General features: G+C 65.2%; 209 protein-coding genes, 3 tRNA genes, 3 rRNA genes, 1 pseudogene and 1 riboswitch (2 of these 217 only partly in view). Of the genes and pseudogenes, 103 read left to right on the top strand and 113 right to left on the bottom strand.

The features are described from left to right. A protein-coding gene (gene tkt / locus FXN65_RS01765) for a transketolase (RefSeq protein WP_151131377.1) crosses the window boundary here: on the bottom strand, positions 1-769 show its 5' end (the start). Its footprint begins 1,232 nt before the window's first position; only the first 769 of its 2,001 coding nucleotides appear in the window; its start codon is at positions 767-769; its stop codon lies off the left edge, out of view. Positions 770-874: 105 nt separating this feature from the next. Continuing rightward, complete coding sequence (locus FXN65_RS01760; RefSeq protein ID WP_151131376.1) at positions 875-2,008, bottom strand: TDT family transporter; 1,134 nt, start codon at positions 2,006-2,008, stop codon at positions 875-877. A 108-nt stretch (positions 2,009-2,116) separates the two neighbouring features. Between FXN65_RS01760 and FXN65_RS01755 the strand changes: the two genes are divergently transcribed. From FXN65_RS01755 to ligB, 4 genes are all read left to right on the top strand, one after another. Continuing rightward, the gene (locus FXN65_RS01755) at positions 2,117-2,998 is read left to right on the top strand and encodes a LysR family transcriptional regulator (RefSeq protein WP_151131375.1); all 882 of its coding nucleotides are present in this window, start codon (positions 2,117-2,119) and stop codon (positions 2,996-2,998) included. A gap of 77 nt (positions 2,999-3,075) precedes the next feature. Next, positions 3,076-4,077: an ArsR/SmtB family transcription factor gene (locus FXN65_RS01750; RefSeq protein ID WP_151131374.1), complete on the top strand. Its 1,002-nt coding sequence runs from the start codon at positions 3,076-3,078 to the stop codon at positions 4,075-4,077. A gap of 19 nt (positions 4,078-4,096) precedes the next feature. Further along, complete coding sequence (metK, locus tag FXN65_RS01745; protein WP_151131373.1) at positions 4,097-5,287, top strand: methionine adenosyltransferase; 1,191 nt, start codon at positions 4,097-4,099, stop codon at positions 5,285-5,287. A gap of 512 nt (positions 5,288-5,799) precedes the next feature. Continuing rightward, a complete protein-coding gene (ligB, locus tag FXN65_RS01740) occupies positions 5,800-7,470 on the top strand; it encodes an NAD-dependent DNA ligase LigB (RefSeq protein WP_151131372.1) in 1,671 nt (556 codons plus the stop codon). Here ligB and FXN65_RS01735 read toward each other — a convergent pair. Then, on the bottom strand, positions 7,464-7,916 hold the full coding sequence (locus FXN65_RS01735) for a c-type cytochrome (protein ID WP_151131371.1): 453 nt from the start codon (positions 7,914-7,916) through the stop codon (positions 7,464-7,466). The two genes, ligB and FXN65_RS01735, sit on opposite strands and share 7 nt — an antisense overlap. A 167-nt stretch (positions 7,917-8,083) precedes the next feature. Between FXN65_RS01735 and FXN65_RS28380 the strand changes: the two genes are divergently transcribed. Then, positions 8,084-8,209, top strand: a complete 126-nt coding sequence (locus tag FXN65_RS28380) for a hypothetical protein (RefSeq protein WP_280178735.1) — start codon at positions 8,084-8,086, stop codon at positions 8,207-8,209. Positions 8,210-8,212: 3 nt separating this feature from the next. Here FXN65_RS28380 and FXN65_RS01730 read toward each other — a convergent pair whose 3' ends face one another. After that, positions 8,213-9,787, bottom strand: a complete 1,575-nt coding sequence (locus tag FXN65_RS01730; protein ID WP_151131370.1) for a methyl-accepting chemotaxis protein — start codon at positions 9,785-9,787, stop codon at positions 8,213-8,215. Between the two features lie 155 nt (positions 9,788-9,942). After that, entirely contained in the window at positions 9,943-10,347 is a 405-nt protein-coding gene (locus FXN65_RS01725; RefSeq protein WP_151131369.1) for an acyl-CoA thioesterase, read from the bottom strand. Positions 10,348-10,532: 185 nt separating this feature from the next. After that, positions 10,533-10,682, top strand: a riboswitch (S-adenosyl-L-homocysteine riboswitch). A gap of 22 nt (positions 10,683-10,704) precedes the next feature. Here FXN65_RS01725 and ahcY point away from each other — a divergent pair. The 4 genes from ahcY (at position 10,705) to FXN65_RS01705 (ending at position 16,146) form a co-directional block, all read left to right on the top strand. Continuing rightward, entirely contained in the window at positions 10,705-12,114 is a 1,410-nt protein-coding gene (ahcY, locus tag FXN65_RS01720) for an adenosylhomocysteinase (protein WP_151131368.1), read from the top strand. 94 nt (positions 12,115-12,208) lie between these two features. Then, positions 12,209-13,054 carry a methylenetetrahydrofolate reductase [NAD(P)H] gene (metF, locus tag FXN65_RS01715; RefSeq protein ID WP_178119259.1) on the top strand — a complete coding sequence of 282 codons (846 nt, stop codon included), beginning with the start codon at positions 12,209-12,211 and terminating at the stop codon, positions 13,052-13,054. Between the two features lie 180 nt (positions 13,055-13,234). Further along, on the top strand, positions 13,235-13,990 hold the full coding sequence (locus tag FXN65_RS01710) for a substrate-binding periplasmic protein (protein WP_151131366.1): 756 nt from the start codon (positions 13,235-13,237) through the stop codon (positions 13,988-13,990). Positions 13,991-14,181: 191 nt separating this feature from the next. Next, on the top strand, positions 14,182-16,146 hold the full coding sequence (locus FXN65_RS01705; protein WP_151131365.1) for a DEAD/DEAH box helicase: 1,965 nt from the start codon (positions 14,182-14,184) through the stop codon (positions 16,144-16,146). Between the two features lie 197 nt (positions 16,147-16,343). On the opposite strand, the gene FXN65_RS01700 is transcribed toward FXN65_RS01705, so the two are convergent. The 3 genes from FXN65_RS01700 to FXN65_RS01690 form a co-directional block, all read right to left on the bottom strand. After that, entirely contained in the window at positions 16,344-16,919 is a 576-nt protein-coding gene (locus FXN65_RS01700; RefSeq protein ID WP_151131364.1) for a YceI family protein, read from the bottom strand. 31 nt (positions 16,920-16,950) lie between these two features. Further along, entirely contained in the window at positions 16,951-17,505 is a 555-nt protein-coding gene (locus FXN65_RS01695) for a cytochrome b (RefSeq protein WP_151131363.1), read from the bottom strand. A 233-nt stretch (positions 17,506-17,738) separates the two neighbouring features. Then, entirely contained in the window at positions 17,739-19,214 is a 1,476-nt protein-coding gene (locus FXN65_RS01690; protein ID WP_151131362.1) for a flavin monoamine oxidase family protein, read from the bottom strand. A 162-nt stretch (positions 19,215-19,376) separates the two neighbouring features. On the opposite strand from FXN65_RS01690, the gene FXN65_RS01685 reads away from it, so the two are divergent. Continuing rightward, positions 19,377-20,783 carry an adenosylmethionine--8-amino-7-oxononanoate transaminase gene (locus tag FXN65_RS01685; protein WP_151131361.1) on the top strand — a complete coding sequence of 469 codons (1,407 nt, stop codon included), beginning with the start codon at positions 19,377-19,379 and terminating at the stop codon, positions 20,781-20,783. A gap of 65 nt (positions 20,784-20,848) precedes the next feature. Beyond that, positions 20,849-21,568: a 16S rRNA (uracil(1498)-N(3))-methyltransferase gene (locus FXN65_RS01680; protein WP_151131360.1), complete on the top strand. Its 720-nt coding sequence runs from the start codon at positions 20,849-20,851 to the stop codon at positions 21,566-21,568. A 93-nt stretch (positions 21,569-21,661) separates the two neighbouring features. On the opposite strand, the gene FXN65_RS01675 is transcribed toward FXN65_RS01680, so the two are convergent. From FXN65_RS01675 to pilG, 8 genes are all read right to left on the bottom strand, one after another. Continuing rightward, complete coding sequence (locus FXN65_RS01675) at positions 21,662-22,132, bottom strand: chemotaxis protein CheW (protein ID WP_151131359.1); 471 nt, start codon at positions 22,130-22,132, stop codon at positions 21,662-21,664. Between the two features lie 174 nt (positions 22,133-22,306). Then, entirely contained in the window at positions 22,307-23,326 is a 1,020-nt protein-coding gene (locus FXN65_RS01670) for a chemotaxis protein CheB (protein ID WP_151131358.1), read from the bottom strand. Beyond that, complete coding sequence (locus FXN65_RS01665) at positions 23,323-31,077, bottom strand: Hpt domain-containing protein (RefSeq protein WP_151131357.1); 7,755 nt, start codon at positions 31,075-31,077, stop codon at positions 23,323-23,325. Before FXN65_RS01665 ends, FXN65_RS01670 begins: the two co-directional genes overlap by 4 nt. Positions 31,078-31,086: 9 nt before the next feature. Continuing rightward, entirely contained in the window at positions 31,087-31,947 is an 861-nt protein-coding gene (locus tag FXN65_RS01660; protein ID WP_151138630.1) for a protein-glutamate O-methyltransferase, read from the bottom strand. 62 nt (positions 31,948-32,009) lie between these two features. Next, complete coding sequence (locus tag FXN65_RS01655) at positions 32,010-34,058, bottom strand: methyl-accepting chemotaxis protein (protein ID WP_151131356.1); 2,049 nt, start codon at positions 34,056-34,058, stop codon at positions 32,010-32,012. Between the two features lie 139 nt (positions 34,059-34,197). Continuing rightward, positions 34,198-34,734: a chemotaxis protein CheW gene (locus FXN65_RS01650; protein ID WP_151131355.1), complete on the bottom strand. Its 537-nt coding sequence runs from the start codon at positions 34,732-34,734 to the stop codon at positions 34,198-34,200. Positions 34,735-34,789: 55 nt separating this feature from the next. Further along, on the bottom strand, positions 34,790-35,155 hold the full coding sequence (gene pilH, locus FXN65_RS01645; RefSeq protein WP_151131354.1) for a twitching motility response regulator PilH: 366 nt from the start codon (positions 35,153-35,155) through the stop codon (positions 34,790-34,792). Between the two features lie 45 nt (positions 35,156-35,200). Further along, positions 35,201-35,608 carry a twitching motility response regulator PilG gene (gene pilG, locus FXN65_RS01640; RefSeq protein WP_003455569.1) on the bottom strand — a complete coding sequence of 136 codons (408 nt, stop codon included), beginning with the start codon at positions 35,606-35,608 and terminating at the stop codon, positions 35,201-35,203. 267 nt (positions 35,609-35,875) lie between these two features. On the opposite strand from pilG, the gene gshB reads away from it, so the two are divergent. The 7 genes from gshB (at position 35,876) to FXN65_RS01605 (ending at position 41,758) form a co-directional block, all read left to right on the top strand. Next, positions 35,876-36,838 (top strand): glutathione synthase, encoded by a 963-nt coding sequence (gshB, locus tag FXN65_RS01635; RefSeq protein ID WP_151131353.1) that lies wholly within the window; start codon positions 35,876-35,878, stop codon positions 36,836-36,838. Between the two features lie 56 nt (positions 36,839-36,894). After that, on the top strand, positions 36,895-37,788 hold the full coding sequence (locus tag FXN65_RS01630; protein ID WP_151131352.1) for an energy transducer TonB: 894 nt from the start codon (positions 36,895-36,897) through the stop codon (positions 37,786-37,788). A 113-nt stretch (positions 37,789-37,901) separates the two neighbouring features. Beyond that, positions 37,902-38,468: a YqgE/AlgH family protein gene (locus tag FXN65_RS01625; protein ID WP_151131351.1), complete on the top strand. Its 567-nt coding sequence runs from the start codon at positions 37,902-37,904 to the stop codon at positions 38,466-38,468. Then, positions 38,468-38,908 carry a Holliday junction resolvase RuvX gene (ruvX, locus tag FXN65_RS01620; RefSeq protein ID WP_151131350.1) on the top strand — a complete coding sequence of 147 codons (441 nt, stop codon included), beginning with the start codon at positions 38,468-38,470 and terminating at the stop codon, positions 38,906-38,908. Before FXN65_RS01625 ends, ruvX begins: the two co-directional genes overlap by 1 nt. A 22-nt stretch (positions 38,909-38,930) precedes the next feature. Then, complete coding sequence (gene pyrR, locus FXN65_RS01615) at positions 38,931-39,443, top strand: bifunctional pyr operon transcriptional regulator/uracil phosphoribosyltransferase PyrR (RefSeq protein ID WP_151131349.1); 513 nt, start codon at positions 38,931-38,933, stop codon at positions 39,441-39,443. A gap of 36 nt (positions 39,444-39,479) precedes the next feature. Further along, on the top strand, positions 39,480-40,487 hold the full coding sequence (locus FXN65_RS01610) for an aspartate carbamoyltransferase catalytic subunit (RefSeq protein ID WP_151131348.1): 1,008 nt from the start codon (positions 39,480-39,482) through the stop codon (positions 40,485-40,487). Beyond that, on the top strand, positions 40,487-41,758 hold the full coding sequence (locus tag FXN65_RS01605) for a dihydroorotase (protein ID WP_151131347.1): 1,272 nt from the start codon (positions 40,487-40,489) through the stop codon (positions 41,756-41,758). Before FXN65_RS01610 ends, FXN65_RS01605 begins: the two co-directional genes overlap by 1 nt. A gap of 56 nt (positions 41,759-41,814) precedes the next feature. Here the strand turns inward: FXN65_RS01605 and FXN65_RS01600 are convergent, their stop codons facing one another. The 3 genes from FXN65_RS01600 to FXN65_RS01590 form a co-directional block, all read right to left on the bottom strand. After that, a complete protein-coding gene (locus FXN65_RS01600; RefSeq protein WP_151131346.1) occupies positions 41,815-42,849 on the bottom strand; it encodes a sensor domain-containing diguanylate cyclase in 1,035 nt (344 codons plus the stop codon). A gap of 82 nt (positions 42,850-42,931) precedes the next feature. Further along, on the bottom strand, positions 42,932-45,211 hold the full coding sequence (gene ptsP / locus FXN65_RS01595) for a phosphoenolpyruvate--protein phosphotransferase (RefSeq protein ID WP_151131345.1): 2,280 nt from the start codon (positions 45,209-45,211) through the stop codon (positions 42,932-42,934). Between the two features lie 22 nt (positions 45,212-45,233). Next, on the bottom strand, positions 45,234-45,713 hold the full coding sequence (locus FXN65_RS01590; protein ID WP_028629542.1) for an RNA pyrophosphohydrolase: 480 nt from the start codon (positions 45,711-45,713) through the stop codon (positions 45,234-45,236). Between the two features lie 145 nt (positions 45,714-45,858). Between FXN65_RS01590 and FXN65_RS01585 the strand changes: the two genes are divergently transcribed. Beyond that, on the top strand, positions 45,859-46,512 hold the full coding sequence (locus FXN65_RS01585; RefSeq protein ID WP_151131344.1) for a histidinol-phosphatase: 654 nt from the start codon (positions 45,859-45,861) through the stop codon (positions 46,510-46,512). 40 nt (positions 46,513-46,552) lie between these two features. Here FXN65_RS01585 and FXN65_RS01580 read toward each other — a convergent pair whose 3' ends face one another. The 3 genes from FXN65_RS01580 to ilvA form a co-directional block, all read right to left on the bottom strand. Next, positions 46,553-47,020 carry a DUF2269 domain-containing protein gene (locus FXN65_RS01580; RefSeq protein ID WP_151131343.1) on the bottom strand — a complete coding sequence of 156 codons (468 nt, stop codon included), beginning with the start codon at positions 47,018-47,020 and terminating at the stop codon, positions 46,553-46,555. A 19-nt stretch (positions 47,021-47,039) separates the two neighbouring features. After that, positions 47,040-47,498 (bottom strand): DUF2269 family protein, encoded by a 459-nt coding sequence (locus FXN65_RS01575; RefSeq protein WP_151131342.1) that lies wholly within the window; start codon positions 47,496-47,498, stop codon positions 47,040-47,042. Positions 47,499-47,572: 74 nt separating this feature from the next. After that, the gene (ilvA, locus tag FXN65_RS01570) at positions 47,573-49,087 is read right to left on the bottom strand and encodes a threonine ammonia-lyase, biosynthetic (RefSeq protein ID WP_244620704.1); all 1,515 of its coding nucleotides are present in this window, start codon (positions 49,085-49,087) and stop codon (positions 47,573-47,575) included. 133 nt (positions 49,088-49,220) lie between these two features. Between ilvA and rpiA the strand changes: the two genes are divergently transcribed. Next, positions 49,221-49,892 carry a ribose-5-phosphate isomerase RpiA gene (rpiA, locus tag FXN65_RS01565; protein ID WP_151131340.1) on the top strand — a complete coding sequence of 224 codons (672 nt, stop codon included), beginning with the start codon at positions 49,221-49,223 and terminating at the stop codon, positions 49,890-49,892. An 84-nt stretch (positions 49,893-49,976) separates the two neighbouring features. Beyond that, positions 49,977-50,309 carry a YegP family protein gene (locus FXN65_RS01560; protein ID WP_151131339.1) on the top strand — a complete coding sequence of 111 codons (333 nt, stop codon included), beginning with the start codon at positions 49,977-49,979 and terminating at the stop codon, positions 50,307-50,309. Here the strand turns inward: FXN65_RS01560 and FXN65_RS01555 are convergent, their stop codons facing one another. Beyond that, on the bottom strand, positions 50,310-51,233 hold the full coding sequence (locus FXN65_RS01555; RefSeq protein ID WP_151131338.1) for an SdiA-regulated domain-containing protein: 924 nt from the start codon (positions 51,231-51,233) through the stop codon (positions 50,310-50,312). It abuts the gene before it with no gap. 118 nt (positions 51,234-51,351) lie between these two features. On the opposite strand from FXN65_RS01555, the gene FXN65_RS01550 reads away from it, so the two are divergent. The 7 genes from FXN65_RS01550 to FXN65_RS01520 all read left to right on the top strand — a co-directional run bounded on the left by FXN65_RS01550 (position 51,352) and on the right by FXN65_RS01520 (position 59,458). After that, positions 51,352-52,368, top strand: coding sequence for an AraC family transcriptional regulator (locus FXN65_RS01550; RefSeq protein ID WP_151131337.1), 1,017 nt, complete (start codon positions 51,352-51,354; stop codon positions 52,366-52,368). Positions 52,369-52,668: 300 nt separating this feature from the next. After that, the gene (locus FXN65_RS01545; protein WP_151131336.1) at positions 52,669-53,718 is read left to right on the top strand and encodes an ABC transporter ATP-binding protein; all 1,050 of its coding nucleotides are present in this window, start codon (positions 52,669-52,671) and stop codon (positions 53,716-53,718) included. Next, positions 53,715-54,629 carry an ABC transporter permease gene (locus FXN65_RS01540; protein WP_151131335.1) on the top strand — a complete coding sequence of 305 codons (915 nt, stop codon included), beginning with the start codon at positions 53,715-53,717 and terminating at the stop codon, positions 54,627-54,629. The genes FXN65_RS01545 and FXN65_RS01540 overlap by 4 nt, the downstream gene beginning before the upstream one ends. Beyond that, positions 54,626-55,414, top strand: coding sequence for an ABC transporter permease (locus FXN65_RS01535; RefSeq protein WP_151131334.1), 789 nt, complete (start codon positions 54,626-54,628; stop codon positions 55,412-55,414). Before FXN65_RS01540 ends, FXN65_RS01535 begins: the two co-directional genes overlap by 4 nt. A gap of 29 nt (positions 55,415-55,443) precedes the next feature. Continuing rightward, positions 55,444-56,487, top strand: a complete 1,044-nt coding sequence (locus FXN65_RS01530) for an ABC transporter substrate-binding protein (RefSeq protein WP_151131333.1) — start codon at positions 55,444-55,446, stop codon at positions 56,485-56,487. 514 nt (positions 56,488-57,001) lie between these two features. Next, positions 57,002-58,393 (top strand): APC family permease, encoded by a 1,392-nt coding sequence (locus FXN65_RS01525; protein ID WP_151131332.1) that lies wholly within the window; start codon positions 57,002-57,004, stop codon positions 58,391-58,393. A gap of 33 nt (positions 58,394-58,426) precedes the next feature. After that, positions 58,427-59,458 (top strand): histone deacetylase family protein, encoded by a 1,032-nt coding sequence (locus FXN65_RS01520; RefSeq protein WP_151131331.1) that lies wholly within the window; start codon positions 58,427-58,429, stop codon positions 59,456-59,458. Between the two features lie 68 nt (positions 59,459-59,526). On the opposite strand, the gene FXN65_RS01515 is transcribed toward FXN65_RS01520, so the two are convergent. From FXN65_RS01515 to FXN65_RS01500, 4 genes are all read right to left on the bottom strand, one after another. Next, a complete protein-coding gene (locus tag FXN65_RS01515) occupies positions 59,527-59,874 on the bottom strand; it encodes a NirD/YgiW/YdeI family stress tolerance protein (RefSeq protein WP_151131330.1) in 348 nt (115 codons plus the stop codon). A 102-nt stretch (positions 59,875-59,976) separates the two neighbouring features. Then, the gene (locus FXN65_RS01510; RefSeq protein WP_151131329.1) at positions 59,977-60,909 is read right to left on the bottom strand and encodes an SdiA-regulated domain-containing protein; all 933 of its coding nucleotides are present in this window, start codon (positions 60,907-60,909) and stop codon (positions 59,977-59,979) included. 86 nt (positions 60,910-60,995) lie between these two features. After that, the gene (locus FXN65_RS01505; protein WP_151131328.1) at positions 60,996-61,661 is read right to left on the bottom strand and encodes a fumarylacetoacetate hydrolase family protein; all 666 of its coding nucleotides are present in this window, start codon (positions 61,659-61,661) and stop codon (positions 60,996-60,998) included. 144 nt (positions 61,662-61,805) lie between these two features. After that, complete coding sequence (locus FXN65_RS01500) at positions 61,806-63,197, bottom strand: FAD-binding oxidoreductase (RefSeq protein WP_151131327.1); 1,392 nt, start codon at positions 63,195-63,197, stop codon at positions 61,806-61,808. Positions 63,198-63,385: 188 nt separating this feature from the next. Here FXN65_RS01500 and serA point away from each other — a divergent pair, with 188 nt between their 5' ends. Beyond that, positions 63,386-64,615, top strand: coding sequence for a phosphoglycerate dehydrogenase (serA, locus tag FXN65_RS01495; protein WP_151131326.1), 1,230 nt, complete (start codon positions 63,386-63,388; stop codon positions 64,613-64,615). 186 nt (positions 64,616-64,801) lie between these two features. On the opposite strand, the gene FXN65_RS01490 is transcribed toward serA, so the two are convergent. Further along, positions 64,802-65,233 carry a DUF4399 domain-containing protein gene (locus tag FXN65_RS01490; protein ID WP_151131325.1) on the bottom strand — a complete coding sequence of 144 codons (432 nt, stop codon included), beginning with the start codon at positions 65,231-65,233 and terminating at the stop codon, positions 64,802-64,804. Positions 65,234-65,359: 126 nt separating this feature from the next. On the opposite strand from FXN65_RS01490, the gene FXN65_RS01485 reads away from it, so the two are divergent. Next, positions 65,360-65,896 carry a transporter substrate-binding domain-containing protein gene (locus FXN65_RS01485; protein ID WP_151131324.1) on the top strand — a complete coding sequence of 179 codons (537 nt, stop codon included), beginning with the start codon at positions 65,360-65,362 and terminating at the stop codon, positions 65,894-65,896. A gap of 3 nt (positions 65,897-65,899) precedes the next feature. On the opposite strand, the gene FXN65_RS01480 is transcribed toward FXN65_RS01485, so the two are convergent. Then, positions 65,900-66,391, bottom strand: coding sequence for a DUF523 domain-containing protein (locus FXN65_RS01480; RefSeq protein WP_151138628.1), 492 nt, complete (start codon positions 66,389-66,391; stop codon positions 65,900-65,902). Positions 66,392-66,616: 225 nt separating this feature from the next. On the opposite strand from FXN65_RS01480, the gene FXN65_RS01475 reads away from it, so the two are divergent. Continuing rightward, the gene (locus FXN65_RS01475) at positions 66,617-67,174 is read left to right on the top strand and encodes a DUF6160 family protein (protein ID WP_151131323.1); all 558 of its coding nucleotides are present in this window, start codon (positions 66,617-66,619) and stop codon (positions 67,172-67,174) included. A gap of 13 nt (positions 67,175-67,187) precedes the next feature. On the opposite strand, the gene FXN65_RS01470 is transcribed toward FXN65_RS01475, so the two are convergent. Next, positions 67,188-67,805 (bottom strand): 2OG-Fe(II) oxygenase, encoded by a 618-nt coding sequence (locus FXN65_RS01470; RefSeq protein WP_151131322.1) that lies wholly within the window; start codon positions 67,803-67,805, stop codon positions 67,188-67,190. Positions 67,806-68,011: 206 nt separating this feature from the next. Here FXN65_RS01470 and FXN65_RS01465 point away from each other — a divergent pair, with 206 nt between their 5' ends. After that, a complete protein-coding gene (locus FXN65_RS01465; protein ID WP_151131321.1) occupies positions 68,012-68,764 on the top strand; it encodes a DUF2059 domain-containing protein in 753 nt (250 codons plus the stop codon). Between the two features lie 91 nt (positions 68,765-68,855). On the opposite strand, the gene FXN65_RS01460 is transcribed toward FXN65_RS01465, so the two are convergent. Next, complete coding sequence (locus FXN65_RS01460) at positions 68,856-69,797, bottom strand: alpha/beta hydrolase (RefSeq protein ID WP_151131320.1); 942 nt, start codon at positions 69,795-69,797, stop codon at positions 68,856-68,858. Between the two features lie 121 nt (positions 69,798-69,918). Between FXN65_RS01460 and FXN65_RS01455 the strand changes: the two genes are divergently transcribed. Further along, positions 69,919-70,494 carry a DUF6436 domain-containing protein gene (locus tag FXN65_RS01455; protein WP_151131319.1) on the top strand — a complete coding sequence of 192 codons (576 nt, stop codon included), beginning with the start codon at positions 69,919-69,921 and terminating at the stop codon, positions 70,492-70,494. Here the strand turns inward: FXN65_RS01455 and FXN65_RS01450 are convergent. Next, positions 70,491-71,531, bottom strand: a complete 1,041-nt coding sequence (locus tag FXN65_RS01450) for an AraC family transcriptional regulator (RefSeq protein ID WP_151131318.1) — start codon at positions 71,529-71,531, stop codon at positions 70,491-70,493. The genes FXN65_RS01455 and FXN65_RS01450 overlap by 4 nt on opposite strands. Before the next feature lie 111 nt (positions 71,532-71,642). Here FXN65_RS01450 and FXN65_RS01445 point away from each other — a divergent pair, with 111 nt between their 5' ends. Then, the gene (locus FXN65_RS01445; RefSeq protein ID WP_151131317.1) at positions 71,643-74,024 is read left to right on the top strand and encodes a penicillin acylase family protein; all 2,382 of its coding nucleotides are present in this window, start codon (positions 71,643-71,645) and stop codon (positions 74,022-74,024) included. A gap of 97 nt (positions 74,025-74,121) precedes the next feature. On the opposite strand, the gene FXN65_RS01440 is transcribed toward FXN65_RS01445, so the two are convergent. The 5 genes from FXN65_RS01440 to pilT all read right to left on the bottom strand — a co-directional run bounded on the left by FXN65_RS01440 (position 74,122) and on the right by pilT (position 79,611). Beyond that, the gene (locus tag FXN65_RS01440; RefSeq protein ID WP_151131316.1) at positions 74,122-75,306 is read right to left on the bottom strand and encodes a trans-sulfuration enzyme family protein; all 1,185 of its coding nucleotides are present in this window, start codon (positions 75,304-75,306) and stop codon (positions 74,122-74,124) included. Then, complete coding sequence (locus tag FXN65_RS01435; RefSeq protein ID WP_151131315.1) at positions 75,303-76,682, bottom strand: pyridoxal-phosphate dependent enzyme; 1,380 nt, start codon at positions 76,680-76,682, stop codon at positions 75,303-75,305. Before FXN65_RS01435 ends, FXN65_RS01440 begins: the two co-directional genes overlap by 4 nt. A gap of 237 nt (positions 76,683-76,919) precedes the next feature. Then, entirely contained in the window at positions 76,920-77,315 is a 396-nt protein-coding gene (locus FXN65_RS01430) for an NINE protein (RefSeq protein WP_151131314.1), read from the bottom strand. Between the two features lie 76 nt (positions 77,316-77,391). Next, complete coding sequence (locus tag FXN65_RS01425; RefSeq protein WP_151131313.1) at positions 77,392-78,537, bottom strand: PilT/PilU family type 4a pilus ATPase; 1,146 nt, start codon at positions 78,535-78,537, stop codon at positions 77,392-77,394. Between the two features lie 39 nt (positions 78,538-78,576). Next, a complete protein-coding gene (gene pilT, locus FXN65_RS01420; protein ID WP_151131312.1) occupies positions 78,577-79,611 on the bottom strand; it encodes a type IV pilus twitching motility protein PilT in 1,035 nt (344 codons plus the stop codon). Positions 79,612-79,774: 163 nt separating this feature from the next. On the opposite strand from pilT, the gene FXN65_RS01415 reads away from it, so the two are divergent. From FXN65_RS01415 to FXN65_RS01360, 12 genes are all read left to right on the top strand, one after another. Then, a complete protein-coding gene (locus tag FXN65_RS01415) occupies positions 79,775-80,467 on the top strand; it encodes a YggS family pyridoxal phosphate-dependent enzyme (protein WP_151131311.1) in 693 nt (230 codons plus the stop codon). Between the two features lie 14 nt (positions 80,468-80,481). Then, positions 80,482-81,300 (top strand): pyrroline-5-carboxylate reductase, encoded by an 819-nt coding sequence (gene proC, locus FXN65_RS01410; RefSeq protein WP_151131310.1) that lies wholly within the window; start codon positions 80,482-80,484, stop codon positions 81,298-81,300. A gap of 10 nt (positions 81,301-81,310) precedes the next feature. Beyond that, a complete protein-coding gene (locus FXN65_RS01405; protein ID WP_120653589.1) occupies positions 81,311-81,904 on the top strand; it encodes a YggT family protein in 594 nt (197 codons plus the stop codon). Beyond that, positions 81,904-82,200, top strand: coding sequence for a DUF167 domain-containing protein (locus tag FXN65_RS01400; RefSeq protein WP_151131309.1), 297 nt, complete (start codon positions 81,904-81,906; stop codon positions 82,198-82,200). Before FXN65_RS01405 ends, FXN65_RS01400 begins: the two co-directional genes overlap by 1 nt. A gap of 209 nt (positions 82,201-82,409) precedes the next feature. Beyond that, the gene (locus FXN65_RS01395; RefSeq protein WP_151131308.1) at positions 82,410-84,398 is read left to right on the top strand and encodes a dynamin-like GTPase family protein; all 1,989 of its coding nucleotides are present in this window, start codon (positions 82,410-82,412) and stop codon (positions 84,396-84,398) included. A 110-nt stretch (positions 84,399-84,508) separates the two neighbouring features. Beyond that, complete coding sequence (gene metX / locus FXN65_RS01390) at positions 84,509-85,648, top strand: homoserine O-succinyltransferase MetX (RefSeq protein WP_151131307.1); 1,140 nt, start codon at positions 84,509-84,511, stop codon at positions 85,646-85,648. Positions 85,649-85,651: 3 nt separating this feature from the next. Then, positions 85,652-86,272, top strand: a complete 621-nt coding sequence (gene metW / locus FXN65_RS01385) for a methionine biosynthesis protein MetW (protein WP_151131306.1) — start codon at positions 85,652-85,654, stop codon at positions 86,270-86,272. Between the two features lie 16 nt (positions 86,273-86,288). Further along, on the top strand, positions 86,289-86,708 hold the full coding sequence (locus FXN65_RS01380) for a DUF4426 domain-containing protein (RefSeq protein ID WP_151131305.1): 420 nt from the start codon (positions 86,289-86,291) through the stop codon (positions 86,706-86,708). Further along, positions 86,705-87,298, top strand: coding sequence for an RdgB/HAM1 family non-canonical purine NTP pyrophosphatase (gene rdgB / locus FXN65_RS01375; RefSeq protein ID WP_151131304.1), 594 nt, complete (start codon positions 86,705-86,707; stop codon positions 87,296-87,298). The genes FXN65_RS01380 and rdgB overlap by 4 nt, the downstream gene beginning before the upstream one ends. Further along, positions 87,295-88,473 (top strand): radical SAM family heme chaperone HemW, encoded by a 1,179-nt coding sequence (gene hemW / locus FXN65_RS01370; RefSeq protein ID WP_151131303.1) that lies wholly within the window; start codon positions 87,295-87,297, stop codon positions 88,471-88,473. Before rdgB ends, hemW begins: the two co-directional genes overlap by 4 nt. Positions 88,474-88,533: 60 nt before the next feature. After that, positions 88,534-88,857, top strand: a complete 324-nt coding sequence (locus FXN65_RS01365; RefSeq protein ID WP_120653596.1) for a DUF3392 domain-containing protein — start codon at positions 88,534-88,536, stop codon at positions 88,855-88,857. A 39-nt stretch (positions 88,858-88,896) separates the two neighbouring features. Beyond that, positions 88,897-89,151, top strand: a complete 255-nt coding sequence (locus FXN65_RS01360; RefSeq protein WP_151131302.1) for a hypothetical protein — start codon at positions 88,897-88,899, stop codon at positions 89,149-89,151. Between the two features lie 206 nt (positions 89,152-89,357). Here FXN65_RS01360 and FXN65_RS01355 read toward each other — a convergent pair whose 3' ends face one another. The 5 genes from FXN65_RS01355 to FXN65_RS01335 all read right to left on the bottom strand — a co-directional run bounded on the left by FXN65_RS01355 (position 89,358) and on the right by FXN65_RS01335 (position 93,318). Continuing rightward, positions 89,358-90,701 carry a DUF1329 domain-containing protein gene (locus FXN65_RS01355; RefSeq protein WP_151138626.1) on the bottom strand — a complete coding sequence of 448 codons (1,344 nt, stop codon included), beginning with the start codon at positions 90,699-90,701 and terminating at the stop codon, positions 89,358-89,360. Positions 90,702-90,855: 154 nt separating this feature from the next. Further along, the gene (gene trmB / locus FXN65_RS01350) at positions 90,856-91,575 is read right to left on the bottom strand and encodes a tRNA (guanosine(46)-N7)-methyltransferase TrmB (RefSeq protein ID WP_151131301.1); all 720 of its coding nucleotides are present in this window, start codon (positions 91,573-91,575) and stop codon (positions 90,856-90,858) included. 174 nt (positions 91,576-91,749) lie between these two features. Next, positions 91,750-92,544 carry a thiazole synthase gene (locus tag FXN65_RS01345; protein ID WP_151131300.1) on the bottom strand — a complete coding sequence of 265 codons (795 nt, stop codon included), beginning with the start codon at positions 92,542-92,544 and terminating at the stop codon, positions 91,750-91,752. 88 nt (positions 92,545-92,632) lie between these two features. Continuing rightward, positions 92,633-92,833: a sulfur carrier protein ThiS gene (gene thiS, locus FXN65_RS01340; RefSeq protein WP_151131299.1), complete on the bottom strand. Its 201-nt coding sequence runs from the start codon at positions 92,831-92,833 to the stop codon at positions 92,633-92,635. 107 nt (positions 92,834-92,940) lie between these two features. Beyond that, on the bottom strand, positions 92,941-93,318 hold the full coding sequence (locus tag FXN65_RS01335) for a DUF423 domain-containing protein (protein WP_151131298.1): 378 nt from the start codon (positions 93,316-93,318) through the stop codon (positions 92,941-92,943). 66 nt (positions 93,319-93,384) lie between these two features. Between FXN65_RS01335 and mtgA the strand changes: the two genes are divergently transcribed. Beyond that, on the top strand, positions 93,385-94,077 hold the full coding sequence (gene mtgA / locus FXN65_RS01330) for a monofunctional biosynthetic peptidoglycan transglycosylase (protein WP_151131297.1): 693 nt from the start codon (positions 93,385-93,387) through the stop codon (positions 94,075-94,077). A gap of 25 nt (positions 94,078-94,102) precedes the next feature. Here mtgA and FXN65_RS01325 read toward each other — a convergent pair whose 3' ends face one another. The 5 genes from FXN65_RS01325 to ftsY form a co-directional block, all read right to left on the bottom strand. Next, positions 94,103-94,705: a hypothetical protein gene (locus FXN65_RS01325; protein WP_151131296.1), complete on the bottom strand. Its 603-nt coding sequence runs from the start codon at positions 94,703-94,705 to the stop codon at positions 94,103-94,105. Between the two features lie 61 nt (positions 94,706-94,766). Next, complete coding sequence (gene rpoH, locus FXN65_RS01320) at positions 94,767-95,621, bottom strand: RNA polymerase sigma factor RpoH (RefSeq protein WP_151131295.1); 855 nt, start codon at positions 95,619-95,621, stop codon at positions 94,767-94,769. 113 nt (positions 95,622-95,734) lie between these two features. Next, the gene (gene ftsX, locus FXN65_RS01315) at positions 95,735-96,754 is read right to left on the bottom strand and encodes a permease-like cell division protein FtsX (RefSeq protein WP_151131294.1); all 1,020 of its coding nucleotides are present in this window, start codon (positions 96,752-96,754) and stop codon (positions 95,735-95,737) included. Beyond that, a complete protein-coding gene (gene ftsE / locus FXN65_RS01310; RefSeq protein ID WP_044871017.1) occupies positions 96,754-97,422 on the bottom strand; it encodes a cell division ATP-binding protein FtsE in 669 nt (222 codons plus the stop codon). Before ftsE ends, ftsX begins: the two co-directional genes overlap by 1 nt. Continuing rightward, complete coding sequence (ftsY, locus tag FXN65_RS01305; protein WP_151131293.1) at positions 97,419-98,810, bottom strand: signal recognition particle-docking protein FtsY; 1,392 nt, start codon at positions 98,808-98,810, stop codon at positions 97,419-97,421. The genes ftsE and ftsY overlap by 4 nt, the downstream gene beginning before the upstream one ends. Before the next feature lie 143 nt (positions 98,811-98,953). Here ftsY and FXN65_RS01300 point away from each other — a divergent pair, with 143 nt between their 5' ends. From FXN65_RS01300 to FXN65_RS01285, 4 genes are read left to right on the top strand one after another with little or no spacing between them, the layout of a single operon-like run. Then, positions 98,954-100,309, top strand: coding sequence for a M16 family metallopeptidase (locus FXN65_RS01300; protein ID WP_151131292.1), 1,356 nt, complete (start codon positions 98,954-98,956; stop codon positions 100,307-100,309). Continuing rightward, positions 100,302-101,786 (top strand): M16 family metallopeptidase, encoded by a 1,485-nt coding sequence (locus FXN65_RS01295; RefSeq protein ID WP_151131291.1) that lies wholly within the window; start codon positions 100,302-100,304, stop codon positions 101,784-101,786. The genes FXN65_RS01300 and FXN65_RS01295 overlap by 8 nt, the downstream gene beginning before the upstream one ends. Next, complete coding sequence (rsmD, locus tag FXN65_RS01290) at positions 101,786-102,403, top strand: 16S rRNA (guanine(966)-N(2))-methyltransferase RsmD (protein ID WP_151131290.1); 618 nt, start codon at positions 101,786-101,788, stop codon at positions 102,401-102,403. Before FXN65_RS01295 ends, rsmD begins: the two co-directional genes overlap by 1 nt. 15 nt (positions 102,404-102,418) lie before the next feature. After that, positions 102,419-103,438: a hydrolase gene (locus FXN65_RS01285; RefSeq protein ID WP_151131289.1), complete on the top strand. Its 1,020-nt coding sequence runs from the start codon at positions 102,419-102,421 to the stop codon at positions 103,436-103,438. A gap of 10 nt (positions 103,439-103,448) precedes the next feature. Here the strand turns inward: FXN65_RS01285 and FXN65_RS01280 are convergent, their stop codons facing one another. From FXN65_RS01280 to FXN65_RS01260, 5 genes are all read right to left on the bottom strand, one after another. Beyond that, positions 103,449-104,489 (bottom strand): efflux RND transporter periplasmic adaptor subunit, encoded by a 1,041-nt coding sequence (locus FXN65_RS01280; RefSeq protein ID WP_151131288.1) that lies wholly within the window; start codon positions 104,487-104,489, stop codon positions 103,449-103,451. 8 nt (positions 104,490-104,497) lie between these two features. Continuing rightward, on the bottom strand, positions 104,498-106,582 hold the full coding sequence (locus FXN65_RS01275) for a TolC family protein (protein WP_151131287.1): 2,085 nt from the start codon (positions 106,580-106,582) through the stop codon (positions 104,498-104,500). Between the two features lie 4 nt (positions 106,583-106,586). Beyond that, positions 106,587-107,915 (bottom strand): glycosyltransferase family 2 protein, encoded by a 1,329-nt coding sequence (locus FXN65_RS01270; RefSeq protein ID WP_151131286.1) that lies wholly within the window; start codon positions 107,913-107,915, stop codon positions 106,587-106,589. A gap of 2 nt (positions 107,916-107,917) precedes the next feature. After that, a complete protein-coding gene (locus tag FXN65_RS01265) occupies positions 107,918-109,312 on the bottom strand; it encodes a TackOD1 domain-containing metal-binding protein (RefSeq protein WP_151131285.1) in 1,395 nt (464 codons plus the stop codon). 85 nt (positions 109,313-109,397) lie between these two features. Further along, positions 109,398-110,063 carry a TetR/AcrR family transcriptional regulator gene (locus tag FXN65_RS01260; protein WP_151131284.1) on the bottom strand — a complete coding sequence of 222 codons (666 nt, stop codon included), beginning with the start codon at positions 110,061-110,063 and terminating at the stop codon, positions 109,398-109,400. Between the two features lie 256 nt (positions 110,064-110,319). On the opposite strand from FXN65_RS01260, the gene FXN65_RS01255 reads away from it, so the two are divergent. From FXN65_RS01255 to ggt, 6 genes are all read left to right on the top strand, one after another. Further along, complete coding sequence (locus tag FXN65_RS01255; RefSeq protein ID WP_151131283.1) at positions 110,320-111,750, top strand: coniferyl aldehyde dehydrogenase; 1,431 nt, start codon at positions 110,320-110,322, stop codon at positions 111,748-111,750. A gap of 28 nt (positions 111,751-111,778) precedes the next feature. After that, entirely contained in the window at positions 111,779-112,324 is a 546-nt protein-coding gene (locus FXN65_RS01250) for a twin-arginine translocation pathway signal protein (RefSeq protein ID WP_151131282.1), read from the top strand. Between the two features lie 53 nt (positions 112,325-112,377). After that, on the top strand, positions 112,378-113,973 hold the full coding sequence (locus FXN65_RS01245; RefSeq protein ID WP_151131281.1) for a GMC family oxidoreductase: 1,596 nt from the start codon (positions 112,378-112,380) through the stop codon (positions 113,971-113,973). Between the two features lie 112 nt (positions 113,974-114,085). Further along, entirely contained in the window at positions 114,086-114,565 is a 480-nt protein-coding gene (coaD, locus tag FXN65_RS01240) for a pantetheine-phosphate adenylyltransferase (protein ID WP_151131280.1), read from the top strand. 245 nt (positions 114,566-114,810) lie between these two features. Continuing rightward, complete coding sequence (locus FXN65_RS01235; RefSeq protein ID WP_028629061.1) at positions 114,811-115,062, top strand: YfhL family 4Fe-4S dicluster ferredoxin; 252 nt, start codon at positions 114,811-114,813, stop codon at positions 115,060-115,062. 3 nt (positions 115,063-115,065) lie between these two features. Continuing rightward, entirely contained in the window at positions 115,066-116,769 is a 1,704-nt protein-coding gene (gene ggt, locus FXN65_RS01230; RefSeq protein WP_151131279.1) for a gamma-glutamyltransferase, read from the top strand. Positions 116,770-116,874: 105 nt separating this feature from the next. Here the strand turns inward: ggt and FXN65_RS01225 are convergent, their stop codons facing one another. The 5 genes from FXN65_RS01225 to FXN65_RS01205 all read right to left on the bottom strand — a co-directional run bounded on the left by FXN65_RS01225 (position 116,875) and on the right by FXN65_RS01205 (position 121,600). After that, on the bottom strand, positions 116,875-118,725 hold the full coding sequence (locus FXN65_RS01225; RefSeq protein WP_151131278.1) for a Na/Pi cotransporter family protein: 1,851 nt from the start codon (positions 118,723-118,725) through the stop codon (positions 116,875-116,877). A gap of 129 nt (positions 118,726-118,854) precedes the next feature. Further along, positions 118,855-119,193 (bottom strand): multidrug transporter, encoded by a 339-nt coding sequence (locus FXN65_RS01220; RefSeq protein WP_151131277.1) that lies wholly within the window; start codon positions 119,191-119,193, stop codon positions 118,855-118,857. A 72-nt stretch (positions 119,194-119,265) separates the two neighbouring features. Then, the gene (locus FXN65_RS01215; protein WP_151131276.1) at positions 119,266-119,844 is read right to left on the bottom strand and encodes a lysophospholipid acyltransferase family protein; all 579 of its coding nucleotides are present in this window, start codon (positions 119,842-119,844) and stop codon (positions 119,266-119,268) included. Between the two features lie 62 nt (positions 119,845-119,906). Continuing rightward, the gene (gene mutM, locus FXN65_RS01210; protein ID WP_151131275.1) at positions 119,907-120,719 is read right to left on the bottom strand and encodes a bifunctional DNA-formamidopyrimidine glycosylase/DNA-(apurinic or apyrimidinic site) lyase; all 813 of its coding nucleotides are present in this window, start codon (positions 120,717-120,719) and stop codon (positions 119,907-119,909) included. Between the two features lie 14 nt (positions 120,720-120,733). Continuing rightward, positions 120,734-121,600 carry an HDOD domain-containing protein gene (locus FXN65_RS01205; protein WP_151131274.1) on the bottom strand — a complete coding sequence of 289 codons (867 nt, stop codon included), beginning with the start codon at positions 121,598-121,600 and terminating at the stop codon, positions 120,734-120,736. A 178-nt stretch (positions 121,601-121,778) separates the two neighbouring features. Between FXN65_RS01205 and FXN65_RS01200 the strand changes: the two genes are divergently transcribed. The 4 genes from FXN65_RS01200 to FXN65_RS01185 all read left to right on the top strand — a co-directional run bounded on the left by FXN65_RS01200 (position 121,779) and on the right by FXN65_RS01185 (position 127,156). After that, positions 121,779-122,975 (top strand): class I SAM-dependent rRNA methyltransferase, encoded by a 1,197-nt coding sequence (locus tag FXN65_RS01200; protein ID WP_151131273.1) that lies wholly within the window; start codon positions 121,779-121,781, stop codon positions 122,973-122,975. A gap of 266 nt (positions 122,976-123,241) precedes the next feature. Continuing rightward, positions 123,242-125,080: a dihydroxy-acid dehydratase gene (gene ilvD, locus FXN65_RS01195; protein WP_151131272.1), complete on the top strand. Its 1,839-nt coding sequence runs from the start codon at positions 123,242-123,244 to the stop codon at positions 125,078-125,080. A 201-nt stretch (positions 125,081-125,281) separates the two neighbouring features. Next, the gene (locus tag FXN65_RS01190; protein WP_151131271.1) at positions 125,282-126,649 is read left to right on the top strand and encodes a nucleobase:cation symporter-2 family protein; all 1,368 of its coding nucleotides are present in this window, start codon (positions 125,282-125,284) and stop codon (positions 126,647-126,649) included. A 39-nt stretch (positions 126,650-126,688) separates the two neighbouring features. Next, positions 126,689-127,156, top strand: a complete 468-nt coding sequence (locus FXN65_RS01185) for a metallophosphoesterase family protein (RefSeq protein WP_151131270.1) — start codon at positions 126,689-126,691, stop codon at positions 127,154-127,156. Between the two features lie 50 nt (positions 127,157-127,206). Here FXN65_RS01185 and FXN65_RS01180 read toward each other — a convergent pair whose 3' ends face one another. After that, complete coding sequence (locus FXN65_RS01180) at positions 127,207-127,719, bottom strand: dihydrofolate reductase (RefSeq protein ID WP_151131269.1); 513 nt, start codon at positions 127,717-127,719, stop codon at positions 127,207-127,209. Positions 127,720-128,015: 296 nt separating this feature from the next. Between FXN65_RS01180 and FXN65_RS01175 the strand changes: the two genes are divergently transcribed. The 4 genes from FXN65_RS01175 to FXN65_RS01160 all read left to right on the top strand — a co-directional run bounded on the left by FXN65_RS01175 (position 128,016) and on the right by FXN65_RS01160 (position 133,307). Beyond that, positions 128,016-129,554 carry a nucleobase:cation symporter-2 family protein gene (locus FXN65_RS01175; RefSeq protein ID WP_151131268.1) on the top strand — a complete coding sequence of 513 codons (1,539 nt, stop codon included), beginning with the start codon at positions 128,016-128,018 and terminating at the stop codon, positions 129,552-129,554. 98 nt (positions 129,555-129,652) lie between these two features. Beyond that, positions 129,653-131,050, top strand: coding sequence for a DUF2868 domain-containing protein (locus FXN65_RS01170; RefSeq protein WP_151131267.1), 1,398 nt, complete (start codon positions 129,653-129,655; stop codon positions 131,048-131,050). After that, the gene (locus tag FXN65_RS01165) at positions 131,043-132,413 is read left to right on the top strand and encodes a GTPase/DUF3482 domain-containing protein (RefSeq protein WP_151131266.1); all 1,371 of its coding nucleotides are present in this window, start codon (positions 131,043-131,045) and stop codon (positions 132,411-132,413) included. Before FXN65_RS01170 ends, FXN65_RS01165 begins: the two co-directional genes overlap by 8 nt. Positions 132,414-132,572: 159 nt before the next feature. After that, the gene (locus FXN65_RS01160; protein ID WP_151131265.1) at positions 132,573-133,307 is read left to right on the top strand and encodes a hypothetical protein; all 735 of its coding nucleotides are present in this window, start codon (positions 132,573-132,575) and stop codon (positions 133,305-133,307) included. Positions 133,308-133,370: 63 nt separating this feature from the next. On the opposite strand, the gene FXN65_RS01155 is transcribed toward FXN65_RS01160, so the two are convergent. Genes FXN65_RS01155 through FXN65_RS01140 form a run of 4 tightly spaced genes read right to left on the bottom strand, consistent with a single transcriptional unit; the run spans position 133,371 to position 136,808 of the window. Beyond that, on the bottom strand, positions 133,371-134,369 hold the full coding sequence (locus FXN65_RS01155; protein ID WP_151131264.1) for a ribonuclease T2 family protein: 999 nt from the start codon (positions 134,367-134,369) through the stop codon (positions 133,371-133,373). A 52-nt stretch (positions 134,370-134,421) separates the two neighbouring features. After that, complete coding sequence (locus tag FXN65_RS01150; RefSeq protein WP_151131263.1) at positions 134,422-135,216, bottom strand: thymidylate synthase; 795 nt, start codon at positions 135,214-135,216, stop codon at positions 134,422-134,424. Then, positions 135,213-136,016: a prolipoprotein diacylglyceryl transferase gene (lgt, locus tag FXN65_RS01145; protein WP_151131262.1), complete on the bottom strand. Its 804-nt coding sequence runs from the start codon at positions 136,014-136,016 to the stop codon at positions 135,213-135,215. Before lgt ends, FXN65_RS01150 begins: the two co-directional genes overlap by 4 nt. 9 nt (positions 136,017-136,025) lie before the next feature. After that, a complete protein-coding gene (locus tag FXN65_RS01140; protein ID WP_151131261.1) occupies positions 136,026-136,808 on the bottom strand; it encodes a sulfite exporter TauE/SafE family protein in 783 nt (260 codons plus the stop codon). Between the two features lie 169 nt (positions 136,809-136,977). On the opposite strand from FXN65_RS01140, the gene FXN65_RS01135 reads away from it, so the two are divergent. Further along, a complete protein-coding gene (locus tag FXN65_RS01135; RefSeq protein ID WP_151131260.1) occupies positions 136,978-137,730 on the top strand; it encodes an NRDE family protein in 753 nt (250 codons plus the stop codon). A 126-nt stretch (positions 137,731-137,856) separates the two neighbouring features. Here the strand turns inward: FXN65_RS01135 and FXN65_RS01130 are convergent, their stop codons facing one another. From FXN65_RS01130 to FXN65_RS01095, 8 genes are all read right to left on the bottom strand, one after another. After that, positions 137,857-138,741, bottom strand: a complete 885-nt coding sequence (locus FXN65_RS01130) for an ABC transporter permease subunit (RefSeq protein WP_151131259.1) — start codon at positions 138,739-138,741, stop codon at positions 137,857-137,859. Then, positions 138,738-139,646, bottom strand: a complete 909-nt coding sequence (locus tag FXN65_RS01125) for an ABC transporter permease subunit (RefSeq protein ID WP_151131258.1) — start codon at positions 139,644-139,646, stop codon at positions 138,738-138,740. The genes FXN65_RS01130 and FXN65_RS01125 overlap by 4 nt, the downstream gene beginning before the upstream one ends. Next, positions 139,643-140,785, bottom strand: a complete 1,143-nt coding sequence (potA, locus tag FXN65_RS01120; protein ID WP_151131257.1) for a polyamine ABC transporter ATP-binding protein — start codon at positions 140,783-140,785, stop codon at positions 139,643-139,645. Before potA ends, FXN65_RS01125 begins: the two co-directional genes overlap by 4 nt. 138 nt (positions 140,786-140,923) lie before the next feature. Next, complete coding sequence (locus FXN65_RS01115) at positions 140,924-141,997, bottom strand: polyamine ABC transporter substrate-binding protein (protein ID WP_244620740.1); 1,074 nt, start codon at positions 141,995-141,997, stop codon at positions 140,924-140,926. A gap of 160 nt (positions 141,998-142,157) precedes the next feature. Next, the gene (locus tag FXN65_RS01110) at positions 142,158-143,258 is read right to left on the bottom strand and encodes a polyamine ABC transporter substrate-binding protein (RefSeq protein WP_151131255.1); all 1,101 of its coding nucleotides are present in this window, start codon (positions 143,256-143,258) and stop codon (positions 142,158-142,160) included. Between the two features lie 158 nt (positions 143,259-143,416). Further along, entirely contained in the window at positions 143,417-144,784 is a 1,368-nt protein-coding gene (locus tag FXN65_RS01105) for an aspartate aminotransferase family protein (RefSeq protein WP_151131254.1), read from the bottom strand. Between the two features lie 62 nt (positions 144,785-144,846). After that, a complete protein-coding gene (locus FXN65_RS01100; protein WP_151131253.1) occupies positions 144,847-146,205 on the bottom strand; it encodes a glutamine synthetase family protein in 1,359 nt (452 codons plus the stop codon). 143 nt (positions 146,206-146,348) lie between these two features. After that, positions 146,349-147,101 carry a gamma-glutamyl-gamma-aminobutyrate hydrolase family protein gene (locus FXN65_RS01095; RefSeq protein WP_151131252.1) on the bottom strand — a complete coding sequence of 251 codons (753 nt, stop codon included), beginning with the start codon at positions 147,099-147,101 and terminating at the stop codon, positions 146,349-146,351. Positions 147,102-147,380: 279 nt separating this feature from the next. Between FXN65_RS01095 and FXN65_RS01090 the strand changes: the two genes are divergently transcribed. From FXN65_RS01090 to aguA, 5 genes are all read left to right on the top strand, one after another. Next, entirely contained in the window at positions 147,381-148,760 is a 1,380-nt protein-coding gene (locus tag FXN65_RS01090; RefSeq protein ID WP_151131251.1) for a glutamine synthetase family protein, read from the top strand. A 150-nt stretch (positions 148,761-148,910) separates the two neighbouring features. Next, positions 148,911-149,972, top strand: coding sequence for a polyamine ABC transporter substrate-binding protein (locus FXN65_RS01085; protein WP_151131250.1), 1,062 nt, complete (start codon positions 148,911-148,913; stop codon positions 149,970-149,972). Positions 149,973-150,139: 167 nt separating this feature from the next. Continuing rightward, positions 150,140-150,784, top strand: coding sequence for a TetR/AcrR family transcriptional regulator (locus tag FXN65_RS01080; RefSeq protein ID WP_151131249.1), 645 nt, complete (start codon positions 150,140-150,142; stop codon positions 150,782-150,784). 197 nt (positions 150,785-150,981) lie between these two features. Next, positions 150,982-151,860 (top strand): N-carbamoylputrescine amidase, encoded by an 879-nt coding sequence (aguB, locus tag FXN65_RS01075; protein ID WP_151131248.1) that lies wholly within the window; start codon positions 150,982-150,984, stop codon positions 151,858-151,860. 125 nt (positions 151,861-151,985) lie between these two features. Next, positions 151,986-153,092 (top strand): agmatine deiminase, encoded by a 1,107-nt coding sequence (gene aguA / locus FXN65_RS01070; protein ID WP_151131247.1) that lies wholly within the window; start codon positions 151,986-151,988, stop codon positions 153,090-153,092. 186 nt (positions 153,093-153,278) lie between these two features. On the opposite strand, the gene FXN65_RS01065 is transcribed toward aguA, so the two are convergent. The 7 genes from FXN65_RS01065 to FXN65_RS01035 form a co-directional block, all read right to left on the bottom strand. Further along, on the bottom strand, positions 153,279-153,494 hold the full coding sequence (locus FXN65_RS01065; RefSeq protein WP_003455791.1) for a TOBE domain-containing protein: 216 nt from the start codon (positions 153,492-153,494) through the stop codon (positions 153,279-153,281). Positions 153,495-153,530: 36 nt separating this feature from the next. Beyond that, positions 153,531-154,340 (bottom strand): aliphatic sulfonates ABC transporter ATP-binding protein, encoded by an 810-nt coding sequence (gene ssuB, locus FXN65_RS01060; RefSeq protein ID WP_151131246.1) that lies wholly within the window; start codon positions 154,338-154,340, stop codon positions 153,531-153,533. After that, positions 154,337-155,122 carry an aliphatic sulfonate ABC transporter permease SsuC gene (ssuC, locus tag FXN65_RS01055; protein WP_151131245.1) on the bottom strand — a complete coding sequence of 262 codons (786 nt, stop codon included), beginning with the start codon at positions 155,120-155,122 and terminating at the stop codon, positions 154,337-154,339. The genes ssuB and ssuC overlap by 4 nt, the downstream gene beginning before the upstream one ends. Positions 155,123-155,132: 10 nt before the next feature. Further along, entirely contained in the window at positions 155,133-156,296 is a 1,164-nt protein-coding gene (gene ssuD / locus FXN65_RS01050) for an FMNH2-dependent alkanesulfonate monooxygenase (protein ID WP_151131244.1), read from the bottom strand. 51 nt (positions 156,297-156,347) lie between these two features. Further along, positions 156,348-157,310, bottom strand: coding sequence for a sulfonate ABC transporter substrate-binding protein (locus tag FXN65_RS01045; protein WP_151131243.1), 963 nt, complete (start codon positions 157,308-157,310; stop codon positions 156,348-156,350). A 99-nt stretch (positions 157,311-157,409) separates the two neighbouring features. Next, positions 157,410-158,048: a peroxiredoxin gene (locus FXN65_RS01040; RefSeq protein WP_151131242.1), complete on the bottom strand. Its 639-nt coding sequence runs from the start codon at positions 158,046-158,048 to the stop codon at positions 157,410-157,412. A gap of 298 nt (positions 158,049-158,346) precedes the next feature. Further along, entirely contained in the window at positions 158,347-159,678 is a 1,332-nt protein-coding gene (locus FXN65_RS01035) for an OprD family porin (protein ID WP_151131241.1), read from the bottom strand. Between the two features lie 399 nt (positions 159,679-160,077). On the opposite strand from FXN65_RS01035, the gene tauA reads away from it, so the two are divergent. The 5 genes from tauA to FXN65_RS01010 all read left to right on the top strand — a co-directional run bounded on the left by tauA (position 160,078) and on the right by FXN65_RS01010 (position 165,805). Then, positions 160,078-161,058 (top strand): taurine ABC transporter substrate-binding protein, encoded by a 981-nt coding sequence (gene tauA, locus FXN65_RS01030; RefSeq protein ID WP_151131240.1) that lies wholly within the window; start codon positions 160,078-160,080, stop codon positions 161,056-161,058. A 55-nt stretch (positions 161,059-161,113) separates the two neighbouring features. Beyond that, positions 161,114-161,896 carry a taurine ABC transporter ATP-binding subunit gene (gene tauB, locus FXN65_RS01025; protein ID WP_151131239.1) on the top strand — a complete coding sequence of 261 codons (783 nt, stop codon included), beginning with the start codon at positions 161,114-161,116 and terminating at the stop codon, positions 161,894-161,896. Then, positions 161,893-162,726, top strand: a complete 834-nt coding sequence (gene tauC / locus FXN65_RS01020; protein WP_151131238.1) for a taurine ABC transporter permease TauC — start codon at positions 161,893-161,895, stop codon at positions 162,724-162,726. The genes tauB and tauC overlap by 4 nt, the downstream gene beginning before the upstream one ends. A gap of 118 nt (positions 162,727-162,844) precedes the next feature. Beyond that, complete coding sequence (tauD, locus tag FXN65_RS01015) at positions 162,845-163,678, top strand: taurine dioxygenase (protein ID WP_151131237.1); 834 nt, start codon at positions 162,845-162,847, stop codon at positions 163,676-163,678. Between the two features lie 72 nt (positions 163,679-163,750). After that, a complete protein-coding gene (locus FXN65_RS01010) occupies positions 163,751-165,805 on the top strand; it encodes an OPT family oligopeptide transporter (RefSeq protein WP_151131236.1) in 2,055 nt (684 codons plus the stop codon). A gap of 109 nt (positions 165,806-165,914) precedes the next feature. On the opposite strand, the gene FXN65_RS01005 is transcribed toward FXN65_RS01010, so the two are convergent. From FXN65_RS01005 to FXN65_RS00960, 10 genes are all read right to left on the bottom strand, one after another. Next, positions 165,915-166,229, bottom strand: coding sequence for a DUF971 domain-containing protein (locus tag FXN65_RS01005; RefSeq protein WP_151131235.1), 315 nt, complete (start codon positions 166,227-166,229; stop codon positions 165,915-165,917). Next, positions 166,229-167,194 (bottom strand): HEAT repeat domain-containing protein, encoded by a 966-nt coding sequence (locus FXN65_RS01000; protein WP_151131234.1) that lies wholly within the window; start codon positions 167,192-167,194, stop codon positions 166,229-166,231. The genes FXN65_RS01005 and FXN65_RS01000 overlap by 1 nt, the downstream gene beginning before the upstream one ends. Further along, positions 167,191-168,045 carry an ABC transporter ATP-binding protein gene (locus tag FXN65_RS00995; RefSeq protein ID WP_151131233.1) on the bottom strand — a complete coding sequence of 285 codons (855 nt, stop codon included), beginning with the start codon at positions 168,043-168,045 and terminating at the stop codon, positions 167,191-167,193. The genes FXN65_RS01000 and FXN65_RS00995 overlap by 4 nt, the downstream gene beginning before the upstream one ends. After that, positions 168,045-168,824: an ABC transporter permease gene (locus FXN65_RS00990; protein ID WP_151131232.1), complete on the bottom strand. Its 780-nt coding sequence runs from the start codon at positions 168,822-168,824 to the stop codon at positions 168,045-168,047. The genes FXN65_RS00995 and FXN65_RS00990 overlap by 1 nt, the downstream gene beginning before the upstream one ends. 90 nt (positions 168,825-168,914) lie before the next feature. Beyond that, on the bottom strand, positions 168,915-170,321 hold the full coding sequence (locus tag FXN65_RS00985; RefSeq protein ID WP_151131231.1) for an ABC transporter substrate-binding protein: 1,407 nt from the start codon (positions 170,319-170,321) through the stop codon (positions 168,915-168,917). 142 nt (positions 170,322-170,463) lie between these two features. Continuing rightward, the gene (locus FXN65_RS00980; RefSeq protein ID WP_028629110.1) at positions 170,464-170,709 is read right to left on the bottom strand and encodes a 4Fe-4S dicluster domain-containing protein; all 246 of its coding nucleotides are present in this window, start codon (positions 170,707-170,709) and stop codon (positions 170,464-170,466) included. 145 nt (positions 170,710-170,854) lie between these two features. Then, complete coding sequence (locus FXN65_RS00975; RefSeq protein ID WP_151131230.1) at positions 170,855-172,582, bottom strand: fumarate reductase/succinate dehydrogenase flavoprotein subunit; 1,728 nt, start codon at positions 172,580-172,582, stop codon at positions 170,855-170,857. Beyond that, entirely contained in the window at positions 172,579-173,328 is a 750-nt protein-coding gene (locus tag FXN65_RS00970; protein WP_151131229.1) for a GntR family transcriptional regulator, read from the bottom strand. The genes FXN65_RS00975 and FXN65_RS00970 overlap by 4 nt, the downstream gene beginning before the upstream one ends. 234 nt (positions 173,329-173,562) lie before the next feature. After that, complete coding sequence (locus FXN65_RS00965; RefSeq protein ID WP_151131228.1) at positions 173,563-174,753, bottom strand: trans-sulfuration enzyme family protein; 1,191 nt, start codon at positions 174,751-174,753, stop codon at positions 173,563-173,565. A gap of 235 nt (positions 174,754-174,988) precedes the next feature. Next, entirely contained in the window at positions 174,989-175,771 is a 783-nt protein-coding gene (locus tag FXN65_RS00960; protein ID WP_151131227.1) for a MetQ/NlpA family ABC transporter substrate-binding protein, read from the bottom strand. A gap of 284 nt (positions 175,772-176,055) precedes the next feature. Here FXN65_RS00960 and FXN65_RS00955 point away from each other — a divergent pair, with 284 nt between their 5' ends. The 4 genes from FXN65_RS00955 (at position 176,056) to tcyN (ending at position 179,377) form a co-directional block, all read left to right on the top strand. After that, positions 176,056-177,057, top strand: a complete 1,002-nt coding sequence (locus tag FXN65_RS00955; RefSeq protein ID WP_151131226.1) for a D-cysteine desulfhydrase — start codon at positions 176,056-176,058, stop codon at positions 177,055-177,057. Between the two features lie 111 nt (positions 177,058-177,168). Beyond that, positions 177,169-177,966, top strand: coding sequence for a cystine ABC transporter substrate-binding protein (gene tcyJ / locus FXN65_RS00950; RefSeq protein WP_151131225.1), 798 nt, complete (start codon positions 177,169-177,171; stop codon positions 177,964-177,966). Beyond that, on the top strand, positions 177,963-178,631 hold the full coding sequence (gene tcyL / locus FXN65_RS00945; RefSeq protein WP_069081501.1) for a cystine ABC transporter permease: 669 nt from the start codon (positions 177,963-177,965) through the stop codon (positions 178,629-178,631). Before tcyJ ends, tcyL begins: the two co-directional genes overlap by 4 nt. Next, a complete protein-coding gene (gene tcyN / locus FXN65_RS00940; protein ID WP_151131224.1) occupies positions 178,631-179,377 on the top strand; it encodes an L-cystine ABC transporter ATP-binding protein TcyN in 747 nt (248 codons plus the stop codon). Before tcyL ends, tcyN begins: the two co-directional genes overlap by 1 nt. A 56-nt stretch (positions 179,378-179,433) precedes the next feature. Here tcyN and FXN65_RS00935 read toward each other — a convergent pair whose 3' ends face one another. The 3 genes from FXN65_RS00935 to FXN65_RS00925 all read right to left on the bottom strand — a co-directional run bounded on the left by FXN65_RS00935 (position 179,434) and on the right by FXN65_RS00925 (position 180,847). Next, entirely contained in the window at positions 179,434-179,970 is a 537-nt protein-coding gene (locus FXN65_RS00935; protein WP_151131223.1) for a hypothetical protein, read from the bottom strand. A gap of 314 nt (positions 179,971-180,284) precedes the next feature. After that, positions 180,285-180,614, bottom strand: coding sequence for a type II toxin-antitoxin system RelE/ParE family toxin (locus FXN65_RS00930; protein ID WP_151131222.1), 330 nt, complete (start codon positions 180,612-180,614; stop codon positions 180,285-180,287). After that, positions 180,611-180,847, bottom strand: a complete 237-nt coding sequence (locus FXN65_RS00925; protein ID WP_151131221.1) for a type II toxin-antitoxin system ParD family antitoxin — start codon at positions 180,845-180,847, stop codon at positions 180,611-180,613. The genes FXN65_RS00930 and FXN65_RS00925 overlap by 4 nt, the downstream gene beginning before the upstream one ends. Between FXN65_RS00925 and FXN65_RS00920 the strand changes: the two genes are divergently transcribed. The 3 genes from FXN65_RS00920 to FXN65_RS28470 all read left to right on the top strand — a co-directional run bounded on the left by FXN65_RS00920 (position 180,837) and on the right by FXN65_RS28470 (position 183,006). Beyond that, the gene (locus FXN65_RS00920; protein ID WP_151131220.1) at positions 180,837-181,175 is read left to right on the top strand and encodes a hypothetical protein; all 339 of its coding nucleotides are present in this window, start codon (positions 180,837-180,839) and stop codon (positions 181,173-181,175) included. The genes FXN65_RS00925 and FXN65_RS00920 overlap by 11 nt on opposite strands. A 260-nt stretch (positions 181,176-181,435) precedes the next feature. Then, the gene (locus FXN65_RS00915; RefSeq protein WP_151131219.1) at positions 181,436-182,629 is read left to right on the top strand and encodes an MFS transporter; all 1,194 of its coding nucleotides are present in this window, start codon (positions 181,436-181,438) and stop codon (positions 182,627-182,629) included. A gap of 134 nt (positions 182,630-182,763) precedes the next feature. Continuing rightward, positions 182,764-183,006: a nuclear transport factor 2 family protein gene (locus tag FXN65_RS28470; RefSeq protein ID WP_151131218.1), complete on the top strand. Its 243-nt coding sequence runs from the start codon at positions 182,764-182,766 to the stop codon at positions 183,004-183,006. Here FXN65_RS28470 and FXN65_RS00905 read toward each other — a convergent pair. The 5 genes from FXN65_RS00905 to FXN65_RS00885 all read right to left on the bottom strand — a co-directional run bounded on the left by FXN65_RS00905 (position 182,888) and on the right by FXN65_RS00885 (position 187,992). Then, the gene (locus FXN65_RS00905; protein ID WP_151131217.1) at positions 182,888-183,808 is read right to left on the bottom strand and encodes a sigma 54-interacting transcriptional regulator; all 921 of its coding nucleotides are present in this window, start codon (positions 183,806-183,808) and stop codon (positions 182,888-182,890) included. The two genes, FXN65_RS28470 and FXN65_RS00905, sit on opposite strands and share 119 nt — an antisense overlap. Before the next feature lie 208 nt (positions 183,809-184,016). After that, entirely contained in the window at positions 184,017-184,598 is a 582-nt protein-coding gene (locus FXN65_RS00900) for an RBBP9/YdeN family alpha/beta hydrolase (protein ID WP_151131216.1), read from the bottom strand. Between the two features lie 257 nt (positions 184,599-184,855). Continuing rightward, positions 184,856-185,827: a GGDEF domain-containing protein gene (locus tag FXN65_RS00895; RefSeq protein WP_151131215.1), complete on the bottom strand. Its 972-nt coding sequence runs from the start codon at positions 185,825-185,827 to the stop codon at positions 184,856-184,858. 75 nt (positions 185,828-185,902) lie between these two features. After that, positions 185,903-186,931, bottom strand: a complete 1,029-nt coding sequence (locus FXN65_RS00890; protein WP_151131214.1) for a DUF2955 domain-containing protein — start codon at positions 186,929-186,931, stop codon at positions 185,903-185,905. After that, on the bottom strand, positions 186,931-187,992 hold the full coding sequence (locus FXN65_RS00885) for an HlyD family secretion protein (protein ID WP_151131213.1): 1,062 nt from the start codon (positions 187,990-187,992) through the stop codon (positions 186,931-186,933). The genes FXN65_RS00890 and FXN65_RS00885 overlap by 1 nt, the downstream gene beginning before the upstream one ends. Positions 187,993-188,142: 150 nt before the next feature. Here FXN65_RS00885 and FXN65_RS00880 point away from each other — a divergent pair, with 150 nt between their 5' ends. From FXN65_RS00880 to FXN65_RS00870, 3 genes are all read left to right on the top strand, one after another. After that, the gene (locus FXN65_RS00880; protein ID WP_151131212.1) at positions 188,143-189,108 is read left to right on the top strand and encodes a LysR family transcriptional regulator; all 966 of its coding nucleotides are present in this window, start codon (positions 188,143-188,145) and stop codon (positions 189,106-189,108) included. A 54-nt stretch (positions 189,109-189,162) separates the two neighbouring features. After that, positions 189,163-189,402, top strand: coding sequence for a hypothetical protein (locus tag FXN65_RS00875; RefSeq protein ID WP_226283212.1), 240 nt, complete (start codon positions 189,163-189,165; stop codon positions 189,400-189,402). A 209-nt stretch (positions 189,403-189,611) separates the two neighbouring features. Further along, positions 189,612-190,943, top strand: a complete 1,332-nt coding sequence (locus FXN65_RS00870; RefSeq protein WP_151131211.1) for an OprD family porin — start codon at positions 189,612-189,614, stop codon at positions 190,941-190,943. A gap of 173 nt (positions 190,944-191,116) precedes the next feature. Here the strand turns inward: FXN65_RS00870 and desA are convergent, their stop codons facing one another. After that, positions 191,117-192,301, bottom strand: coding sequence for a delta-9 fatty acid desaturase DesA (gene desA, locus FXN65_RS00865; RefSeq protein ID WP_151131210.1), 1,185 nt, complete (start codon positions 192,299-192,301; stop codon positions 191,117-191,119). 171 nt (positions 192,302-192,472) lie between these two features. On the opposite strand from desA, the gene dibA reads away from it, so the two are divergent. From dibA to FXN65_RS00830, 7 genes are all read left to right on the top strand, one after another. Beyond that, positions 192,473-194,377: a phosphodiesterase DibA gene (gene dibA / locus FXN65_RS00860; RefSeq protein WP_151131209.1), complete on the top strand. Its 1,905-nt coding sequence runs from the start codon at positions 192,473-192,475 to the stop codon at positions 194,375-194,377. A gap of 204 nt (positions 194,378-194,581) precedes the next feature. Further along, positions 194,582-194,764, top strand: coding sequence for a sulfur starvation response protein OscA (gene oscA / locus FXN65_RS00855; RefSeq protein ID WP_151131208.1), 183 nt, complete (start codon positions 194,582-194,584; stop codon positions 194,762-194,764). Positions 194,765-194,893: 129 nt separating this feature from the next. After that, positions 194,894-195,892 carry a sulfate ABC transporter substrate-binding protein gene (locus tag FXN65_RS00850; protein WP_151131207.1) on the top strand — a complete coding sequence of 333 codons (999 nt, stop codon included), beginning with the start codon at positions 194,894-194,896 and terminating at the stop codon, positions 195,890-195,892. 228 nt (positions 195,893-196,120) lie between these two features. Next, positions 196,121-196,939, top strand: a complete 819-nt coding sequence (gene cysT, locus FXN65_RS00845) for a sulfate ABC transporter permease subunit CysT (protein WP_151131206.1) — start codon at positions 196,121-196,123, stop codon at positions 196,937-196,939. Positions 196,940-196,949: 10 nt separating this feature from the next. Then, positions 196,950-197,822 (top strand): sulfate ABC transporter permease subunit CysW, encoded by an 873-nt coding sequence (gene cysW / locus FXN65_RS00840; protein WP_151131205.1) that lies wholly within the window; start codon positions 196,950-196,952, stop codon positions 197,820-197,822. A 5-nt stretch (positions 197,823-197,827) separates the two neighbouring features. Beyond that, positions 197,828-198,817, top strand: a complete 990-nt coding sequence (locus tag FXN65_RS00835) for a sulfate/molybdate ABC transporter ATP-binding protein (protein ID WP_151131204.1) — start codon at positions 197,828-197,830, stop codon at positions 198,815-198,817. A 135-nt stretch (positions 198,818-198,952) separates the two neighbouring features. Then, positions 198,953-199,705 (top strand): sulfite exporter TauE/SafE family protein, encoded by a 753-nt coding sequence (locus FXN65_RS00830; protein ID WP_394351268.1) that lies wholly within the window; start codon positions 198,953-198,955, stop codon positions 199,703-199,705. Between the two features lie 36 nt (positions 199,706-199,741). Here the strand turns inward: FXN65_RS00830 and FXN65_RS00825 are convergent, their stop codons facing one another. After that, positions 199,742-200,143 carry a hypothetical protein gene (locus tag FXN65_RS00825; RefSeq protein ID WP_151131203.1) on the bottom strand — a complete coding sequence of 134 codons (402 nt, stop codon included), beginning with the start codon at positions 200,141-200,143 and terminating at the stop codon, positions 199,742-199,744. 124 nt (positions 200,144-200,267) lie between these two features. Between FXN65_RS00825 and FXN65_RS00820 the strand changes: the two genes are divergently transcribed. Further along, positions 200,268-201,056 (top strand): MmyB family transcriptional regulator, encoded by a 789-nt coding sequence (locus FXN65_RS00820; protein WP_151131202.1) that lies wholly within the window; start codon positions 200,268-200,270, stop codon positions 201,054-201,056. 121 nt (positions 201,057-201,177) lie between these two features. Continuing rightward, positions 201,178-201,930: a hypothetical protein gene (locus tag FXN65_RS00815; RefSeq protein ID WP_151131201.1), complete on the top strand. Its 753-nt coding sequence runs from the start codon at positions 201,178-201,180 to the stop codon at positions 201,928-201,930. Between the two features lie 237 nt (positions 201,931-202,167). Here the strand turns inward: FXN65_RS00815 and FXN65_RS00810 are convergent, their stop codons facing one another. Next, positions 202,168-202,692, bottom strand: coding sequence for an Mpo1 family 2-hydroxy fatty acid dioxygenase (locus FXN65_RS00810; protein WP_151131200.1), 525 nt, complete (start codon positions 202,690-202,692; stop codon positions 202,168-202,170). Between the two features lie 84 nt (positions 202,693-202,776). Between FXN65_RS00810 and FXN65_RS00805 the strand changes: the two genes are divergently transcribed. Then, the gene (locus FXN65_RS00805; protein ID WP_151131199.1) at positions 202,777-203,472 is read left to right on the top strand and encodes a Crp/Fnr family transcriptional regulator; all 696 of its coding nucleotides are present in this window, start codon (positions 202,777-202,779) and stop codon (positions 203,470-203,472) included. A 71-nt stretch (positions 203,473-203,543) separates the two neighbouring features. On the opposite strand, the gene FXN65_RS00800 is transcribed toward FXN65_RS00805, so the two are convergent. Further along, positions 203,544-204,557 carry an AraC family transcriptional regulator gene (locus tag FXN65_RS00800; RefSeq protein WP_151131198.1) on the bottom strand — a complete coding sequence of 338 codons (1,014 nt, stop codon included), beginning with the start codon at positions 204,555-204,557 and terminating at the stop codon, positions 203,544-203,546. Positions 204,558-204,657: 100 nt separating this feature from the next. Between FXN65_RS00800 and FXN65_RS00795 the strand changes: the two genes are divergently transcribed. Then, positions 204,658-205,731 carry a fatty acid desaturase gene (locus FXN65_RS00795; protein WP_151131197.1) on the top strand — a complete coding sequence of 358 codons (1,074 nt, stop codon included), beginning with the start codon at positions 204,658-204,660 and terminating at the stop codon, positions 205,729-205,731. 95 nt (positions 205,732-205,826) lie between these two features. Continuing rightward, entirely contained in the window at positions 205,827-205,991 is a 165-nt protein-coding gene (locus tag FXN65_RS00790; protein WP_151131196.1) for a rubredoxin, read from the top strand. An 88-nt stretch (positions 205,992-206,079) separates the two neighbouring features. Here the strand turns inward: FXN65_RS00790 and FXN65_RS00785 are convergent, their stop codons facing one another. Next, positions 206,080-207,003: an autotransporter outer membrane beta-barrel domain-containing protein gene (locus FXN65_RS00785; RefSeq protein WP_151131195.1), complete on the bottom strand. Its 924-nt coding sequence runs from the start codon at positions 207,001-207,003 to the stop codon at positions 206,080-206,082. Between the two features lie 145 nt (positions 207,004-207,148). Here FXN65_RS00785 and FXN65_RS00780 point away from each other — a divergent pair, with 145 nt between their 5' ends. Together FXN65_RS00780 and FXN65_RS00775 are read left to right on the top strand one after the other, a co-directional pair. Then, the gene (locus FXN65_RS00780) at positions 207,149-208,051 is read left to right on the top strand and encodes a DMT family transporter (RefSeq protein ID WP_151131194.1); all 903 of its coding nucleotides are present in this window, start codon (positions 207,149-207,151) and stop codon (positions 208,049-208,051) included. Between the two features lie 59 nt (positions 208,052-208,110). Then, the gene (locus FXN65_RS00775) at positions 208,111-209,031 is read left to right on the top strand and encodes a LysR family transcriptional regulator (protein WP_151131193.1); all 921 of its coding nucleotides are present in this window, start codon (positions 208,111-208,113) and stop codon (positions 209,029-209,031) included. On the opposite strand, the gene FXN65_RS00770 is transcribed toward FXN65_RS00775, so the two are convergent. Next, the gene (locus tag FXN65_RS00770; RefSeq protein WP_151131192.1) at positions 209,020-209,592 is read right to left on the bottom strand and encodes a TetR/AcrR family transcriptional regulator; all 573 of its coding nucleotides are present in this window, start codon (positions 209,590-209,592) and stop codon (positions 209,020-209,022) included. The two genes, FXN65_RS00775 and FXN65_RS00770, sit on opposite strands and share 12 nt — an antisense overlap. Positions 209,593-209,679: 87 nt before the next feature. On the opposite strand from FXN65_RS00770, the gene FXN65_RS00765 reads away from it, so the two are divergent. After that, positions 209,680-210,420, top strand: coding sequence for an SDR family oxidoreductase (locus FXN65_RS00765; RefSeq protein ID WP_151131191.1), 741 nt, complete (start codon positions 209,680-209,682; stop codon positions 210,418-210,420). Positions 210,421-210,477: 57 nt separating this feature from the next. Further along, the gene (locus FXN65_RS00760; RefSeq protein ID WP_151131190.1) at positions 210,478-211,068 is read left to right on the top strand and encodes a 2-hydroxychromene-2-carboxylate isomerase; all 591 of its coding nucleotides are present in this window, start codon (positions 210,478-210,480) and stop codon (positions 211,066-211,068) included. Here the strand turns inward: FXN65_RS00760 and FXN65_RS00755 are convergent. From FXN65_RS00755 to gabD, 4 genes are all read right to left on the bottom strand, one after another. Continuing rightward, positions 211,065-212,285, bottom strand: a complete 1,221-nt coding sequence (locus FXN65_RS00755; RefSeq protein WP_151131189.1) for an HDOD domain-containing protein — start codon at positions 212,283-212,285, stop codon at positions 211,065-211,067. The genes FXN65_RS00760 and FXN65_RS00755 overlap by 4 nt on opposite strands. 116 nt (positions 212,286-212,401) lie before the next feature. Beyond that, complete coding sequence (locus FXN65_RS00750) at positions 212,402-213,610, bottom strand: HDOD domain-containing protein (protein ID WP_151131188.1); 1,209 nt, start codon at positions 213,608-213,610, stop codon at positions 212,402-212,404. A 239-nt stretch (positions 213,611-213,849) separates the two neighbouring features. Further along, positions 213,850-215,127, bottom strand: a complete 1,278-nt coding sequence (gabT, locus tag FXN65_RS00745) for a 4-aminobutyrate--2-oxoglutarate transaminase (protein WP_151131187.1) — start codon at positions 215,125-215,127, stop codon at positions 213,850-213,852. A gap of 168 nt (positions 215,128-215,295) precedes the next feature. Continuing rightward, entirely contained in the window at positions 215,296-216,747 is a 1,452-nt protein-coding gene (gene gabD / locus FXN65_RS00740) for an NADP-dependent succinate-semialdehyde dehydrogenase (RefSeq protein ID WP_151131186.1), read from the bottom strand. Positions 216,748-217,068: 321 nt separating this feature from the next. Here gabD and FXN65_RS00735 point away from each other — a divergent pair. Beyond that, a tRNA-Arg gene (locus FXN65_RS00735) sits at positions 217,069-217,145 on the top strand. 91 nt (positions 217,146-217,236) lie between these two features. On the opposite strand, the gene FXN65_RS00730 is transcribed toward FXN65_RS00735, so the two are convergent. The 8 genes and pseudogenes from FXN65_RS00730 to FXN65_RS00695 form a co-directional block, all read right to left on the bottom strand. Then, positions 217,237-217,701 (bottom strand): GNAT family N-acetyltransferase, encoded by a 465-nt coding sequence (locus FXN65_RS00730; protein ID WP_244620703.1) that lies wholly within the window; start codon positions 217,699-217,701, stop codon positions 217,237-217,239. Between the two features lie 232 nt (positions 217,702-217,933). Further along, positions 217,934-218,095 (bottom strand): annotated as a pseudogene (locus FXN65_RS00725) (Ppx/GppA family phosphatase); the annotation flags it as partial. A 192-nt stretch (positions 218,096-218,287) separates the two neighbouring features. After that, on the bottom strand, positions 218,288-219,280 hold the full coding sequence (locus tag FXN65_RS00720; RefSeq protein WP_151131184.1) for an asparaginase: 993 nt from the start codon (positions 219,278-219,280) through the stop codon (positions 218,288-218,290). 158 nt (positions 219,281-219,438) lie between these two features. Beyond that, positions 219,439-219,554 (bottom strand): 5S ribosomal RNA (gene rrf / locus FXN65_RS00715). Between the two features lie 133 nt (positions 219,555-219,687). Continuing rightward, positions 219,688-222,578 (bottom strand): 23S ribosomal RNA (locus tag FXN65_RS00710). 231 nt (positions 222,579-222,809) lie between these two features. Beyond that, a tRNA-Ala gene (locus tag FXN65_RS00705) sits at positions 222,810-222,885 on the bottom strand. Between the two features lie 32 nt (positions 222,886-222,917). Beyond that, positions 222,918-222,994: transfer RNA gene (locus FXN65_RS00700), tRNA-Ile, on the bottom strand. Between the two features lie 65 nt (positions 222,995-223,059). Further along, a 16S ribosomal RNA gene (locus FXN65_RS00695) occupies positions 223,060-223,413 on the bottom strand; it runs 1,182 nt beyond the window's last position. The 16S, 23S and 5S rRNA genes sit together here with 2 tRNA genes alongside, the layout of an rRNA operon.

Below are 223,413 nucleotides of genomic sequence, written 5' to 3'. Positions count from 1 at the left end.
TGCCCTGCTTGTTCGGCGAACCGAAGCCGATCACGGTCTTGCAGCAGATCAGGGTCGGACGGTCGCTGGACTTGCGCGCGGTCTCGATGGCGGTCTTGATCTCGTCGGCGTCATGGCCGTCGACGTTGCGGATCACCTGCCAGCCGTAGGCTTCGAAGCGCTTCGGGGTGTCGTCGGTGAACCAGCCGTGCACTTCGCCGTCGATGGAGATGCCGTTGTCGTCGTAGAAGGCGACCAGCTTGCCCAGGCCGAGGGTGCCGGCCAGTGCGCAGACTTCGTGGGAAATGCCTTCCATCATGCAGCCATCGCCGAGGAACACGTAGGTGTTGTGGTCGACGATGTTGTGGCCGTCACGGTTGAACTGGGCAGCCAGGGTCTTTTCGGCGATGGCGAAACCAACGGCGTTGGCGATGCCCTGGCCCAGCGGACCGGTGGTGGTCTCGACGCCGGCGGTGTAGCCGTATTCCGGGTGGCCCGGGGTGCGGCTGCCGAGCTGGCGGAAGTTCTTCAGGTCTTCGATGGTGAGGTCGTAGCCGGTGAGGTGCAGCAGCGAGTAGTTCAGCATCGAGCCGTGGCCGTTGGACAGCACGAAGCGGTCGCGGTTGGGCCATTCGGGGTTGTTCGGGTTGTGCTGCAGGTAATCCCGCCAGAGCACTTCGGCGATATCGGCCATCCCCATGGGGGCGCCGGGGTGGCCGCTGTTGGCTTTCTGCACCGCATCCATGCTCAGGGCACGAATGGCATTGGCACGCTCACGACGGCTGGGCATCGCTTATCTCCTGCAGGTCTGAATAGACGGCTAATCGAAAAAAGGCCGCTATTTTCGCCCAGCCGGCAGGTCGCGGGCAATCACAGATGGTCGCAGTTTCACCGGTCAGGTGCGGGAAAGTCCTGCGGCAGCCGCAAGACAGGGCGCCTGGAACAGTTCGCCATGCCAGAGACCGGCCAGCGTGCGGGCCATCACCTGCAGCCAGATCAGCGCCAGTCCGAGGGCCAGCGCCGCCGCCACGGGGCCGAAAAAGGCGATGCCGGTGCGCCGCTGCAACTCGAAGGTGGCCAGGGTGAAGACCGCCAGCGGGAAGGTGAAGCCCCACCAGCCGAGGTTGAAGCGCATGTCCTGGCGCAGATGTCGGCGGGTGCAGAACAGCGCCATCACCAGCCACCAGAGCGCCGCGCCCCAGAGCAGCAGGCTGCCGATCAGCCCCACATCGCGGGCGAGGTCCGCCACGCCGGTCAGGGCGGTACCGGCGAAAGCCGCGGGCATCGCCTTGCCCAGGCTCAACAGCCCCAGGCAACCGGTGGCCAGCGGGCCGACCGGCAGCCAGCTGGTGGCGGCGAACTCGCTGCCCGGCAGCTTGTGCAGGGCCAGGCGCAGCAGCACCAGGGTGATCAGGGAGAAAGCCAGGCTCAGGGACACGCCCCAGAGCAGATAGCCCGTCACCAGCACCTGCCGTGCGGCTTCGGGCTCCAGATGCGGCGCCAGCACGCCAGCCGCGGCCGCCGCCACCTCGGGCGCGACGATGGGCAGCAGCCAGACCGCAGTGAGTTTCTCCAGGGCGTGGTCCTGGCGGGTGAACATCAGATAAGGCACCAGCAGGGCCACACCCAGCGCCAGCGCCACGTCCAGCCACCAGAGCCCGTGGGCCAGGACGAGCGCGCTTTCGCCCCAATGCGGCACGCCGAACAGCACCAGACCGTTGATCAGGGTGGCCAGCCCCATGGGAATGGCACCAAGGAACATCGACTGCACCGGATGCAGCAGCATGGGCCGCAGGGTGTCGCGGAACAGCAGGATCCGCGCAATGAACAGCAGGGCGAAACCGGCGAAGAGGACGGCATTGAACAGCCAGAAACCCTCAGCCAGGCGCCGCTCCAGCGCCCCGCCCCAGGGCAGCGCCGCGATGACCAGGGCCAGCGCGCCGGTGCCCATGGTCACGGCGAACCAGCTGGGGGTGAACTGGCGAACGAAGGCCAGGGGTTCGGCAAGGCGGGTAAAGGGGCGTGGCATCGAGGGCTCCGGTCGGGTGGTCCCGTGGCGGGAAGAACGAAGCCAGCCTAGGGAAGGCTGTGCTATATGAAAAATACATATTCAGCATCTCTCGCATACCTATCATTTATGAATCTGCATCACCTCAAGGTCTTTCTCGCCGTCGCCGAGAGCGGCAGTATCAGCAACGGCGCCGCCCGCCTGTTCATCAGCCAGCCGGCCGTCACCCGGGAAATCCGCGACCTGGAAGCCAGCATCGGCCTGCCCCTGTTCGACCGCCGGCCGCGCGGCGTCAGCCTGACCGAGGGCGGCGAACGCCTGCTGCAATACGCCCAGAGAATCTTCGCCCTGGAAGCCGCCGCCGAACGCGACCTGCGCGGCTTCGCCAGCCTGGAGGACGGCGAACTGCGCCTCGGCGCCAGCGCCACCCTGGGCAGCTACCTGCTGCCGGAGCTGATCGAGCGATTCCACCAGTTGCATCCCACCATGGCGGTGGACCTGGCCGTCAGCAACACCCGCGAGGTAGCCGCGCAACTGGAGGATGGCCGCATCAGCCTGGGTTTCGTCGAAGGCGCCTTCGACAACCAGGCCTTCGCCAGCCGGCTGCTGGACCGCGACCGGCTGCTGCCGGTGGTCGGTCCTGAGCATCCACTGGCCGGGCGCGGCCAACTCGGCGCCCGCGACCTCGCCGGGCAGGACCATTACCTGCGCGAGCAGGGTTCGGCCACCCGCGCCAGCGTCGAGCAGGCATACCGCGAGCGGGGCATCGACCTGCGCGTACGCATGTCCATCGGCAGCACCGAAGCGCTCAAGCGCCTGGTGCAGGACGGCCGCGGCATCGCCTGGCTGTCGCCGCACATGGTCCGCGCGGAACTGGCCAGCGGTCGCCTGGCGAGCCTGGAGGTGCGCGATCTGGTGATCGAACGGGAATTCCACGCCCTCTGGCGCCCCGGCCAGAGCTTGAGCCCGGCGCCCGCCGCCTTCCTCGAGCTGGCGGGAAAGCGTGGTTGACCGCCGATCACTCAATATCAAAACTTTTTGATATTGGCATTGCGACACCCGGAAGCGGGGGCTAGACTTCGCCCCCTATGAGCCTGCGCGTACCCCAGATCCGCCATGACGACAGCGATGAGCTGGCCGCCCTGTGCAAGGCCGGCGGCGATCCGCTGCGCCTGAACGTACTGCGGGTACTGGCCAACGACTCCTTCGGCGTGCTGGAACTGGCGCAGATCTTCGCCACTGGCCAGTCGGGCATGAGCCACCACCTCAAGGTGCTGGCCCAGGCGAACCTGGTGGCCACCCGCCGCGAAGGCAATGCGATCTTCTACCGCCGCGCCCTGGCGCAGAACGAGCGGGTTGGCGGCATGCTGCATGCGGCCCTGCTGGCCGAGGTGGACGAGTTGGAGTTGCCCGCCGAGATCGCCGGGCGCATCGCCGAAGTACACGCCCAGCGCGAAGCGGTCAGCCGCGACTTCTTCGCCCGCGCAGCGGAAAAATTCCAGGCGCAGCAGGACCTGATCGCAGGACTGCCGCAATACCGTGACAGCGTACTGGCATTGCTCGATGCGCTGGCCTTCGAACCCGGCGCCACGGCGCTGGAAGTCGGCCCAGGCGACGGTGGATTCCTGCCGGATCTGGCACGACGTTTCAGCCGGGTCACGGCGCTGGACAACAGCCCGGCCATGCTGGAGCTGGCACGGATGCGCTGTAACGACGAAGGCCTCGGCAATGTCGAACTGCGACTGACCGATGCCCTGAATGACGAGCAGGCGGCCGCCGACTGCGTGGTGCTGAACATGGTCCTGCACCATTTCGCCGCGCCGGCCGATGCAATGAAACAATTGGCCCAGCGGGTGCAGCCAGGCGGCGCGCTGCTGGTGACCGAGTTGTGCAGCCACAACCAGAGTTGGGCCAGGGAGGCCTGCGGCGATCTATGGTTGGGCTTCGAACAGGACGACCTGGCCCGTTGGGCCAATGCCGCGGGGCTCACGCCCGGCGAGAGCCTCTACATTGGCTTGCGAAACGGCTTTCAGATTCAGGTAAGGCACTTCGCCAAACCGGATTCACGAAGCGAACTCACCCACCGGTAACGAATAGGAAAACCGATAGATGAGCGAATACTCCCTGTTTACCTCCGAATCCGTGTCCGAAGGCCATCCGGACAAGATCGCCGACCAGATTTCCGATGCCGTCCTCGACGCCATCATCGCCCAGGACAAGCACGCCCGCGTCGCCTGCGAAACCCTGGTCAAGACCGGCGTAGCCATCATCGCCGGTGAAGTCACCACCTCCGCCTGGGTCGACCTGGAAGAGCTGGTGCGCAAGGTCATCATCGACATCGGCTACAACAGCTCCGACGTCGGCTTCGACGGCGCCACCTGCGGCATCCTGAACATCATTGGCAAGCAGTCCCCGGACATCAACCAGGGCGTCGACCGCTCCAAGCCGGAAGACCAGGGCGCCGGTGACCAGGGCCTGATGTTCGGCTACGCCAGCAACGAAACCGACGTACTGATGCCAGCCCCGATCTGCTTCTCCCACCGCCTGGTGGAACGCCAGGCCGAAGCCCGCAAGTCCGGCCTGCTGCCGTGGCTGCGCCCGGACGCCAAGAGCCAGGTCACCTGCCGCTACGAGAACGGCAAGGTAGTCGGCATCGACGCCATCGTGCTGTCCACCCAGCACAACCCGGACGTCAAGTACTCCGACCTGCGCGAAGGCGTGATGGAGCTGATCGTCAAGCACGTGCTGCCGGCCGAACTGCTGCACAAGGACACCCAGTTCCACATCAACCCGACCGGCAACTTCGTGATCGGCGGCCCGGTGGGCGACTGCGGCCTGACCGGCCGCAAGATCATCGTCGACTCCTACGGCGGCATGGCCCGTCACGGCGGTGGCGCCTTCTCCGGCAAGGACCCGTCCAAGGTTGACCGTTCCGCTGCCTACGCCGGCCGCTACGTCGCCAAGAACATCGTTGCCGCTGGCCTGGCCGAGCGCTGCGAGATCCAGGTGTCCTACGCCATCGGCGTGGCCCTGCCGACCTCCATCTCGATCAACACCTTCGGCACCGGCAAGATCAGCGACGACAAGATCGTCCAGCTGGTCCGCGAGCACTTCGACCTGCGTCCGTACGCGATCACCAAGATGCTCGACCTGCTGCACCCGATGTACCAGCCGACCGCGGCCTACGGCCACTTCGGTCGCAATCCCTATGAAATGTCCTACGGTGACGACACCTTCACCGCATTCACCTGGGAAAAGACCGACAAGGCCGAAGCCCTGCGCATCGCCGCTGGCCTCTAAGCCTCGACCGTTCTGCAAAAAGCCCCGCCTCGTGCGGGGTTTTTTGTTTGTGCGCCGGAGAGACCGAAGAAGTGGGCGACATAGCGGATTGGCAATCCGATATGAGTTGGCGTTGAGCTAGATGCTCAGGTCATTACTGCGTACGCATCAAAATTTTGTTTCGCCTTCCCAGGCGAGTCCCTTTTGCAATCGTTCAAAAGGAACCAAAGAACTTGCCCCTGCATCCGGGTTCGGCTTCGCCGAACTCCCCTCCCTACATCCTTGCGCCGGGGGCACGGCGAGAGGGGCCGGGGGTGAGGGATTCATCCGGTTACACACCGACAGCCAGCATCGCTCATACGAAATTGCCAATCCGGCATGAACCCACCCCCAAAGATTCGAAAGACTCCTTCCCCTGAAGCCACTCACCAATCCCCACAACCAACCACGCCCGAACGGACAAGGGAATCAGCGCCCGTTGACAACCCCCGCCCCTAGACTGGCCGCCTCCCGAACGAGCACGGAGGCTCGCCATGAAAACCTGGATTCCCCTTCCCTTCCTCCTGCCCTGCCTCGCGCTGGCGGATGCCTGTCCGGACTGGCCGGCCGGCCGCGCCAGCGCCGAACTCTCAACCCTCGGCAACCGCCTCGCCGAATGGGACCGCGCGTACCACCGCGAGGGGCGTTCGATGGTGGACGACGAGCTCTACGACCAGGCCCGCGCCCGCCTGGCACGCCTGAACGAGTGCTTTCCCGCTGCGGCATTGCCGCTCCGCTCGCCCCTGGCAGCCAGTGACGGCAAGGCCCGCCATCCGGTGCCCCAGAGCGGCCTGGACAAGCTACGGGACATCGACGACCTGCGTCGCTGGCTGGGTCAGCGCCGGGACCTCTGGGTCCAGCCCAAGGTGGATGGCGTGGCCGTCACCCTGGTTTACCGCGGGGACCGGCTGGCGCAGGCCATCAGCCGGGGCGACGGCGGCCACGGCCAGGACTGGACCCGACAGGCCCGGCGCATCGCGGCGATTCCCGCATTCTTGCCCGGCATCGGCAATGGCGTGTTGCAAGGCGAGCTTTACTGGCGCCTGGAAAGCCACGTGCAGGCCGAACGGGGCGGACAGGGTGCACGCGGCAAAGTGGCCGGGCTGCTCAATCGCCATGAACTGAAACAGCGCGATGCCACCGGCATCGGTCTCTTCGTCTGGGACTGGCCGGATGGTCCGGCCCCCATGGAAGATCGCCTGCACGGCCTGCAGGCAATGGGCTTCGCCGACGCCAATGCACTCACCCAGCCCGTCGCCAGCGCAGAAGACATCGCCGCCTGGCGCGAACGCTGGTACCGCTCGCCCCTGTCGTTTGCCAGCGACGGCGTCGTGATTCGCCAGGGCACGCGGCCGGCGGCTCGGCAGTGGAAGCCGCAGCCACCGAACTGGGCCGTGGCCTGGAAGTACCCCTTCGCCAAGGCGCTGGCGGAGGTTCGCGCCGTGGAGTTCAAGGTCGGTCGCACCGGGCGGGTCACGCCCTTGCTCAAGCTGAAACCGGTCGAGCTCGATGGCCGACGCATCCAGCGCGTCGGCCTGGGGTCGCTGAAACGCTGGCGGGAACTGGACGTCCGCCCCGGCGACCAGGTCGCCATCGCCCTGGCCGGCCTCACCATTCCACGCATGGAAGCCGTGGTCCTGCGCGCCACCGAACGCCCACGGGTGGAAGCGCCAGCGCCCGGCCGCTATCACGCCCTCAGCTGCTTTCGTGCGGAACCCGGCTGCCGGGAGCAGTTCCTCTCGCGCCTGGAGTGGTTAGGCGGTCCCAAGGGCCTGGACCTGAACGGGCTGGGGCGCGGAACCTGGGCGCGCCTGGAGTTGGAGGCGCTGCTGGACTGGTTGTCCCTGGATGCCGCCGCGCTGGCAGCCAAGCCGGGCATCGGCAGCACCCGCTCGGCGGCCCTGGTGCAGAGCTTTGCCGAAGCTCGGGGACGGCCCTTCGAGCAATGGCTGAGGGCGCTTGGGCTGCCGCCCACAGGGTCGGCAAGGCTGGAGGGCGACTGGACGAACCTCAGCCGCAGGACACCGGAAGACTGGAGAAAACGGGAAGGCCTCGGGCCGGTCAGGGCCGCGCAGCTGGCGGCCTTCTTCCAGCACCCGGAGGTACGGGCGCTGGCGGATCGGCTTCAGGCGGAGGGCGTAGCGGGGTTCGGCGCGCCTCAGTAGGCGCGGAACTCCTTGTGGCAGGCCTCGCAGTTGTCTTCCACCTTCTGCACCAGCGGCGCGACGCCCTGGGCGGTGAACGGACGGGCCTGAGCGGCGCTGGCGAGCTGGCCGGTGCTGGCTTCGAGCTCGCGCACCAGTTCCTTGAAGCGCTCCTGGCGCTGCCAGACTTCATCGCGGGCGGCGCTATCGGCGTCGCCTTCCTGGGCCTGCGGGAAGTGCTGCCAGGGCTGGCGGGAAAGCTGGTCGAGCTTGGTGGCGCCGGTGGCGAAGCGCTGTTCGTCGAAGCTGATGCGGCCACGCAGCATGCCGCCGAGGTCTTCGCTGGTGCGCAGCATTTCCTTGAAGATCGCCTGGCGCTTGCCCAGCGGCGAATTGGGGTCCACGCCACCGCAGGCAACAAGGCTCAGGCAGGCGGCGGCAAGGATGAAAATCTTCTTGGCATTCATCGGCAGGATCACGGGTCAGGCTTAAGGCGGGCGACAGGGTACTCCCAGCCGGCCGACAATTTCCAAGCCAGGCGACAGTTTGTCGCAGATCATCGAATGCACGACCTGCCCCGCGCCAGACCGGGTCTCCCGCCAGACCGGTGTCTTTCGATCTGGAGGAAAATCCGATGAACAGTCGTCACTCCCTGTATCTCGCATCCCTGATCACGGGCATCGCCCTGGCCGGTCCGGCCCCCGCTGCCGGCACTTCGGCGAGTGGTTGCGCGGCCAAGCGCCAGGCGCCATCGCCCTGAACCTCAGGTCCTGAAGTGGTCGAGGTGACCGTTCAGCGCCTGCACCTCCCCCTGGATACGCTCGCTGGCCTGCATCACGCTGCGGGCATCGTCCCGGCTGCGCTCGGCCAGGCTGGAGATTTCCGTCACCCGCTGGTCGATGTCCTGGGCCACCTGGCTCTGCTGCTCGGCGGCGGTGGCGATCTGGGTGTTCATGGCACTGATACCGTCCACCGCGACCACGATGCTGCCGAGTACTTCGTTGGCTTCCTCGATGTGACTGAGGTTTTCCCGCACCAGCTGGTTGCTGTCCTGCAAGGCGTTGACGGCCTGCTGGGCACCGCCCTGCAAGCGCTGGATCATTGCCTGGATCTCGCCGGTGGATTGCTGCGTGCGGCTGGCCAGCGTCCGCACTTCGTCCGCCACCACGGCGAATCCGCGACCGGCTTCGCCGGCACGTGCGGCCTCGATGGCGGCATTGAGCGCCAGCAGGTTGGTCTGCTCGGCGATGCCGGTGATGACTTCCAGCACCTTGCCCACCCCTTCGGTTTCATTGCGCAGGACGTTCATCTGCCCGGCGCTCGCCGCCATCTGCTCCGATAGCTCTCCGATCAGCTCGGCACTGCGCTGCACGGCCCTCTGGCCGGACTTGGCACAGCTGTCGGCGTTACGTGCCGACTCGGCGGCATGAGCGGCATGGCGGGCCACCTCGGCCACGGTGGCACTCATCTCGTTCATGGCGGTAGCGACCTGGTCGAGGTTTTCGTGTTGCAGGCGCACACCGTCGCTGGCCGCATGGGCAGCGGCGACCACGGTCTCCACGTGCTGTCGGGTATGGCCACCGGTCTCCTTGACCTGTCCCAGCAGCCCGCGCACCTGTTCACGCATGAGGTTGTAGCCGGCGACGATGCGGCCGATTTCGTTGTCCTGGCGCCGATTGTCCAGGGACTGGGTGAAGTCGCCCTGCCCCACTCGGGTCAGCACGGCTTCCAGCTCAGTCAGGCGCTGGATCAACGGACGCAGGCCGAATTGCCGCCCCAGCACCACCAGCAGGAGGATGCCGATCACACAGGCGAAGGCCAGCCACATCTGCCGGCGCTGCGAGCTTTCCGCATGGGCGGCCATCAGCCCGACCGCCTTGTTCATTTCCTTCAGCAGGTTGAGCGACGCCCCCTCCAGTGCAGCGAGGTCGCTGTCCGGGCGCTCCAGTTGAGGTCGGAAGTTCGCCCAGAGCTGACCCACCAGGCGCATCTGCCCTGCCACTGCCGGGGCCTGGATGGCGCTGATGTTGCGCGCCGGGTTCCCGTTCAGCAGGTCGCGATGGGCCTGGTCGAACTGGGCGATGGTGGCGTCCAGGGTGGGCCGGGCAATGGCGCCCTGGCGCAGCAGCAGCGCTTCCTTGGTCATTTTCTGGCTGAGCATGCGCTGGGCGCCGGCGATGTTGATGGTCTCCGGCGACACCGACATGCTCAGGTAGAGCGCCACCGAGGCGGTAACCGCCAGCAGGAACATCAGCGCGTAGGAAAAGAGAAATTGCTGGTTGAGGGTACGCAGCCCCACGGAACGGAGCAGCGAATCGAAAGCGGAAGTGGCGGACATGGGTGCCTCCTGGCCGGGCCCACCCCGGAGCTTCAGGCGGGGCTGAGGGCTGCACAGCAAGAAGGCGGCCAATCCCGGCCTAGAGAGCCTGGCGAGTGGCGACAAGCGCGAAACGCCCCATCACGGGGCGAGCTCAGGCTCCAGGCGCACCAGAGTCAGGCAGACAGGTCGTCGTCCTTGAAACGGTCCTTTATGTAAGTGATCTCCGTCTTGCCGTGGGGTGCCGGCAGGCCGTCTTCACCGATGTTGACGAAAACCATCTTGTCGATGGTCAGGATGCTCTTGCGGGTGATCTTGTTACGCACTTCGCAACGCATGGTGATCGAGGTGCGCCCGAACTCGGTGGCGGTGATGCCCAGCTCGATGATGTCGCTCTGGCGCGCGGAACTGACGAAGTTGATCTCGGAGATGAACTTGGTGACCACGCGCTGGTTGCCGAGCTGGATGATGGCGTAAATGGCCGCTTCCTCATCGATCCACTTCAACAGGCTGCCGCCGAACAGCGTGCCGTTGGGGTTGAGGTCTTCGGGCTTGATCCATTTGCGCGTATGGAAATTCATGCAGCGTCCTCCTTGGGTGGGATGGGAGGCATCATGACCGGCCCGGCACGGCTTGTCCCGACAAGGCTTTCAATGGCTGCGATAGGGACTCGTCCGGGCGACGGAAAACCTTGGGCTTGCCCGCCAGCGCCGCTATAATCCGCAGGTTTTTCAAACGGTCGGCGCTGCCCTGCCGTTCCCGCCTCCCTTCCGAGGGGCGCTGCAGCACGTGGTGCCTGTTTCGAATCTCGCGAGCCTCAGAGTATTTCTGCGGCACCCGATCAGATTCGAATCAGGCTCCGCCTGTCAGGCTCGGAAGGGGCGTTGCCAAAACGCATCAACGGCGCCCATTCGCACACTACGAATGGAGACTCATACATGAGCGCTGTCATGACGCCTGCCGGTTTCACCGACTTCAAAGTCGCCGACATTTCCCTGGCCGCCTGGGGCCGCCGCGAGCTGATCATCGCCGAGTCCGAGATGCCCGCACTGATGGGCCTGCGCCGCAAGTACGCCGGCCAGCAGCCGCTCAAAGGCGCGAAGATCCTCGGCTGCATCCACATGACCATCCAGACCGGCGTACTGATCGAGACCCTGACCGCCCTGGGCGCCGAAGTACGCTGGTCCTCCTGCAACATCTTCTCCACCCAGGACCAGGCCGCTGCCGCCATCGCCGCCGCCGGTATCCCGGTGTTCGCCTGGAAGGGCGAGACCGAGGAGGAGTACGAGTGGTGCATCGAGCAGACCATCCTCAAGGACGGTCAGCCGTGGGACGCCAACATGGTGCTGGACGACGGCGGTGACCTGACCGAGATCCTGCACAAGAAATACCCGCAGATGCTGGCGAAGATCCATGGCATCACCGAAGAAACCACCACTGGCGTGCACCGTCTGCTCGACATGCTCAAGGCCGGCACCCTGAAAGTCCCGGCGATCAACGTCAACGACTCGGTGACCAAGAGCAAGAACGACAACAAGTACGGCTGCCGTCACAGCCTGAACGACGCCATCAAGCGCGGTACCGACCACCTGCTGTCGGGCAAGCAGGCGCTGGTGATCGGCTACGGCGACGTGGGCAAGGGCTCCGCCCAGTCCCTGCGCCAGGAAGGCATGATCGTGAAGGTCTCCGAAGTCGACCCGATCTGCGCCATGCAGGCCTGCATGGACGGCTTCGAAGTCGTTTCCCCGTACAAGAACGGCCTGAACGACGGCACCGAAGCCAGCGTTGATGCCGCGCTGCTGGGCAAGATCGACCTGATCGTCACCACCACCGGCAACGTCAACGTCTGCGACGCCAACATGCTCAAGGCCCTGAAGAAGCGCGCGGTTGTCTGCAACATCGGCCACTTCGACAACGAGATCGACACCGCCTTCATGCGCAAGACCTGGGCGTGGGAAGAGGTCAAGCCGCAGGTGCACAAGATCCACCGCACCGGCAAGGACGGCTTCGACCCGCTGAACGATGACTACCTGATCCTGCTGGCCGAAGGCCGCCTGGTGAACCTGGGCAACGCCACCGGCCACCCGAGCCGCATCATGGACGGTTCCTTCGCCAACCAGGTGCTGGCGCAGATCCACCTCTTCGAGCAGAAATTCGCCGACCTGCCGGCCGACGAGCAGGCCAAGCGCCTGACCGTGGAAGTCCTGCCGAAGAAGCTCGACGAAGAAGTGGCGCTGGAAATGGTCAAGGGCTTCGGCGGCGTGGTCACCCAGCTGACTCCGAAGCAGGCCGAGTACATCGGTGTGACCGTGGAAGGCCCGTTCAAGCCGGATACCTACCGCTACTGATGGTCCGGGTGGACGGGCCGGTCCCGTCCACCCCCGTTTTCAGCCTGGCGGAGGGCGCGCCCTCCGTCTCTTGCTCCCGAGCCTGGAAAGACCCATGTCCCAAGAACGCCGTTACAGCTTCGAGTTCTTCCCCGCCAAGACCGAAGCCGGGCACGAAAAACTGATGGCCACCGCCCGCAACCTGGCCGCCTACCAGCCGGATTTCTTCTCCTGCACCTACGGTGCCGGCGGCTCCACCCGCGACCGTACCCTGCAGACCGTCCTGCAGCTGGACGGCGAAGTGAAGGTGCCCACCGCGCCGCACCTGTCCTGCGTCGGCGACAGCAAGGCCGAACTGCGCGCTCTGCTGGCGTACTACAAGGATGCCGGCATCCAGCGCATCGTCGCCCTGCGCGGCGACCTGCCGTCGGGCATGGGCATGGCCAGCGGCGAGCTGCGCTACGCCAACGAGCTGGTGGAGTTCATCCGCGCGGAAACCGGCGATCACTTCCACATCGAAGTCGCCGCCTACCCGGAAGTGCATCCCCAGGCACGCAGCTACGAGTCCGACCTCGCCAACTTCGTGCGCAAGGTGAAGGCCGGCGCCAGCAGCGCGATCACCCAGTACTTCTTCAACGCCGACAGCTACTTCTACTTCGTCGAGCGCGTGCGCAAGCTGGGTGTGGATATCCCCGTGGTACCGGGCATCATGCCGATCACCAACTACAGCAAGCTGGCCCGCTTCTCCGACGCCTGCGGTGCGGAAATCCCGCGCTGGATCCGCAAGCAACTGGAGGCTTACGCCGATGACGCGCAGAGCATCCAGGCATTTGGCGAGCAGGTGATCACCGAGATGTGCGAGCAGCTCCTCCAGGGCGGTGCTCCCGGCCTGCACTTCTACACCCTGAACCAGGCAGAACCGAGCCTGGCGATCTGGAAGAACCTCAACCTGCCGCGTTGAGTTTGCCGTAGAAGACGAAAAGGCCGGGCAATGTCCCGGCCTTTTCTTCATGTGGGAGCGATTTCAATCGCGAATGAATGCGCCCCACGATCGGAGCCAGTGGCGACGGTGATCACAGCCTGGAAATCTTTGACCCTCGGCTTACTATCCAGCGCGCGTGCGGCCACGTAATCTGGCCACATGCCACTATTTCGCACCCTCCTTGTCATCCTGTCCGCCTGCCTTGGCCAAGTTGCCGGGGCGGACCCACTGCGTATCGTCAGCGAGCCGTGGGCGCCCTATGTCTATGAGGACGACGGCGAGATACGGGGGCTGGACTACGAGGCCAGCAGCGTCATCTTCAAGCGCCTGGGCGTCGAGGTGCAGTGGAGCCTGATGCCCTGGAAACGCTGCCTGATGGCGCTGGAAAGCGGGCAGGCCGACGCGGTGCTGGATATCTTCCACATTCAGGAACGCGAAGCCCGGATGGCCTTCCCCAGCGAGCCGCTTTCGGAAGTGGAATTCGTCCTGTTCTACGCCAGGCAGCGCCCCTACCCGTTCCAGCGCATGGCCGATCTGCAAGGACTGAAGGTGGGCGTTTCCCCCGGCTACTGGTACGCCGACCAGGCTTTCCGTACATCCACGCTGTTCATCCGCGAACCGGCGCCCACCCACGAGGCGAACCTCGGCAAGCTGGTGCGCGACCGGGTCGACCTGGTGGTGAACGATCGCCGCGCCGGTCTTTTCCTGATCCACCAGATGGGGCTCGGGGCCGAAGTCGGCCAGCACGAGCGGGTGATCAGTCGCGACCGCCTGTATCTGGCGTTTCGCCGCGAGCCGCGCCTGGACGGACTTGCCGGACGCTTCAGCGAGGCGCTCAGGCGCTTCAAGCGGGAGCCCGCATACGCCGAGCTGGTGGATCGCTACCGCGAACCCGGCGCGGGAAACCTTCGGTAACCGTTGAGCGCCGCGAGGGCTGTACATTCTCGCGGAGCTGTTATACTCGGCGCTCCGTCAGGCATACGCCCGGATGCTGAGCCACCCCCAGAGCCAGCAGGACCGGTCGGGATCACCAGCCATCGCCGTGATTCGAGCCAGACACGATCACCCTATCGGGCCAGCCCCTTAGAACTCACACAGGATCTCCCATGTCCTTTGCCTCCCTCGGTCTCTCCGAGGCATTGGTCGGCGCCGTCGAAGCCGCCGGCTACGCCAAGCCCACTCCCGTGCAACAGCGGGCGATTCCCGCCGTGTTGCAAGGTCGCGACCTGATGGTTGCGGCCCAGACTGGCACCGGCAAGACCGCCGGTTTCGCCCTGCCCGTTCTGGAACTGCTGTTCCCCAACGGTCACCACGACAAATCCCAGCGCCATGGCCCGCGCCAGGCGCGCGTTCTGGTCCTGACGCCGACCCGCGAACTGGCGGCACAGGTCCACGACAGCTTCAAGCTCTACGCCCGTGACCTGAAACTGGTCAGTACCTGCATCTTCGGCGGCGTCGGCATGAATCCCCAGGTGCAGGCCCTCTCCAAGGGCGTGGACCTGCTGGTGGCCTGCCCCGGCCGCCTGCTCGACCTGGCCGGTCAGGGCAGCGTCGACCTCTCCCATGTGGAAATCCTCGTGCTCGACGAAGCCGACCGGATGCTCGACATGGGCTTCATCCACGACGTGAAGAAGGTCCTCGCCAAGCTCCCGCCCAAGCGCCAGAACCTGCTGTTCTCGGCAACCTTCTCAAAAGACATCGTCGACCTCGCCAACAGGCTGCTGCACGATCCCGAACGCATCGAAGTGACCCCGCCGAACACCACGGTGGAGCGCATCGAGCAGCGCGTGTTCCGTCTCCCCGCCAGTCACAAGCGCGCCCTGCTGGCGCACCTGATCACTGTCGGCGCATGGGAACAGGTGCTGGTCTTCACCCGTACCAAGCACGGCGCCAACCGCCTGGCCGAGTATCTGACCAAGCACGGCCTGGCCGCCGCCGCGATCCACGGCAACAAGAGCCAGAACGCCCGCACCAAGGCCCTGGCCGACTTCAAGGCCAACGAGGTGCGCATCCTGGTGGCCACCGACATCGCGGCCCGTGGCCTGGACATCGACCAATTGCCCCATGTAGTCAACTTCGAGCTGCCCAACGTCGAGGAAGACTACGTGCACCGCATTGGCCGTACCGGTCGTGCCGGTCGCAGCGGCGAAGCCATCTCCCTGGTCGCGCCGGATGAAGAGAAGCTGCTGAAGGCCATCGAGCGCCTGACCAAGCAGAAGATCCCGGACGGCGATACCCAGGGCTTCGACCCGGCGACCGTCGAGGCCGAGCGTCCCGAAGCGCGCCCGCCGCGCCCCGAGCGCCAGCCGCGTGCCGACAAGCCCAAGCGCGAAGCCAAGGCCGCCGCGCCGCAGGCGCCCGCCGAAGGGAAGGAAGCCAATGCCGAAGGCGCCGCAGAAGGCAAGCCGCGCAAGAGCCGTAATCGCCGTCGTGGCAAGGGCAAGGGGCCGGACCAGGAACAAGGCCAGGGCCAGCAGGCAGCCGGCCAGCGTCAGCAGCAGCCCAAGCAGCCCAAGCCGGCGCGTCCGCCGCAGCCAGCCGCCGACCGTGATCCGGAAGAATTCCTCGACGACGAAATCGACAACTTCGGCAATCGTGTCGACTACGTCAGCCCCTATCCACCCAAGGGCCAGGGTCGCAACCAGCGCCGTGGTGGCCAGGGCCAGGGCCAGGGCCAGCGCCAGCAGGGTCAAGCCCAGCAAGGTCAGGGCCGTAGTGGTGGCGCTCAGGGTCAAGGCCGTAGCGGAGGTCAGGGCCGCAGCCAGGGCCAGGGAAGTGGCAGCAACCAGGGCCAGCGCCAGGGTGGCCAGAAGCAGGGCCAGCAGCGCCAGGGTCAGGGCAAGGCGGCCAAGGGGCGCGGCAACGGCCAGCGCCGTAGTGACGATCAACTGGTGTCCCGTGGTCGCGACGAGCCTGCCGTGCAGGATCCCCGAGCCAACAAGCCGGCACCGAAGATCATCATGAAAGAGTCCCGCGCCGACCGTTACCCGACTCCGGAGCAACTGGACGAACTGCAACAGAGCAGCCGCCCGCGCGGCGAGAAACCGGCATTGCTGACCCGCAATCGCTGAGTTTCACCCGCTCATGAAAACGCCGGCCAAGTGCCGGCGTTTTCGTTTCCGCGAGGCGGCGGCATTCCCCTGTGGGAGCGATTTCAATCGCGATGGGGGACAACGTGCTGCTTGGTGGCGCTTTCGCGAGTGAATTCGCTCCCACAACGCAAAACGCCGGCACTGGGCCGGCGTTCTGGTACGGCGGGAAAGCACGCTTAGGAACGTACGCCCTCGAAGGAGATGATCAGCTCGGCTTCCTGGGAGGCCGGGCCGAGGTCCTTCTGAATGGCGAAGTCCTTCAGCTTGATGGTGGTGGTGCCTTCGAAACCGGCGCGGTAGCCGCCCCACGGGTCGTCGCCCTGGCCAACGAACTTGGCCTTGATCACCACCGGCTTGGTCACGCCGTTCAGGGTCAGATTGCCGGTCACGTCGGCAGTGCCCTGGCCGGTGGACTTGACCGCGGTGGATTCGAAGGTGGCGGTGGGGTTCTTGCTGACGTTCAGGAAGTCACCGCTCTTGATGTGCTTGTCACGCTCGGCGTGGTTGGTGTCGACGCTGGCGGTCTTCAGGGTGACCTTGATCTTGCTGGCCTCCGGATTCTTCTCGTCGAAGCTGAAGGTGCCGTCGAAGTCCTTGAAGGTGCCGTAGATGTAGCTGTAGCCCAGGTGGCCGATCTTGAAGTTGACGAAGGCGTGCTGGCCTTCCTTGTCGATCACGTAGTCAGCGGCCATCGCCTGGCCAGCGAAGAGCGCAGCACCCAGGGTCAGGGCAGCGAAGGTTTTCTTCAGCATCGATGAATCTCCTTGTTGAGAGGTTGCAGCGTTATTTGGCGGCGCGACCGAGCATGCGGGTCAGGGTCGCGTCACGATCAATGAAGTGGTGTTTGAGGGCGGCCAGGGCGTGGATGCCGGCGAAGATCAGCAGGCCCCAGGCGAGGTATTCGTGAATGGCACCGGCGACATCTTCCTGGTCCGGGATAGCGGTCAGGGTCGCGGGCACCTCGAACAAGCCGAACACGGCAATGCCGCGTCCTTCGGCGGTGGAAATCAGGTAGCCGGAAATCATCAGGGCGAACAGGCCGAGGTAGAGCACCAGATGGCCGACCTTGGAACCCAGACGGGTCATCGGACCATGGTTGGGCAGGGCGGGCGGCGGCGGACTGACGAAACGCCAGGCCAGGCGCGCAAGCATCACCAGGAACAGCAGGATACCGACACCCTTGTGGATATCCGGAGCGGTCTTGTACCAGCTGCTGTAGTAGTTCAGACCGACCATCCACAGGCCCAGGGCGAACAGGCCGACGAAGACGATGGCCACCCCCCAATGCAGAACGATACTGACCAGACCGAAGCGGGACGGGGAGTTACGCCATTGCATGAAATGAATCCTTGGAAACACAGGCTGGGTAAACGCGAGTGATTTAGCCTAGCGGCAAATCTATCGAATTAAAGCGGAAAATTTCGCTTTGAAATATCGAGCAATACGATCTTTATGACGAATGAACCCTTGCAGGATTTTGTCGAAGGGAATGCCTGAAAGTTCGTAGGACGCGGCCGAGCGTTGCGTCAGGGGGGACAGGCGGCGAGACGACTCGCCGCCTGGGACTGGACTCAGTTGAACAGGCGAGAGAAGAAGCCCTTCTTCTCTTCCTTGGTGGACGCCCTGGGCGCGGCCTCCGGCTTGGCTTCGGCCACGGCTTCCACCGGACCGACGGTCTTGCCGGCCTTCAGGTCAATGACCTGGCCGGCGGCGCGCTGGCCGCTGCGCAGCGCACCTTCCAGGGTGCCCGGATAGAGCGCGTCAGTGTGTTCGCCCGCGAACACCACGCGGCCCAGGGGCTGCTCCCACATGCGCCAGTAGAGGCTGATCTCGCCCGGACCGTAGGCCAGGTAGGCACCGCCGGCCAGGGCGTCCTTGCCGTAGCGGCGCAGCTCGAAGCCCTTGAATTGCTCGCGGGCGCCCGGGAAGTGCTTGTCGAAACGGATCAGCACCTGGTCGACCATCTGCCGGTCGCCAAAGGCCTGCATCAGGCGCGCGTTATCGCCGGACAGGTTGATCAGCAGGTTGGCGCCGCCCTTGAGCGCCGGCTCGACCCAGAGCATGCCCAGGCCCTGGTCGCTGTAGACCTCGCCGGAAAGCCGGCTCTTGCCCCAGACCGGCTTCTTGAACTGCAGCAGCATCTGGTCGCGCCAGCCGTAGTTGATGTCCTTCAAGGCACGTAGCTGAAGCGCGGAAAGGGACGGGGTCATGCTGATCTTGCCCAGCGCCGGCAGCGGCACAGCGAGCACGACGTAATCGGCCTTGTAGCCGGTGCCGCCAACCTTGACGGTGACGCTCTCCTGCTCCTGCACGATGGCGGAGACGCGGGCGTTGGTCTTGATGGTCTTGATCTGCTTGGCCATGGCCTGGGCCAGGCCCTGGCTACCGCCGGGCAGGCGCGCGGCACGCATTTCGGTATCCGGCAGGCCACGGTAGACGCGGGCTTGCTGGGCCAGGTAGAGCAGGGACAGGCGCGACGGCTCGTCATAGCGCGAGCGGATGCGCTGATCCACCAGGGCCTTGGCGGTCGGCGCCAGGTTCAGCTTCTCCAGCCAGCGGGCAACGGAGATGGAATCGAGGGTCTGCAGGGTGTGGTTGGCCAGCGGCTTCATCGGATCGTCGATCGAGGCGGCCAGGTCGTCCAGGCTCTTGTCGAAGCGCTTCAGGCCTTCCACGGTGCTGGGCGCTTCCTTGAGCAGGTCGGCCTCGGAGAAGTAACGGCCGTTCACCAGGTAACCGGGATTGCGCACGTAATCCGGGGCGGGTACGGCCTTCAGCTTGAACTGGTCCAGGTAGCGGTACAGGCTCGGCTGCAGCTTGGCGCTGCCTACCCACTCACTGGCGGCCAGGCCCGAACGGCCGCCGATGCTCGGCTTGGCCTCCAGCACGGTAACCTGCCAGCCCTTCTGCTGCAGCTCGTAGGCCGAAGTCAGGCCCGCCATGCCGCCGCCGATGACGATAGCCGTCGGCTGCTTGTCCTTGGCCAGCGCCGTCGCACTGAGCCCTCCCACGATGATCAGCGCCAAGGCGCGCCAGGCTGCAGGCATGAAGAATCCCCCCGGTGAAGCAGCGTCGTTCGAAATTGGCGCGCAGGATACGCCAGCCCCGACGGCCCGGCCAGAAGTGCCTTCCGGCTGGCCAATGGCGTCCTGCTTGTCCGGGCCAGCCGCATTGCATAGGCTTCGCCGATCGCTACAGGAGAACGAGTCATGGGCCTCAATGCCGACTGGATGCAACGCGACCTCGCTGTGCTCTGGCACCCCTGCACCCAGATGAAAGATCACGAACGCCTGCCGGTGGTGCCGATCCGCCGTGGCGAAGGCGTCTGGCTGGAGGACTTCGAGGGCAAGCGCTACCTGGACGCTGTCAGCTCCTGGTGGGTCAACGTCTTCGGCCACGCCAACCCACGCATCAACCAGCGCATCAAGGATCAGGTAGACCAGCTGGAGCACGTTATCCTTGCCGGCTTCAGCCATCAGCCAGTGGTGGAACTGTCCGAGCGCCTGGTCAGGATCACGCCCAAGGGCCTGGATCGGGTCTTCTATGCCGACAACGGCTCCTCCGGCATCGAAGTGGCGCTGAAGATGAGCTACCACTTCTGGCGCAACCAGGGGCTGGAACGCAAGAAACGCTTCGTCACCCTGACCAACAGCTATCACGGCGAAACCATCGCGGCGATGTCGGTGGGCGACGTCGCGCTATTCACCGAGACCTACAAGTCGCTGCTGCTGGACACCCTCAAGGTGCCGAGCCCGGACTGCTTCCTGCGCCCCGAAGGCATGTGCTGGGAAGAACATTCCCGCGCCATGTTCGCCCACATGGAGCGCACCCTCGCCGAGCACCATGAGGAAGTCGCGGCGGTGATCGTCGAGCCGCTGATCCAGGGCGCAGGCGGCATGCGCATGTATCACCCGGTCTACCTCAAGCTGCTGCGCGAAGCCTGCGACCGCTATGGCGTGCACCTGATCCACGACGAGATCGCCGTCGGCTTCGGCCGCACCGGCACCATGTTCGCCTGCGAGCAGGCCGGCATCGCCCCGGACTTCCTGGTGCTGTCCAAGGCGCTGACCGGCGGTTACCTGCCGATGGCCGCCGTGCTTACCTCCGAGGCCGTCTACCAGGGCTTCTACGACGACTACCAGACCCTGCGCGCCTTCCTCCACTCGCACACCTACACCGGCAACCCGCTGGCCTGCGCCGCCGCCCTGGCGACCCTGGACATCTTCGAGCAGGACAAGGTGATCGAGGCCAACCGCAAGCTGGCCATGCGCATGGCGACGGCCACTGCCCACCTGGCGGACCACCCGAACGTGGCGGAGGTGCGCCAGACCGGCATGGTGCTGGCCATCGAAATGGTCCAGGACAAGGCCAGCAAGACGCCCTTCCCCTGGCAGGAACGTCGCGGCCTGAAAGTCTTCCAGCACGCCCTGGAGCGCGGCGCGCTGCTGCGTCCGCTGGGCAACGTGGTGTATTTCCTGCCGCCCTACGTGATCACCGAGGAACAGATCGACTTCCTCGCCCAGGTGGCCGGCGAAGGCATCGACATCGCCACCCGCGAGTCAGTGAGCGTGCCGGTGGCGGTGGACCTGCATCCGAACCATCGCGATCCGGGCTGACGGGTAACACGGACGGCGCGCCAGGCCTTAAACTGCGCGCCTGTCTCTCCTTTGCCCGAATGCCCATGCGCCTTTCCCGCTTTTTCATCGACGCCCCGCTCTCCCTCGGCCAGCACGAACTGCCCGAAGCCCAGGCCCACTACATCGGTCGCGTCCTGCGCCTGGCCACGGGCGATGCCGTGCAGCTGTTCGACGGTTCCGGGCAGGAGTACCTCGGCGAACTGATCGAGGTGGGCAAGAAGATCGTCAGGGTGGAATTGCGCGAAGCCTTCGCCGGAATGGCCGAGTCTGCCCTGCGGGTGCACCTGGGTCAGGGCCTGTCGCGCGGCGAGCGCATGGACTGGGCGATCCAGAAAGCCACCGAGTTGGGCGCGGTCGAGATCAGCCCGATTGTCAGCGAGCGCTGCGAAGTCCGTCTGAAGGACGAACGCGCCGACAAGCGCCTCGCCCACTGGCGCCAGGTCGCCATCAGCGCCTGTGAGCAATGCGGCCGCTCGGTGCTGCCGGTCATCCATGCGCCAATCGCCTTGGCCGACTGGCAGCGCCAGGTCGAGGCCGACCTCAAGCTGGTCCTGCATCCGGTGGCCGCCCCCCTGGCCAGCCATGCCCGGCCGGGTAGCCTGGCTTTCCTGATCGGGCCGGAAGGCGGCCTCTCCGAGGCCGAGGTGGATGCGGCGAAGTCAGCCGGCTTCCATGCCGCGCGCCTGGGCCCCCGCGTATTGCGCACCGAAACGGCGCCGGTGGTGGCGCTCAGCGTGGCGCAGCAACTCTGGGGCGATTTCTAGCTGGCGTAGGCTGGTCTGAGCTACCCGCAGCCCAGCACACGGGATAACCAGAGAAACGTCGGGCCTGGCTGCGCTCGGACCAAGCTACTGGACTCAGATCAGCCCGGCATCCGCCAGCATCTGCTCCAGGGCCATCAGGTCAGGAATCTTCGCCACGTCGGTGCCCAGTTGCACCGAATCCAGCTCAAGAATCGACAGCGGCGCATTGGCGCGGCGCAGGTCGTCTTCCAGCTTCAGCGAACGGGGAATGCCTTGCAGCAGCAGGGCGATGAACTTCACGTGAGGACGGCCGCCGAGGGCATTGAGTACCGCCACCCGGGCACCCGATCCCACTTTCACCTCGCCGCCCGCGGCGGCTTCGAAGGACAGCAGCGGCAGGCGCAGGTCGCGCCAGGCTACCTGCCCCAGCAGCCAGGCGGGCAGCCCCGGCGTCGCCTGGGGCGCGCGGTAGGGAATGAGTTCAGCCAGGGCCACGTTTGGCACCAGCAAGGTACGGTCGGACAGCGGCAGCAGCAGGCCGGTGAGGCTGGCGGTGCTGTTCTGGGTAGTAACGGCTTGGCTCATGGGAGTCCTGGGCTAGGGTCTGTTGGCATTTCGGCGCGAGCCGGAGGGCCGGGCCAGTTTTGCGCGGTGCTGCGTTATTCGTCGTTCATTTGGAATAACCAAACCTCTCTCCTCATGCCGTGCCCCGCGCAAGAACTGGCTTCGGCGCGGCCGCGAGCGAAACGTCAACAGCCCCTAACTGAACTGCGCGGCCAGATGTTCGACCAGCTTGGCGGCCAGCTCGCGCGGGTCGCCGCTGAAACCGCTGTAGCCACCTTCGCGCAGGCTGTCGGGCATGCTCGAACAGGCGCATGATTCGGCGCTCTGGGTCCAGATCAGCCCGCCCTGGCGGCGCAGGTAGGCGGCGGCGGCACTGCCGTCGCTGCCCATGCCGCTGAAGGCGATCACGCCGCACTGGGCACCGAAGTGCTGGGCGAGGTTGAGCATGGCCTGGTCGATGGACGGGCTGTAGGGTTCCGGCCAGGGGCGTTCGCCCATCTGCATGCGGCCGTCGTCGGTGAAATTCAGTTCGCGGCTGATGGGCGCCACCACCACTTCACCACAGCGCACGGCGTCACCATGGCGGGCCTGGTTGACGTGCCACTGGCTATGGCGTCCAACCGCCTGGGGCAGCGCGCCCTCGAAGCTGGGGTCGATATGCTGGGCATAGATGAAGCCGATGGGCAGGCCGCCGGGCAACGCGTCGAGGAACGCCTTGACCGCCGCCGGACCACCGAGGGAAGCGGCCAGCAGCCAGACCTGACGCGCGGGCTCGCCCGCCACCAGCGGGGTATCGGCGAGCGCCCTGGGCAGTTCCAGGCGGGACGGCCGCTGCGCCTCGGCCAGCAGCGTTTCCAGGCTCGGCCCTACCGCCACGGCCGGATCACCCACCAGCTTCTTCAGTTTGCCGAACAGGCGCCTTTCCCAGCGCGGGTAGTGCTCGGAATGGCGCTCAGGTGCGTGCCCTTCGCCGAACAGCACCGGTGCGCTGGCGTGTTCCAGCAGGTTGTCCACCAGGGGCGAGTCTTCGGACAGGGCCAGGTCCACCAGCCAGAGGTCCGTTTCGCAGGCCCCCAGGGCCTCCTCGTCGAGGCGGGCGGGGTCGCTGTTGAGCACCACCTGGTAGCCATTCCCGGTCAGCGCCTGCTGCAGCACATGGCGTTGCAGCGAGGTGTCGGCGAGCACGGCGATGCGTGCGGAAGTCTTCTCTGTCATGTCCGTTTGACCAGATGCTGGATGGTTTCGAGCAGCAAGGACTCCTGATAGGGCTTGCCCAGGTAGTCATTGACGCCGATGGCCATGGCGCGCTCGCGGTGTTTCTCGCCGGTACGCGAGGTGATCATGATGATCGGCAGGTCCTTCAGGCGTTCGTCGTGGCGCACCAGGGTCGCCACTTCGAAGCCGTCCATGCGCGGCATTTCGATGTCCAGCAGCATGATGTCCGGACGCTGCTCCTGCAGCAGGGCGATGGCGTCCACCCCGTCCTTGGCGGTGAGCACGTTCATGCCGTTGCGCTCCAGCAGGCGGCTGGTGACCTTGCGTACGGTCACCGAGTCGTCCACCACCATCACCAGCGGTGGACGCTCCACGTCCACCTCGGCAGGCAGCAGGTTGACGTTGGCCGAACGCGGCAGCGGCTGCACCAGGTGCGCGTGACGCGAACGGATGGTCGCCAACAGGTCGAGGATCACCACCACCCGGCCGTCACCGAGGATGGTCGCGCCGGAAATGCCGTGGACCCCGGCGAACTGCGCGCCGAGGCTCTTCACCACGATTTCGCGGGAACCTACCAGGGCGTCCACCTGCACGGCCACGGCGTGCTCGGAAGAGCGCACCAGGATCACCGGCAGCGGCAGGCTCTGGCCCACCAGCTTGGGCTGCTGGCCGTTGCCCAGCAGGTCGCCCAGGTACTTCAGCTCGTAGTTCTGCCCGGCGTACTCGAAGCGCGGTGCGTCCGGCTGGTAGTAGGTTTCCAGCTCGTAGGGCGACACCCGCACGATACCTTCGATGGTGTTCAGCGGGATGGCGTAGAGGTCCTCGCCGGAGAGCACCATCAGTGCACGGTTCACCGACACGGTGAACGGCAGGCGGATGAGGAAGCGGCTGCCCTCGCCCGGCGTCGAGTCGATGCTCATGGTGCCGCCGAGCTGTTTCACTTCGGAATGCACCACGTCCATGCCGACGCCACGGCCGGAAATCTGGGTGACCTTGTCGGCGGTGGAGAAACCCGGTTCGAGAATGAACTGCAGGATTTCGTGGTCCGACAGGTCGGATTCGGCGTCCATCATGCCGCGCTCGATGGCCTTGCGGCGCACCGCTTCGAACTTGATCCCGGCGCCGTCATCAGCCAGGGTCAGGACGATGTCCCCACCCTCGCGGCCGAGATTCAGGCGAATGGTGCCGCTCTCCGATTTACCGGCGGCACGGCGAGCCTCGGCATTCTCGATGCCGTGGTCGACCGCGTTGCGCAGCATGTGTTCCAGCGGCGCCACCATGCGCTCCAGCACGGTACGGTCCATTTCGCCTTCGGCGTTGCCGACGACGAATTCCACTTGTTTGTCGAGTTCGCTGGCCACCTGCCGGACGATGCGGCGCAGACGCGGCACGAGGCGGTCGAAGGGCACCATGCGGGTACGCATCAGGCCTTCCTGCAACTCGGTGTTCACCCGTGCCTGTTGCAGCAGCAGGGTTTCCGCGTCGCGGTTCTTCGCCGCCAGGGTTTCCTTGAGGTCGAGCAAGTCGGACGCGGATTCGAACAGCGCCCGCGACAACTGCTGCAGCTGCGAGTGACGGTCCATTTCCAGCGGGTCGAAGTCCTCGTAGCCGGCGCGCTCGGCCTCGGCCTGGTAGCGGCTGAGAATCTGCGCCTGGGTCTCGGTATCGAGACGGCGCAGCTGGTCGCGCACCCGCTCGATGGTGGCTTCCATCTCGCTCAGGGTGAAGCTGAAGTCGCTGACCTGCTGTTCCACACGACCACGGAAGATGGAGGTCTCACCGGCCAGGTTGACCAGGCCTTCGAGCAGCTCCGCGGGCACTTTCACCAGTTCCTGCGGGGCGCGGCGGGCAGCGGCTTCCTGGGCGGCTTCACGAGCCCGCTGGACGAAGGGCAGCACGCGCTCCTGGCCAACCACCAGGGGCTGAACGCTGGCCGCGACTATCGGCGCCGCCAGTTGGGGCAGTTCCGCCTGGCCCGGCGCCGGGGTAGGCGCCGGCAGCTCTTCGGCCAGGCTCCGGTCGAGTTGCTGGCGCAGCTCTTCCAGTTCCGCCTGCAGGCCTTCGTAGCCCGACTGCACGTCGAGGAACAGGCTTTCCGGCCAGGGCGCGCCCTGTTGCTGCGCCTCGACCAGGTGTTGTTCCAGGTCGTGGGTGAGGTCGCCCAGGCGTTTCTGCCCGGCCAGTCGCGCACCGCCCTTGAGGGTGTGCAGCACGCGCAGCAGCTCGTCCACGTGGGCGCCGTCGTCGCGAGCCTCTTCCCAGCGGCCGATGGCGACTTCCATGGACTCCAGCAGGTCATCGGCCTCTTCCAGGAAGATATCGAGGATGTCCGCCTCGGCCACGGCCTCCAGTTCGCCCTCGACCACCGGCTGCAAGTGCACGGCGGTGGGCATGCTCAGCTGTTCGCTGGGATTGGCGCGCCAGTGCTTGATGGCGTCGACCAGTGCCTTTCCATCCGGCAACGGACCGCGCGCGCGCACCGCGTCGAGCATTTCGCTCAGGCGGTCCTGGCAGGCCTGCAGCAGGCCGAACAGCGCCGGGCTGGCGCGCAGGCGACCACCGCAGAGGCCTTCGTAAAGGAATTCCAGCTCGTGGGCGAGATCGCCGATGGGACCGATCTCGGCCATCCGCGCACCGCCCTTGAGGGTGTGCAGGTCACGCTGCAGGGCTTCGATTTCGAGGCTGTTGTCCGGGTCCTCGATCCAGCGCTGCAGGGCGGCGCCGGCGCTATCAAGGATGTCGAAACCTTCCTCGAGGAAGATTTCCACCAGTTCCGGGTCCTGGTCGCTGTCGAAAGCCTGGGGCACGACGTAGGCGGCCGGCTCTTCGACGACTCGACGTGCTGGCGAATCGGCCTCGGGCACATCGACGACAAGCTCGGTGAGGACTTCATCGTCTTCCTCCGGCTGCCCATCGTTGGCGGCCTCCGGCGAATCGCCCAGGTCAGCGCCGCCCTCCGACTCGAAGTCCAGCGCGTCGAAAGCTTCTGACTCGGGCAGCGGCTGCACCACAGCGGCCGACAGGCTCTGCGCACCACCCTGACGGAAGCCACGGATGTCCTGGATCAGCTGCAGCGGATCGGACAGGGCACGGCGCGCCTGGAGCTGTTCCAGCAGCGAAGCCAGGCAGTCATGGCTGGCCTGCAGCAGGCCGGCGAGACGCGGCGAATGGCTGTAACGACGATCCACCAACCCTTCGTAAAGGGACTCCAGCTCGTGGGCGAGATCGCCGATGGGGCGGATTTCGGCCATGCGCGCACCGCCCTTCAGGGTGTGCAGGTCACGTTGCAGGGCCAGCAGCGCCGGGTTGTTGCCCGGCTCGCCCAGCCAGCGTTCCAGGGCCTTGCCCGCGCTGTCGAGGATATCCACCGCCTCTTCGAGGAAGATGGACACCATTTCTTCGTCCAGCGTGGCCGGAACCTGGTCCAGCGGCTCAGCCTCTGGCAGTTCCTCGGGGTCGAAGGACGCCAGTTCCGGCAGCGCGACATCCTCCAGCACCTGCGGTTCTTCCACCGGTTCGGGAAGCGGCGGGCTGTCGGCGGCCGGCGCCCAGTCGGCGGCGTCCGCGTCCAGCTCCTGGATTTCCAGGTCCGGGATGCCGGGCTCCAGCAGCGCCAGGGCCGCCGGGTCCACCACGTCCTGCAACAGGTCACGCAGGGCCTGGGCGCGCTCGGGCTGAGGCGTGACCTCCAGCGCAGCGGCCACCTGGTCCATCATGCCGATCAGGGCCTCGTGGGCCGTTTCGGCTTCGTCGAAGAAGCGCTCGCTGACCGGCAGGCTGCCTTCATCGACTGCGCCATAGACATCCAGCAGAGCTTCGCAGAGGTCTTCGATCTGCGGCAGCTCGGCCATCTCGGCGCCACGGCCGAGGGTGGTCAGTTCTTCCAGCAGTGCGCCCAGCTCCTGGCGCTCGGCCGGGTGCTCGCGCCAGCGGTGCAGCAGGTCTTCGGCGTCCAGCAGGATGTCCATGCCCTCGGCCAGGAACAGGGAGATCATCTGCGGATCGCGGGTCTCGCCCTTGTCGTCTCGGCGCGCGGCGTTGGCGGCGTCCAGGCGGTCCTGATGCAGCTTCCGGATCCGCTCCAGCAGCGCCTCGGTACCGGGTACCGGCGCCAGCGGCGTGCTGTCCAGCTGGGCCACGCCCTGGCGCAGCAGGTTCAGCGCCTCATGCAGCAGCCCGGCCTCGGACAGGTCGATGCTGAGCAGGTTGGTCTTGTATTCCTTGGCCAGCTTTTCCAGCGGCGTGGCGATTTCGGCGATGGGCATGATGCCGGCCATGTGCGCACTGCCCTTGAGGGTGTGCAGGGCACGCTGGAGGTCATCATTGACCGCCTGGGGCAACTCCTGGTCGCACGCCTTGACGAAGCCGGCGAGGGTTTCCAGGTGCAGCTCCGCCTCGTTGCGGAAGATTTCCAGCAACTGCGGGTCCATGGCCTCACCGGTTTCGGTGATGACAGGAGCATGCGGCTCGCCCGCGGGCTCGACGGCCTGCTCTGAACCCGGGGCTTCAGATTTTGGGAGGCTCTGCCCCTTGGCCAGGGCATGGGCCGTGGCGGCCAGCAGGTCGACGTCGTCGCGCTGGCGCTGGGCCTTGGCGGCGTACTCCTCGACCAGGGTGGGCAGCAGGTCCACCACATCCTGGACCACCTGATACACCGGCTCGTCGGTTTCGATGCTGCGGTCCAGTACGCGGTTCAGCAGGTTCTCGACCGACCAGGACAGCTCGCCGATGATCAGCGCACGCACCATGCGTCCACTGCCCTTGAGGGTGTGGAAAGCGCGGCGCACCTCGCCCAGCGAGTCGCGGTCGTTGCTGTCGGCGCGCCAGCGCGGCAGGTATTCAGAGAGAGTCTCCAGCACTTCGCCGGCTTCTTCGATGAAGACTTCCTGCAGTTCGTCGTCCACCGGTTCTTCGTCGGCGGGCGGCGGCAGCAGGCTCGGCGGCACCTCGCGGGCCGGCGGGTTGAATGCCGGTACCGGCGCGGCCATCACCTCGGCGAGGGACAGCGGCCGCTCGGCGGCGGGTTCCACAACAGGTTCTTCCAGCAGTGCGCTGGGCAGTTCCACTTCCGGCAGGCCGAGCTCGGCGAGAGCGGCTTCGTCCCATTCCAGCGGCGCCGGCAGGTCGTCCAGGTTCAAGGCGTCCAGTTCAGCCACCGGCTCGGCGCCTGGCAGGCTGTCCAGCTCGTCGAAATCCAGGCTGGGCAGCGTGTCGAAGTTCTCCAGCGGCATGTCCAGTGCCGGTGGGTCGCCCGGCAGGGCAGGCGGCAGCTCCTCCAGGTCAGCCAGGTCGAAGCTCGGCAACGGCTGGCCTTCGTCGAATTCCAGCGGCTCGTCGAGACTGAGGTTCAGCAGTTCATCATCGCCTGCGACCGGTACTTCGGTTTCGGCGGGCAGGTTTTCCAGCTCGTCCAGATCGAGGCCGGGCAGGGCTTCGCCTTCCGGCAGCAACGCGGACTCCAACTCCAGGGAAGCGATGGCCTCGGGTTTGGCCGGGGTATCCAGGGCGGGCTCGGTAACGAGGTCCGCCGCGTCGGCGGTCAGATCGTCAAGGCTCCAGCTGTTGTCGTCAGCCAGGGGGGCAGCCGCGGCAGTCAGTTCCAGCGGCATGTCCAGGCTGAGGTCGATGCTTTCGGCAGCCGGCTCGGCGTCCAGCTCGCCCAGGCTCCAGTTGTCGTCGGAGACCAGCAGATCGCCTTCGGCGGCCGGGGCCACGGTGGCTTCGGCCAGCTCCAGCGGGGCATCCAGGCTGAGGTCGATGCTCTCGGCAGCCGGCTCGGCGTCCAGCTCGCCCAGGCTCCAGTTGTCGTCGGAGACCAGCAGATCGCCTTCGGCGGCCGGCGCTTCGGCGAGTTGAGGCGGCTCCAGCGGTGCCTGCGAGTCGAGGCCGTCGTCCGCAAGCTCTAAGTCCGCAGCCTGGGGCATGACGGCTTCCGGCTCGTCTTCCGGGTCCAGGTGCTGGTGCAGCTCCGACTCTTCGGCGGCCAGTACTTCGATTTCCTGGAGCGGATCGGCCAGCGGCGCCGGGGCTTCTTCCTCTTCCACGCGGTCGAGGATGGAAGGCTTCTCCTGCAGCGGATAACCCAGGGCGCCGAGACTCTCCTCGGCCACGTCGAGGATCAGGTCGCCCTGGGCGGCATGGTCCTCGGACAGGCGTTCGAGGTAGTACTCGACGCTGGTGATGGCGTCGGCCAGGGTGTCCAGGCTCTGCCAGTTGGGCACGGCCTTGCGCGCCAGCAGTTGTTCGAGGATGTAGCGGTTGCAGGCGTCGAGCAGGGCCGCGGCGCGCGGCAGGGGGATCATCGCCATGCCGCCGCGGGCCTGGGTCAGCAGCTCCGGCACACGGGCCAGGTGCTCGTGGTTCCACTGCGAAGCGATGAATTCGATGATGGCGTCCTTGGCCTGTTCCAGGCCATTGCGCGCCTCCTTGATCACCAGCTGGTGAATCTGCGCCACATCGGTAGTGGGCAGGTGGCTTTCTTCCGCCACGCCCGGCTCCGCCGGGCCGACCATGCCGGCCAGGGTGGCTTCGACGTAGAGCAATGCACCGGCCACATCCATCAGCACCGCATCGCTGGGATCGCGCTGGCCCAGGGACAGGCCGTGGATGACGTCGATCTGGTCGAGGATCACCCGGCGCGGTTGGCCGAAGCCGAGCACCGCCAGGGTGTCGGCGATCTGCTTGAGCGGCGGCAGCAGGGAATCCAGTTCGGTGACACCGCTGCGGTCGCTGCGCACGAACAGGTCGAGACTGTCCTTGACCCGCACCAGCTCTTCACAGAGGGCGGTGACCACCGAGCGCATGGCATCGCGGTCGGGACCGGCGAGACGGGCACGCTCCTCGTCCACCACGGCGGTATCGGGCAGGGCCTCGTCGAGGCGATAGCGCTCTTTCAGGGCGCGAATGCGCGGCGACTGGGCCGGGGCCTTGGCGATATAGAACAGCAGGTTCTTCACCAGCTCTTCCGGGGCCGCCTGGTTGAAGCCATCGGCCCCCTCTTCGAGCAGGCGCTTGAGCTCCTTGTCGACCTGGCGCAACAGGTTGCGCACCGAGGAACCGTTGACCACGGAGCCATTGGCCAGGCCTTCCACCAGCCCGGAGGCGATCTGCCAGAGCGGGCCAAGCGGCGCGTCCTGGCAGAGGGATTCGAGACGCGCGAACACCCGGGCCATGTAGCCCAGGTTGGTGGCCAGATCCTGGTTGCGGATCACGCCCACCAGGGCGGTCTGCAGCATTTGCCGCAGCTTGCGCAGCAGCACCGGCAGGTCCGCGGTACGCATGCGTGCCAGGGTGTCCATGGACAGCGCCGGCAGCACGCTGGAAAGATCCGGGGCGAACAGGCTGGTTTCCGAGAGCAGGTTGTCGCCACGGGCGGCACGGAGGTCGTTGAGTAGCGGCAGCAGGACCATCGGCAGGTCGCGGCGGGCACTCTGGATGCGATCCAGGTAGGGCGGTAGCTGCAGGATGGCCTGCATCAGCACTTCCAGGGCCTCGCCCCGGTTGGCCGCACGGCCTTCCATCAGCGCCTGGGCAAGACGCTCCATTTCTTCGGCGAGCAGGGCCGCACCGTAGAACTCGACCATCTGCAGCGTGCCCTGGACCTGATGGATATAGGTCAGGCAGAAACGCATGCGCGTCGGGTCCTGGGGATTCTCGACGAAGTCCTCCAGTGCCTGTCGCGCCTGCTTCAGGGTTTCCGCGATCTCGCCCTTGACCCACTCGAGGGCGACGTAGTCGTGCCGATCAGTCATAGCCGTCTGCTATCCCTTCCGGGTGAATGCCAGAACCTGTTCATTGGGCACCGGATCGAGATCCGGGTGCCGCCACCCCACCACTTCGCCGACACCCAGCACCATCAGGCCTCCCGGCGCCAGGCGCTCGGCCAGGCGGTTGAGGATTTCCCGGCGCCGCCAACGGCGGAAGTAGATCAACAGGTTCTGACAGAAAATTACGTCCATGCCGGACATTGGCGCCTTCGCCAGTTCCAGCACATTGAGCCGTGCGCAGCACACCCGTGCGGCCAGGCTCGGCACTATCTTGTAACGGCCGTCGCCCTGGACCTGGAAATAGCGCCCGGCAAGAGCCGCATCCAGTTGTTCCAGGCGCCTCGCGCCATACACACCCTCGCGGGCCTTGGCCAGGGCGCTGAGGCTGATGTCGGTGCCGGTCACGCCGAAGTAATCCGGTCGTTCGGTACCGCCAAGGGCCTCGGCTGCCAGCATGGCCAGCGAATAGGGTTCTTCACCGCTGGAGCAACCCACGCTCCAGATTTCCAGGGGCCGGGCAAGGCCAGCCGCAATGCGGCCCCGCAGATAATCGGTGAGCAGCTCGAAGGAAGCCGGATGACGGAAGAAGCGGGTCTCCTGCACGGTCAGCCGATCCAGCAGGGTCGACCATTCCACCGCGCCACGCGGCCCATTGGTGACCTGGCGGTAGTAGCTGGCGTAGTCCTGCACTCCCAGCTCACGCATGCGCGTACTGAGATTTGCCTGGAGGAAGGAACGGCGCTGGTCGCTGACCACCACGCCGGTGCGTTCCTCCAGCAACTTCTGCCAGTCGTGGAATTCCGCTGTCGTCATGTCGGCCAGGGGTTTCAAGGCCCAGACGCCGCCTGGCTGCATGCTGTCGTGCCCTTGATTCATGGCCGTCGTGCCGCGGTCTCAGACCGCGGCGCCTCCCCTGCTCAGGCTATGTCCTGGGCTTCCGGCAGCTTGAAGCCGGAAACCGACTTGCGCATCTCGCTCGCCATCTTCGCCAGGTTGCCGATGCTCTTCGCGGTGGCGGTGGTACCGGCGGAGGTCTGCGAGGTGATCTCCTGGATCACGTTCATGGTGTTGGAGATATGGCCCGCAGAGGACGCTTGCTGACGAGCGGCGTTGGAAATGTTCTGGATGAGTGCCGCGAGCGTCTTGGATACCTTCTCGATCTCTTCCAGGGCCACACCGGCGTCCTGGGCCAGGCGGGCACCGCGGACCACTTCGGAAGTGGTCTGCTCCATGGAGATGACCGCTTCGTTGGTGTCGGTCTGAATGGTCTTCACCAGCGCCTCGATCTGCTTGGTCGCGGCGGAGGAACGTTCCGCGAGGCGCTGTACTTCGTCCGCTACCACGGCGAAGCCGCGGCCCGCGTCGCCCGCCATGGACGCCTGGATCGCGGCGTTAAGGGCGAGGATGTTGGTCTGGTCGGCAATGTCGTTGATCAGGCTCACGATGTCACCGATCTCCTGGGACGATTCACCGAGGCGCTTGATCCGCTTCGAGGTGTCCTGGATCTGCTCACGGATGTTGTCCATGCCGGTGATGGTGTTGTGCACCACTTCGTTGCCCTTGTTGGCGATGGCTACGGAACGTTCCGCTACCGCCGAGGACTCGGAGGCGTTCGCCGATACCTGGTCAATGGACACGGCCATTTCGTTGATCGCGGCGGAGGCGCCGGCGATTTCCTGGGCCTGGTGCTCGGAAGCCTCGGCCAGGTGCATGGCGGTGGCCTGGGTTTCCTGGGCGGCGGCGGCCACCTGCACGGCGGTCAGGTTGATGGTTTCCACCAGCTCGCGGAGCTGGTCGATGGAGTAGTTGATGGAGTCGGCGATCGCACCGGTGAAGTCCTCGGTCACGGTCGCGGCTACCGTCAGGTCGCCGTCGGCGAGGTCGGCGATTTCGTCGAGCAGTCGCAGAATCGCGGCCTGGTTACGCTCGTTCTTCGCGGCGGTCTCGGCTAGTCGGTTGCGGGTGCTCTGTACCATCACCAGGCCGATGAGGATGATCGAGCCCAGGGCGAACACGCCCAGCACATAGCCGGCGAAGGTGTTCATGCCACGGCCATTGGCCAGGTTCTCGAAGCCGGTGGTCAGGGCGGAAGCCTTGTCCAGCAGGGTCTGGGAGCCGGTGAAGATGGTGTTGGCGGATTCACGGACCTGGAAGAGTTCGGGCGAGGTTTCGAGAATCTCGTCCACGGAGCCGGATACGAATTCGAAGAGCTCGGAAATCTCCTGCAGGCGCTCGAGGGCCTCGGTGTTGGTGACCTTGGAGATCTCCATCGCCGCGTTGCCTTCGATCATCGCGTTCAGTACGCGGCCGAACAGGCTGGCGTCGCGGCCGAACATGTCGGCGGCCTGGACCGAGTCATCGTCACCGGCCAGTACCTTGTTCACCGAGCCGAGGATACGTTCGGCCAGCAGCGACTGGCGCTGGGCCACGGAAACCTGGCTGGCGGGAGCACCGCTTTCGAGGAGAATGTCCACGACTTCCTCGTACTCGACCTGGAGCTGCGGAATGGTTTCGGCCAGGGTGGCGGCTACCTGGTGCAGGGAAAGTACGGTCTGCTCGCTGGCCAGGATGGCGTCGGCGTTCTTGCGCAGGCTCTCCCAGTCCTTCTGCACCACATCCATCTCGCCCTTCACGGCAACGGGTGCGGCAGGCAGGCCGGTGGAGGCGTCGCCCTGTTGCAGGAAGTTCCAGCGCTTCTCGAAGTCGTTGCGCGCGTCCTTCAGCAAGGCGAAGGCTTCGGCCTTGCCCGCCGCGGCTTCACTGGAGTTCTTGGCGATACGCTGGGACAGCACGCGGAGTTCACCGGCGTGGCTGATGTATTCCTTGTCGTAGTTCGCCTGGGTGTTGAGGTACGCGAAGTTCGCGAACAGCAGCACGATGGCGACGATCAGGACCACGAAGAGTCCGGCGATCAGCGACGTGCTGCGCACCCCGGAGAACAGATTGCCTGCGTTCAGTCTTTTCATTATCGGGCCCCCGCCTGGACCAACCACTTATTCCCATGTAACGCCAAAGGGCCGGCAAAGCCGGCCCAACCTTGAAGCCTTGGCCCCGGAGACTCTGCCCCGGTGGCCGGTACGGAGCGCCAGGCGCCCCGCGTCGAATCTAGACAGCCACCTCGAGGAACGCCTGATGCTGCGCGAGCGCGTGCGGGCTGAATACCAGCCAGGGCTGCTCGCGATGGAATACGCCGTGAATGAACGGCTGGATGCTGGCCTCCAGCGGAGGAAGCGTCTCGCTGAAGGAGTCCACCAGGAAATGCTGCATGCCGAAGACTTCGTCGACGATCAGCCCGGCGAAGATCTCCTGATGGTCCACCACCAGGACCCGGCGCTGCTTGCGCAGCGGCGAAAGCTCACTGCCGAAGAAACCGCACAGGTCCATGACCGGTAGCAGGCGGCCACGGACGTTGGAAACGCCCTTGACCCAGGTTTTCACCCCGGGAAGCGTGGTGTGGCGCGGCTCGTGCAGCACTTCGCTGACCTCGCCCATGGGCGCCACGAACAAGCGCTCGCCCATGCGAAAACCGATGCCGCTCCAGCTCTGCACCACCTGTTGCTGCGCAGGCAGGCCGGCCGCCAGCGCGCGACAGCGCTGGTCGATCTCGAAGAGGAGCTGGAAGGGAGTCTGCGAATCCGACATGGCGACCGGCCTTGGCCTGTTTCTAATAGTTATGTTTCGGGGACCGGCACGGCAATCAGCCGGCCAGTACCGTATTCAGGGTCTTGATCAGCGTGTCTTCTTCGATCGGCTTGGTCAGGTAGTCACGCGCGCCCTGGCGCTTGCCCCAGACCTTATCGGTTTCCTGATCCTTGGTGGTGACGATGATCACCGGAATGTGACTGGTGTCAGCGTCCTTGGTCAGTTGACGGGTCGCCTGGAAGCCATTGAGGCCCGGCATCACGATGTCCATCAGGACAGCGTCCGGTTTTTCCTGGCGGGCCAGGGCCACGCCATCGGCGCCATTCTCCGCCTTGAGTACCTGGTGGCCATGCTTCTCGAGCATGGCAGTCAGCTTGTACATCTCGGTCGGCGAGTCATCAACAATCAGAATACGAGCCATGGTGTTCCCCATACGGAAAGGCTTCACCGGCCTTCAGGCCGGACTTCAGGAGGCTTGCTCCACCGGGGTGAAATCGGGGACGTGAGTCTTGATCGCGCCGAGCAGCTCTTCCTTGCTGAAGGGCTTGGTGAGGTACTGATCGGAACCGACGATGCGACCCTTGGCCTTGTCGAACAGGCCGTCCTTGGAGGACAGCATGATCACCGGGGTGGACTTGAAAGCACTGTTGTTCTTGATCAGGGCGCAGGTCTGATACCCGTCCAGGCGCGGCATCATGATGTCGACGAAGATGATGTTCGGGTGGGAATCGGCGATCTTGGCCAGGGCATCGAAACCATCAACCGCGGTGATGACCTCGCACCCCACTTTCTTGAGCAGAGTCTCGGCTGTACGACGAATCGTTTTCGAATCGTCGATCACCATGACCTTCAAACCCTCGGAATGCTGTTCCATGTTCGCCCTACCATCGCCTCGGTGAGTCGTTATTCTGCTTTATATATGTGCCTGAGGCCCTGCAACCGACGGGCTGCTACCCAATCGTCGGGCCTTTTTAGCACAGTCTCCAGACGCAAGCTACACGGCCTCTGCATCTGCGATTCTTCCCTTTCGGGGGAAGGTTTTTTCCTTGACCGCAATCAATGCCGGCGCCACCCTGAGCGCCTTATCCAACCGGCCCGCCAGCTTTGGCGCGCCCCTTGAAACCTGTTGCGGAGACCCCCCATGAGCGTTCGCCTCGGGATCGTCATGGACCCCATTGCGCAAATCTCCTTCAAGAAGGACAGCTCCCTGGCCATGCTGCTGGCCGCCCAGGAGCGCGGCTGGTCGTTGTTCTACATGGAACAGCAGGACCTATACCAGAAAAACGGTGAAGCTCGCGCGCGCATGCGCCCCCTGAAGGTGTTCCTCGACCCCGGACACTGGTTCGAACTGGAGGCGGAGGCCGATACCCCGCTGGCCGAGCTGGACGTGATCCTGATGCGCAAGGACCCGCCCTTCGACAACGAGTTCGTCTACTCCACCTACCTGCTGGAACAAGCCGAACGGGCCGGCGTGCTGGTGGTTAACCGCCCGCAGAGCCTACGCGACTGCAACGAGAAGTTCTTCGCCACTCTGTTCCCCGACTACACGCCGCCAACCGTGGTCAGCCGACGAGCGGACATTCTGCGCGAGTTTGCCGAAGAACAGCGTGACATCATTCTCAAACCCCTGGACGGCATGGGCGGTTCCTCGATCTTCCGCCACCGCGCCGGCGACCCGAACCTCTCGGTGATCCTCGAGACCCTCACCGCCCATGGCAGCCAGCAGATCATGGCGCAAGGCTACCTGCCGGCGATCAAGGACGGTGACAAGCGCATCCTGATGATCGACGGCGAGCCGGTCCCCTACTGCCTGGCGCGCATCCCGGCTGCCGGCGAGACTCGTGGCAACCTGGCCGCCGGTGGTCGTGGCGAGGCGCGCCCACTGACTGAGCGAGACCGTGAAATCGCCGCCGCAGTCGGCCCGACCCTGCGGGAGAAAGGCCTGCTGTTCGTCGGCCTGGACGTGATCGGCGATCACCTCACCGAAATCAACGTCACCAGCCCCACCTGCATCCGCGAGATCGACAAGGCCTATGACACGCGCATCGGTGAACGTCTCATGGATGCGATCGCCCGCAAGCTCGAGGCGCGGAGTGCTTCATAGACTTTTATGCGGACGCTCGGCAGACTTCGCCGCTATCTGAAGCAAGCTGACTGGCGATGAACGCAGCCGTGAATACCTCCTCCCAACTGTCCGCCGGTGTTCGCCCGGCGGATCGGCTGGGCTTTACCCTGTTCCTCGCCGCGGTGCTGCACGTGGCGCTGATCCTTGGCGTCGGCTTCACCATCGGCGACCCGCAGCAGATCAGCAAGACCCTGGAAATCACCCTCGCTACGTTCAAGAGCGAGGAGAAGCCGAAGAAGGCCGACTTCCTCGCCCAGGCCAACCAGCTGGGCAGCGGCACCCTGGATCACAAGGCCACACCCAAGACCACCGAGCAGGCGCCGTTCCAGGACAAGGAAATCCGCAAGACCACGCCCCCTGCCGCGCCGCCCCAGGCCCCGAAGAAGGAAGCGCCCAAGGCTGCCGTGGCCACCAAGAGCCCGCAGCAGCAGAAGACCACGGTCAAGCGCGAGCAGACCAAGCCCCAGCCCGAGGCCACTCCGGCGCCGTCCTTCGACAGCTCGCAGCTCTCCGCCGAAATCGCCAGCCTCGAGGCGGAACTGGACAAGGAGCGCCAGCTCTACGCCAAGCGCCCGCGCATCCACCGCCTGAACGCCGCGTCGACCATGCGCGACAAGGGCGCCTGGTACAAGGAGGAGTGGCGCAAGAAGATCGAGCGCATCGGCAACCTCAACTACCCGGATGAAGCTCGTCGCCAGCGCATCTACGGCAACCTGCGGCTGCTGGTGTCGATCAATCGCGACGGCACCCTGTACGAGGTGCAGGTGCTGGAATCCTCCGGCCAGCCGGTGCTGGACCAGGGCGCCATGCGCATCGTGCGCCTTGCCGCCCCCTTCGCTCCCTTCACCGGTGACCTGGCGGATATCGACCGCCTGGAAATCATCCGCACCTGGCGTTTCGAGCGCGGCGACCGCCTGTCGAGCAATTGAAAGCAGCAGGACGAGATTGGCTCTAGGCTTCAGGCAGAGTCACGGCGCGGTGTGAGTTCGTGCCGCAGCCTTTTCGCTTGAAGCCTGCCGTCTTAAGCCTGAAACTAACCGACATGAAAAGCGCACCGAGCTACCTCAAGCATCATTTTCTGATCGCCATGCCGCACATGGCCGATCCGAACTTCGCCCAGACCGTCACCTACCTGGTGGAGCACAACGAGCAGGGCGCCATGGGCCTGGTGATCAACCGCCCGAACGGCCTGAGCCTGAGCGACGTACTCGAACAACTGCGCCCGGAAATCACTCCGCCGGCACGCTGCCAGGGCCTGCCCATCTACTCCGGCGGCCCGGTACAGACCGACCGCGGCTTCGTCCTGCACCCCACCGGCCACAGCTTCCAGGCCACCCTGGAACTGGGCGAACTTGCCCTCTCCACCTCCCAGGACGTGCTCTTCGCGATCGCCGACGGTGGTGGTCCGCAGAAGAGTCTGGTGGCCCTCGGCTACGCCGGCTGGGACGCAGGCCAACTGGAAGCCGAACTCAGCGACAACGCCTGGCTGACCTGCCCGGCGGACCTGTCCATCCTCTTCGACACCCCATCCGAGCAGCGCCTTTCGGCGGCGGCCGCACGCCTGGGCGTAAACCTCAGCCTGCTCACTGCCCAGGCCGGGCACGCCTGATGGCCGAGCCCAAGCCCCTGCGCCTGTTGCTCGGCTTCGACTACGGCACCAAACAGATCGGCGTTGCCGTCGGCCAGGCGGTCACCGGCCAGGCCCGCGAGCTGAAAGTGCTGAAAGCGCAGAACGGCGTGCCCGACTGGCAACAGGTCGAAGCCCTGGTCCGCGAATGGCAGCCCGATGCAATGGTCGTCGGCCTTCCGCTGAACATGGACGGCACGCCCAGCGACATGAGCGCCCGCGCGGAAAAGTTCGCCCGGCGCCTGAATGGCCGCTTCAATCTCCCGGTATTCACCCACGACGAACGCCTGACCACCTTCGAAGCGAAGGGCCACCGCCTGGCCCAGGGCCAGCGCGACGGCTACCGCGACCGTCCGGTGGACGCCCTGGCCGCCGCGCTGCTGCTGGAAGGCTGGCTGGCCGAGAATTCCGCAACTTCCTGATTCCAGAACGCGAGGACCGCCGATGACCCTGCCCAATCCCGCCGAACTGCTGCCGAGGATGGCCAGCGACCTGCAAGCCCACCTGAAGGCCCGCAACATCGACGAACCGCGCTACATCGGCATCCGTACCGGCGGAGTGTGGGTCGCCCAGGCCTTGCTGGAGCAGCTGGGCGAAAAGGGCCCCATGGGCACCCTGGACGTATCCTTCTATCGCGACGACTTCACCCAGAGTGGCCTGCATCCGCAAGTGCGCCCTTCCGATCTGCCCTTCGAGATCGAAGGCCAGCACCTGGTGCTGATCGACGACGTGCTGATGAGCGGGCGTACCGTGCGTGCCGCCCTCAATGAGCTCTTCGACTATGGTCGCCCGGCCAGCGTGACCCTGGTCTGCCTGCTCGATCTCAACGCCCGCGAGCTGCCGGTTCGCCCGGACGTGGTCGGTGCAACCCTGTCCCTGGGTGCCACTGAACGGGTAAAATTGCTCGGCCCCGCGCCGCTCGCCCTCGAGCGCCAGGATCTCGCTTCACCCGCCTGACCTACCGATTTCTCGTAACCTTTCAGGGCCTGCCCCATGCCGACAGACGCCAAGCGCCCGCTGCAGCTCAACGACCAGGGCCAGCTGCGCCACTTCCTCTCGCTCGACGGTCTGCCCCGCGAGTTGCTGACGGAACTCCTCGACACCGCCGACTCCTTCCTCGAAGTCGGCGCCCGCGCGGTGAAGAAAGTCCCGCTCCTGCGCGGCAAGACGGTGTGCAACGTGTTCTTCGAGAACTCCACCCGCACCCGCACCACCTTCGAGCTGGCGGCTCAGCGCCTGTCCGCCGACGTCATCACGCTCAACGTGTCCACCTCCTCCACCAGCAAGGGCGAGACGCTGTTCGACACCCTGCGCAACCTGGAGGCCATGGCCGCGGACATGTTCGTGGTGCGCCACGCCGACTCCGGCGCCGCCCACTTCATCGCCGAGCACGTGTGCCCGGACGTCGCCATCATCAACGGTGGTGACGGCCGCCACGCGCACCCGACCCAGGGCATGCTCGACATGCTCACCATCCGCCGCCACAAGGGCAGCTTCGAGAACCTCTCCGTCGCCATAGTCGGCGACATCCTGCACTCGCGCGTAGCCCGCTCGGACATGCTCGCGCTGCGCACCCTGGGCTGCCGGGACATCCGCGTGATCGGGCCGAAGACCCTGATCCCGGTGGGCGTCGAGCAGTACGGCGTGAAGGTCTACACCGACCTCGCCGAAGGCCTGAAAGATGTCGACGTGGTGATCATGCTGCGCCTGCAGCGCGAACGCATGCAGGGCGGCCTGCTGCCCAGCGAGGGCGAGTTCTACAAGCTCTACGGCCTGAGCACCCAGCGCCTGGCGCTGGCCAAGCCGGATGCCATCGTCATGCATCCGGGCCCGATCAACCGTGGCGTGGAAATCGAATCCGCGGTGGCGGACGGCAGCCACTCGGTGATCCTCAACCAGGTCACCTACGGCATCGCCGTGCGCATGGCGGTGCTCTCCATGGCCATGAGTGGCCAGACCGCGCAGCGCCAACTGAACCAGGAAGCCGAGGAGCTGAACTGATGCGTACCCATATCCTCGGCGCCCGCCTGATCGACCCGGCCAGCGGCCACGACCAGGTCGCCGACCTCTTCCTCGACAGCGGCAAGGTCGCCGCCATCGGCAAGGCCCCCGCCGGTTTCGAAGCGGACAAGACCGTCGACGCCAAGGGCCTGGTGGCCGCACCCGGCCTGGTGGACCTGTCCGTCGCCCTGCGCGAGCCCGGCTACAGCCGCAAGGGCAATATCGCCAGCGAGACCCTGGCCGCCGTCAGCGGCGGCGTCACCAGCCTCTGCTGCCCGCCCCTGACCCGCCCGGTACTGGACACCCCTGCCGTGGCCGAGATGATCCTCGACCGCGCCCAGGAAGCCGGCCACGCCAAGGTCTTCCCCATCGGCGCCCTGACCAAGGGCCTGGCCGGCGAGCAACTGTCCGAGCTGGTGGCCCTGCGCGACGTGGGTTGCGTGGCCTTCGGCAACGGCCTGGCGAGCTTCGCCAGCAACCGCGTGCAGCGCCGCGCCCTGGAATACGCGGCCACCTTCGACCTGACCGTGATCTTCCATTCCCAGGACGCATCCCTGGCCGAAGGCGGCCTGGCCCATGAAGGCCCCACCGCCAGCTTCCTCGGCCTGGCCGGCATCCCGGAATCCGCCGAAACCGTGGCACTGGCCCGTGACCTGCTGCTGGTCGAACAGAGCGGCGTGCGCGCCCACTTCAGCCAGATCACCAGCGCCCGCGGCGCCGAGATGATCGCCCAGGCACAGGCCCGCGGCCTGCCGGTGACCGCCGATGTGGCCATGTACCAGCTGATTCTCACCGACGAGGCGCTGATCGACTTCTCCAGCCTCTACCACGTGCAACCGCCACTGCGCACCCGCGCCGACCGAGACGCCCTGCGCGAAGCGGTGAAAAGTGGCGTGATCAACGCCATTTCCAGCCACCACCAGCCCCACGAGCCGGATGCCAAGCTGGCCCCCTTCGGCGCCACCGAGCCGGGCATGAGCGGCGTGGAACTGCTGCTGCCGCTGGCCATGACCCTGGTGCAGGACGGTCTGCTCGACCTCCCCACCCTGCTCGCCCGCCTCACCGTCGGCCCGGCTCGCGCCCTGCGCCTGCCCGCTGGCCGGCTGGCGGTTGGCGCTCCGGCAGACGTGGTGCTGTTCGACCCGCAAGCCTCCACCCTGGCCGGTGAAACCTGGAAGTCCAAAGGCGACAACTGCCCCTTCATCGGCCACTGCCTGCCGGGCAAGGTGCGCTACACCCTGGTGGACGGCCGGATCATCTTCGAAGCCTGACACCCACCCACGAAAAAGCCCGCCAATCGGCGGGCTTTTTCATTTCAGCAACCCACTTAACAGCCCACGATGCAATTGCGCTGCTGCTTGGCACGGTAAAGCCCATCATCCAGGCGTTTGAGCAAGGATTCGATCCCCTCGCCGGCCTGCATCGCCGCCACCGAGAAGCTGGCGGTCAGCCCCAGCGGCAGGCTCGGATCGGCCTGGCTGACCAACAGCCGCAGGCGTTCCGCGAGGAGCAGCGCCGCACCCTGGTCGGTTTCGGGCAGCAGGGCGATGAACTCCTCGCCACCCCAGCGGGCGAAGCAGTCCTCATCCCGCAGCGCCGCGCGCACGGTACGGCTGACAGCCACGAGGGCGCGGTCACCGATCTGGTGGCCGTGGTTGTCGTTGATGCGTTTGAAGTGATCCAGATCGAACATCAGCAGCGCGGTGACATGCCCGTGACGCTGGAAGCGCTGCCATTCGCCGTGGAGGCTGCGCTCGAAGTGCCGGCGATTGGAGATCTGCGTCAGCGGATCGGTCTCGCTGAGTCGCATGGCCGCTTCCACCTGGCGGGCCAGTGCCTCGTTGGCCTGGCGCAGCGCCTCGGTACGCGCCTCCACCAGCCCCTCCAGCTTGCGATTGAGGGCCAGCAGCTCATCGTTCTTGCGCTGCAATGCCAGCGCAGCCATCTTGCGCCGGTGGATATTGCGATGGGCGCCGATCATCCGCGTTGGCTTGCCGGCCTCGTCGAACTCGACGAAGCGGCCGTGATCGCTGATCCAGAGATAGCTGCCGTCCCGGCAACGGCAGCGGTAGTCCTCGGCGTAGATCAGGCTTTCGCCATCCAGATAAGCCTGGAAGTTGCGCATCACCCGCTCGAAGTCACCGGGGTGGATCACCGATCGCCAGGTGTCCACGTCTTCCGGCAGGCTGTCCGGCGGATGGCCGAGCATGGAGTACCAGCCGGGGCTGCGCTTGACGTGATTGGTGCGGATATTCCAGTCCCAGATGCCGTCGCTGACAATATCCAGGGCGTAGCGCAGGGTGCGCTCGATCTCTTCGAGGGTGGTGCCATAGCAGTGGTCGAGGGGCTCGAGCTTGTCCATAAGCTTCCTACGGGTCGGCGACCCGGCTGGGACCTCCACGCCCTGGCAGTTGCCCGGGCGTCACGAACACTTGCCCCCGGCCTCAGGCCTGGATGGTCGCCGCCGGATTGATGACCCGGCCGAGCCCCAGGTTGCGCAAGGCGAGATGCAGCGAGCTGTGGATGACCTGCGGGTTGTCGATGGCCAGCAGTTGCTCCAGCAGCTCCTTGGCTTTGGTCATGGTGACCTGGCGCAGCAGCCACTTCACCTTCGGCAGGTTGGTGGCGTTCATCGACAGGCTGTCGAAGCCCATCGCCAGCAGCAGCACGGCAGCGGCCGGATCGCCCGCCATCTCGCCGCAGATGCTCACCGGCTTGCCTTCCGAGTGGGCGTCGTCCACCACCTTCTTCAGGGCCTGCAGCACCGCCGGATGCAGGTAATCGTAGAGATCGGCCACGCGCGGGTTGTTGCGATCCACCGCGAGCAGATACTGGGTGAGGTCGTTGGAGCCCACCGAGAGGAAGTCCACCTGGCGCGACAATTCGCGAGTCTGGTAGACGGCTGCGGGTATCTCGATCATTACCCCGACCGGCGGCATGGGGATGTCGACGCCCTCGTCGCGCACTTCGCCCCAGGCACGATGAATCAGGTGCAGCGCCTCTTCCAGCTCGTGGGTTCCGGAAATCATCGGCAGCAGGATGCGCAGGTTGTCCAGACCCTCACTGGCCTTGAGCATGGCGCGCACCTGGACCAGGAAGATCTCCGGGTGGTCGAGGGTGACGCGGATGCCGCGCCAGCCGAGGAAAGGGTTGCTTTCCTTGATCGGGAAGTAGGAAAGCGCCTTGTCACCGCCGATATCCAGGGTGCGCATGGTCACCGGCAGCGGATGGAATGCGGCAAGCTGCTCGCGGTAGATGGCGAGCTGCTCCTTTTCGCTGGGGAAGCGCTCGTTGATCATGAACGGCACTTCGGTGCGATACAGGCCAACACCCTCGGCGCCGCGCTCCTGGGCGCGGGTCACGTCGGCGAGCAGGCCGGTGTTCACCCAGAGCGGCATGCGATAGCCGTCCAGGGTTTCGCAGGGCAGGCTGCGCAGCGCGTCCAGGCCCTTGACCAGCTGGCGCTCCTCTTCCACTACCTCGCTGTATTGCTTGCGCAGCTCGGGCGACGGATTGGTGAAGACTTCGCCGTGGTAGCCATCGACGATCAGCTCGATGCCGTCGACCTTGGAATACGGCAGGTCGACCACGCCCATCACGGTGGGAATACCCATGGCGCGGGCGAGAATGGCGACGTGGGAGTTGCCCGAACCCAGGACCGACACCAGGCCCACCAGCTTGCCTTCAGGCACTTCGCCGAGCATCGCCGGGGACAGCTCCTCGCTGACCAGGATGGTGTTCTCCTGGTAGACCAGGTTCTGCTTGCGCTCTTCCTGCAGGTAGGCGAGGAGGCGGCGACCAAGGTCCTTGACGTCCGAGGCACGCTCACGCAGGTAGGCGTCGTCCATCAGCTCGAAACGGGTCACGTGCTCCATCACCACCTGGCGCAGCGCGCCCTGGGCCCACTGGCCGGTGCGGATCACGCGCTTGACCTCCAGGCCGATGGAGGCGTCGTCGAGCATCATCAGGTAGACGTCGAAGAGTGCACGCTCTTCGGGGCGCAGCTGGGTTTCCAGCTTGCTGGAGAGGCGGCGCATGTCTTCGCGCACCGCTTCCAGGGCTTGCTTGAAGCGCTCGACCTCGGCTTCGATGTCATCCACCGCGCGATCGGGCACCACTTCCAGGTCGGCCGGCGGCAGCACCACGACCGCCTTGCCCACGGCCGCGCCGGGGGCGCCCGGTACGCCGACGAACTTGGCTTCCTGGGTGCCCTTGCCCTGACGACCAAGGCCGCGAATGGAGCCGGTTGCCTCGGCATGGGCGATAACGCCGGCGAGCTGCGCACTCATGGTGACGAGGAAGGCTTCTTCGCCCTCGTCGAACTGGCGGCGCTCCTTTTGCTGCACCACCAGAACGCCCATCACCCGACGGTGGTGGATGATCGGGGCGCCAAGGAAGGAGGCGAAACGTTCTTCACCGGTTTCGGCGAAGTAGCGATAACGGGGGTGATCGGCGGCGTGCTCGAGGTTCAGCGGCTCCTCGCGGGTACCTACCAGGCCGACGAGGCCTTCGTTGGGTGCCATGCTGACCTTGCCGATGGAGCGCTTGTTCAGGCCCTCGGTGGCCATGAGCACGAAGCGGTTGGATTCCGGGTCCAGCAGGTAGACCGAGCAGACCTGGCTGCCCATGGCCTCCTTGACCCGCTGCACGATGATCGCCAACGCCGCTTTCAGATCCTTGGCGGCGTTCACTTCCTGGACGATCTTGCGCAGCGTGTTGAGCATGGCTAGTCAGCCTTTCTCCGGGTCAGTCTTGCGCCAGCAGGCGCGGTGCTAGTTCCTTGAGGGCACGACGGTAGACTTCACGCTTGAAGGTCACCACCTGACCCAACGGGTACCAGTAACTGACCCAGCGCCAGCCATCGAACTCGGGCTTGCCGGTCAGGTCCATCCGTACCTTGTTCTCGTCCGACTGCAAGCGCAGCAGGAACCACTTCTGTTTCTGGCCGATGCACAACGGTTGACTGTTGGTTCGCACAAGCCGCTGGGGCAGACGATAGCGCAACCAGCCGCGGGTGCAGGCAAGAATCTTCACATCCTGCTCTTCCAGGCCAACTTCTTCGTTCAACTCCCGGAAAAGCGCCTCTTCGGGTGTCTCCCGTGGATTGATCCCGCCTTGCGGAAATTGCCAGGCATCCTGATTGATACGCCGCGCCCAAAGCACCTGCCCGACATCATTGGCGAGAATGATGCCGACATTCGGGCGAAAACCATCGGAATCGATCACGGCACTCAACCTCGCAAACGCATGTTCCGGCATTGTTCCATAAAGGCCGTAAACGCAGCAATGCGAGCATTCCGCGCGATGGGCAGGTCCACCCAAAGCGGCTATTCTGGCCGCCCTTCGAAGCCTCGATGCAAGGAAAAACGACGTGCGTTTGGCTCTTTTCGACCTCGACAACACCCTGCTGGCCGGCGACAGCGACCATGCCTGGGGCGACTACCTGTGCGAACGCGGGATTCTCGACGGGATTGCCTACAAGGCACGTAACGATGAGTTCTACCAGGACTACCTGGCCGGCCGCCTGAACATCCAGGATTACCTCAACTTCAGCCTGGAAATACTCGGTCGCACCGAGATGGTGCAATTGGATCAGTGGCACCGCGAGTTCATGCGCGACTGCATCGAACCCATCATCCTGCCCCGCGCCGAGGCCCTGCTGGCCGAGCACCGCGCCGCCGGCGACAGGCTGCTGATCATCACCGCCACCAACCGTTTCGTCGCAGCGCCCATCGCCAAGCGCCTGGGCGTCGAAACCCTGCTGGCCACCGAATGCGAAATGGCCGATGGCCGCTACACCGGCCGCACCACCGACATCCCCTGCTTCCGCGAGGGCAAGGTGACGCGACTGGCGCGCTGGCTCGACGAAACCGGTCTGGACCTCGGCGACAGTACCTTCTATAGCGATTCGCTGAACGACCTCCCCCTGCTGGAGCAGGTGACCCGTCCGGTGGCGGTGGATCCGGACCCGAAACTGCGCGCCGAGGCGGAACAGCGTGGCTGGCCAGTAATCTCCCTGCGCTAGTGCAGGCGGCAGGCTGCGCCATGCACACCCGCCGACCAGGTCAGAGCGGCTTGATCACCATCAGGGCATAAACCGCCACCAGCACGCCCAGCACGAACACCGCCAGGCGAACGCGCCATGCCAGATGAGCGGTAATCTGCGGCCCGAGCGGCTGGTTGTCCCGCAGGGCCTTGCGTGCGCGGTTGCGAATGCGCACCTGCAGCCAGAACAGCGGCAGCCAGCAAAGCGCCGCCAGCAGATAAAGCCCGGCGCTCCACAGCAACCAGAGCTGCCTCACGGGCCAGCCCCCCACCTTGGCCAGGGCCAGGCCGGTCAGCGGCAGCAGCGCGGCGGAGCTGGCGATGAACCAGAGATCCAGCCTCACCAGCGAGGAAAAGGTGAGCGCTATCTGCTGGAGGTCGCCGCCTTTCCACGCCCGATAGGCGAAGAACAGCCCAACCAGCACCGCCCCGAGCAGCACCGCGGCAAGCAGCCCGTGGATGGTCTTGAGCAGGAAATAGAGGGTCATGCCGGACGCTGGCGCCGCATCAGAGCGGTTTGGCCAGCATCAGCGCCAGCACGGAAAGGAACAGCAAGAGGCCAACAAGGCCATAGGCGGCGCCGAACTTGAGACTGCGCTGCACCGGCGCCGAGGCCGGTCCGCCCTCGGCCAGGGCCTGCTCCCGCAGGCGCGCAACGCGACCGAACAGCAGCAACCAGGCGATGCAGCCGAACAGGTAGAGAATGGCGCCCCCCAAGAGCCAGGTCTGGCCCAGCGGCAAACCGGCGAGGTCGACCATCCACCAGCCGCTGACCGGCAGGGAGACGGCCACGAGAATCAGCAGCGGCACGCCGATCAGCAGGATGCGCCGCAGGCTCGGACCGATCAGGGCGGCGTCTCCGGAACGGAAGTTGCGCCAGCCGTACCAGGCCAGCCCCACCAGCCCGCCGAAGAACAGCAGGGTGGCCAGGCCGTGGAGGATGCGAAACAGCAGGTAGTTTTCCATGGAACAGGTCCTTGTCAGCGAATGCGGCTGCGAGAAAGCCTAGCAGCCGCCCGGTCCGGCGCGCCTGCGCGTCCTCAGCCGAGGAAGAGCCTGTAGGCGGGGTTTTCGCTCTCATCCCAGTAGGGATAGCCGATCTCGTCGAGGGCGGCGTGCACCAGGGGACGTTCCTCGGCCGGCACCTGCAGGCCAGCGACCACGCGACCATCGGCGGCGCCGTGGTTGCGATAATGGAACATGGTGATGTTCCAGCGCCCGCCCAGCTTGTTGAGGAAGTTGAACAGCGCACCGGGACGCTCGGGGAATTCGAAGCGGAACACCAGCTCGTCACTGATGCGCACGGCGTGGCCGCCGACCATGTGGCGGATGTGCAGCTTGGCCAGTTCGTTGTCGGTCAGGTCCAGCACCGGGAAACCCTGGCCGCGCAGGTTCTCCACCAGGGCCGCGCGCGGGTCGGTTTCCGGATGGGTCTGCACGCCAACGAAGATGTGCGCTTCGGCGTCAGTGTTGTAGCGGTAGTTGAACTCGGTGATCTGACGCTTGCCGATGGCTTCGCAGAAGGCCTTGAAGCTGCCGGGACGCTCGGGAATGGTCACGGCGATGATGGCTTCGCGCTTCTCGCCCAGTTCGGCGCGCTCGGCGACGTGGCGCAGGCGGTCGAAGTTGATGTTGGCGCCGGAGTCGATGGCCACCAGGGTCTGGTCGCGCACGCCGTCGCGCTCCACGTACTTCTTGATCCCGGCCACGGCAAGGGCGCCGGCGGGCTCGGTGATGGAGCGGGTGTCGTCGTAGATGTCCTTGATCGCCGCGCAGATTTCGTCGGTGCTGACGGTGATCACCTCATCCACATGCTGCCTGCAGATGTCGAAGGTGTGCTGGCCGACCTGCGCCACGGCGACGCCGTCGGCGAACAGCCCGACCTGCCCCAGCACCACACGCTCGCCGACGGCCATGGCGGCCTGCAGGCAGTTGGAATCGTCCGGCTCGACGCCGATCACCTTCACTTCGGGGCGCAGGTATTTGACGAAGGCGGCGATGCCCGCCACCAACCCACCGCCGCCCACCGGGACGAAGATGGCATCGAGGCGCCCCGGATGCTGGCGGAGGATTTCCATCGCCACGGTGCCCTGGCCGGCAATCACTTCCGGGTCATCGTAGGGGTGGATGTAGACATAGCCCTTTTCTTCCACCAGCTTCAGCGAGTGGGCCAGGGCTTCGGGGAAGGCATCGCCGTGCAGCACCACCTTGCCGCCGCGGGCGCGCACGCCCTGCACCTTCAGCTCGGGGGTGGTGCGCGGCATCACGATGGTCGCCTTCACGCCGAGCTCGCGGGCCGCCAGGGCCACGCCCTGGGCATGGTTGCCAGCGGAGGCGGTGACCACGCCACGCGCCAGCTCTTCACGCGAGAGCTGGGCGATCTTGTTGTAAGCGCCGCGGATCTTGAAGGAATAGACCGGCTGCAGGTCCTCGCGCTTGAGGAGGATCTGATTGCCCAGGCGCTCGGTGAGCTGGCGGGCGGGCTGCAGCGGGGTTTCCACGGCGACGTCGTAGACGCGCGAGGTCAGGGTCTTCTTCACGTATTCTTCGAGCATCGCGGCTTCACTGGCGGGCATTTCACGGGAGGACCGAGTCTACCGCAGGGATTCGTCGGGCGACCACATGGTTTGCGGGGTTTAGCGGCTATAATCCGCGCCCTCGACACTCCTCCAATCGGACCACCCCAGCATGACCCAGGACCAGCTCAAGCAGGCCGTCGCCCAGGCCGCCATCGACTTCATCCTCCCCAAGCTCGATGACAAGAGCATCATCGGCGTCGGCACCGGCTCCACCGCCAACTTCTTCATCGACCTGCTGGCCCGGCACAAGATGGCGTTCGACGGCGCCGTGGCCAGCTCCGAAGCCACCGCCCAGCGCCTGAAGGGCCACGGCATCCCGGTGTACGACCTGAACAGCGTCAGCGACCTCGAGTTCTATGTCGACGGCGCCGACGAGAGCAACGAGCGCCTCGAACTGATCAAGGGCGGCGGTGCGGCCCTGACCCGCGAGAAGATCGTCGCTGCGGTGGCCAAGACCTTCATCTGCATCGCCGACGAGAGCAAGCTGGTGCCCATCCTCGGCACCTTCCCGCTGCCGGTGGAAGTCATCCCCATGGCCCGCAGCCACGTGGCCCGTCAACTGGTGAAGCTGGGCGGCGACCCGGTCTACCGTGAAGGCGTGCTGACCGACAACGGCAACATCATCCTCGACGTGTACAACCTGCAGATCGACAGCCCGGCGAAGCTCGAAGAGCAGATCAACAACATCGTCGGCGTGGTCACCAACGGCCTGTTCGCCCAGCGCCCGGCCGACCTGCTGCTGCTCGGCACCAAGGACGGCGTGAAGAGCATCGAGCTCTGACGCGACTTCCCGGCCAAACCGTCTAGATTTGATGGCTACGGCGCCGCTGCGCGCCGTCCACTGCCACGAACTAGGAGGTGCCCCATGGCCGGGAAATTCCACCTGAAGAAGGCCAACGATGGCCAGTTCCACTTCAACCTGAACGCCGGCAACGGCGAGACCATCCTCACCAGCGAACTGTACAAGGCCAAGGATTCCGCCTTGAACGGCATCGAATCGGTGCGCAAGAACGCCGCTCGCGACGGCGCCTTCGAAAGCAAGACCGCCAGCAACGGCAAGTTCTATTTCGTGCTCAAGGCCACCAACGGGCAGGTCATCGGCCAGAGCCAGATGTATGCCAGCGCCGCCAGCGCCAGCGCGGGCATCGACTCCGTGAAGAACAACGCCCCCGGCGCCACACTCAACGACGAGAGCTGATCAGTCGCCGGCCTGCTTGCGGAACGCGTAGAACAGATTCGGCTCACTGACCAGGTAAAGGTTGCCATCGTTGTCCATGGCCACTCCTTCGGCCTGCGGCACCGCCCGCTGCAGGCCGTGCATCCCGCGCAGCAGCGACAGGGTGCTGATGGGGCGGCCGTCGGCGTTCAACTCCAGCACCAGCCGCGACTCATCCGACAGCGCCAGCAAGTGGCCGCTGCGATCGTCGTATTGCAGGCTGGAAAGATCGCGGACAAAGAGCCGGGCGTCACGCTTGGGGTCGTCCACCACGTGCACGGCGAAGGGCTTGTCCGGGTTGGTGTGGGGGAATCCGTGGATCTCGTAGATCCGCACCGGATCGCGCTCCTTGGCCACGAACAGGCGCTGGCCGACCGTGTCGTAGGCCAACCCCTCGAAGCCCTTGTTGCCGGACAGGCCGATGCCGAGGGAAAGCTGCTGGGAGTCGGCGGCATCGATGGAGGTGGTGTTCTCATCCACGCGCACCTTGATGAGGCGCTGCAGGCGCTCGTCAGTGATCACGTAGACGCCCTTGCTGATGTACTCGATGGCTTCCGGATCGCCGAATCCCACCAACGGGATGCGACGGATCAGGTGGCCATCCAAGGACAGCTCGATGATTTCCGGGCGCTGGTTGGTCACGGTGAACAGGCTGTGGCGATCGGGATCGTAGGTCAGCGCGGAAACATCATCGCTCAACCCCTCGATCGGTTTGGCCTCGATGGCAACCCGATAGTCCGGCAGCCAGATCGAGCGCTCCCGCCACTCCGAGGCGTGGCGCCATTCTTGCAGGACGAACAGGCCCCGCTCGAAGAGTCGGAACTGCTGGGCGGCGACACCGAGCAGCGCCAGCAGCAGGACCAGGACTGCGGCGACGAGCCGCCACGGGGTCAGGAGTGAACGCATCGATCAGGACTCAGGGATTCAGGACGCGGCGAAGGATACAGAGCGCACCGGATTTCTACCTGAATTGAAGCTTAAAGCCCGGACGAAGGCATGGCGGGCGTTACAAAAGGGGACGGACATGGCCACCTCGCTGCTACCGGAAGAACGCGCACTCACTACCCTGCATACCATCGCCCTGGCCGTGGCGACCCTGGCCAGCAGCGGCACCGACCGCAGGCTGCTCCTGGAAGGCAGCGGCGTGTCCTGCAGCGACCTCGATACCCCCGACAAACTGATCACCCACGCCCAGGAACTGCGCGTCTTCGCCAATGCCCTGGCCAACACCCGCGACCCGGCCCTGGGCCTGTCCCTTGGCCTGCGCATGCATGTGTCCGCCTACGGCATGCTCGGCTACACCATGCTCGCCAGCCGCACCCTGCGCGATGCCCTGACCATCGCGCTCGGCCGCCCGGCGCTACTGGGCACCTATTTCAAGCTGAGCCTGGAAGACGATGGCGACGAGGCACGCCTGGTCGCGGTCGGTTATCGCTACGCGCCGGAACTGACGGTGTTCAACAGCGAGCTGTGCCTGACCTCGCTGCTCACCGTGCTGCAGGACCTGCTCGGCACCAGCATCCGACCGCTGCGGGTCTGCCTGTCCTACCGGCCTCCGCTGCACGCCGCCACCTACGAACAGATGCTCGGCTGCCCGGTGGAGTTCGGCGCCTCGCGCAATGCGCTGTGCTTCGACGCTGAGCTGCTCGACCGGACCTTGCCGCTGGCCGACCCGGTCACCTACCACTACGGGCTGCAACAATGCCTGAAGCTCGACGCCCAACTCGACAGCCGCCATGACGTGCTCGACCAGATTCGCCATCACCTGGCCGACAATCTGCGCGAAGCCTGCGACCTGGACAGCGTGGCGCGCCAGCTGCACCGCTCCGAGCGCACACTGCGACGCCACCTCCAGCAGTTGAACACCAGCTTCCAGCGCCTGCTGGACGAAGTGCGCTACGACAAGGCGCGCCAGTTGCTGGTGCAGACCGACCTGCCCATCTACCTGATCGCCGAACAGCTCGGCTACAGCGAAACCGCCAGCTTCCGCCATGCCTTCCAGCGCTGGAGCGGACAGTCGCCGAGCCTGTATCGGCGCTAGTTCCGGACGCTGGAAACTACTTCGAACTGTGGGAGCGAATTCATTCGCGATGCAGGCCTGTCCGACGTTCCCACAGGGACAGCTTCGCGGTCCTTTCGCGAATGAATTCACTCCTACGACAGCCAGCCCTACGACTCCGCTCGGTCACCGTTCACAACTTGGCCGAAAATATCCCCTTTTGACCTGATCTATCGTTCTGCACCTACTAGGCTGCTGACAGAATCGGGACAAACAAGGGCCGCTTCACCAGCAGAAAAAGAAAAGCCCAATAAGAACAAACCCTTAGAGCTTGTGATCAGCATGACTAGCGCGATCAGCGTCGACCGTGTGTGCATGGAGTTCGGTGATCCGGGGCAGGGCGTGAAGGCTCTGGACGATGTTTCCCTGGAGATCCGCGCCAACGAGTTCTTCACCCTCCTCGGCCCGTCCGGCTGCGGCAAGACCACCCTCCTGCGGCTCATCGCCGGTTTCGAGCAACCCAGCTCCGGCGCCATCCGCCTCTACGGCGAGCCCATGCAGGGGCTCCCGCCCTTCCGCCGGCCGGTCAATACCGTTTTCCAGAGCTACGCCCTGTTCCCGCACATGACGGTGGCGCAGAACATCGCCTTCGGCCTGGAAATGCGCGGACTCTCTCGCAGCGATATCGAGCAGACGGTGCAGCGCATGCTGGAACTGGTGAAGCTTCCGGAAGTGGGCAAACGCCGCGCCGACCAGCTATCCGGCGGCCAGCAGCAGCGCATCGCCCTGGCCCGTGCCCTGGCCAACAAGCCCAAGGTGCTGCTGCTGGACGAATCCCTTTCGGCGCTGGATCAGAAGCTGCGCAAGGAGATGCAGATCGAGCTAAAGCGCCTCCAGCATGAGACCGGCATCACCTTCATCTTCGTCACCCACGACCAGGAAGAGGCCCTGACCATGTCCGACCGCATCGCGGTGATGAGCAAGGGTCGTATCCTCCAGGTCGGCACCCCGACCGAAATCTACGAAGCGCCGCTGAACCGCACGGTGGCGGACTTCATCGGCGAAACCAACTTCCTCGAAGGTGAGGCCCTGGAGCGCGGCGTGCTGCTGCCCGACGGCCAGTTGCTCAGCGCCTTCAGCCCCCGCCGCGGCGCCGTGACCCTGGCGATCCGCCCGGAGCGCACCTGCCTCGATGAACAGGGCAACCTGACCGGCGAGATCGAGAACGTGGTGTATGTCGGGACCGACACTGTGTACCACCTCAACATCGCCGGGCAGAGCGGCTTTCGTGTGCGCCAGCAGAATCGCAACGGCGCGCTGAACGCCTACTCGGCGGGTGAGAAGGTGCGGGTCCTGGTGCCCAGCGAAGCCATCCGGGTGCTGGTCGAATGAGCACCCTGCGCGCCCAGGCCGAACGCCGTCAGCTGCGCCGGCGCCTGCTGCTGACCAGTCCGGCCATGCTCGCGCTGCTGGTGTTCCTGGTGCTGCCGCTCGGGATCATGTTCCTGGTGTCGGTCCTGGTGCCCGGAGACTACGGCGGCGTGAAGTGGGACCAGTACTCGCTGGAGGCCTACATCAACTTCCTCTACGAGCGCGATCTGGATGACAGCCTGGTGTTCAACACCGACTACCTGCAGATCTTCCAGCGTTCCTTCTGGCTTTCGGTGCTGACCACCTTCGGCTGCCTGCTGATCGGCTTCCCCACGGCCCTCTACCTGGCGCTGCAGAGTGAGCGCAAACGCAACCTGCTGCTGTTCCTGGTCACGGTGCCCTTCTGGACCAACCTGCTGGTGCGCGTCTATGCGTGGATCCTGCTGCTACGCAACGGCGGCCTGGTGGACAGCGGCCTCGGTGTCCTTGGCCTGTCCGACGGAGCGCTGGGCCTGCTCTACACGGATGTCGCCGTGGTGATCGGCCTGCTCTACACCTTCCTGCCGTTCATGGTCCTGCCCATCTACACCAGCCTGGAGAAACTCGACTGGCGCCTGGTGGAAGCCGCCTTCGACCTCGGCGCCAACCGCTTCCAGGCCCTGCGCCGGGTCATCGTGCCGCTGGCCATGCCAGGGATCGTCGCGGGTGCGATCCTGGTGTTCATACCGTCGCTGGGCAACTACATCATTCCCGAGCTGCTCGGGGGCGGTAAGTCACTGATGATCGGCAACCTGATCCAGCTGCAGTTCGGCGCATCCCACAACTGGCCGCTGGGTGCCGCGCTGTCCTTCGCCCTGCTCGGCTTCGTGCTGCTGGCGATGCTGCTCTACAGCCTGCGCTTCAAGCAGGCCGCCGGGGGAGGCCATCCATGAACATGCAGAACCCGCTCTGGCGTTTCACCGGGGTACGGCCGACCGCCTGGCTGTTCTTCGCCTTCCTCTACGTGCCGATCCTGGTGCTGGTGGTGCTGAGCTTCAATGGCGGCCAGTCGGCGACCATCTGGGAAAGCTTCAGCCTGAAGTGGTACTCGGTGGTGGCCAACGACCCGGAGATCGTCCGCGCGGCGAAGAACTCGCTGATCGTCGCCACCTTCGCCACGCTGATTTCAACCGCTCTGGCCACCCTCGCCGCCCTGGGCATGCGCGGCCGCCCCTTCCGTGGGCAGACGCTGATGAGCGGCGTACTCGGGCTGCCATTGCTGGTGCCGGAAATCGTCACAGCCGTGGCCACCCTGATGTTCTTCGCCTTCATCGGGCTCAAGCTATCGCTGTTCACCATCCTCATCGCCCACGTGGTGTTCTGCATCCCCTTCGCCTACCTGCCGATCCGCGCCCGCCTGGAAGGCATGGACCCGCGCCTGGCCGAAGCCGCCGCCGACCTCTACGCCTCGCCCTGGAAGGCCTTCTGGAAGGTGACCTTCCCGCTGCTGATGCCCGGCATCCTGTCTGGCGCAATGCTCGCCTTCATCATTTCCATGGACGACTTCGTCATCACCTATTTCGTCGCCGGGGCGGGAGCCACCACCCTGCCGGTGTACATCTTCAGCTCGATCAGGATGGGTATTTCGCCGAAGATCAACGCCATCTCCTCGATCATCCTGGTGATTTCCATAGCTTTCGTTGCATTGTCCTACTACGTCGGGCAGCGCAAGCGCTGACCCGCTTCCGACCAGCAAGGAGCTTGACCATGACCCGTCGTACCCCGCTCGCGCTTGCCGTACTGCTCGCCTCCGGCCTCGCCGGTTCCGCCCAGGCCGCAGGGACCCTGCACTTCGCCAACTGGTCGGACTACTACCCGCCGGAGCTGTTGAAAAAGTTCGAGAAGGACACGGGCATCAAGGCCACCCTGGACGCCTACGACAGCAACGAGACCCTGCTGGCCAAGCTCAAGGCCGGCGGCGGCGCCTACGACGTAGTGGTGCCGTCCGACAGCTTCATCCAGATCATGGTGCAGGACGGCCTGCTGCAGAAATTCGACAAGAGCAAGCTGACCAACCTGAAGAACCTCAAGGCCAACTTCCAGAGCCTCGGCTTCGATCCGGGCCACGACTACAGCGTGCCCTACCTCTGGGGCACCACCGGCTACAGCTACGACAGCAAGCAGGTGCCCGGCGGCAAGCTGGATGAGAGCTGGAAACCCTTCTTCGAGCCGCCGGCCGAATTGAAAGGCAAGGTGGTCGCCCTGAACTCCATCGAAGACCTGTACATCGCCGCCTCCCATTACCTGTCCATCGACCAGTGCACCGAGGACCCGAAGGACGCGAAGAAGATCCAGGACCTGCTGCTGGCACAGAAACCGCTGCTGGCGATGTACAACAGCGACGGCACCATCGAGCGCATGGCCGCCGGCGAAGTGGCCATGCACATGCAGTGGAACGGCGCTTTCCACCGCGCCCATGCCCAGCGCGACAGCCTGGTCTACGTCTACCCGAAGGAAGGCATCCACGTTTTCATCGACAACCTGGTGATTCCCAAGGACGCGGTGAACGTCGAGGAAGCCCACACCTTCATCAACTGGATGATGCTGCCGGAGAACATCGCCGCCGCCTCCAACTTCGCCAAGTACAACAACGCCATCGAAGGCTCGGACAAGTTCATGGAGAAGGAACTGTTCGACGACCCGGCCATCAACACCCCGCAGGACAAGCTCGACCGCCTGCGCACCTTCAAGCTCTGCTCGCCCAAGGCCCTGAGCCTGCGCAGCAAGGTGTGGACCAAGCTGAAGAAATAGGTCGCGACCGCAGGATGGTGTGGAGCGCAGCGATACCCATCGAACCATCGCTGATGGGTTTCGCTTCGCTCTACCACATCCTGCAAAGCCGACCAGACGCCGTCGGGTGTGTCATGCGCACCAGCCGACCCGCACGGAATTGACGGTGCGCACGGCGCACCCCACCTCATCAACCGGCCATCTAAGTTGGCCACTTCAATCCCTTTTTGACCCTTTGCGGGGTTCTGCCCCCGGTGTTCCACTGACAGAATCGAAGCGCATTCAACTAGCAGGCGCCCCACAGACGGGTGCCGATCCAACAAGAACAATGGCTAGAGAGATATGAAAATGTCCCGTGCGCTTGCGCTTCAGAACACCCTTCCTCCGTCCTTTCAGCGGACGCCCCGTCTCCACCCTTACTGACTGCCCGCGCACAGCCGGATGCGCAACGGACCCGGCCTCGCACGCGCAAGGATGGCTCGCATCGCGACCCAGGCGCCGCCCAGCGGCGCGCAGTATCCCGGAGAGAAGAACAATGCCCACCCCGTCCGCCAGCCTCGACAACAGCGGCAGCCTGCCCAACGAATTCACCCACAGCGCCCAGGGAACCGCCCTGCGCCGGATACTCGGGCTGCCCGCCCTGGTGTTCTTCGGCCTCGTCTACATGGTGCCGCTGACCATCTTCACCACCTACGGCGTGGTCACCGAAATGACCGGCGGCCGCACCGCCCTGGCCTACGTGGTGACCCTGCTGGCGATGATCTTCACCGCCCTGTCGTACAGCTTCATGGTCCGCCGCTACCCCATTGCCGGCTCGGCCTATTCGTACACCAGCCTGAGCTTCGGCCCCGGTGTGGGCTTCCTCGCCGGCTGGTCGCTGCTGCTGGATTACCTGTTCCTGCCGATGATCAACTACCTGGTGATCGGCCTGTTCCTCAACATCGCCTTCCCCGAAGTGCCGGCCTGGGTCTTCGTCGTCAGCACCATCGCCCTGGTGACCGTGCTGAACATCCTCGGCATCAGCTCGGTATCCGGCATGAGCAACCTGATCGTGATCGCGCAGGTGGTCTTCGTCCTGGTGTTCCTGGCCATGGCCGGCCAAAGCCTGTTCGGCACCCCCATCGACTTCACCACGCCCTTCATCGGCGACGGCACCCAGCCAGGCCTGGCACCGCTGATGGCCGGCGCGGCGGTGCTCTGCCTGTCATTCCTCGGCTTCGATGCGGTCTCCACCCTGGCCGAAGAGGCCCGCGACCCGAAACGCGACATCCCCCGCGCCATCATCATCACCACCCTCTGCGCCGGCGTGCTGTTCTTCGTCCTGTCGCTGGTGGCCCAACTGGTGTTCCCCGGCAGCGTCTTCCAGGACGCGGATGCTGCCGCAAACGAGGTGATGCTGAAGGCCGGCGGTCAGTTCCTCGCCGCCTTCTTCACTGCCACCTACGTGGCTGGCGCCGCCGGCTCGGCGCTGGCATCCCAGGCTTCGGTTTCGCGCATCCTCTACAGCATGGGCCGCGACGGAATCCTCCCGCGCCGCCTGTTCGGCACCCTGTCCGAGCGCTTCCACACCCCGACCGTGGCCATCCTCATCGTGTCGCTGGTGTCGTTGCTGGCGGTGGTGATCGACCTTGCCACCCTTGCCTCGATGATCAGCTTCGGCGCCCTGGTGGCGTTCTCCGCGGTGAACCTGGCGGTGATCCGTACCCACCTGTTCGACGGCTGCCCGCGCCAGCCGGGTGACCTGGTTCGCTATGGCCTGATCCCGGCAATCGGATTCGCGCTGATCGCCTGGCTATGGACCAGCCTGTCGGGGCTGACCCTGGCCATTGGCCTCGGCTGGTTCGCGGTCGGCCTGGCTTACCTGGCAATCCAGACCGGCGGCTTCCGCCGCAAGGCGCCGCACGTGCAATTCTCAGAATTCGAATGATCCCCAAGACCTGCTAGCCGAGAGGAGACGCTGATGCTGACGATCTATTCCGACGACCACCACCTGCACCACGGCAAGCACGAGCTGATCGGCGGCCAGTTCACCCCCTGCTTCGAGAAACCGAGCCGGGCCGACATGGTGCTGGACCGCGCCAGGGCGGTGAATCTCGGTGCCATCCAGGCACCGACCGACTTCGGCCTGTCGCCCATCCTGCGGGTGCACAGCGAGGGCTTCGTGAACTTCCTGAAGAACGCCTGGAGCGACTGGCAGGCCAAGGGCCGCAGCCACGACATGCTGCCCATCGCCTGGCCGACCCGGCGCCTGCGCCAGGTGGAGCCCACCGACATCGACGGACGCCTGGGCTACTACTCCTTCGACGCCGGCGCGCCCATCACCGCCGGCACCTGGCAGGCCATCACCAGTTCGGCCAACGTCGCCTTGAGCGGCCAGGCCGAACTGCGCAAGGGCGCCCGCGGCATCTTCTCCCTGTGCCGCCCGCCGGGCCACCACGCCGCTGCCGACTACATGGGTGGCTACTGCTACCTGAACAACGCGGCCATCGCCGTGCAGGCGATGCTGGATGCCGGAGCGAAGCGGGTCGCGGTGCTGGACGTGGACTACCACCACGGCAACGGCACCCAGGACATCTTCTACGACCGCGCCGACGTGCTCTTCACCTCTATCCACGGCGATCCGCGCTTCGAGTACCCCTACTACCTGGGCTTTGCCGACGAGAAAGGCGTGGGAGCGGGGGCAGGCTTCAACTTCAACTACCCGCTGGCCTCGGGCATCGACTGGTCCGTCTGGAGCCTGGCACTGGCCGACGCTTGCCGGCAGATTACCGAGTACGCGCCGGACGCCCTGGTGGTGTCACTGGGCGTGGATACCTTCAAGGAAGACCCCATCTCGCAGTTCAAGCTGGACAGCCCGGACTACCTGCGCATGGGTGAGATCATCGGCAAGCTCGGCCTGCAGACGCTCTTCGTGATGGAGGGGGGTTATGCGGTGGAGGAGATCGGCATCAACGCGATCAATGTGTTGCAGGGGTTCGATAGCGTGGCTTGATGCCATATGACTGTGGGAGCGAATTCATTCGCGAATGAATTCGCTCCCACAAGGGTCTGCCAAGGGACTCAGTTCACCCGCTCGACGAATTCCACATCCACCTCGCGGCCCGTCAGGTCGCGATCCACTTCGCCGGTCAGCTTGACGGTATCTTTCTCGCCGATGGGCATCGGCGGCCAGTCTTCGTCGTCGATTTCCACTTTCATGGTGCCGGTGGCGTCCTTGAACTCGTAGATATCGCCCTTGATGCGTTGGACGATCTGGCCCTTGAGCACCACCGGGGCATCGTCGGCGGCCTCCAGGGCGGCGGCGACGGTACTGATCTGGGCGGTGGCGCCCGGGCCGGTGTAGCTGCTGGCCATGACAGCGGTGGAGAACAGCGGAGCGGCCAGCAGGGCGAGGTATTTGGCTTTCATGGAAGTGATCCCGTGTGTTGGTGGTTGACGGGATCAGGCTAGGGCGACTGGCTGAAACGAGGCTTAAAAGCGCCTTAAGCGAAGCTTAACGGGGCGGGGCATTCAGCCCTTTTCAGCGCTGGCGACAAGCTCCTTGCGGAACACGTAGAACAGGTTCGGCTCGCTGACGACGTAGATGTCGCCGCTCTCGTCCATGGCCACGCCTTCGGCGCGGGGAATGCGATTTTCCAGGCCATTCATGCCGCCCAGGAGGCTGATGAAACTGACCGGGTCGCCCTGGTCGTCCAGCTCCAGCAGCAGGTTGGACTGGGCGGAAAGCACCAGCAGGTGGCCGGTACGCGGGTCGACACTAAGGGCGGACAGGTTACGCATGCCGAGGCCGTAGCTCGGCAGCGGGCGCAGCACCTCACCCAGGGCGTCGGTGCCATCGCTGCCCAGGCTGAACAGGGCGACAGGACCGCGTTCCTTGCCGAGGATCAAGCGCCCCTTGGCCGGGTCCCAGGCGATGCCTTCGAAGCCCTTGTTGCCGGAGTCGGGGAAGCCAAGGTCGAACTCCGGGGTGCTGCCGGCGTTCAGTTCGCGGGTTTCCGGGTCCAACTCGAAGATCGACAGGGTACGGCGGCGCTCATCGGTCACCGCCACATGGCCGCCTTCCAGCACGGCCACGCCTTCGGGATTGGAGAATCCCTTGAGCGGGATCTTGCGCAACACCTCGCCGTCACGGCTCAACTCCACCAGGGTCGGCGATTTGCCGGTCACGGTGAACAGGGTCCCAGTGACGGGGTTGTAGGCCAGATCGGACGTTTCGTCGTTTTCCAGGCCCACCAGGGGCTTGCCCTGCAGCACGACCTTGTAGCCCGGCAGCCAGATGCTGTCGGCCCGCTGTTCGTCGGTCAGCTGCTGCTCGGCCAGCCAGACCAGGGCGCGGTCGTCCCAGTGCATATAGCGCGTGAGGGCGGTGGTGCCAGCGAGGGCGGCGACCAATCCCAACATCAGCCGGCGGCGGCGGATGAACTGCGGGAAACGGAACGACATCGGGGACTACTCAACGATGGGGTCGGCAAGAGATAGCCAACTGCCAGTGAAAGTTCCGTGAAACGGCCTGCCGCCGGTCGGCCCGATCAGAGGACGCGGCTTTCGAAGCTGCTGTGGCCCACAAGCTCCAGCACCAGCACATCGCCCCGGTGCAGCGGGCCGACGCCCACCGGCGTGCCGGTTAGGATGACATCGCCAGGCTGCAGGCTGAAATGACCGGCCATGTGCTGGATCAGCGGCAGGATGGGATTGAGCATGTCGCGGCTATTGCCGTCCTGGCGGACCTCGCCGTTGATGGTCAGGCGGATGCCGATGTCATCCAGTTGCTCGGGGGCGTCGCCCGGCACGAACGGCGCCAGCACACAGGCGCCGTCGAAGCTCTTGGCGATTTCCCAGGGCAGGCCCTTCTCCTTGAGCTTGGCCTGCACGTCGCGCAGGGTCAGGTCCAGGGCCGGTGCGAAGCCGGAGATGGCGTCGCGCACTTCTTCCACATCGGGATGGCGGGACAGCGGCTTGCCGATCAGCACGGCGATTTCCGCCTCGTAATGCACTGCCCCACGGTCCTGGGGAATGCTGAAGCCGCCGGCCAGCGGCACCGTGCAGGAGCCCGGCTTGATGAACAGCAGCGGCTCCGTGGGCACGGGGTTGTTCAGTTCCTTGGCGTGCTCGGCGTAGTTGCGGCCGACGCAGACCACCTTGCCCAGGGAAAAGTGGATCGGAGTGCCATCGACATACTGGTGCTGGTAGCTCATTTACCGACTCCTGTTGAACGCAACGCTGAACGCGTCACGAGCGAAGGCCAGGCAAGGCGAGTTCAGGCGAGGAAGCGGGGTTTACTGCTGTAAATGAGCATTCCGAGCCTGAACTCAACGCAGCCTGGCCGAGCGCAGTAGCTTTCAGTTGAAGATTTTTCCCGGGTTCATGATCCCGTTGGGATCGAACACCGCCTTGATCGCCTTCATCACCGCAATCTCCGGCTCAGAACGGCTGTAGCCGAGGTAATCGCGCTTGGTCATGCCCACGCCGTGCTCGGCGGAGATCGAGCCGTTGTACTTCTGCACGGTCTCGAACACCCACTTGTTCACGGTGGCGCACTTGGCGAAGAACTCGTCCTTGGACAGGTTGTCCGGCTTGAGGATGTTCAGGTGCAGGTTGCCGTCGCCGATATGGCCGAACCAGACCACTTCGAAGTCCGGGTAGTTGGCTTCGACGATGGCGTCGATGTCGTGCAGGAAGGCCGGCACCTTGGAAACGGTGACCGAGATGTCGTTCTTGTACGGGGTCCAGTGGGAGATGGTCTCGGAGATGTACTCACGCAGCTTCCACAGGTTCTGCAGCTGCTGCTCGCTCTGGCTCATCACGCCATCCAGCACCCAGCCCTGCTCGACGCAATGCTCGAAGGTAGCCAGGGCGTCGTTGGCGATTTCTTCGCTGGCAGCCTCGAACTCCAGCAGCGCATAGAAGGGGCACTCGGTCTCGAAGGGCGCCGGCACGTCGCCACGGGCCAGAACCTTGGCCATGGCCTTGTCGGAGAAGAACTCGAAGGCGGTGAGGTCCAGCTTGCTCTGGAAGGCGTGCAGCACCGGCATGATGGAATCCAGGTCCGGCGAGCCCAGCACCATGGCGGTGAGGTTCTTCGGCGCGCGGTCCAGGCGCATAGTGGCTTCCACTACGAAGCCCAGGGTGCCTTCGGCGCCGATGAACAGCTGGCGCATGTCGTAGCCGGTGGCGTTCTTGATCAGGTCCTTGTTCAGCTCCAGCAGGTCGCCGGCGCCGGTGACCACCTTCAGGCCGGCTACCCAGTTACGGGTCATGCCGTAGCGAATCACCTTGATTCCACCGGCATTGGTGCCGATGTTGCCGCCAAGCTGACTGGAGCCCGCGGAAGCGAAGTCCACCGGGTAGTACAGGCCCTTTTCCTCGGCGAAGTTCTGCAGTTGCTCGGTGATCACGCCCGGCTGGCAGACCACGGTACGGTCGAACTCGTTGAACTCGAGGATCTGGTTCATGTAGTCGAAGGCGACCACCACCTCGCCGTTGGCCGCCACGGCCGCAGCGGAGAGGCCGGTTCGGCCGCCGGACGGCACCAGCGCGACCTTGTGCTGGTTGGCCCATCGCACGATGGCCTGCACCTGCTCGATGGTCTTGGGGAAGACGATGGCGCTGGGAGCCGGGGCGAAATGCTTGGTCCAGTCCTTGCCGTAGGCGTCCAGGGACGGGGCATCGGTCAGCACCTTGCCGGGCTCAACCAGGGTCTTCAGCTCTTCGATCAGGGCAGCGTTGGTCATCAGCGGAACTCTCAAATCATTCATGGTCGCCCTGAGAACGATTCAGGTCGCAACCGAGCAAGGGAAAAGGAGATCATGCTAGCATACGCACCCCGCGAATCGTGCTCTCCAGCCGATTTTCCGGGGAGCAGCCCGCTCCGCCCCACGGCCCGCTTCTGTCATTTTTACCGGGATACATAGGTACGCAGATGAGCAAGACCTCTCTCGAAAAGAGCAAGATCAAGTTCCTTCTCCTCGAAGGCGTTCACCAGAATGCCGTGGACACCCTGAAGGCCGCCGGTTACACCAACATCGAGTACCTCAAGGGCGCCCTCTCGGGTGACGAACTGAAAGAGAAGATCGCCGACGTCCACTTCATCGGCATCCGCTCCCGCACCCAGCTCACCGAAGAGGTGTTCGACTGCGCGAAGAAGCTCATCGCCGTCGGCTGCTTCTGCATCGGCACCAACCAGGTCAACCTCAATGCCGCCCGTGAGCGCGGTATCGCGGTCTTCAATGCCCCCTATTCCAACACCCGCTCGGTAGCCGAACTGGTGCTGGCCGAGGCCATCCTGCTGCTGCGCGGCATTCCGGAGAAGAACGCCTCCTGCCACCGCGGCGGCTGGATCAAGTCCGCATCCAACTCCTTCGAAATCCGCGGCAAGAAGCTGGGTATCGTCGGCTACGGCTCCATCGGCACCCAACTGTCGGTACTGGCCGAGGCCCTCGGCATGCAGGTGTTCTTCTATGACACCGTGACCAAGCTGCCGCTGGGCAACGCGACCCAGGTTGGCAACCTGCACGAGCTGCTGGGCATGTCCGACATCGTGTCCCTGCACGTACCCGAGCTGCCGTCCACCCAGTGGATGATCGGCGAGAAGGAAATCCGCGCCATCAAGAAGGGCGGCATCCTGATCAACGCCGCCCGCGGTACCGTGGTCGAGCTGGATCACCTGGCCGCCGCCATCAAGGACGAGCACCTGATCGGCGCCGCCATCGACGTGTTCCCGGTCGAGCCCAAGTCCAACGACGAGGAGTTCGAGAGCCCGCTGCGTGGCCTGGACCGCGTGATCCTGACCCCGCACATCGGTGGTTCCACCGCCGAAGCCCAGGCCAACATCGGTCTGGAAGTGGCCGAGAAGCTGGTCAAGTACAGCGACAACGGTACTTCGGTGTCCTCCGTGAACTTCCCGGAAGTGGCCCTGCCGTCCCACCCGGGCAAGCACCGTCTGCTGCACATCCACCAGAACGTGCCGGGCGTGATGAGCGAGATCAACAAGGTGTTCGCCGACAACGGCATCAACATCTCCGGCCAGTACCTGCAGACCGACGACAAGGTTGGCTACGTGGTGATCGACGTCGATGCCGAATACTCGGACCTCGCCCTCGAGAAGCTGCAGCACGTCAACGGCACTATCCGTAGCCGCGTCCTCTTCTGAGAAGGGGCTGCTGCGGGTCGGCGATACTGCGTTGGAAAGAGCCTCGGAGATGCTCATTTACAGTCGTGAACTCCGCTCTCCCCGGCTCTTTCCGCCTTGTCTCGCCCTGGCTCGCGAGCCTCTTCAGAGAAGCGGCAACACATGAAAAAGGGAGGCCTCGGCCTCCCTTTTTCGTTTCCAGCGTCTTTACTTGACCGTCACGGTGATGGTTTGCGAGATCACCGGCGGCTCCAGCGGCACGTGGTTCTTGTCTCCCACCAGCAGTTGCAGGGTGTGCTTGCCGGGCGGCAGGGTGACCTGGGTTTCGGTCTGGCCCTTGCCGAAGTGACGGATCTCGTCGGTCATGGGCAGCGGCTTGTCCATCTCCGGCCTTTCGGCGAGGCCAATCAGCAGATGGTGGTGACCGGTTGCGGGCACGTCCACGCCGGCCGGCGCGACGCCCATTCCCTTGAGGCCGAACTTGACGGTGAAGGTCTGGCCGACGGTGGCACCATCAGCCGGCTCGATGAAGTACACCTGCGCGCCTTCAGGCGCCGGAGTACGCGGGACAGCCGCCAGGGTGGCGGTAGCGGCGCCGAGCAGCAGGGCGCCAAGGCTCAGAAAAGACAAAGTCCTCATTACACATCTCCATGTTTTTGTGAGCGAGACACCAGACTCCATGCAACCGAATAGGTTCACTTGCTGTCCGAGCAAGGCGTTGCACCCACGCCAGCCGAAAAACATAAAGAAACGAGGAAGTCCCCCATGCGCCTGCTGTACTGCCTGCCCGCCCTGTTCGCCCTGCTGAGCCCCCTGGCCCAGGCCGAGCTGCTCGATGATGTCTGGGAACGCGGCAGCCTGCGCATCGCCATCGAAGACAACAATCCACCCTACAGCTACCGCGAAGACGGCAAGCTGATCGGCTTCGGCGTGGAGCTGGGCCGTGCCCTGGCGACGGAACTGAACGTGGACGCGGACTTCGTGGTGGACGACGACGGCAAGATGCTCGACGGCCTGCAAAGCGGTCGCTACGACATCGCCCTGGACCAGCTGGCAGGACCGGAACAGGGCCAGGCCAGCCTGGAATTCAGCGAGCCCTACGTCTTCCCCCTGGCCGAGGCCGAAGGCGACAGTGGCGCGGAGCAGCCCATGGCGATTCCCTTCCAGAAGGGCAATCCGGCGTTTCGCGACAGCCTCAACCGCGCGCTGGTCAAGCTGCGCAGTGAAGGCAAGCTGGGCGAACTCTCGAAACAGTGGCTGGGCAAGGACCTCAGCCAGCCCGCTGTGACCCGCTCGCGCTGAGACTCAAGCCTCGTCCAGCTCGGCCAGGCGCGCGGCCGCCTCGGCCAGCTCCTCTTCGCTGAACACCTCGACACCGGCGCGGCGCAGAGCCGCGGCGGTCACGCCCTCACCCGCGACGCGCGCACCGCTGAACGTGCCGTCGTAGTTCTCCCGGTTGCCGCAGGATGGGCTGCGCGATTTGAGCAGCGCGATGCGGATGCCGTGGGCCGCAACCAGTTCCAGGGCGATGCGCGCCCCGGCGACGAATTCGGCGGTCACATCCTGGCCATCGTCGGTAAGCACCGGCAATTCACCGTCCAGCACCGCAGCACCGCGTCCGCCGGCAATCTCCGCCGGCGCGCGCGGGGTTGGCAGGCCGCCCGCCACTTCGGGGCAGAGCGGCACGATACGCCCTTCCGCCTGCCAGCGCTCCAGCAGGCCAAACGGCCCATGGGCGCCGCCGTCGTAGCGCACGCGCTGCCCGAGCAGGCAGCGGCTGACCAGGATCTTCTGCATCGTCATCTCCAGAGGGGCACCTTGGTGGTCACCCCGGGTAACACCAGCGGCACCGGCGCGAACCGGTGCCCTGATCGAAGGTATTGCCTTGGCCGGGCAACTGCCAAGCCGGTCACAGGGGCAGGCGACGAGCTTCCCCATCCTTAGACGGGAAGCGTCCGGCGCCACTGGCCGCCACCCCTGCGGCGCTCCAGACTCTGCGCGCCAACCGCACAGGAGCGTGCCATGCCCAGAACAACAAAGAACCTTCGCCTTGCCCTGGCCTGCGGTACCGCCCTGCTCAGCGGCACCGGCCAGGCCGCACTCGAATCCCTGGACAACCAGGCCCTCAGCGAGATCAGCGGCCAGGCCGGGATCAACCTGCGCCTGGACGTGATGGCGCGCATCGACAGCATCACCTGGAACGACGACGGCGGCAGCCTGTCGCTGCGCAACGTACGCATCGACAACGGCTGCCTCAAGCCCGGTGACTGTCCCAACGGTGCCGGCGGCAGCTTCCCCCTGGGGGCTGCGCAGCTCGGCCTCACCCTGCCCATCTTCGGCGTCGACCAGCCGACCCTGAAAATCGATGTGGTGAAGAACGCCGCCGGCACCCAGCAGGTCCGCCTGGAGCTGCCGGACCTCACCACCATCAACGATCAGCTCCAGGGCAGCGGTATCCCCGCCCAGCGCATTCGCGTGCGCGTCGCCGCCGACATGCACGTCGGCGAGAGCCGCCTGGGCAGCCTGGAGATTCGCGACATCACCGACCTGCGGGGAAACTTCCGGGTCTGGGGACACTGAACCCGGAGCGGGGCTAGAGCGGGCCACCCCGCCGGCGGAACCAGCCGGCGATGGACATGCGCTCACGGGTCGCCGGCAAGACCTCATGGGGCAGCTCGGCGGACAGGAACACCACCAGGCCGCCGCCTTCGGGGAAAACGTCCCGCTCGCCCTCGGCCAGGTAGAGGCGCAGGGCACCACCCTGCTCCGCCTGCCAGTCGGCGTTCAGATACGCCACGACCGATACCGTGCGACGGTCATCGTCACGGAAGCGATCCAGGTGCTTCTGGTAGAAGGCGCCGGGTGGGTAGAGGGCGAAGTGGCACTCGAAATCCTCCAGCCCGAGATAAAGCTCGAGGTTGAGGCGCTGGCGCAGGTCGTCCATCAGCGCCAGGTAGGCGTCGCTGGCGGCTGACTGGCCAGGCTCCAGCCAGTGGATACGATCGCCCCGCACACCCTCGCGAACCTGCTGCCCCTCGCCACGCCCCACGGATGCCGGCGCAAGGCTGCCGTCGGCGGAGCGCACGCGGCACTCTTCGGCGAGTTTGGCGGTCAGTTCGGCGGGGAGCGCCAGGCACTGATGGGACCAGCCCTGGTTGGCCAGGTCGTCGACGATCAGGGCGGTCAGCGGGGATTCGGGAGATGCAGTCATGATGGCGGCATTCTACCAGCGGCCAGGAAATCGCCTACATGACTTATGGCAGTTTCTGACACCTCGACATTAAAGCCCGAGTCCGCTGAGAATAGCCGCACGCTCAATCCCGCACTGCCCGCCCGCCGCCACCGCCTTCCCCGCCGAACCGATGCCGTTAGCGTGGGTCCGATACGAACTGCGGACTGCGTCATCAAGGAGACTCCATGCGCCTGCTCTTCGCCGTCACCCTCCTCCTCTTCGGTTTGCCCGCCCTGGCCGACGACCATGCCCACCTCTACCAGGCAGCCGGCTGGCCGCAGCAGCGCGCGCACTTCAACGACGCCCTCACGGCGGCCCAGCAGCGCTATCAGAAAACCCTGCCGCCGGCGGTCTACCAGGCCCTGGTGGACAACAGCAATCGCCGCTTCCAGCCCCAGGCCATCGACCAGCGCGCCCAGGTCGCCCTGCGTAATCAGCTTCAGGACCCGCGTCCGGCGCTGGCCTTCTTCCAGTCGCCGCTGGGCAAGAAGATCATCGCCGCGGAAACCCTGGCCACCCGCCGCGACCAGCTGGCCAAGCACGCCAACGGACTGCCGCGCATCGAGGCCGATGCCACCCGCCGCCTGCTGATCGGCCACCTGACCCAGGCCTTGCCCGCCCGCGAAGCCGGCGCCGAAGTCAGCCTCGCCCTGGCCGGTGTCGCGGCCGACAGCCTGAGCCAGATGCTCCCCGGACTGCTCGGCGGCGGCCAGGCACAAGGCATGATCGACGGCCAGCGCCAGCGGCTGATGGAGCAGATTGGCAACGACCTGGATAACACCCTGCTCTACGTCTACCGCGACCTGTCCGATCCGGAGCTGGAAGAGTTCGTCACCTTTGCCGAATCCGCAGACGGCAAGGCCTACTACCAGGCAGCCCTGGCCGCCGTGCGCGCCGGCCTCGCCGTGGGCCAGGACGCCTCAGCCCAGGGGTTCTGACGCTTTTCGTGGGCTGGCGCTGAGCCAAGCCCAGCAGGGGCCTTCAAGGCGGCTACGGATGTGGGGCCAGCCCGGCACCTACCTGCGAGAACTACCCCAGCCTTTCCCGCAAGAAGCCGAAGTACCGCTCGCGATAGGCCGGCGCCTCGTTCACCAGATGGTGGCCGGCCCCTTCCAGCATCAGCACCTCCGGCTGGTCGAACTTCTCCGCCAGCACCCTGAGGTTGTGCCGCCAGTCCACCGTCATGTCGCCGTCGCCCTGGATCACCAGCGGCCGGCGCGAACTGCGCTGTGCCCGCTCGATGCGCGGCACCCAGCGCGCCAGCGCGCCGACCCAGGCGGTGGGCAGGGTCTGCGGCTGCAGCGGGTCCTTGTGATGGACGAACTCGATGAACTCGGCGTCGCTGGAGTTGACGCTGAAGCGCCGTGGAATGCTTTCGACGAAGTGCCGCATCAACTGGTAGCTGAACTTCGACCAGCCCCAGGCGCGCGGACGCACCAGCGGCGCGAACAGCAGGGTCTCGCCCAGCTCCGGGCGCGGTGTGCCGGTCAGCAGGTAATCCAGCAGGATGGCGCCGCCGGTGCTCTGCCCGGCCAGGTGCCAGGGTTGCGGCAGGTTCAGGGCCGCGGCCTCGTCCAGCAAGGCCTGGAGCGTGGCCTGGTACTCGGCGAAGTCACCGATGCTGGCCCGCGCGCCGCTGGACAGCCCATGGCCGGGCAGGTCGCAGGCGATCACCGCGAACCCCATGCCCAGCGCCCACTCCACCAGATGACCATAGAGGCCCATGTGGTCGTAGTAGCCGTGCAGCATCACCAGGCTCGCGCGCGGTTCGGGGGGCAGCCAGAGCTGGGTGACCAGCGAATACCCGGCCGCCTCGGCGCAGCCCAGGCGCGCTTGCACGCCCGGAAGGCGCGAGGCGAAGTCCAGCCGGTAGAACGCGCGATAGCTCTGGGTCTGGCGCAGGTCGGCGGCACCTGCGGCCAAGGGTCGCAACAGCGGACGCAGGAGATCGGGCTGGAACGGGTCTGACATCGGGCTTTCCCTGAATGAAACAACGCTATCCACAGGACCGCCTGGGGTCCTGGCCGGCTGCCGATATTCTGCTGCCCGGCGCAACGTGGCAAGCTACGCGCCCCCGCACAGGCCCATATCCATGCGCGCATTCAAGCCCAAGACCCTGCTCACCAGCCTCGCCCTCCTCGCCTGCGTCGGCGCCATCCTGCTGGCCCTGCGCTGGTACGAGTCGCGCTACGTCCGGCCCTTCAACACCCAGGCCACGGTGTTCTCCGGCGAACAGCTGCGCCTGCCGGCCGAGCTCGCCGGACCGGGGCCGATCCGCCTGGTGCATTTCTGGGACCCGGCCTGCCCCTGCAACGCTGGCAACCAGCAGCACCTGGCCGAGCTGATCCAGCGTTTCGCGCCCCAGGGCGTGACCTTCCACGCCTTGCAGAAGCCGGGCAGCAAGGGTCAGCTCCCGCCGGGCCTGGAAGCCCTGCAGCCACTGGCGGGAATACCTGGCGCCGAAGAGTTGCCGGCGGTGCCCGCGGTGGGCATCTGGGACCGCGAGGGCCGCCTGGCCTACTTCGGCCCGTACAGCGAAGGCGCGGTGTGCAATTCGGCCAACAGCTTCATCGAACCCATCCTCGAAGCCCTGATCGACAACCGCCCGGTGCGCGCCGGCAGCACCCTGGCGGCTGGATGCTTCTGCGCCTGGCGCGAGCCGTCCTAGACCGCGTTCAGCCGCGCCCGATAGGCCTCCGGCGGCATGCCGTACCACCGGCGAAAGGCCCGATAGAACGGCGACAGTTCCGAGAACCCGCAAGCCCGCGCCACCTCGCGCATCGCCTTGCCCTCCCGCAGCAGCTCCACTGCACGCTGCCGCTGCACCGACTCACGGACCCTGCGCAGGTTGCTGCCCTGCTCCGCCAGGGCGCGCTGCAAGCCGCCCGCACCAAGGCCCAGTTCTGCCGCGCAGGCTTCCAGCGAGCAGTCCGCCTCACCGAGGCGAACCCCCAGCAGGTAGCGCAGGCGGTTGAGCAGGTCATTGCCCGCCAGCGCCTCCAGTTGCGCCTCGGCGTGGCGCCAGAGCATCTGGTGCAGCTCGGGATTGGCGGTACGCGACGGGCGTTTCAGCAGCGACGCTGGGAACAGCAGCGCGTCGTGCTCGCAGCCGAACTCCGGCAACAGGCCGAACAACCGCTGATGCTCACTGACCCGCGCCGGCCGGGAATGGCGGAACTGCACGCCCTCCAGGCGGAAATCGCCATCGGTGATGAAGCCCAGCAGCTTGGCGAACAGCAGCGCCAGGCACTCCATCTGCTGGCGCAGGGACGAAAAACCCAGGTAGTTGAGGTCGATCACCAGTCGGGCCTGCGCGCCTTCGGTCCGCAGCTGGGCGACGAAGCCGCCGGAAAGGATGTGCTGGAAGCGCAGGAAGCTCGCCAACGCCTCGTCCAGATCACGGCTGGCCAGCAGCAGGTAGCCCACCACATCGAGCAAGCGCGGCTTCATGACCTCGCCCAGATGCAGTCCGATATCGGGGTCGCCGACCAACGAGTCAGCGGCCAGCCAGAACTGCGGCGCATCGTCGTGCCGCAAGCGGCCGTCCACCGGCGGCGGTCCCGGGCGACGGTGCTGGTTCACGCCGAGGTACACCCGCCCCGGATCGAGGCCAAGCTCGGACAGCGCTTCGTAGAGCAGGCGACGCAGGGTGGCCGAATGAGTCAGCGGGACGAAGCTGGAGGCATCGGATTCGACGGTGGACATAGCGGTTCCTCGAGATTGACCAAAGACTTTCAGCTCGCACGTATTTGGTCAATGCCCGCCAGGTTCCGCTTGGGGAAAATGCCGCGACCATAACAACAAGGAATTTCGTGCATGAAACGCACCCTGACTGTCCTGGCCGTCGTCATTGCAGCGGCCGCCGGCGGCGCCGCCTGGTACAGCGAGAGCAAGAAACCCGTGCGCGATGGCGAGCTTGCCATCGCCCACCTCCAGGCCCCGGTGACCGTGCGCTACGACGAGCGCGGCGTGCCGCACATCCAGGCCGCCAACGAAGCCGACCTGTATCGCGCCCTGGGCTTCGTCCATGCCCAGGACCGCCTGTTCCAGATGGAAATGCTGCGCCGGCTCGCCCGTGGCGAGCTGGCCGAAGTGCTCGGTGCCCGCCTGGTGGACACCGATCGCCTGTTCCGCACCCTGGGGATTCGCGCCCACGCCGACGAGTACGCCCGCAAGATGGACCAGGACAGCCCGGCCACCAGGGCCCTGCAGGCCTACCTCGACGGCATCAACCAGTACCAGGCCAGCCGCCCGGCACCGGTGGAGTTCGACCTGCTGGGCATCGAGAAACGCCCCTTCACGATTGCCGACACCCTTTCCGTCGCCGGCTACATGGCCTACAGCTTCGCCGCCGCGTTCCGCACCGAACCGGTCATCACCTACGTGCGCGACGAACTGGGCGCCGATTACCTGAAGGCCTTCGACCTCCACTGGCACCCCGAAGGCGTGATCGGCCAGCCGCTGGCCAAGGGCGATTGGCAGGACCTCAACAAGCTCGCGCACCTCAGCCAGCAAGCCCTGATCGAAGCCGGCCTGCCGCAGTTCGAGGGCAGCAACGCCTGGGCCGTATCCGGCAGCCGCACCGCCAGCGGCAAGCCGCTGCTGGCCGGCGACCCGCATATCCGCTTTGCCGTGCCAGCGGTGTGGTACGAGGCGCAGCTGAGCTATCCGGGCTTCGAACTCTACGGCCACCACCAGGCCCTGAACCCGGTCGCGTCCCTCGGGCACAACCGCCAGTTCGCCTGGAGCCTGACCATGTTCCAGAACGACGACCTCGACCTGATCGCCGAAAAGAGCAATCCGGACAACCCGAATCAGGTCTGGTACCAGGGCCAGTGGGTGAACCTGGAAAGCCGCGAGGAAACCATCCAGGTCAAGGACGGCGAACCGGTGAAGCTGACCCTGCGCCGCTCGCCCCACGGCCCCATCATCAACGACGCCCTGGGCGCTGCCGCCGGCAAGACGCCCATCGCCATGTGGTGGGCCTTCCTGGAAACCGAGAACCCCATCCTCGACGCCTTCTACCAGCTCAACCGCGCCGACAGCCTGGACAAGGCCCGCGCCGCCGCCGAAAAGATCCATTCCCCCGGCCTCAACGTGATCTGGGCCAACGCCGCCGGCGACATCGGCTGGTGGGCGGCGGCGAAACTGCCGCAACGCCCGGACGGCGTGAATCCCTACTTCATCCTCGACGGCAGCACCAGCGAGGCCGACAAACCCGGCTACCTGCCCTTCAGTGCCAACCCCCACGAGGAAAACCCCGAGCGCGGCTTCATCGTCTCGGCCAACTACCAGCCGCTGTCGCCCACGGGCGTCGCCATTCCGGGCTACTACAACCTGCCGGATCGCGGCGTGCGCCTGAACCAGTTGCTGGCCCAGCCGGGCGTGAAGTGGGATGTGCAGAACAGCCAGGCGTTGCAGCTGGACACCACCACCGGCTATGGCCCGCGCCTGCTCGCCCCCATCCTGGGTGACCTGCGCGCGGCGGCGGCCAACGATGCCGAGCGCGCCCTGGTGGAGCAACTGGCCGGCTGGACGGGCGACCATCCGCTGGACTCCGCCGCAGCCACGCTGTTCAACCAGCTCACCTTCGAACTGGCCAACGCGATGATGCGCGACGAGCTGGGCGATGCCTTCTTCGACAGCCTGCTGCAAACGCGCATCCTCGACTCCGCCCTGCCGCGCCTGACCAGCGACCCGGCATCGCCCTGGTGGGACAAGCGCGATACGCCGCAGAAGGAAGGCCGCGCGGAGGTGGTCAAGGCCGCCTGGCAGGCCAGCCTCGCGCACCTGAAGAAGACCCTGGGCGAGGACAGCGCGAAATGGCAATGGGGCAATGGCCACACCCTGACCCACAGCCATCCGCTGGGGCAGCAGAAGCCGCTGAACCAGCTGTTCAATGTCGGCCCCTTCGCCGCGCCGGGTGGTCACGAGGTACCCAACAACCTGTCCCACCGCGTCGGCCCGGCGCCCTGGGAAGTGTTCCACGGCCCCTCGACGCGCCGGCTGGTGGACATGGCCGACGCCGAGCATGCCCTGGGCATCAACCCGGTCGGCCAGAGCGGCGTGCCGTTTGACCGTCACTACAAGGACCAGGCCGAGGCCTACATACGCGGCGAATACGTGCCGATGCACTTTGCCGAGGATGAGGTGAAGGCCAATAGCCAGGAGACGCTGGTGTTGAAACCGGGCAACTGACGCCCTCCCCCCCGCCCCCTCTCCCTGCAAGGAGAGGGCTGGGGTGAGGGGGAAAAGTCCCGCCTCACGACGTTGCCCAGTCTGAGCCCGGGAGCCCTCAAACCCTCCCCAGCGCCTGCGCCAGATCCGCGCGCAGGTCGTCCACGTCCTCCACCCCCACCGACAACCGCACCAGCGAGTCACCGATGCCCAGCTCCGCACGGATCTCCGCCGGGATACTGGCGTGGGTCATGATCGCCGGGTGCTCGATCAGGCTCTCCACGCCACCCAGGCTCTCGGCCAGGGTGAAGATGCGCACCGCCTCGAGAAATCGCCGGGTACCCGCCAGGTCGGCCCGCAGGTCGAGGGAGATCATGCCGCCGTACCCCTGCATCTGCCGCCGCGCCAGGGCGTGCTGGGGATGGGATTGCAAGCCGGGGTAGTAGACCCGCGCCACCTGCGGCTGCTGCTCAAGCCAGTAGGCCAGTTCCTGGGCGTTATGGCAGTGGCGCTCCATGCGCAGGGCCAGGGTCTTCACCCCGCGCAGGGTGAGAAAGGCGTCGAAAGGCCCGGCGATGGCGCCCACGGCGTTCTGCAGGAAGCCCAGGCGCTCGCGCAGCGGTTCGCAACGGCGGTCGGCGGAAACGATGGCGATGCCGCCGATCACGTCGGAGTGGCCATTGAGGTACTTGGTGGTGGAATGCACCACCAGGTCGAAGCCGAGTTCCAGGGGCCGCTGCACCCAGGGGCTGGCGAAGGTGTTGTCCGCAACCAGGATGATGCCCCGCCCCTGGCACAGCTCTGCGATGGCTTCCAGGTCGGCCAGGCGCAGCAGCGGGTTGCTCGGGGTCTCTACCCAGAGCATGCGGGTATCGTCCTGGATCGCCGCCTGGATCGCACCGATATCACTGAAGTCGACGAAGCTGAACCTGTGCCCGGCGCTGACTCGCCGCACCCGCTCGAACAGGCGGAAGGTGCCGCCGTAGAGGTCATTGCTCGCAACGATGTGGGACCCGCTGTCGAGCAGCTCCAGTACCGTGGAAATAGCCGCCAGCCCTGAGGCGAAAGCGAAGGCCTGAGCGCCGCCTTCCAGGTCCGCGACGCAGCGCTCCAGGGCCCAGCGCGTAGGGTTGTGGGAGCGGCCGTAATCCAGTCCCTTGTGCACGCCGGGACTTTCCTGGGCATAGGTGGAGTTGGCGTAGATCGGCGGCATGATGGCTCCGGTGGAGGGGTCCGGGGCCTGGCCGGCGTGGATGACGCGGGTGGCGAAGGCGCGTGGATCGGTGTCGTCCTGCTGGCTCATGCAAGGGTCCTCCGCAGGTGATTGAGCAGGTCGGAGCGGGTTATGAGGCCGTGGAATCCGGAGGTGTCGGCGATGATCGCGACCAGGCCGCGGTCGAGCTCTTCCTGCAGTTCGGCGAGGCTGGCATCCGGTGCCAGGGTCTCCAGACGCGTAGTCATGACGCTCGCCACCGGCTGGCGGAAGTGCGTGGCGTCGGCGTGCACGCCGAGCAGGATGTCCGATTCGTCCACCACCCCCACCAGATCCCCGTCCCGCAGCACCGGCAATTGCGAAACATCCGCCAGGCGCATGCGCTGGAAGGCAGTGAGAAGGGTGTCGTCCGGTCCCACGCTGATCACCCGGCCGTCCTCGTAGCGCCGCGCGATGATGTCGCGCAGGTCGCCGTAGCGCTTGCGCGCCAGCAGGCCCTGGTCGGTCATCCACTGGTCGTTGTAGACCTTCGACAGGTAGCGGGTGCCGGTATCGCAGACGAAGCTGACCACCCGCTTCGGCGTCTTCTGCTCGCGGCAGTAACGCAGCGCCGCCGCCAGCAGGGTGCCCGTGGACGACCCTCCGGGGATGCCCTCGACGCGCAACAGTTCGCGGGCGTGGGCGAAGCTCTCCTCGTCGCTGATGGAATAGGCATGGCGCACGCTGGACAGGTCCGCGATGGACGGCACGAAGTCCTCGCCTATGCCTTCCACCGCCCAGGAGCCGACCGCGCCCAGGGTCCCGCTGCGCACGTACTCGGCCATCACCGAACCCACCGGGTCAGCCAGGACCATCTCCAGGGCCGGCTGCACCCGGCGAAAATAGCGGGTCAGGCCGGTGAGGGTACCGGCGGAGCCGACGCCGACGACGATGGCGTCCACGTCCTGCCCGGTCTGCTGCCAGATCTCCGGGCCGGTGGTGCTCTCGTGGGCCAGGGGATTGGCCGGGTTGTTGAACTGGTCGGCGAAGAAGGCGCCGGGAATCTGCGCGGCCAGGCGGCCGGCCAGATCCTGGTAGTAATCGGGGTGCCCCTTGCCGACATCGGAGCGGGTGATGTGCACCTCGGCACCCATGGCTTTCAGGTGCAGCACCTTCTCGGTGGACATCTTGTCCGGCACCACCAGCACTACCCGGTAGCCCTTGGCGCGGCCCACCAGGGCCAGGCCCAGGCCGGTGTTGCCGGCGGTCGCCTCGACTATGGTGCCGCCAGGCTTGAGCCGGCCATCACGTTCGGCGCTGTTGATCATGGCAACGCCGATGCGGTCCTTGATCGAACCGCCGGGGTTCTGGGATTCGAGTTTCAGGAACAGGGTACAGAGGCCGGTATCGAAGCGGGTGACCCGCACCAGCGGAGTGTTGCCGATCAGGTCGAGGACTGCGGGACGAACATCTTTGACACTGTTCATGGCGTCACCTCCTTGCGCGACCAGGCAGGGGGCGAAGCAGGCGCCCCACGCTGGAACATAGGCCGCAAGGCGGGGGGCCGCCACGGGTTCCGACGAAGGGGTCAGGCCGAGAGGGATTGATCCTGTGGGGGCGAATTCATTCGCGAAGGGACGCGCAGCGTCCCCGGCAAAGCTTGCAGGCCGGACCTGGCGGTCCGGTTAGCGAATGAATTCGCCCCCACAAGGACAGGAATCGGCTTAGCGCGCGTTGAGCACCGACACCTGGGTGTTCAGGGTCCAGAAGTCGTAGAGCACGCCGATCAGGAAGAAGCCGCCGGTAAGCAGGTAGAGGATGCCGCTGATCCACTTGCCCTGGTACATGCGGTGCACGCCGAAGACGCCGAGGAAGGTCAGCAGGATCCAGGCGACGTTGTAGTCGTACTGGCCGGCGTTGAAGCGCAGGCCAGCCTCGCGGTCCATGGCCGGGATCAGGAACAGGTCGATGATCCAGCCGATGAAGAACAGGCCCAGGGTGAAGAACCAGATGGTGCCGGTCACCGGCTTGCCATAGTAGAAGCGGTGGGAACCGAGGAATCCGAAAATCCAGAGCAGGTAGCCGATGACCTTGCTGTGGGTGTCCTGACGGGTGTTCATGCTGCCTCCTGCAGGGATGTGTGAATCGCGGACATGAAGAAGCCCGCCGAAGCGGGCTTGTTCATGGAGCGCAAGCTTAGCGGAAGCGGCGCCCCGGGTCTTCTTCCGACACCTGCAGCGACAGGCCGTCGCTCATGTGCTGCAGGTGCTCGCCATCGGTTTCCGAGCCGAGCTTGATCATCAGGCGCAGGTCGTTCGCCGAGTCGGCGTAGAGCAGGGCGTCTTCGTAGGTGATCTCGCCCTGGGAATAGAGGTTGTAGAGCGCCTGGTCGAAGGTCTGCATGCCGTGCTCGGAGGAGCGCTTCATCAGGGCCTTGAGTTCGTGTACCTCGCCCTTGCGGATCAGGTCGGCGGCCAGCGGGGTGTTGATCAGCACTTCGATCACCGCGCGGCGGCCCTTGCCGTCCGGAGTCGGCACCAGTTGCTGGGCGACGATGGCCTTGAGGTTCAGCGAAAGGTCCATCCACACCTGCTGCTGCCGGTCGGCGGGGAAGAAGTTGATGATGCGGTCCAGCGCCTGGTTGGCATTGTTGGCGTGCAGGGTGGCCAGGCACAGGTGGCCGGTTTCGGCGAAGGCGATGGCGTGGTCCATGGTCTCGCGGGTCCGCACCTCGCCGATCAGGATCACGTCCGGCGCCTGGCGCAGGGTGTTCTTCAGGGCCACTTCGAAGGACTCGGTGTCGATGCCCACTTCACGCTGGGTGACGATGCAGCTCTGGTGCTGGTGGATGAATTCGATCGGGTCTTCGATGGAAATGATGTGGCCGCTGCTGTTCTTGTTGCGGTGGCCGATCATCGCCGCCAGGGAGGTGGACTTGCCGGTGCCGGTGGCGCCGACGAAGAGCACCAGGCCGCGCTTGGTCAGTGCCAGCTTCTTGAGGATTTCCGGCAGTTTCAGCTCATCGATGGTAGGGATGGTGGTCTCGATCCGGCGCAGCACCATGCCCACCAGGTTGCGCTGGTAGAAGGCGCTGACACGGAAACGCCCGATGCCCCGCGCGCTGATGGCGAAGTTGCATTCGTGGTGCTCGGCGAAGTCACGGCGCTGCTGCTCGTTCATCACGCCCAGCACGGTTTCCCGCGTCATTTCCGGCGACATGGGGTTCTTGGTCACCGGCATGATCTTGCCGTTGACCTTCATCGACGGCGGCACACCCGCCGTGATGAAGAGGTCGGAACCGCCTTTTTCCACCATCAGGCGCATCAGTTTCTCGAATTCCATGGCGTTCTCGCTGTTCGATGCCGGCGCCGGTCAGGCGGGTCAGAAGTTTTCCGGGCTCTTGGCCTTTTCCCGCGCGCTCTCGCGGCTGACCAGGCCCTTGGCGACCAGGCCCTTGAGGCACATGTCGAGGGTCTGCATGCCGAGCGAGCCGCCCGTCTGGATGGCGGAGTACATCTGCGCCACCTTGTCTTCGCGAATCAGGTTACGGATGGCCGGGGTGCCGATCATGATCTCGTGGGCCGCCACCCGGCCGCCGCCGATCTTCTTCAGCAGGGTCTGGGAGATCACCGACTGGAGGGATTCGGAAAGCATGGAGCGGACCATGGCCTTTTCCTCGGCGGGGAACACGTCGACCACGCGGTCGATGGTCTTGGCCGCGGAGGTGGTGTGCAGGGTGCCGAATACCAGGTGACCGGTTTCCGCTGCGGTCAGTGCCAGGCGGATGGTTTCCAGGTCGCGCATCTCGCCCACCAGGATGATGTCCGGGTCTTCACGCAGGGCCGAACGAAGGGCTTCGTTGAAACCGAGGGTGTCGCGGTGCACTTCCCGCTGGTTGATCAGGCACTTTTTCGACTCGTGGACGAATTCGATCGGGTCTTCCACGGTGAGGATGTGGTGGTACTTGGTGCTGTTCAGGTAATCGAGCATGGCCGCCAGGGTGGTGGACTTGCCCGAACCGGTGGGGCCGGTGACCAGCACCAGGCCGCGCGGAACATCGGAAATCTTCTTGAAGATCTCGCCCATCCCCAGGTCTTCCATGCTCAGGACCTTGGAGGGAATGGTACGGAACACGGCGCCGGCGCCGCGGTTCTGGTTGAAGGCGTTGACCCGGAAACGCGCGACGCCAGGGACTTCGAAGGAGAAGTCGGTCTCGAGGAATTCCTCGAAATCCTTGCGCTGCTTGTCGTTCATGATGTCGTAGATCAGCGCGTGGACCTGCTTGTGGTCCAGGGCCGGCAGGTTGATCCGGCGCACGTCGCCATCGACGCGAATCATAGGTGGCAGGCCGGCCGAGAGATGCAGGTCCGAAGCGCCCTGCTTGGCGCTGAAGGCAAGCAACTCAGTAATATCCATGGGGCTCCCCAATTCGAAGCAAACGGTTTGCAGACTGCTGAATGATCACCGCGCCGGGCCTGAGGCTGTCGATACCGACCTGCCCGGCCGTAGCTCGCTACATTTTTCAGCGGCAGTTAGAATGCCGCAGACCCCACTCAGGCCGGGCTGTAGAGCGCAGGTAATGTCCACGATAGCAGACAATATTGCAAAGGTTCGCGCGCGTATCCGTGAGGCGGCGCAAGCCTCAGGGCGAGAAATTTCCAGCATCGGCCTGCTGGCCGTGAGCAAGACCAAACCCGCCGACGCCGTCCGCGAAGCCTTCGCCGCCGGGGTGGCCGATTTCGGCGAGAACTACCTGCAGGAAGCACTGGCCAAGCAGGTCGAGCTCACTGACCTTGCGCTGACCTGGCATTTCATCGGCCCGATCCAGTCGAACAAGACCAAATCCATTGCCGAACATTTCCACTGGGTGCACTCGGTGGACCGCCTGAAGATCGCCGAACGCCTCTCCGCCCAGCGCCCCGCGCACCTTCCGCCGCTGAACATCTGCCTGCAGGTCAACGTCAGTGGCGAGGACAGCAAGTCTGGCTGCACCCCGGAGGATCTGCCGGCCCTGGCCGCTGCCGTGGCCGAGCTGCCGAACCTGCGCCTGCGTGGCCTGATGGCGATTCCCGAACCCACCGAAGACCCGGCGGAGCAGCATGCCGCCTTCGCCCGCCTGCGCCAGTTGCAGGAGGCGCTGAACCCCTCGTTGGACACCCTGTCCATGGGCATGAGCCATGACCTGGAAGCGGCCATCGCCGAAGGCGCCACCTGGGTGCGCATCGGCACCGCGCTGTTCGGCGCCCGCGACTACGGCCAGCCCTCGCACTAATTAAGGAAGCATTCATGAGCACTCCCCGCATTGCATTCATCGGCGCCGGCAACATGGCCGCCAGCCTGATCGGCGGCCTGCGCGCCCAGGGCGTCGCCGCCGACCACATCCGCGCCAGCGATCCCGGCGCCGAGCAGCGCGCGAAGATCAGCGCCGAGCACGGCATCGACGTGGTGGAAAGCAACGCCGACGCCGTGCAAGGCGCCGACGTGGTGGTCCTGGCGACCAAGCCGCAGGTCATGAAGGCGGTCTGCCAGGCCCTGGCACCCAGCCTGAAGGATGGCCAGCTGGTGGTTTCCATCGCCGCCGGCATCACCTGCGCCAGCCTGGCCGCCTGGCTCGGCGCGCGCCCGATCGTGCGCTGCATGCCCAACACCCCGGCTCTGGTAGGCCTGGGCGCGAGCGGCCTTTACGCCAACGCCGAGGTCACTGCCGCCCAGCGCGAGCAGGCCGAGCAGCTGCTGTCCGCCGTGGGCATCGCCCTCTGGCTGGAGGAAGAGAAACTGATCGACGCCGTGACCGCTGTTTCCGGTAGCGGCCCGGCCTACTTCTTCCTGCTGATGGAAGCCATGACCGCCGCTGGCGAAAAACTCGGACTGCCCCGCGCCACCGCCGAGCAGCTGACCCTGCAGACCGCCCTGGGCGCCGCGCGCATGGCGGTTTCCAGCGACGTCGACGCCGCCGAGCTGCGCCGCCGCGTCACCTCGCCCAACGGCACCACCGAAGCGGCGATCAAGACTTTCCAGGCCGGCGGCTTCGAAGCCCTGGTGCAACAGGCCCTGAACGCCGCCGACCGGCGTTCGGCCGAGCTGGCCGAACAACTGGGCCAATAAGGAGCTTTCGATGACCGGACTCAACACCGCAGCCATCTATGTGATCCAGACCCTCGGCAGCCTCTACCTGCTGATCGTCCTGCTGCGCTTCATCCTGCAACTGGTGCGCGCCGACTTCTACAACCCGCTGAGCCAGTTCGTGGTGCGCGCCACCAAGCCGCTGCTCAACCCGCTGCGCAAGATCATCCCCGGCTTCGGCGGCCTGGATCTCGCGTCCCTGGTGCTGGCCATCCTGGTCCAGCTGCTGCTGATGGTCGTCACCCTGACCCTCATGGGCTACGGCGTCGGCGGCTACCTGCTGCAACTGCTGATCTGGTCCATCATCGGCGTCACCTCGCTGTTCCTGAAGGTGTTCTTCTTCGCCCTGATCATCAGCGTGATCCTGTCCTGGGTCGCGCCGGGCAGCTACAACCCCGGCGCACAGCTGGTGAACCAGATCTGCGAACCGCTGCTGATGCCGTTCCGCAAGCTACTGCCCAACCTTGGCGGCCTGGATATTTCGCCGATCTTCGCCTTCATTGCGCTGAAACTGCTGGACATGCTGGTGATCGGCAACCTGGCCGCCATGACCGGCATGCCGCAGATCCTCAGCCCGTTCCTCTGATGAGCTGGTACCGCTGGGCAGGCGAGGACCTGATCCTCGACTGCCATCTGCAACCCAAGGCGAGCCGTGACGAGTTCGCCGGGCTGCATGGCGAAAGGCTGAAGATCCGCCTCACCGCGCCGCCGGTGGAAGGCAAGGCGAACGCCCACCTGATGGCCTTCCTGGCGGAGGCCTTCGGGGTCGCCAAGAGCCAGGTGAGCCTGGAAAGCGGCGAGCTGAACCGCCAGAAGCGGGTGCGCATCCAGCGCCCGCGCACGCTCCCCGACCTGCCGGGACTGACCGCTCGGCAGCCCTGACCGACCTTAAGGCGGGCATGGCGAGCCGGCCAATTGACGCTCATCCCTCAAAGCGCATAATGCCCAGCAATGAGTGGCTGGCACTCTGCCTTTACCCTGACCCGGAGCGAGCTTCCGGATGCAGCGGTATGACCGTCAGCGTCGGCATTTCGATTCGAAATTCGTCTCAATCCCCGTACGCAGGACGCGTGATCCCGAGGAGAGCCTGGATGAGCATGGAGCGACTCAGTCAGCAAGTCGACGCCTACGTAGCCTGGAAACGCGAGCTGCTGCGGGAGATCACCCGCTATCGAAGCTGGCTCGAACATAACCGGCTCAACTCCGAAGCGCTCTCCGCCAAGTTGGAACGCGCCCAGCGCCTGCTCCGCACCGATCACATCACCCTGGCCTTCGTCGGCGAGTTCTCCCGCGGCAAGACCGAGCTGATCAACTGCCTGTTCTTCTCCGAGTTCGGCCAGCGCATGCTGCCGTCCCAGGCCGGGCGCACCACCATGTGCCCCACCGAACTGTTCTACGACCCGCGCTCCGAGCGTTCCTACATCCGCCTGCTGCCCATCGAGTCGCGCATGGCCGAAGCCAGCGTGGCCCAGTTCAAGCGCGCGCCGCGGCACTGGGTGAACATCCCGCTGGACCCGAGCGACCCGGACAACATGATCCAGGCCTTCACCCAGGTGGCGCGGACCAAGCCGATGCCGGTGGAGCAGGCCATCCAGCTCGGTTTCCATCCGGACATGCTCGATTCCACCGGCCGCCCCGGCGAGGTCCTGGTGCCGGCCTGGCGCCACGCCATGGTCAACTTCGACCACCCGCTGCTGCGCCAGGGCCTGCGCATCCTCGACACCCCCGGCCTGAACGCCCTCGGCAGCGAGCCCGAGCTCACCCTGTCGATGCTGCCGGCCGCCCAGGCCATCGTCTTCCTGCTCTCGGCCGATACCGGCGTCACCGCCAGCGACATGAGCGTCTGGCAGCAGCACATCCGCCAGCTCGACGAAGACACCCAGGCGCACCTGTTCGCCGTGTTGAACAAGGTTGACGTGCTCTGGGACGACCTGGCCGGCGAAAATTTCGTGCAGAACGCCATTCGCCGCATCCAGGAAACCACTGCCCGCCAGCTGGGCATTCGCAGCGACGAAGTGCTGCCGCTTTCGGCCAAGCAGGCGCTGCTGGCCAAGGTGCGCAAGGACGGCGAACTGCTCGCCCGCAGCCAGATCGGCACACTGGAAGAGTTGCTCTGCGAGCGCATCGTCACCCAGAAGGAACGCCTGATCGAAGACCACGTGGCGCATCAGCTGATGTCGCAACTGCAGAACAGCCTGCACGTGCTCAACCTGCGTCTGGAGAAGGTCCGCGAGCAGCAGTCGATGCTCGACAGCCATCAGCAGGACAACGGCCAGATGCTCTTCGAGCTGACCGCGCGGACCAAGGAAGACCATGCCCAGCACCATCGCCGCCTGCTCGGCCTGAAAACCAACCAGCGCCTGCTCAAGCGCCAGGGCGACGTCCTGCGCAATGCCGTGCGCACCGAGCGCCTGGACGAACACCTGGCGCGCCTGCGCCGCGAGCTCACCGGCAGCTGGACCACGGTGGGCATCAACCAGGGCATCGTGCATTTCTTCCATTCGGTGCAGCACGACCTGCACAGCCTCGAACACGAGGCGGAAATGGCCAACAAGATGGTCGCGGCCATCTATCGCCGGCACAACGAAGAAAACCCGCTGAACGCGGTCGACGCGCCGCAATTCAATGTGCAGCGCTATCTCCGCGAGCTTCGCCAGCTGCGCGCCAAGGCCGACCAGTTCCGCCTGCATCCCAAGACCCTGCTGACCGAGCAGCGCCAACTCGGTAAACGCTTCTTCGACACCCTGGTGCAGGAACTCATCGGCATGCACCAGCGCCTGCGCCTGGAAGTCGCGCAGTGGGCCGGCGACGCCCTGATGCCGCTGATGCAGCACACCCTGGAGCACAAGCAGCTGCTGGAGACCCACATGCTGCGGCTGAAGGCCCTGGCCCAGGAAACCCAGCTCACCCGCCAGCGCGGCCAGCAACTGCAGCGCTACACCGAGGAACTGGAGCAGCAGATCGCCGAAGCCAACGAGATGCTGCGGACCTTCCGCCGCCCCTCGCCCATGCAGCGCATGAACAAGGTCGTCAGCCTGCCGGTGGCATCGCGCAGGCAGCGCGGTGGCGAGTCCGCCTGAACGCCCGCTGCACCTGATTATTCAACGTCTTAGCCGCCACCCCCCGCGCTTGCCGCTGGGGGCGGCGCTCTTTAGACTGGCGCCCTTCCCAGATTGAGAGCAGGGTCGCGATGCCCACCGCCATTCCCGCAGATTCCGTCGGCCTGGTCAGCCCCCAGGTGCAGCGCTTCAGCGAGCCGCTGGCACTGGCCTGTGGCCGCAGCCTGACCGACTACGAGCTGGTCTATGAAACCTACGGCGAACTGAATGCAGACCGCAGCAACGCCGTACTGATCTGCCATGCGCTGTCCGGCCATCATCACGCCGCCGGCTACCACAGCATGGACGACCGCAAGCCGGGCTGGTGGGACAGCTGCATCGGCCCGGGCAAGCCCATCGACACCCTGAAGTTCTTCGTCGTCAGCCTCAACAACCTCGGTGGCTGCAACGGCTCGACCGGCCCCTCCAGCATCAACCCGGCTACCGGCACGCCATTCGGTGCCGACTTCCCGGTGATGACGGTGGAAGACTGGGTCAACAGCCAGGCACGCCTGGCGGATGTCCTCGGTATCCAGCAATGGGCCGCCGTGATCGGTGGCAGCCTCGGCGGCATGCAGGCCATGCAATGGACCATCAGCTACCCCGATCGCGTGCGTCACTGCCTGGCCATCGCCTCGGCGCCCAAGCTCTCGGCCCAGAACATCGCCTTCAACGAAGTGGCTCGCCAGGCCATTCTCACCGACCCGGATTTCCACGGCGGCCACTTCCAGGAGCAGGGCGTGATCCCCAAGCGCGGCCTGATGCTGGCGCGCATGGTAGGGCACATCACCTACCTGTCGGACGACGCCATGGGCGAGAAATTCGGCCGCGGACTGAAGAGCGAGAAGCTCAACTATGACTTCCATAGCGTGGAATTCCAGGTGGAAAGCTACCTGCGCTACCAGGGTGAGGAATTCTCCGGGCGCTTTGACGCCAACACCTACCTGCTGATGACCAAGGCGCTGGACTACTTCGACCCGGCGGCTGCCCATGACGGCGACCTGGCGCGGACCCTGGCGGTGGCCAAGGCGGACTTCTGCGTGATGTCCTTCACCACCGACTGGCGCTTCTCCCCGGCCCGCTCGCGGGAAATCGTCGACGCCCTGACCGCCGCGCGGAAAAACGTCAGCTACCTGGAAATCGATGCGCCCCAGGGCCACGATGCATTCCTCATGCCGATCCCGCGCTACCTCCAGGCCTTCAGCAGCTACATGAACAGGATTGCGGTGTAACCCATGCGTGCCGACCTAGAAATCATCCAGGACTGGATTCCCGCCGGCAGCCGGGTACTCGACCTCGGCTGCGGCCGCGGCGAACTGCTGGCCTGGCTGCGCGACAACAAGCAGGTCACCGGCTATGGCCTGGAAATCGACCCCGAGAACATCGCCCACTGCATCGACCGTGGCGTGAACGTGATCGAGCAGGACCTGGACAAGGGCCTGGGCAACTTCGCCAGCAACAGCTTCGACGTGGTGGTGATGACCCAGGCGCTGCAGGCGGTGCACTACCCCGATCGGATCCTCCAGGAAATGCTGCGGGTCGGTCGCGAATGCATCATCACCTTCCCCAACTTCGGCCACTGGCGCTGCCGCTGGTACCTGGCGCGCTACGGGCGCATGCCGGTGTCGGAATTCCTGCCCTACACCTGGTACAACACGCCGAACATCCACTTCTGCACCTTCAAGGATTTCGAGGCGCTGTGCCACGAAATGCAGGTGAAAGTGCTCGACCGCCTGGCAGTGGACCACGAGCATCGGCACAACCTGCCCAGCCGGGTTTGGCCTAATCTGTTGGGTGAGATCGGCATCTATCGCGTCAGCGGTCCGAGTCTTGCGGACCACCGCATCGCGATCTGAATAAAGGAGGCACACCATGCGTCGTCTAGCCCTGTTCCTTTTCGCCCTTTGCCTGGCGCTGCCGGCAGCTGCCGAGCGCAAGCAGACCTTCGGCGACCTGGACGTGCACTACAACGCGTTCAACTCCAGTTTCCTGCAGCCGGACATCGCTGCCGCCGTCGGCCTGACCCGCAGCAAGACGCAAGGCGTGGTCAACGTCGCCGTGCTCAAGGCCGGCAAGCCCAGCACCGCCCAGGTCAGCGGCCAGGTGAAGAATCTGCTCGGCCAGGTCACGCCGCTGCAGTTCAAGCAGATCAGTGAAGGCGAGGCCATCTACTACCTGGCGCAGTTCCCCTTCAACGAGCGTGAAATGCTCAATTTCACCCTCAATGTGCAACGCGCAGATGAAGCCCCCCACAGCTTCAGCTTCGACCAGGAATTCTTCCCCGACGAATGATGCCCTTCAAAGAACTGGTGCTGGCCAGCCACAACGCCGGCAAACTCAAGGAACTCCAGGCCATGCTCGGTGACAGCGTAAAAGTGCGCTCCATCGCCGAGTTCAGCGACATCGAGCCTGAAGAAACCGGCCTGACCTTCGTCGAGAACGCCATTCTCAAGGCCCGCAATGCGGCCCGCCTGTCCGGCCTGCCGGCGCTGGCCGACGACTCCGGCCTGGCGGTGGACTTCCTTGGCGGCGCCCCTGGCATCTATTCGGCGCGCTATGCCGACGGCAAGGGCGATGCGGCGAACAATGCCAAGCTGCTGGACGTCCTGCGCGACGTTCCCGAGGCCGAGCGTGGCGCGCAGTTCATCTGCAGCCTGGCGCTGATGCGGCATGCCGATGACCCGCTGCCGATCCTCTGCGAAGGCAGCTGGCGCGGTCGCATCCTGTTCGAAGCCCGTGGCGAGCATGGCTTCGGCTACGACCCGTTGTTCTGGGTCGAGGAATGCAACAGCTCCGCTGCGGAGCTCTCCCCCACCGACAAGAACCAGCTCAGCCACCGCGCCCGCGCCATGGCCCTGCTCAAGCAGCGGCTGGGGATATGAAAGGCCCAGGCACGCACCCGGAGGTCGGGGCATCAGGCTTCCAGCTCCCGCCCCTGGCGCTCTACGTCCATATTCCCTGGTGCGTGCGCAAGTGCCCCTACTGCGACTTCAACTCCCACGCCGCCGGCTCGGAGCTGCCTGAAGAAGCCTATATCGACGCGCTGCTGGCTGATCTCGAGCAGGATCTTGGCCATGTCCACGGTCGCGAGCTGACGTCGATCTTCTTCGGCGGCGGCACCCCCAGCCTGTTCAGCGCCAACGCCATTGGCCGGCTGCTGGACGGCGTGGAACAGCGGGTGCCCTTCGCGCGTGCCATCGAGATCACCCTGGAAGCCAACCCCGGCACCTTCGAGCAAGCCAAGTTCGCCGCCTACCGCCAGCTCGGCATCAATCGCCTGTCCATTGGCGTGCAGAGCTTCCAGGAGGCCAAGCTCAAGGCCCTGGGGCGCATCCACGACGGTGACGAAGCGGTGCGTGCTGCCGACATGGCGCGCAAGGCCGGCTTCGACAACTTTAACCTGGACCTGATGCACGGCCTGCCGGACCAGTCCATCGAAGACGCCCTGGAAGACCTGCAAACAGCCATCGCCCAGGGTCCGACGCACCTTTCCTGGTACCAGCTGACCATGGAGCCGAACACGGTGTTCTGGAACCAGCCGCCGGAACTGCCCGAAGACGACATCCTCTGGGACATCCAGGAAGCCGGTCAGGCCCTGCTGGCCGAACGGGGCTACGCCCAGTACGAAGTGTCCGCCTACGCCCGGGACGGCCTGCGCGCGCAGCACAACCTCAACTACTGGACCTTCGGCGACTTCCTCGGCATCGGCGCTGGCGCCCACGCCAAGCTGAGCAGCCCGGAAGGCCGCATCATCCGCAGCTGGAAGACCCGCCTGCCGAAGGACTACCTGGACCCGGCCAAACGCTTCCAGGCCGGCGAGCGCCACCTCGACCAGGGCGAGCTGCCCTTCGAATTCCTCATGAACGTGCTGCGCCTCACGGACGGCGTGCCCGCAGCGTTGTTCACTCAGCGCACCGGCATGCCGCTGGCCGACCTGGCAGCGGCGCGCACCGAAGCCGAGGCCCGCGGCCTGCTGCTGAAGGACCCGGAGCGGCTCGTGGCCACCCCCGAGGGCCAGTTGTTCCTCAACGACCTGCTGCAGCACTTCCTGCCTTGACGGGCGCACCACGGATTTGGAATCGTCTGCCCCCGAACCATTTCGCCAAGGATTCTCTGGATGGAAGTCGTACTGGACCTGATCGCCACCCTCTCGCGCTGGAGCCGCGGCCACCTGCATGACATCGCCCTGGCCATCATGGCCACCGTCCTGGTGCTGTTCGGCCCCGCCCTGAACGCCTGGGTGCAACAGCGCATCGGCAGCCTCAACTTCCTCTTCCGCACCCTGCTCTTCGTGCTGCTGTGCGCGGTGGGCTACGGCCTGGCGATGATCTACCTGACGCCCTGGCTGGCCAAAGGACTGGGCTACTTCAACAACTACACCTTGGCGCCCGTCCTGCTACTAGTCTTCTTCGTGATCGGTGTGATCGCCGATCGCAACTAGGATCGGCGGCTCCCGGCCGCCACCGCCGGGAGCACGCCCATGAAACCGATCAAGCACCTCTACCTGCACTTCCAGGACGGCCAGCGCCTGGCCCTGCGTTTTCCCCAGCAAACCGCCGACCCGGTCGAAGTGGCCAGGGGCTTGCGCCGCCAACTGGAGTCCCCTTTTCTCAGCATCGAAGTGGATGGCGACCTGCTGCTGATTCCACGGGAAAGCATCAAGTACATGCAGATCAGCCCCGCGCCGCCGGCATTGCCGGAGACGACCCTGACCGGGGCGGAGCTGATCAATTGACGGGCCTTCCGGGCAGCTCCACCGCTTGAGGTTCGGAAGGGCTCCGCTGGTGGATGTGAAGAGCGACATCCACCCTATGCACTGAGCGAGCGGGGCAGCAGCCCCTCGTGGGAGCGAATTCATTCGCGATTGAAATCGCTCCCACAAATACCCGCCCATTAAAAAGCCGCCCCGAGGGGCGGCTGGGATGGCCAGGCAGGCCGGAATCAGTTGCCTTCGCGTCGCAGCGCCTGGGGCGTGAAATCCCTCGGGCTGAGCACGGCCTTGAAGTCATACATGGGTTCGTTGTTGTCGAGCCCGTCGACGAAGTAGCGGTCACCCACGAAATCGTAGATGGTTTCCAGCGTACTGCCGAACATGGGGACATCGTAGTAGCTGATCGGATGGCTTTCCTGCATCCCGATCAGGCCGCCGTCCTTGTCGTAGAGGTCGACAGCGAGGACCTGCCAGCTGTCCTCATCCAGATAGAAGCGGCGCTTGGCGTAGGGATGACTGAAACCCTTGCGCAGGGTCGCCTCCACCACCCAGACGCGATGCTGCTCGTAGCGCAGCAGTTCGGGGTTCACGTAGCTGGTCTTGAGGATCTGCTGGTAGGGAATCCCCTTCTGGTGCACCGCATAGCTGTTGTAGGGCACCAGCATTTCCTGCTTGCCCAGCAACTGCCACTCGTAGCGGTCCGGGGCACCGTTGTAGGAATCCACCACGTCGGCAGTGGCCAGGCCGTTGGTATCGGGCTGCAGGGTGTCGTAGGCCAGCATCGGCAGGCGGCGGACGCGACGCTCGCCGCGGTTGAAACGCCAGGCCTTGCGGATCGACAGCACCTGGTCGAGGGTTTCCTGCACCACCAGGGCCGATCCGGACAGCTTGGCCGGCGCAACGACGCGGTACTTGTAGAAGAACAGAGTGTTCTCCAGCTTGCCCGGCGTCATGCCCTCGCGACCGTAGACGAAGTAGATGTCCCGCTCCAGTTTCAGCAGGTTGTAGCTGCCGTTGGCGAGGACCGCCGCCTGGTTGGTGGTGAAGTGAATCTGCTCGCCGCGATAGCGCAGGATGTGGTTCCAGATGGCTTCCAGGCCGTTGGCCGGGATCGGGAATGGCACGCCCGCGGCCACGCCTTCCACACCGTTGCCGCCGGCGATCAGCGCGCCGTTCTCGGCGTTGAAGCGGGTGGCATCGTAGATACGCTGCGGTGCGGCAGCGCTGCGGTGGGTCGGAAAGACCCGCAGCTTGTACTCCGGGTGCGCCTGCAGCAGGGCCTTGTGCCCCGGCGTCAGCAGTTGTTCGTACTGGCCGAGGTTCTTGCCATCGATGACGAAGCGCGGGGCCTCGCTTGCGTAGGGGTCCGGGTGATGCATGCCCGGCTCGTAGCCGGCAGGCGGGGTAGCGAGACCGCCATCCCAGGCCGGGATGGTGCCGGCGGCATTGCCGGCGCGTTCGCCGCCCAGGGGGGTGAGGTCCTGGCCGAGTCGGGCGGCCTGGGTAGCGTCGACCTTGGCCTGGGCTTGCAGGGCACAGCCGGCCAGGAGCAGATATCCGAAAGTTCTCAACAACACAGCCTTCTCCTCACGACGCAGTGGCAGCCACGTCGCTCTTATTCTTATGCCGCCCGCTCAGTGAACAGGCGTTGCTATCGTCGGATCAGGTGAGGTGCCGGGTGGTCCCGGTCTAGTCAGGTGTGCCGGTGCGCCGCTGGGCGGCGCCCGGTCAATCGATGCGCTGGAACTTGAGGTCCCAGACGCCGTGGCCGAGGCGTTCGCCGCGGCGCTCGAACTTGGTTACCGGGCGCTCTTCCGGGCGCGGCACGTAGCGGCCATCTTCGGCCAGGTTGCGGTAACCCGGTGCGACATTCATCACTTCCAGCATGTGCTCGGCGTAGTGTTCCCAGTCCGTGGCCATGTGCAGCACGCCGCCGACCCGGAGCTTCTGCCGGACCAGCTCGGCGAAGGCCGGCTGGACGATGCGCCGCTTGTGGTGGCGGGACTTGTGCCAGGGATCGGGGAAGAACAGCAGGACGCGGTCCAGGCTGCCATCGGCGACGCAGTCGCGCAGCACTTCCAGGGCATCGCAGCTGTATACCCGGATATTGGTCAGGCCCTGGGTCATGGCGCCATTCAACAAGGCGCCAACCCCCGGACGATGCACTTCGACACCGATGAAGTCCTGCTCCGGCGCCGCAGCAGCCATCTCCAGGGTGGCATGGCCCATGCCGAAACCGATCTCGAAGGTGCGCGGCGCACTGCGACCGAACAGGGCATCGAAGTCCTGCGGGCCGTCGGCCAGCTCCAGGCCGAACTTCGGCCAGCCCTGGTCGAGGCCACGCTGCTGGCCTTCGGTCATGCGCCCGGCACGCATCACGAAACTCTTGATGGTGCGGCGGTGGCGCGTTTCGTCGGCTTCAGCCGGCGAGCCCTGTTCTTCAATCATTGCGAAAACCTGTTAGCAAACTTACAGAACCTGATCGATCTTGCGAGCTAAAGCCATGCAAGACAAAACAGGCGAGGAAGCGGAGTTTACAGCTGTAAATCAGTATTCCGACCGGGCTGGCGCTCCAGCCTGTTTTTAACGCCCCCGGACCGACGCGCAGCCGATCGCGGATTCTCAGCGGATCAGACCATCCAGCGGCGAAGATGCGCTGGCGTAGAGCTTGCGCGGCATGCGCCCGGCCAGGTAGGCGAGGCGGCCGGCGACGATGGCGTGCTTCATGGCCTCGGCCATCATCACCGGGTTCTGCGCGTGGGCGATGGCGGTGTTCATCAACACGGCCTCGCAGCCCAGCTCCATGGCGATGGTGGCGTCGGAAGCGGTGCCCACACCGGCATCCACCAGCACCGGAACCTTGGCCTCTTCAAGGATGATGCGCAGGTTCCAGGGGTTGCAGATGCCCATGCCCGAACCGATCAGGCCGGCCAGGGGCATCACGGCGATGCAGCCGATTTCGGCCAGCTGGCGGGCGATGATGGGGTCATCACTGGTGTAGACCATCACGTCGAAACCGTCCTTGACCAGCTGCTCGGCGGCCTTGATGGTTTCGACGACGTTGGGGAAGAGGGTCTTCTGGTCCGCCAGCACTTCCAGCTTGACCAGGTTGTGGCCATCCAGCAGCTCGCGGGCCAGGCGGCAGGTGCGCACGGCCTCGTCGGCGTTATAGCAGCCGGCAGTGTTCGGCAGGATGGTGTACTTGTCCGGGGAGATCACATCCAGCAGGTTCGGCTCACCCGGGTTCTGGCCGATGTTGGTGCGGCGCACGGCGACGGTGACGATCTCGGCGCCGGAAGCCTCGATGGCGACGCGGGTTTCTTCGAGGTCCTTGTACTTGCCGGTGCCCACCAGCAGACGCGACTGATAGGTGCGGCCCGCGAGGGTGAAGGGCTTGTCGATCGGCGTGTGGCTCATGCTGGACTCCTAGCGGGCAGAGGGAATTGCTTGATGCGCGGGAACGGGCGCTGCGGGTAAGCGACGGGACGGGCCAAGGCCCGCTCGGCTAGCCGCCGCCTATGGCGTGGACCACCTCGACGCGGTCACCTTCGGAAAGGACCGTGGCGGCGTGCTGGCTGCGCGGCACGATGTCGAGATTGAGCTCGACCGCAACGCGGCGGCCGGCAAGATCCAGGCGGGAAATGAGGTCTGCGACGGTATGGCCATCGGGCAGCTCGAAGGATTCGCCGTTCAACTGAATACGCATGACGGATCAGTCACAACTGGAAAAGGGGACGGCATTCTAGCCCGATCGCCTCGCGGGACCAAGGCAAAACGGCGCCATTCGTCCCGCAATTTGACGCCACGGTCAAGTTAGCGCGGAACGGTATTCCAGGCGGCCAGCCCCAGGCACAGCCAGCCGGCGAGGAACGCCAGGCCGCCGAAGGGGGTAACGATGCCGAGCTTGCCGATGCCGCTGAGGGTCAGCAGGTAGAGACTGCCGGAGAACAGCAGGATACCAAGGGCGAAGAAGCCACCCGCCAGATTCACCAGACGCCCGGGAACGTGGAGGGCCAGCAGGGCCACGCCGAACAGGGCCAGGGCGTGGATGAGCTGGTAGTGGGTGCCGGTCTGGAATACGGCCAGGTACTCGGGCGTCAGCTTGCTCTTCAGGCCGTGGGCGGCGAAGGCGCCGAGGGCCACCCCGGTGAAACCGGCGAATGCTGACAACAGCAGGAAAAGGCGCGCCATGAGGACTCCAGACAGAGGACGGACGGCCGCTATAATGGCGCGCAAATTTCCCCGGGCCAACCCAGCATGTTCCGCACCATTCGCCGCCGCCTGTTCAAATTGCTGCTCTGGTTCGCGGCGGCGTCCGTATTGCTGGTGATCCTGTTCCGCTGGGTACCCACACCAGGCTCGATGGTCATGGTGGAACGCAAGATCGAGTCATGGATCGACGGCAAGCCCATCGATATCAAGCGCGACTGGGTGTCCTGGGATGAGCTGCCGGATGACCTGAAGATCGCGGTGATCGCCGCCGAAGACCAGAAATTCGCCGAGCACTGGGGCTTCGACATCCCCGCGATCCGCAAGGCCATGGCGCACAACGAGCGCGGCGGTTCGATCCGTGGCGCCAGCACCCTGAGCCAGCAGGTGGCAAAGAACCTGTTCCTCTGGTCCGGCCGCAACTGGGTCCGCAAGGGTCTGGAAGTCTGGTTCACCGGCCTGATCGAGCTGTTCTGGCCCAAGCACCGCATTCTTGAGGTCTACCTGAACAGCGTCGAGTGGGGCAATGGCGTATTCGGTGCAGACGCCGCAGCACGCCAGCACTTCGGCGTGCCGGCCGCACGGCTGTCCCGCCAACAGGCGGCCCTGCTGGCGGCGGTGCTGCCCAACCCGCGCAAATGGAGCCCATCCCGTCCCAGCGGTTACGTCGCTACGCGCGCCGGCTGGATCCGTCGGCAGATGAACCAGCTGGGCGGCAGCAGCTACCTGCAGCAGCTCTGAAGCCGCCTCTGCGGGCACTTCCCGCTTACTGCTTCATCGCCTCGCGCGGTACGAGATGCAGCAACTGCACCTGGCCCTCCAGCAGGTGCGCGCTGAGCCCCTGCTGGGGATAGATCCACGCCTCGCCCTCCCCCGTGCGCAACCGCAGCCGGGGCAGGCCGATACTGGCGGCGAGCCGCGCGGCAGGCACCTCGACCATGGGTACCATGTTCAGCACCCCTACCCGATGGCTGCCCAGCTGTTGCAGCATGTCGCCGCTCAGGGGCTGCTCGTCGGTGCCCTTGCCGAGCACCTTGACCAGGCTGGTGCGCTCGCTGTCGCTGAGTTCCAGCTCCGCCTCAAGGCGCCAGACGCCTTCATCCCGCTGCTGCTCGGAGCGGAAGACCAGGCGCGGGCCTTCCTGGCGCGGTTGCAGCCAGAGCTCGCCGGGCGCCAGCTCGGCCAGCTTCTCCAGTGGCAGATCGCCGTCGGCCAGCGGCACGATCACCGTTTCCTGCCAATCCACCAGCCAGGGCAGCGGCTCAGCCCTATCGGACTGCCGACTCATCCACAGCGCCATGGAAAAGAACAGCGCGGCGACCGCGGCGAACAGCAACCAGTGGCTGGAACGCAGTTGCGGCAAGGGCATGGTGGTTTTCTCCAGACAGAAAAAAGCCGCACCGAGGTGCGGCTTTTCTTAGGTTTCAGCATCACGCCTGAATGAAGCCCTTGAGCTTGTTCATGGCGTTCTTCTCCAGCTGGCGAATACGCTCGGCGGAGACGTTGTACTTGGCCGCCAGGTCGTGCAGCGTCGCCTTCTCCTCGGCCAGCCAGCGCTGGTAGAGGATGTCGCGGCTGCGCTCGTCCAGGCCGTCCAGGGCTTCGTGCAGGTTGGCGGTGGAGCTGTCGCTCCAGTCCGCTTCCTCCAGCTGGCGCGCCGGGTCGTAGCGGTGGTCTTCCAGGTAATGGGCCGGTGCCTGGAAGGCGGTGTCGTCGTCGGCATCCGCCGCCGGATCGAACGCCATGTCCTGGCCGGTCAACCGGCTTTCCATCTCGCGCACTTCGTGGGGCTCGACACCGAGGGTGTTGGCCACCGCGTGGACTTCATCATTGTTCAGCCAGGTCAGACGCTTCTTCTGGCTGCGCAGATTGAAGAACAGCTTGCGCTGCGCCTTGGTGGTGGCGACCTTGACGATGCGCCAGTTGCGCAGGATGAACTCGTGGATCTCGGCCTTGATCCAGTGCACCGCGAAAGACACCAGGCGCACGCCCATCTCGGGGTTGAAGCGCTTCACGGCCTTCATCAGGCCGACGTTGCCTTCCTGGATCAGGTCGGCCTGGGCCAGGCCGTAGCCGGAATAACTCTTGGCGATGTGCACGACGAAGCGCAGGTGCGCCAATACCATTTGCCGTGCCGCTTCCAGATCTTGTTCGTAGAAGAGGCGTTCGGCCAGATCGCGCTCCTGCTCGACGGACAACAGCGGGATGCCGTTGACCGCATGCACGTATGCCTCCAGGTTCGCACCGGGGGCCAGGGCATAGACAGGTTGCAGGGAAGTGGTCATGCGAATCCTCCGATTCACTAAAGCTCGCGCAGTGTAGCACTGGCCCATATGACTGCAAGAGGGTGTAAAAGTTTCCTTACACCCCTCGCGAACCCCGCGAAAAGTCGTTGCTTCTAACGGGGCGCCAGCTCACTGAGATGACGGGCGACGGCCAGCCAGGCACCAATGTAGCCCAGCAGAACGGCGCCCAGAAGCAGGGATAGACCATCGGCCAATGGCACGCCCGCCAGGGCGAAATCACTGCCGTAGAGGCCGGCCAGACGCACCACGGCGTCGTTCAGCCAATCCAGGCCATAGGCCAGCACCAGCCAGGCCAGCAGGCCGGCGCCGGTGCCATAGAGCGCGCCCATATAAAGGAAGGGGCGACGCACGTAGCTATCGGTTCCGCCCACCAGTTTGATCACCTCGATCTCGGTGCGGCGGTTCTCGATATGCAGACGAATGGTATTACCGATCACCAGCAGCAGCGCCAGGATCAGCAGCACCGCCAGACCGAAGACAAAACGCTCGCCCAGCTTGAGGATGGCCGACAGCCGCTCGACCCAGACCAGATCCAGTTGCGCCTGCTCGATACCCGGCATCTCCGAGAGACGCTGGCGCAGCGCTTCCAGCCCTGCCTTGTCGACTTCCTTGGGCGTCACCAGGACCACACCCGGCAGCGGGTTCTGCGGCAGTTCCTTGAGCGCTTCCCCAAGGCCTGACTGCTGTTGCAGTTCGGCCAGGGCCTGCTCGCGGCTGATCCACTCGGCCTCGGCGACGTCGGGCATGCCGGCGATCTCGTCGCGCAGTTTCTGCCCCTGGGATTCGCTGGCGTCCATTTTCATGAACAGGGAAATCTGCGCCGCGCGCTGCCACGAACCGCCCAGGCGCTCGACGTTGCTGAGCAGCAGGGAGAGGCCCATGGGCAGGCTGAGGGCGATGGCCATCACCAGGCAGGTGAAGAAGCTGCCAACGGGCTGACGGCCCAAGCGGCGCAGGCTGTCCACCAGGCTTGCGCGATGGCTTTCCAGCCAGGCGTGCAGCAGGGTGCGGAAATCCGGGCCGTCGTCACCCTTCTCCGGCGACTCGACGTGCCGGGGCGAAGCCCCCACGCGCTCGGCGGGCTTCGGCGGCGGCATCTGCTTGGCGCTCATCAGACAGCCTCCCCATCACCGATCAGGCGACCGCGTTGCAGGGTGAGCAGGCGATGGCGCATGCGCGCGATCAGCGCCAGGTCGTGGCTGGCGATCAGCACTGTGGTGCCCAAGCGATTGATGTCCTCGAATACGCCCATGATCTCGGCGGCCAGGCGCGGGTCCAGGTTACCGGTGGGTTCGTCCGCCAGCAGCAGGGCCGGGCGGTGCACCACGGCGCGGGCGATGCCGACGCGCTGTTGCTGGCCGGTGGACAGGTCGGCCGGGTAGAGCTCGGCCTTGTCCGCCAGGGAAACCCGCTCCAGCGCCACACTCACCCGTTTGGCGATCTCCGCCTTGGACAGGCCATGGATCTGCAGCGGCAGGGCGACGTTGTCGAACACGCTGCGGTCGAACAGCAGCTGGTGATTCTGGAACACGACGCCGATCTGGCGGCGCAGGAAAGGGATCTGCGAATTGGTGATGGTCGAGAGGTCCTGCCCCGCCAGCAGCAACTTGCCGCTGGTGGGACGCTCCATGGCCAGCAGCAGGCGCAGCAGCGTGCTCTTGCCGGCGCCGGAGTGGCCGGTGACGAAGAGGAACTCGCCGCGGCGAACGCGGAAGCTCAGTTCGTGCAAGCCAACATGGCCATTGGGATAGCGTTTGCCGACCTGCTCGAATCGAATCATGCGGACTCCCGCTCAGCGAAGAGGGCCTTCACGAAGGCGTCGGCTTCGAAGGTACGCAGATCGTCGATGCCTTCGCCCACGCCGATATAACGGATCGGCAGGCCGAACTGCTTGGCCAGGGCGAAGATCACCCCGCCCTTGGCGGTGCCGTCCAGCTTGGTCAGGGCCAGGCCGGACAGATTGACCGCCTGGTGGAACTGCTTGGCCTGGTTGATGGCGTTCTGCCCGGTGCCGGCATCCAGCACCAGCAGCACTTCGTGGGGAGCCGAGTCGTCCAGCTTGCCGATCACGCGGCGCACCTTCTTCAGCTCTTCCATCAGGTTGTCCTTGGTATGCAGGCGGCCGGCGGTGTCGGCGATCAGCACATCGACGCCTCGGGCCCTGGCGGCCTGCACGGCATCGAAGATCACGGAAGCCGAGTCGGCGCCGGTGTGCTGGGCGATCACGGCGATGTTGTTACGCTCGCCCCAGACCTGCAGCTGTTCCACGGCGGCGGCACGGAAGGTGTCGCCAGCGGCGAGCATGACCTTCTTGCCATCCTGCTGCAGCTTCTTGGCCAGCTTGCCGATGGTGGTGGTCTTGCCGACGCCGTTCACGCCGACCACGAGGATCACGTAGGGCGCGTGGCCGTTGTCGATCTTCAGCGGCTGCTCGACCGGACGCAGCAACGCGGCCAACTCGTCCTGCAGCGCCTTGTACAGGGCATCGGCATCGGCGAGCTGCTTGCGCGCGACCTTCTGGGTCAGGCTCTGGACGATGGCGCTGGTGGCTTCCACGCCGACATCGGCGGTCAGCAGACGGGTTTCGATTTCATCCAGCAGATCGTCGTCGATGGCCTTGCGCCCGAGGAACAGGCTGGCCATGCCTTCGCCGATGCTGGCGCTGGTCTTGGACAGGCCCTGCTTGAGCCGCGCGAAGAAACCGGCCTTGGCCGGCTCCGCCTGGGCGACGGGGGCCGGGGCGGGTTCGGCAACAGGAGCAGGGACGGCCACCGGAGCAGGCTGCTCGGCGACAAATGCAGGTGCAGGTGCAGGTGCAGGTGCAGGTGCAGGTGCAGCAGGCTCGGCGACTACCGGCGCTTCGGCAATCACCGGCGCGGCGGCCGGAGCCTCTGCCACAACCGGAGCAGGAGCCGGCGTTTCGACCGGCGCGGGAGCAACCTCGGGCGCGGGGGCCTGCTCGGCCACTGGCGCAGCTGCAGGCTGGGCAGCCGGAACGGTTTCGGGGGCAGGCGCAGGTGCAGCCGGGGCATCGGCCTCGACAGGGGCCACCGGCTCCGCCGGAGCGGCGGGAGTGACTTCCTGGGGCTTCTTGCGCAGCCAGCCGAACAAGGATTTCTTTTCCCCGGCCTGGGCCGGAGCCTTCTTGTCGTCGTTGGAACCAAACATGAGTCGAATGCATCTCAAGGGAGCGGCCGTACTGGCTCTATGCCGGCCAGCTTCGCCGCCCCGGGAAAGGATGGGGTATCCTAGCACCTCTTCGCCCGCAGGCGGTACGACCGCCGGGGCCGTCCGACAGGTCAAGAACATTGATGAAAGCCACTGCCCGACAAGCCGCCGGCTTGCTGTTTTGCGCTCTCTGTCTGCCCGCTCTGGCCCTCGCTGCAGACAACCAACCCACCCACGAGTTCACCCTGGACAACGGCCTGAAGGTCGTGGTCCGTGAGGACCACCGCGCGCCCGTGGTGGTCTCCCAGCTCTGGTACAAGGTCGGCTCGAGCTACGAGACCTCCGGCCAGACCGGTCTCTCCCACGCCCTCGAGCACATGATGTTCAAAGGCAGCCGCAAGCTCGGCCCCGGCGAAGCCTCGCGCATCCTGCGGGAGCTCGGCGCCGAAGAGAACGCCTTCACCAGCGATGACTACACCGCCTATTACCAGGTGCTGGCCCGCGACCGCCTGGGCGTGGCCTTCGAGCTGGAAGCCGACCGGCTGGCCAGCCTCAAACTGCCGCCGGAAGAGTTCTCCCGCGAGATCGAGGTGATAAAGGAAGAACGCCGCCTGCGCACCGATGACAAGCCCACCGCCAAGGCGTTCGAGCGCTTCAAGGCGATGGCCTACCCGGCCAGCGGCTATCACATCCCTACCATCGGCTGGATGGCCGACCTCAACCGCATGAAGGTCGAGGAGCTGCGCCACTGGTACGAATCCTGGTACGCGCCGAACAACGCCACCCTGGTGGTGGTGGGCGACGTCACCCCGGACGAGGTCAAGGGCCTGGCCGAGCGCTATTTCGCCGGCATTCCGAAGCGTGAAGTGCCGCCTGCGAAGAAGCCCCTCGAGCTGGCCACCCCCGGCGAACGTCGCCTCACCCTGCACGTGCGCACCCAGCTGCCGAGCCTGCTGATGGGCTTCAACGTGCCGGGGCTGGCCACCGCCAGGGACGCCCGCCAGGTCCACGCCCTGCGCCTGATTTCCACCCTGCTCGACGGCGGCTACAGCGCACGCCTGTCCAGCCGGCTGGAGCGCGGCGAGGAACTGGTCAGCGGGGCCTCCGCCTGGTACGACGGTTTCCCCCGTGGCGACAGCCTTTTCGTCATCAGCGCCACCCCCAACGTGCAGAAGGGCAAGACCCTGGAGCAGACCGAGGCCGGCATCTGGCGTCAGCTGGAAGACCTGAAGAACACCCCGCCGAGCGCCGACGAACTCAAGCGCGTACGCGCCCAGGCCATCGCCGACCTGGTCTACCAGCGTGACTCCATCACCAGCCAGGCCACCACCATCGGCCAACTGGAAACCGTCGGCCTGTCCTGGAAGCTGATGGACCAGGATCTCGCGGCCCTCGAAGCCGTGACGCCTGCCGACATCCAGGCCGCCGCCAGGACCTTCTTTACCCGCGACCGCCTGAGCGTCGCCCACATCCTGCCCGAGGAGGCCCGCAATGAGTGAGCGCAACGGCCTGCGTTACGGCCTGCTCGGCCTGGCCCTGATCGCCTTGCTCGGCGTGCTGGCCTTCATCGTCAATCGCCCGACCACCACCATCGCTGAAACCGCCACTCCGGCGCCGGCCCAGGGCCTGCAATCCCTGGCGGAACTGGGCGGCAAGACACCCACCCGCCGCACCCTGGACATCCAGAACTGGACCACCGCCGAAGGCGCCAAGGTGCTGTTCGTCGCCGCTCCCGAACTGCCGATGTTCGACCTGCGCCTGACCTTCGCCGCCGGCAGCAGCCAGGACGGCGAAATCCCCGGCCTGGCGACCATGACCAACGCCATGCTCAACGAGGGTGTGGCGGGCAAGGACGTCACCGCCATCGCCGAAGGCTTCGAGGGCCTGGGCGCGGAATTCGGCAACGGCGCCTACCGTGACATGGCCATCGCCAGCCTGCGCAGCCTCACCGCTCCCGAACAGCGCCAGCCGGCCCTGGACCTGTTCACCCAGGTGATCGGCGCGCCGACCTTCCCCGAAGACTCCCTGGCGCGGATCAAGAACCAGATGCTCGCCGGCTTCGAATACCAGAAGCAGAACCCCGGCAAACTCGCCGGCCTGGAACTCTTCGACAAGCTCTACGGCCAACACCCCTATGCCCACCCGAGCGAAGGCGACGAGAAGTCCGTCCCCGGTATCACCGTCGCGCAGATGCGCGCTTTCCACCAGAAGGCCTACGCCGCCGGCAACGTGGTGATCGCCCTGGTCGGCGACCTGTCCCGCGCCGACGCCGAAGCCATCGCCAACCAGGTTTCCAAGGCCCTGCCGAAAGGCCCGGCGCTGGCCAAGCTGCCGGAACCGCAGGCTCCGAAGCCCGGCCTCAACCATATCGAGTTCCCGTCCAAGCAGACCCACCTGATGCTGGCCCAGCTCGGCATCGACCGGAACGACCCGGACTACGCCGCGCTCTATCTGGGCAACCAGATACTCGGCGGTGGCGGCTTCGGCACCCGGCTGATGGAAGAAGTGCGCGAGAAACGCGGCCTGACCTACGGCGTCAGTTCGGGCTTCACCGCCATGCAGGTGCGCGGCCCGTTCATGATCGGCCTGCAAACCCGCGCGGAAATGAGCCAGGGCACGCTCAAGCTGATCCAGGACATCGTCCGCCAGTACCTGGCCGAAGGCCCCACCCAGAAGGAACTGGATGACGCCAAGCGTGAGCTGGCCGGCAGCTTCCCGCTGTCCACCGCGAGCAACGCCGACATCGTCGGCCAGTTGGGCGCCATCGGTTTCTACGACCTGCCGCTGACCTACCTGGAAGACTTCATGGCCAAGGTCCAGGCGCTGGACGTCGCCCAGGTGAAAGCCGCCATGGCCAAACACCTGGCCCCCGACCAGTTCGTCATCGTCACCGCCGGCCCGACGGTCCCCCAGAAGGAGCTGCCGCCTCCCACCGACAAGCCCGCCGAAATGCCCAGCGGCGTACCGGAGCACTGATGCGCAAGCCAAACGCAAAACCTGCCAGGCCGAATCACGGCGGCCAGGGCCAGTTACGCATCATCGGAGGCGAATGGCGCTCGCGGCGCTTCGCCTTCCCCGACGGTCCCGGCCTGCGACCCACGCCGGACCGGGTGCGTGAAACGCTGTTCAACTGGCTGGCGCCATACGTGGAAGGCGCGCGGGTGCTCGACCCCTTCGCCGGCAGCGGCGCGCTCTATCTGGAAGCCTTGTCCCGCGGTGCCGCCGAAGGCCTGGCGCTGGATCTGAACCCGGACTCCGTGGCCGCCCTGCGCGGCCATCTGGACGTCCTGCGCTGCGGCAAGGGCCAGCTATTGCAGACCGACGCCCTGCGCTACCTGGACGCCCAGCCGTCCAGCGCCTTCGACCTGGTGTTCCTCGACCCCCCCTTCAACCAGGGCCTGCTGCAACCGGTTTGCAGCCTGCTGGAGAGTCGCGGCTGGCTGGCACCCCGCGCCTGGGTCTATACCGAAAGCGAGAACCCGCCCTCCACACTGGGCCTGCCGGGCAACTGGCGCCTGCACCGCGAGAAGAAAGCCGGTCAGGTCTACTACGCCCTGTGGCAGCGTGCGGCCGGGGACACTCCCGCAGCCTGACCGACGGCCACGCCGATGAACTCGTTCCATTCGCCGGTAACCACCCGCACCAGCTTCCAGCCGGCCTGGTGGTTGCCCGGCCCGCACCTGCAGACCCTCTGGTCGCCCTTCTGCCGCACGCCGCCGCATCTCCATCGGCAGCGTGAGCGGCTCTGGCTGGAGGACGGCGACTTCCTCGACCTGGACTGGCATGGTCCCCACGAGGCCGACGCACCCCTGGCGCTGGTCCTGCACGGCCTGACCGGATCTTCCACCTCGCTCTATGTGCTCGGCCTGCAACAGGAACTGGCCACTCGCGGCTGGGCCAGCGTCGCCATCAACTGGCGCGGCTGCTCGGGCGAGCCCAACCTGCTGCCCCGCGGCTATCACTCGGGCGTCAGCGAAGACCTGGCCGCCACCATCCGCCACCTGCGCGCCAGCCGTCCGCTGGCGCCGCTCTACGCGGTCGGCTACTCGTTGGGCGGCAATGTGCTGCTCAAACACCTTGGGGAAACCGGGGAAGACTGCGGCCTGCAGGGCGCCGTGGCAGTCTCGGTGCCCTATCGCCTGGACCAGTGCGCCGACCGCATCGCCCTCGGTTTCTCCAGGGTCTACCAGGCGCACTTCATGCGCGAGATGGTGGACTACGTGAAACAAAAGCAGCGCCTGTTCGCCCACCACGGACAGACGGAGCACCTCTGCACCCTGGAACGCCTCGGCTCGCTGGAAGGCATGCGTACCTTCTGGGACTTCGACGGTCGCATCACCGCACCCTTGCACGGCTTCGACGATGCCCACGACTACTACCGCCGCGCCTCCAGCCGCTACTACCTGGGCGGCATCCGCATCCCTACCCTGCTGATCCAGTCGGCCGACGACCCCTTCGTGTTCCGCCACAGCCTGCCGGAAGCCCACGAACTCTCGGCCACCACCCGCATGGAACTGCACCCCCGGGGCGGTCATGTGGGTTTTGTCGAAGGATCACCGCGCAAACCCGCCTATTACCTGGAACGGCGGATTCCGGACTGGCTGGCGAGTCAGACGCCGGAGCGCTGAACACTGGGGCTCAGCGACCGCTGGCCCAGCTGTCGAGCCAGCGCCAGCGATGGGGGAAGCGCGCCTTCAGACCCAGACGGTCCACACGCCAGAACGCCGGCCACTCCCCTTTTACCCGCGCCAGCAAGCGCAGGTTGCGGCTCGGGGCGCTGAACGCCTCACGCAGCTCCACCGGCACAGGGGCGGCGTCCTCCACCATGCGCACCACCTCGGCAGGCAGCCAGGTGCCGTCCGGCAGGCGCAGCCGGAAGGGCTGGCCTGGAGAGGCATAGACGGCATCCCGCGGGTCGAGATAGACCCACAGTTCGGCGTCGCCCAGACGCTGCAGGCGCATCAGCGGCGTCCCGGGGCCGACGTTTTCGCCTTCATCCACCAACACCTCGCTGATCACCCCGGACTCACCGGCCTTCAGCTCCAGCCCATGCAAACGTGCCTGCAGCCAGTCGCTTTCCAGTCGGCGTTGACGCTCCAGAGTGTCGTCCACCGGTTGCGACTCTCGCCGCTCGAATTGCACCAGGTCCCGCTGGCGCCGGTCCCGCTCATCCTGGGCCTGCTGCACCTCACCCCGGGTCGCGGCACCGGCGGCGAGCAGACCGCGCAGGCGTCCCAGGCGGCTCTCCGCGCTGGCCAGCAGGCGTTCCAGGGCCTGACGTTCCTGCTCCGGCAGGGGCCGGCTCCCGGCAGGCCGCCGCGCCTGGACGGCGGGGTCGCCGAGCAGGGCGAGGCGAGCACGCCACTCGGGGTTATCCATCTTCACCAGCAACTGGCCGGCCTCGACCCGATCGCCGGGCCTGGCCAGCACGCGCTCCACCTGTCCAGCCTCCCGCGCCCGCAGCTCGGTGGACGGCAGGTGCAGCTGCACCGGCGCCTCGATCAGCCAGAGGCCGAGGAACTCGCGCCCGACCAGGAACAGCAGCGGACTGGTGACCGCGAGCAGGATCAGGTACCAGCGCAGCTTGAAGGCCAGACGCTTGCCGGGTGCGTAGAGCACCTTGAGCCCCTGCTCCTGGGTGGGCTGCTGTTCCTTGGGGCTGGAGAATCGAATCTTCATGGCCTGACTCAACGGGGAAAATGGGTCCAATCCTGCCAGTCGACACCGGTGATCCCGGCGGGCTGCAGGCGCGTGCGCCAACGCTCGAGCTGTTCCCGCAACTGCGTGCGCGATGCCCCGGCCCAGGACTCCCCAGCCGGTAGCTGGGGCTCGACACTCTGGGCCAGACGGAAACGCAGCGTCGGCCAGCGCCGGGCGATGGATTCCGCCAGTTCGGCGCTTCGGGCGGGATTGCGGGTGTAGATCATCAGGTCGACCTGCCGCACGCCGCGCTGCGGCAGGGCACAGGGGACGCAGGTCGCACCGACGGCTGGCTCGGCGAACCAGCGGGGATGGCTGGACAGCTCCAGCGACCAGGACACGACCCCGGACACGGCGGCCAGGGTGTCCAGCCAGTCCTGCAAGCGGCGGTCGGGCACCGGCCAGCCGAGCTGCTCCACCTCAAGATCCAGGTGCAGGGCATCGAACGGCAGCCCCTCGAGCCCACCGAGCAGGTCCAGCAAGCCCTGGCGCCCAGCGGGTTCCAGCCAAGCCGGATCCCCCAGCAGCAATACCACCTGCAAGCCTTGGCCGTGGGCCTCATCAAGGGTGTCCTGCAGTCGCTTGCGCAAGGCCGGGATGTCGGCCACCTGTCCACCATCGAGCCCCAGGTACAGCCGCGTCATGCCGGCGCGGCGCAGTTCGCGCAGTTCCGCGTGACGAGTCGCGGGATTCAGCAATGCCTCGCTTTTCCACAGGTACACCCCCTGGCTCCAGCCCGTCGAGCCGACGCCCTTCGGCGCCGCCCCAACCACACCCAGGGCCTTCCAGTCGAGACGCCGCGGCCCCAGCAGGCCGGCCAGGGCCTGGTCATCGTCGACAAACAGTCGCAGGGCCGCTTCACGCAGCCAGGCAGCGTGCCAGGCGGCAATCAGGCGCAATTCGCTGTTGTAGCGCTCCAGCTCCACAGCCAGTTCTTCGGCCGGGCTCTCGGAAACCGAGCGCTCGGCGCGCAGCCGCTGCTCCCGCAGGGCCTGGTCCGAAACGGCCAACTGCTCGCGCTCTCGATCCAGGTCCAGTGCTGCCTGGCGCTGGGCCTGCAGGGTTTGCCCAAGGGACTGGAGCAGTTGCTGGCGCTCGGCCTCCAACTGCGCCAGGGCGGCTTGATGGCGCGCCTCGCCTTCGCGATTGCGGGCCCGGCCGTAGTTCATCAGGTCAAACGGTGCGGACAGACTGAGGGCGGCCACCAGGCCGTCGCCGCTCTTGCTGGCGCCACTGCGTGACTCGTAGCTCTGCGCAACGCTGAAGCTTGAGTCGACGCTCTCGTACCAGGGCGATTGCCGATTGCGCTCGGCGTGGCGCAGTTCGTCCTGCCGCTCTTGCAGGCGCGGATGACCCTCCAGGGCCTGACGCCAGTTGGACAGCGGCAGCACTTGCGTTGACAGCGATTCCGCTTCGGCCTGCTGACCAGGGCCAATCTCCATACCCGCCAACCCGGCCAGGCTGGCGCGGGTGTCCTCCACCAGGAGCGCGCTCTGCCGGCAACGCTGCTGGAGACCCTGCCATTGGCCGTCCAGCAATCGCGCCTGCGAAGGCAGCAGCCAGCCACCCTGCTGACGCCGGGCCAGGCGTTCGCGAGCCGCCTGGGATGTGGGCAGCAGCCCCTTGCACCAGCGGTCCTCCTGCTCGGCGCGCCACCAGTCGGCATAGGCGCTGCGCAAGGCCAGCCGCTGCTCCGCCAGGCGCAACAGGCGCTGCGCCTGCTGCCGCTGCTGCTCAAGCTCCACCGCCGATACGGCCTGCACTTGTCGACGCAGGCTGCCGAGCAGCGGGTGGCGCAGGCCGAGGGCCAGGTCACGCCCGTAATAGTCGTCTCGCAGGTTTTCGGTCACCAGTTCGCGGTAGTGCCCGGTACTGCCGGAGCCGAACCACTGCCAGCCCGCCTCGGCTTCGCGCTGTTCCTTGAGTGCATCCAGCGCCCGCAGCTCGGCCGCCTTGGCCTGCAGGGCGGCCCCGTCTTCGGCGCGATCCAGCACCCGGGCCAACGGCAGCACTTCGGCCCCGACCATGCCGGCGGCCAGCAACAGTGCGCAGAAAAGAAATGGACGAATCATCAACTCAGAACCTCTTGGCCCTGCGCAGCACCCACCAGGGCGCCATGCTGGTTTCCTCATGGCCGCGACGCAGGGCCTCGTTGAGCATCGCCACCGCGCTCCACATGCGCATGATCAGCATGAACAGCGGGAAGACGAAGACCACGGGGAACAATCGCAGGTCCAGGCGCGGCCGCTCGGACACCAGGGCCAGCATGGCCACATAGAGCAACAGCGTCATGCCCAGATAGACCAGGTAGATGAGGGCGGCCAGGGCCAGGAAGCGCGGCCAGGGCAGCACTAGGGGCCCGGCCAGGCAGTAGCCGGCGATGATGAAAGGCAGTACCAGCTGGAAGAAGAAGCCGGTGATCAGGGTCATCAGGAAGTTCGGCCAGCCCAGCAGCCGCGGATTGAAGCTGTGGCGGTGCTTGCGGATATAGAGGAAGTACAGGTCACCGTCCCAGCGCAGGCGCTGCTTGAGGAACTGCAGGAAGGTCACGGGTGCATCGGTATGGCCGATGGCACCGGGCTCGAAGGGAATGCGCAGGGGCCTGCGGCCGAAGTAGTTCTTGATCCGCAGGGTGATGTCGAGGTCTTCCGCGGTGTGCGTGTCCCAGCCGCCGATCTTGTCGAGGAAACTGCGGCGAAACGCGCCGAACGCGCCGGAAACGTTATTCACCAGGTTCCATTCGCTGAGGCCGATCTTGGCCATGTGGATCGACAGCTGATACTCCAGCGCCTGCATGGCGGTGGTGAGCGAAGCCCAGGCATTGCGCACTCGCAGGCTTCCTGCCACGGCCGGGACATCGGGGTCGGCGAAATGACGGACCATCTGGCTGACCATGTCGTTGTCGAAGGAGGTGTCGCCGTCCAGGGCCATCACCACTTCGCCGGTGCAGTGCGCCAGCCCCGCGTTCAGGGAGGAGACCCGGCCACCGCGCTGCCACTTGGCGATGGGTCGCAACAGGCGTCGCGGATAGAGTTGCGGATCAACGCGAAAATCCCGCACGGCCTGCATGGTGGGCTGGTTCACGGCCGCTCCGTCCACCACTGGAATCATCTCGATGTAGCCGGGGTAGGTCTGCTCGCACAGGCTGCGCAGGGTCGTCTGGACATCCCGCCCCTCGCTGTAGCAGGTGATGATGCAGGACACCCGCGGCCGATAGGTACTCTGCTGGGGCAACTCGAACGGCTTGCGGACGAACCAGCGCAGGACGCCGATCAGCACCAGCAGGTTGAGCGGCAGCTCCAGCAGCAGGAAAGCCGGCAGCAACATGAAGGCACCTTGCAGAATGCCATCGCTCCTGGCGAACTCGCCGAGGAGCAGCAGCCACTGCTCGACAAAAGCTTCCATGCTCAGCCCAACTGTCCGCCCAGACGCGCCAGCAGCAGGGCAGCGTCTTCCTGGTCCTGCTGATCATCGGGAGCCGTGAAGACGGCCAACCGCACCTCGATGGACGTCGCCTGCCCGGCGGTCAGGCGTTCCGCGCCCTTGACCAGGCGCTTGCGTACCACCTCCATGCCGGTGACGTCGGTGTGCGGCATCAGCAGCCAGAGCACCTCCTCGCTCAGCCGGCAGCAACGATCGGTTTCCCGCACAGCTTCCTGCAGGCGCTCCACCAGCCCGTCCACCAGCGCGTGGCCGCGCATCTCACCGAGTTGGGAGAGGGTTTCCAACAGGTTGACGAAACGCAGACCAAGTAGAGAAAAGGCCGGCTCCCGGTGCCGTCGCGTCAGTTGCAGTTGCCAGTTCAACAGATCGAGGAAGGCCTGGCGTGGCAACAAGTTGAGGCTGCCGAAGTGCTCGATATTCATCGCCCCGGCGCCGAAGCCTTCCCGGCACCTCAGGCGCCCGGCCTCCGCCAGGCGGAAGTGGCGTATCTCGCGCACGCGCAACTTGTCGGGCGCGTGGGATTGGCCACAGTCCAGGCAGCGCGCATCCACGGCGGCATCGACGAAAAAGGCCTGGCAGTTGCGGCAGCGGTAGTTCTCCAGGGGACGGTCGTAGTCGCTGCCGATATGGCGAAGACGGGTCAGGCAGTTCGGGCAGAGCAGCACGCCTTCCTTGAGGAAGTGTTCCTGGGGGCCGACGTGCCCGCAGGTGAAGCAATGCAGCGAAGGCTGGCGACCGATGTCCAGGGCCTGGCACTCGGGGCAGACATCCACGTAATTGAGGCGGCCCGAGCCACAGCTGGTGCACAGGCGCAGCCTGTCCTGCAGTTCCCCCTCCTCCAGCCAGCCCTGCTGGCTCATCAGCTGTAGCCAGGAGAACTGGTTGATGGTCTCTTCGTTGCCCAGGGCTTCCAGCAGCGGATAGCGGTAGTGCTGGGGCACGCTGGTATCACGCACTGCAAGGACTTCGCCACGTGAGCGCAGCCAGAGCCACGCCATCACCCGTTCCTCGAAGCGTTCCGGGGCCGTTCCACGATTGAAAAGGCCAAAGCGCTCGCGCCAGAGGCGCCAAAGGGGCGTGATGGCACCCGGGTCGGCCGGCGGCGGGCCGTCACCCAGGGCAAGGCACCAGGGATCCTGGTCCTGGCAGCAGTAGATCAGACTGAAACGATAGCGGGGATCGAGGCGCAGGCTCCGCAAGGCCGGGCCCGCCTGTGCGCCCGGCAGGTCGACCAACAGCACATCGGCTTCGGAATCGCCCTGCAGGCCAGCAAGATCGTTGTAGCGTTCCAGCTCAATGCCGGGGAATCGATACGGACCGGCGCCAAGTATCACAATCCTGGGTGTGGTTCTGGACATGGACAAAAAACTCAAGCATTCCTTGGCTCAATTTTCCCACTATAGTCGCGCCGCTTCGCCTTAACACGCGTCAATGCTTCCTCGATCAGCCCGGTACCACCTGCTCCAGCGGCACGTAGAGCTTCTCGTACAGCGCCTTGACCGCCGGCTGCGCTTCGGGCGCGAGGTAGCCGCCTTCCAGCGCCAGCACCTGGTAGATGCCACGGCGCAGCAGTTCCTGGCTGAGGTCGGCGGCATCGCCACGGGTGGTGCAGAGGAAGCGCACCCAGGACGTGACGATGATCCAGCTGTTGAGGGTCAGCGCTTCGACCTGGGCGGGATTCATCAGCAGGATGCCGGCACTGACGAAGCCACGATAAATGGCCTGGGCGTGGTCCAGGCAGCGCTGGGCGAAGAGCCGGTAGCGCGCGGCGAGTTCCAGATCGGACTCCAGCAGGTGCTCCAGGTCGCGATGCAGGAAGCGGAAATCCCACATGGCCGCCAGCAGGGACTCCAGGTAGAAGGTCTTGTCCTCCACCGTCACCCCGCGCCCCTCCGGCAGGCGCAGGAAGCTGTCCACCCGCGCCTCGTAGAGGCCGAACAGCTCGGCGATGATCTCCTGCTTGTTGCGGAAGTGGTAGTACAGGTTGCCCGGCGACATGCCCAGGTGCGCGGCGATGTGGTTGGTGGTGACATTGCGCTCGCCCTGGACGTTGAACAGCGCGAGGCTCTCCAGAACGATGCGGTCGCGGGTCTTGGGTCTTGGTGCCATCGGGCGGTGGTTCCTGCAATCGGTAGGCGCGGCGAGCGGTAAAGGTACACCGCGCGGCGTTCGGGAAACACCCGGTGTTACCGGCAGCCGCCCGTCAAGCTTTTCGTTGGGCTGCCGCCGGACGGGCCGACGGGCAAGCTATTTGACAGATTAGAGCAATTGCTCTAAAAATCCAGCGACACTAAAACAACAGAGCCAGGTCGCGTCCGCCAGACGGATTCGAACGACGCTCCCGGAGCCGCCGAGGAACCGCGCCATGGTCGCCGACATCGCCTACCTGCAACAGAGCCAGCAGCAGATCAGCCAGCTGGAATCCCTCTTCCAGCGCCAGCGCGAGGCCTTTCGCGCCAACCCCATGCCCAGCGCCGAGCAGCGCATCCAGTGGCTGAAGTCCCTCCGCGAGCTGCTGTTCACCGAGCAGGACGCGCTGATTGCCGCCATCTCCCAGGACTTCAGCAATCGCTCTGCCGACGAGACGCGTCTCGCCGAGATCATGCCCAGCCTCCATGGCATCCACTACTCCGCCAAACGCCTGAAAAAATGGATGAAGCCCTCCCGCCGTGGCGTCGGCCTGGCCTTCCAGCCGGCCTCGGCCAAGGTGGTCTACCAGCCGCTGGGCGTGGTCGGCGTGATCGTGCCGTGGAACTACCCGCTGTTCCTGGCCATCGGCCCGCTGGTGGGCGCCCTGGCCGCGGGCAACCGGGTGATGATCAAGATGAGCGAGTCCACTCCGGCCACCTCGCAGCTGGTGAAGGACCTGCTGGCGCGCATCTTCCCTGAAGACCTGGTGGCCGTGGCCCTGGGCGAAGCCGAGGTAGGCGTGGCCTTCTCCCGCCTGCCTTTCGACCACCTGCTGTTCACCGGCGCCACCAGCATCGGCAAGCACGTGATGCGCGCCGCCGCCGAGAACCTGACTCCGGTGACCCTGGAGCTGGGCGGCAAGTCGCCGGCCATCGTTTCCGCCGACGTACCCCTGGCCGATGCCGCCGAGCGCATTGCCTTCGGCAAGACCCTCAACGCCGGGCAGACCTGCGTGGCGCCCGACTACGTACTGGTGCCGGAAGACCGCGTCGACGGTTTCGTCGAGGCCTATCGCCAGGCCGTGAAGGGCTTCTACCCGCAACTGACGGACAACCCCGACTACACCGCCATCATCAACGAGCGCCAGCTGGGCCGCCTGAACGGCTACCTGTCCGACGCCGAAGCCAAGGGCGCGCGCCTGGTGCCGCTGTTCCCCGAAGCCCAGGGCCGCCGCCTGCCGCACACCCTGGTGCTGAATGCCACCGATGACATGAAGCTGATGCAGGAAGAGATCTTCGGCCCCCTGCTGCCGGTGGTCCCCTATCGCAACATCGACGACGCCTTCAGCTACATCAACGACCGCCCGCGTCCGCTTGCGCTCTACTATTTCGGTTACGGCCGGGGCGAGCAGCAACGCGTCCTCAACGAAACCCATTCCGGCGGTGTGTGCCTGAACGACACCCTGCTGCACGTGGCCCAGGACGACATGCCCTTCGGCGGCATCGGCCCGTCCGGCATGGGTCATTACCACGGCCACGAGGGCTTCCTGACGTTCAGCAAGGCCAAGGGCGTGTTCATCAAGCAGCGCTTCAATGCCGCGAAGCTGATCTACCCGCCCTATGGCAAGGCCATCCAGAAGCTGGTCTTCAAACTCTTCGTCCGCTGATCCGGGCTTGCGCAGGCAGATAACAAGAATGAGCGATACCACCCTCGAGGCACCGCGGCTTTCCCGGCGCAACCTGCTCAAGGTCGGCCTGTTCGGCTCGGCCTTCCTCGCCACCGTCGGCGTGACCGCCAGCCTCAGCGGCTGTTCGACCAGCGTGCCCGCCGGCGGCTTCGCGGCGCTGCGCCAGTCCGACATGCCCTTCCTCAGGGCCCTGGTACCGGTGATGCTGGAAGGCGCCGTACCCGCCGGGGAGATGGCCGCCGCCGTGGACGGCACCCTGCAGAGCCTGGACTACGCCCTGCACCGCCTGTCGCCGGAAATGCTCAAGCTGACCCTGCAGCTGTTCGACGTGCTCGCCCTGCCGATCACCCGTGGTCCGCTGACCGGCATCTGGGGCAGCTGGGACAAGGCCGGCACCCAGGACATCCGCGAATTCCTCTCGCGCTGGGAGCACAGCTCCATCGGCCTCCTGAAAATGGGCCACGCCTCCCTGCTGCAACTGGTGATGATGGCCTGGTATGGCCGCCCGGAATCCTGGGCTCATTGCGGCTACCCGGGCCCGCCCACCGTCTGACGGCGCCCGCGCACTCCATCGAATAACGACAAGAACTCGCCCGAGACCCTGAAATGCCAGTACCCGATCTGTTCGCCGAAGGCCTGGCCCGCGGCTGGAAAACCCACAACGGCTCGCGCCTTGAAAAGGACCTGACCCTGGAAGCCGACGTCGCCATCGTCGGCAGCGGTGCCGGCGGCGGCACTACGGCGGAGATCCTCAGTGCGGCGGGCCTCAAGGTGCTGCTGATCGAGGAAGGCCCGCTGAAGACCAGCTCCGACTTCAAGATGCAGGAGGCCGAGGCCTACCCGAGCCTCTACCAGGAAGGCATCGGCCGCATGACCAAGGACGGCGCCATCACCATCCTCCAGGGCCGCGCGGTCGGTGGCACCACCCTGGTGAACTGGACCTCCAGCTTCCGCACCCCGGACCCCACGCTTGAACACTGGGCCCGCGAGCACGGCGTGAAGGGACTGTCAGTCGCCGAGATGGCCCCCTGGTTCGAGAAAATGGAACAGCGCCTGGGCGTCGCTCCCTGGGCCATTCCGCCGAACCCCAACAACGATGTGATCCGTCTCGGCTGCGAGAAGCTCGGGCTGCACTGGAAGGTCATCCCGCGCAACGTGCGTGGCTGCTGGAACCTGGGTTACTGCGGCATGGGCTGCCCCACCAACGCCAAGCAGTCGATGCTGGTCACCACCATTCCCGCCACCCTGGAAAAGGGCGGCGAGCTGCTCTATCTCGCCCGCGCCGACAAGCTGCTGTTCGAGGGCGACAAGGTCAGTGGCCTCGAATGCCTCGGCCTGGACGAGCGTTGCGTGGCGCCCAATGGCCGCAAGATCACCGTCAAGGCGCGCCACTACGTGCTGTCCGGCGGCGGCATCAACACCCCGGCCCTGCTGATGCGCTCCGACGCACCGGACCCGCACAGCCGCGTTGGCAAGCGCACCTTCCTGCACGTGGTGAACTTCTCCGCCGCGCAGTTCGACCGCCTGATCAACCCCTTCTACGGCGCGCCGCAGTCGATCTATTCCGACCACTTCCAGTGGGACGACGGCGCCACCGGGCGCATGTCCTACAAGCTGGAGGTTCCGCCGCTGCAACCCTCGCTCACCTCTACGCTGCTGGGCCGCTTCGGTATCGACAACGCCCTGCGCATGGAACAGCTGCCGCACACCAACGTGATGCTGGCGCTGATGCGCGACGGCTTCCACCCGGACAGCGCCGAAGGCACCGTGGAGCTTCGCGGCGACGGCAGTCCGGTGCTCGACTACCGCATGACCGACTACACCTGGGACGGCATCCGCCGCGCCTTCCACGTCATGGCCGAGATCCAGTTCGCCGCCGGCGCCCGCGCCGTGCTGCCGATGCACAGCGACGCCGACTACGTGAAAACCCTGGATGAAGCCCGCAAGCTGATCGACGGCCTGCCCATGGAGCTCTACCGCGCCCGCCTGGGCAGTGCCCACGTGATGGGCGGCTGCGCCATGGGCGAGGACCCGGAACGGGCGGTGACCGACAGCCTCGGCCGCCACCACCAGTTGGCCAACCTCTCCATCCACGACGGTTCGCTGTTCCCCACCAGCATCGGCGCCAACCCGCAGCTCTCGGTCTACGGCCTCACGGCCAAGCTGGCCACGGGCCTCGCCGAGCGACTGGGCAAGGCGTGATGCGCTTTCGCTGGCTGGTGCCATCCGTGCACCAGCCGCGCCCTTGTCTTGGCCGCGAAGGTTCGCTGCGCTACCATCCGATTCCCTTTCGGTCCCCTGCCAGGACGTCGCGATGAACCGAGTGTTGTATCCGGGCACTTTCGACCCCATCACCAAGGGTCACGGCGATCTGATCGAACGCGCCTCGCGCCTGTTCGATACCGTGATCATCGCCGTTGCCGCGAGCCCGAAGAAGAATCCGCTGTTCAGCCTGGAGCAGCGTGTGGAGCTGGCGCGCGAAGTCACCAAACACCTGCCGAACGTCGAGGTGGTGGGCTTCTCCACCCTGCTGGCGCACTTCGTCAAGGAACAGAACGCCAATGTGTTCCTTCGCGGCCTGCGCGCCGTGTCGGACTTCGAGTATGAATTCCAGCTGGCCAACATGAATCGCCAACTGGCGCCGGACGTGGAGAGCATGTTCCTCACGCCGTCGGAGAAGTACTCCTTCATCTCCTCCACCCTGGTACGCGAAATAGCGGCCCTGGGCGGCGACATCAGCAAGTTCGTGCATCCTGCCGTTGCAGCCGCGCTGGCTGAGCGCTTCAAGCGCTGACCTCACGATCTGCTGCGCGTCGGAATAGCTGCCTTGAAAATGGCCTCGGGACTGCTCATTTACAGCTCGTAAACTGCGCACCCTCGGCCATTTCCGCCTTGCTCTTCCAGCTCGCGAAATCTCGAGGCAGGCTGCAGTAGACGTCCCTTCGCGATCGGCGCGTGCGTCGATCGCGGCATTCCGGCACAATTCCGCTATTTTCTGTTCAAGGCCGCCGCTGCCTGGCGACGGCAGGAGTTGTTCCCATGTCCCTCAAGATCACCGACGACTGCATCAACTGCGACGTCTGCGAACCCGAGTGCCCCAACGGCGCGATTTCCCAGGGCGAGGAAATCTACGTGATCGACCCCAACCTGTGCACGGAATGTGTTGGCCACTACGACGAACCCCAGTGCCAGCAGGTCTGCCCCGTCGATTGCATTCCCCTCGACGAAACCCATGTCGAAAGCAAGGATGAGCTGATGCAGAAGTACCTGAAGCTCACCGGCAAGGCCTGACCCGTGGGCCGCCCGGTACGCGGCGCCTACCGCGGCGCACTGCTCGCCACGCTGCTTCTGCTCGCGGGCGCCGTGCAGGCCGCCCAGCCGGGCCGCGCGGCGATCGCCACGCCCCACCCTTCGGCCACCGTGGCCGGCCTGGAAACCCTGGCCCAGGGCGGCAACGCCTTCGACGCTGCGGTGGCCATCAGCGCGGCCCTTGCCGTTGCCGAGCCTTATGGGTCCGGCCTGGGCGGCGGCGGTTTCTTCCTGCTTCGCCAGGCTGGCGAGAAGCCCGCCTACCGCTTCCTCGACGCCCGTGAACGCGCGCCGCTTGCCGCCCATCCGCGCCTCTACGTACGTGACGGCAAGGTCGACCCGGCCCTCTCCCTGGATGGACCTCTGGCCGCTGCTATCCCTGGCTTGCCGGCAGCCCTGGCGGATCTCGCCAGCCGTTATGGCCGACTGCCACTGGCCGACAGCCTGACCCCGGCAATCCGCCTGGCCCGCGACGGCATTTCGGTGGATCGCATCTACCGTGAGCGCGCCTCCTGGCGCCTGTCGTCCATGCGTGACGACCACGAGACCGCACGCCTGTTCCTCGACCACAAGGGCGAGGTGCCAGAAGAATTCAGCCTGCTGCGCCAACCGGAGCTGGCCAACACCCTGGAACGCATGGCCCGCTACGGCAAAGCCGGTTTCTACAGTGGCCCCACCGCGGAAAAACTGGTTCAGGGCGTCAATGCCGCCGGCGGCATCTGGAGCCTGCGCGACCTGGCCGACTACAAGACCGTGGAGCGACAGCCGATCCGCTTCCCCCTCGCCGATGGCCGTGAGCTGATCGGTGCCCCGCCGCCCTCGGCCGGCGGCATTGCACTTGCCCAGAGCCTGGCGATGTTGCAGGAGCTGCCCTGGCGCAAGTCCGACCGCGTGCAGCGCACTCACTACGTCGTGGAAGTGCTGCGCCGCGCCTATCGCGACCGGGGCCTGCTGGGCGATCCGGACTTCGTCGCGATTCCCCAGGCCAGACTGCTCGACGCCGCCTACCTGAAGAAACTCGCATCCGGCATCGACGCCCGCCGCGCCACGCCCAGCAGCAGCCTGCCGCCGTCGCCACCCTTGCACGAAGGCGACCACACCACCCATTTCGCGGTAATCGACAAGGACGGCAATGCCGTGGCCGCCACCCTGTCCATCAACCTGCCCTTCGGCGCCGCCTTCACCGTGCCCGGCACCGGCGTCCTGCTGAACGACGAGATGGACGACTTCGCCGCCAACCCTGAAGGCGCGAATGCCTATGGCCTCGCCGCCAGCCAGGCGAATGCCGTGGGCTCGGGCAAGCGCCCGCTGTCGTCGATGAGCCCCACCTTCATCGAGAGCGAGCAGGAGTTCACCGCCTTCGGCACTCCGGGCGGCAGTCGGATTCCGAGCATGGTGCTGCTGTCGGTGCTGGAGTACCTGGATGGCCAGCCGGTGAGCCGCTGGCCCGCGGTGGCGCGTTATCACCACCAGTACCTGCCGGACCAGATCGAGCACGAGCCCGGCGCCTTCAGCAGCAGCGAAAGCGCGGAACTGCAGGCGCGCGGCTACAGCCTCAAGCCGCTGTCACGCAATTACGGCAACCAGCAGGTGCTGTTCTGGAACAAGGCCAAGGGCAGCCTCGAAGCCGCCAGCGACCCGCGCGGCCTGGGCCTGTCCGAAATCCTCGAAATCGAAAAACTGAAGTAGGAGCGAATTCATTCGCGAAGGGCCACCCCAGCGTCCCGTCGTCCGCAAGCCAGCACAAGGTCCGCATCGCGCATGAATTCGCGCCCACAATGATGGGGCCGCACTTCAGGACGGCCGTTCTCCTTCCAGCACTATCAGCGACTCTTCGTCCTGCTCCAGCCGCCGCAGCTCGCGGAACAGCAACTCCCCCTCACCCAGCATCAGCACGTTGCGCAGGCTCTGGAAAATCCGGCTGGCGTAGCCCAGGTCGTTCATCAGCGAGCTGGTCTGCAGGCCATCCAGCTCGGTGCTGCGTATGGAATTGAACAGGCGGGTGCGGAAGGTGCCGTCGAAAGTTGCCGCCTTTTCGTCCAGCCAGCGCAGGCGCTCGTTCCAGGCCTCTTCCGGGAGATCGGAGCGGCCCAGCTCGCGTAATTCGTGGAGCATCGCCAGCAGATGACGGCGCAGGTCCACGTAGGCCTCGCGGATGGGCGACGGCTCCTGGTCCAGGAAACGCCCGAGGTTCTTCTGCAGGTGCTTGGCATCCTTCACCGCGTCCACCAGTTGCAGCGCGGCCAGCTGGCAACTGACCCAGAACTGCTGGTGCGCCTCGTCCAGCGGCAGGTCGAGCCGCCCCATGAAGCTCAGCAGGTCGCCGTACACACCCTTGATATGCCGCTGGTAGAGCGCTTCGGCATCCAGGTGATAGCGCTCCGGCCGTGCGTGCAGCAGGCGCTCGTCACCCTGGGCCTTGGCCAGCTGGTCCACCGGCAGGTAGAGCGCATGGCAGATCACCTCCAGGCTCAGCCGGCCGAGGTGGTGCAGCTCGCGCACCACGGCACTGGCCGCGGCGTCCACCGAATCCAGGGCACGCTCGCTGAGGTAGCGCGCCCGGGTGCGCTGGGGTTCTTCCGGCCCGGCGGCCAGCTCGGTGATCAGTACCTGGGGCTCTTCGCGCTCCGGCAGCCAGCGCACCAGCCACCGGGCAAGGCGCTCCTGCAGCGGCCAGAACAGCAGCACGCCCATGGCGTTGATCAGGCTGTGGAACATGGCCAGCTGGATCAGCTCGTTGTCGCCCAATCCAGTGAGGTCGGCGATCCGATCGACCAGCCAGCTCAATGGCCCCAGCAGGATGAAAGCCAGGCTGCAGGTGACCACGTTGAACAGCACATGGGCCAGCGCCAGCCGCTGCCCACTGCGGTTGCCGCCGAGGGAGCCGACGAAAGCGGTGGTTACGCTGCTGCCGACATTGGAACCAATGGCGATGGCGAAGCCCTGGGCGAGGTCCAGCTGTCCACCGGCCAGCGCCGCCAGGGTCAGCATCAGGGTGGCATGGCTGGACTGCAGCACCACCGTGACCAGCAGGCCAATCAATGCGAACAGCAGGCTGCCCATCAGCCCGTCGGCCTGGTACGCAGTGAGATCGAGCCCGTCGCCGAAACTGGCGAAGCCCTCCTTGATCTGGTCGATGCCGAGGAAAATGAAGGCGATGCCGAGGACGATGCGCCCCGCGGCCTTGCTCTTCTCGCCCAGGAAGCCACCCAGCACACCAAACACCAGCAGGGGCAAGGCCAGCGGGCTGAGGCTGAGATTCTGCCCGGCCAGCGCCAGCAACCAGATACCGCTGGTGGCGCCCAGGTTGGCGCCGAAGAGGATGGCGATGCCGCCGGCCAGCTGGATCAGCCCGGCGCTGATGAAGGCGATGGTGAGCAGAGAAACCAGCGTGCTGGACTGCAGCAGCAACGTGCCGCCAATGCCGAACATCAGCCCCTTGAAGGAGGTGGCGGTGCTGCGCGCCAGCAACTGCTCCAGCTTGCCGCCGGCCAGCTGGCGCAGCCCCTCCTCCAGGCACTGCATGCCGAACAGGAACAGCGCGAGCCCCGCGCACAGCTCGAGCCAGCCGGAACTGAACCAGAAGCTCAAGGCCAGCCCGACGGCGGCCAGGATCAGCAGAACAATGCGGGAGTAGTGCTTCACGGGCGGTATTCCTTCACCAGGCAAGGCCCAGCTATTAACCGATGCGATGGCCGGAGGGCAACCCGCGCACGCCCCGAAAACGCCGACGGCCCCGATAAGGGGCCGTCGCGATGGAGCCGAAGGAAGGGATCAGTCTTCCTTGTAACCGTTCATGGTGCAGCCCAGGCAGCGCACGAAGGCCTCCCTGCCCGGCTCCACAACCAGCGCATTGGCGGCATCACCGACATTGCCGCCCAGGGCGGAGAACGGCAGGCTGACGATGAACAGACCCGCACCGATCACCGTGGCGCCGATCAGCAACGGGCGGGCGATCAGGATGTCGCCGGCCATGCTGTAGCCGCTGGGAGCGTTGACGGAGTACATGGGGTCACCGCTGGTATTTTCCTGTACCACTTCCGCGTTAGCCGGCAGCGCCAGCAGGCCAGTGGTCAGCGCCAGGACAGCAGCGGTTGTGCGGAGCAGGTTCATACGGGCGATCCTTCAGATAGTGGTGTACGAAAAACTATAACAGCGCATGGCACATTGGCAGCGTGACGGCCTTCAATCGCCATTGAAAGCGTAGTCGGGTTTTTTCGGTACATAGGGCCGGTAGAAGGCCAGTAACTGCTGCAAGTCGGCCTGTTCGTCGCCAGTGGTGTAGAACGGCTGGCCGATCACCACCCGGCGATTGACGTAGTCCAGGGCCGCCGGAACCACCGGCACATCGGCGCCACGGGCGATGTGGTAGAAGCCCATCTTCCAGCGCTCCACGCGCTTGCGGGTGCCTTCGGGCGAGATCACCAGCATGAACTCGCGGCTCTCGCGGAAGCGTTCCACGGCCTGTTCCACCATGTTCAGCTTCAGGTGGCGATGGATCGGCACGCCCCCCCAGCGCTGCATCAACCCGGCGAATGGCCAGCGGAAGATGGTGTGCTTGCCGAACCAGCGGGCGTTCAGGCGCAGCACGAACTTCACCGCGAGGAACAGCACGAAGTCCCAGTTGGACGTGTGGTGGGCGCCGATCACCACGAACTTGTCGAGGGGAGGCAGGCGCCCTTCGATGCGCCAGCCCATCAGGCGCAGCACGCCATGGCCGACAGCCTCGGCAAAGGGATTGGGGGGCAGGTAGTTACCGTACATAGGACAGACTTCTTTCTTGTTCTGGAAATGCTCGGCGCCGAGTCTGGCGACTCGGCGGGGGATCAGCGTTGGCAGCGCGGACAATAGACGCTGGCACGTTGGCCGAGACGAATTTCCCGCAGGGTCGAACCGCACTGCTTGCAGAACTCGCCTGCGCGGCCGTAGACCCAGAGTTCCTGCTGGAAGTAGCCAGGTTTACCGTCGCCGCCGACGAAGTCGCGCAGGGTGGTGCCGCCGCATTCGATGGCCTGGGCGAGGATGCGTTTGATCTCCTCGGCCAGCTTCAGGTAGCGCGCACGGGAAATGGAGCCGGCTTCGCGGCGCGGGTCGATGCCGGCGGCGAACAGCGCCTCGCTGGCGTAGATGTTGCCGACACCCACTACCACGGCGTTGTCCATGATGAAGGGCTTCACCGCCATGCTGCGGCCGCGGGAGAGCTGGAACAGGCGCTCGCCGTCGAACAGGTCGGTCAGCGGCTCGGGCCCCAGGTGGCGCAGCAGCTCGTGGTTCAGCGGATCGTCGCTCCACAGCAGGGCGCCGAAGCGGCGCGGATCGGTGTAGCGCAGGGCCATCCCCGACTCCAGCTCGATATCCACATGCTCGTGCTTGGCCACGGCCAGCCCGGCCTCCACCAGGCGCAGGCTGCCGGACATGCCGAGGTGGCTGATCAGCGTCCCGGCTTCGGCCTGCAGCAACAGGTACTTGGCGCGGCGCCCCACATGCAGGATGCGCTGGCCGGACAGGCGAACGTCCAGGTCCTCGGGAATCGGCCAGCGAAGGCGGCGTTCACGCACGATCACCCGGCGGACGCGCTGGCCTTCGAGGAAAGGCGCGATGCCGCGGCGGGTGGTTTCGACTTCAGGTAATTCAGGCATCGGTTTCTCGGTACTCAGCTCGTGCCGAGTTCACGAATACTTTCCTTGAGGTTTTCGAAGTCGTACTCCGAGAGCCCCACGTAGTCCAGTACCTGGCTACGGATGCTCATCCACTCGTAGTCCTCGGCCTGGTTACCCAGCACCAGATGCGAAGCACAGATGTGCTCGGCCATCTTGAGGATCGCCAGCAGGGTCTTGAGCTGGGCGTCGCGACCGGAGTCGTCGCTGAAGATGGACGAGGCGTTGTGGTGGTTGGCGATGGCCTCGCAGAGATGCTCCGGCAGGCGCCAGGAACGCGCGGTGAAGTAGCCGACCACCGCATGGTTGGTATTCAGCAGGCGGTTTTCGGTGTCCACCACACGGCGTTCCGGGCCCGCGCTGGCATAGGCCTCTTCCAGCACCGTCATGTAGTCGGGGAAGCGCTTGAGCATCAGCGGGATGCCGCAATTGTGAAACAGGCCAAGGGCGTAGGCTTCGTCGGCGGACTGGTAGCCGATGCGCTTGGCCAGGGTCAGGCAGGTCATGGCCACGTCCTGGGCGGTGTCCCAGAAGCGGTTCAGGGTGAGGATGGTCTCGTCGCTCATCTCGCCCTTGATCGACTGCGCGTTGATCAGGTTGATCACCGTGTTGCAGCCCAGCAGGTTCACCGCCTGCTGGATCGAGGCGATGCGGTTGGCCAGGCCGAAGAACGGCGAATTGACGATCTTCAGCAACGCACCGGACAGGCCCGGGTCCTGGCTGATCAGTCGGGCGATGGACTTCAGGTCGGGGCTGGGCATGACCTGCTCCAATTGCAGGTCGACCATGATCTGCGGCTGCGGCGGCACGCTGATGCCCTGCAGGACCTGACGGATCTGATCTGCGGAAAGTTCTTGAGCCATGGGGGACGAGTGGGAAGTTTGACCGAATCGACAGTCTACCCGGTTGCACCAATCACTTGCTCGGGATTTCCGGCCATTTTCCGACTGTCGTGCCAAGTGGCCGCCGACGCCGCCGGGTGGCCTCCGGAGCGGGTATTGCCTGGGTTATAATCCCGGCCTTTTTTCCGGAGAGCGACACATGTCCCTGCCCAGCCTGCGCCTCAAAGCCAATGCCGATCGACGCCTGCGCGCCGGCCACCTGTGGGTCTACAGCAACGAAGTGGACGTGGTCGCCACCCCGCTGAACCTCTTCCAGCCCGGTGACCAGGCCATCCTCGAAGCCGCCGGCGGCAAGCCGCTGGGCGTGGTCGCCCTCTCCCCGAACAACCTGATCTGCGCGCGACTGGTGTCCCGCGACATCAAGCACACCCTGGACAAGTCCCTGCTGGTGCACCGCATCAACGTCGCCCTCAGCCTGCGCGAGCGCCTGTTCGACAAGCCGTTCTACCGTCTGGTCTATGGGGATTCCGACCTGCTGCCGGGCCTGGTGGTGGACCGTTTCGGCGACCACCTGGTGGTGCAACTGGCCTCCACCGCCATGGAGCGCAACAAGGATGCCGTTCTCGACGCCCTGGTGCAGGTGCTCAAACCGCGCGGCGTGCTCTGGAAGAACGATTCCAGCGCCCGTGACGCCGAAGGCCTGGAGCGCTACGTGGACACCGCATTCGGCGTGGTGCCGGAGTGGGTCGCCCTGGAAGAGAACGGCGTGAAGTTCGAAGCCCCGGTGATGGAAGGCCAGAAGACCGGCTGGTTCTACGACCACCGCATGAACCGCGCACGCCTGGCGCCCTACGTGAAGGGCAAGCGCGTCCTCGACCTGTTCAGCTACATCGGCGGCTGGGGCGTGCAGGCCGCGGCCTTCGGCGCCAGTGAAGTGTTCTGCGTCGACGCCTCCGGCTTCGCCCTGGACGGCGTGGAGCGCAACGCCACCCTCAACGGCGTGGCCGAGCAGGTCACCTGCGTGGAGGGCGATGTCTTCGAAGCCCTGAAAGAGCTGAAAGCCGCTGAAGAACGCTTCGACGTGGTGGTCGCCGACCCGCCAGCCTTCATCAAGCGCAAGAAGGACCTGAAGAACGGCGAGGCCGCCTACCGCCGCCTGAACGAGCAGGCCATGCGCCTCTTGAACAAGGACGGCATCCTGGTCAGCGCCTCCTGCTCCATGCACCTGCCGGAGGACGACCTGCAGAACATCCTGCTGGGCAGCGCCCGCCACCTGGACCGCAACATCATCCTGCTGGAGCGCGGCGGCCAGGGTCCGGACCACCCGGTGCACCCGGCCATCAGCGAAACCCGCTACATCAAGAGCCTGACCTGCCGCCTGCTGCCCAACAGCTAAGCGCGCATCCTGCCCTGCCGCACCCGGGCCGGCCCCAGCGCCGGCCCGACCGCCAGCCTTTCCCTGCCGGCCGGGCCCGGCGTAGAATCGGGCGATTCCTCGCCAACCATCCTCAGGCGGGCCAGTGAGCCCCGGCCGAGCGAGCGGAGACCCCGCCCCGCCTTCCGGCCACCACCGACCGAACGGCCATCTGCTGTTTGCATCCGGTATGTTGCGCGCTCACGATGAGACTCTTATCGATACCTGATCAGCCGCAGGAAACCGTCATGCCCGATTACCGCTCGAAAACCTCCACCCACGGCCGCAACATGGCCGGCGCCCGTGCCCTGTGGCGCGCCACCGGGATGAAGGACGAGGACTTCAAGAAGCCGATCATCGCCATCGCCAACTCCTTCACCCAGTTCGTGCCTGGCCACGTGCACCTGAAGGACCTGGGCCAGCTGGTCGCCCGCGAGATCGAGAAGCACGGCGGCGTGGCCAAGGAATTCAACACCATCGCCGTGGACGACGGCATCGCCATGGGCCATGACGGCATGCTTTATTCCCTGCCGAGCCGCGAGATCATCGCCGACTCCGTGGAATACATGGTCAACGCCCACTGCGCCGACGCCATCGTCTGCATCTCCAACTGCGACAAGATCACCCCCGGCATGCTGATGGCCGCCCTGCGCCTGAACATCCCGGTGGTCTTCGTTTCCGGCGGTCCGATGGAAGCCGGCAAGACCAAGCTGGCCAACCACGGCCTGGACCTGGTGGACGCCATGGTCGCGGCGGCCGACGACTCCTGCTCCGACGAGAAAGTCGCCGAGTACGAGCGCAGCGCCTGCCCCACCTGCGGCTCCTGCTCCGGCATGTTCACCGCCAACTCGATGAACTGCCTGACCGAGGCCCTCGGCCTGTCCCTGCCGGGCAACGGTTCGACCCTGGCCACCCACGCCGACCGCGAGCAACTGTTCCTGCGCGCCGGCCGCCTGGCCGTCGAGCTGTGCCAACGCTACTACGGTGAAGGCGACGTATCGGTCCTGCCGCGCAACATCGCCAACTTCAAGGCGTTCGAGAACGCCATGACCCTGGACATCGCCATGGGCGGTTCCACCAACACCATCCTGCACCTGCTGGCCGCCGCCCAGGAGGCCGAAGTGGCCTTCGACCTGCGCGACATCGATCGCCTGTCGCGCAAGGTCCCGCAGCTGTGCAAGGTGGCGCCGAACATCCAGAAGTACCACATGGAAGACGTGCACCGCGCCGGCGGCATCTTCTCCATCCTCGGCGAACTGGCCCGTGGCGGCCTGCTGCACACAGACGTGGCCACCGTGCACAGCCCGAGCATGGCCGATGCCATCGCCCAGTGGGACATCACCCAGACCAGCGACGAAGCCGTCCACACCTTCTTCAAGGCAGGCCCGGCCGGCATCCCGACCCAGGTCGCCTTCAGCCAGTCCACCCGCTGGCCGAGCCTGGACGACGACCGCGCCGAAGGTTGCATCCGCTCCGTCGAGCACGCCTACTCCAAGGAAGGCGGCCTGGCCGTGCTCTACGGCAACATCGCCCTGGACGGTTGCGTGGTGAAAACCGCTGGCGTTGATGAGTCCATCCATGTGTTCGAAGGCAACGCGAAGATCTTCGAAAGCCAGGACAGCGCCGTGAAAGGCATCCTCGCCGACGAAGTGAAGCCGGGCGACATCGTGATCATCCGCTACGAAGGCCCGAAAGGCGGCCCGGGCATGCAGGAAATGCTGTATCCCACCAGCTACCTGAAGTCCAAGGGCCTGGGCAAGCAGTGCGCACTGCTCACCGACGGCCGCTTCTCCGGCGGCACCTCGGGCCTGTCCATCGGCCACGCCTCGCCGGAAGCCGCCGCAGGTGGCGCCATCGGCCTGGTGCGGGACGGCGACAAGGTGCTGATCGACATCCCCAACCGCAGCATCAACCTGCTGGTTTCGGACGAAGAACTGGCCGCCCGCCGCGTGGAGCAGGACAAGAAAGGCTGGAAGCCGGCCGCTCCGCGCGCGCGCAAGGTGACCACCGCCCTCAAGGCCTACGCCCTGCTCGCCACCAGCGCCGACAAGGGCGCTGTGCGCGACAAGTCGATGCTGGAAGGCTGATCGTCCCGATCGGCGGAAAGCCCGGCCCATGCCGGGCTTTCCGCTTTTTTGTGGGAACGAATTCATTCGCGATGCCCCAAAGGACGAGCCTTCGGCCCGTTTCGCGATTGAAATCGCTCCTACAGGTTCGCGTTCGACAGGTATCGCTTCGCCCAACCCATCCTACGCAGTAGAATCGCCGCTTTTTTGCGGTCGATCGCCATGACTTCACTGGAAAAGCCCCCCATCCCTGAGGCTCGCAACGAGCTGCTCTACGGCCTGGAAGACAAGCCGCGTCCGCTGGCTGCCCTGCTCGCCGCGCTGCAGCACCTGCTGGCCATCATCGTTCCCATCGTCACCCCCGGCCTGCTGATCTGCCAGGCGCTGGGCGTGTCGGCGCGGGATACCAACCTGATCGTCTCCATGTCCCTGGTGGTTTCCGGTATCGCCACCTATGTGCAGTGCAAGCGCTTCGGGCCGTTCGGCGCCGGGCTGCTGATCGTCCAGGGCACCAGCTTCAACTTCGTCGGCCCGCTGATCGCCGGCGGCGCACTGATGGTCAAGCAGGGCACTCCGGTGGAAGCCGTGATGGCCGCGATCTTTGGCGTGGTGATGGCAGGTGCTTTCGTCGAGATGGGCATCTCCCGCGTGCTGCCCTTCGTCAAGCGGCTGATCAATCCGCTGGTAACCGGCATCGTAGTGCTGATGATCGGCCTGACCCTGATCAAGGTGGGCCTGATCAGCATGGGTGGCGGCTTCGGTGCCATGGCCAACGGCACCTTCGCCAACGGCGAGAACCTGCTGCTGTCCGGCACCGTGCTGGGGGTGATCCTTCTGCTCAACCGCATCCCGCTGGTGTGGATGCGCAGCTGCGCCATCGTCATCGCCCTGCTGGTGGGGTACGCCCTGGCCGCCTGGCTCGGCCGCCTCGACTTCAGCGGCCTGCACGACGCGCCGCTGGTCCAGGTACCGGTGCCGCTGCACTTCGGCCTGGGCTTCTCCTGGTCGCTGTTCGTGCCGATGCTGGTGATCTACCTGGTCACCTCGCTGGAAGCCATCGGTGATGTCACCGCCACCAGCAAGGTTTCGCGCCAGCCGGTGGAAGGCCCGCTGTGGATGCAGCGCATCAAGGGCGGCGTGCTGGTGAACGGCGCCAACTCCCTGCTGGCCGGCCTGTTCAACACCTTCCCCAGCTCGGTCTTCGCGCAGAACAACGGCGTGATCCAGCTGACCGGTATCGCCAGCCGCCACATCGGTATCTGGATCGCCCTGATGCTGGTGCTGCTGGGCCTGTTCCCGGCGGTAGCCGGCGTACTCCAGGCCATCCCCGAGCCGGTGCTGGGCGGGGCCGCCATGGTGATGTTCGGCGCGGTGGCCGCCTCGGGCATCAACATCCTCGCCGGTACCACCCTGGACCGCCGCGCACTGCTGATCATCGCCGTGTCGCTGGCCCTGGGCCTGGGCGTGTCCCAGGTGCCGGAATTCCTCGCCCACATGCCGGCCGCCCTGCGCAACATCCTCGAATCCGGCGTCGCCACCGGCGGCCTCTGCGCCCTGCTGCTGAACTGGTTCCTGCCGGAATCCCGCTAAGTGGCAGAATGGGCCCCATCACTTGATGGGGCCCATTCCATGACTTCCCTTCGCATTGGCCTGATCTCCGATACCCACGGCCTTCTCCGCCCCCAGGCACTCGCGGCGCTGCAAGGCTGCGACCACATCCTCCATGCCGGTGACATCGGCAAGCCCGAAATCCTCGACGCCCTGCGCCAACTGGCCCCGCTGACTGCCGTGCGCGGCAACAACGACGTGGACACCTGGGCCGGCGCCGTACGCGAGGTCGAAGAGCTGAGGCTGGGGGGAACGGACATTTACCTGGTGCACGACCAGGCGGATATCCCCCACGACTTGCAGGAGCGCGGGTTCAGCGTCGTCGTCACAGGGCATTCCCACAAGCCGCTGATCGCCAAGCGTGCAGGGCTGCTGCACGTGAATCCGGGCAGCGCCGGGCCGAGGCGTTTCAAGCTGCCGGTGACGGTGGGGTTTATCCTGATCGAGGAAGGTGAAGCGCGGGCGGAGTTGCGAGAGCTGGATCCGTGATTCGTGGGAGCGAATTCATTCGCGAACAAATTCGCTCCCACAAATTGTTTTCAGCGCTTTTCCCACACTTCGAAGGCATAGGCCGGCGTGTCGGTCGTCGCCTCGTGCTCGATGCTGGAGGCCAGGTGCCAATCCTGCTGCGAGACTTCAGGGAAGTACGCATCGCCCTCCGGAGCCAGCTCCACGCGGGTCAGGTAGAGACGGTCGGCCTGGGCGAGGCCCTGGGCATAGAGTTGGGCGCCGCCGATCAGCATCAGCTCCTCGGCCTCTTCTTCGCGCGCCCAGGCATCGGCGCGCCCGATGGCGGCTTCCAGGCTGGGGAAGACTTCCGCGCCTTCCAGCACCAACCCTTCCTGGCGACTGACCACCAGGTTGAGCCGGCCGGGCAACGGGCGGCCAAGGGAATCCCAGGTCTTGCGCCCCATGATGATCGGCTTGCCGAGGGTCATGGCCTTGAAGTGCTTGAGGTCCGCCGGCAGGTGCCAGGGCAGTTGGTTGTCGCGGCCGATCACACGGTTCTGTGCGAGGGCGGCGATCAGGCAGAGGGGCAGGGTCTTGTTCATGGCGGCGAGGATACCGACTGCCGCCCGGGAGAGAAAGCCAACGGAGGATGGGCACCAGCTCCGATTGAGGCGCCCGTTTCGGCACCCGACAGGTCACCGGAGGCGCACCGTTCGTCGCCAGGCATTTTCCTGACCAAATAGTCAATGACCAATAGTGCAGGAATTACAGAAATTTACTGGAGATAGCCGAGAAATGGCCCCAGAATTGGGTTCGAAAAATTGTATACAAAGCACTAGTCAATAGGCTTAGTAATTGTCTACAGTTGCCGGCACAATAACAAAACCGAGAGCCCACCATGACAGTCCCATCCGCAAGTCCGTCTCCGGTGCAACGTCCGGAAGATGAAAACCTCGGCATTGGAGCCAACCTCGCCTACGGTCTGCAGCACGTGCTGACCATGTATGGCGGAATTGTCGCGGTACCCCTGATCATCGGCCAGGCTGCCGGGCTATCGCCCGCAGACATCGGCCTGCTGATCGCAGCCTCACTGTTCGCCGGTGGCCTCGCCACCCTGCTGCAAACCATCGGTCTCCCCTTCTTCGGCTGTCAGTTGCCCCTGGTGCAAGGCGTGTCCTTCGCCGGCGTGGCGACCATGATCGCCATCATCGGCAGTAACGGCGCCGGCGGCATTCCAGCCGTACTCGGCGCGGTAATCGCCGCCTCACTGATCGGCCTGCTGATCACCCCGATATTCTCGCGGATCACCAAGTTCTTCCCGCCGCTCGTGACAGGCATCGTGATCACCACCATCGGCCTCACCCTGATGCCCGTTGCGGCACGCTGGGCGATGGGCGGCAACAGCCAGTCGCCGGAGTTCGGCAGCGTGGCCAACGTAAGCCTCGCCGCCTTCACCCTCGCCACCGTGCTGCTGCTGAGCAAGCTGGGCAGTGCCAGCATCTCGCGCCTGTCGATCCTCCTGGCGATGGTCATCGGCACCGTGACCGCGGTGTTCTTCGGCATGGCTGACTTCTCCAAGGTGCTCGAAGGCCCGCTGGTGGCCCTGCCCACTCCGCTGCACTTCGGCATGCCGGAATTCCACATCGCGGCGATCCTGTCGATGCTGATCGTGATTATCGTGACCCTGGTGGAAACCTCGGCGGACATTCTCGCCGTCGGTGAAATCATCGGCACCAAGGTGGACTCCAAGCGCCTGGGCAACGGCCTGCGTGCCGACATGATCTCCAGCTCCGTGGCTCCGCTGTTCGGTTCCTTCACCCAGAGCGCCTTCGCCCAGAACGTCGGCCTGGTGGCCGTGACCGGTGTGAAGAGCCGCTATGTGGTGGCCACCGCCGGCCTGATCCTGGTCACCCTCGGGCTGCTGCCGGTGATGGGCCGCCTGATCGCCGCGGTCCCCACCTCGGTACTGGGCGGCGCCGGCGTCGTCCTGTTCGGCACCGTGGCCGCGTCCGGCATCCGGACCCTGGCGCAGGTCGACTACCGCAACAACATGAACCTGATCATCGTCGCCACCTCCATCGGCTTCGGCATGATCCCGATCGCGGCGCCGACCTTCTACCACCACTTCCCCGCCTGGTTCGAAACCATCTTCCACTCCGGCATCAGCTCGGCCGCCATCATGGCCATCCTGCTGAACCTGATCTTCAACCACCTGAAGGCCGGCAACTCGGACCAGCAGTCGGTGTTCGTCGCCGCCAGCGAGCGCACCCTGCGCTACCAGGACATCGCCGCCCTGCACGAGGGCGACTATTTCCGCGACGGCAAGCTGTACGACTGCGACGGCAACGAAGTGAAAGTGGTCTCCGAACATGACGACCACCACGACACGCCATCAGCACCCCGGGTGAAGGTGGCGGCCGGCTCCCACAGCCACTGACAGGAGAAGGCCGGCGCCGGGCGCCGGCCTTCTCTTTTGATGATGGCCCCGCCTCGAGCGGTTATTCTCAGGGCTCACCCTTGGCCAAGAAGCCCTTCGTGAGCGAACCCAATCCAGCCGCCCTCCCTCCCCTTTCCTCCGTCGACCAGCTCTGGCTGACCGAGGCCATCCGACTGCGCGAAGAACACGCCGGCCCCCTCGACGACGCCGAAGCCAACCGCCGCGCCAATGCCGGCGGTGGCGACCTGGCGCAGCGCATCCAGGCGCGCGCCCTCTGGCTGGCACAGCGCGACGGTCAACTCCAGGCCCTGCAGCACTGGCGCCAGGGCGCGCGGCTCGCCGGCCTGCTGCTGATGGTGCTGGCGCTGGTCAGCGGCTCCGGGCTCGCCATCGCGGCGCTGGGTAACGGCGAACGCCCGGTCAACCTGTTCTGGGCCCTGGGCAGCCTGCTCGGCTTGCACCTGCTGATGCTGCTGGGCTGGGCCCTGTCGTTCTGCCTCGGCAGCAGCGCCAGCGTGCTCGGGCGGATCTGGCTCTGGCTCAGTGGCAAGCTGGCTCGCGATGCCCAGGCCGTACACCTGGCACCCGCCCTGCTCCTGTTGCTGCAACGCCAGGGCCTGACCCGCTGGGGCCTGGGCGCGCTGGTCCACGGCGCCTGGCTGCTGACCCTGGGCAGCGCGCTGGTGGTCCTCCTGTTGTTGCTCGCCACCCGCCGCTACGGCTTCGTCTGGGAAACCACCATTCTCGGTAGCGATACCTACGTCGTCCTCATCCAGGCCCTGGGCGCCCTGCCGAGCCTGCTCGGCTTCAGCCTGCCGGATGCCGAGACCATCCGCGCCAGCAGCAATGTGCTGGCAGAAGAAGGCGCCCGCCAGGCGTGGTCCGGCTGGCTGCTCGGGGTCACTTTCACCTACGGCCTGCTGCCGCGAGTGCTGCTGGGGCTGTTCTGTTTCTGGCGCTGGACACGAGGCCGCGCGCGCCTGCGGCTGGACCTCGGCCTTCCCGGCTACGGCCTGCTGCGCGAACGCCTGCAGCCAGCCAGCGAACGCCTGGGTGTCTGCGATGCCGCCCCGGCCGGACTGGTCGAACCGCAAGCCGGCACCCTGGATGGCGCCAGCCAGGGTGCCCTGCTGGTGGCCATCGAACTGGACGACCGTCGCCCCTGGCCACCCGTGCTGCCCAAGGGCGTTGGCGATGCCGGTGTGCTGGACAGCCGCGAGCAGCGCCAGCGCCTGCTGGATCAGCTCAGCCGCTTTCCCCCGGACCGCCTGGCGGTGGCCTGTGACCCACGGCGCTCACCGGACCGCGGAACCCTGGCGTTGATCGGAGAGCTGGCCCGCAGTGCCGGCAGGACCCGCGTCTGGCTGCTGCCCCCGCCTGCCGGGGAATCCCTCGATAGCCAACGCCTTGAAGACTGGCATCAGGCCCTCGACCGCCTGGCCCTGCCCCACGCCCAGGGCGCCCCCATGACCTGGCTGGAGACTGGCCATGACTAAGCCGCTGAAGCTGGCCGTGGTCGGCCATACCAACGTCGGCAAGACCTCCTTGCTGCGCACCCTGCTGCGCGACCGCGCCTTCGGCGAGGTATCCCACCGCCCCAGCACCACCCGCCACGTGGAAGGTGCGCGGATGTCGGTGGACGGCCAGCCGTTGCTGGAGCTCTACGACACGCCCGGCCTGGAAGACGCCATTGCCCTGCTCGATCACCTGGAGCGGCTGGACCGCCCCGGCGAACGCCTCGACGGCCCCGCGCGCCTGGGCCGTTTTCTCGACGGCAGCGAGGCACGCCAGCGCTTCGAGCAGGAGGCCAAGGTGTTGCGCCAGTTGCTGGCCTCCGATGCCGGGCTCTACGTGATCGACGCCCGCGAACCGGTCCTGGCCAAGTACCGCGACGAGCTGGCGGTGCTGGCCATGTGTGGCAGGCCCCTGCTGCCGGTGCTGAACTTCGTCGCCAGCGAGAACCACCGCGAGAGCGATTGGCGCGAAGCCCTGGCCCGCCTCGGCCTGCATGCCCTGGTGCGCTTCGACAGCGTGGCGCCGCCGCTGGACGGTGAGCAACGCCTCTATGACAGCCTGGCACTGCTGCTGGAGCGCGCCCGCCCGCAGTTGCAGCGGCTGCTGGACGATCATCAAGCGCAAAGGCGCCTGCGCCTGGACGCCGGAAGCCGCCTGATCGCCGAACTGCTGCTGGACGTGGCCGCCTGCCGGCGCAGCGTGCCCGCTCAGGAGGCCGCCGTGCTGGCCGCCACCGAGGCCCTGCGCCAACAGGTGCGCCAGCGCGAGCAGCGCTGCGTGGAAGCCCTGCTGCGGCTCTACGCCTTCGGCCAGGCGGATGCCGCTGCCAGCGACCTGCCGCTGCTGGGCGGGCGCTGGGGCGATGACCTGTTCAATCCGGAAACCCTCAGGCAACTGGGCGTACGCCTGGGGGGCGGCATGGCGGCGGGCGCGGCGGCCGGTGCCGGCGTCGACCTGCTGGTGGGCGGCATCACCCTGGGTGCCGCGGCGGCCCTCGGCGCCATCGCCGGTGGCGCCTGGCAAACCTTCGGCCACTACGGCGAGCGCCTGCTGGGCAAGATCAAGGGACAGCGCGAGCTGACCGTGGACGATGCCATCCTGCGCCTGCTGGCCCTGCGTCAGCGCCAATTGCTGCAGGCGCTGGACGCTCGCGGCCACGCCGCCTTCGAGGCGGTGCGCATCGATACGCCGGAAGAGAAGCAGTGGCGGGAAGGCAAGTTGCCTGCCGCACTGGGCAAGGCCCGAGCCCACCCGGAATGGTCGTCGCTGAATCCCGACGCGGAGCTGGAACAGGCGGAACGCCAGGGGCAGGTGGCGGCCCTGGCCGCTGGCCTGATGCCCTGACACCAGGCCGGCAGCAAGGACTTACCGAAAACCTTCCGCTCCCGTAGGATTGGCCCGCCGCTCCAACAGGGCCGACCGTCTGAATGCACGGCGCCGGCAAGGGGCCAGATTCCCCGCCCCCAGCGCGCCCGACACAAAAACAAGAACCGGGAGAGATGGATGATGCGCAAGTTGTTGATGCTGTTCTGCCTGCTGAGCCCGTTGGCCTGGGGTAGTGAGCAGGATGCCCGCCATCTGGGGGAGCTGGGCAGCCATAGCCGCCTGCTCTGCGCCAGTGCCATGGTCTACTTCAATCCAGAGGAGCGTGAGCCCGACCCCCGCGCGCTGAAGGCGACCTTCTACCATCTCAACACCCTGAACCGGCTCATCGTCCAGCTCGGCAGCCCGGCGTCACTGCAGCGCCCGGTGCAGGCCATGGAAAAGTTGTTCAATACACTCGACGGCCTGCCGCGCGATCAGGCGTCCCGCTTCCCGGAACTGGTAGGCCGGTTGCTGGAGCAGGAGCGGAGCCTGGAGCAAGCCGTCCAAACGCTCTCCGCAAACATGAAGCAGGACCCGGCCACCGATCCTGGAGCGCCGTTCAATGCCCAGAGCCAGGCGCTGGCCAGCGTGCTGCTGGACTATCAGCTCCGCGCCTATCCCTTGCCCAACAAGCTGGATTTCGCCCTGCCCGAAGCGCAGGCGGCGGGCCTGGATGCCGATATCGAGCAGCGCTTCGACCAGTTGCTCGCTGGCCACCCGGAACACGCCGAGGTGCTGGGCAAGGCCCGGAACAACTACCGCTTCGTGCGCGCCCAGCTACAGCAAGGCGGCGGCCGCACCCACGGCGGCGCCGAGTTCTATCTCAGCCGCGCGGCCGACGACCTCGACGAGCTGGCCGCTACCCTGAACTGACCAGCGACCTGCACCAACCGGGCTGCCGACGGGGCGTCCCCGAAGCAGCTCGGAGCGCCTGGATCAGCGGCCGCCGGCTTCGATCAGGATGCGGTCGGCGACGCACTCGCTGCGGTCACGCGCACGGCTGGCGGCGAACCGGCCATCGACCACGCCCACCAGGCTGTCGGCCTGCTTCAGTTCACGAGGCAGCGAGACGCGGATTTCCTGCAGGTACTTGCCGCTGCAGATCAGCAGAAAGTTGTTCTGCGCATCACGGCTGCCGAAATCCTCTTCCACCTTCTGGTAGAACCCCCGCCTGGATATGGCACCGCCGATATTGGCGACGATGTACTGCCCGGCCTTCGACTCGTCCAGCTGCCGCACCAGGTCCACCGCGCGGCGGAAGTAGGCGTCGTCGTCCATCTGCGTCTGGCAGACGCCGTGCTTGTCCCACTGGTAGCGGCCGAAGCTGGTTCCGTAACGGAAGTTCGGCATCCAGGGACGGACATAGGCCAGGGTATCGGTACTGAGTTCCAGCCCCGGCCCATCGCAGTGCCCATAGCCCTTGCCGCACGACTGGCGATTCGGCCAGAGGCCATGCAGGGTCAGGTGGGAAATCTGCAGTTCGCCCGACTCCAGGCCCTCGCATTCGGGCTTGGCGCCCTTGTAGGAGGCGTGTTCGCAGAAACCCGGCTGCCAGGTGGCGGCCAGGACGTAGCCGTCATGCTGGTCTGACCGGCTGCAGATGTCGCCAGCAGCCGCGGGCTGCGCCGCCTGTGCGGTGTTGAATGCCAGTCCCTCGACCATCCCGCATCCGGCGGACACCCAGCGCAGCGGCGTCGCGCTGTCGGGCATGCGGACGCGCAGCCAGTCGTAGTCGCGCTTGTTCACCTCCACCACTTCGTAGCGCCGGCCCGGCTGGACTTCGAGTCCATCGGGATTGCTCTGCTTGCGAATGGACTGGAAGGCCTCGCAGCGCTGGCTGGCGACGAAGCTGCCCTGGGCGGGCTCGGCCCAGGCGGCGAAGGACGGGCAGAGACCGACAAGGCCCGTGAGCAGGGCCGCGAACGGGACTTTCATGGTGACTCCTGTCAGGGGATGGCCGGGGCTGTAAGCGCCCCGGCGCGGCAGGTCAGACGGCGACCGGGGCCTTGATGTGCGGATGCGCCTGGTAGCCCACCAGTTCGAAGTCTTCGAACTTGAAGGCGAACAGGTCCTTCACTTGCGGGTTGAGCTTCATGGTCGGCAGCGGCAGCGGCTCGCGGGTGAGCTGCAGGTCGGTCTGCTCGATGTGGTTGGCGTAGAGGTGGCAGTCGCCGCCGGTCCAGATGAACTCGCCGGGCTCCAGGTCGCAGACCTGGGCCACCATCAGGGTCAGCAGGGCGTAGCTGGCGATGTTGAAAGGCACGCCGAGGAAGATGTCGGCCGAGCGCTGGTACAGCTGGCAGCTCAGCTTGCCGTCGGCCACGTAGAACTGGAACAGCGCGTGGCACGGCGGCAAGGCCATCTCGTCCACCAGGGCCGGGTTCCAGGCGGAGACGATCAGTCGGCGCGAGTCCGGGTTCTTCTTGATCATTTCCACGACCTTGGTGATCTGGTCGATGGACTCGCCATTGGGTGCCGGCCAGGAGCGCCATTGGTAGCCATAGACCGGCCCGAGGTTGCCCTCTTCGTCGGCCCATTCGTCCCAGATGGAGACGCCGTTGTCCTTCAGGTACTTGATGTTGGTGTCGCCCTGGAGGAACCACAGCAGCTCATGGACGATGGATTTCAGGTGGCATTTCTTGGTGGTGACCAGGGGGAAGCCCTCGGCCAGGTCGAAGCGCATCTGGTGGCCGAAAACACTGTAGGTGCCGGTGCCGGTACGGTCGCTCTTGAAGGCGCCGGTCTCACGCACGCGGCGCATCAGGTCGAGATACTGTTTCATCGGGCGACTCCTTGGGCGGACTGGCGGCGGTGGGCCCAGACAATCAGGAAGATACCGCCGATGATCATCGGCAGGCAGAGGATCTGGCCCATGGTCAGCCAGCCGAAGGCCAGGTAACCGAGTTGGGCGTCAGGGACGCGGACGAACTCCACCGTGAAGCGGAAAATGCCGTAAAACAGCGCGAACATGCCGGAAACCGCCATGGTCGGGCGCGGTTTACGCGAGTAGAACCAGAGGATGGCGAACAGTGCCACACCCTCCAGGGCGAACTGGTACAGCTGCGACGGGTGGCGCGGCAACTGGGCCGGATCGGTGGGGAAGATCATTGCCCAGGGCAGGTCGGTGGCCTTGCCCCAGAGCTCGGCGTTGATGAAGTTGCCAATGCGGCCGGCGCCCAGGCCAATCGGCACCAGGGGGGCGATGAAGTCCATCAGCTGGAAGAAGCTCTTGTTGTTGCGCTTGCCGAACCAGAGGGTGGCCAGCATCACGCCGATCAGGCCACCGTGGAAGGACATGCCACCCTTCCAGACTTCGAAGATCAGCAGCGGATTGGCGATATACGCCGACAGATCGTAGAAAAGCACGTAACCGAGGCGGCCACCGGCGATTACGCCAAGGGCGACCCAGAACACCAGGTCGGAGAGTTTTTCCTTGGTCCAGGCCGGGTCGAAGGCGTTCAGCCGGCGCGAGGCCAGCCACCAGGCGCCGCCGATGCCGATGAGGTACATCAGGCCGTACCAGTGGATCTTGAGAGGACCGATAGCCAGGGCAACCGGGTCGATCTGGGGATAAGCCAGCATTACAGCTCCTTAGATCAGGAAGTTCAGGCCTACTGACAACAGCAGCAGGGCGAACAGGCGCTTCAGCAGGCGCGGCGACAACCGATGGGCCAGGCGCGCGCCGAAACGGGCGAACAACATGCTGGTGGCGGCAATGCCGACCAGCGCCGGAAGGTAGATGAACCCGATGCTGTAGGGGGGCAGGCCGGGGTTGTTCCAGCCCAGCGCCATGAAGGACAGCGCACTCGCTGCAGCGATCGGCAGACCGCAGGCGGCCGACGTGGCGACGGCCTGCTGGATGGGAACACTGCGCCAGGTCAGGAATGGCACGGTCAGCGAACCGCCGCCGATGCCGAAGATGGCCGAGGCCCAGCCGATCACCCCGCCCGCCAGGGTCAGCCCGGGCTTGCCCGGAACCTCGCGGCTGGCCCTGGGTTTCAGGTCCAGGCCCATCTGTATCGCTACCAGTATGGCGAATACGCCGATGATCTTCTGCAGCATCGGGCCCTGGATGGCCGCCGCGGTCACGGAGCCGAGGCCAGAGCCGATAAGGACACCGACGGCCATCCAGGCGAAGACCGGCCAGCGAACCGCGCCCTTGCGATGATGCTCGCGCACGGAATTGATCGAGGTGAAAATGATGGTGGCCAGGGACGTTCCCACCGCCAGGTGAGTGAGAATGCCCGGATCGAACCCCTGGGCGGTGAAGCTGAACACCAGCACCGGCACGATGATCATGCCGCCACCGACGCCAAACAGCCCGGCCAGCACTCCGGCGCAGGCGCCGAGCACCAGGTAGAGCACGAATTCCATGGACACCCCCGAAAACAAAGCGGCATGTTAACGGAAGGCCGATTCACGCTCCACCCAAGGGATGTGGAGTCCTGACGGACGCAGCCGATAACCCGGAAGAAAACCTTTGCCGCAGATGTAGTTTTCCTACCGGCTGCTACACTCCGGCTCATAACAAGGAGACGACTCCATGTGCCTGATCGTATTCGCATGGCGCCCCGGACACGAAGTCCCGCTGGTGCTCGCTGCTAACCGCGATGAATTCTACGCACGCCCCACCCTCCCGATGGCGAAATGGGAAGACGCACCCGGTGTGATCGCCGGCCGCGATCTGGAAGCCGGAGGTACCTGGCTAGGCGCCGGGCCCAAGGGCCGATTCGCCGCACTCACCAATATCCGCGACCCTCGAACGCCCCCGGTCGGCCGCACCCGTGGCGAGCTCTGCGTGCAGTTCCTGCGTGGAACCATGGGGCCGGGCGAGTTCCTCGAGGATGCGCTGCGCCGGGCCGGCGATTATTCGGGCTTCAACCTGCTGGTGGGCGACGACCGCGAACTGTGGTTCCTCAACCCCCGCACTGGCGGACCGATCAACCTGCGCCCGGGCATCTATGGGGTGTCCAACGCCGACCTGGATACGCCTTGGCCCAAGGTCGAGCGCGGCAAGGCGGCCATCGCCGAATGCCTGGAACCCGCGTCCACCGACGCCCTGCTCAACCTGCTGCATGACCCGGAGGTGGCGCCGGACCACATTCTCCCGGACACCGGCGTGGGGCTGAACACCGAACGCATGCTCTCCAGCGTTTTCATCGCCACCCGCACCTACGGCACCCGCGCCAGCTCGGCGCTGGTCGTCCGCGCTGATGGCAGCCGCGAACTGGTAGAGCGCAGCTACGGACCCTATGGCGCCAGGCTTGGGGATGTGCGCATGGAGCTGACGGACTGACCATCACCCTTGTGGGAGGGAATTCATTCGCGATTGAAATCGCTCCCACAAGACGACCTACTCCCGGATTACCCCGATAACGACAAAGGCCACCCGAAGGTGGCCTTTGTCTTTTGCAGCGCTGGATCAGGCAGCCTGGGTTGAGGCCGGCTTCCAGTTGGAGGAAGCGGCTTCCTCGGCCATGGTCTCCATCGCCTGCTGGATCGCCCGCTTGCGGCGCTCCTCGGCCTGGCGAGAGAAGAACCAGGCGAAGAAGGTGAACAGCGAGACGGTCAGCAGGATCAGGCTGGCCACGGCGTTGATCTCCGGCTTCACGCCCAGGCGCACGGCGGAGAAGACCTCCATCGGCAGGGTGGTGGATCCGGGACCGGACACGAAGCTCGCCAGCACCAGGTCGTCCAGGGACAGGGCGAAGGACATCATGCCGCCCGCCGCCAGGGACGGTGCGATCATCGGGATGGTGATCAGGATGAACACCTTCCACGGACGCGCGCCCAGATCCATGGCCGCTTCTTCGATGGACAGGTCCAGTTCACGCAGGCGCGCCGACACCACGATGGCCACATAGGCCGAGCAGAAGGTGGTGTGGGCGATCCAGATGGTGACGATGCCACGCTCCTGCGGCCAGCCGATCAGTTGCGCCATGGCCACGAAGAGCAACAGCAGCGACAGACCGGTGATCACCTCCGGCATTACCAGCGGCGCGGTGACCATGCCACCGAACATGGTGCGGCCACGGAAACGCGGGATGCGGGTCAGCACGAAGGCGGCCAGGGTGCCCAGGGCAACGGCAGCGATCGCGGTGTAGAGGGCGATCTCCAGGGAACGGCCCACCGAGTTCATCAGCTGGGTGTTGTCCAGGAGGCCCACGTACCACTTCACCGACCAGCCGCCCCAGACGGTCACCAGCTTGGAGGCGTTGAAGGAGTAAATGACCAGGATGATCATCGGCAGGTAGATGAACAGCAGACCTGCCCACAGCATCAGGGTGGAAAAACTGAAGCGCTTCATACCTTGCCCTCCAGTTCTTTGGCCTGGTTACGGTTGAAGAGAATGATGGGCACGATCAGGATCGCCAGCATCACCACCGCCAGGGCGGATGCCACCGGCCAGTCGCGGTTGTTGAAGAACTCCTGCCACAGCACCTTGCCGATCATCAGGGTCTCCGGACCGCCGAGCAGTTCCGGGATCACGAACTCGCCCACCACCGGGATGAACACCAGCATGGAGCCGGCGATGATGCCGTTCTTCGACAGCGGCACGGTGATCTTCCAGAAGCTGTTGAAGGTGCTCGAACCAAGGTCCGACGCGGCCTCCAGCAGGCTCGGATCATGCTTCACCAGGTTGGCGTAGAGCGGCAGGATCATGAACGGCAGGTACGAATAGACGACGCCGATGTACACCGCCAGGTTGGTGTTGAGGATCTGCAGCGGCTCGTCGATCAGCCCCATGCCCATCAGCACGCTGTTGAGCAGGCCGTTGTTGCTGAGAATGCCCATCCAGGCGTAGACGCGGATCAGGATCGCCGTCCAGGTCGGCATCATGATCAGCAGCAGCAGCACGGTCTGCGCTTCCTTGCTGGCACGGGCGATGGCGTAGGCCATCGGGTAGCCGATCAGCAGGCACATCAGGGTGCTGAAGAAGGCGATCTTCAGCGACCCCAGATAGGCCGCCAGGTACAGCTCGTCCTCGCTGAGTATCAGGTAGTTGCCCAGGTTGAGGATGAGTTGCAGCTGGTTGTCCGCCCAGGTGTAGATCTCCGTGTACGGCGGGATCGCCACGTCGGCTTCGGCGAAGCTGATCTTCAGCACGATGGCGAAGGGCAGCATGAAGAACAGGAACAACCAGAAGAACGGTATCCCGATGACGAGATGCCGGCCGGTCGGCAGCAGGTTACTCAGTTTGGGAATTCTCATGACCGCAGTACCACGCCGCTGTCGTCTTCCCACCAGACGAACACTTCGTCATCCCAGGTCGGACGCGCGCCACGACGCTCGGCGTTGGCGACGAAGGACTGGACGATGGAACCGTTCGGCAGCTTGACGTAAAACACCGAGTGACCGCCCAGGTAGGCGATGTCGTGGATCCGGCCGCGCGACCAGTTGTACTCGCAGGTGGGCTGCTCGGTGGTCACCAGCAGCTTCTCCGGGCGCAGGGCGTAGGTGATGCGCTTGTCCTGCACGGAGGTGGTCACGCCGTGACCGACGTAGATCGGGCGCTCCAGTTGCGGGCAGGCGATCAGCGCATGGGCCTCGTAGTCTTCCACCACTTCGCCGTCGAAGAGGTTGACGTTGCCGATGAACTCGCACACCAGGCGGCTGATGGGGGTCTCGTAGATATCCACCGGGCTGCCGATCTGCTCGATGCAACCCAGGTGCATGATGGCGATGCGCTGGGCCATGGTCATGGCCTCTTCCTGGTCGTGGGTCACCATCACGCAGGTCACGCCCACGCGCTCGATGATTTCCACCAGTTCCAGTTGCATCTGCGAGCGCAGCTTCTTGTCCAGGGCGCCCATGGGTTCGTCGAGCAGCAGCAGCTTCGGACGCTTGGCCAGCGAGCGGGCCAGGGCCACGCGCTGGCGCTGGCCGCCGGACAGCTGGTGCGGCTTGCGCTTGGCGTACTGGGTCATCTGCACGAGCTTGAGCATCTCGTTGACGCGCTCATCGATCTCGGCAGCCGGAAGCTTGTCCTGTTTAAGTCCGAAGGCGATGTTCTGCGCAACAGTCATATGCGGGAAGAGCGCATAGGACTGGAACATCATGTTGATCGGGCGCTCGTAGGGCGGCATGTCGGTAATGTCCACACCGTCGAGCATGATGCGCCCTTCGGTCGGCCGTTCGAAGCCGGCGAGCATGCGCAGCAGAGTTGATTTACCCGAACCGGAGCCGCCGAGCAGGGCGAAGATCTCACCCTTGTTGATGGTCAGCGACACGTCGTCCACCGCCACCGTCTCGTCGAACTTCTTGGTCACCCGGTCGATCTTTACCAGCACCTCTTTGGGTTGCTGGCTGCCCTCGAGGGCTTTCTTGTAGGCACCGGAGGCTATTGCCATTACCACACTCCCAGAAATTACTCCCCGACCACCGCGGCCGGGCGCGTTTATACAGCATGGGCACGAACCAGGCATCCTGCCTGGCCCGGCCGGATTGTCACCGGCGGGGCCGCCACACCACGGGCCACCGGTTTTGCATTACTTGCCCGACTTGACCTTGGTCCAGCTGCGGGTCATCAGCCGCTGGACTTTCGGCGGCAGTTCCGCCGACACATACAGCTTGTCCAGCACCGCTTGTGGCGGGTAGACGGACTCATCGGTGCGCACTTCCTGATTCATGAGCTCCCCAGCCTTGAGGTTGGGGTTGGCGTAGCCGACGTAATCGCTGACCTTGGCGATCACCTCGGGCTTGAGCAGATAGTTGATGAAGGCATGGGCCTCTTTGGCATTCGCCGCGTCGGCCGGAACGGCCAGCATGTCGAACCAGAGGTTGCCGCCCTCTTTCGGGATCGCGTAGGCGATCTCGACACCCTTGCCGGCTTCCTCGGCACGCGCGGCGGCCTGGAAGATGTCACCGGAGAAGCCGGCGGCGACGCAGATGTCGCCATTGGCCAGGTCGCCGATGTACTTGGAAGAATGGAAGTAGGTGACGTAGGGGCGTACCGCCATCAGCTTCTCCTCGGCCTTCTTGTAGTCGTCCGGGTTGGTGCTGTTGGGGTCCAGGCCCATGTAATTGAGCACGGCGGGAATCATTTCATCCGCCGAGTCGAGGAAAGCCACGCCGCACTGGCTGAGCTTCTTGATGTTCTCGGGCTCGAAGATGGCCGACCAGGAGTCGATATGGTCGACGCCGAGCACAGCCTTGACCTTCTCCACGTTGTAGCCGATGCCGTTGGTGCCCCACAGGTAGGGAACGGCGTACTCATTGCCCGGGTCGTTGCGCTGGAGCTGCTTGAGCAGGCCGGGGTCCAGGTTCTGCCAGTTGGGCAGCTGGCTGCGGTCGAGTTTCTGGAACGCGCCCGCCTTGATCTGTTTGCCGAGGAAGTGGTTGGACGGCACGACCACGTCGTAACCGGTGCGGCCCGCCAGCAACTTGCCTTCAAGGGTTTCGTTTGAGTCGAAGACGTCGTACACCGGCTTGATGCCGGTCTCCTTCTGGAAATCCGCCAGGGTGGTCTCGCCGATATAGTCCGACCAGTTGTAGATATGCACCGTCTGATCCGCCTGGGCCTGGGAAACCAGGGTCAGGGTTGCCGCTGCAGTGATCATCATCTTGCGGATGGGGAAGTGCACAGGTTCGTCCTCTTCTGTTATCCGGCGGCGCCGGAAAAAGCCCGGGTCATTCCAGCAACCAGGGCCAGTCAACTCGCGGTGTTGCGCAACGCGGTCCGGGCACCGGCGGGGAAGTCCCCGCCGGGCACGGCAGCCGTGCTTACTTGCCCGACTTGATGGTGGTCCAGGTACGGGTCATTGCGCGCTGCACCTTGGCCGGCAGGTCCGGGAAGGCGTAGAGCTTGGCCATGGTCTCCTGGGTCGGGTAGATACCCGGGTCCTTGCGGATCGCCTCGTCAACCAGCGAAGTGGCAGCGGCGTTGCCGTTGGGGAACTGCACTTCGTTGGTGATCTCCGCCATGATTTCCGGCTTCATCAGGAAGTTCATGAAGGCATAGGCGGCATCCGGGTTGGCGGCATCGGCCGGGATCGCGACCATGTCGAAGAAGGTGCCTGCGCCTTCCTTCGGAATGTTGTAAGCGACCTTCACACCGCCCTTGGCCTCTTCGGCGCGGGATTTGGCCTGGTACACGTCACCCGAGTAACCCACGGCCACGCAGAGGTTGCCGTTGGCCAGGTCCGAGATGTACTTGGAGGAGTGGAAGTAGGTGATGTTCGGACGGATCTTCAGGAACAGCGCCTCGGCTTCCTTCAGCTGCTTGGGATCCTGGCTCAGCGGATCGTGGCCCAGGTACTTCAGGGCGATCGGCAGGATCTCCGTCGGCGAGTCGAGGAAGGAAACGCCGCAGGACTTCAGCTTCTCGATGTTTTCCGGCTTGAACAGCAGATCCCAGGAATCCACCGGGGCGTTGTCGCCCAGGACAGCCTTCACCTTGTCCGGGTTGTAGCCGATGCCGATGGAGCCCCACATGTAGGGGAAGGCGTACTGGTTGCCCGGATCGGAAACTTCGACGGTCTTCAGCAGGTTGGTGTCCAGGTTCTTCCAGTTCGGCAGCTTGGACTTGTCCAGCGGCTGATAGACCTTGGCCTTGATCTGCTTGGCCAGGAAGTTGTTGGACGGCACAACGATGTCGTAACCGGACTTGCCGGCCAGGAGCTTGGCTTCGAGGGTTTCGTTGGAGTCGAAGACGTCGTAGACGACCTTGATGCCGGTTTCCTTGGTGAACTTCTCGACGGTATCCGACGCGATGTAGTCCGACCAGTTGTAGACGTGCAGCACTTTGTCGTCAGCCTGGGCCATACCGGCCACGGCACCCGCCAGGGTCATGGCGAGCAGGGTCTTGCCGAAGGTTTTGATCATGCGGGTAGCTCCATTATTGTTGAAGTGTCCGAGTGGCGTCGTACCGAATACGCCACCACTCGGTGAGCCTGGCCAACGCACCGGCGAAGTCTGGCAAGGTAAAGGGCTTGCTTACAACAGGCGGCATCTCCAAATGCCACCATCAAGCCCTCTTTTTCTTAGCCTTTTACTTCTGCCAAGGTGAGGTCCAGGCACTTGCGTGCCTTGGTCACCAGTTCGTCAACCTCGTCTTTGCTGATCACAAGCGGCGGCGAGATGATCATGGTGTCACCCACCGCGCGCATGATCAGGCCATTACGGAAGCAGTGCTCGCGGCACAGCATCCCCACACCACCGGCGAAACGCTCACGGGTCTGCTTGTTCTTGACCAGTTCCAGCGCCGCCACCATGCCGACACCGCGCGCTTCGCCAACCAACGGGTGGTCGGCCAGCTCCTGCCAGCGTTGTTGCAAATACGGTGCCGTTTCAGCCTTCACTTTCTCGACGATCTTCTCTTCACGCAGGATGCGGATGTTCTCCAGCGCCACCGCTGCCGCTACCGGATGACCAGAGTAGGTGAAGCCGTGGTAGAACTCCCCACCCTCATTCAGGGTATGGACGATCTCGTCGCGGACAATGACGCCGCCCATGGGGATGTAGCCGGAGGTCAGGCCCTTGGCGATCGGCATCAGGTCCGGGGCGTTGCCGTAGTACTGGCTGCCGAACCATTCGCCGGTACGGCCGAAGCCGCAGATCACTTCGTCGGCGATGAACAGGATGTCGTACCTGGCGAGGACTTCACGGATCTTCGGCCAGTAGGTTTCCGGCGGGACGATCACGCCGCCCGCACCCTGGATGGGCTCGGCAATGAAGGCGGCAACCTTGTCCTCGCCCACTTCGAGAATCTTCTTCTCCAGCTGCTCGGCCGCCCAGACGCCGAACTCGGCCGGCGCCATGTCGCCGCCTTCGCCGAACCAGTAGGGCTGGGCGATGTGCTCGATGCCGGGGATCGGCAGATCACCCTGCTCATGCAGGGCCTTCATGCCACCGAGGCTGACACCGGCCACGGTGGAGCCGTGATAGCCGTTCCAGCGTCCGATGATGACTTTCTTCTGCGGCTGGCCCTTGGTCGCCCAGTAATGACGGACCATGCGCAGCACGGTGTCGTTGGCTTCCGAGCCCGAGCCGGTGAAGAACACGTGGTTCATGCCTTCCGGCGCGATCTCGGCGATCGCCTTGGAGAGCTCTACAGCCGGCGGATGCGCGGTCTGGAAGAACAGGTTGTAGAAGGGCAGTTCACGCATCTGCCGGGTCGCCGCCTGCACCAGTTCCTCGCGGCCGTAGCCGACGTTGACGCACCACAGGCCGGCCATGCCATCGAGGATCTTGTTGCCTTCGCTATCCCAGATGTACACGCCTTCGGCCTTGGTGATGATCCGCGCACCCTTGGCGTTCAGCGCCTTGTAGTCGGTGAACGGCGGCAGGTGGTGGTCACGACCTAGCGCTTGCCATTCAAGGGTCTTGGGGTTGGTCACTTGGCTATTCATTTCATTACCTCAGTAAACACCTATCTGGAGAGCCGGCCGCGGCGGCCGGCCTCCGTTCCGGATCAGACGGAGAGCAGCAGGAACTCGCGCTCCCAGGAACTGATCACCCGTTTGAAGTTCTCGTGCTCGGCGCGCTTGACCGCCACGTAGGCCGTCACGAACTTGTCGCCCAGGTACTTCGCGATGTCGCGGCAGGCTTCCATCCGCTCCAGAGCTGCCTCGATGGTCAGCGGCAGGCGCAGGTTGCGGCGCTCGTAGCCACGCCCCTTGACCGGCGCGCTCGGCTTCACGCCTTCCACCATGCCGATGTAGCCGCACAGCAGGCTCGCGGCGATCGCCAGGTAAGGGTTGGCGTCGGCACCGGCCAGGCGGTTCTCCACGCGGCGGTTCTGCGGACCGGCATCCGGTACGCGCAGGCCCACGGTGCGGTTCTCCTCGCCCCACTCGACGTTCACCGGCGCGGAAGTGTCCGGCAGGAAGCGGCGGAAGGAGTTCACGTTGGGCGCGAACAGCGGCAGCACTTCGGGGATGTACTTCTGCAGGCCGCCGATGTGGTGCAGGAACAGCTCGCTCATGGAACCGTCATCGTTGGAGAAGATGTTCTTCCCGGTCTTGATGTCGATCACGCTCTGGTGCAGGTGCATGGCGCTGCCCGGCTCGTCGGTGATCGGCTTGGCCATGAAGGTCGCCGCCACGTTGTGCTTGAGCGCGGCCTCGCGCATGGTGCGCTTGAACACCAGGATCTGGTCCGCCAGCTCCAGGGCGTCGCCGTGACGGAAGTTGATTTCCATCTGCGCCGGGCCTTCCTCGTGGATCAGGGTGTCGAGGTCCAGGTCCTGCATCTCGCACCAGTCGTACATGTCCTCGAACAGCGGGTCGAATTCGTTCGCCGCATCGATGGAGAAGGACTGGCGACCGGTTTCCGGGCGGCCCGAGCGGCCCAGCGGGGCCTGCAGGGGGAAGTCCGGATCGTCGCAACGTTTGGTCAGGTAGAACTCCATCTCCGGGGCGACGATGGGTTTCCAGCCTTTGTCGGCGTACAGCTTGAGCACCTTCTTCAGGAGGTTGCGGGGCGACAGCTCGATGGGATTGCCCTGCTTGTCAAAGGTGTCGTGGATCACCATGGCGGTGGGCTCGATGGCCCACGGCACCAGGTACACGGCGCTCTCGTCCGGGCGGCAGAACATGTCGATGTCCGCCGGGTCGAGCAGCTCGTAATAGATGTCGTCCTCAACATAGTCGCCGGTCACGGTTTGCAGCAGCACGCTCTCGGGGAGGCGCATGCCCTTCTCGTCCAGGAACTTGTTGGTCGGCGAGATCTTACCGCGCGCAATGCCGGTAAGATCGCTGATCATGCATTCAACTTCGGTGATTTTGCGTTCTTTCAGCCAGCTGGTCAGCTGGTCGAGCTTGGTAGTCATAAAGACCTCAGTGTTGAGAGCTTCGCTAAGAGGCTTCCGCAGGTTCGTGCCGTACGCACCCATCGAGGCACCGGCCGCGCGATCAGTACAGTTCGAACTGCGCGACACGGCAACTTCGCCGTTTTCCTGAAGAGCTCTCCCGCTCAGCGTTTCCCCGCCTTCTCCCTGCAAGCCTCACCAAAGGCCTGGAAGATGGCGAGATAGTTCGGGTTGGTCTGCACCTGCCACTCGGGATGCCATTGCACCCCCAGGGCAAAGCTCCTGGCGCCTTCGACCGAAAAGGCCTCGACCAACCCATCGGGCGCCAGAGCCTCTACACGCAGGCCCGGCGCCAGACGTTCAACGCCCTGGCCATGAATGGAGTTGACTTGAATCTCGGACGGCAAGCCGATGCCATCGAGTACGCCGCCCGGCTGCACATGCAGCGCATGACGGGGAGCGTATTGCACCTCGCGCGGCTCGTTGGCCGGCTCGCGGTGATCCATGAATCCTTCTACTTCATGCACGCGCTGGTGCAGGGTGCCCCCGAAAGCCACGTTCATTTCCTGGAAGCCCCGGCAAATGCCCAGGACGGGGATGCCGGCTTCGATGGCCGCGCGGACAAGGGGCAGAGTGGTGCGATCCCGGGCGGGATCGTGACGGGTGCCGGGCTCGGATGCGGTGCCTTCATATTGATGGGGCTCCACATTCGAAGGGGAGCCGGTAAGGAGAAGACCGTCCAGGCCGGACAGCAGAGTCGCCTGGTCCATCAGTTCAGCGAGGGCTGGAATCACCAGAGGAATTCCACCGGCTCCAACCGCTACCGCACGCAGATACTTGTCACCAGCTATATGATAAGTCTGAGGACCGATCTCTCTGGTGCAAGCGGATACGCCTATCAACGGCAGGCGAGACATGAGACACCCGTTTTATTTGTCTGTCTGTGGGTTTCGACCGAGCTTAGCGTTGTTCATTTTTTTACACAATAGGACTGTAAAAAATTGAACACGCCCCGCTGAGCACCACGCCTGGCAAGGTTCGGAGAGAGGTTCGGGCGCCCCGAAACGCCCCAAAACTGGCCATCGAGCCCGTTTTTGGGGCAAAATAGGGCTCGCTTGACATCAGGGGGTGATTCGGATTGACTCACACCTTAGATAGAGCGTGATTGATATTTTTAACAAAAAAGGTGTTGCATCATGTCGGTACCCCCGCGTGCCGTTCAGCTTCAAGAAGCGAACGAATTCCTTAAGGAGCATCCTGAGGTCCAGTTCGTCGACCTGTTGATTGCAGATATGAATGGAGTGGTGCGAGGCAAGCGAATCGAACGCGCCAGCCTGACCAAAGTCTACGAGAAAGGCATCAACCTCCCCGCTTCGATCTTCGCTCTCGATATCAACGGTTCCACCGTCGAAAGCACCGGCCTCGGCCTGGACATCGGCGACGCGGACCGCATCTGCTATCCCATCCCCAGCACCCTCAGCGACGAACCCTGGCAGAAGCGCCCGACCGCGCAGCTGCTGATGACCATGCACGAACTCGAAGGCGAACCTTTCTTCGCCGACCCACGCGAGGTGCTGCGTCGTGTGGTGGAAAAATTCGATGAACTCGGCCTGACCATCTGCGCCGCGTTCGAGCTGGAGTTCTACCTGATCGACCAGGAGAACATCAACGGCCGTCCGCAGCCGCCGCGTTCGCCCATTTCCGGCAAGCGCCCGCAGTCCACCCAGGTGTACCTGATCGACGATCTGGACGAATACGCCGACTGCCTGCAGGACATCCTCGAAGGCGCCAAGGTCCAGGGCATCCCGGCCGACGCCATCGTCAAGGAAAGCGCCCCGGCCCAGTTCGAAGTCAACATGCATCACGTCGAAGACGCCCTGAAGGCGTGCGACTACGCGGTGCTGCTCAAGCGCCTGATCAAGAACATCGCCTACGACCATGAAATGGACACCACCTTCATGGCCAAGCCCTATCCGGGCCAGGCGGGCAACGGCCTGCACGTGCACATCTCGCTGATCGACAAGAAGACCGGCAAGAACATCTTCGCTTCCGATGATCCCGAGCAGAACGCCGCTTTGCGTCACGCAGTCGGCGGTGTGCTCGAGACCATGCCCGCGTCCATGGGCTTCCTGTGCCCGAACGTGAACTCCTACCGCCGTTTCGGCGCGCAGTTCTACGTGCCGAACGCGCCGAGCTGGGGCCTGGACAACCGCACCGTGGCCGTTCGCGTGCCCACCGGCAGCCCGGATGCCGTGCGCATCGAGCACCGCGTGGCCGGCGCCGACGCCAACCCCTACCTGATGATGTCGGCCATCCTGGCGGGTATCCACCACGGCCTGACCAACAAGGTCGAGCCGGGCGCCCCCATCGAAGGCAACTCCTACGAACAGCTGGAGCAGAGCCTGCCGAACAACCTGCGCGATGCCCTGCGCGAGCTGGACGACAGCGAAATCCTGGCCAAGTACATCAGCCCGGACTACATCGACATCTTCGTCGCCTGTAAGGAAAGTGAGCTGGAGGAGTTCGAGCACTCCATCTCCGACCTCGAGTACAACTGGTACCTGCATACCGTGTAAGCGAGTCCACAACGCCGGCCCCCGGGCCGGCGTTGTCGCATCTGTACCCTTTGCAACACCCGGCGCAGCGGGCCATCCCGGCTGGTAGCGCCTTGCAGCACCCGAACGCCAAGACAACCAGAACCCGCATGCTCTATCAGGGAGGACGTCATGCCCCGTTTGCTCGCTCCGCTGTTGCTCGCATTGCTCCCCGCACTGGCCCAGGCCGAAGACCCGATCCGCGTCTACAACTGGAATGACTACATCGCCCCGGAGGTGCTGGAGGAGTTCCAGAAGGAAACCGGCATCAAGGTCGAATACCACACCTTCAGCAGCGCCGACGAACTGGACAAGGCCCTGGCCGGCGGCGAGCCCATCGATGTCGCCGTGCCCTCCCACAACGACCTGCCGCGCCTGATCAAGGAAGGTCGCCTGCAGCCGCTGGACTTCTCCCTCCTGCCCAATCGCCAGCACCTGGACAAGCAGCTGCTGAGCAAGCTGGCCGCCATGGACCCGAACAACCAGCACGCCGTGCCCTACCTCTGGGGCGCCGTCGGCCTGGCGGTGAACATGCCCCAGGCGGAAAAGGCCTTCGGCGGCCCGCTGCCCCACAGCTGGAGCCTGCTGTTCGAGGCCGACCAGAGCGCGCGTCTCGGCCAGTGCGGCGTCAGCCTGCTGGACGCCCCCGACGAAACCCTCGCCGTGCTGCTCAACTACCAGGGCCGCAACCTCTCCCGCAGCGCGCCGAGCCGACTCAAGCGCAGTGCCGAAACCCTCGCCGCCCTGCGCCCGAACCTGCGCTATGTCGACAGCGAGCGCTACATCGCCGATCTCAACGCCGGCAAGCTGTGCGTGGCCATGGCCTGGGTCGGCGATGCCCTGAACGCCGCCGCGGCCGGCCAGCCGGTGAGTTTCATGGTCCCGGATGAAGGCTCGGTACTGTTCATCGACAACCTGACGATTCCCACCAGTGCCAGGCGGGCCGACCTGGCACACCGGTTCATCGACTTCATGCTGCGTCCGCAAGTGGCGGCGAAAGTCACCAGTGCCACCCTCTACCCCAGCGGCAATGCCGACGCCCGTCAGTATCTGGATGCAGGCCTGCGCGACCAGCCCGGCCTGTACCCGGACAAGGAAACCAAGCGCCGCCTGTTCCCGGTGGAGCCCGTGCCGGACAAGCTCAGCGCTACGCGCGATGAGGTGTGGACGGCCTTCCGCGAAGGCAACAAGTAGCCGGTAGGGTGCGCCGCGCGCACCGGAACGCCCGCGCAACCAGCCCCGGTGCGCAGGGCGCACCCCACGACGAACTCCAATCGCGATCGGTGTCCATCGCTGCGTGTTCGCTTGCCCCGACCCGGTCGACTGGATTCCAATAGCGGCTCTTCGGAAAGGAGCCTCCCATGTCGCGCCACGCCACCGCCCGCAAACCGCGCGCCAGCAGCCAGCTGCGCATCGCCGGGATTCTCGACGCCGCCCGCACCCTCCTGGCAGAGCAGGGCGTGGCCAACCTGTCGATCTACAGCGTCGCCGAGCGCGCGGAGATGCCGCCCTCTTCCGTCTATCACTTCTTCTCCAGCGTGCCGGCGATACTCGAAGCCCTCACCGCCGACGTCCACGCGGCGTTCCGAGCCTGCCTGCAGCAGCCCATCGAGCACGACAGCCTGCGCCACTGGCAGGACCTTTCACGCCTGGTGGAAGAGCGCATGCTGTCGATCTACGCAGCCGACGCCGCCGCGCGCCAGCTGATCCTCGCCCAGCACGGCCTCACCGAAGTCACCCAGGCCGACCGCCAGCACGACATCGAACTGGGCCGGCTGATGCTCGCCCTGTTCGAACGTCACTTCGAGCTGCCGGCGCTGCCTGAGGATGTCGACGTCTTCGCCCTGGCCATGGAACTGGGCGACCGTGTCTACGCCCGCTCCGTGCAGCTGCACGGCGAAATCACCCCGCGCCTGGCCGAGGAAGGCATGCGGGTGTTCGATGCCTACCTCGGCCTCTATCTGCCGCCCTTCCTGCCAAAGCGGGCCACGGCCCGAGAAATCTGAACCGATAAAACCCGATATTTATCGGCAAATAAATCAGAAAATCCGCCTCGATAGAAAAATCACGCTTCCAATACGGATTTTTATCGACTATAAAGTCGCCATCCGCACGGCGGCCCACACCCCGCCGGCACGGAAAAGCCCCAATCGCCGATAGATATCCGGCAATGGGTTCAAAAACGTTCCGACGAGGTGTCCCCATGTCCCGCATCGTTACTGTCGCCGCTACCCAGATGGCCTGTTCCTGGAATCGCGCCGCGAATATCGCCAACGCCGAGAAACTGGTCCGCCAGGCTGCCGCCAAGGGCGCGCAGATCATCCTGATCCAGGAGCTCTTCGAGACCCCCTACTTCTGCCAGAAACCGAACCCGGACTATCTGCAGCTGGCCACCCCGACCGAGAACAACGAAGCCATCGCGCATTTCCAGAACGTCGCCAAGGAACTCCAGGTCGTGCTGCCCATCAGCTACTTCGAACAGGCCGGCCGCGCGCGCTTCAACAGCATCGCCATCATCGATGCCGACGGCGCCAACCTGGGCGTCTACCGCAAGAGCCACATCCCGGACGGCCCCGGCTACCACGAGAAGTACTACTTCAACCCGGGCGATACCGGCTTCAAGGTCTGGAACACCCGCTACGCCAGGATCGGCGTGGGCATCTGCTGGGACCAGTGGTTCCCGGAAGCCGCGCGCAGCATGGCGCTGCTGGGCGCCGAGATTCTCTTCTACCCGACCGCCATCGGCAGCGAGCCCCACGACGCCAGCATCACCTCCCGTGACCACTGGCAGCGCGTGCAGCAGGGCCATGCCGGCGCCAACCTGATGCCGCTGGTGGCATCCAACCGCATCGGCAAGGAAGAGCAGGACGGCTACGACATCACCTTCTACGGCTCCTCCTTCATCGCCGACCAGTTCGGCAAGAAGGTCGAGGAACTCAACGAGACCGAGGAAGGCATCCTGGTGCACAGCTTCGACCTGGACCGCCTGGAGCACGTGCGCAGCGCCTGGGGTGTGTTCCGCGACCGCCGCCCGAACCTATACTCCCCGATCAAGACCCTGGACGGCTCCCTCGAGTCGTAAGCCCGGATTCAGGGGCCAGCCCGTTGGCGATGCACTGTTCGCCAGCGGGTTGGCCCCTGTCCTTTCATGAAAGGCTCAGGATCTCGCGACGCGCAGCAGATCCTGAACAGACCAATGGTGGATCGATGAACACACTGAACACCCTCCCCCGCGACGACGGCTTCCGCATGCCGGCTGAATGGGAACCCCATACCCGCACCTGGATGGTCTGGCCCGAGCGCCCCGACAACTGGCGCCTGGGTGGCAAGCCCGCGCAAGCAGCCTTCACCGCCGTGGCCAAAGCCATCGCCCGCTTCGAGCCGGTGACCGTCTGCGTCTCCGCCGGACAGTACGAGAACGCCCGCGCACGCCTCGACGAGCCGAACATCCGCGTGGTGGAAATTTCCAACGACGACGCGTGGGTGCGTGACACCGGCCCGACCTTCGTGGTCAACGACCAGGGCGAGGTGCGCGGCGTGGACTGGACCTTCAACGCCTGGGGCGGCTTCGACGGCGGCCTCTATTTCCCCTGGAACCGCGACGACCAGGTGGCGCGCAAAGTCCTGGAGATCGAAGGCTGCAAGCGCTACCGCACCAACGGCTTCGTGCTCGAAGGCGGCTCCATCCACGTGGATGGCGAAGGCACCCTGATCACCACCGAAGAATGCCTGCTGAACCGCAACCGCAACCCGCACCTCTCCCGCGAACAGATCGAGGCGGTGCTGCGCGAGCAACTGGCGGTGGAAACCGTGATCTGGCTGCCGGACGGCCTGTACAACGACGAAACCGACGGCCATGTGGATAACTTCTGCTGCTACGTGCGTCCGGGCGAAGTGCTGCTCGCCTGGACCGATGACCCGCAGGACCCGAACTTCCCGCGCTGCCAGGCGGCGATGAAGGTGCTGGAAAGCGTCCGCGACGCCAAGGGCCGACAGCTGGTGGTGCACAAGATGCCGATCCCCGGCCCGATCTACGCCACCGAAGAAGAGTGCGCCGGCGTGGACCTGGTGGAAGGCACCCAGGATCGTGATCCGTCGATCCGCCTGGCAGGCTCCTACGTGAACTTCCTGATCGTCAACGGCGGCATCATCGCGCCCAAGTTCGACGACGCGAAGGACGCCACGGCCGAGGCCATCCTCAAGCGCGTCTTCCCGCAGCACGAAGTGGTGATGGTCCCCGGCCGCGAGATCCTGCTCGGCGGCGGCAACATCCACTGCATCACCCAGCAGCAGCCGGCGCCGCGAAAGCGCTGAGCGAAAGCCGGATTAAACCAACCCCCGCAAATGCGGGGGTTGGTTTTTTGATCGGTGCAAAACTGCAGGGGGCCTTGCTCTTGTGGGGGCGAATTCATTCGCGAAGCAGTCCGCAGGACTGCCCTGCAAGGTCGGGGACCGGCGGTCCTCGGCGAATGAATTCGCCCCCACAGGAAAAGCGAAGCATCACAGCTTGGCGATCGACACCTCGGTGGACTTCACGAAGGCGATCACTTCCGAACCGATCCCCAGCTCCAGCTCGCGCACGGAGCGGGTGGTGATGACGGAGGTGACAATGCCGGCGGCGGTCTGCACGTCGATCTCGGAGAGCACCGGGCCCTCGATGATTTCCTTGATGGTGCCCTTGAACTGGTTACGGACGTTGATGGCTTTGATGGTCATGGCGGTTATTCCTTTGCTCGGGGTATGGGGTTTGGTTCAAAGCGCCCAGCGCAGTTGCGTGGGCAGGGGGGAAAGGGGCTCGGGTTCCGGCGGGGCCGGCGGCAGTGCCAATACACGGTCCAGCACTTCGGCTTCCAGCGCGGCCAGGCGCGCCGAGCCACGAGCTCGCGGACGCTGCAACTCGACCGGCAGATCGAGGCCGATGGCGCCTTCCTCGATCAGGATCACCCGGTCGGCAACCGCCACGGCCTCGTTCACGTCGTGGGTCACCAGCAGGACGGTGAAACCGTGCTGCTGCCAGAGGCGCTCGATCAGCTGCTGCATCTCGATGCGGGTCAATGCATCCAGCGCGCCCAGCGGCTCGTCCAGCAGCAGCAGCCGCGGCTGGTGGATCAGCGCGCGGGCCAGGGCCACACGCTGCTTCTGTCCGCCGGAAAGCGCCGCTGGCCACTCTTGCGCACGGTCAGCCAGGCCTACCGCTTCGAGGGCCTCCAGGGCACGCGGACGCCAGTTGCCGGACAGCCCCAGGCCGACGTTGTCGATCACCCGCTTCCAGGGCAGCAGGCGTGAATCCTGGAACATCAGGCGCGTGTCCTCGCGGGCGTCTTCCAGCGGTGCCGATCCGGCCAGCAGTTCGCCACGGGAGGGCTGATCCAGCCCGGCCAACAGCCGCAGCAAGGTGCTCTTGCCGCAGCCACTGCGACCGACCACGGCGACGAACTGACCGGCCGGAATCAGCAGGTCGATGCCCTTGAGCACCTCGCGCTCGCCGAAGGACTTGCCGATGCCGCGCAGCGCCAGCGGAATGCCACGCTTGAGGCGTTGGGGAGCCTGGGCAGCGGTCATGCTGCACCTCCCTTGGCCTGGTAGGCCGGGTGCCAGCGCAGCCAGACGCGCTCCAGCCCACGAGCGGCGACGTCGGCCAGCTTGCCGAGCACTGCATAGAGCAGTATCGCCAGCACCACCACATCGGTCTGCAGGAATTCGCGGGCGTTCATTGCCAGGTAGCCGATGCCGGAGCTGGCGGAAATGGTCTCGGCCACGATCAGCGTCAGCCACATGAAGCCGAGAGCGAAGCGCACGCCCACCAGGATCGAAGGCAGCGCGCCGGGCAGGATCACCTGGCGGAACAGGGCGAAGCCGGAAAGCCCGTAGCTGCGCGCCATCTCCACCAGCGCCGGGTCGACGTTGCGGATGCCGTGGTAGGTGTTGAGGTAGATGGGGAACAAGGTGCCGAGGGCGACCAGGAAGATCTTCGCCGACTCGTCGATGCCGAACCACAGGATCACCAGCGGGATCAGCGCCAGGTGCGGCACGTTGCGGATCATCTGCACCGAGCTGTCCAGCAGGCGCTCGCCCCACTTCGACAGGCCGGTGACAAAGCCCAGTAGCAGGCCCAGGCCGCCGCCGATGGTGAAACCGATGCCCGCGCGCCAGCCACTGATCGCCAGGTGGGTCCAGATCTCACCACTGGACAGAAGCTCCCAGCCCGCCGCCAGCACCGCACTCGGCGCCGGCAGGATGCGGGTGGAGAGCAGGCCGGTTTCCACCGCGACCTGCCAGATCGCCAGCAGCGCCACGGGCAAGGCCCAGGGCGCCAGGCGCAGGAGTATCGAATCGAGCTTCATCCCCGCGCCCTCAGCTCTGCGACGCCAGCTTGTGCAGCTTGGGTTCGGGCAGCGCCTCGTTGGCCACCATCTCGCCGAAGGGGCTGACGAAACCGAGGCCGTCGTTGGTGCGCGGACGCGCCACGTCCAGATGCGGGAACAGCAGCTCGGCAACCCGGTAGGACTCTTCCAGGTGCGGGTAGCCGGAGAAGATGAAGGTGTCGATGCCGAGGTCGGCGTATTCCTTCACCCGCGCGGCCACGGTCGGTCCATCGCCCACCAGCGCCGTGCCAGCGCCACCGCGCACCAGGCCGACGCCGGCCCAGAGGTTGGGGCTGACTTCCAGCTTGTCGCGGCGACCGTTGTGCAGGGCGGCCATGCGCTGCTGGCCCACCGAATCGAAACGGGCGAAGGCGGCCTGCGCCTTGGCGATGGTCGCGTCGTCGAGGTTCTCGATCAGGCGGTCGGCGGCGGCCCAGGCGGCTTCGTTGGTTTCGCGCACGATCACGTGCAGACGGATGCCGAAGCGCACCGTGCGGCCCTGCTTGGCAGCCTTGGCGCGTACCTGTTCGATCTTTTCCTTCACCGCTGCCGGCGGTTCGCCCCAGGTCAGGTACAGCTCCACCTGCTCGGCCGCGAGGTCCTGGGCCGCTTCGGAGGAGCCACCGAAATACAGCGGCGGACGCGGCTGCTGCAGCGGCGGGTAGAACAGCTTGGCGCCCTTCACCTGGATGTGCTTGCCGTCGTAGTCGACCGTTTCGCCCTCCAGCACGCGGCGCCAGATGCGGGTGAATTCCACCGAGGCTTCGTAACGCTCTTCATGGTTCAGGTGCAGGCCATCGGCAGCCAGCTCGTCCGGGTCGCCGCCGGTCACCAGGTTGAACAGGGCGCGACCGCCGGACAGGCGATCGAGCGTGGCTGCCTGGCGCGCGGCCACGGTCGGCGAAATGATCCCGGGGCGCAGGGCCACGAGGAATTTCAGGCGCTGGGTCACCGGAATCAGTGAGGCGGCCACCAGCCAGGAGTCCTCGCAGGAACGCCCGGTGGGAATCAGCACGCCGCCGAAGCCGAGGCGGTCCGCCGCCTGGGCGATCTGTTGCAGGTAGCCGTGGTCGACGGCACGGGCGCCTTCGGATGTGCCGAGGTAGTGGCCGTCGCCGTGGGTCGGCAGGAACCAGAAGATGTTCAAGCTCATGGAGTGGTCTCCTTAAAGGTGTCCCCTCTCCCTCCGGGAGAGGGGTTCAAGTCACTGCTGCGCGACCTTGGCCGGCGGCGTCCAGATCACATCGGCGATGCTGAGTTTTTTCGGAATCAGCTTCAGCGCGGTGAAGGTGTCGGCGATCTTCTGCTGTGCAGTGACGACCTCCGGGCTCAGCGGCTGAGCGCCGTAGCCTTGGCGTTTAACCGCGATGGAAGTGATCTCCTTGGGCAGGCCCAGCAGCGGCGCGACCTGTTCGGTGACCTTGTCCGGATCGGCCTTGGAGTCCTCGCCCACGGCGCGCACTTCCTCGATCAGCGTGTTGATCACCTGCGGGTGCTTCTGGGCGTAGGTGCGGGTCGCCAGGTAGAACTGGTGGTTATCCACAAGCCCTTCGCCATTGCGCAGGGTGCGGGCTTCCAGTTGCTTTTCGGCGGCGGCCTGGAAGGGGTCCCAGATCACCCAGGCATCCACGCTGCCGCGCTCGAAGGCGGCGCGGGCGTCGGCCGGCGGCAGGTAGACGGGCTGGATGTCGCTGTACTTCAGGCCGGCCTCTTCCAGGGCGCGCACCAGCAGGTAGTGCACGTTGGAGCCCTTGTTCAGGGCGACCTTCTTGCCGGCCAGTTCCTTGACCGACTGGATGGGCGAACCCTTGGGCACCAGGATCGCTTCGCTCTGCGGTGCCGGCGGCTCATAGGCCACGTAGAGCAGGTCCGCGCCTGCGGCCTGGGCGAACACCGGCGGGGTTTCGCCGGTCACGCCGAAGTCGATGGAGCCGACGTTCAAGCCTTCCAACAGCTGCGGGCCGCCGGGGAATTCGGTCCACTTCACTTCGATGCCCTGGTCGGCCAGGCGCTTCTCCAGCGTGCCCTTGGCCTTGAGCAGCACCAGGGTGCCGTACTTCTGGTAGCCGATCCGCAGGGTTTCGGCCTGTGCTTGGGTGATGGCGCCGAAAGCCAGGGCAGCCGCGAACAGGGCAGCCAGGCTCCGACGCAAAGTGATGGTGCGCATGGCGCTCTCCTCATGACTTTGCTTGTGGTGTCGTTGCCTGCTTCCCGTTGGCGGGTGAGTAAGGCGGGGTCGTTCAGTGCGCGCGAGGCGCCGGATGAATCAGCGGTTGGGTTGCGGGGTCAGGCGCAGGTAAGGACGGACCGCCTTGTAGCCGCGCGGGAAACGCTGGCGGATCTCGTCTTCATCCTTGAGCGAGGGGACGATCACCACATCGTCGCCGTCCTGCCAGTTGGCCGGGGTGGCAACCTTGTGGCTGTCGGTCAGCTGCAGGGAGTCGATCACCCGCAGGATCTCGTTGAAGTTGCGCCCGGTACTGGCCGGGTAGGTGATGATCAGGCGCACCTTCTTGTTCGGGTCGATGATGAACAGCGAACGCACGGTGAGGGTGTCGTTGGCGTTCGGGTGGATCAGGTCGTACAGATCGGACACCTGTCGGTCGGCGTCGGCGATGATCGGGAAGTTCACCAGGGTGCCCTGGGTGTCGTTGATGTCATCGATCCAGCGGTGATGGGAATCCACCGGGTCGACGGACAATGCGATCACCTTCACACCACGCGCAGCGAACTGGTCCTTCAGCTTGGCGGTGAACCCCAGTTCGGTGGTGCACACCGGGGTGAAGTCTGCCGGGTGCGAGAACAGCACGCCCCAGCTGCTGCCCAGCCATTCGTGGAAACGGATGCGGCCTTCGCTGGAGTCCTGTTCGAAGTCGGGGGCGATGTCGCCGAGGCGGATGCTCATGGTGTTGCTCCTGTATCTGGGTATCGTTCCGTGGGGCTCACTATGGGCAGTCGCACTGAAAATTAAAAAGAATAAATAACAATTTATTTATTACTTTATGGACTATTAATCTGCAGCCATGAAAAAGCCGGGAAGGCCTCTGGAATGAGGTTCCCGGCTGGTTCATGCCCGATCTAACCGTAGGTTGTGGCTGAGCTAAGCGAAGCCCAACACGACCAAGCACCGAGCGCAGCGTCACTTCCCTGTGGGAGCGAACTCATTCGCGATTGGAATCGCTCCCAAAGACGCCAAGGCGGCCTTACAGCAGCGTCAGGGTGTAGCTGAGGATCAGGCGGTTCTCGTCCTGGTCGCGCGCCGCATCGCTGCGCAGGGCGGCGTTGCGCCAGGACACGCCCAGGCCCTTCAGGGGACCGCCCTGCAGTACATAGTCGAGGCGGAAGTCGCGCTCCCACTCGCCCTGGTCGCTGCCCTGGGTCTCGATGTTGCTGCCCTTGAGGTAGGTACCCACCGCCTTGAGCCCCGGCACGCCGAGCTTGGCGAAGTCGTAGCCGTATTCGGCTACCCAGGTGCGCTCGCCGGCGCTGAGGAACTTGCCGATCTGGCGGTCGGTGATCAGGTAGGCGGTGGCGCCGTCGCCCTGGTTGAGGAAGGGGAAGGCGCTGTCGCCGGAGACCTGCTGGTAGCCCAGGCTCGCCGCGTGGCCGCCGAGCGTGTAGGTGAACAGGGCGCTCCAGGTGCGGTTGTCCACTTCAAAGCGGTCCGGGTCGTTGGTCGCCCAGTTGCCCGCGCTGCGGAAGCCTTCGCGGCGGCCGGCGGCGCTGGCGTTCTTGCCGTCGGAGTCGCTGTAGAAGTAGCGCAGGTCGGACTTCAGCGCGCCCACCGGCAGCGCCCAGTTGTGGGTCAGGCCGACGAAATGCTGCTGATAGAAGTCTTCCAGGTTGCCGTAGTAGTACTGCGCGAGCAGGTTGTCGCTGACCTTGTAGTCGCCACCGGCGAAGTAGAACGTGTTGACGAACTGGCCAGTACGGGCGTTGTTGGCGCCGGCGATCGACAGGCCGCGGGCGTCGCTGGAGTTGCGCCCTTTGGCATGTTCCAGCTGGCCGCCGACCAGGGTCAGGCCGGCGATCTCGCTGGAGGTGATCTGGCCGCCCTCGAAGGTCTGCGGCAGCAGGCGGCCGTCGTTGTAGGTCACCACCGGCAGCTTCGGCAGCAGGGTGCCGAGGCGCGCTTCGGTCTTGGAGAAGCGCAGCTTGCCGGTCACGCCCAGGCTGCCGAAATCGTCCTTGGCGCGGCCATCGTTGTCAGTGGGGAACACGGTGCCGCCGTAGCTGGCGCTGGTCGGGTTGTAGTGGCGGCCCTTGCCGGAGTCCAGCTTCACGCCCAACAGGCCGAGGGCATCGACGCCGACGCCGACGGTGCCTTCGGTGTAGCCGGAGGTGTAGTTGAAGAGGAAGCCCTGGCCCCACTCTTCCTGCTTGGACGGCGCGTCGGTGAACTGGCGGTTGTCCGAGTTGATGTAGAAGTTGCGCAGGGTCAGGCTGGCCTTGCTGTCTTCGATGAAACCACCGGCGGCGGCGTGCTGGGCCAGCACGCCGAGGGCGACGGCCAGGGCGAGGGACGACTTGTTCATGCTCGATGCTCCATTGCGATCTTGTAAGGGTGTTGGGGTGCCCGGAGCAGGAGCAGACGCGACGCGCCGCTGCGTGACCTTCGAAGCCACTGTCGTTTTCACAGGCTCCGGTGCAAATGCGATGCGGCGGTCCGCTTTCGGCAGGCCGCCACTCTAGGGGGGCAACGCTAATTCTCAAAAAGAATTATTTTTTAGATACAAATAACTTTCAGCAATAAGCAATTCTACGCAACCCGGCGCTGCATCCGACCTAAGCTAATGCCAAAAAATTATTTATTTCTCGATTTTTAGATCAAATAGATTGTCTCCACCGGACCACCGGACACCCCAGAAAGCAGCACCCCCTGTCCCGTGGACCGGCCTCCAGGACCGGCCCCCAAGCCCGTTGAGGAGCACCCCATGATTCCGTCCCTGTTCCCCCGTCGCCTGCTGGCGGCCCTGACCCTTGGCGGCCTGGCATTGAGCGCCCAGGCCGCGGACTTCACCGTCGCCTACCAGACCACCGTCGACCCGGCCAAGGTGGCCCAGGCCGATGGCGCCTATGAGAAGGCGAGCAAATCCGAGATCGACTGGCGCAAGTTCGACAGCGGCGCTGAAGTCATCACCGCCGTCGCCTCCGGTGACGTGCAGATCGGCTACGTCGGCTCCAGTCCGCTGGCAGCCGCCGCCACCCGCCAACTGCCGATCCAGACCTTCCTCATCGCCACCCAGATCGGCGATGCCGAAGCCCTGGTGGCGCGCAACGGAGCGGGCATCACCAAGCCCGAAGACCTGATCGGCAAGAAGATCGCCGTGCCCTTCGTGTCCACCGGCCACTACAGCCTGCTGGCCGCCCTCAAGCACTGGCAGATCGACCCCACCCGGGTCACCATCCTCAACCTCGCGCCGCCGGCGATCGTCGCCGCCTGGCAGCGTGGCGACATCGACGCCACCTATGTCTGGGACCCGGCACTGGGTGTCGCCAAATCCAGTGGCAAGGTGCTGATCAGCTCCGCTGAACTGGGCAAGCTGGGCGCACCCACCTTCGACGCCTGGATCGTGCGCAAGGATTTCGCCGAGAAACACCCGGAAGTCGTCCGCGCCTTCGCCAAGGTGACCCTCGACGCCTACGCCGACTACCGCAAGGACCCGAAAGCCTGGCTGGCCGACAAGGGCAACATCGACAAGCTGGTGAAGCTCTCCGGCGCCAAGGCCGAGGACATTCCGCTGCTGCTGCAGGGCAACGTATTCCCGCTGGCCGCCGACCAGGCCAACGCCCTCGGCGCGCCCACCACCCAGGCCATCAGCGAAACCGCCGCCTTCCTCAAGGAGCAAGGCAAGGTCGACGCCGTGCTGCCCGATTACGGCCCCTACGTCAGCTCGAAGTACGTCACTAATTGATCCAATCCCCACCTGCCCGGACACTCCGGGCAGGCCCTTTCGAGATCCGCAGAAGATGGCCTTACTCAAGCTGGAGCGCATCAGCGCACAGTACCCCGGCACGGCCGAGCCGGTACTGACCGACATTTCCTTCGACCTCGGCCCCGGCGAACTGCTGGTGGCCCTGGGCCCTTCCGGCAGCGGCAAGACCACCCTGCTCAACCTCATCGCCGGCTTCGTCAGCCCCAGCGCCGGACGCATCAGCCTTGACGGCGTGCCCGTCAGCGGCCCCGGCGCCGAGCGCGGCGTGGTGTTCCAGGACGACGCCCTGCTGCCCTGGCAGGACGTACTCGGCAACGTCGCCTTCGGCCTGGAACTGGCCGGCGTATCCCGCACCGAACGTGAAGCGCGTGCCCGCGAAATGCTCGCCCTGGTTGATCTGGCCGGCTTCGACAAGCGCCGCATCTGGGAGCTTTCCGGCGGACAGAAGCAGCGCGTCGGCATCGCCCGCGCGCTGGCCGCCGACCCGCGCGTGTTGCTGATGGACGAGCCCTTCGGCGCCCTCGACGCCTTCACCCGCGAGCAGATGCAGGAACTGCTGCTGCAAGTCTGGCGACGCGCCGCCAAGCCCGTGTTCCTGATCACCCACGACATCGAGGAAGCGGTCTTCCTCGCCAGCGAACTCATTCTGCTGTCGCCCAATCCGGGCCGCATCGCCGAGCGCCTGCGCCTGGACTTCGGTCAGCGCTACGCCGCCGGGGAAAGCGCGCGGGCGATCAAATCCGACCCTCGCTTCATCGAAACCCGCGAGCACGTGCTTGCCCAGGTCTTCGCCGAACGCCAGAGGAGAAGCGCATGAGCAGCCTCGACCTGCCCCTGGCCAGCAAGGCCAATCCGACCGTGAAACCCCGTCAGCGCCCGCCGCTCAGCACGCTGTCCATCAGCCTGCTGACCCTCGGCAGCCTGCTGCTGGGCTGGTGGGCGGTGACCGCCGCCGGCCTGATCGAACCCCTGTTCCTGCCCAGCCCCCAGGCCATCGCCCGCAAGGGTTGGACCCTGCTGACCCAGGGCTACATGGAGGCCAGCCTCTGGCAGCACCTGGGCGCGAGCCTCGGGCGCATCGGCCTGGCCCTGCTGGCGGCGGTGCTGACCGCCGTGCCCCTGGGCATCGCCATCGGCCGTAACCGTATCGCCCGTGGCATCTTCGACCCGCTGATCGAGTTCTACCGGCCCATTCCGCCGCTGGCCTACCTGCCCCTGATCGTCATCTGGTGCGGCATCGGCGAGCTGTCCAAGGTGCTGCTGATCTTCCTCGCGATCTTCGCCCCCATCGCCATCGCCACCGCCACCGGCGTGCGCAATGTCGACCCGGCGCGGCTACGCGCGGCGCAGTCCCTCGGTGCCAGCCAGGCGCAACTGATCCGCCATGTGATCCTGCCCAGCGCCCTGCCGGACATCCTCACCGGCGTGCGCATCGGCCTCGGCGTCGGCTGGTCGACCCTGGTTGCCGCCGAACTGGTGGCCGCCACCCGCGGCCTCGGTTTCATGGTGCAGTCGGCGGCGCAGTTCCTGGTCACTGATGTGGTGATCCTCGGCATCCTCGTCATCGCCCTGATCGCCTTCGCCCTCGAACTCGGCCTGCGCGCCCTGCAACGCAAGCTCGTGCCCTGGCATGGGCAGAGCCGCTGACCCTCATTCTCGTTGGGCTTCGGGTAGCTCAGCCACAACCTGCGCACTGGTAGGTTGGGCCGGGCGGCGTTCCGCGAGCGCAGCGAAGCCCAACAATTCCCGACTTCGAGGTGCTGCCATGACACTCCACATCACTCCGCTCTCCCCCGCCCTCGGTGCCGTGGTCGAAGGGCTCGACCTCAGCAAACCGCTCGACGCCGCGCTGCGTGAAGCGGTGGAAAGCGCGCTGCTCACCCACCAGGTGCTGTTCTTCCGCGACCAGCCGTTGAACCCGCAGCAGCAGGCCGCCTTCGCCCGCAATTTCGGCGACCTGCATATCCACCCGATCTACCCGAACATCCCCGGCCAGCCGGAAGTGCTGGTGCTGGATACCGCCGTCACCGACGTGCGCGACAACGCCCTCTGGCACACCGACGTGACCTTCCTGGAAACCCCGGCGCTCGGCGCGGTGCTCGCCGCCAAGCAGCTCCCGCCCTACGGCGGCGACACGCTCTGGGCCAGCAGCAGCGCGGCCTACGACGCGCTGTCGAAACCCATCCAGAAACTGCTCGAAGGCCTCACCGCCACCCACGACCTGTCCCGTTCCTTCCCCGAGGAGCGCTTCAGCCTCACCGCCGAAGAACACGAGCGCCTGGAAGACGCCAAGCGCAAGCACCCGCCGCGCAGCCATCCGGTGGTACGCACCCACCCGGTCACCGGGCGCAAGGGGCTGTTCGTCAACGAGGGCTTCACCACCCGCATCAATGAACTCTCGGCGGCGGAGAGCGACGCGCTGTTGCGCCTGCTCTTCGCCCACGCGACCCGCCCGGAATTCACCATCCGCTGGCGCTGGCAGGTGGGCGACGTGGCCTTCTGGGACAACCGCATCACCCAGCATTTCGCCGTGGACGACTACCGCCCGCAGCGCCGCGTGATGCACCGCGCGACGATTCTGGGGGACAGGCCGTACTGATCGGGCTGCACCCCGTGGTCTAGGCTTTCGCGTGCCGGCACAACCCCGCCGGCATATCCCCTGGAGAGCGACATGACGGACCGTGTCCCTGACCACCTCGACCTGCCCGAACTCACCCTGCGCGGACTGATATTGGGCGCGCTGATCACCCTGGTCTTCACCGCTTCCAACGTCTACCTCGGCCTCAAGGTCGGCCTGACCTTCGCCTCGTCGATTCCCGCCGCCGTGATCTCCATGGCGGTACTGCGCTACTTCAAGGGCTCGAACATCCTCGAGAACAACATGGTGCAGACCCAGGCATCGGCGGCCGGCACCCTGTCCTCGATCATCTTCATCCTCCCCGGCCTGCTGATGATCGGTTACTGGGCAGGTTTTCCCTTCTGGCAGACCGCGATGATCTGCGCCATCGGCGGCATCCTCGGCGTGCTCTACACCATCCCCCTGCGCCGTGTGATGGTGGTGCAGAGCGAGCTGCCCTATCCCGAAGGCGTGGCGGCGGCGGAGATCCTTCGGGTCGGCAGCAGCGACGAAGGCGACGACAAGACCGCAGCCCAGCGTCGCGGCGAACCCGGCCTGCGCGACATCCTCGGCGGCGGCCTGGTGGCCGCGGCCTTCAGCCTGTGCAGCAGCGGCTTCAAGGTGCTCGGCGAGAGCATCAGCTTGTGGCTGGGGGCCGGGCAGGCGGCCTTCCGCTTTTCCACCGGGTTCTCCTTCGCCCTGGTCGGCGCTGGCTACCTGATGGGCATCACCGCCGGCATCGCTATCCTCGTCGGCGTGCTGATCTGCTGGGGTGTGGCGGTGCCGCTGCTGACCTTCAACGCCATGCCGGCCGAGGGCCAGGGCTTGAGTGAGCTGGCCACCCAGCTGTGGAGTTCGCAGGTACGTTTCCTCGGCGCCGGCACCATCGGCATCGCCGCGCTCTGGACCCTGGCCACCCTGTTCAAGCCCATGGCGCAAGGCGTGTGGACGTCACTTCGCGCCGTTCGCGGCAGGGGCGAGATAAGCACCGCTCGCACCGAGCGCGACATGCCGCCCAGGTCGATCCTGCTGCTGGCTGGGCTGCTGTTGCTCGCGCTGCTCGGCGTCTTCGCCAACTTCCTCCACGAGGCCGCGCCGGAATTGTCCGGCTTCGGGTTCTGGGGCTTCGTGGCCGGCTGCGTGTTCTTCGCCTTCTTCTTCGGCTTCCTGATCGCCGCCGCCTGCGGCTACATGGCCGGGCTGGTGGGTTCGTCCAGCAGCCCGATCTCCGGCATCGGCATCATCGCGGTGATCCTGGTGTCGCTGCTGATCCTCGGCATGGGCAGCCTGGAGACCGGCCTGCTGCAACTGGCGGGCGGCAAGGTCGCTATCGCCCTGGCGCTGTTCACCACCTCGGTGGTACTGGCCATTGCGGCCATCTCCAATGACAACCTGCAGGACCTCAAGACCGGCTATCTGGTGGGCGCCACACCCTGGCGCCAGCAGGTAGCGCTGATCGTCGGCTGCCTGGTTGGCGCACTGGTGATCCCGCCGGTACTCGATCTGCTGTACAGCGCCTACGGCTTCCCCGGCGCCCTGCCCCGCGAAGGCATGGACGCGCAGCAGGCCCTCGCCGCGCCCCAGGCCACGCTGCTGACGGCCATCGCCAGCGGTATTTTCAACGACGCACTGAACTGGAACATGATCCTCATCGGCGTGGCGCTGGGGATCGCCCTGATCCTCGTCGACCTCGCCCTGCGCCGCACCCGCAAGGCCAGCCTGCCGGTGCTGGCGGTGGGGCTGGGCATCTACCTGCCGCCGACCATCGGCATGACCCTGGTGATAGGTGCGGCGCTGGGCTGGATCATCGATCGTCGCCTGCAACGGCACGCCACGGCCGCCGGGCAGGCGCTGGACGGCTACGCCGAAGTGCCCCGTCGCCGGGGCGTGCTGCTGGCCTCGGGGCTGATCGTCGGTGAGAGCCTGATGGGCATCCTGCTCGCCGGGCTGATCGGCACTTCCGGCAAGGATGCCCCGCTGGCCCTGGTCGGTCCCGGTTTCAGCGAAACCGCCGAATGGCTCGGCCTCATCGTCTTCGCCCTGGTTTGCATCGCGTTCTGCCGGCATGTGCTGGGCACGCAACGTGGGGGCGAATTCATTCGCGAATAAATTCGCTCCCACAGGTTCACCAACCTCACAGAACCTAGGGTGCCCTGTGCGCACCGATTCCGGAATCGGCTTCGGCACCCCGTCAAACCGCTGGTGCGCACGGCGCACCCTACCGAATCGGCTTCATCCGGCTGGCCATTGACATGCCGCCCAACTCCCGCAGGTATTCCCAGGGATAGATGCCGCGCTCGTGGCCGTCGCTGAACACCAGTTGCACGCCATAACCCTGCAGGGCGATGCGCTCCAGGCGCACGCCCTCATCCACCATGGATATCACCCCGCGCAGCCGCGCCGACTTGCATTGCGAGCAGGGGCAGGCGCCACGCAGGCGGGTGTGGCTGATCTGCTGTTGCTCACCATCGGCCCACTCCAGGGTCAGCTGCGCCTCGCCGAGGGAATTGCGCAGGCTGTTGGGGGTATCCATCAGGCCACCCCCTGCAGTTGCGCCAGAGCGATGCGCACGGCCTTGCGCACTTCCGGGTCGCCGTCGGCTTCCGCCTGACACAACGCCGGCAACGCGGCGGCATCGCCCAGTTCGCCCAGGGACAGCGCCGCTTCCTTGCGCAGGTTGGCGATGCCATGGCCAAGCAGGGTGGCCAGCTCGGCGAGGGCCTGCCGATAACGCAAGCGCCCCAGGGCACGGGCGGCGCGCAGGCGGACCTGCCAGTAGTCGTCCTCCAGGGCCTTGACCAGCGCGGGGCCGGCTTCGGCCAGCCCGACCTTGCCGAGGGTGGTGGCGGCTTCCTCGCGGACCTGCCAGGCGGTATCGCGCAAGGCCGCATACAGTGCCGGCAGTACCCCGGCATCGCGCGCCAGGCCAAGGGCGCCGGTGGCGGCGCGACGCACTTCGGTGTCGGCATCGTCGCTGGCCAGGCGCGCCAGCGCCGGCAGTGCCTCGCCGTGCTTGAGCCAACCCAGGATGCCCACTGCCTCGCGGCGCACCGTCGCGTCGCTGTCGCTCAGCGCCAGCAGCGCCGGACCTGCCGCATCCTCCAGGCGCAATTCGCGCAGGGCACGCAGGGCGCTGCTGCGCACGAAAGCATCGGCGTGAGTCACCCAGGGCAGGATCAGTTGCCCCGCCTCCAGGCTCTTCAGCTCGCTCAGACTCTGGGCGGCGGCCAGGCGCACGGGTTCGGCGGCGTCCGCCAGGGCGGCACACAGGGCCTGCACGACTTCCGGCTCTTCCCAGGCTTCCAGCAGGCGCGCGGCCTCGGCGCGCACCTCGGCGGCCGGGTCCACCACCAGCGCGTCGGTGAGCCAGGGCAGGCCCTCCGGGTCTTCCAGGTCGGCCAGTTCGATCAGGGCGATGCGGCGCACACCGGCATCGTCAGCGGCGAGGCGTGGCAGCAGGTCGAGAATGTCGGGGTTGTCGGTTTCACGGATGGTCATAGGGCGACTCGCAAGGGCGGGTGGTCGGTAGGCAGTCCCAGCGGGGTCAGGCGTGGCAGCTCGCGGCCGTCTTCATGGCGCAGCAGTTCCAGGCAATGACGCTTCAGATGGGTGAAGCCGGGGCTGGTGAGCAGGCTGGCGCGGCGCGGACGCGGGAAATCCAGGCGCAGGTCTTCAATGAAGCGGCCGGGACGCGGGCTCATCACCAGGATGCGGTCGGCGAGGAACAGCGCCTCGTCGATGTCGTGGGTGACGAACACCACGGTGGTGCGGATGCGCGTCCAGATATCCAGCAGCAGTTCCTGCATGCGCGAACGGGTCTGTGCGTCCAGCGCGCCGAAGGGTTCATCCATCAGTAACAGACGAGGGCGATTGATCAGCACGCGGGCGATCTCGGCGCGCTGCTGCATGCCGCCGGAGAGCTGGCTGGGCCAGCGTTCGGCGAAATCCGCCAGCCCCACCAGGCCGAGGAACTCGGCGGCGCGGCGCTGCCTTTCGAGCTTGCCGATGCCCTGCATCTTCAGGCCGAAGGCGACGTTGTCGAGCACGCTGCGCCAGGGCAGGAGCGTGTGGTGCTGGAACACCATGCCGCGCTCGGGCGACGGTCCCTCGACCGGCTGGCCATCCACATCCAGGCGGCCGGCGCTGGGCTTGAGGTGGCCGGCGAGGGCGCCGAGCAGGGTCGACTTGCCGCAACCCGAAGGGCCGAGGATGCAGACGAACTCCCCCGGTGCGATGACGAAGTCCAGGGACTGCACGGCCTCGAAGGCATCGCGGCCCTGCCCCAGGCGGATGGAGACGCCTCTGGCCTCGATGCGGCCAGGTTCCACAGCACGTTCGAAGCTGCTCATCAGGCGTTCCTCCGCACGTGATACCAGGGCGTGGCGAGCGCGCCCAGGCGCTTCACCAGGGCGCTGCTGCCCATGCCGAGCAGGCCGATCAGCAGCATGCCGACGACGATGTCGGCGTAGTTCTGCACCACGTAGGATTCCCAGGTGTAGTAACCGATGCCGAACTGCCCGGAGATCATCTCGGCGGTGACCAGGCAGAACCACGACGTCCCCATGCCGATGGCCAGGCCAGTGACGATGCTCGTCGCCGCGCCGGGCAGTATCACTTCACGGAGGATCGCCAGCCGCCCGGCCCCCAGGCTGCGCGCCGAAGCGATCAGGCGCGGGTCTACCGCTTCCACGCCGTGCACGGTGTTGAGCAGGATCGGGAACAGTGCGCCGGTGAAAGTGATGAACACCATCGACAGCTCGGACGAGGGAAACATCAGGATGGCCAGGGGAATCCAGGCCACCGCGGGAATCGGCCGCAGCACTTCCAGCGGCGGCAGGAGGCTGTCCTCGGCCCATTTCGAACGGCCGATGAGCAGCCCCAGCAGCACGCCCAGCAGGGCGGCGGCGAGGTAGCCGGCGAACACCCGCGACAAGCTGCTGCCAAGGTGTGGCAGCAGCTTGCTGGAGTGCGCCAACTGCCAGGCCGCTTCGAGCACGGCGGCGGGCGTGGGTACGTAGGTGAAGGTGAACAGCCCGAGGTCCAGGCGCGCGTTGGCGGCCAGCTGCCAGAACAGCAGGCAGGCGGCCAGCGAGGCGAGGCGCAGGGGCCAGCGGTAGAGATTCGTCATGGGAACTCCTCCGATTCCCGTAGGGTGTGCCGTGCGCACCGGGAAGCCCGCAGTGGGATTCCGGTGCGCGCAGCGCGCCCTACGTTGGCGTCAGCGCTGGGCCACCAGCTTCTGGTTGGCGCTGACGAAGTCGAGCGCCGTGCCGCCATTCTGCTGGGCGTACTGCTCGGCCTGGGACTTGAGCAGGAAGGCACTCAGCTCACCCTTGTCGTTGCGCACGAACCAGGCCTGGTTGGCCAGCAACTTGATGCCGCTGTCGGTGGCCTGGGCGTAGATGGCGCGGATGTCCTTGCCTTCCTGCTCCAGCTGCGCCAGCGCGCTCAGAGCCGCTTCCGGCGACGCGTAATGGCGCACCTTGTCTTCGCCACGCACCCAGATCTGCGCCAGGCGCTTGAAGTCGGTGATGGGCTTGCCGGTCACCGCGTCGTTGGCCTTGAGCGGCAGCGGCTCGTAGTTCTTCAGGGCCTTGTCGTAGTCCTGGCCCGCTGCCTTGAACGCCGCACGGATGTACTGGTCGTCGATGAACTTGCCGGTGTCCAGGCCACGGTCGGTCTTCTTCAGCAGCTTCAGGGTGTCGATGGAGGTGGCGACCGCCTTGCGGTATTCAGGCTTCCAGGTGAGATCGCGGGTCTGCAGGCCGAGGGGGCCGTGGAACAAGTAGTTCACCTCGGCCTCGATGCCGGTGACCTTCTCGATCAGCTCGCTGTACTTCTCAGGCGACTCGGCGAACAGGCGGTCGGCCTCCAGGCTGGCGCGCAGGTAAGCGGTGACGATCTCCGGGTATTTCTTCGCATAGGCCGCGTCCACCAGCGCCCCGTGGAAGGTGGGCGCCTCGGCCTGGGAGCCGTCGTAGATCTTCCGCGCGAAGCCACGGTTGGGGAACAGCTCGGCGAAGGGCACGAAGTCGGCGTGGGCCTCGATGCGGTTGCTGCGCAGGGCGGAGCCGGCGATCTCCGGCGGCTGGGCGATGATCCGCACATCCTTCTCCGGATCCCAGCCCTGGGCAGCGACAGCGCGCAGCAGCATGCCGTGGGCGGTGGAAGCGAAGGGCACGGAAATGGTCTTGCCCTTGAGCTCGGCCAGCGATTGAACCGGCGACGAAGCCGGCACCACGATGCCGTTGCCGCTACCGCGGGTGCTGCCCGAAAGCACACTGATGAACAGGCTCTGCTTGCCGGCATCCAGATGCGCGACGCCGTTGAAGGAGCCGGGGAAGTCGGCCATGGCGCCGAAGTCCAGCTTGCCGGCGACCATCTCGTTGGTCAGCGGCGCGCCGCTGGTGAAGTTCTTCCACTCCACCTGGTAGTCGGCGTCCTTGTACTGGCCGTCATGGGGCAGGTACTTCTCCAGCAGGCCCAGCTCGCGGATGAGCAGGCCGCCGGTGGCGCAGTTGATGGTGGTGTCCTGGGTGCCGATGGCGATACGGATGGTTTCCGCGGAGGCGGACAGGCTGGAGATGGCCAGCGCAAGGCCGGCGACGGTTGCACGAAGACGCATGGGTTTTTTCCCCTCGAATCATGAGTATTGGAATCGTCTCCGCCACGTGGTCGGGTGGTGGGAAACGAGGGGGCTTTCAGGTGAGGCGTCCGGGGGTTGGCCGGATGGCTTTTGCTTTCTGGTTTTGGGTAGGGACACTCGGTCAGCGCAGCAGATAAGGAATCTCCACCTTCACCGCGCCAGTCGGGCAGTCCTTCTCGCAGGGCATGCAGTACCAGCATTCGTCGAAGGCCATGTAGGCCTTCTGGGTGGCCGGGTTGATGGCCAGAAGGTCCATCGGGCAGACCTCGACGCAAACGGTGCAGCCCTTTTCGGCGATGCACTTGTCTTCGTCGATGGTCACCGGCGCGCTGCTGCGGAAGAAGATTTCCTGGGGTTGATGGGCCATTTCACGATTTCCTCGGAGCCTGGGGCTCTCGGCTTGCTCTTTGGTGGGAGCGGCTTCAGCCGCGAAGAGCGCAGCGCACTCCCGCTTTCATCCGCTGGCCGGTTCTGCGAACCGGTTGTTGGGCTTCGCTTCGCTCTGCACCAACCTACGCTGCCGCTTCGGCCTTCACTCGCAGGCGGTCGTAGGCCTGCTGCTCTTCCGCATCCAGCGGGATCAGGTAGGGCTCCACGGCTTTCTTGAAGCTGGTCATGCGGCCGTCCTCGCCCTTCTTCAGGTGGCAATGGCAAAACCACTCGGCGTCGTTGCGTTCGGGGAAGTCCACACGATGGTGGTACAGGCCCCAGCGGCTTTCGGCACGGAACAGCGATGCGCGGGCAGCCATTTCGGCGCAGTCGCGGATCACCGCCACTTCCATTGCGCGCATCAGTTCGTGGGGATTGCTGGCCTTCATCTGCGCCAGGTCCCGTTCGATCTCGGCGAAACGCGCGAGGCCGATTTCCATCTTCTTGGTCACCTTGGGCGGCTGCAGGTAGTCATTCACCATGCGCCGCAGCTTGTATTCCACCTGGGCCGGCGGCAGGCCGTGCTCGCGCTCCAGCGGTGCGAAGACCCGCGCCCGCTCGCGCTCCACCTGCACGGCATCGACTTCGGCGAAGTCGCGACCGGCCACGTAGTCCGCCGCGTTGACCCCGGCGAACCAGCCGTAGGTGAAGGCGCCGAGCATGTAGTTGTGCGGCACTGCCGCCATGTCGCCCGCCGCGTACAACCCTTTCACCGACGTTTCGGCCTTCTCGTTGACCCAGACGCCCGAGGCCGAATGCCCGGAGCAGAAGCCGATCTCGGAGATGTGCATCTCGACCATCTGCGAGCGGTAGTCGGTGCCCCGGTTGGCGTGGAATTGACCACGGCTGGGACGCTCGTTGCTGTGGAGGATTTCCTCGATCGTCTGGATGGTTTCCTCGGCCAGGTGATCGAGCTTGAGGAACACCGGGCCGTTGCCGCCTTCGAGCTCCTGGTGGAACTCCCACATCATCTGGCCGCTCCAGTAGTCGCACTCGATGAAGCGCTCGCCCTTGCTGTTGGCGGTATAGCCGCCCAGGGGGCCGGTGACGTAGGCGCAGGCCGGGCCGTTGTAGTCCTTGATCAGCGGGTTGATCTGGAAGCACTCCAGGTTCGAAAGCTCCGCCCCGGCGTGATACGCCATGGCGTAACCGTCGCCGGCATTGGTGGGGTTCTCGTAGGTGCCCATCAGGTAGCCGGAAGACGGCAGGCCGAGGCGGCCAGCGGCGCCACAGGCAAGGATCACCGCCTTGGCGCGGATCACCCGGAACTCGCCGCTGCGGCAGTCGAAGCCCATTACCCCGCTCGCCGCACCCTCGCCATCCAGCAGCAGCCGGGTGCAGACGATACGGTTGCTGATCTCCACCCGCGCACGCTTGAGCTGGCGGTAGAGCACCTTCTTGATGTCGTGCCCCTCGGGCATCGGCAGCACGTAGGCGCCCATGTGGTGGACCTTCTTCACCGCGTAGTCGCCGGTCTCGTCCTTCTCGAACTTCACACCCCAGCGGTCCAGTTGCTCGATGGTTTGGAAACTGTGGGTGGCGTAGGCATGCACGGTCGCCTGGTTGACGATGCCGTCGTTGGCGATGGTGATTTCCTTGGTGTACTGCTCGGGCGTCGCGTGGCCCGGGATGATGGCGTTGTTCAGGCCGTCCATGCCCATGCTGATGGCGCCGCTGCGCTTGACGTTGGCCTTGTCCAGCAGCAGCACGCGCAGCTCGCGGTTCTTTTCCTTGGCCTTGATGGCGGCCATGGGGCCGGCGGTGCCACCGCCGATGACGACGATGTCGTATTCCTGTTCTCGGGTGCTCATGCCTGGGGTCCCTTCTGGCGGTCGATGCGCAGGCGGTACTGGAAGGCATCGCCGCGGTAGTAAAGGTGTTCGAAGTCCAGCGGCGTGCCGTCGGCGGCGTGGGTGAGGCGCTCGATGCGCATGATCGGCGAGCCCTCTTGCACTTCCAGCGCCTGGGTCAGGTCGTCGTCGGCGAGCACCGCATCGATGGCCAGATCGGCATGACCGAGGGGAATGCCGCAGTCGTTCTCGAGGATGAGGAAGATGTCGCGGGTGGCGAGGTCGGCCTTCTCCAGCTTCTCGCCCACCGCCTTCGGCAACCAGGTGACTTCCAGGGAGACCGGCTCACGGTTGATCAGGCGCACACGGCGGATTTCGGTCACCGGGCTGCCTTCCTCCACCTGCAGGCGCGCCGCCACCAGGGCACTGGCCGGCACGTGCTTGAAGCTGCGCAGTCGGTTGAGCACCTCGTAGCCCATCTGGGTCATGGACTCGGCCAGGCCCTGGAGGGTGCTGACGTTCTGGAAAGCCTTTGGCTTGGCGACGAAGGTGCCCTTGCCGTGGATCTTGAAGATCAGGCCTTCCTTCTGCAGATCACCCAGCGCCTGGCGTACGGTGATGCGGCTGACGTTGCACGCCTTGCCCAGCTCGCTTTCCGAAGGCATGCGGCTGTGAGGCGGGTAGGTGCCGTCGAGGATGCGCCCGCGCAGAAGCTCCTTGAGCTGGCTGTAGAGCGGTACCGGGGAGAGGGGAAGCAGTTCGGCCATGTCGTTGTTCGCTCGCGATCCTTACTTGTTATAACAAGTTGTGGCGAGAGAATAGCGAGCATAAGAACGCGCAGTGAAATACTTTTATCGAATAAGGTTATGGCAGCCCGCTGAGGACGGATGTGGGAGCGAATTCATTTGCGAAAGCAGGCCAAAGGCCTGCCAATAGCGACCGCTGCGCGGTTCATCGCGAATGAATTCGCTCCCACAAGAAGACCCACAAGAACGCGCACCTCAGAGGCTATCCAACGCCTGCACGAAGTCCTGAACGATATCCGCCGCATCCTCGATACCCACCGACACGCGAATGGTGCCGTCGTGGATATCCAGTTCCGCCAGGGCTTCCGGCGACAGGGCGCGATGGGAGGTCTTGCCGGGGTGGGTGATGCTGCTGGCCACGCCCGCGAGCGACGGCGCGAAGGCGGTGTTGTTCAGGGCACGGATCAGCGCGTCCACCTCGGCCAGGCCGCCGTGCAGGGTGAAGCTGAGCATGCCCGAGGCGCCCTTGGGGAACAGACGCTGAGCCAGGGCGTAATCCGGGTGGGACGGCAGGCCGGGGTAGAACACCCGAGCCACCTTCGGGTGGGCTTCCAGGGCTTCGGCCAGGGCCTGGGCGTTGGCCGAGTGGGCCTTCATGCGCAGGGCGAGGGTCTTGGCGCCACGGAAGGTCAGCCAGGCTTCGAAGGGACTGGCGCTGCCCCCGGCATTGATCTGGAAGCGGCGCGCCTGGGCGATCCACTCGGCATCGCCAACCAGAATGCCGCCAGTGGCGTCGCTATGGCCGTTGAGGTACTTGGTGGTGCTGTGCAGCACCAGGTCGGCGCCCTCGGCCAGCGGGATGTAGAGCGCGGGCGAGAGGAAGGTGTTGTCCACCAGCAGCTTCAGGCCGCGCGCCCTGGCCAGCTTCGCCAGCGCCGGCACATCGCTGACCCGCACCAGCGGGTTGGAGGCGGTTTCGGTGTAGATGAGTTTCGTTGCCGGGGTGATGGCTGCTTCCACCGCCGCCAGGTCGTTGATCTCCACCAGGGTGGCGGTGATGCCGAAGCGCGCCAGCTCCTTCTGGATCAGGCTCTGGGTGGTGCCGTACAGCTCGCGGCTGGCGATCAGGTGGTCACCGGCATTCAGCCGGCCCAGCAGCGCCGCGCTCACCGAGGCCATGCCGGACGCGGAGAACAACGCCGCTTCGCCGCCTTCCAGTGCACACAGCAGCTCTTCCAGCGCCGCCTGGTTGGGGTTGGCGATGCGGGTGTACATGTAGTTGTCGGGGTTGCCGGCGAGGAAGTCGTCCACCTGCTCCAGCGAGTCGTAGACGAACACCGAGGATTCGTAGATCGGCAGGGTCTTGGGCCGGGTGACCATCCTGCGGTCGACCTCGTTGCCGCTGTGGACGGAACGGGTGGAAAGGCCGGGTTTGGGAGTGGACATGGGAATGCCTCCAAGGCAGGAGGCGGATTGGAACGCGTGTAGGAGCGAATTTATTCGCGAAGCAGGCCGAAGGCCTGCCAATCAGATCTGGCCCGCTTCGCGGTCCTGTCGCGAATGAATTCGCTCCCACAAGAAGACTCGATCCGCCCCGAAAAAAAGAACGCCGACGATAGTCGAGACTCGTCGGCGTGAGGAGGGGCGCACTGGCCGGTGCGCCACCGTGGCTAGCAGGTGATCAGAACGCCGGCACGACCGCGCCGGAGTACTTCTGCTCGATGAAGGCTTTCACCTCCGGGCTGGTCAGCGCGGCGGAGAGTTTCTTGATGGCGTCGCTGTCCTTGTTGTCCGGACGGGCCACCAGGTAGTTCACGTAGGGCGAGGTGCGGTCTTCTAGCACCAGCGCGTCCCTGGTCGGGTTCAGCTTGGCTTCCAGCGCGTAGTTGGTGTTGATCAGGGCCAGGTCGACCTGGTCCAGCACACGCGGCAGCAGGGCCGACTCCAGTTCCTTGAACTTGAAGTTGTGCGGGTTCTCGGCGATGTCCCTGGGGGTGGCCAGGGCGTTCTTCGGATCCTTCAGCTTCAGCACGCCAGCTTTCTGCAGCAGGATCAGGGCGCGGCCGCTGTTGCTGCCTTCGTTGGGGAGGGCGATGGTGGCGCCGTCCGGCAGCTCTTTCAGGGATTTGTACTTGCTGGAGTAGCCGCCGAAGGGCTCGACGTGTACGCCCTTGACGATCACCAGGTCGGTGCCTTTGCCGCTGTTGAAGTTGTCCAGGTAGGGCTTGGTCTGGAAATAGTTGGCGTCCAGACGCTTCTGGTCCACCTGCACGTTGGGCTGCACGTAGTCGGTAAAGACCTTCACTTCCAGGTCCACGCCTTCCTTGGCCAGCTGAGGTTTGATCAGCTCCAGGATTTCGGCGTGGGGTACCGGGGTGGCGGCGACTACGAGCTTCTCGCCGGCCTGGGCGAAGGTTACGGACAGGGCGGCAGCCAGAGCGGTCAACAGCAGGGTCTTCTTCATGATGATCCTTTTCGATTCTGCGGCTCCGGCTGGATCTTCAGCCGCGAGCAAGTGTTGGGATGCCCGGTCCGGGTGCGCCGGGTTGAGGCGACACTACGAAGATTGTTTATAACTAACAAATATTATTTTTTTATTTTTATATTCCATTTTTGACATGAGAACAGGTCGCCCGATGCCGTCTCCGCCCTGACTGACCAGTACTTTCATGTCGCCTCTGAGAATTGCCTGCAAAGCGCAGGCTCACTAGAGTGGCAGGCTTCGCAACTGCCCAGTGAGCCGCTGTCATGCTCAACGCCGCCCTCGCCCGCTTTTCCCGCCTGGAACTGGTTCCCTCGCCCACCCCGCTGGAGAAGCTGGAGCGGCTCTCACGCCAGCTTGGTCGTGACGTCTTCGTGAAGCGCGACGACATCACGCCCTTCGCCCTGGGCGGCAACAAGGTGCGCAAACTGGAATTCCTCGCCGCCGACGCCCTGGCCCAGCGGGCCGATACCCTGGTCACCGCGGGCGCCATCCAGTCCAACCACGTGCGCCAGACGGCGGCACTCGCCGCGCGACTGGGCCTTGGCTGCGTCGCGTTGCTGGAAAACCCCATCGGCACCTCCGACAGCAACTACCTCGGCAATGGCAACCGCCTGCTACTGGACCTGTTCGGCACCGAGGTCGAACTCGTGCCGAACCTGGACAACGCCGACGAACTCCTCGCCGCCACCGGCGAACGCCTGCGCGCCGCTGGCAAGCGTCCCTACCTGGTCCCGATCGGCGGCTCCAACGCCCTGGGCGCGCTGGGCTATGTGCGTGCCGGCCTGGAACTGGCCGAACAGATCAAGGCGAGCGGCGAGCACTTCTCCGCCGTGGTGCTGGCTTCCGGCAGCGCCGGCACCCATGCCGGCCTCGCCCTGGCACTGGAACACGCCCTGCCCGGCACGCGCGTGGTCGGCGTCACCGTATCGCGCCCGGACGCCACCCAACGGCCCAAGGTGGAAGGCCTGCTGCAACGCACCGCCGAGCTGCTCGGCGTACCGGTTCCGGCCGGGCTCAAGGTGGAGTTGTGGGACCAGTACTTCTTCCCGCGCTATGGCGAACCGAACGCCGGCACCCTCGCCGCCGTGCGCCAGGTCGCCAGCCACGAAGGCTTGCTGCTGGACCCGGTCTACACCGGCAAGGCCTTCGCCGGCCTGCTGGATGGCATCGCCAAGGACGCATTCGAAGGCGATGGGCCGGTGCTGTTCCTGCACACCGGTGGCTCCCCCGCGTTGTTCGCCTATCATCCTGCGGGTACCCCGTGACTCCTGCTTATGCTTTTTTTTGAAGCAATGAATAATTTTTAATTATTTTATTGCATATAACCAAATCCCTAGAGTTGCCCCACCTTTAGACACCTGCCCCGTGAGGCTCATATGACATTTGCTACCCTGCGTCGCCAGTTCATCCTCGGCAGCCTGAGCCTGGTGCTCGGCGCCAGTTTCGTCGGCACCAGCTCCGCCGCCGACCTGCTCCAGGACATCCAGCAGAAAGGCGCTATCAAGGTCGGCCTTGAAGGCACCTACCCGCCCTTCAACTACCAGGACGAGAGCGGCAAGCTGACCGGCTTCGAAGTGGAACTGGCCGAGGCCCTGGCCAAGGAGCTGGGCGTGAAGGCCGAGTTCCAGCCGACCAAGTGGGACGGCATTCTGGCTGCGCTGGAATCCAAGCGCCTGGACGTGGTGATCAACCAGGTGACCATCTCCGACGAGCGCAAGAAGAAGTACGACTTCTCCACGCCCTACACCGTCTCGGGCATCCAGGCGCTGGTGCGCAAGGGCACCGAGGGCGGCATCAAGTCCGCTGCCGACCTGGCTGGCAAGAAAGTCGGCGTGGGCCTTGGCACCAACTACGAGCAGTGGCTGAAGGAAAACGTCCCGCAGGCCGACATCCGCACCTACGACGATGACCCCACCAAGTTCCAGGACCTCAACGTCGGCCGCATCGACGCCATCCTGGTGGACCGCCTGGCCGCCTTCGAAATGGTCGAGAAAACCGGTGGCAAGCTGGCCGTGACCGGCGAACCCTTCTCCCGCCAGGAAGCCGGCATCGCCCTGCGCAAGGGCAACCCGGAACTGCTGGCCGCCATCGACAAGGCGCTGGCCAAGCTGAAAGCCGACGGCACCCTGAAGAAGCTCTCCGAGAAATGGTTCAAGGCTGACGTGACCCAATGATCGACGCAAGCCTTCAACTTGCGCTGGATTCCGCGCCCTTCCTGTTGAAGGGCGCGGTTTTTACGGTAGTACTGAGCCTCGGCGGCATGTTCTTCGGACTGCTGCTGGGGTTCGTCCTCGCCCTGATGCGCCTCTACGGTTTCACCGCCCTGCAGTGGATTTCGCGGATCTATGTGTCCTTCTTCCGTGGCACGCCGCTGCTGGTGCAGTTGTTCATGATCTATTACGGCCTGCCGCAGCTGGGCATCCAGCTCGAACCGCTGCCCGCGGCGCTGATCGGCTTCTCGCTGAACATGGCCGCCTACACCTCGGAAATCCTCCGCGCCGCCATCGCCTCCATCGACCGGGGCCAATGGGAAGCCGCCGCCAGCATCGGCATGAGCCGCACCCAGACCCTGGTCCGCGCCATCCTCCCGCAGGCCGCGCGCACCGCCCTGCCGCCGCTCGGCAACAGCTTCATTTCGTTGGTCAAGGACACCGCCCTGGCCGCCACCATCCAGGTGCCGGAGCTGTTCCGCCAGGCGCAGCTGATCACCGCGCGCACCTTCGAGATTTTCACCATGTACCTGGCCGCCGCGCTGATCTACTGGGTGCTGGCCACCGTGCTGTCGCACTTCCAGGGCCGCCTCGAGGCGCGGGTCAACCAGCATGAGCAGGACAGCTGATGATCACCGTCCGTAACCTGACCAAATCCTTCAAGGGCCAGGAGGTGCTCAAGGGCATCGACCTGACCATCGAGCCGGGCGAAGTGGTGGCCATCATCGGCCCCAGCGGCTCGGGCAAGACCACCCTGCTGCGCTGCCTCAACCTGCTGGAAGTGCCCAGTGGCGGGCTCATCCGCGTGGGCCAGATAGAAATCGACGCGAGCAAGCCGCTGAAGCAGCAGCAAGGGCTGATCCGCAAGTTGCGCCAGCACGTCGGTTTCGTCTTCCAGAACTTCAACCTCTTCCCCCATCGCACCGCGCTGGAGAACGTCATCGAAGGCCCGGTGGTGGTGAAAAAGGAACCCCGCGAGCGCGCCATCGAGAGGGCCCGCCGGCTGCTGGCCAAGGTCGGCCTGGCGGGCAAGGAAGATGCCTATCCCAAGCGCCTCTCCGGCGGCCAGCAACAACGCGTGGCCATCGCCCGCGCCCTGGCGATGGAGCCCGACGTGATCCTCTTCGACGAACCCACCTCGGCGCTCGACCCGGAGCTGGTGGGCGAAGTGCTCGCCACCATCCGTGGCCTGGCGGAAGAGAAACGCACCATGGTGATCGTCACCCACGAAATGAGCTTCGCCCGCGACGTGGCCAACCGCGCGATCTTCATCGACAAGGGCGTGATCGTCGAACAAGGCGATGCCAAGGCGCTGTTCAGCGCGCCGAAGGAAGAGCGCACCAAGCAGTTCCTGAGCAAGTTCATCAACGGCTAAAGCCACACCTCGACTTCACCTTCCGGGACTTATTGTGGGAGCGACTCTCACTGCCTTCAATGCGTAGGTTGCATTATTTTGTCGATTGACTCATTGAACTGCACGAAGAATGTTCGCCAATCTTCAAGTGCGGACTCATTAAAGATAGCCTCCACAATCCAGCCGTTACCTTGATCAAGTGTCAATATGCAAAAGGAACTGCTGCATACGAACATCGGAGGATTGCCAAGTTTCGTTTTATATTCGGAGGTGTCCTTGGGTACCCACCAGCCTCCAGGGAGTAATGGGGATTCGTAGCGATCCAGTCCTTCGTATTTGTTATTTGACTGGTCTGGAATTTTCGAAGCCGGATAGCGGCTTTTTATGGCTAGTTCAGATCTCTTCTTGTAGTGCTCAAAATAAGGGGTATTGTTTTTTATGTTTTTATTGACTGGGAATGGGAAAAGAAACGTCGGGCTCCCCTCCAGTCTTGCATGTTCCGCATTGCGCCCATCTAATGAATATTTGTAATGGACCTGAATGCTGTTCGGGTCGCTGCCAGGAGCGACTTTCAGTTCACACTCTCCGATTCCATGTGGAACGAAACCAGGCATGCAGTAATGCAAGAAGAAGCTCTTGCCTTCCGGAGAGCCGTATATTGGTGATTAGATTTGGTCAATTCTATAGTCTCTATCACCTACGGCGGGAGCAGGCCCATTCTTGGCCTTTCCAGAATTATTGCCGAACTCCATGGATAGGACAGTAGAAATTTGAAATAAAGAGATCAGCACAGTCGCGAAATAGATTATTCGCTTATTCTCCAATCTGGTGAATTCTTTTCCGGTGGCTGAGTTTTTCTTGGTTGAAAGCGAATATTTGCCACAGTTAAATTTCATAGGATTCCTTCCTGGTATTAACTGGGACGTACTTAACTTCTCTCGTTATCCTGCATCCAAGCCGGAATATCCCTCATCCCATGCAACACCCGCCAAACATCAATGTGATCTTCACGCTCGATATAGAAGACCAGGTAGGGATAGCGCTTCAACGTCCAGGAGCGCAGCCCTGGCAGATCGAGTTCATGGGCGTACCGTGATGACCCCGATTCGGGATGCCGGCTGATGTGCTTATAGGCCCGCTCCAGGGCGTCGATGAAGCCGAGAGCAGCTTGCTCAGTTGCCTCGCTCAGGTAGTAGCTGATGGCGTCGTCGATATCCTGATTAGCCAGTACCCGGGGAATGATGGGCTTGGCTTTCATGCCTTGGCGTTCCGTACCCGGTTGCGCAGTGCTTCGAAGTAGTTGTCATCGGCCGGGGCGGCAGGGGAGGAGGCGGCGCCGTCCAGGAGCAGGTTGCGCAGGCGCTGGCGGTCCTGGTCCTTGCGGATCAGTTCGCGGACATACTCGCTACTGGTGCCATAGCCGCGCTGGCTGACCTGATCATCGACAAAGCTCTTGAGGGCGTCGGGCAGGGAGATGTTCATGGTGCTCATGGGAATCCACCTTTTTGGCAAAATTTGCCAAAACATGTTAGCACCTGGTCCCGTGGCGGGTGCCGTGAAAGTGATGATGGATTGCCCGAAAGGCTCTGCCAGACCGAAGGCACTGAGCCGGTACGATGAGGAGCTGCAACTGATGGCAGATTTTTCGTGGTTCCTGTTCACCATCATCCCAGGCCTTGCTTGTGCGGTGCGGTCTCTTATCGACTATCGAAAGGGCATCGGGAAACCTGTCGGGCCGGCACTCCTGTTTGTTGATAGGACGCTGGTCGTTCTGGTTGTGCTGGAGCTTCTGGTTATGGGAACCATTTTCTGGCTGTGAGATTTCAGTGCCTTTCCAAGGCCTTTGGTACCCGTGGCAGGGGTCGAAGAAGTGTCGAAATCACAGGTACGAACTGTCGAAAATCGACACGGGCGAATGGCTGGAAGCCCTGAACTGAGCAGGGTTGCGACGTACTGAGCCAGCCCTCGGGATGATTCAACACCCACCGCCGCAAGTTCCGCCCCAGCGGTAAGCCCCCTGCAAGGAAATGCGCGTAGAATTCGCGCCCCTCGCAACACAGCCCCGCCACCGGAACCCGCATGAACCCGAGCACCCTCCTTTCCCTGCCGCTGCTGGCCCTTGCCCTGGGCGGTTTCGTCGTCGGCAGCAGCGAATTCATCATCATGGGCCTCTTGCCCGAAGTCGCCAAAGACCTCCAGGTCAGCCTTTCCGATGCCGGCCTGCTGGTCAGCGCCTACGCCATGGGCGTGGTGATCGGTGCGCCTCTGCTGGGCCCGCTGCTCGGTCGCCTGCCACGGCGCCAGGCACTGCTCTGGCTGATGGGCGCCTACGCCCTGGGCAACCTCGGTTGCGCCCTGGCGCCGAACTACGAGTGGTTGCTGGCCATGCGCATGTTCACCGCCTTCAGCCATGCCGGCTTCTTCGGTTGCGCCACCCTGCTCGCCGCTGAACTGGCCCCGCCGCATCGCCGCGCGTCGGCCATGGCCCTGGTGCTCAGCGGCCTGACCATCGCCAACGTGCTGGGCGTGCCGGCCGGCGCCTGGCTGGGACAGGCCACCAGTTGGCGGGTGACCTTCATGGTGGTGGCCGCACTCGGCTTCCTCACCCTGCTCGCCCAAGCCCTCTGGCTGCCCGCCACACCCAAGCCGCACGCCAACGCAGCCGGTGCCTGGGATGGCATCCTGCGCCGCCCGGTGCTGCACGCACTGTTCGTCTGCAGCCTGTCGTCGGTGGCGCTGTTCGGCGTGTTCACCTACATCAGCCCGCTGCTGCGCGATGTCTCCGGCTTCAGCCCGGAGCACGCCAACTTCGCCCTGCTGCTGTTCGGCATCGGCCTGACCCTGGGTAATCTGCTGGGTGGCCGCCTGGCCGACAAAGGCTTCCGCTATTCGCTGCCGCTGGCCTTCACCGTCAGCGCGCTGTGCCTGCTGGGCCTGTTCGCCTTCGCGCAGATTCCGGTCCTGGCCCTGGGCTGCCTGTTCCTCTGGGGCGTGGCCAGCTTCGCCATTTCCTCGCCGCTGCAATTGCTGCTGGTGGAGCAGGCCGGCGAATCGGCAAGCCTGGCCGCCACCCTCAGCCACGCCGCTTTCAACCTGGGCAACGCCAGCGGCGCCTTCGTCGGCGGCCTGTGGCTGAGCACCAACATGGGCCTGTCCAACCTGCCGCTGATGGGCGTGGGTGTGCTGGCCCTGACCATCCTCGTCTGCCTGCCGCTGCCGCGCCTGCGCTCGGTGAAGGACCACCTGAAAGCCACCGGGCAACTCCACCGGTAAAGTCCACCGCGCCCAGGGTGAATAGCGAAACGGACACTGCCGCCGTGGCCTTATTCACAACGAATCGTTCGCCCTGGGCAGGCGGAGCTGGCATTCGACCTGACTGATTCGCCGATACCCCGGGAGCGCGTGAGATGACTGGCGATGAGACTGATCGGGACGCTATCCGGCAGGTCGTGCGTGACTATGTCGACGGCATGCTCTTCGCCGATGAGAATCGCCTGCGCAGCGCCTTCCACCCGGACTGCCGCATCTCGCCTACCCCGCCAGCACTTCGGCGAACAACTGCCGCAGGTGGTCACGCTCGGCGTCATTGGCCGCCAGCCGGCGCAACTGCACGGCGAGCTGGGCGTAGCCCGGCAGGGGCGGCAGGTTGAGGTGCTGCGGCAGGATCTCGTCGCCCTCGCTGACCAGCAGGGCGAAGTGCACGCTGTTCTCCAGTTCGCGGGTGTTGCCCGGCCAGGGATAAGCCTCCAGCGCCGCCTGGGCTGCCGGGCCGATCAGGGGCAACGGCAGGTCAAGGCGCTGGGCGTAGATACCGAGGAAATACTCGGCCAGGGGCAGGATGTCGTCCGGGCGCTCACGCAGCGGCGGCAGTTCCACCCTCCCCTCGTCCAGGTACTGGTAGAGCCGCGCGTTGAACTTGCCGGCGTTCACCGCCTTGGCCAGGTCGATGCTGGTGGCGGCCACCAGGCGCACATCCACCGGTGTCGGTTGCTGGGCACCAACACGAACCACCTCGCGGCTTTCCAGGGCCGCCAGCAGCTTGCCCTGCAGGGGGAGCGGCAGGTCGCCGATCTCATCCAGGTAGAGCGTCCCGCCGTTGGCCGAGCCGAACCAGCCGGCGCGACTGCTGGCCGCGCCATTGTAGGCGCCAGCGGCATGGCCGAACAGCTCGGCCTCGGCGTAGGCCTTGCTGATGGCGCTGCAACTCACCGCCACGAACAGGCCGGGACGGTCGCTGGAGCGATGGATCTGCCGCGCCAGCAGTTCCTTGCCGGTGCCGGTCTCGCCCCGGATCAGCACCGGCAGCGCACTGGGCGCGAGCTGGTCGATCTCTTCGCGCAGGCGGCGCGAGCGCGCATCGACGAATACCAGTGCTCGGGCACGGATACTCAGGGGGCTGCGGTCGGCGTCGGCGAAGGTCAGCAGTGGCTGGCCGGGGTTTTCCTTGCTCATGGCGAAATCTCCCGCCGGGCCCAGGCTGAGGTGCAGCGGACCCTGGCGTCACAAAAATAGAAAGACTGAACCTGTTCAGGGTCGAGCGCGCTGGAGAAGAACATGGCGAGAACGGCGGAGGGCGCGGAGTTTACGAGCTGTAAATGAGCCGGCCCGAAGCCGTTTTCAACGCAGTCATTCCGACGCGCAGCCGATCCTGGGCAGGTTCTCAGGCGCGGCGGCGAGCAAGCTCTTCGACGCGGCTCTGCAGGCGATAAAGGTGGGCGAAACCCTGCTCCCAGGTGTGGTGCCCGGACTTCACGTTGATGTGTCCCGCACCGGTGAGGATGGCCACCTCGGAGCCCCAGTCGCGGGCCATTTCCAACGCCCGCTGGGGGCTGGCGGCATGGTCGTTGTCCGAACCCACCAACAGCGTCGGGAAGGGCAGCAGCCCACGCGGAATCGGCGCAAAGCCCTTGAGCGGCTCGGGGCAACCGGGGCGCTGCACATCCGCCGGGGCCACCAGCAGCGCGCCACGTACGCGGCGCAGCACATCCGGATCGGACTGGGCGGCCCAGTGGGCAACCGTCACGCAGCCCAGGCTGTGGGCGATGAGGATCACCGGGGTACGTTCGGCATCGATGGCGCGCTCCAGCACCTCCACCCAGGACCCGCGGTCCGGGTCGTTCCAGTCGGCCTGCTCGACCCGGCTGGCATTGGGCAGCGTGCGCTGCCAATGGCTTTGCCAATGCTCGTCGGGGGAGCCCTGCCATCCCGGCAGGATCAGGTAGCGAATGGCCTGGCTGCGCATGGCGAGCCCTCCTTGCTGAAATTCGATGTTGGCCAGTCTAGGCGCTGGTTATATATCTGTTAAGGAATAAGAATTTATTTGCTTATGCGTTATTAGCTTATAAGCCATCGTTAGCTGCACCTTCAGGCTGAGCTCACCCAGGGTGCTGACCCGGTGGATACCCGGGGCCGCCATGGGGACAAAAAGCGCCCGGAGCGGCTCGCACAGTCCGGGCCAACCCTGGATTCGCGACACCGGCCCCGTAGTCACGTCCGGGTTCAATCGGCCAGCACGATCTGGTCCTTCCCGCTGCGCTTGGCCTGGTACATGGCCGCGTCGGCGCGCGCGTAAAGGCTGTCGAGGCTGCCATCGTCGCGCAGGTTGGCCAGGCCCTGGCTGACGGTGATGCCGAAACTCGTGCCGTCGACGTTGAACGCCAGGCGGTGCACTTCCCGCTGCAGGCGCTCGGCGATCTGCAACGCCAGGTCCGGCGGGCAGCCGGGCAGCAGCGCGGCGAACTCCTCGCCGCCGATGCGGCCGAACAGGTCGCCGCGGCGCAACGTGTTGGCGCCACACTGGGCGATGCGCTGCAGCACCTGGTCGCCCATCTGGTGGCCATGGGTGTCGTTGATCTTCTTGAAGTCATCGACGTCCAGCAGGATGAACGCCAGTGGGCTGCCGAACTGCACGGAATGTTCGAACTCGCGCTGGGCGCATTCGAAGAAGTGCCGGCGGTTGCTGCTCCTGGTCAGCACGTCCGTGGTGGCCAGGCGATGCAGTTCGCCTTCCAGCTGCTTCTTCTCGGTGATGTCTTCGGCGATGCCGACGACGATGGTCGGATGCCCCTCCCCGCCGCGCTGGCTGATGAAGCACTTGTCGCTGATCCAGCGGAGCTGGCCGTCGGCGCGGATGATGCGGTACTCGCGCGCTTCGATGGCCCCCTTCTCCAGCACTTCGGCGAAGCTCTGCGCGGCGTAGTCCAGGTCGTCCGGGTAGATGCAGTTGCGCCACTCGCTGTAGTCCGCCAACAGCAGGGCTGCAGAGCGGCCGAACATGGTCTCGTAGGCGGGGCTGACGTAGATGATCCGCTGGGCCTCCCAGTCGAAGGCCCAGAGCACGGCATTCACGCTGCCCAGCAGGCTGCTGTAGATCGCTTCGCGCTCGCGCAGCCGTTCCACCTCGCCACGGCTGTGAAGCAGGGCGAGGGTGAGTTTTTCCAGTTCGCTTGGGGATTCGAGGGACGTTTCCATTCGGCCACTACCTTAAAAGGACCTGCCTTCGACAGATTAGGCGGGCAAAAGTGCTGCCGGCGGTCGAGCCGACGGTCAGGCGTGGCTGGCATGACGGAAGGCGGCGAAGCGGTTGAGCAACCGGTGCAGGGCGAACACCGCGACCAGGGTGAGGAACACCGCCACGCACACCGAACTCAGGCGGTAGGCAATGGAATAGACCACGTCATGCTGCGGCGTGAGGTACTGGCCGAAGACGATGGCCAGGGTGGTCAGCGCGCCGAAACCGATGCCCTGGGCGCCCTCCAGGACGTGGATGCGGGCGCAGCAGAAGGCCGCGGTCCAGTACATCAGGGTCACCAGCGGCAGTACGTCGTAGTGGCTGTAGAGCACCAGTTGCAGCACCAGCCCGATGGCGCAGCCCAGCAGCGTACCCATGGCGCGAATGCGCCCGGCGAAGCGGATGCCGTTCCAGTGCATGGGGAACAGCACCAGGATGGACGCCACCTGGGCCGACAGCGAATCACGCAGGTCGAAGCTCTGGAACACCATGAACGACAGGGTGGCGATGGTGGCCCCGAGCACCGCCTCGTGGCGCTGGCTGGGCAGGTCCTTGGCCGGCAGCTGCCGGGGCGGGCGCGGCTCGGTGTCGGGGAAGAGGTAGAACATCAGCCAGGCGATCAGCACCGTCAGGCCGGCAGCCACCAGGTTGCTGGTGACCAGGTCGTAGAGGTGGGTATCCGGGTAGCTGGCGAAATGCAGCTGGATGGACAGGAACACGCTGCCCAGTGCGCCGAACATGAACAGCGGCCCCTGGGCCATCAGTCGGAAACGCCAGAAGAACGCCAGGAAGGTCAGGGGCACCATCAGCTGCGGGCGGTCGCCGAACAGGCCGTAGATCAGCAGAACCTCGACGCTGACCACCACCGACTGCAAGAGGAACTGGCGGACGACGTGGGCGTTGATGCTCGGCGTGAGGCCAAGCAGGAGCATCGGGTAGACGCAGAAGAACGAGCCGTTGTCCCAACCCATCAGCTTGCAGATGAACAGCCCGAGACTGCCGCCACCGGCGAGGCGCAGGCACTGCCTGAGATCGTTCTCCGTGAGGGCTGCCTTGCGGTTCATCAGTACACGTAGTGCAGGATGCTGATCACGGCGATCTGCAGGCGACCGAAGAGGTCGGCCAGGAGCGAGTCGCGTGGGTAGAGCTGGACCGTTGCCTTGGCGCCGCTTGGCAGCGCGTGGGGCAAGGCTTCGGTGAGGCTGACGTGCAGGCGCTGGCGCTGCGCGTCGCGTACCCAGCGATCGGAAATCGCCGGGGCGGCGAGGTCGCCGTTGGCATCGAGCTGGCCTTCTTTCACGCCAGCGTCGATGGCGCTGACCCTGGCCTGGAAGATGTGCCCTGGCAGGGCGTCGAACACCACCGAGGCGCCGTCGTCCAGGCGCACGTAACGCAGGGCCTTCTCGCGAAAGTCGGCGCTGATATCAGCATCGTCCGCCACCAGTGCAGCCACCGGGTTGCCGGCGTGCAGGAAGGCGCCGGGGGACAGCTGCAGGTTGCTCAGGGTGCCGGCGCGTTCGGCGCGCACTTCGCTGTATTGAAGTTGCAGGCGGGCCTGGTCCAGGGCGTTGCGGGCCTGGCGCAGGCGCAGGTTGTCATCGCCGGCGGCACCGCGCTGGGCCAGCAGCTCGCGAATCCGCGCACCGGCAGCCGCCAGCTTGGCCTGGGCCGATTGGCGCTGGGCTTCGGTCTGTTCGAAGAGCTGGCGCGACACGTGCTGGCTCTGCACCAGGCGGCCTAGGCGTGCAGCCTCGCGCTGCAGCTCGGCGGCCGAGGCCTGGGCGGCGGCCTGGTCCGCACGGGCGGCGGCAATGGCGGCGTCGAACTGGCGGTTGTCCTGCCCGGCCTGCTCCAGCGCCAGCTCGGCGGCGCGCACGGCGAGGCGGAAGGGTTCGGGATCAAGTCGGAACAGCAGCTGGCCGGCCTCGACGTGCTGGTTGTTGGCGACGGCGACATCCAGGACCTGGCCGTCCACCCGTGGGGCGATGCGCAGCACCGGGCGGGTCAGTTGCGCCTGGGGCGTGATGGGCATCCACAGGTCCGCCGCCAGGAAGTAGGCGAACAGCAGGACGAACAGGACGATGGCCGCCTGGACCCGACGGGCGAATCTTTGATCCGGAGTCATGCGTACCTCGAAGGGGCCCGCCGCGAAGGCGGGTGGGAAGACGGGAACGGCAGGACCTCGGCCTTCGCCGCTCTGGGGAGCCAGTATATTTATCTGGGAATCGTGGATAATCTCGCGATTGCGAGAAGCTGCCTTACACGAGGGGTAACAATGGACACGCTCCACAGCATGCGGGTTTTCGTCCGGGTGATAGACACCGGCAGCTTCACCGCCGCCGCCCAGGCCATGGACCTGTCCACCGCCCAGGTGTCACGCCTGGTGTCGGAGCTGGAACAGCAGCTCCAGGCCCGCCTGCTGCATCGCACCACCCGCCGCCTGGCGCTGACCGAAGTCGGCGAACGCTACCTGCAGCGCTGCCGGCTGATCCTCGGTGAAGTGGACGAAGCCGCCGCCGAAGCGCGTGGCGCCCACCTCAAGCCCCATGGCCGCCTGCGGGTGCACACCATGACCGGCCTCGGCCTGCAGCACCTCACGCCACTGGTAGCGCGCTACTCCGAGCTGTATCCGGAAGTGGTGGTGGAGCTGACCCTGTCGCAGCGCACCCCCGACCTGCTGGAAGACGGCCATGACGTCATCATCACCTTCGCCCGCGAGCTGCCCGACTCGCAGATGGTGGCCCAGGTACTGGGGCCGATGTTCAGCGTGCTCTGCGCCGCGCCCGGCTACCTGAAGAAGCACGGCATCCCCGTCGACCCGGCGGACCTCCAGCATCACCGCTACCTGCGCCTGCTCGACCCGCTCTACGAGGACAGCTGGCTGTTCAGCGGCGAGCAGGGCGAGTTCAACGTGCTGCCCGCCGAGAGCTTCCAGGTGAACGTTGCCGAGTCCCTGGCCAAGGCCGCCCAGGCCGGCATGGGCATCTGCCTGCTGCCCTCCTTCGTCGCCTGCCCGCCCATGCGCGAAGGCAAGCTGCTGCGGCTGCTGCCGGAGCACCGCCTGCGCGAGCGCAACATCTATGCGATCTACCCCTCGCGGCGCTTCCTCGACGCCAAGATCAAGACCTGGGTGGAGTTCCTCAAGGCGGAGCTGCCCCCGTTGCTGACACAGGACGAGACCCTGCTGGAAGATCCGAAGCACTGGGCAATCAATTCCAAATTGTTGCGTCGCGAGAAATAGTTCTTCACTGAAACCGCTATTTTTCCCCTCCAGGGGCCTCCCTAAGATGGCGCCATGTTTCGCAAGAAACCATCCGAGAGGTTCCAAGCTATGCAACGTAATGCGATTTTTGCCGCCGTTTTCGCCGTATTTCCCCTGTTTTTCTCGCAACTGACCCTGGCCGAAGAGTCCGGCACCTTTGTTGCGCGCAATGCAGCGCTGGCCGAGCAGCGCGCTGACGCCGCCCAGCAGGAAGCAATCGCCAAGCAAGGCGCCGATCAGCAGAAGCAGTCCGAAGCCCGCCAGGACAGCTGATCCCCGCCCCTCCCTGTTCTCCACCTCCTGACGTTGATGCGTGACAGCTCCTTTATCGACGTCCTGTTCAGGCCGCTCACCATGAGCGGCCTTTTTTTGCGCTGTCCGCCGCCAACGCCAGGAGGCTGATGTTTCACCGGCCTAGCCACCCGCCAGAGGCGGCCGCGCCGTGCCCCCTGCACTGCCAAGACCAAAGGAGCAACAAGAAAGTGAACGCCAAGTACCTGATGACCCCACTCGCCCTCGCGCTGCTGGCCACCAACGCACAGGCCGACGATGCCGCCGCAGGCGAAGGCTTCGTCGAGGGTTCCCATCTGACCATCCAGACCCGCAACTACTACTTCAACCGCGACCGCCGCGACCCGCAGGTGCAGAACAGCCAGGAATGGGGTCAGGGCTTCATCGGCCTGTTCAGCTCCGGCTACACCCCGGGCATGATCGGCGTCGGCGTGGATGCCTACGGCATGCTCGGCCTGAAGCTGGACGGCGGTGGCGGTACCGGCGGCTCGTCCATTCTCCCGGTCACCGCGCCGGACAAGGAGGGGCTCAAGTTCGGCGAAGCGCCGGATTCCTTCTCCAGCGGTGGCGCGGCGCTCAAGCTGCGTGGCTTCGACTCCGAGCTGAAGCTCGGCGACCAGTTCATCAGCAACCCGGTGATCGCCGGCGGCGCCACCCGCATGCTGCCGCAGACTTTCCGTGGCGTGAGCCTGGTCAACCAGAGCGTCCAGGACCTGCGCCTGGAAGGCGGCCAGGTGAGCTTCAACAAGCCCTACAACCAGAGCGGCCATCGCCGTATCGACACCTCCTACGGCGTCTTCCCGGACGGCCGCAGGAGTCATCACATCAGTTGGCTGGGCGGCACCTGGACCGGCATCGAAGGCCTCTCCAGCAGCCTCTATGCTGCCGAGCTGCAGGATGTGTGGAAGCAGTACTACGCGAACCTCGACTACTCGTGGCAGCTGAACGAGCTGGTCAGCCTGAATCCCGGCATCAATTACTATCGTACCCAGGATGCCGGCGACGCCCTGCTCGGCGACATCGAGAACAACACCTGGAGCGCGCACTTCGCGGTGGGCATCGGCCACCACACCGTCACCGCCGCCTACCAGAAGGTCAACGGCAACACGCCCTTCGACTACATCAACCAGGGCGACAGCATCTACCTGGACAACTCCCAGCAGTACTCGGACTTCAACGGCCCCAACGAGAAATCCTGGAAGCTGCAGTACGCCTATGACTTCGCCGGCCTCGGTATCCCCGGCCTGAGCGCCCAGGTGGCCTATTCCCGTGGCGAGCTGGACCTGACCAAGGTGGACCCGAACAGCCCCGGCTACGGCTACTGGTTCAGCGCCGACGGCAAGGACGCCAAGCACTGGGAGCGCGACCTGGATATCCGCTACGTGGTCCAGCAAGGCCCGGCGAAGGACCTCGCGCTGCGCGCCCGCTGGGCCAACCATCGCGGCGGCGACGGCTACAGCGCGGTGGACAACGACATCGACGAGCTGCGCCTGATCGTGGACTACCCGATCGAGGTGTTCTGAGTTCCGGGATGGTGGGCGCTATCGCGAAAGGCAGCGCAGCTGCCCCTGAAATTTCGCAAGCCGAACCTGCGCTCCGGTCAGAGAATGAATTCGCCCCCACAAGCCTCGTTTCGCCCCGCGCGCAAACAAAAAAGGCCGGCATTGAGCCGGCCTTTTCATGGGCGCTTCCAGCGTCAGGCGGCGGCCGGACGCAGGGAGTAGGTTTTCAGCTGTTCGGCGAAGTCGCGCAGGGACTGGATGCCGCTGGCCTCGGCCTCGTACACCCACTGCTTCATGGCTTCGAGCATCTCGTGGCCATTGGCGCTGGTCTTGACCCAGATCTGCTGCAGCGCCAGGCGCTTCTCGTAGATCACCTTGAGGGCCTGGCTCTGCTCCAGCATGGCGGCGATGCGCGCCTGGTGGGTTTCGTCGAGCAGGCTGGTCTCGCGGGAGAGCAGGCGCTTGGCGCGGCGGAACAGATGGCGGACGGACTCGTCGGCCTTGGCCAGTTCCTGCTTCACCAGCGGGCCGATCACCAGCTTGCGGTACTGGGCCATGATCTGGAAACGGTTGTTGAGGATGGCCATGGCGGTGTCCATGTCCATGCTGCCCTTGCCTTCGACGCGATGGGCGATGGGCGCCACGCGCTGCACCTTGGCCATGCCGAGGAAGCTGAACAGCTTGATCCAGGCCCAGCCCATGTCGAACTCCCACTTCTTCACCGAAAGCTTGGCGGAGTTCGGGTAGGTGTGGTGGTTGTTGTGCAGCTCTTCGCCGCCAATCAGGATGCCCCAGGGCACCAGGTTGGTCGCAGCGTCGCGGCATTCGAAGTTGCGATAGCCGATGGCGTGGCCCAGGCCATTGATCACGCCCGCGGCCCAGACCGGAATCCACATCATCTGCACCGCCCAGATGGTGATGCCGGCGGCGCCGAACAGCGCCAGGTCGATCAGTGCCATCAGGGTCACGCCGCCAATGGGATAGCGGCTGTAGACGTTGCGCTCCATCCAGTCATCCGGGCAGTTCTTGCCATAGATGCGCAGGGTCTCTTCGTTCTTCGCTTCTTCCGCGTACAGCTCCGCGCCCTTGCGCAGGACGGTGCCCAGGCCCTTGATCACCGGACTGTGGGGATCGTCGACGGTTTCACACTTGGCGTGGTGCTTGCGGTGGATGGCCGTCCACTCGCGGGTATTCATGGCGGTGGTCATCCACAGCCAGAAACGGAAGAAATGCTTGAGCGCCGGATGCAGCTCCAGCGAACGGTGCGCCGAATAACGGTGCAGATAGACGGTGACGCTGACGATGGTGATATGGGTCAGCACCAGAGTGACCGCCACCAGTTGCCACAGCGACAGGTCAAGGAATCCGTTGTACCACATGGATAGTGTTGCCTCGGGTGAAGTGAATCGGGGCTTGTTGCGCGAATCTGGCTCGAATTATCACAAAGCCCCCGTAGAAAACCATCCTCTCTTTTAGATGGAAGCCCCCCGATCGTCGGTTGCTCCTATAATGCGCACCCACGTGTGACCCCAGCCAGGAAGGCCGCGCCCATGCGTTCCAAATTCAGCGCCCTGAAACTGGCGCTTCCCTACTCCGTTCTCGCCAGCCTCTGGGTGCTGTTCAGCGACCGCATCCTGCTCGCCCTGGTGAACGAACCCGAGCGGCTGGCCGAGCTGCAGACCGCCAAGGGGCTGCTCTTCGTGCTGGTCACCAGCCTGTTGCTGTTCGCCCTGGCCTGCCTGCAGCTGCGCCGCCTGAAGGGCTACCTGGACGCCCGCCGCGCCCATGAAAGCAGCCTGCGCCAGGCCGCCGCGGTATTCGACAGCACCCAGGAAGGCGTGCTGGTCACCGATGCCCAAAGCCAGATCGTCCACGTCAACCGTGCCTTCTCCCGCATCACCGGTTTCCAGGAAGCCGAGGTGCTTGGCAAGAACCCGCGCATTTTCAGTTCCGGGCGCCACACCCCCGCCTTCTACCAGGCCATGTGGCATGCGTTGACAAACCGCCGGGAGTGGAGCGGCGAAGTCTGGAACCGGCGCAAGAATGGCGAGATCTACCCGCTGTGGCAGAACCTCCGCGCCATCCACGACGAGGACGGCCAGCTCACCCATTACGTGGCGGTGTTCTCCGACATCAGCGCGATCAAGCGTTCCCAGCACGAACTGGACTTCCTCGCCCACCACGACCCGCTGACCAACCTGCCCAACCGGCTGCTGTTCACCGAGCGCGTCGAGCAGGTGCTGGAGCGCACCCGCCGCGAGAAGCAGCGCGGTGCGGTACTGCTGCTGGACCTGGACCACTTCAAGCACATCAACGAAAGCCTCGGCCACTCCCAGGGCGACCTGCTGCTGAAGATGGTCGGCGTGCGCCTGCAGGGCCTGCTGGAAGGCGGCATGACCCTGGCCCGCCTGGGTGGTGACGAGTTCGGCCTGCTCTGGGACAACTGCCCCCAGGCCAACCAAGCGGCGGAACTGGCCGAGCGCATCCGCGCCGATCTGTCGACGCCCTTCCGCCTGGGTGGTCACGACCTGTTCATCAGCACCAGCCTGGGGATCAGCCTGTTCCCGGATGACGACGCCAACGTCGAACAGGTGATGCGCAACGCCGACTCGGCGCTGTTCAAGGCCAAGAGCACGGGCCGCGACTCCTATGCCTTCTACAGCCAGGAGCTGACCGAGCAGGCACGCCAGCGCATCGAACTGGCCAGCGCCCTGCGCCAGGCGCTGGAACGGGAACAGCTGCGGGTTCACTACCAGCCCATCCAGCGCCTGGCCGATAGCCGCCTGATCGGCTTCGAGGCGCTGGTGCGCTGGGAGCACCCCGAGCGCGGCCTGGTAGCGCCCGGCGAGTTCCTGCCGATAGCCGAGGAAAGCGGGTTGATCGACAGCATCGACACCTGGGTGCTCGAACAGGCCTGCCGGCAGATGCGGCACTGGCTGGAACAGGGCCACGCGCTGACCTTCATGGCGGTGAACCTGTCCTGCCGGCTGTTCCGCCGCGCCGAACTGGATGGCGAAGTCGCGCGCGTACTGGCCGCCACCGGTCTGGACCCGAAATACCTGGAGCTGGAAATCACTGAAAGCGCGGTGATGGAGGACCCGGACACCGCCGAGGCCCTGCTTACCCGCCTGCGCGATTTGGGCGTGCGCCTGGCCATCGACGACTTCGGCACGGGCTATTCCTCGCTCCAGCGCCTCAAGCGCCTTCCGGTACACAAGCTGAAGATCGACCAGAGCTTCGTTCGCGGCCTGCCGGACGACCGGAACGATATCGCCATCGCCAGTGCGGTCACCGCGCTGGGCCACAGCCTGGGCCTCTGCGTGCTGGCCGAGGGCATCGAGGAAGACGCCCAGGCCGGATTCCTCCGCGAACTGGGCTGCGATTACGGCCAGGGCTACCTGTTCAGCCGCCCGCTGCCGGTGAGCGAAGTCGAGCGCCTCTGGCCGCCAGCCTGACGGCAGAGCAAGCAGTCAGGCGCCAGCGACGCCCGCCGCTTCTGGCGAGCCCATCCGTCCGCCTGAGCCGAATCTAATTCTGGTTATATAAAAATTCTTAAATAGTATTTTTAAGAATATTAGGACCCTGATTAAGATTCGCTCCACGCCACGCGGAAACCCTTCCTGACCCACGCCGCGGGCCCCATTTCTAGGAGCACGATAATGAGCGCAACTCTTCGTAGCGTGGAAGGCCAGGACGAGGCCAGCATCCTGCGCGAAATCCAGGCCGCCCTGCATGGTCTGCGTTTCGGCTCGGTGGAGATCACCGTGCACAACGGCCAGGTAGTGCAGATAGAACGCAAGGAAAAATTCCGCTTGCAGCAACCGAACCAGCGCAACCACTGATCCACCAGATTCCATTCAAGCCTCGCGAGGCTTGAGGCCCGACCGGACAGCCGGAGGGCGTTTCGACGAACACACAACAACCAGCCCCAGCCAACACCAAAAAAAATTCCAGTTTCCAGGAGCTTGAAAATGTCGATTCGCCGCTTCGCCCTCGCCGCCCTCGCCAGCGCCCTGATCGCCGGCCCGGCTGCCGCCGCCACCGAACTGCTCAACGTGTCCTACGACCCGACCCGCGAGCTCTACCAGGAATACAACGCTGCCTTCGCCAAGCACTGGAAGGCCGAAGGCGGCGGCGACGTGAAGGTACAGCAATCCCACGGTGGCTCCGGCAAGCAGGCCCGCGCCGTGATCGACGGCCTGAAGGCTGACGTGGTGACCCTGGCCCTGGCCGGCGACATCGACGAGCTGCAGAAGCTCGGCAAGCTGATCCCGGAAAACTGGCAGGCGCGCCTGCCGCAGAACAGCACCCCCTACACCTCGACCATCGTGTTCCTGGTACGCAAGGGCAACCCCAAGGGCATCAAGGACTGGGGCGACCTGACCAAGGAAGGCGTTGAAGTCATCACCCCGAACCCGAAGACCTCCGGCGGCGCCCGCTGGAACTTCCTGGCCGCCTGGGCCTGGGCCAAGAAGCAATACGGTAGCGACGCCAAGGCACAGGAATACGTGAAAGAGCTGTACAAGCACGTACCGGTGCTGGACACCGGCGCCCGTGGCTCGACCATCACCTTCGTCAACAACCAGATCGGCGACGTGCTGCTGGCCTGGGAAAACGAAGCCTTCCTGGCGCTGAAAGAGCAAGGTGGCGAGAACTTCGAAATCGTCGCGCCGAGCCTGTCGATCCTGGCCGAGCCGCCGGTGTCGGTGGTCGACAAGAACGTCGACAAGAAGGGCACCCGCAAGGTCGCCGAAGCCTACCTGCAGTACCTGTACAGCGAGGAAGGCCAGCGCATCGCGGCGAAGAATTTCTACCGCCCGCGCAACGAGAAGGTCGCGGCCGAGTTCGCCAAGCAATTCCCGAAACTGGACCTCGTGACCGTGGACAAGGACTTCAACGGCTGGAAGGAAGCCCAACCCAAGTTCTTCAACGACGGCGGCATCTTCGACCAGATCTACCAGGCGCAGTAAGCGCCGGAACGAGCCAGTAGGGTGGATCACGCTTCCCCGGTCCACCATAGGCCTCCGCGCGGGGGCCGATGGTGGAACTAAAAAGCGACTTCCACCCTACGGCTTGATGGGCTCCACGGAGGGAGCGAAAACCAGGCCTGATCCACGGATCGGGCCTGTTTGCTGGGAGCGGCTCGACGGGGCCGGTTCCGGAAAACCAAGCGTTCCAACGCAGAGTAAGGACAGAACATGTCGCGACGCATCTCCCCGGTCATACCCGGCTTCGGGCTGACCCTGGGATACACCCTGGTGTATCTCAGCCTGCTGGTCCTGATTCCCCTGGGTGCCCTGTTCCTCAAGACGACGCAACTGAGCTGGGACCAGTTCTGGGCCATCATCAGCGCCCCCCGCGTGATCGCCGCCCTCAAGCTCAGTTTCGGCACCGCCCTGGCCGCCGCCGTGATCAACGGCATCATCGGCACCCTGCTGGCCTGGGTCCTGGTGCGTTACGACTTCTTCGGCCGCAAGGTCATCGACGCCATGGTCGACCTGCCCTTCGCGCTGCCCACCGCGGTCGCCGGTATTGCCCTCACCGCGCTCTATGCGCCCGCCGGCCTGGTGGGCCAGTTCGCCACCGACCTCGGCTTCAAGATCGCCTACACCCCGCTCGGCATCACCCTGGCGCTGACCTTCGTCACCCTGCCCTTCGTGGTGCGGACGGTGCAGCCGGTGCTGGCCGACATTCCCCGCGAGGTGGAAGAAGCCGCCGCCTGCCTCGGCGCCAGGCCGCTGCAGATTTTCCGCCATGTGCTGCTGCCGGCCCTGCTGCCGGCCTGGCTGACCGGTTTCGCCCTGGCCTTCGCCCGTGGCGTGGGTGAGTACGGTTCGGTGATCTTCATAGCCGGCAACATGCCGATGAAGACCGAAATCCTGCCGCTGCTGATCATGGTCAAGCTGGACCAGTACGACTACACCGGCGCCACCGCCATCGGCGTGCTGATGCTGGTCGTCGCTTTCGTCCTGCTGCTGCTGATCAACCTGCTGCAACGCCGCATCGAGACCCCGTGAGGAGAGCGCCATGAGTTCCGCAAGCCTGACCGCCGCGTCCTCCGCCAACGCCGCCCGCCGGGGCAGCGCACTGGGTCGCCGCATCCTGATCGTTTCCGCCTGGCTGGCCTTCGCCCTTTTCCTCCTGCTGCCGCTTCTGGTGGTACTGAGCGAGGCATTGAAGGACGGCCTGGGTACCTTCTTCACCGCCATCTTCGAGCCGGACGCCCTCTCCGCGCTGAAGCTGACCCTGATCGCCGTGTTCATCTCGGTGCCGCTCAACCTGGTGTTCGGCGTGGCCGCCGCCTGGTGCGTGAGCAAGTACGAGTTTCGCGGCAAGAGCCTGCTGGTGACCCTGATCGACCTGCCGTTCTCGGTGTCGCCGGTGATCGCCGGCCTGATCTATGTGCTGCTGTTCGGCGCGCAGGGTTACTTCGGTGAGTGGCTGCAGGACCGCGATATCCAGATCGTCTTCGCCGTGCCGGGCATCGTCCTGGCCACCATCTTCGTGACCTTCCCCTTCGTCGCCCGCGAACTGATCCCGCTGATGCAGGAACAGGGCACCCAGGAGGAAGAAGCCGCACGCCTGCTCGGCGCCAACGGCTGGCAGATGTTCTGGCACGTAACCCTGCCGAACATCAAATGGGGCCTGATCTACGGCGTGGTGCTCTGCACCGCGCGGGCCATGGGCGAGTTCGGCGCGGTGTCGGTGGTGTCCGGCCACATCCGTGGCGTCACCAACACCCTGCCGCTGCATGTCGAGATCCTCTACAACGAATACAACCACGTCGCCGCCTTCAGCGTCGCCAGCCTGCTGCTGGTGCTCGCCCTGTGCATCCTTCTGCTCAAGCAGTGGAGCGAGTCGCGCCTGTCCCGTCTCAAGTCGAATGCTGATGAGGAGTAACCACCGTGAGCATTGAAATCCGCAACGTCAGCAAGAACTTCAACGCCTTCAAGGCCCTCAACCAGATCAACCTGGACATCCACAGCGGCGAACTGGTGGCGCTGCTGGGCCCGTCCGGCTGCGGCAAGACCACTCTGCTGCGGATCATCGCCGGCCTGGAAACCCCGGACGTGGGCAGCATCGTGTTCCACGGCGAGGACGTCTCCCAGCACGACGTGCGTGATCGCAACGTCGGCTTCGTGTTCCAGCACTACGCCCTGTTCCGCCATATGACGGTGTTCGACAACGTCGCCTTCGGCCTGCGCATGAAGCCCAAGCGCGAGCGCCCGAGCGAGAAGCAGATCGCCGAGAAGGTCCATGAACTGCTGAACATGGTGCAACTCGACTGGCTCGCCGACCGCTACCCGGAACAGCTCTCCGGTGGCCAGCGCCAACGTATCGCCCTGGCCCGCGCCCTGGCGGTGGAGCCGAAGATCCTGCTGCTGGACGAACCCTTCGGCGCCCTCGACGCCAAGGTGCGCAAGGAGCTGCGTCGCTGGCTGGCGCGCCTGCACGAAGAGATCAACCTGACCTCCGTGTTCGTGACCCACGACCAGGAAGAAGCCATGGAAGTGGCCGACCGCATCGTGGTGATGAACAAGGGCGTGATCGAACAGATCGGCGCACCGGGCGAGGTCTACGAGAACCCGGCCAGCGACTTCGTCTACCACTTCCTCGGCGACTCCAACCGCCTGCATCTGGGCGATGACCAGCACCTGCTGTTCCGTCCCCACGAAGTCTCCCTGTCGCGCTCCGAAGTGGCCGAGCACCGCGCCGCCGAAGTCCGCGACATCCGCCCCCTGGGCGCCATCACCCGGGTGACCCTGAAGGTGGACGGCCAGGACGAACTGATCGAGGCCGAAGTGGTGAAGGACCACGACAGCCTGATCGGCCTGGTGCGTGGCGAGACGCTGTTCTTCAAGCCCAAGGCCTGGCAGAAGGCGGCGGGGTTCTGATATCGCGCGGGGGAGTGCCGCCTCCCCCTGCATTCCACACTTCGCCCCACCCCGAATCGTCCCGATTTCGGCACACCGATACTGGCCACGCATCCACCGGCGCACCAACAGGCGCCCCACACAAGGAGTGAAACCGTGGCCGATTCCCTGATTGCCTACCTGCCCCTGATTGCCGCCACTTTCCTGCTCGCTGGCACCGTGAAAGGTGTCGTCGGCCTGGGCCTGCCGACCATCTCCGTCGGCCTGCTGGGGCTGGTGATGCCGCCCATGCAGGCTGCCGCCCTGCTGATCGTGCCGTCCATGGTCACCAACATCTGGCAGCTCGCTGCCGGCAGCAGCCCGCTGGCGATGCTGCGTCGTCTGTGGCCGATGCTCGCCGGCATCCTCGTCGGTACCTGGGCAATGGCCTGGGTGGTGAATGCCGCTGACCTGCCCGGTGCGACCGCGATCCTCGGTATCGCCCTGGTGGTGTATGCGGTGCTCGGACTCGCCTCAGTGCGCTTCGCCGTGGCGCCGACCAACGAAGGCTGGCTGGGCCCGGTGATCGGTGCGGTGACCGGCGCCCTGACAGCCCTGACCGGGGTTTTCGTGATCCCTGCCGTGCCTTATCTGCAGGCCATCGGCCTGGAAAAGGATGAACTGGTGCAGGCCCTGGGGCTGTCCTTCAGCGCCTCCACCATCGCCCTGGCGGTGAGCCTCGGCCACAGCGGCGAGCTGCTGCAACCGGCGGTGCTGGGCGCCTCCCTGCTGGCCCTGGTGCCGGCACTGCTGGGCATGGCCGGTGGGCAATGGCTGCGCAAGCGCATCAGTGCCGAACGCTTCCGCCGCTGGTTCTTCATCGGCCTGCTGCTGCTCGGCAGCGACCTGGCCCTGCGCGGTCTGCTCTGAAAGCAAGGCGCCGGCCAGGGCCGGCGCCAGCCCGGGTCACGCGCTCACCGCCTGGCAGCGACGCAGGCCGAAGAACTCCAGTTCGGCGAGCACGGCCACCGCCACCGCCTGGCCGATCACGAAGACCTTGCCCAGCAGGGTCGGCTCCACCCAGCCAAGGGCCAGCAACGAGAGGCTGTCCACCGCCCACACGGCGTTGATCGCCAGTACCGCCCAGATCCAGCCGCGTTGCACCGTCGCCCGATTGGCCAACCAGCCGAGCGCCAGGGCGAAGGGCAGCAATCCAATACCCGCGCCCAACAGCAGCGCGCGGGGCAGGCCCAGCAGCTCTTCCAGCGGACCGGCGGCCAGCGCCAGCAACAGGCCCATGGCGCCGCTGGCCAGGGCATCGGCTTGCAGGGCACGGCGCAGCAACGGGGACATATCGAGATGAGTCATGGTGGTTCTCCTGTCGATGGGGCGCCGGGGTGGCGCTTGTCGACAGATTTCCGCGAAACCCGCGACGGGTCGATTACCTGCCAGGTAATGGCCGGCATTCCCCGGCTGGACTATCGTCGGTGCCATGAATACATCAGCCCACCCCGTCGGCGCCCTGTTGCGCCAATGGCGCCAGCGGCGCCGCCTGAGCCAGCTCGATCTTGCCTGCGACGCGGAGATTTCCACACGCCACCTCAGCTTCGTCGAGAACGGTCGCGCCCACCCCAGCCGCGAGATGCTGCTGCACCTGGCCGAGCAACTGGAGATCCCCCTGCGCGAGCGCAATCGCCTGCTGACCGCGGCCGGCTACGCACCGCTGTATCCCCAGCGCGACCTGGCAGACCCGGCCCTGGCCGGCGCGCGCACGGCGGTCGAGCAGTTGCTCAAGGCCCACGAACCCAACCCGGCGCTGGCGGTGGACCGTCACTGGAACCTGTTGGCAGCCAACGGTGCCGTTGCGCCCCTGCTTTCCGGAGTCGCGCCGGAACTGCTGGCGCCGCCACTCAATGTGCTGCGGGTGTCCCTCCATCCACAGGGCCTGGCGCCTTGCATCGTCAACCTCGGCCAATGGCGAGCGCATCTGCTGGAACGTCTGCGCCGGGATATCGAGGTCAGCGGCGACCTGCAGCTACAGGCGCTGTTCGATGAGCTCAGTGGCTATCCCGCCCCACCCCTGCCGGAGGGATTGCACAGCGATGCGGTACTGGTGCCATTGCAGTTGCGTACGCCTCTGGGCGTGATCAGTTTCATCAGCACCATCACGGTGTTCGGTACCCCAGTGGACGTCACCCTGGCCGAACTGGGGCTGGAAACCCTGTTTCCCGCCGACCCGGCCAGTGCCGAGTTGTTACGCAGACTGCTGGCGGGCAACTGAAAAAGCTCGACTCACCCACAACAAATCGTTCTTTCGGGTAGTAGCCTCGGGATCACGGCCCAGTAAGCTGTACCGGCACCGTCCACGACTCCTCAGAACAACAAGAACAGGAGCACCCGCCATGATCCGCAAGGTCCTGCTGTACCCGCTGTTCAGCCTTCTCCTGGGCGTCGCCATGCCCATCCTCGCCGCCGAACTCCCGCCCCAGGAGCTGGTGCAGGTCCATGCCAGCCGTGCCACGGCCAGCCTGCTGCTGTTTCGTGGGGAAGGATTCCAGGACGTCCATGCCGAGCGGATGCGCACCGACCTCAAGGCCCTGGACGCCAATTACCAGCGCATCGGCACGCCGAGCGAGGACCTGCGCAAGGCTCACGACGCCTTTGTTACCCAACTCGAACAGGGCGTTTCCTACGGCCACAACGAGGAAGACGTGCCGTGGCGCTATCCCCAGGAGCTGGCCAAGGCATTGCGCGATTTCCTCATCGCCGCCCGCGCACAGGCTGGCAGCGGCGGGGCCGGTGAATTGCCCGCCAAGGTGGAGTACCTCAACGTCCAGTACCTGAGCCGGGCCTATATCGGCACCTTCGAGATTGCCCGCGAGAACGGCGAGACCTACATCGGCCAGGACGAACGCCGCCTGCTGCCGGCAATCGACGAGCAACTGGCCCCTCTGGACGAAAAAGCCGACCCGGCGCTGGCCAAGCTGAAGACCCGCTGGGGTTTCCTGCGGACGGCACTGAGCGACCTGAACAGCCAGAGCAACACGCTGGTCAGCGCCTCCGGCCGGCCCTACGCACCCATGATGGTGGACCGTCAGGCGCGGTCGATGAGTGGGCAGTTGCTGGCGTTGGGATCCCTCCCACCCGCGCCCTGAGCTGCGGCACTAACCCTGTAGGGGCGAGGCCGAAGGCCTGCCGCTGTGGGAGCGACTTCAGTCGCGAAGATTGCTGGAGGGCAAGTCATGGGGAACTCCGCGCAGCTGACAGTACCCTCACCCCAACCCTCTCCCGAAGGGAGAGGGGGCTGTCCGTGCTGGATGGGCAGTGAGTGCCATGCGCGAGTCCCCCCTCTCCCTCTGGGAGAGGGGCCGGGGGTGAGGGCCCTCGATACATCAAGCCGCCGCCTTCTTCTCCCGAATGCAGGTCGGGCCGGCGCGTTCTTCCACGGCGTGCTCGACTTCCTTGCGCAGCCCCAGCAGGAAGCCCAGTTCGGCCACCACGAACAGCGGCCCGATGATCAGCCCGGTGAGGTCGTCGACGAAGGCCGGCTTGCGGCCCTCGTAGTAGTGGCCGACGAACTGGATGATCCAGCCCACCACGAAGAGCCCCAACCCAGCGCCAAGCCAGGCGGCGGTGCCCTGTGCGGCGAAGGCGGCGCCGATCCACAGGCTGACGGCGAGCAGCACGGCCATCACCAGGCCGTAGCGCAGGTCGAGGCGGAAGTAGTAGAGCGCGGAAACCAGGCTGACCAGCGCCGCCGGCGACAGCCAGAGGCCGAAGGCTTCGGTCCCCGGACGGGACAGCAGCACGGCAACGGCAACGACGATCAGCGGAATGCCGACGAAATGGGTGGCGATGTTGCGGCGGTCGCGGTGGTACTCGGCGTACTGGCCAAGTTGGTCGATGAGGGTTTTCATTGTTCTGTCCTCAGGTTTGCAGGCAGTTGCGCCGATAATGGCGCCATGCCCCTGGCAACCTCTGTCAGCTAGCCGACAAAGCCCATGATCGAATCCAAGCACCATCGCGACCTCCTGCTGACCGGCCAATGGTTCAGCCTGTTGCCCGCCGCCCTGCAGGACGAACTCCTGGCCATGGCCCAGCTGCGCCGGCTGGAACCCGGCCAGCGCCTGTTCCGCCGGGGCGATCCTCCCTGTGGGCTCTATGCGGTGCTGGAGGGTGCGATTCGCGTCGGCAGCATCAGCGAGAGCGGCAAGGAGGCATTGCTGGTGCTGGTGGAGCCGCCCCACTGGTTCGGCGAGATTTCCCTCTTCGATGGCCAGCCACGGACCCACGATGCCTTCGCCGACGGCCAGGTGACCCTGCTCCACCTGCCCCAGGCGCCGCTGTTGGCCCTGCTCGAGCGGCAGCCTTCACACTGGCGCGACTTCGCCCTGCTGATGAGCCAGAAGCTGCGCCTGGCGTTCATCGCCCTGGAGGAAATGAGCCTGCTGCCGGCGCCCCAGCGCCTGGCGCGGCGGTTGCTGATGATCGCCGAGGGCTACGGCGGCCTGTCGGTGCGCCGGCGCTCGATCCACCTCGCTCAGGAGCAGCTGGCGTTGATGCTGTCGATCTCCCGCCAGACCACCAACCAGATCCTCAAGGAGCTGGAAGCCCAGGGCGCCGTGCACCTGAACTACGGCGAAATCGAGATCCTCGATCCCGAGCTGCTCAAGCGCGCGGCACAGGGCAAACCGTAACCCGCCCAACTCATTCGCCAAGGGTGGCGCAGCCGCCCCCTGCGATTGCTCATGGCGAACCTGCGCTCCGCTCAGCGACCTGCGGTGAGGCTTTCGCGGTACTGGCTCGGGCTCTGTCCGGTCCAGCGCTTGAAGGCGCGGCTGAAGCTGCTGGTATCGGCAAAACCGAGCAGGTAGGCGATTTCGCTGATGGAGCAGCGCGGGTCGCGCATGTGGGCCAGCGCCAGCGCCTGGCGGGTGTCGCCGAGGAGTTGCTCATAGCTGCAGCCTTCGTCCGCCAGGTGGCGTTGCAAGCTGCGCAGGCTGAGGTGCAGGGATTGGGCGATGCGCTCGGCCGAAGGCTCGCCATTGGGCAACTGGGCCTCCAGGCAGGCCCGCACCTTGCGCGACCAGGTGGGCTGCTGAAGCTGCTCCAGGGTGCGCTTGAGCACTGCCTCGTTGTGTTCGGCCAGTTCCGCATTGGCATCGTCCAGCGGCCGCTCGAAATCCTCGGCGGCGAACTCCAGCAGGTTTTCCTCGGCACCGAAGACCAGCGGCGCGCGAAACACGGCGTGCCAGGGCTGCGGGTCCGCCGGCTGCGGGCGGCGCAGGTGCACGGCCAGCGGCGCGTAATCGCGGCCGATGCGGTTGCGGCAGGTGCGCACGTAGATGGCGGCGAAGGCATCCACCGCTTCGGGTGCGGGTTCGAAACCATCGTCACGCACCCGCAGGCGGAACAGATAGCGCTCGCCTTCGCGGCTGAGCTCCAGCTCCAGCGCGTCGCTGACCACCTGGTGATAACGCACGACGCGCTCGAACACTTCCCGCAGGCTGGCGCTGGCCACCAGCGCGTAGCCCAGGGCGTGGAAGGTGGTGGGGCTGACGTAGGTGGAAATCTTCAGGCCGAGTGCCGGGTCGCCACTGGCCTCGACCGCCAGTTGCCAGAGCCGGGTGGTGGCGGACAGGGGATAGCGCGCGTTGGGGTCGTCCATCAGCGCTGGATCGAGCTGCGCCTGCCGGCATAGGTCGGCGCTGTCGAGGCCGAGCGCGTCCAGCTGCTTGCGCAGGGCTCGGGTCCAGCTGGCGAGGGTGGTGGGTTCGCTCATGCAGGTTGGCGTTTCCGGTCAACAGGTTGGCGTGCTCGGTCGGGCGCGGCGAGAGCCCCTCCCGGCAGAGTAGGACCATCGCCAACAAGAGGATGGAAGCATGTCCACCACGCCTGCAAGCCCCCGCGTACTGAATGACCAGCAGCGATCAGCGCATATTCGTGAGGTGGTGATGGCCCGCGGCAACGAGCTGCGCCAGCGCTACCCCGTACTGAACCACCAGGACGCCATCGGCGCCGGCATCCTCGTCTTCGCCCTGGTCGGCATGGCCGGTTCCGCCCTGCTCTACCTGAACGACCAGATCGCCTGGTGGGCCTGCCTGCTGCTCAACGCCTTCTTCGCCTCGCTGACCCATGAGCTGGAGCACGACCTGATCCACAGCATGTACTTCCGCAAGCGCAAGGTGCCGCACAACCTGATGATGGCACTGGTCTGGATGGCGCGGCCGAGCACCATCAACCCCTGGGTCCGCCGCCACCTGCACCTCAACCACCACAAGGTGTCGGGCACCGAGACCGACCTGGAGGAACGCGCCATCACCAACGGCGAACCCTGGGGCCTGGCGCGCCTGCTGATGGTGGGGGACAACGTGATGTCCTCGCTGATCCGCATGGGCCGGGCCAAGAGCTGGGCGCAGAAGCGCAGCATCCTCTGGCGCACCCTGAAGGTCTACGCGCCGCTGGCCCTGCTGAACTGGGGCACCTGGTACCTGTTCCTCGGCTTCCACGCCATCGACACCCTGGCCTGGGCCCTGAATGCGCCCATCGCCTGGTCGGCGGGCACCCTGGAGGCGATGAGCCTCGTCAACATCGCGGTGGTGGCGCTGGTGGGCCCGAACGTGCTGCGCACCTTCTGCCTGCACTTCGTCAGCTCCAACATGCACTACTACGGTGACGTCGAGCCGGGCAACGTGATCCAGCAGACCCAGGTGCTCAATCCCTGGTGGATGTGGCCGCTGCAGGCCTTCTGCTTCAACTTCGGCAGCACCCACGCCATCCACCATTTCGTGGTCAAGGAACCCTTCTACATTCGCCAGATGACCGCGCCGGTGGCACACAGGGTGATGCGCGAGATGGGCGTACGCTTCAACGACTTCGGCACCTTCGCCCGCGCCAACCGCTGGAGCCCGAAGCAGGAGGCTGCCGCACAATCCGCCCAACCCACCCTTGGTTAGGGCCCGGGGACGCACCGCCGCCCCTATGATCGCGACTGCGCGCGCCCCCGGCGCGCGCCTTTCCCCGAGCACAGCTGCAAGCAAGAGGTAGCGGCATGAAAACCTGGATTTGTGTGGTCTGCGGCCTGATCTACGACGAAACCAAAGGCTGGCCCGAAGAGGGCATCCCGGCCGGCACCCGCTGGGCCGACGTGCCGGATGACTGGATCTGCCCGGACTGCGGCGTCGGCAAGAACGACTTCGACATGCAGGAAATCTGAAGGCCGTATATCGCGCTGACCTTCTCTGTGGGAGCGAATTTATTCGCGAATGAATTCGCTCCCACCCGGTTCCCCGCGCGACAACTCGTCAGAAACGCAGGCTCAGCCGCGCTGTCACCCCGTTGTCCCGCGCGTCCTCGGCATAGGTGCCGTTGTAGAACAGCCCGGCGTAGGCCTCTTCGCTGAGCTGGTAGTCCAGCCCCATGTCCAGGCGGAACGCGTCCCGGGTCAGGGCCACGGCGCCGCCGCTCTCATCCTCCAGCCGGCTATCGCTGTAGGCATGCCGCCACCCCGAACTGATGCGCGCGGTCAGGCGCCGGCCCGACTCAAGTTCGATGCGTGTGGTGCCGCGCAGGCCGAAGGTGCTGTAGCCGATCTCGTCGCGCTGGCGGTCCTGGGCACCAAAGGCATCGCTGTCCAGCCGCACATAGGCCAGTTCGCTGAATCCCTCGGCGCTGAAGTCGCGGAAATCCAGGGAGTAGCTGAGCTCGCCGAACACCTGGCCGCTGTCCCCGTCGGCCGCGCGCCGGTCGCCGTCATGGCCGCTCCAGGCCGCCCCCAGCTTCACGCCGATCTGGTTGTAGATCTTGGTACCGGCGTAGGCGCCCAGGTGCAGGCTGTGGATATCCGCGTCCTCGCCCTGCACTTCCACCGAACTCGCCGAATAGCCGCCCATCCCGCCCACCAGCCAGTTGCCCAGCTTGCGCTCGCTGCCCAGCAGCCCGCCGCCGATGTCCCGCTCCCGGCGCGGCGCACGGTGGTCGGCATCGGCCGAACCCCGGCTGCCGAAGGCTCGCACCCAGGCTGGTGTCTGCTCCTCCTCCAGGGGCGGCTCGCGGAAGGAGAAGCGGATCTGCTGGATGCGCTCGGAGGCGGCGTCGCGGAGGAAATGGCTGTCTTCCAGCAGGTAGGCACGGCTGGCGGCGGCGAGGGGATCGCCGAGGGCCGGTGCGCTCACCAGCAGGGCACCGAGTGCGGCGAAGGCAGCGCGTGACGCTCGATCCTGACCCATGACAGGCATCTCCAGGCGGGGGGATGTGGATAACTCTAGCGTCATGCTGGGCAATTCAATTTCCCGAATCCACCCGCGAGTTTCTGATTTGCCGGAATTTCGCCCCGCTGGCGCAATGGCCACCTGCACACCAAGGAGCTTGACCATGCGCCGATCCCTCTCCCCCGGCCTCAACGCCCACGCCTCGATGCTGCTCTGGGCGTTGCTGGTGGCGCTGTCGTTCTTCGCCGCCGCCGAGGTGAATCCCACTCTCGACGCCCTGCCCCTGACCGCCCTGCGCCTGCTGCTTTCCGGCAGCCTGTTCCTGCCCTTCCTGCTGCTGCGCCGCAACGGCCTGCCCGGTGGCCGCGCGCTGCTCGCCCACGCGTTGCTGGGCGGCCTGCTGGCCCTCTACTTCGGCAGCCTGTTCGAAGCGCTGAAGCACACCAAGGCGCTGGATACCGCGCTGCTCTATGTCAGCGTGCCGCTGCTGACCCTTGGCGGCGAACGTCTGCTGCTGCGCAAGCCGGTGCTGCAGCGCCTGTGGCCGACCCTGGTCGCGGCCCTCGGCGCCCTGGCCCTGCTCGGTCTCGACAACGCCCATTTCGATACCTACGCCTACAGCGTGTACGGCGTCGGCTGCTTCGCCATGGCCCTCTACGGCCCCCTCAGCCAGCGCCTGAAACCCTGGCTCGGCAGCGAGCGCAGCGCCGCCTCCGTGGCCTGCGGCAACCTGCTGGCGGGCGGCCTGCTGCTGGCCCTGGCGAGCACCCTCGGACAGCGCTGGGAAGGCCTGCAGGGGATCGCCCTGCGCGACGTCGCCTGGCTGTTCTACCTGGCCCTGACCGCCACCCTGGCCACCTTCTGGCTGCTGCACCGGGCCATCCACTGGCTGCCGCCGGCCACGGTGATCGCCTACAGCTACCTGAGTGGCCTGTTCGCACTGCTGCTGCAGAGCTTCTGGCTGCACAAGGCGCCGGCGCCACTGGCCTGGGCCGGCGCCGTACTGATCGTCCTCGGCATGCTCTGGCTGGCGCGGTTGAGCCCCGCGCGAACGGTGACCGCCTGAATGCTTGCCATGTCGACGGGCGCGGGTTCTGATGGCGCTTCCCCCAATGGAACCCGGACATGCTGCTCGCCAACGGACTACGCAAGATCGACATCCAGGACCTGCTGGTCTTCCTCGAAATCCATGAGCGCCAGCACCTGGGCGAGGTGGCGGAGGTGCTGAATCTCAGTGCCTCCAGCGTCAGCTACAGCTTGAAGAAACTGCGCAGCACGCTGGACGACGAGCTGTTCATCGCCACCCGCAGCGGCATGCGCCCCACCCGCAAGGCCATGGCCATGCGCCCCCACGCCCGCGCCATGATCGAGCTGATGAACGCCTGCTTCAGCGAGGCCAACGCCTTCGACCCCAGCCAGGCCCCCCGCACCTTCCGGCTCTGCGCGCCGGAGTATTTCGAGCTGCTGATCCTGCCGCCTTTGCTGCGCCGGCTGAGCGATGCCGGCTACCCGGTGAGCCTCGACGTGCAGCGCCTGGGACGGGAAATCCCCGCCGAGGCGCTGGTCCACGGCGAACTGGACCTGGCCCTGGGCTTCGGCCCGCACCAGCACCGCGCCCATCCCGGGCTGGTGAGCCTGGCGCTGCTGAAGGACGACCTGCTCTGCGTACGCGCCGCCGGCACCGCATCGGTGGATGATCTGGATGCCTTCTGTGCGCGGCGCCAGGTATTTCCCACGCCCTGGGATTCGGACCGCAACATGATCGATGGCTGGCTGCAGCAGCAAGGCCGCTCGCGGCAGATCGCCGCCCGGACCAACAACTACCTGGCGGCCTTGCAGTTGATCCCCGCGAGCGAGCTGCTGATGGTCATGCCGGCGCGGGTTCACGAACACCTGGGCGACGCTCGCACCGCCACCAGCCGGCTGCCCGACCTGCCGAGCTTTTCCCTGGAGCTCCTCTGGGCGCAGCCTTTCGACCAGGATCCGGCGAATGTCTGGCTGAGGGAGCAGATCCTCAGCGTCTGCGCGGAGCAGTCACTGCTCTAGCCGGTCATCCACCACACGGCCGAGGAAACCCCGGCTGGCACTCAGTACTTCGGCCTGGGTCTCTTCGTGGGCGAGCATGCGCGCCACCACCAGGGCGCCGACGCACTGGGAAATCAGTGCCCAGGCCAGTTCGCCGTCTTCGAGGATTTCCGCCCAGGCCCGCTGCAGCTCCAGCATCCAGTGCTCGGCTTCCTCGCGTACCGGGAGGTCGGCACGGGCGATCTCCGCGCCCAGGGCCGGGATGGCGCAGCCCGTGTCGGGGTTCTGCAGATGGGCCATGCTCAGGTAACGGTCGAGGCAGCGTTCCAGCTTGTCGCGGCAGAAGCCTTCGCCACGCGCCACCTGGCCGATCAGGCTGCGTGACAGCTCGCGCTGGACGATAGCGGTGAAGAGGTCGTTCTTCGACGGGAAATGGCTGTAGAAGGCCCCGCCGGTCAGGCCGATGGCCTTCATCAGGCCGTCGACGCCGGTGGTGGAAAACCCGCCACTTTTGGCGATCGCACCGCTGCTTTCCAGCAGTTTCTGGCGGGTTTCTTCCTTGTGGGTGGCTGAATAACGCACGACGACCTCCGGTGGACTGGCTTGACGCGTTGGCGAGCATAGCATAACGTCCGTTCAGCTAACGATCGTTCAGTAAAGGTGAACAGCATGGCTAGCGAGACCGAAAACAAGAAAGTCGTACTGGTAATTGGTGCGGGCGACGCCACCGGCGGCGCCATCGCCCGGCGCTTCGCCCGCGAGGGCTATGTGGCCTGCGTGACCCGGCGCAGCGCCGACAAGCTGCAGCCGCTGGTGGATGCCATTCGCGCCGACGGTGGTGAGGCCCATGGCTTCGGCTCGGATGCGCGCAAGGAAGAGGACGTCGCCGAGCTGGTGGAAACCATCGAGCGGGACATCGGCCCGATCGAGGCCTTCGTCTTCAACATCGGCGCCAACGTGCCTTGCAGCATCCTCGAAGAGACCGCGCGCAAGTACTTCAAGATCTGGGAGATGGCCTGCTTCTCCGGCTTCCTTACCAGCCAGGCGGTGGCCAAGCGCATGGTCACTCGCGGGCGCGGCACCATCCTCTTCACCGGCGCCACCGCCGGCTTGCGTGGCGCCGCCGGCTTTGCCGCCTTCGCCGGCGCCAAGCACGGCATCCGCGCCCTGGCCCAGAGCATGGCGCGTGAGCTCGGGCCCCGGAACATCCACGTGGCCCACGTGGTGGTGGACGGCGCCATCGATACCGAGTTCATCCGCGAGAGCTTCCCCGAGCGCTATGCGCTGAAGGACCATGACGGCATCCTCGCCCCTGAACACATCGCCGAGAACTACTGGTATCTGCATAGCCAGCCGCGCGACGCCTGGACGTTCGAGCTGGATCTGCGGCCCTGGATGGAGAAGTGGTAAGCGCGCCCTGACTCGCCGCGCGATACCACATGACCTTTGAAAAGGAAGAGCAAAAGCATGACCAAGACCGTCGAATTCTTCTTCGACCTCGGCAGCCCGGCCAGTTACCTGGCCTGGACGCAGTTGCCGGGCATCTGTGCGCGCCATGGCGCGACACTGCGCTACCGCCCGATGCTGCTAGGCGGGGTATTCCAGGCCACCGGCAACGCGTCCCCGGCCGCGGTCCCGGCCAAGGCCCGCCACACCATGATCGACATGCAGCGCTTCGCCCGTCGCTACGGCGTGACGATGCATTTCAACCCGCACTTCCCCATCAACACCCTGACCCTGATGCGCGGCGCCATCGGCGTGCAGCTGCGCCAGCCGGAACGCTTCGAGGCCTATCTGGACGCCATGTTCCGCGCGCTCTGGCAGGACAAGCGCAATCTGGGCGACCCGGCCGTGGTGGCCACCGTCCTGCAGGATGCCGGCTTCGATCCCCAGGCGCTGCTGGCCCTGGTGGGTGATCAGGAGGTGAAGGACGCGCTGAAGGCTGCCACCGAGGAAGCGGTGAGGCGCGGCGTGTTCGGCGCGCCCACCTGCTTCGTCGGTGAGGAGATGTACTTCGGCCAGGACCGGCTGGACTTCGTCGAGGAAGCGCTGGCCTAGCCGGCAGCTTCCGAATTCGGCAGCGACGCCAGCAGGGCGGCATCCAGGCCGAGCATCCGTGCTGCCTTGTGCCGGGCGAGGCCGCTGGCGTCTTCGCCTTCGGGAAGCTCGGCCGCGAGCTTGGCGATGTGCACGATGAGCGCGTCCTTCGAGTAGACGCCACCGCCGAGCTGATAGGCGGCGGCGATCAACTGGCGCAGTTCCAGAGGCAGGCGCCAGCGGGTGCGCAAGGCCGAACCGAACGGCGCGCCATGGGTGCGCAGCGCGGCATCGACCTGCTCCTCGGTCAGTTCCTCTCCACCGCCGTCACGCCAGCCCTGGATGCTGCGCAGTACCGCGAGGTCTCCCAGCGCGTGCAGCAGCCCGGCGGTGTAGCAGCGCTCGCCATCCCCTTCCAGGCATTGCGCCAGCCAGCGCGCCAGCTCGGCGGTGCGTTGAGACTGTTGCCAGATGCGCTCGCCGTGGGGCACCAGCATGGGATCGCTGAGATTGACGCTGCGTTGCAGGGCCAGGCCCAGGGCCAGGTTAAGGCTGTGCTGGGGGCCGAGCCGGGACAGCGCCTGGGCGAGGGTCTGGCAACCGCTGCCCAGGTGCTGGGCGGCGCTGTTGGCGGCGGCGATCAGTTGGCCGGTGAGCTGCGGGTCCCGGTGGAACAGCGGCTCCAGCTCGGCAAGGTCGCGCGTGGGGGCATCCAGGGCCAGCCGCAGTGCGTCCAGCACCGTGGTCAGCAGGGGTGCTCCAGCGGAGGACTCGCGAGCCTCGGCCAGGTAGTCGTCCAGCGCTTGCTGGGTGGGGACCGATGGCACCGGGCAGGCGACCTCCTCACCCGGCTCCAACAGCAGGTTGCGCAGGCGCTTCAGCAGATCTTCGGCGTTGAACGGCTTGGCCAGGTAGGCAGTGGGGGCCAACGGCAGGGCGGCGCGAACGCTGGCCGCATCCACGCGTTCGGTGATGAGGAAGAATGGCACGGGCGGATGGCGCCGCTGGCGGCGCACTTCCCGCAGCAGTTCCAGTCCACCGACGCCGGGCAGGCCATAGTCGACGATCAGCAGATCCGGCCAGCCGGTGCTGCAATGCTCGAGCACGCTATGGCTGTCCTGCAGCACCGCCAACTGGGCATCGCAGCGCGCCTTGCGCACCAGCGCGACAAGCAGCTCGGCGCTCCAGCGATCGGGGTCGGCTATCAGCACCCTGGGTGCCCGTTCCATATCAGCCATGCGTGGCGATCCTGTTCCGCTCAACTCCCGGAAATTTCCTGTACCGCTCGTACAACTGCAACGAGCATTTCAGGAGACTAGACAATGCCGGGGCTGGCACGCCAGCCCGGACTGCATCAGGACAGCAGGCGTCCCGGCAACCGCTCCAGCAGCACGGGATCGAGGCGCAGCAGTCGGGCCGCGCGCTCGTCCATCAGGCTCGCCGGGACTTCGCCACGGGGAAGACGCAACAGCGCGGCGCAGAGGTTGAGCACCAGGGCTTCGCGGGAGAACACCCCGGCGCCCAGGCCGTGGAACGCAGCCACCAGCTCACGCAGGCCGAAGGGCAGGCGCCAGCGGATGCGCAGGGCCGAACCAAAGCCTGCCGAACGCCGTTGCATCACGTCCTGCAGCTCCTCGTTGCCCAGGCTGCCGCCGGCGTCCTGCCAGTCCTGCAGGCTGCGCAGCAGGGCCAGTTCGCCCATGTTGTGCAGCAGCCCGGCGGTGTAGCAGAGCTCGGCGTCCAGCTCCAGTTCGCTGGCCACCCAGTAGGCCAGTTCGGCGCTGCGCTGGGCGGCCTGCCAGACCAGATCGGCCAGCTCAGACAGGCGCGGGTCGCGCAAGCGGGCATTACGCTCCAGGGCCATGCCAAGCACGAGATTGAGCACACGGGTGACGCCCAGCCGCTGCATGGCCTGGGCCAGGGTCTGGCAGGGCATGCCCAGGTGCTGGGCCGCGCTGTTGGCAGCGGCGATCAGCCGCGCAGTGATCTGTGGGTCGCGGGAGAAGATTTCATCGAGGTCGCGCAGGTCTACCTGATCCGCCTGCAGGCACTGGCTCACGGCGTCGCGGACGTCGTCCAGCAAGGGCGCGCCCTGGCCCTCTTCGCGGACGCTGTCCAGGTATTCCTTCAGGCTGCTCACCAGCAAGGCCGGCGTTTGCTGTCCGGCCGCACCCTCACCGGCGGGCAACAGGGCGCCGAGACGCTTGCGCAGCTTGGCAGCATTGAAGGGTTTGCCGAGGTAGGCCGATGGCGCCAGCGGCCGCACGGCACGCACGCTGGCCGCATCGACGCGGGCACTGATCAGCACGAAAGGCAGGGACGGGGTACGTGGATGGCGGCGCAACTGGCGCAGCAGCTCCACGCCGTCGATCCCACCCAGTTCGCCGTCGGCAATTACCAATTCCGGCAACCGTCGCTTGCAGCGCGCCAGGGCCTCGAGGCCGTCGGCCACCTGCACCACTCGGACGTCATTGCGAATATCCAGGATCAGTTGCGCCAATAGATCCGACGTCCAGGGGTCGGCCTCGGCGATCAGGACTTCCGGAACCTGGGCGGTGGGCATGGGTACCTCGTGTGGGGCTGGGTCGCTCGTGAATAACCCTGCACTGGGCCAGGAACCGGCTGAAGGAGGGGCGGATTTGTCAGCATGAAAATGCAGCGCGCAGTCTAATTCTCGACCTGCACGCTGAATAGTGATCCAGACCAAGGTCGCTGGGGAAAGGCCCCTCGGATCGCGCTTGCCACCAGAGAACGGGCAAAAAAAGACCCGCCGAAGCGGGTCTCTTTTCACTACCTGGGGAATCAGGCCAGTTCGTCGAAGCACTCGGCGACAATGGCGATGCCCTTGTCCAGTTGTGCGTCGGGAATGGTGACCGGCATCAGGAAGCGGATGACGTTGTAGTAGGTGCCGCAAGACAGCAGGATCAGGCCCTTCTCGCGAGCCCTGGCCACGATCTTGCCAACCAGTTCGGCAGCCGGCTTGCTTTCGTCGCCGCCTTCGAACAGCTCGATGGCGACCATCGAACCCAGGCCACGAACGTCGCCGATGACCTTGTGCTTGGCTGCGATTTCACGCAGACCGGCCTTCAGGCGCTCGCCTACGGCCTGGCTGCGCTCCAGCAGTTTCTCTTCGTCGAACACTTTCAGCACGGCCAGGGCCGCGGCGCAGGCGATCGGGCTGCCGGCATAGGTGCCGCCCAGGCCGCCGGGAGCGATGCTGTCCATGACTTCGGCCTTGCCGACTACGCCGGAGATCGGGAAGCCACCGCCAACGGATTTGGCGAAGGTAGTCAGGTCAGGCACGACGCCCAGTTGCTCGGTGGCGAAGAAGGTGCCAGTACGGCCAGCGCCGGTCTGTACTTCGTCGGCGATCAGCAGGATGCCGTGCTGGTCGCACAGGGCGCGCAGACGCTGCATGAAGGCCTTGGAATTGACGTAGAAGCCACCCTCGCCCTGAACCGGCTCGATGATGATGGCAGCGATGTCTTGCGGCTGGGCGTCGTTCTTGAAGATGCGCTCGATGCTGGCGATGGAGTCGTCTTCGCTGATGCCGTGCAGTTCGCACGGAGCCAGGGCACGGAACACGCCACCCGGCATCAGGCCCATGCCGGCGGAGTACGGAACCACCTTGCCGGTCAGGGAAAGGGTCATCATGGTGCGGCCGTGGTAGGCGCCGGTGAATGCGATCACGCCGGCGCGGCCGGTGGCGGCACGGGCGATCTTCACGGCGTTCTCGACGGCTTCGGAGCCGGAGGTCACCAGCAGGGCCTTCTTGGCGAAGTCACCCGGTACGCGCTTGGCGATCTCTTCGCAGAGCTCGATGTAGGGCTCGTAGGCCAGAACCTGGAAGCAGGTGTGGGACAGCTTGGTCAGTTGCTCCTGCACGGCAGCGACGACTTTCGGATGCAGGTGGCCGGTGTTCAGTACGGCGATACCGCCGGCGAAATCGATGTACTCGCGGCCGTCGACGTCCCAGACGGTGGCGTTCTCGGCGCGCTCGGCGACGATCGGGTGGATCTGGCTGACACCGCGGGCAACGGCTGCGGCACGGCGTTTCAGCAGGGATTCGTTCTTGCTCATAAGTTCCTCACGGCCGCTCATCGGGCGGCTCAGTCTCAAGGATGAATGCCCCCGGTAGGGGCCGTCGCAGCATACGATGATCGACTGCGAGGGCTTGCCGGAGGCCCGTTTCTTCAAGGGTGGAGCTGGGGCGCCGCGCGCTCTTTCGCGCCTTGCCCCGTCTTTGGATCAGATACCGCCGAGGCAGAGATACTTGATCTCCAGGTAGTCCTCGATGCCGTATTTGGAACCTTCGCGACCCAGGCCGGAGGCCTTCACGCCGCCGAAGGGCGCCACTTCGTTGGAGATCAGGCCGGTATTGATACCCACCATGCCGTACTCCAGCGCCTCGGCCACGCGGAACACGCGGCCCAGGTCACGGGCGTAGAAATAGGAAGCCAGGCCGAACTCGGTGTCGTTCGCCATGGCGATGACGTCGGCCTCGTCCTTGAAGCGGAACAGCGGAGCCAGCGGGCCGAAGGTTTCTTCCTTGGCCACGGCAGCGTCCTTCGGCACGTCGACCAGGATGGTCGGCTCGAAGAAGGTGCCACCCAGGCTGTGCGGCTTGCCGCCGGCCAGCAGCTTGGCGCCCTTGGAAACGGCGTCGGCGATGTGCTCCTGGACCTTGGCCACGGCTTTCTCGTCGATCAGCGGGCCAGTGGTGGTGCCGTCTTCCAGGCCGTTGCCGATCTTCAGTTTGGCCACGGCGGCCTTCAGCTTCTCGGCGAAGGCGTCGTAGATGCCATCCTGCACGTACAGGCGGTTGGCGCAGACGCAGGTCTGGCCGTTGTTGCGGTACTTGGAGATCAGCGCGCCTTCGACGGCGGCGTCCAGGTCGGCGTCATCGAAGACGATGAAGGGTGCGTTGCCGCCCAGTTCCAGGGAAACCTTCTTGATGTCCTTGGCGCATTCGGCCATCAGCTGGCGACCGATCTCGGTGGAGCCGGTGAAGGACAGCTTGCGCACGACCGGGTTGCTGGTCAGTTCGCCGCCGACTTCGCCAGCGCTGCCGGTTACCACGCTCAGGACGCCTTTCGGGATGCCGGCGCGCTCGGCCAGTTCGACCAGGGCCAGGGCGGAGAACGGGGTCTGGGAAGCAGGCTTGATCACCATGGTGCAGCCGGCGGCCAGGGCCGGGCCAGCCTTGCGGGTGATCATCGCGGACGGGAAGTTCCACGGGGTGATCGCTGCGGTCACGCCGATGGGCTGCTTGATCACGATCAGGCGCTTGTCCGGCTGGTGGCCAGGGATCACGTCACCGTAGACGCGCTTGGCTTCTTCGGCGAACCACTCGATGAAAGACGCGGCGTAGGCAATCTCGCCCTTGGCTTCGGCCAGCGGCTTGCCCTGCTCGATGGTCATCAGGCGGCCGAGGTCGTCCTGGTTCTCCATCATCAGTTCGAACCAGCGACGCAGCTTGTTGGCGCGTTCCTTGGCGGTCAGCGCACGCCAGGCCGGCAGAGCACGCTCGGCAGCCTCGATGGCGCGGCGGGTCTCGGCGGTGCCCATCTTCGGCACGCTGCCGATGATTTCGCCAGTAGCCGGGTTGTTGACCTTGATGGTCTGGCCACTGTCCGCGTCCAGCCAGGTGCCGTCTATATAGGCTTGCTGGCGGAACAGCTTGGCGTCTTTCAATTGCATCTCTGTCTCCTTCACACCGGCGCTGCACGGGCGCCGGGGCAGGTTGTTGTTCTTCAGCCAATGCGGGATTGGCCAGGACGGAGTGATTGGAACGGCCCGGCTTATGGTGAGGCGAAGGGGCGTTTGAAATCTCAAACGGAATCCTAGGGTGCCGAAAACCTGAGGGCAATAGCCCGTTCGATAAAATCAACAAAAAGTCGCTACTGTTTGTCGAAATCCTGATCAAAGATGACCAGAAGCGGCACCATCGTTCAACATCACGAACAAGGTTATGCTGCATGGACGCAAGGGTCCGACATCGGTATCATGGCGCCGCCATACGCATCCGTAGCTCAGCTGGATAGAGTACTGCCCTCCGAAGGCAGGGGTCGTGGGTTCGAATCCCGCCGGATGCGCCATACATGAAAAGGCCCCTGGAGAAATCCAGGGGCCTTTTTCGTTTTCGTCGTCGTGAACCGGCAGGGACACCGGAGCGCCCCTGCCCGCCACTCACGCCGGCGACAGTCGCATGACCAGCTCGCGACCGATGATTTCACCGGTTTCCACAAAACCTTCGGCTGCGTAGAGCTGACGAGCACCGGTGTTCTCCGGAACCACGCCCAGGGCGACGCCAGGACCACCCGGCAGATCGCGCAGCAGGGCCACGGTGGCGCGCAAGGCGGCACGACCGTAGCCGCGCCCCTGATACTGCTGGTCGATCATCAGGCGATAGATCCAGCGACTGTTTTCGTCCGGATCGAGGGCATGCATCAGGAAACCGACCATCTCGCCACTGTCGGCGGCTCGAATCGCAAGAGGCTGACACCAGGGGCTTTCGGCGGCCTCCTGCAGGGATTCGGCATTGGTAGCGACGAAGTCTAACTGATCGTCCTGCACCCGCAGGGAACGGCAGTGCGCTTGCTCCTCAGGGGTGGCCAGTGGAACGAGGAGTACGCGGGGGTTGGAAATGGGCATGTTGGATTCTCCGCGGGGCCGCGAGGGCCCCTCCAGGATTTGGTAGACGGTTCTTCGGCGGAAAAATCGTTGGAAACCAGGTCATGGGAGCACCTCCTTGTTACGCGGATGAAGTAGGCGGGCGACCTGCCTGTCGACCCGGAAGCGGATTCTAACGGTGCCGGCGACACGGCCGGAAGCCCGGCAGGATACCGGTGGCGGCATCCGGGGAGTTGCCAGGATCAGTAGTCGCCGCGTTGTCCTGCAGGCCTTCTGCGAGTCGAACGGGTTCGCGGGGTGTTTTGATCTTCTCGATGACCAGACGCTTATCCCGAAGCACTCGCTGGCCATTCATCATGCGAAACGCGTTGGAGCCGAGATCCACGAAGGCAAACAGCGAAGCATCGCCTTTCATGCGGAGAGTCCCTGTCTGGCTGGCAAGCGGGCGGCTGCGGCGACCGTCCGTGAACATATGAAAAGGACGGGAAATGTTGCCGCGCAGCCCAAGACACTTCGATGGTAGGCCAGGGGGGAGCCGCCAGTTGGTGGCTGGCCCTTCGGGTCAGGCGAGGGGAATAACAGCGCAGCGGTACCGAAGCCAGACGCCTCAGCCCGCCAGCTCTCTGCAGAGGTCCTGGACCAGCCAGCTTTCGACTTCGGCCTGGGAAAGCCCCAGCCCGATCAAACCGAACAACTTGCCCAGGGCGGCTTCCCGGGTCATCCCGGCGCAGGAAACCAGTCCGGTACTGGCAAGCAGGCTGCCAGCGGCATAGATGTCGAACTCGACAGATCCTTCGGGGCATTGGCTGATCGCTGCCAGCACCACGCCCCGCGCATGGGCGTCCTTCAAGGCTTTAAGCAACTCGGCGTCGGCGGATGGACCGGTACCACTGCCGTAGCATTCCAGCAGCACGCCCTGGACGCCGCTTTCCAGTAGTGCGCGCATCTGGGGCGCGCCGAGGCCGGGAAACAGCGGCTGCACTGCCAGTACTACCGGACGACGCGGATGGCGATAGTTGAGGGCATCAGGAACGCTGTTGGCACGCGTACCGCGCGTCGGACGCCGTGATTCGGTGAAGGCGTCGAAGGCATCGCTCTTCTGCTTGCCAGCCCGGGTTCCTGGCAATAGATGGCCATTGAAATAGAGGTATACACCAGGTTCGATGCCGGTATGAAGTCGCTCCAGGGCGCCGAAGAGATTGGGCCAGGCATCGCCACCTTCAACGCCTGCTGGCTGCATGGAACCGGTCAGCACCACAGGTACGGGCAACCCCAGGAGCAGGAAGGAGAGGCTGGCGGCACTGTAGGCCAGGGTGTCCGTGCCATGCAGGAGCAGGACGGCATCGCAGCCGTGCCTTTCCACGCCTTCGACGATCGCATCCCGCATCTGCAGCCAGTTGGTCTGGGTCATGTTGGCGCTGTCGAGGATTGGCGACAGCTCGCGGAATATCCAATCAGGAACGAGCCGCTCCGGGTTGGCAGCCTGCTCGGCTCTCAGCCGCACTTCGAAGCCGGAAGCGGGTGCGAGGCCTGCGTCGGTCATCTGCATGCCGATGGTGCCCCCGGTATAGAGCACCAGGAGCTTGCGGGAGGGGGACATGGTTTCTCCGTTATTGTTGTACTGCAGTCCCAGCCATCCTAATCCCGCTCGGGGCCCTGGCCTACGGGCTTTTGGGTGTATTTCGCAACCCGCTGTTTTTCTCACGCGCAAAGACAAACCCCCGACACGCCTGGGCGTATCGGGGGTTTGGGATAGAAGCTTGACGATGACCTACTCTCACATGGAGAAGCTCCACACTACCATCGGCGATGCGTCGTTTCACTGCTGAGTTCGGGATGGGATCAGGTGGTTCCAACGCTCTATGGTCGTCAAGCAATTCGGTTGGGGCATCGTCTGGGACGCTACCCCGAATCAGGTATGTGACAGTCTGTTTGCGGTTCAGGCCAATTTTCGGTCTGTCGACTTCACCAGTCGCACCCACAATCACCAGATTGTTTGGGTGTTATATGGTCAAGCCTCACGGGCAATTAGTATTGGTTAGCTCAACGCCTCACAGCGCTTACACACCCAACCTATCAACGTCGTAGTCTTCGACGGCCCTTCAGGGGATTCAAGATCCCAGTGAGATCTCATCTTGAGGCGAGTTTCCCGCTTAGATGCTTTCAGCGGTTATCTCTTCCGAACATAGCTACCCGGCAATGCCACTGGCGTGACAACCGGAACACCAGAGGTTCGTCCACTCCGGTCCTCTCGTACTAGGAGCAGCCCCTCTCAAATCTCAAACGTCCACGGCAGATAGGGACCGAACTGTCTCACGACGTTCTAAACCCAGCTCGCGTACCACTTTAAATGGCGAACAGCCATACCCTTGGGACCGGCTTCAGCCCCAGGATGTGATGAGCCGACATCGAGGTGCCAAACACCGCCGTCGATATGAACTCTTGGGCGGTATCAGCCTGTTATCCCCGGAGTACCTTTTATCCGTTGAGCGATGGCCCTTCCATACAGAACCACCGGATCACTAAGACCTACTTTCGTACCTGCTCGACGTGTCTGTCTCGCAGTCAAGCGCGCTTTTGCCTTTATACTCTGCGACCGATTTCCGACCGGTCTGAGCGCACCTTCGTACTCCTCCGTTACTCTTTAGGAGGAGACCGCCCCAGTCAAACTGCCCACCATACACTGTCCTCGATCCGGATGACGGACCAGAGTTAGAACCTCAAGCATGCCAGGGTGGTATTTCAAGGATGGCTCCACGAGAACTGGCGTCCTCGCTTCAAAGCCTCCCACCTATCCTACACAAGCAGGCTCAAAGTCCAGTGCAAAGCTACAGTAAAGGTTCACGGGGTCTTTCCGTCTAGCCGCGGATACACTGCATCTTCACAGCGATTTCAATTTCACTGAGTCTCGGGTGGAGACAGCGCCGCCATCGTTACGCCATTCGTGCAGGTCGGAACTTACCCGACAAGGAATTTCGCTACCTTAGGACCGTTATAGTTACGGCCGCCGTTTACCGGGGCTTCGATCAAGAGCTTCGCTTGCGCTAACCCCATCAATTAACCTTCCGGCACCGGGCAGGCGTCACACCCTATACGTCCACTTTCGTGTTTGCAGAGTGCTGTGTTTTTAATAAACAGTCGCAGCGGCCTGGTATCTTCGACCGGCATGGGCTTACCGAGTAAATCGTTCACCCTCACCGGCGCACCTTCTCCCGAAGTTACGGTGCCATTTTGCCTAGTTCCTTCACCCGAGTTCTCTCAAGCGCCTTGGTATTCTCTACCCAACCACCTGTGTCGGTTTGGGGTACGGTTCCTAGTTACCTGAAGCTTAGAAGCTTTTCCTGGAAGCATGGCATCAACCACTTCGTGTTCTAGAAGAACACTCGTCATCAGCTCTCGGCCTTGAACACCCGGATTTGCCTAAGTGTTCGGCCTACCACCTTAAACTTGGACAACCAACGCCAAGCTGGCCTAGCCTTCTCCGTCCCTCCATCGCAGTAACTAGAAGTGCGGGAATATTAACCCGCTTCCCATCGACTACGCATTTCTGCCTCGCCTTAGGGGCCGACTCACCCTGCGTCGATTAACGTTGCGCAGGAACCCTTGGTCTTTCGGCGTGCGAGTTTTTCACTCGCATTGTCGTTACTCATGTCAGCATTCGCACTTCTGATACCTCCAGCAAGCTTCTCAACTCACCTTCACAGGCTTACAGAACGCTCCTCTACCGCTCGTCTTACGACGAACCCGTAGCTTCGGTGTCTAGTTTGAGCCCCGTTACATCTTCCGCGCAGGCCGACTCGACTAGTGAGCTATTACGCTTTCTTTAAAGGATGGCTGCTTCTAAGCCAACCTCCTAGCTGTCTAAGCCTTCCCACATCGTTTCCCACTTAACTAGAACTTTGGGACCTTAGCTGACGGTCTGGGTTGTTTCCCTTTTCACGACGGACGTTAGCACCCGCCGTGTGTCTCCCACGCTGACACTTCCAGGTATTCGGAGTTTGCATCGGTTTGGTAAGTCGGGATGACCCCCTAGCCGAAACAGTGCTCTACCCCCTGGAGTGATACGTGAGGCGCTACCTAAATAGCTTTCGAGGAGAACCAGCTATCTCCGAGCTTGATTAGCCTTTCACTCCGATCCACAGGTCATCCGCTAACTTTTCAACGGTAGTCGGTTCGGTCCTCCAGTCAGTGTTACCTAACCTTCAACCTGCCCATGGATAGATCGCCCGGTTTCGGGTCTATACCCAGCGACTAAACGCCCTATTAAGACTCGCTTTCGCTACGCCTCCCCTATACGGTTAAGCTCGCCACTGAATATAAGTCGCTGACCCATTATACAAAAGGTACGCAGTCACCTAACAAAGTAGGCTCCCACTGCTTGTACGCATACGGTTTCAGGTTCTATTTCACTCCCCTCTCCGGGGTTCTTTTCGCCTTTCCCTCACGGTACTGGTTCACTATCGGTCAGTCAGTAGTATTTAGCCTTGGAGGATGGTCCCCCCATATTCAGACAAAGTTTCACGTGCTCCGTCCTACTCGATTTCACTTCCTGGACCCTTTCGCGTACGGGGCTATCACCCACTATGGCCGCACTTTCCAGAGCGTTCCGCTAAAATCCAAGAAGCTTAAGGGCTAGTCCCCGTTCGCTCGCCACTACTAAGGGAATCTCGGTTGATTTCTGTTCCTCAGGGTACTTAGATGTTTCAGTTCCCCTGGTTCGCCTCTTGCACCTATGGATTCAGTACAAGATACCTAGGTTATCCTAGGTGGGTTCCCCCATTCAGAGATCTCCGGATCAAAGTCTGTTTGCCGACTCCCCGAAGCTTATCGCAGGCTACCACGTCTTTCATCGCCTCTGACTGCCAAGGCATCCACCGTATGCGCTTCTTCACTTGACCATATAACCCCAAGCAATCTGCCTGCGATCATAGGGGTGAAGACGACATTCGCCGAAAATTCGCGCTTGAACTCGCAAATTTTGCCTTGAATTATTGAGTGCAGTGAAACACCCAATAAGTCACTTCTATCACATACCCGAATTTTTAAAGAACGATTCTGAAACAAAGTTCAGAATTCAATATCCAACCACGGATATTCAATTCTGAGCTCTTGGTCTGCCTAACTGAGAGTGGTGGAGCCAAGGAGGATCGAACTCCTGACCTCCTGCGTGCAAAGCAGGCGCTCTCCCAGCTGAGCTATGGCCCCAATGTCAACCGGTCATTCGACCCCGCGACAATTGGTGGGTCTGGGCAGATTCGAACTGCCGACCTCACCCTTATCAGGGGTGCGCTCTAACCAACTGAGCTACAGACCCAATCGCCTTCGCAATTGAATCAAGCAATTCGTGTGGGAACTTATGAAGAAGCTGATGTCTTCGATTAAGGAGGTGATCCAGCCGCAGGTTCCCCTACGGCTACCTTGTTACGACTTCACCCCAGTCATGAATCACTCCGTGGTAACCGTCCCCCTTGCGGTTAGACTAGCTACTTCTGGAGCAACCCACTCCCATGGTGTGACGGGCGGTGTGTACAAGGCCCGGGAACGTATTCACCGTGACATTCTGATTCACGATTACTAGCGATTCCGACTTCACGCAGTCGAGTTGCAGACTGCGATCCGGACTACGATCGGTTTTATGGGATTAGCTCCACCTCGCGGCTTGGCAACCCTTTGTACCGACCATTGTAGCACGTGTGTAGCCCTGGCCGTAAGGGCCATGATGACTTGACGTCA

This window comes from Pseudomonas lalkuanensis, assembly GCF_008807375.1.
In the GTDB taxonomy this organism is placed as follows: Bacteria; Pseudomonadota; Gammaproteobacteria; order Pseudomonadales; family Pseudomonadaceae; genus Metapseudomonas; species Metapseudomonas lalkuanensis.
This window is presented reverse-complemented; position numbering and strand designations above follow the sequence as displayed.

Coding starts and splice junctions, on each gene's coding strand:
- FXN65_RS01760 (WP_151131376.1), bottom strand. CDS start 2,008: ATGCCACGCCCCTTTACCCGCCTTGCCGAACCCCTGGCCTTCGTTCGC.
- FXN65_RS01755 (WP_151131375.1), top strand. CDS start 2,117: ATGAATCTGCATCACCTCAAGGTCTTTCTCGCCGTCGCCGAGAGCGGC.
- FXN65_RS01750 (WP_151131374.1), top strand. CDS start 3,076: ATGAGCCTGCGCGTACCCCAGATCCGCCATGACGACAGCGATGAGCTG.
- metK (WP_151131373.1), top strand. CDS start 4,097: ATGAGCGAATACTCCCTGTTTACCTCCGAATCCGTGTCCGAAGGCCAT.
- ligB (WP_151131372.1), top strand. CDS start 5,800: ATGAAAACCTGGATTCCCCTTCCCTTCCTCCTGCCCTGCCTCGCGCTG.
- FXN65_RS01735 (WP_151131371.1), bottom strand. CDS start 7,916: ATGAATGCCAAGAAGATTTTCATCCTTGCCGCCGCCTGCCTGAGCCTT.
- FXN65_RS28380 (WP_280178735.1), top strand. CDS start 8,084: ATGAACAGTCGTCACTCCCTGTATCTCGCATCCCTGATCACGGGCATC.
- FXN65_RS01730 (WP_151131370.1), bottom strand. CDS start 9,787: ATGTCCGCCACTTCCGCTTTCGATTCGCTGCTCCGTTCCGTGGGGCTG.
- FXN65_RS01725 (WP_151131369.1), bottom strand. CDS start 10,347: ATGAATTTCCATACGCGCAAATGGATCAAGCCCGAAGACCTCAACCCC.
- ahcY (WP_151131368.1), top strand. CDS start 10,705: ATGAGCGCTGTCATGACGCCTGCCGGTTTCACCGACTTCAAAGTCGCC.
- metF (WP_178119259.1), top strand. CDS start 12,209: ATGTCCCAAGAACGCCGTTACAGCTTCGAGTTCTTCCCCGCCAAGACC.
- FXN65_RS01710 (WP_151131366.1), top strand. CDS start 13,235: ATGCCACTATTTCGCACCCTCCTTGTCATCCTGTCCGCCTGCCTTGGC.
- FXN65_RS01705 (WP_151131365.1), top strand. CDS start 14,182: ATGTCCTTTGCCTCCCTCGGTCTCTCCGAGGCATTGGTCGGCGCCGTC.
- FXN65_RS01700 (WP_151131364.1), bottom strand. CDS start 16,919: ATGCTGAAGAAAACCTTCGCTGCCCTGACCCTGGGTGCTGCGCTCTTC.
- FXN65_RS01695 (WP_151131363.1), bottom strand. CDS start 17,505: ATGCAATGGCGTAACTCCCCGTCCCGCTTCGGTCTGGTCAGTATCGTT.
- FXN65_RS01690 (WP_151131362.1), bottom strand. CDS start 19,214: ATGCCTGCAGCCTGGCGCGCCTTGGCGCTGATCATCGTGGGAGGGCTC.
- FXN65_RS01685 (WP_151131361.1), top strand. CDS start 19,377: ATGGGCCTCAATGCCGACTGGATGCAACGCGACCTCGCTGTGCTCTGG.
- FXN65_RS01680 (WP_151131360.1), top strand. CDS start 20,849: ATGCGCCTTTCCCGCTTTTTCATCGACGCCCCGCTCTCCCTCGGCCAG.
- FXN65_RS01675 (WP_151131359.1), bottom strand. CDS start 22,132: ATGAGCCAAGCCGTTACTACCCAGAACAGCACCGCCAGCCTCACCGGC.
- FXN65_RS01670 (WP_151131358.1), bottom strand. CDS start 23,326: ATGACAGAGAAGACTTCCGCACGCATCGCCGTGCTCGCCGACACCTCG.
- FXN65_RS01665 (WP_151131357.1), bottom strand. CDS start 31,077: ATGACTGATCGGCACGACTACGTCGCCCTCGAGTGGGTCAAGGGCGAG.
- FXN65_RS01660 (WP_151138630.1), bottom strand. CDS start 31,947: ATGCAGCCAGGCGGCGTCTGGGCCTTGAAACCCCTGGCCGACATGACG.
- FXN65_RS01655 (WP_151131356.1), bottom strand. CDS start 34,058: ATGAAAAGACTGAACGCAGGCAATCTGTTCTCCGGGGTGCGCAGCACG.
- FXN65_RS01650 (WP_151131355.1), bottom strand. CDS start 34,734: ATGTCGGATTCGCAGACTCCCTTCCAGCTCCTCTTCGAGATCGACCAG.
- pilH (WP_151131354.1), bottom strand. CDS start 35,155: ATGGCTCGTATTCTGATTGTTGATGACTCGCCGACCGAGATGTACAAG.
- pilG (WP_003455569.1), bottom strand. CDS start 35,608: ATGGAACAGCATTCCGAGGGTTTGAAGGTCATGGTGATCGACGATTCG.
- gshB (WP_151131353.1), top strand. CDS start 35,876: ATGAGCGTTCGCCTCGGGATCGTCATGGACCCCATTGCGCAAATCTCC.
- FXN65_RS01630 (WP_151131352.1), top strand. CDS start 36,895: ATGAACGCAGCCGTGAATACCTCCTCCCAACTGTCCGCCGGTGTTCGC.
- FXN65_RS01625 (WP_151131351.1), top strand. CDS start 37,902: ATGAAAAGCGCACCGAGCTACCTCAAGCATCATTTTCTGATCGCCATG.
- ruvX (WP_151131350.1), top strand. CDS start 38,468: ATGGCCGAGCCCAAGCCCCTGCGCCTGTTGCTCGGCTTCGACTACGGC.
- pyrR (WP_151131349.1), top strand. CDS start 38,931: ATGACCCTGCCCAATCCCGCCGAACTGCTGCCGAGGATGGCCAGCGAC.
- FXN65_RS01610 (WP_151131348.1), top strand. CDS start 39,480: ATGCCGACAGACGCCAAGCGCCCGCTGCAGCTCAACGACCAGGGCCAG.
- FXN65_RS01605 (WP_151131347.1), top strand. CDS start 40,487: ATGCGTACCCATATCCTCGGCGCCCGCCTGATCGACCCGGCCAGCGGC.
- FXN65_RS01600 (WP_151131346.1), bottom strand. CDS start 42,849: ATGGACAAGCTCGAGCCCCTCGACCACTGCTATGGCACCACCCTCGAA.
- ptsP (WP_151131345.1), bottom strand. CDS start 45,211: ATGCTCAACACGCTGCGCAAGATCGTCCAGGAAGTGAACGCCGCCAAG.
- FXN65_RS01580 (WP_151131343.1), bottom strand. CDS start 47,020: ATGACCCTCTATTTCCTGCTCAAGACCATCCACGGGCTGCTTGCCGCG.
- FXN65_RS01575 (WP_151131342.1), bottom strand. CDS start 47,498: ATGGAAAACTACCTGCTGTTTCGCATCCTCCACGGCCTGGCCACCCTG.
- ilvA (WP_244620704.1), bottom strand. CDS start 49,087: ATGCTCGAAGAATACGTGAAGAAGACCCTGACCTCGCGCGTCTACGAC.
- rpiA (WP_151131340.1), top strand. CDS start 49,221: ATGACCCAGGACCAGCTCAAGCAGGCCGTCGCCCAGGCCGCCATCGAC.
- FXN65_RS01560 (WP_151131339.1), top strand. CDS start 49,977: ATGGCCGGGAAATTCCACCTGAAGAAGGCCAACGATGGCCAGTTCCAC.
- FXN65_RS01555 (WP_151131338.1), bottom strand. CDS start 51,233: ATGCGTTCACTCCTGACCCCGTGGCGGCTCGTCGCCGCAGTCCTGGTC.
- FXN65_RS01550 (WP_151131337.1), top strand. CDS start 51,352: ATGGCCACCTCGCTGCTACCGGAAGAACGCGCACTCACTACCCTGCAT.
- FXN65_RS01545 (WP_151131336.1), top strand. CDS start 52,669: ATGACTAGCGCGATCAGCGTCGACCGTGTGTGCATGGAGTTCGGTGAT.
- FXN65_RS01540 (WP_151131335.1), top strand. CDS start 53,715: ATGAGCACCCTGCGCGCCCAGGCCGAACGCCGTCAGCTGCGCCGGCGC.
- FXN65_RS01535 (WP_151131334.1), top strand. CDS start 54,626: ATGAACATGCAGAACCCGCTCTGGCGTTTCACCGGGGTACGGCCGACC.
- FXN65_RS01530 (WP_151131333.1), top strand. CDS start 55,444: ATGACCCGTCGTACCCCGCTCGCGCTTGCCGTACTGCTCGCCTCCGGC.
- FXN65_RS01525 (WP_151131332.1), top strand. CDS start 57,002: ATGCCCACCCCGTCCGCCAGCCTCGACAACAGCGGCAGCCTGCCCAAC.
- FXN65_RS01520 (WP_151131331.1), top strand. CDS start 58,427: ATGCTGACGATCTATTCCGACGACCACCACCTGCACCACGGCAAGCAC.
- FXN65_RS01515 (WP_151131330.1), bottom strand. CDS start 59,874: ATGAAAGCCAAATACCTCGCCCTGCTGGCCGCTCCGCTGTTCTCCACC.
- FXN65_RS01510 (WP_151131329.1), bottom strand. CDS start 60,909: ATGTCGTTCCGTTTCCCGCAGTTCATCCGCCGCCGCCGGCTGATGTTG.
- FXN65_RS01505 (WP_151131328.1), bottom strand. CDS start 61,661: ATGAGCTACCAGCACCAGTATGTCGATGGCACTCCGATCCACTTTTCC.
- FXN65_RS01500 (WP_151131327.1), bottom strand. CDS start 63,197: ATGACCAACGCTGCCCTGATCGAAGAGCTGAAGACCCTGGTTGAGCCC.
- serA (WP_151131326.1), top strand. CDS start 63,386: ATGAGCAAGACCTCTCTCGAAAAGAGCAAGATCAAGTTCCTTCTCCTC.
- FXN65_RS01490 (WP_151131325.1), bottom strand. CDS start 65,233: ATGAGGACTTTGTCTTTTCTGAGCCTTGGCGCCCTGCTGCTCGGCGCC.
- FXN65_RS01485 (WP_151131324.1), top strand. CDS start 65,360: ATGCGCCTGCTGTACTGCCTGCCCGCCCTGTTCGCCCTGCTGAGCCCC.
- FXN65_RS01480 (WP_151138628.1), bottom strand. CDS start 66,391: ATGCAGAAGATCCTGGTCAGCCGCTGCCTGCTCGGGCAGCGCGTGCGC.
- FXN65_RS01475 (WP_151131323.1), top strand. CDS start 66,617: ATGCCCAGAACAACAAAGAACCTTCGCCTTGCCCTGGCCTGCGGTACC.
- FXN65_RS01470 (WP_151131322.1), bottom strand. CDS start 67,805: ATGACTGCATCTCCCGAATCCCCGCTGACCGCCCTGATCGTCGACGAC.
- FXN65_RS01465 (WP_151131321.1), top strand. CDS start 68,012: ATGCGCCTGCTCTTCGCCGTCACCCTCCTCCTCTTCGGTTTGCCCGCC.
- FXN65_RS01460 (WP_151131320.1), bottom strand. CDS start 69,797: ATGTCAGACCCGTTCCAGCCCGATCTCCTGCGTCCGCTGTTGCGACCC.
- FXN65_RS01455 (WP_151131319.1), top strand. CDS start 69,919: ATGCGCGCATTCAAGCCCAAGACCCTGCTCACCAGCCTCGCCCTCCTC.
- FXN65_RS01450 (WP_151131318.1), bottom strand. CDS start 71,531: ATGTCCACCGTCGAATCCGATGCCTCCAGCTTCGTCCCGCTGACTCAT.
- FXN65_RS01445 (WP_151131317.1), top strand. CDS start 71,643: ATGAAACGCACCCTGACTGTCCTGGCCGTCGTCATTGCAGCGGCCGCC.
- FXN65_RS01440 (WP_151131316.1), bottom strand. CDS start 75,306: ATGAGCCAGCAGGACGACACCGATCCACGCGCCTTCGCCACCCGCGTC.
- FXN65_RS01435 (WP_151131315.1), bottom strand. CDS start 76,682: ATGAACAGTGTCAAAGATGTTCGTCCCGCAGTCCTCGACCTGATCGGC.
- FXN65_RS01430 (WP_151131314.1), bottom strand. CDS start 77,315: ATGAACACCCGTCAGGACACCCACAGCAAGGTCATCGGCTACCTGCTC.
- FXN65_RS01425 (WP_151131313.1), bottom strand. CDS start 78,537: ATGGAATTCGAGAAACTGATGCGCCTGATGGTGGAAAAAGGCGGTTCC.
- pilT (WP_151131312.1), bottom strand. CDS start 79,611: ATGGATATTACTGAGTTGCTTGCCTTCAGCGCCAAGCAGGGCGCTTCG.
- FXN65_RS01415 (WP_151131311.1), top strand. CDS start 79,775: ATGTCCACGATAGCAGACAATATTGCAAAGGTTCGCGCGCGTATCCGT.
- proC (WP_151131310.1), top strand. CDS start 80,482: ATGAGCACTCCCCGCATTGCATTCATCGGCGCCGGCAACATGGCCGCC.
- FXN65_RS01405 (WP_120653589.1), top strand. CDS start 81,311: ATGACCGGACTCAACACCGCAGCCATCTATGTGATCCAGACCCTCGGC.
- FXN65_RS01400 (WP_151131309.1), top strand. CDS start 81,904: ATGAGCTGGTACCGCTGGGCAGGCGAGGACCTGATCCTCGACTGCCAT.
- FXN65_RS01395 (WP_151131308.1), top strand. CDS start 82,410: ATGAGCATGGAGCGACTCAGTCAGCAAGTCGACGCCTACGTAGCCTGG.
- metX (WP_151131307.1), top strand. CDS start 84,509: ATGCCCACCGCCATTCCCGCAGATTCCGTCGGCCTGGTCAGCCCCCAG.
- metW (WP_151131306.1), top strand. CDS start 85,652: ATGCGTGCCGACCTAGAAATCATCCAGGACTGGATTCCCGCCGGCAGC.
- FXN65_RS01380 (WP_151131305.1), top strand. CDS start 86,289: ATGCGTCGTCTAGCCCTGTTCCTTTTCGCCCTTTGCCTGGCGCTGCCG.
- rdgB (WP_151131304.1), top strand. CDS start 86,705: ATGATGCCCTTCAAAGAACTGGTGCTGGCCAGCCACAACGCCGGCAAA.
- hemW (WP_151131303.1), top strand. CDS start 87,295: ATGAAAGGCCCAGGCACGCACCCGGAGGTCGGGGCATCAGGCTTCCAG.
- FXN65_RS01365 (WP_120653596.1), top strand. CDS start 88,534: ATGGAAGTCGTACTGGACCTGATCGCCACCCTCTCGCGCTGGAGCCGC.
- FXN65_RS01360 (WP_151131302.1), top strand. CDS start 88,897: ATGAAACCGATCAAGCACCTCTACCTGCACTTCCAGGACGGCCAGCGC.
- trmB (WP_151131301.1), bottom strand. CDS start 91,575: ATGATTGAAGAACAGGGCTCGCCGGCTGAAGCCGACGAAACGCGCCAC.
- FXN65_RS01345 (WP_151131300.1), bottom strand. CDS start 92,544: ATGAGCCACACGCCGATCGACAAGCCCTTCACCCTCGCGGGCCGCACC.
- thiS (WP_151131299.1), bottom strand. CDS start 92,833: ATGCGTATTCAGTTGAACGGCGAATCCTTCGAGCTGCCCGATGGCCAT.
- FXN65_RS01335 (WP_151131298.1), bottom strand. CDS start 93,318: ATGGCGCGCCTTTTCCTGCTGTTGTCAGCATTCGCCGGTTTCACCGGG.
- mtgA (WP_151131297.1), top strand. CDS start 93,385: ATGTTCCGCACCATTCGCCGCCGCCTGTTCAAATTGCTGCTCTGGTTC.
- FXN65_RS01325 (WP_151131296.1), bottom strand. CDS start 94,705: ATGCCCTTGCCGCAACTGCGTTCCAGCCACTGGTTGCTGTTCGCCGCG.
- rpoH (WP_151131295.1), bottom strand. CDS start 95,621: ATGACCACTTCCCTGCAACCTGTCTATGCCCTGGCCCCCGGTGCGAAC.
- ftsX (WP_151131294.1), bottom strand. CDS start 96,754: ATGAGCGCCAAGCAGATGCCGCCGCCGAAGCCCGCCGAGCGCGTGGGG.
- ftsE (WP_044871017.1), bottom strand. CDS start 97,422: ATGATTCGATTCGAGCAGGTCGGCAAACGCTATCCCAATGGCCATGTT.
- ftsY (WP_151131293.1), bottom strand. CDS start 98,810: ATGTTTGGTTCCAACGACGACAAGAAGGCTCCGGCCCAGGCCGGGGAA.
- FXN65_RS01300 (WP_151131292.1), top strand. CDS start 98,954: ATGAAAGCCACTGCCCGACAAGCCGCCGGCTTGCTGTTTTGCGCTCTC.
- FXN65_RS01295 (WP_151131291.1), top strand. CDS start 100,302: ATGAGTGAGCGCAACGGCCTGCGTTACGGCCTGCTCGGCCTGGCCCTG.
- rsmD (WP_151131290.1), top strand. CDS start 101,786: ATGCGCAAGCCAAACGCAAAACCTGCCAGGCCGAATCACGGCGGCCAG.
- FXN65_RS01285 (WP_151131289.1), top strand. CDS start 102,419: ATGAACTCGTTCCATTCGCCGGTAACCACCCGCACCAGCTTCCAGCCG.
- FXN65_RS01280 (WP_151131288.1), bottom strand. CDS start 104,489: ATGAAGATTCGATTCTCCAGCCCCAAGGAACAGCAGCCCACCCAGGAG.
- FXN65_RS01275 (WP_151131287.1), bottom strand. CDS start 106,582: ATGATTCGTCCATTTCTTTTCTGCGCACTGTTGCTGGCCGCCGGCATG.
- FXN65_RS01270 (WP_151131286.1), bottom strand. CDS start 107,915: ATGGAAGCTTTTGTCGAGCAGTGGCTGCTGCTCCTCGGCGAGTTCGCC.
- FXN65_RS01265 (WP_151131285.1), bottom strand. CDS start 109,312: ATGTCCAGAACCACACCCAGGATTGTGATACTTGGCGCCGGTCCGTAT.
- FXN65_RS01260 (WP_151131284.1), bottom strand. CDS start 110,063: ATGGCACCAAGACCCAAGACCCGCGACCGCATCGTTCTGGAGAGCCTC.
- FXN65_RS01255 (WP_151131283.1), top strand. CDS start 110,320: ATGGTCGCCGACATCGCCTACCTGCAACAGAGCCAGCAGCAGATCAGC.
- FXN65_RS01250 (WP_151131282.1), top strand. CDS start 111,779: ATGAGCGATACCACCCTCGAGGCACCGCGGCTTTCCCGGCGCAACCTG.
- FXN65_RS01245 (WP_151131281.1), top strand. CDS start 112,378: ATGCCAGTACCCGATCTGTTCGCCGAAGGCCTGGCCCGCGGCTGGAAA.
- coaD (WP_151131280.1), top strand. CDS start 114,086: ATGAACCGAGTGTTGTATCCGGGCACTTTCGACCCCATCACCAAGGGT.
- FXN65_RS01235 (WP_028629061.1), top strand. CDS start 114,811: ATGTCCCTCAAGATCACCGACGACTGCATCAACTGCGACGTCTGCGAA.
- FXN65_RS01220 (WP_151131277.1), bottom strand. CDS start 119,193: ATGAACCTGCTCCGCACAACCGCTGCTGTCCTGGCGCTGACCACTGGC.
- FXN65_RS01215 (WP_151131276.1), bottom strand. CDS start 119,844: ATGTACGGTAACTACCTGCCCCCCAATCCCTTTGCCGAGGCTGTCGGC.
- mutM (WP_151131275.1), bottom strand. CDS start 120,719: ATGCCTGAATTACCTGAAGTCGAAACCACCCGCCGCGGCATCGCGCCT.
- FXN65_RS01205 (WP_151131274.1), bottom strand. CDS start 121,600: ATGGCTCAAGAACTTTCCGCAGATCAGATCCGTCAGGTCCTGCAGGGC.
- FXN65_RS01200 (WP_151131273.1), top strand. CDS start 121,779: ATGTCCCTGCCCAGCCTGCGCCTCAAAGCCAATGCCGATCGACGCCTG.
- ilvD (WP_151131272.1), top strand. CDS start 123,242: ATGCCCGATTACCGCTCGAAAACCTCCACCCACGGCCGCAACATGGCC.
- FXN65_RS01190 (WP_151131271.1), top strand. CDS start 125,282: ATGACTTCACTGGAAAAGCCCCCCATCCCTGAGGCTCGCAACGAGCTG.
- FXN65_RS01185 (WP_151131270.1), top strand. CDS start 126,689: ATGACTTCCCTTCGCATTGGCCTGATCTCCGATACCCACGGCCTTCTC.
- FXN65_RS01180 (WP_151131269.1), bottom strand. CDS start 127,719: ATGAACAAGACCCTGCCCCTCTGCCTGATCGCCGCCCTCGCACAGAAC.
- FXN65_RS01175 (WP_151131268.1), top strand. CDS start 128,016: ATGACAGTCCCATCCGCAAGTCCGTCTCCGGTGCAACGTCCGGAAGAT.
- FXN65_RS01165 (WP_151131266.1), top strand. CDS start 131,043: ATGACTAAGCCGCTGAAGCTGGCCGTGGTCGGCCATACCAACGTCGGC.
- FXN65_RS01160 (WP_151131265.1), top strand. CDS start 132,573: ATGATGCGCAAGTTGTTGATGCTGTTCTGCCTGCTGAGCCCGTTGGCC.
- FXN65_RS01155 (WP_151131264.1), bottom strand. CDS start 134,369: ATGAAAGTCCCGTTCGCGGCCCTGCTCACGGGCCTTGTCGGTCTCTGC.
- FXN65_RS01150 (WP_151131263.1), bottom strand. CDS start 135,216: ATGAAACAGTATCTCGACCTGATGCGCCGCGTGCGTGAGACCGGCGCC.
- lgt (WP_151131262.1), bottom strand. CDS start 136,016: ATGCTGGCTTATCCCCAGATCGACCCGGTTGCCCTGGCTATCGGTCCT.
- FXN65_RS01140 (WP_151131261.1), bottom strand. CDS start 136,808: ATGGAATTCGTGCTCTACCTGGTGCTCGGCGCCTGCGCCGGAGTGCTG.
- FXN65_RS01135 (WP_151131260.1), top strand. CDS start 136,978: ATGTGCCTGATCGTATTCGCATGGCGCCCCGGACACGAAGTCCCGCTG.
- FXN65_RS01130 (WP_151131259.1), bottom strand. CDS start 138,741: ATGAAGCGCTTCAGTTTTTCCACCCTGATGCTGTGGGCAGGTCTGCTG.
- FXN65_RS01125 (WP_151131258.1), bottom strand. CDS start 139,646: ATGAGAATTCCCAAACTGAGTAACCTGCTGCCGACCGGCCGGCATCTC.
- potA (WP_151131257.1), bottom strand. CDS start 140,785: ATGGCAATAGCCTCCGGTGCCTACAAGAAAGCCCTCGAGGGCAGCCAG.
- FXN65_RS01115 (WP_244620740.1), bottom strand. CDS start 141,997: ATGATGATCACTGCAGCGGCAACCCTGACCCTGGTTTCCCAGGCCCAG.
- FXN65_RS01110 (WP_151131255.1), bottom strand. CDS start 143,258: ATGATCAAAACCTTCGGCAAGACCCTGCTCGCCATGACCCTGGCGGGT.
- FXN65_RS01105 (WP_151131254.1), bottom strand. CDS start 144,784: ATGAATAGCCAAGTGACCAACCCCAAGACCCTTGAATGGCAAGCGCTA.
- FXN65_RS01100 (WP_151131253.1), bottom strand. CDS start 146,205: ATGACTACCAAGCTCGACCAGCTGACCAGCTGGCTGAAAGAACGCAAA.
- FXN65_RS01095 (WP_151131252.1), bottom strand. CDS start 147,101: ATGTCTCGCCTGCCGTTGATAGGCGTATCCGCTTGCACCAGAGAGATC.
- FXN65_RS01090 (WP_151131251.1), top strand. CDS start 147,381: ATGTCGGTACCCCCGCGTGCCGTTCAGCTTCAAGAAGCGAACGAATTC.
- FXN65_RS01085 (WP_151131250.1), top strand. CDS start 148,911: ATGCCCCGTTTGCTCGCTCCGCTGTTGCTCGCATTGCTCCCCGCACTG.
- FXN65_RS01080 (WP_151131249.1), top strand. CDS start 150,140: ATGTCGCGCCACGCCACCGCCCGCAAACCGCGCGCCAGCAGCCAGCTG.
- aguB (WP_151131248.1), top strand. CDS start 150,982: ATGTCCCGCATCGTTACTGTCGCCGCTACCCAGATGGCCTGTTCCTGG.
- aguA (WP_151131247.1), top strand. CDS start 151,986: ATGAACACACTGAACACCCTCCCCCGCGACGACGGCTTCCGCATGCCG.
- FXN65_RS01065 (WP_003455791.1), bottom strand. CDS start 153,494: ATGACCATCAAAGCCATCAACGTCCGTAACCAGTTCAAGGGCACCATC.
- ssuB (WP_151131246.1), bottom strand. CDS start 154,340: ATGACCGCTGCCCAGGCTCCCCAACGCCTCAAGCGTGGCATTCCGCTG.
- ssuC (WP_151131245.1), bottom strand. CDS start 155,122: ATGAAGCTCGATTCGATACTCCTGCGCCTGGCGCCCTGGGCCTTGCCC.
- ssuD (WP_151131244.1), bottom strand. CDS start 156,296: ATGAGCTTGAACATCTTCTGGTTCCTGCCGACCCACGGCGACGGCCAC.
- FXN65_RS01045 (WP_151131243.1), bottom strand. CDS start 157,310: ATGCGCACCATCACTTTGCGTCGGAGCCTGGCTGCCCTGTTCGCGGCT.
- FXN65_RS01040 (WP_151131242.1), bottom strand. CDS start 158,048: ATGAGCATCCGCCTCGGCGACATCGCCCCCGACTTCGAACAGGACTCC.
- FXN65_RS01035 (WP_151131241.1), bottom strand. CDS start 159,678: ATGAACAAGTCGTCCCTCGCCCTGGCCGTCGCCCTCGGCGTGCTGGCC.
- tauA (WP_151131240.1), top strand. CDS start 160,078: ATGATTCCGTCCCTGTTCCCCCGTCGCCTGCTGGCGGCCCTGACCCTT.
- tauB (WP_151131239.1), top strand. CDS start 161,114: ATGGCCTTACTCAAGCTGGAGCGCATCAGCGCACAGTACCCCGGCACG.
- tauC (WP_151131238.1), top strand. CDS start 161,893: ATGAGCAGCCTCGACCTGCCCCTGGCCAGCAAGGCCAATCCGACCGTG.
- tauD (WP_151131237.1), top strand. CDS start 162,845: ATGACACTCCACATCACTCCGCTCTCCCCCGCCCTCGGTGCCGTGGTC.
- FXN65_RS01010 (WP_151131236.1), top strand. CDS start 163,751: ATGACGGACCGTGTCCCTGACCACCTCGACCTGCCCGAACTCACCCTG.
- FXN65_RS01005 (WP_151131235.1), bottom strand. CDS start 166,229: ATGGATACCCCCAACAGCCTGCGCAATTCCCTCGGCGAGGCGCAGCTG.
- FXN65_RS01000 (WP_151131234.1), bottom strand. CDS start 167,194: ATGACCATCCGTGAAACCGACAACCCCGACATTCTCGACCTGCTGCCA.
- FXN65_RS00995 (WP_151131233.1), bottom strand. CDS start 168,045: ATGAGCAGCTTCGAACGTGCTGTGGAACCTGGCCGCATCGAGGCCAGA.
- FXN65_RS00990 (WP_151131232.1), bottom strand. CDS start 168,824: ATGACGAATCTCTACCGCTGGCCCCTGCGCCTCGCCTCGCTGGCCGCC.
- FXN65_RS00985 (WP_151131231.1), bottom strand. CDS start 170,321: ATGCGTCTTCGTGCAACCGTCGCCGGCCTTGCGCTGGCCATCTCCAGC.
- FXN65_RS00980 (WP_028629110.1), bottom strand. CDS start 170,709: ATGGCCCATCAACCCCAGGAAATCTTCTTCCGCAGCAGCGCGCCGGTG.
- FXN65_RS00975 (WP_151131230.1), bottom strand. CDS start 172,582: ATGAGCACCCGAGAACAGGAATACGACATCGTCGTCATCGGCGGTGGC.
- FXN65_RS00970 (WP_151131229.1), bottom strand. CDS start 173,328: ATGGCCGAACTGCTTCCCCTCTCCCCGGTACCGCTCTACAGCCAGCTC.
- FXN65_RS00965 (WP_151131228.1), bottom strand. CDS start 174,753: ATGTCCACTCCCAAACCCGGCCTTTCCACCCGTTCCGTCCACAGCGGC.
- FXN65_RS00960 (WP_151131227.1), bottom strand. CDS start 175,771: ATGAAGAAGACCCTGCTGTTGACCGCTCTGGCTGCCGCCCTGTCCGTA.
- FXN65_RS00955 (WP_151131226.1), top strand. CDS start 176,056: ATGCTCAACGCCGCCCTCGCCCGCTTTTCCCGCCTGGAACTGGTTCCC.
- tcyJ (WP_151131225.1), top strand. CDS start 177,169: ATGACATTTGCTACCCTGCGTCGCCAGTTCATCCTCGGCAGCCTGAGC.
- tcyL (WP_069081501.1), top strand. CDS start 177,963: ATGATCGACGCAAGCCTTCAACTTGCGCTGGATTCCGCGCCCTTCCTG.
- tcyN (WP_151131224.1), top strand. CDS start 178,631: ATGATCACCGTCCGTAACCTGACCAAATCCTTCAAGGGCCAGGAGGTG.
- FXN65_RS00935 (WP_151131223.1), bottom strand. CDS start 179,970: ATGCCTGGTTTCGTTCCACATGGAATCGGAGAGTGTGAACTGAAAGTC.
- FXN65_RS00930 (WP_151131222.1), bottom strand. CDS start 180,614: ATGAAAGCCAAGCCCATCATTCCCCGGGTACTGGCTAATCAGGATATC.
- FXN65_RS00920 (WP_151131220.1), top strand. CDS start 180,837: ATGGTGCTCATGGGAATCCACCTTTTTGGCAAAATTTGCCAAAACATG.
- FXN65_RS00925 (WP_151131221.1), bottom strand. CDS start 180,847: ATGAGCACCATGAACATCTCCCTGCCCGACGCCCTCAAGAGCTTTGTC.
- FXN65_RS00915 (WP_151131219.1), top strand. CDS start 181,436: ATGAACCCGAGCACCCTCCTTTCCCTGCCGCTGCTGGCCCTTGCCCTG.
- FXN65_RS28470 (WP_151131218.1), top strand. CDS start 182,764: ATGACTGGCGATGAGACTGATCGGGACGCTATCCGGCAGGTCGTGCGT.
- FXN65_RS00905 (WP_151131217.1), bottom strand. CDS start 183,808: ATGAGCAAGGAAAACCCCGGCCAGCCACTGCTGACCTTCGCCGACGCC.
- FXN65_RS00900 (WP_151131216.1), bottom strand. CDS start 184,598: ATGCGCAGCCAGGCCATTCGCTACCTGATCCTGCCGGGATGGCAGGGC.
- FXN65_RS00895 (WP_151131215.1), bottom strand. CDS start 185,827: ATGGAAACGTCCCTCGAATCCCCAAGCGAACTGGAAAAACTCACCCTC.
- FXN65_RS00890 (WP_151131214.1), bottom strand. CDS start 186,931: ATGAACCGCAAGGCAGCCCTCACGGAGAACGATCTCAGGCAGTGCCTG.
- FXN65_RS00885 (WP_151131213.1), bottom strand. CDS start 187,992: ATGACTCCGGATCAAAGATTCGCCCGTCGGGTCCAGGCGGCCATCGTC.
- FXN65_RS00880 (WP_151131212.1), top strand. CDS start 188,143: ATGGACACGCTCCACAGCATGCGGGTTTTCGTCCGGGTGATAGACACC.
- FXN65_RS00875 (WP_226283212.1), top strand. CDS start 189,163: ATGTTTCGCAAGAAACCATCCGAGAGGTTCCAAGCTATGCAACGTAAT.
- desA (WP_151131210.1), bottom strand. CDS start 192,301: ATGTGGTACAACGGATTCCTTGACCTGTCGCTGTGGCAACTGGTGGCG.
- dibA (WP_151131209.1), top strand. CDS start 192,473: ATGCGTTCCAAATTCAGCGCCCTGAAACTGGCGCTTCCCTACTCCGTT.
- oscA (WP_151131208.1), top strand. CDS start 194,582: ATGAGCGCAACTCTTCGTAGCGTGGAAGGCCAGGACGAGGCCAGCATC.
- FXN65_RS00850 (WP_151131207.1), top strand. CDS start 194,894: ATGTCGATTCGCCGCTTCGCCCTCGCCGCCCTCGCCAGCGCCCTGATC.
- cysT (WP_151131206.1), top strand. CDS start 196,121: ATGTCGCGACGCATCTCCCCGGTCATACCCGGCTTCGGGCTGACCCTG.
- cysW (WP_151131205.1), top strand. CDS start 196,950: ATGAGTTCCGCAAGCCTGACCGCCGCGTCCTCCGCCAACGCCGCCCGC.
- FXN65_RS00825 (WP_151131203.1), bottom strand. CDS start 200,143: ATGACTCATCTCGATATGTCCCCGTTGCTGCGCCGTGCCCTGCAAGCC.
- FXN65_RS00820 (WP_151131202.1), top strand. CDS start 200,268: ATGAATACATCAGCCCACCCCGTCGGCGCCCTGTTGCGCCAATGGCGC.
- FXN65_RS00815 (WP_151131201.1), top strand. CDS start 201,178: ATGATCCGCAAGGTCCTGCTGTACCCGCTGTTCAGCCTTCTCCTGGGC.
- FXN65_RS00810 (WP_151131200.1), bottom strand. CDS start 202,692: ATGAAAACCCTCATCGACCAACTTGGCCAGTACGCCGAGTACCACCGC.
- FXN65_RS00805 (WP_151131199.1), top strand. CDS start 202,777: ATGATCGAATCCAAGCACCATCGCGACCTCCTGCTGACCGGCCAATGG.
- FXN65_RS00800 (WP_151131198.1), bottom strand. CDS start 204,557: ATGAGCGAACCCACCACCCTCGCCAGCTGGACCCGAGCCCTGCGCAAG.
- FXN65_RS00795 (WP_151131197.1), top strand. CDS start 204,658: ATGTCCACCACGCCTGCAAGCCCCCGCGTACTGAATGACCAGCAGCGA.
- FXN65_RS00790 (WP_151131196.1), top strand. CDS start 205,827: ATGAAAACCTGGATTTGTGTGGTCTGCGGCCTGATCTACGACGAAACC.
- FXN65_RS00785 (WP_151131195.1), bottom strand. CDS start 207,003: ATGGGTCAGGATCGAGCGTCACGCGCTGCCTTCGCCGCACTCGGTGCC.
- FXN65_RS00780 (WP_151131194.1), top strand. CDS start 207,149: ATGCGCCGATCCCTCTCCCCCGGCCTCAACGCCCACGCCTCGATGCTG.
- FXN65_RS00775 (WP_151131193.1), top strand. CDS start 208,111: ATGCTGCTCGCCAACGGACTACGCAAGATCGACATCCAGGACCTGCTG.
- FXN65_RS00765 (WP_151131191.1), top strand. CDS start 209,680: ATGGCTAGCGAGACCGAAAACAAGAAAGTCGTACTGGTAATTGGTGCG.
- FXN65_RS00760 (WP_151131190.1), top strand. CDS start 210,478: ATGACCAAGACCGTCGAATTCTTCTTCGACCTCGGCAGCCCGGCCAGT.
- FXN65_RS00755 (WP_151131189.1), bottom strand. CDS start 212,285: ATGGCTGATATGGAACGGGCACCCAGGGTGCTGATAGCCGACCCCGAT.
- FXN65_RS00750 (WP_151131188.1), bottom strand. CDS start 213,610: ATGCCCACCGCCCAGGTTCCGGAAGTCCTGATCGCCGAGGCCGACCCC.
- gabT (WP_151131187.1), bottom strand. CDS start 215,127: ATGAGCAAGAACGAATCCCTGCTGAAACGCCGTGCCGCAGCCGTTGCC.
- gabD (WP_151131186.1), bottom strand. CDS start 216,747: ATGCAATTGAAAGACGCCAAGCTGTTCCGCCAGCAAGCCTATATAGAC.
- FXN65_RS00730 (WP_244620703.1), bottom strand. CDS start 217,701: ATGCCCATTTCCAACCCCCGCGTACTCCTCGTTCCACTGGCCACCCCT.
- FXN65_RS00720 (WP_151131184.1), bottom strand. CDS start 219,280: ATGTCCCCCTCCCGCAAGCTCCTGGTGCTCTATACCGGGGGCACCATC.